The organism is Arthrobacter sp. NicSoilB4, assembly GCF_019977335.1.
GTDB lineage: Bacteria > Actinomycetota > Actinomycetes > Actinomycetales > Micrococcaceae > Arthrobacter.
The window spans coordinates 3,152,059-3,379,236 of the sequence record NZ_AP024653.1 but is presented as its reverse complement, the minus strand read 5'-3'; the positions used below and the strand labels follow the sequence as shown (position 1 = coordinate 3,379,236).

General features: G+C 67.9%; 211 protein-coding genes, 1 tRNA gene and 2 pseudogenes (2 of these 214 cut by a window edge). 130 read left to right on the top strand and 84 right to left on the bottom strand.

The window, feature by feature from the left end; genetic code table 11:
* Positions 1-488: the 3' end of a sugar kinase gene (locus LDO13_RS15450; protein ID WP_224047557.1), read on the top strand. It extends 523 nt beyond the left edge of the window; only the last 488 of its 1,011 coding nucleotides appear in the window; its start codon lies beyond the left edge, outside the window; it ends in the stop codon at positions 486-488.
* 60 nt (positions 489-548) lie between these two features.
* Positions 549-1,778 (top strand): D-mannonate dehydratase ManD, encoded by a 1,230-nt coding sequence (manD, locus tag LDO13_RS15445; protein WP_224047556.1) that lies wholly within the window; start codon positions 549-551, stop codon positions 1,776-1,778.
* Positions 1,779-1,918: 140 nt separating this feature from the next.
* Here the strand turns inward: manD and LDO13_RS15440 are convergent, their stop codons facing one another.
* Positions 1,919-2,128 (bottom strand): hypothetical protein, encoded by a 210-nt coding sequence (locus LDO13_RS15440; RefSeq protein ID WP_224047555.1) that lies wholly within the window; start codon positions 2,126-2,128, stop codon positions 1,919-1,921.
* A gap of 286 nt (positions 2,129-2,414) precedes the next feature.
* Positions 2,415-3,512, bottom strand: a complete 1,098-nt coding sequence (locus LDO13_RS15435) for a DNA alkylation repair protein (RefSeq protein WP_224047554.1) — start codon at positions 3,510-3,512, stop codon at positions 2,415-2,417.
* Between the two features lie 119 nt (positions 3,513-3,631).
* Between LDO13_RS15435 and LDO13_RS15430 the strand changes: the two genes are divergently transcribed.
* Together LDO13_RS15430 and LDO13_RS15425 are read left to right on the top strand one after the other, a co-directional pair.
* The gene (locus tag LDO13_RS15430) at positions 3,632-4,414 is read left to right on the top strand and encodes a phosphatase PAP2 family protein (RefSeq protein WP_224047553.1); all 783 of its coding nucleotides are present in this window, start codon (positions 3,632-3,634) and stop codon (positions 4,412-4,414) included.
* A 51-nt stretch (positions 4,415-4,465) separates the two neighbouring features.
* Complete coding sequence (locus LDO13_RS15425; protein WP_224047552.1) at positions 4,466-4,774, top strand: MmcQ/YjbR family DNA-binding protein; 309 nt, start codon at positions 4,466-4,468, stop codon at positions 4,772-4,774.
* On the opposite strand, the gene LDO13_RS15420 is transcribed toward LDO13_RS15425, so the two are convergent.
* Positions 4,771-5,064 carry a MerR family transcriptional regulator gene (locus LDO13_RS15420; RefSeq protein WP_224047551.1) on the bottom strand — a complete coding sequence of 98 codons (294 nt, stop codon included), beginning with the start codon at positions 5,062-5,064 and terminating at the stop codon, positions 4,771-4,773. The genes LDO13_RS15425 and LDO13_RS15420 overlap by 4 nt on opposite strands.
* A 151-nt stretch (positions 5,065-5,215) precedes the next feature.
* On the opposite strand from LDO13_RS15420, the gene LDO13_RS15415 reads away from it, so the two are divergent.
* The 4 genes from LDO13_RS15415 (at position 5,216) to LDO13_RS15400 (ending at position 8,177) form a co-directional block, all read left to right on the top strand.
* Positions 5,216-5,641 (top strand): Hsp20 family protein, encoded by a 426-nt coding sequence (locus LDO13_RS15415; RefSeq protein ID WP_224049808.1) that lies wholly within the window; start codon positions 5,216-5,218, stop codon positions 5,639-5,641.
* A 109-nt stretch (positions 5,642-5,750) separates the two neighbouring features.
* Positions 5,751-6,104 carry a J domain-containing protein gene (locus LDO13_RS15410; RefSeq protein ID WP_224047550.1) on the top strand — a complete coding sequence of 118 codons (354 nt, stop codon included), beginning with the start codon at positions 5,751-5,753 and terminating at the stop codon, positions 6,102-6,104.
* Between the two features lie 49 nt (positions 6,105-6,153).
* Positions 6,154-6,543: a hypothetical protein gene (locus tag LDO13_RS15405; protein ID WP_224047549.1), complete on the top strand. Its 390-nt coding sequence runs from the start codon at positions 6,154-6,156 to the stop codon at positions 6,541-6,543.
* A 122-nt stretch (positions 6,544-6,665) separates the two neighbouring features.
* Complete coding sequence (locus LDO13_RS15400; RefSeq protein ID WP_224047548.1) at positions 6,666-8,177, top strand: family 1 glycosylhydrolase; 1,512 nt, start codon at positions 6,666-6,668, stop codon at positions 8,175-8,177.
* Here the strand turns inward: LDO13_RS15400 and LDO13_RS15395 are convergent.
* Positions 8,174-9,244 (bottom strand): phosphatase domain-containing protein, encoded by a 1,071-nt coding sequence (locus tag LDO13_RS15395; protein ID WP_224047547.1) that lies wholly within the window; start codon positions 9,242-9,244, stop codon positions 8,174-8,176. The two genes, LDO13_RS15400 and LDO13_RS15395, sit on opposite strands and share 4 nt — an antisense overlap.
* Before the next feature lie 78 nt (positions 9,245-9,322).
* Positions 9,323-10,138 carry a DUF72 domain-containing protein gene (locus tag LDO13_RS15390; RefSeq protein ID WP_224047546.1) on the bottom strand — a complete coding sequence of 272 codons (816 nt, stop codon included), beginning with the start codon at positions 10,136-10,138 and terminating at the stop codon, positions 9,323-9,325.
* Positions 10,139-10,272: 134 nt separating this feature from the next.
* Here LDO13_RS15390 and LDO13_RS15385 point away from each other — a divergent pair, with 134 nt between their 5' ends.
* The 3 genes from LDO13_RS15385 (at position 10,273) to LDO13_RS15375 (ending at position 13,406) form a co-directional block, all read left to right on the top strand.
* Positions 10,273-12,066: a glycoside hydrolase family 15 protein gene (locus LDO13_RS15385; protein WP_224047545.1), complete on the top strand. Its 1,794-nt coding sequence runs from the start codon at positions 10,273-10,275 to the stop codon at positions 12,064-12,066.
* 108 nt (positions 12,067-12,174) lie between these two features.
* The gene (locus LDO13_RS15380; RefSeq protein WP_224047544.1) at positions 12,175-12,483 is read left to right on the top strand and encodes a hypothetical protein; all 309 of its coding nucleotides are present in this window, start codon (positions 12,175-12,177) and stop codon (positions 12,481-12,483) included.
* Between the two features lie 161 nt (positions 12,484-12,644).
* Positions 12,645-13,406, top strand: a complete 762-nt coding sequence (locus LDO13_RS15375) for an SDR family oxidoreductase (RefSeq protein ID WP_224047543.1) — start codon at positions 12,645-12,647, stop codon at positions 13,404-13,406.
* An 18-nt stretch (positions 13,407-13,424) separates the two neighbouring features.
* Here LDO13_RS15375 and LDO13_RS15370 read toward each other — a convergent pair whose 3' ends face one another.
* The 3 genes from LDO13_RS15370 to LDO13_RS15360 are packed head-to-tail and all read right to left on the bottom strand — an operon-like array spanning position 13,425 to position 16,539.
* Entirely contained in the window at positions 13,425-13,832 is a 408-nt protein-coding gene (locus LDO13_RS15370; protein ID WP_224047542.1) for a sterol carrier family protein, read from the bottom strand.
* A gap of 2 nt (positions 13,833-13,834) precedes the next feature.
* Positions 13,835-14,851 carry an asparaginase gene (locus LDO13_RS15365; RefSeq protein ID WP_224047541.1) on the bottom strand — a complete coding sequence of 339 codons (1,017 nt, stop codon included), beginning with the start codon at positions 14,849-14,851 and terminating at the stop codon, positions 13,835-13,837.
* Between the two features lie 35 nt (positions 14,852-14,886).
* Entirely contained in the window at positions 14,887-16,539 is a 1,653-nt protein-coding gene (locus LDO13_RS15360) for a molybdopterin-dependent oxidoreductase (RefSeq protein ID WP_224047540.1), read from the bottom strand.
* Between the two features lie 321 nt (positions 16,540-16,860).
* Here LDO13_RS15360 and purD point away from each other — a divergent pair, with 321 nt between their 5' ends.
* Positions 16,861-18,171, top strand: coding sequence for a phosphoribosylamine--glycine ligase (purD, locus tag LDO13_RS15355; protein ID WP_224047539.1), 1,311 nt, complete (start codon positions 16,861-16,863; stop codon positions 18,169-18,171).
* Positions 18,172-18,173: 2 nt separating this feature from the next.
* A complete protein-coding gene (locus LDO13_RS15350) occupies positions 18,174-19,148 on the top strand; it encodes a phosphoribosylaminoimidazolesuccinocarboxamide synthase (RefSeq protein WP_224047538.1) in 975 nt (324 codons plus the stop codon).
* Here the strand turns inward: LDO13_RS15350 and LDO13_RS15345 are convergent.
* On the bottom strand, positions 19,145-20,437 hold the full coding sequence (locus tag LDO13_RS15345) for a helix-turn-helix domain-containing protein (protein WP_224047537.1): 1,293 nt from the start codon (positions 20,435-20,437) through the stop codon (positions 19,145-19,147). The genes LDO13_RS15350 and LDO13_RS15345 overlap by 4 nt on opposite strands.
* Positions 20,438-20,581: 144 nt before the next feature.
* On the opposite strand from LDO13_RS15345, the gene LDO13_RS15340 reads away from it, so the two are divergent.
* Entirely contained in the window at positions 20,582-20,821 is a 240-nt protein-coding gene (locus LDO13_RS15340; protein WP_224047536.1) for a hypothetical protein, read from the top strand.
* A 218-nt stretch (positions 20,822-21,039) separates the two neighbouring features.
* Here the strand turns inward: LDO13_RS15340 and LDO13_RS15335 are convergent.
* The 5 genes from LDO13_RS15335 to LDO13_RS15315 form a co-directional block, all read right to left on the bottom strand.
* A tRNA-Pro gene (locus LDO13_RS15335) sits at positions 21,040-21,116 on the bottom strand.
* A 132-nt stretch (positions 21,117-21,248) separates the two neighbouring features.
* Complete coding sequence (locus LDO13_RS15330) at positions 21,249-23,078, bottom strand: ABC transporter ATP-binding protein (protein ID WP_224047535.1); 1,830 nt, start codon at positions 23,076-23,078, stop codon at positions 21,249-21,251.
* Positions 23,075-24,907: an ABC transporter ATP-binding protein gene (locus tag LDO13_RS15325; protein WP_224047534.1), complete on the bottom strand. Its 1,833-nt coding sequence runs from the start codon at positions 24,905-24,907 to the stop codon at positions 23,075-23,077. Before LDO13_RS15325 ends, LDO13_RS15330 begins: the two co-directional genes overlap by 4 nt.
* Positions 24,908-25,249: 342 nt before the next feature.
* A complete protein-coding gene (locus LDO13_RS15320; protein ID WP_224047533.1) occupies positions 25,250-26,197 on the bottom strand; it encodes a metallophosphoesterase in 948 nt (315 codons plus the stop codon).
* Positions 26,194-28,467 carry a transglycosylase domain-containing protein gene (locus LDO13_RS15315; RefSeq protein WP_224047532.1) on the bottom strand — a complete coding sequence of 758 codons (2,274 nt, stop codon included), beginning with the start codon at positions 28,465-28,467 and terminating at the stop codon, positions 26,194-26,196. The genes LDO13_RS15320 and LDO13_RS15315 overlap by 4 nt, the downstream gene beginning before the upstream one ends.
* A gap of 37 nt (positions 28,468-28,504) precedes the next feature.
* On the opposite strand from LDO13_RS15315, the gene LDO13_RS15310 reads away from it, so the two are divergent.
* From LDO13_RS15310 to LDO13_RS15295, 4 genes are all read left to right on the top strand, one after another.
* A complete protein-coding gene (locus tag LDO13_RS15310) occupies positions 28,505-28,660 on the top strand; it encodes a DUF4177 domain-containing protein (protein ID WP_003797879.1) in 156 nt (51 codons plus the stop codon).
* 2 nt (positions 28,661-28,662) lie between these two features.
* A complete protein-coding gene (locus tag LDO13_RS15305; RefSeq protein WP_224047531.1) occupies positions 28,663-29,232 on the top strand; it encodes a RidA family protein in 570 nt (189 codons plus the stop codon).
* Between the two features lie 16 nt (positions 29,233-29,248).
* Positions 29,249-30,160: an NUDIX hydrolase gene (locus tag LDO13_RS15300; protein WP_224047530.1), complete on the top strand. Its 912-nt coding sequence runs from the start codon at positions 29,249-29,251 to the stop codon at positions 30,158-30,160.
* Between the two features lie 61 nt (positions 30,161-30,221).
* A complete protein-coding gene (locus tag LDO13_RS15295) occupies positions 30,222-30,623 on the top strand; it encodes a VOC family protein (protein ID WP_224047529.1) in 402 nt (133 codons plus the stop codon).
* A gap of 74 nt (positions 30,624-30,697) precedes the next feature.
* Here the strand turns inward: LDO13_RS15295 and LDO13_RS15290 are convergent, their stop codons facing one another.
* The gene (locus LDO13_RS15290; protein ID WP_011693220.1) at positions 30,698-31,375 is read right to left on the bottom strand and encodes a Crp/Fnr family transcriptional regulator; all 678 of its coding nucleotides are present in this window, start codon (positions 31,373-31,375) and stop codon (positions 30,698-30,700) included.
* A gap of 204 nt (positions 31,376-31,579) precedes the next feature.
* Between LDO13_RS15290 and LDO13_RS15285 the strand changes: the two genes are divergently transcribed.
* Positions 31,580-32,764, top strand: coding sequence for a MarP family serine protease (locus LDO13_RS15285; RefSeq protein WP_224047528.1), 1,185 nt, complete (start codon positions 31,580-31,582; stop codon positions 32,762-32,764).
* Between the two features lie 33 nt (positions 32,765-32,797).
* Here LDO13_RS15285 and LDO13_RS15280 read toward each other — a convergent pair whose 3' ends face one another.
* Both LDO13_RS15280 and aroQ read right to left on the bottom strand, forming a co-directional pair.
* The gene (locus LDO13_RS15280; RefSeq protein WP_224047527.1) at positions 32,798-33,871 is read right to left on the bottom strand and encodes a DUF2332 domain-containing protein; all 1,074 of its coding nucleotides are present in this window, start codon (positions 33,869-33,871) and stop codon (positions 32,798-32,800) included.
* Positions 33,872-33,873: 2 nt separating this feature from the next.
* On the bottom strand, positions 33,874-34,347 hold the full coding sequence (gene aroQ / locus LDO13_RS15275) for a type II 3-dehydroquinate dehydratase (protein ID WP_224047526.1): 474 nt from the start codon (positions 34,345-34,347) through the stop codon (positions 33,874-33,876).
* A 229-nt stretch (positions 34,348-34,576) separates the two neighbouring features.
* Between aroQ and LDO13_RS15270 the strand changes: the two genes are divergently transcribed.
* The gene (locus LDO13_RS15270; RefSeq protein ID WP_224047525.1) at positions 34,577-35,512 is read left to right on the top strand and encodes an SMP-30/gluconolactonase/LRE family protein; all 936 of its coding nucleotides are present in this window, start codon (positions 34,577-34,579) and stop codon (positions 35,510-35,512) included.
* Between the two features lie 34 nt (positions 35,513-35,546).
* Here the strand turns inward: LDO13_RS15270 and LDO13_RS15265 are convergent, their stop codons facing one another.
* From LDO13_RS15265 to acs, 3 genes are read right to left on the bottom strand one after another with little or no spacing between them, the layout of a single operon-like run.
* Complete coding sequence (locus LDO13_RS15265) at positions 35,547-35,969, bottom strand: SRPBCC family protein (RefSeq protein WP_224047524.1); 423 nt, start codon at positions 35,967-35,969, stop codon at positions 35,547-35,549.
* Positions 35,966-37,204, bottom strand: a complete 1,239-nt coding sequence (locus LDO13_RS15260; protein WP_224047523.1) for an NAD(P)/FAD-dependent oxidoreductase — start codon at positions 37,202-37,204, stop codon at positions 35,966-35,968. The genes LDO13_RS15265 and LDO13_RS15260 overlap by 4 nt, the downstream gene beginning before the upstream one ends.
* 43 nt (positions 37,205-37,247) lie before the next feature.
* Positions 37,248-39,278 carry an acetate--CoA ligase gene (gene acs / locus LDO13_RS15255; RefSeq protein WP_224047522.1) on the bottom strand — a complete coding sequence of 677 codons (2,031 nt, stop codon included), beginning with the start codon at positions 39,276-39,278 and terminating at the stop codon, positions 37,248-37,250.
* A gap of 295 nt (positions 39,279-39,573) precedes the next feature.
* Here acs and LDO13_RS15250 point away from each other — a divergent pair, with 295 nt between their 5' ends.
* From LDO13_RS15250 to LDO13_RS15235, 4 genes are all read left to right on the top strand, one after another.
* Positions 39,574-40,218, top strand: a complete 645-nt coding sequence (locus LDO13_RS15250; protein ID WP_224047521.1) for a hypothetical protein — start codon at positions 39,574-39,576, stop codon at positions 40,216-40,218.
* A 277-nt stretch (positions 40,219-40,495) separates the two neighbouring features.
* Positions 40,496-41,863 (top strand): hypothetical protein, encoded by a 1,368-nt coding sequence (locus LDO13_RS15245; protein ID WP_224047520.1) that lies wholly within the window; start codon positions 40,496-40,498, stop codon positions 41,861-41,863.
* A gap of 174 nt (positions 41,864-42,037) precedes the next feature.
* Positions 42,038-42,808 carry an endonuclease III gene (gene nth, locus LDO13_RS15240; RefSeq protein WP_224049807.1) on the top strand — a complete coding sequence of 257 codons (771 nt, stop codon included), beginning with the start codon at positions 42,038-42,040 and terminating at the stop codon, positions 42,806-42,808.
* Positions 42,805-43,503, top strand: coding sequence for a CoA pyrophosphatase (locus tag LDO13_RS15235; protein ID WP_224047519.1), 699 nt, complete (start codon positions 42,805-42,807; stop codon positions 43,501-43,503). The genes nth and LDO13_RS15235 overlap by 4 nt, the downstream gene beginning before the upstream one ends.
* A 61-nt stretch (positions 43,504-43,564) precedes the next feature.
* On the opposite strand, the gene LDO13_RS15230 is transcribed toward LDO13_RS15235, so the two are convergent.
* Entirely contained in the window at positions 43,565-43,825 is a 261-nt protein-coding gene (locus LDO13_RS15230; protein WP_346347021.1) for a YegP family protein, read from the bottom strand.
* A 141-nt stretch (positions 43,826-43,966) separates the two neighbouring features.
* Positions 43,967-45,691 carry a bifunctional 3'-5' exonuclease/DNA polymerase gene (locus LDO13_RS15225; RefSeq protein WP_224047518.1) on the bottom strand — a complete coding sequence of 575 codons (1,725 nt, stop codon included), beginning with the start codon at positions 45,689-45,691 and terminating at the stop codon, positions 43,967-43,969.
* A gap of 116 nt (positions 45,692-45,807) precedes the next feature.
* Between LDO13_RS15225 and ssd the strand changes: the two genes are divergently transcribed.
* From ssd to LDO13_RS15190, 7 genes are all read left to right on the top strand, one after another.
* Positions 45,808-46,917: a septum site-determining protein Ssd gene (ssd, locus tag LDO13_RS15220; protein ID WP_224047517.1), complete on the top strand. Its 1,110-nt coding sequence runs from the start codon at positions 45,808-45,810 to the stop codon at positions 46,915-46,917.
* Entirely contained in the window at positions 46,914-48,230 is a 1,317-nt protein-coding gene (locus LDO13_RS15215) for a TadA family conjugal transfer-associated ATPase (protein ID WP_224047516.1), read from the top strand. The genes ssd and LDO13_RS15215 overlap by 4 nt, the downstream gene beginning before the upstream one ends.
* A 176-nt stretch (positions 48,231-48,406) precedes the next feature.
* On the top strand, positions 48,407-49,051 hold the full coding sequence (locus LDO13_RS15210; RefSeq protein ID WP_224047515.1) for a hypothetical protein: 645 nt from the start codon (positions 48,407-48,409) through the stop codon (positions 49,049-49,051).
* Positions 49,052-49,077: 26 nt separating this feature from the next.
* The gene (locus LDO13_RS15205; RefSeq protein ID WP_224049806.1) at positions 49,078-49,665 is read left to right on the top strand and encodes a type II secretion system F family protein; all 588 of its coding nucleotides are present in this window, start codon (positions 49,078-49,080) and stop codon (positions 49,663-49,665) included.
* Between the two features lie 242 nt (positions 49,666-49,907).
* Positions 49,908-50,156, top strand: coding sequence for a DUF4244 domain-containing protein (locus tag LDO13_RS15200; RefSeq protein ID WP_224049805.1), 249 nt, complete (start codon positions 49,908-49,910; stop codon positions 50,154-50,156).
* Positions 50,157-50,197: 41 nt separating this feature from the next.
* Complete coding sequence (locus LDO13_RS15195) at positions 50,198-50,647, top strand: TadE family type IV pilus minor pilin (RefSeq protein ID WP_224047514.1); 450 nt, start codon at positions 50,198-50,200, stop codon at positions 50,645-50,647.
* Positions 50,644-51,066, top strand: coding sequence for an Rv3654c family TadE-like protein (locus tag LDO13_RS15190; protein WP_224047513.1), 423 nt, complete (start codon positions 50,644-50,646; stop codon positions 51,064-51,066). The genes LDO13_RS15195 and LDO13_RS15190 overlap by 4 nt, the downstream gene beginning before the upstream one ends.
* A 17-nt stretch (positions 51,067-51,083) precedes the next feature.
* On the opposite strand, the gene LDO13_RS15185 is transcribed toward LDO13_RS15190, so the two are convergent.
* Positions 51,084-53,471: a DEAD/DEAH box helicase gene (locus LDO13_RS15185; protein ID WP_224047512.1), complete on the bottom strand. Its 2,388-nt coding sequence runs from the start codon at positions 53,469-53,471 to the stop codon at positions 51,084-51,086.
* Between the two features lie 61 nt (positions 53,472-53,532).
* Positions 53,533-54,225, bottom strand: coding sequence for a GNAT family N-acetyltransferase (locus tag LDO13_RS15180; RefSeq protein ID WP_224047511.1), 693 nt, complete (start codon positions 54,223-54,225; stop codon positions 53,533-53,535).
* Positions 54,226-54,377: 152 nt separating this feature from the next.
* Between LDO13_RS15180 and LDO13_RS15175 the strand changes: the two genes are divergently transcribed.
* Positions 54,378-55,271: a rhodanese-related sulfurtransferase gene (locus LDO13_RS15175; protein ID WP_224047510.1), complete on the top strand. Its 894-nt coding sequence runs from the start codon at positions 54,378-54,380 to the stop codon at positions 55,269-55,271.
* A 13-nt stretch (positions 55,272-55,284) separates the two neighbouring features.
* On the opposite strand, the gene LDO13_RS15170 is transcribed toward LDO13_RS15175, so the two are convergent.
* From LDO13_RS15170 to LDO13_RS15155, 4 genes are all read right to left on the bottom strand, one after another.
* A complete protein-coding gene (locus tag LDO13_RS15170; RefSeq protein WP_224047509.1) occupies positions 55,285-55,767 on the bottom strand; it encodes a DUF6023 family protein in 483 nt (160 codons plus the stop codon).
* A gap of 134 nt (positions 55,768-55,901) precedes the next feature.
* Positions 55,902-56,471 carry a hypothetical protein gene (locus LDO13_RS15165; protein WP_224047508.1) on the bottom strand — a complete coding sequence of 190 codons (570 nt, stop codon included), beginning with the start codon at positions 56,469-56,471 and terminating at the stop codon, positions 55,902-55,904.
* A gap of 69 nt (positions 56,472-56,540) precedes the next feature.
* Positions 56,541-57,002: a hypothetical protein gene (locus tag LDO13_RS15160; RefSeq protein ID WP_224047507.1), complete on the bottom strand. Its 462-nt coding sequence runs from the start codon at positions 57,000-57,002 to the stop codon at positions 56,541-56,543.
* Positions 57,003-57,053: 51 nt separating this feature from the next.
* Entirely contained in the window at positions 57,054-58,211 is a 1,158-nt protein-coding gene (locus LDO13_RS15155) for a hypothetical protein (protein ID WP_224047506.1), read from the bottom strand.
* A gap of 288 nt (positions 58,212-58,499) precedes the next feature.
* Between LDO13_RS15155 and LDO13_RS15150 the strand changes: the two genes are divergently transcribed.
* Both LDO13_RS15150 and LDO13_RS15145 read left to right on the top strand, forming a co-directional pair.
* Positions 58,500-59,270, top strand: a complete 771-nt coding sequence (locus LDO13_RS15150; protein ID WP_224047505.1) for a MerR family transcriptional regulator — start codon at positions 58,500-58,502, stop codon at positions 59,268-59,270.
* 58 nt (positions 59,271-59,328) lie between these two features.
* Positions 59,329-60,978: a methyltransferase gene (locus tag LDO13_RS15145; protein WP_224047504.1), complete on the top strand. Its 1,650-nt coding sequence runs from the start codon at positions 59,329-59,331 to the stop codon at positions 60,976-60,978.
* Positions 60,979-61,056: 78 nt separating this feature from the next.
* Here LDO13_RS15145 and LDO13_RS15140 read toward each other — a convergent pair.
* Positions 61,057-62,211, bottom strand: a pseudogene (locus LDO13_RS15140) (MFS transporter); the annotation flags it as partial.
* A 189-nt stretch (positions 62,212-62,400) separates the two neighbouring features.
* Between LDO13_RS15140 and LDO13_RS15135 the strand changes: the two are divergent.
* From LDO13_RS15135 to LDO13_RS15095, 9 genes are all read left to right on the top strand, one after another.
* On the top strand, positions 62,401-63,093 hold the full coding sequence (locus tag LDO13_RS15135; RefSeq protein ID WP_224047503.1) for a winged helix-turn-helix domain-containing protein: 693 nt from the start codon (positions 62,401-62,403) through the stop codon (positions 63,091-63,093).
* Positions 63,094-63,273: 180 nt separating this feature from the next.
* Entirely contained in the window at positions 63,274-66,012 is a 2,739-nt protein-coding gene (gene topA, locus LDO13_RS15130; RefSeq protein ID WP_224047502.1) for a type I DNA topoisomerase, read from the top strand.
* Positions 66,013-66,129: 117 nt separating this feature from the next.
* Positions 66,130-66,576 carry an SseB family protein gene (locus LDO13_RS15125; RefSeq protein ID WP_224047501.1) on the top strand — a complete coding sequence of 149 codons (447 nt, stop codon included), beginning with the start codon at positions 66,130-66,132 and terminating at the stop codon, positions 66,574-66,576.
* A gap of 59 nt (positions 66,577-66,635) precedes the next feature.
* Positions 66,636-67,679, top strand: a complete 1,044-nt coding sequence (locus tag LDO13_RS15120) for a Ppx/GppA phosphatase family protein (RefSeq protein WP_224047500.1) — start codon at positions 66,636-66,638, stop codon at positions 67,677-67,679.
* A 115-nt stretch (positions 67,680-67,794) separates the two neighbouring features.
* Positions 67,795-68,136: a YciI family protein gene (locus tag LDO13_RS15115; protein ID WP_224047499.1), complete on the top strand. Its 342-nt coding sequence runs from the start codon at positions 67,795-67,797 to the stop codon at positions 68,134-68,136.
* A 25-nt stretch (positions 68,137-68,161) separates the two neighbouring features.
* Positions 68,162-69,457 (top strand): RNA polymerase sigma factor, encoded by a 1,296-nt coding sequence (locus LDO13_RS15110; RefSeq protein ID WP_224047498.1) that lies wholly within the window; start codon positions 68,162-68,164, stop codon positions 69,455-69,457.
* A gap of 203 nt (positions 69,458-69,660) precedes the next feature.
* Entirely contained in the window at positions 69,661-70,494 is an 834-nt protein-coding gene (proC, locus tag LDO13_RS15105) for a pyrroline-5-carboxylate reductase (RefSeq protein WP_224047497.1), read from the top strand.
* 42 nt (positions 70,495-70,536) lie between these two features.
* Entirely contained in the window at positions 70,537-71,115 is a 579-nt protein-coding gene (locus LDO13_RS15100) for an HhH-GPD-type base excision DNA repair protein (protein WP_224049804.1), read from the top strand.
* A gap of 18 nt (positions 71,116-71,133) precedes the next feature.
* Complete coding sequence (locus LDO13_RS15095; protein WP_224047496.1) at positions 71,134-72,642, top strand: FAD-dependent oxidoreductase; 1,509 nt, start codon at positions 71,134-71,136, stop codon at positions 72,640-72,642.
* 47 nt (positions 72,643-72,689) lie between these two features.
* Here LDO13_RS15095 and LDO13_RS15090 read toward each other — a convergent pair whose 3' ends face one another.
* Both LDO13_RS15090 and LDO13_RS15085 read right to left on the bottom strand, forming a co-directional pair.
* A complete protein-coding gene (locus LDO13_RS15090; RefSeq protein WP_056433668.1) occupies positions 72,690-73,376 on the bottom strand; it encodes a TrkA family potassium uptake protein in 687 nt (228 codons plus the stop codon).
* Positions 73,369-74,799: a potassium transporter TrkG gene (locus LDO13_RS15085; protein ID WP_224047495.1), complete on the bottom strand. Its 1,431-nt coding sequence runs from the start codon at positions 74,797-74,799 to the stop codon at positions 73,369-73,371. Before LDO13_RS15085 ends, LDO13_RS15090 begins: the two co-directional genes overlap by 8 nt.
* 103 nt (positions 74,800-74,902) lie before the next feature.
* Here LDO13_RS15085 and LDO13_RS15080 point away from each other — a divergent pair, with 103 nt between their 5' ends.
* Positions 74,903-76,126 carry an acetoin utilization protein AcuC gene (locus tag LDO13_RS15080; protein WP_224047494.1) on the top strand — a complete coding sequence of 408 codons (1,224 nt, stop codon included), beginning with the start codon at positions 74,903-74,905 and terminating at the stop codon, positions 76,124-76,126.
* Positions 76,127-76,135: 9 nt separating this feature from the next.
* Here the strand turns inward: LDO13_RS15080 and LDO13_RS15075 are convergent, their stop codons facing one another.
* Positions 76,136-76,645 carry a hypothetical protein gene (locus LDO13_RS15075; protein ID WP_224047493.1) on the bottom strand — a complete coding sequence of 170 codons (510 nt, stop codon included), beginning with the start codon at positions 76,643-76,645 and terminating at the stop codon, positions 76,136-76,138.
* 162 nt (positions 76,646-76,807) lie between these two features.
* Between LDO13_RS15075 and LDO13_RS15070 the strand changes: the two genes are divergently transcribed.
* Together LDO13_RS15070 and gdhA are read left to right on the top strand one after the other, a co-directional pair.
* The gene (locus LDO13_RS15070; RefSeq protein WP_224047492.1) at positions 76,808-77,380 is read left to right on the top strand and encodes a metalloregulator ArsR/SmtB family transcription factor; all 573 of its coding nucleotides are present in this window, start codon (positions 76,808-76,810) and stop codon (positions 77,378-77,380) included.
* Positions 77,381-77,531: 151 nt separating this feature from the next.
* On the top strand, positions 77,532-78,869 hold the full coding sequence (gdhA, locus tag LDO13_RS15065; RefSeq protein WP_224047491.1) for an NADP-specific glutamate dehydrogenase: 1,338 nt from the start codon (positions 77,532-77,534) through the stop codon (positions 78,867-78,869).
* A 95-nt stretch (positions 78,870-78,964) separates the two neighbouring features.
* Here the strand turns inward: gdhA and LDO13_RS15060 are convergent, their stop codons facing one another.
* Positions 78,965-80,293 carry an alpha-hydroxy acid oxidase gene (locus tag LDO13_RS15060; RefSeq protein WP_275959836.1) on the bottom strand — a complete coding sequence of 443 codons (1,329 nt, stop codon included), beginning with the start codon at positions 80,291-80,293 and terminating at the stop codon, positions 78,965-78,967.
* Between the two features lie 120 nt (positions 80,294-80,413).
* Between LDO13_RS15060 and LDO13_RS15055 the strand changes: the two genes are divergently transcribed.
* The 4 genes from LDO13_RS15055 to LDO13_RS15040 all read left to right on the top strand — a co-directional run bounded on the left by LDO13_RS15055 (position 80,414) and on the right by LDO13_RS15040 (position 83,178).
* Positions 80,414-81,103: an FCD domain-containing protein gene (locus LDO13_RS15055; RefSeq protein ID WP_224047490.1), complete on the top strand. Its 690-nt coding sequence runs from the start codon at positions 80,414-80,416 to the stop codon at positions 81,101-81,103.
* A 261-nt stretch (positions 81,104-81,364) separates the two neighbouring features.
* Positions 81,365-82,477, top strand: coding sequence for a 3-deoxy-7-phosphoheptulonate synthase (locus LDO13_RS15050; RefSeq protein WP_224047489.1), 1,113 nt, complete (start codon positions 81,365-81,367; stop codon positions 82,475-82,477).
* Between the two features lie 188 nt (positions 82,478-82,665).
* On the top strand, positions 82,666-82,878 hold the full coding sequence (locus LDO13_RS15045) for a helix-turn-helix domain-containing protein (protein ID WP_024365616.1): 213 nt from the start codon (positions 82,666-82,668) through the stop codon (positions 82,876-82,878).
* A 201-nt stretch (positions 82,879-83,079) separates the two neighbouring features.
* Positions 83,080-83,178, top strand: coding sequence for an AURKAIP1/COX24 domain-containing protein (locus LDO13_RS15040; protein ID WP_003792170.1), 99 nt, complete (start codon positions 83,080-83,082; stop codon positions 83,176-83,178).
* A 418-nt stretch (positions 83,179-83,596) separates the two neighbouring features.
* Here the strand turns inward: LDO13_RS15040 and LDO13_RS15035 are convergent, their stop codons facing one another.
* Positions 83,597-84,415 (bottom strand): HAD-IB family hydrolase, encoded by an 819-nt coding sequence (locus tag LDO13_RS15035; RefSeq protein WP_224047488.1) that lies wholly within the window; start codon positions 84,413-84,415, stop codon positions 83,597-83,599.
* 112 nt (positions 84,416-84,527) lie between these two features.
* Here LDO13_RS15035 and LDO13_RS15030 point away from each other — a divergent pair, with 112 nt between their 5' ends.
* Together LDO13_RS15030 and LDO13_RS15025 are read left to right on the top strand one after the other, a co-directional pair.
* Entirely contained in the window at positions 84,528-84,788 is a 261-nt protein-coding gene (locus LDO13_RS15030) for a glutaredoxin family protein (protein ID WP_224047487.1), read from the top strand.
* A gap of 91 nt (positions 84,789-84,879) precedes the next feature.
* Complete coding sequence (locus LDO13_RS15025; RefSeq protein WP_224047486.1) at positions 84,880-85,575, top strand: redox-sensing transcriptional repressor Rex; 696 nt, start codon at positions 84,880-84,882, stop codon at positions 85,573-85,575.
* Between the two features lie 64 nt (positions 85,576-85,639).
* On the opposite strand, the gene LDO13_RS15020 is transcribed toward LDO13_RS15025, so the two are convergent.
* The 3 genes from LDO13_RS15020 to LDO13_RS15010 form a co-directional block, all read right to left on the bottom strand.
* A complete protein-coding gene (locus LDO13_RS15020) occupies positions 85,640-86,461 on the bottom strand; it encodes a Yip1 family protein (RefSeq protein WP_224047485.1) in 822 nt (273 codons plus the stop codon).
* A 215-nt stretch (positions 86,462-86,676) separates the two neighbouring features.
* Positions 86,677-87,366, bottom strand: a complete 690-nt coding sequence (locus LDO13_RS15015; RefSeq protein WP_224047484.1) for a hypothetical protein — start codon at positions 87,364-87,366, stop codon at positions 86,677-86,679.
* A gap of 254 nt (positions 87,367-87,620) precedes the next feature.
* Entirely contained in the window at positions 87,621-88,169 is a 549-nt protein-coding gene (locus LDO13_RS15010; RefSeq protein ID WP_224047483.1) for a YceI family protein, read from the bottom strand.
* A gap of 210 nt (positions 88,170-88,379) precedes the next feature.
* Here LDO13_RS15010 and LDO13_RS15005 point away from each other — a divergent pair, with 210 nt between their 5' ends.
* From LDO13_RS15005 to ccsB, 5 genes are read left to right on the top strand one after another with little or no spacing between them, the layout of a single operon-like run.
* On the top strand, positions 88,380-89,045 hold the full coding sequence (locus LDO13_RS15005) for a histidine phosphatase family protein (RefSeq protein ID WP_224047482.1): 666 nt from the start codon (positions 88,380-88,382) through the stop codon (positions 89,043-89,045).
* Between the two features lie 2 nt (positions 89,046-89,047).
* The gene (locus LDO13_RS15000; RefSeq protein ID WP_224047481.1) at positions 89,048-89,668 is read left to right on the top strand and encodes a TlpA disulfide reductase family protein; all 621 of its coding nucleotides are present in this window, start codon (positions 89,048-89,050) and stop codon (positions 89,666-89,668) included.
* A gap of 13 nt (positions 89,669-89,681) precedes the next feature.
* On the top strand, positions 89,682-90,437 hold the full coding sequence (locus LDO13_RS14995; RefSeq protein ID WP_224047480.1) for a cytochrome c biogenesis protein CcdA: 756 nt from the start codon (positions 89,682-89,684) through the stop codon (positions 90,435-90,437).
* Positions 90,437-92,299, top strand: a complete 1,863-nt coding sequence (locus LDO13_RS14990) for a cytochrome c biogenesis protein ResB (RefSeq protein WP_224047479.1) — start codon at positions 90,437-90,439, stop codon at positions 92,297-92,299. The genes LDO13_RS14995 and LDO13_RS14990 overlap by 1 nt, the downstream gene beginning before the upstream one ends.
* Positions 92,299-93,405 (top strand): c-type cytochrome biogenesis protein CcsB, encoded by a 1,107-nt coding sequence (gene ccsB / locus LDO13_RS14985; protein WP_224047478.1) that lies wholly within the window; start codon positions 92,299-92,301, stop codon positions 93,403-93,405. Before LDO13_RS14990 ends, ccsB begins: the two co-directional genes overlap by 1 nt.
* 321 nt (positions 93,406-93,726) lie before the next feature.
* Here ccsB and LDO13_RS14980 read toward each other — a convergent pair whose 3' ends face one another.
* Both LDO13_RS14980 and LDO13_RS14975 read right to left on the bottom strand, forming a co-directional pair.
* The gene (locus LDO13_RS14980) at positions 93,727-94,383 is read right to left on the bottom strand and encodes a hypothetical protein (protein ID WP_224047477.1); all 657 of its coding nucleotides are present in this window, start codon (positions 94,381-94,383) and stop codon (positions 93,727-93,729) included.
* 537 nt (positions 94,384-94,920) lie between these two features.
* Entirely contained in the window at positions 94,921-95,337 is a 417-nt protein-coding gene (locus tag LDO13_RS14975; RefSeq protein WP_224047476.1) for a PLD nuclease N-terminal domain-containing protein, read from the bottom strand.
* A 149-nt stretch (positions 95,338-95,486) separates the two neighbouring features.
* Here LDO13_RS14975 and LDO13_RS14970 point away from each other — a divergent pair, with 149 nt between their 5' ends.
* Complete coding sequence (locus tag LDO13_RS14970) at positions 95,487-95,795, top strand: DUF4229 domain-containing protein (protein WP_224047475.1); 309 nt, start codon at positions 95,487-95,489, stop codon at positions 95,793-95,795.
* A gap of 76 nt (positions 95,796-95,871) precedes the next feature.
* Here LDO13_RS14970 and LDO13_RS14965 read toward each other — a convergent pair whose 3' ends face one another.
* From LDO13_RS14965 to LDO13_RS14940, 6 genes are all read right to left on the bottom strand, one after another.
* Positions 95,872-96,753, bottom strand: a complete 882-nt coding sequence (locus tag LDO13_RS14965) for a 1,4-dihydroxy-2-naphthoate polyprenyltransferase (RefSeq protein WP_224047474.1) — start codon at positions 96,751-96,753, stop codon at positions 95,872-95,874.
* A 48-nt stretch (positions 96,754-96,801) separates the two neighbouring features.
* Complete coding sequence (locus tag LDO13_RS14960; RefSeq protein WP_224047473.1) at positions 96,802-97,956, bottom strand: AMP-binding protein; 1,155 nt, start codon at positions 97,954-97,956, stop codon at positions 96,802-96,804.
* Positions 97,957-97,984: 28 nt separating this feature from the next.
* The gene (locus LDO13_RS14955; protein WP_224047472.1) at positions 97,985-98,938 is read right to left on the bottom strand and encodes a 1,4-dihydroxy-2-naphthoyl-CoA synthase; all 954 of its coding nucleotides are present in this window, start codon (positions 98,936-98,938) and stop codon (positions 97,985-97,987) included.
* A gap of 21 nt (positions 98,939-98,959) precedes the next feature.
* Positions 98,960-99,400: a VOC family protein gene (locus LDO13_RS14950; protein WP_224047471.1), complete on the bottom strand. Its 441-nt coding sequence runs from the start codon at positions 99,398-99,400 to the stop codon at positions 98,960-98,962.
* A gap of 89 nt (positions 99,401-99,489) precedes the next feature.
* A complete protein-coding gene (locus tag LDO13_RS14945) occupies positions 99,490-99,957 on the bottom strand; it encodes a hypothetical protein (RefSeq protein ID WP_224047470.1) in 468 nt (155 codons plus the stop codon).
* Positions 99,944-100,705, bottom strand: coding sequence for a CPBP family intramembrane glutamic endopeptidase (locus LDO13_RS14940; RefSeq protein WP_224047469.1), 762 nt, complete (start codon positions 100,703-100,705; stop codon positions 99,944-99,946). The genes LDO13_RS14945 and LDO13_RS14940 overlap by 14 nt, the downstream gene beginning before the upstream one ends.
* Positions 100,706-100,758: 53 nt before the next feature.
* Here LDO13_RS14940 and LDO13_RS14935 point away from each other — a divergent pair, with 53 nt between their 5' ends.
* From LDO13_RS14935 to LDO13_RS14915, 5 genes are all read left to right on the top strand, one after another.
* Positions 100,759-101,727 carry a metal ABC transporter substrate-binding protein gene (locus tag LDO13_RS14935; protein ID WP_224047468.1) on the top strand — a complete coding sequence of 323 codons (969 nt, stop codon included), beginning with the start codon at positions 100,759-100,761 and terminating at the stop codon, positions 101,725-101,727.
* The gene (locus tag LDO13_RS14930) at positions 101,724-102,512 is read left to right on the top strand and encodes a metal ABC transporter ATP-binding protein (protein ID WP_224047467.1); all 789 of its coding nucleotides are present in this window, start codon (positions 101,724-101,726) and stop codon (positions 102,510-102,512) included. The genes LDO13_RS14935 and LDO13_RS14930 overlap by 4 nt, the downstream gene beginning before the upstream one ends.
* Positions 102,513-102,515: 3 nt before the next feature.
* Positions 102,516-103,391, top strand: a complete 876-nt coding sequence (locus LDO13_RS14925; RefSeq protein ID WP_224047466.1) for a metal ABC transporter permease — start codon at positions 102,516-102,518, stop codon at positions 103,389-103,391.
* 113 nt (positions 103,392-103,504) lie between these two features.
* The gene (locus LDO13_RS14920) at positions 103,505-105,160 is read left to right on the top strand and encodes an ABC-F family ATP-binding cassette domain-containing protein (protein WP_224047465.1); all 1,656 of its coding nucleotides are present in this window, start codon (positions 103,505-103,507) and stop codon (positions 105,158-105,160) included.
* A 263-nt stretch (positions 105,161-105,423) separates the two neighbouring features.
* Positions 105,424-106,884: an amino acid permease gene (locus tag LDO13_RS14915; protein WP_224047464.1), complete on the top strand. Its 1,461-nt coding sequence runs from the start codon at positions 105,424-105,426 to the stop codon at positions 106,882-106,884.
* A gap of 567 nt (positions 106,885-107,451) precedes the next feature.
* Here LDO13_RS14915 and LDO13_RS14910 read toward each other — a convergent pair.
* Positions 107,452-107,628 (bottom strand): CsbD family protein, encoded by a 177-nt coding sequence (locus LDO13_RS14910; RefSeq protein ID WP_224047463.1) that lies wholly within the window; start codon positions 107,626-107,628, stop codon positions 107,452-107,454.
* Between the two features lie 134 nt (positions 107,629-107,762).
* Between LDO13_RS14910 and LDO13_RS14905 the strand changes: the two genes are divergently transcribed.
* The 6 genes from LDO13_RS14905 to LDO13_RS14880 all read left to right on the top strand — a co-directional run bounded on the left by LDO13_RS14905 (position 107,763) and on the right by LDO13_RS14880 (position 112,593).
* A complete protein-coding gene (locus tag LDO13_RS14905; protein ID WP_224047462.1) occupies positions 107,763-108,221 on the top strand; it encodes an SRPBCC family protein in 459 nt (152 codons plus the stop codon).
* A complete protein-coding gene (locus LDO13_RS14900; protein WP_224047461.1) occupies positions 108,221-108,898 on the top strand; it encodes a pentapeptide repeat-containing protein in 678 nt (225 codons plus the stop codon). The genes LDO13_RS14905 and LDO13_RS14900 overlap by 1 nt, the downstream gene beginning before the upstream one ends.
* Positions 108,899-109,050: 152 nt before the next feature.
* Positions 109,051-110,277, top strand: a complete 1,227-nt coding sequence (locus LDO13_RS14895) for a thiolase family protein (RefSeq protein ID WP_224047460.1) — start codon at positions 109,051-109,053, stop codon at positions 110,275-110,277.
* 71 nt (positions 110,278-110,348) lie between these two features.
* A complete protein-coding gene (locus LDO13_RS14890) occupies positions 110,349-111,080 on the top strand; it encodes an enoyl-CoA hydratase/isomerase family protein (protein WP_224049802.1) in 732 nt (243 codons plus the stop codon).
* Positions 111,081-111,082: 2 nt separating this feature from the next.
* Positions 111,083-111,955, top strand: coding sequence for a 3-hydroxyacyl-CoA dehydrogenase family protein (locus LDO13_RS14885; RefSeq protein ID WP_224047459.1), 873 nt, complete (start codon positions 111,083-111,085; stop codon positions 111,953-111,955).
* 29 nt (positions 111,956-111,984) lie between these two features.
* Positions 111,985-112,593, top strand: a complete 609-nt coding sequence (locus LDO13_RS14880) for a GNAT family protein (protein WP_224047458.1) — start codon at positions 111,985-111,987, stop codon at positions 112,591-112,593.
* A gap of 38 nt (positions 112,594-112,631) precedes the next feature.
* Here LDO13_RS14880 and LDO13_RS14875 read toward each other — a convergent pair whose 3' ends face one another.
* Positions 112,632-113,486, bottom strand: coding sequence for a GDSL-type esterase/lipase family protein (locus LDO13_RS14875; protein ID WP_224047457.1), 855 nt, complete (start codon positions 113,484-113,486; stop codon positions 112,632-112,634).
* A gap of 286 nt (positions 113,487-113,772) precedes the next feature.
* Here LDO13_RS14875 and LDO13_RS14870 point away from each other — a divergent pair, with 286 nt between their 5' ends.
* Both LDO13_RS14870 and LDO13_RS14865 read left to right on the top strand, forming a co-directional pair.
* Complete coding sequence (locus tag LDO13_RS14870; RefSeq protein ID WP_224049801.1) at positions 113,773-114,453, top strand: tyrosine-protein phosphatase; 681 nt, start codon at positions 113,773-113,775, stop codon at positions 114,451-114,453.
* 9 nt (positions 114,454-114,462) lie between these two features.
* On the top strand, positions 114,463-117,081 hold the full coding sequence (locus LDO13_RS14865) for a S1 family peptidase (protein ID WP_224047456.1): 2,619 nt from the start codon (positions 114,463-114,465) through the stop codon (positions 117,079-117,081).
* Positions 117,082-117,090: 9 nt separating this feature from the next.
* Here LDO13_RS14865 and LDO13_RS14860 read toward each other — a convergent pair whose 3' ends face one another.
* The 3 genes from LDO13_RS14860 to LDO13_RS14850 all read right to left on the bottom strand — a co-directional run bounded on the left by LDO13_RS14860 (position 117,091) and on the right by LDO13_RS14850 (position 119,788).
* Positions 117,091-118,311 (bottom strand): globin domain-containing protein, encoded by a 1,221-nt coding sequence (locus LDO13_RS14860; protein WP_224047455.1) that lies wholly within the window; start codon positions 118,309-118,311, stop codon positions 117,091-117,093.
* A gap of 202 nt (positions 118,312-118,513) precedes the next feature.
* Positions 118,514-119,230: a DUF4397 domain-containing protein gene (locus LDO13_RS14855; RefSeq protein WP_224047454.1), complete on the bottom strand. Its 717-nt coding sequence runs from the start codon at positions 119,228-119,230 to the stop codon at positions 118,514-118,516.
* Positions 119,231-119,371: 141 nt separating this feature from the next.
* Positions 119,372-119,788 carry a hotdog fold thioesterase gene (locus LDO13_RS14850; RefSeq protein WP_224047453.1) on the bottom strand — a complete coding sequence of 139 codons (417 nt, stop codon included), beginning with the start codon at positions 119,786-119,788 and terminating at the stop codon, positions 119,372-119,374.
* A gap of 162 nt (positions 119,789-119,950) precedes the next feature.
* Here LDO13_RS14850 and paaZ point away from each other — a divergent pair, with 162 nt between their 5' ends.
* On the top strand, positions 119,951-122,062 hold the full coding sequence (paaZ, locus tag LDO13_RS14845) for a phenylacetic acid degradation bifunctional protein PaaZ (protein WP_224047452.1): 2,112 nt from the start codon (positions 119,951-119,953) through the stop codon (positions 122,060-122,062).
* Positions 122,063-122,234: 172 nt separating this feature from the next.
* Positions 122,235-122,642, top strand: a complete 408-nt coding sequence (locus tag LDO13_RS14840; protein ID WP_224047451.1) for a VOC family protein — start codon at positions 122,235-122,237, stop codon at positions 122,640-122,642.
* A gap of 153 nt (positions 122,643-122,795) precedes the next feature.
* Here the strand turns inward: LDO13_RS14840 and LDO13_RS14835 are convergent, their stop codons facing one another.
* The 4 genes from LDO13_RS14835 to LDO13_RS14820 form a co-directional block, all read right to left on the bottom strand.
* Positions 122,796-123,704, bottom strand: coding sequence for a DUF427 domain-containing protein (locus tag LDO13_RS14835; protein ID WP_224047450.1), 909 nt, complete (start codon positions 123,702-123,704; stop codon positions 122,796-122,798).
* Between the two features lie 57 nt (positions 123,705-123,761).
* Positions 123,762-124,367, bottom strand: a complete 606-nt coding sequence (locus LDO13_RS14830) for a TetR/AcrR family transcriptional regulator (RefSeq protein ID WP_224047449.1) — start codon at positions 124,365-124,367, stop codon at positions 123,762-123,764.
* A gap of 83 nt (positions 124,368-124,450) precedes the next feature.
* Complete coding sequence (gene paaK, locus LDO13_RS14825) at positions 124,451-125,779, bottom strand: phenylacetate--CoA ligase PaaK (RefSeq protein WP_224047448.1); 1,329 nt, start codon at positions 125,777-125,779, stop codon at positions 124,451-124,453.
* A 16-nt stretch (positions 125,780-125,795) separates the two neighbouring features.
* Complete coding sequence (locus LDO13_RS14820; protein ID WP_224047447.1) at positions 125,796-126,326, bottom strand: hotdog fold thioesterase; 531 nt, start codon at positions 126,324-126,326, stop codon at positions 125,796-125,798.
* 208 nt (positions 126,327-126,534) lie between these two features.
* On the opposite strand from LDO13_RS14820, the gene pta reads away from it, so the two are divergent.
* Entirely contained in the window at positions 126,535-128,646 is a 2,112-nt protein-coding gene (pta, locus tag LDO13_RS14815) for a phosphate acetyltransferase (protein WP_224047446.1), read from the top strand.
* 32 nt (positions 128,647-128,678) lie between these two features.
* Here the strand turns inward: pta and LDO13_RS14810 are convergent, their stop codons facing one another.
* Positions 128,679-128,927, bottom strand: a complete 249-nt coding sequence (locus LDO13_RS14810; protein WP_224047445.1) for a hypothetical protein — start codon at positions 128,925-128,927, stop codon at positions 128,679-128,681.
* A gap of 123 nt (positions 128,928-129,050) precedes the next feature.
* Between LDO13_RS14810 and LDO13_RS14805 the strand changes: the two genes are divergently transcribed.
* Positions 129,051-130,220: an acetate kinase gene (locus LDO13_RS14805; RefSeq protein WP_224047444.1), complete on the top strand. Its 1,170-nt coding sequence runs from the start codon at positions 129,051-129,053 to the stop codon at positions 130,218-130,220.
* 60 nt (positions 130,221-130,280) lie between these two features.
* Positions 130,281-130,841, top strand: coding sequence for a GNAT family protein (locus LDO13_RS14800; protein ID WP_224047443.1), 561 nt, complete (start codon positions 130,281-130,283; stop codon positions 130,839-130,841).
* Positions 130,842-131,138: 297 nt separating this feature from the next.
* On the opposite strand, the gene LDO13_RS14795 is transcribed toward LDO13_RS14800, so the two are convergent.
* The 5 genes from LDO13_RS14795 to LDO13_RS14775 all read right to left on the bottom strand — a co-directional run bounded on the left by LDO13_RS14795 (position 131,139) and on the right by LDO13_RS14775 (position 139,614).
* Positions 131,139-133,550, bottom strand: coding sequence for a hypothetical protein (locus tag LDO13_RS14795; RefSeq protein WP_224047442.1), 2,412 nt, complete (start codon positions 133,548-133,550; stop codon positions 131,139-131,141).
* Between the two features lie 8 nt (positions 133,551-133,558).
* Positions 133,559-134,194: a peptidoglycan-binding protein gene (locus tag LDO13_RS14790; protein WP_224049800.1), complete on the bottom strand. Its 636-nt coding sequence runs from the start codon at positions 134,192-134,194 to the stop codon at positions 133,559-133,561.
* Positions 134,195-134,415: 221 nt separating this feature from the next.
* Entirely contained in the window at positions 134,416-135,924 is a 1,509-nt protein-coding gene (locus LDO13_RS14785) for a GMC oxidoreductase (protein ID WP_224047441.1), read from the bottom strand.
* 364 nt (positions 135,925-136,288) lie between these two features.
* Complete coding sequence (locus LDO13_RS14780; protein WP_224047440.1) at positions 136,289-138,505, bottom strand: S9 family peptidase; 2,217 nt, start codon at positions 138,503-138,505, stop codon at positions 136,289-136,291.
* Between the two features lie 26 nt (positions 138,506-138,531).
* Positions 138,532-139,614 (bottom strand): LCP family protein, encoded by a 1,083-nt coding sequence (locus LDO13_RS14775; RefSeq protein ID WP_224047439.1) that lies wholly within the window; start codon positions 139,612-139,614, stop codon positions 138,532-138,534.
* A gap of 190 nt (positions 139,615-139,804) precedes the next feature.
* Here LDO13_RS14775 and paaA point away from each other — a divergent pair, with 190 nt between their 5' ends.
* From paaA to galU, 7 genes are all read left to right on the top strand, one after another.
* On the top strand, positions 139,805-140,833 hold the full coding sequence (gene paaA / locus LDO13_RS14770; protein ID WP_224047438.1) for a 1,2-phenylacetyl-CoA epoxidase subunit PaaA: 1,029 nt from the start codon (positions 139,805-139,807) through the stop codon (positions 140,831-140,833).
* Positions 140,830-141,135, top strand: coding sequence for a 1,2-phenylacetyl-CoA epoxidase subunit PaaB (paaB, locus tag LDO13_RS14765; protein WP_024367847.1), 306 nt, complete (start codon positions 140,830-140,832; stop codon positions 141,133-141,135). Before paaA ends, paaB begins: the two co-directional genes overlap by 4 nt.
* The gene (gene paaC, locus LDO13_RS14760) at positions 141,132-142,070 is read left to right on the top strand and encodes a 1,2-phenylacetyl-CoA epoxidase subunit PaaC (protein ID WP_224047437.1); all 939 of its coding nucleotides are present in this window, start codon (positions 141,132-141,134) and stop codon (positions 142,068-142,070) included. Before paaB ends, paaC begins: the two co-directional genes overlap by 4 nt.
* Before the next feature lie 11 nt (positions 142,071-142,081).
* The gene (gene paaD / locus LDO13_RS14755) at positions 142,082-142,651 is read left to right on the top strand and encodes a 1,2-phenylacetyl-CoA epoxidase subunit PaaD (protein ID WP_224049799.1); all 570 of its coding nucleotides are present in this window, start codon (positions 142,082-142,084) and stop codon (positions 142,649-142,651) included.
* Between the two features lie 15 nt (positions 142,652-142,666).
* Positions 142,667-143,899 carry a 1,2-phenylacetyl-CoA epoxidase subunit PaaE gene (gene paaE / locus LDO13_RS14750; RefSeq protein WP_224047436.1) on the top strand — a complete coding sequence of 411 codons (1,233 nt, stop codon included), beginning with the start codon at positions 142,667-142,669 and terminating at the stop codon, positions 143,897-143,899.
* Between the two features lie 39 nt (positions 143,900-143,938).
* The gene (locus LDO13_RS14745) at positions 143,939-144,718 is read left to right on the top strand and encodes an enoyl-CoA hydratase-related protein (protein ID WP_224047435.1); all 780 of its coding nucleotides are present in this window, start codon (positions 143,939-143,941) and stop codon (positions 144,716-144,718) included.
* A 98-nt stretch (positions 144,719-144,816) separates the two neighbouring features.
* Positions 144,817-145,707: a UTP--glucose-1-phosphate uridylyltransferase GalU gene (gene galU / locus LDO13_RS14740; RefSeq protein ID WP_224047434.1), complete on the top strand. Its 891-nt coding sequence runs from the start codon at positions 144,817-144,819 to the stop codon at positions 145,705-145,707.
* Positions 145,708-145,723: 16 nt separating this feature from the next.
* Here galU and LDO13_RS14735 read toward each other — a convergent pair whose 3' ends face one another.
* Positions 145,724-146,188, bottom strand: coding sequence for an Lrp/AsnC family transcriptional regulator (locus tag LDO13_RS14735; protein WP_224047433.1), 465 nt, complete (start codon positions 146,186-146,188; stop codon positions 145,724-145,726).
* A gap of 159 nt (positions 146,189-146,347) precedes the next feature.
* Between LDO13_RS14735 and pdhA the strand changes: the two genes are divergently transcribed.
* From pdhA to LDO13_RS14700, 7 genes are all read left to right on the top strand, one after another.
* Positions 146,348-147,631 (top strand): pyruvate dehydrogenase (acetyl-transferring) E1 component subunit alpha, encoded by a 1,284-nt coding sequence (gene pdhA / locus LDO13_RS14730; protein ID WP_224047432.1) that lies wholly within the window; start codon positions 146,348-146,350, stop codon positions 147,629-147,631.
* Positions 147,628-148,740, top strand: coding sequence for an alpha-ketoacid dehydrogenase subunit beta (locus LDO13_RS14725; protein ID WP_224047431.1), 1,113 nt, complete (start codon positions 147,628-147,630; stop codon positions 148,738-148,740). The genes pdhA and LDO13_RS14725 overlap by 4 nt, the downstream gene beginning before the upstream one ends.
* A gap of 2 nt (positions 148,741-148,742) precedes the next feature.
* A complete protein-coding gene (locus LDO13_RS14720) occupies positions 148,743-150,308 on the top strand; it encodes a dihydrolipoamide acetyltransferase family protein (protein ID WP_224047430.1) in 1,566 nt (521 codons plus the stop codon).
* 137 nt (positions 150,309-150,445) lie between these two features.
* On the top strand, positions 150,446-151,261 hold the full coding sequence (locus LDO13_RS14715) for an MBL fold metallo-hydrolase (protein ID WP_224047429.1): 816 nt from the start codon (positions 150,446-150,448) through the stop codon (positions 151,259-151,261).
* Positions 151,262-151,381: 120 nt separating this feature from the next.
* A complete protein-coding gene (locus tag LDO13_RS14710; protein ID WP_224047428.1) occupies positions 151,382-152,836 on the top strand; it encodes a MinD/ParA family protein in 1,455 nt (484 codons plus the stop codon).
* Positions 152,837-152,904: 68 nt separating this feature from the next.
* The gene (locus LDO13_RS14705; RefSeq protein WP_224047427.1) at positions 152,905-153,639 is read left to right on the top strand and encodes a GAF and ANTAR domain-containing protein; all 735 of its coding nucleotides are present in this window, start codon (positions 152,905-152,907) and stop codon (positions 153,637-153,639) included.
* 36 nt (positions 153,640-153,675) lie between these two features.
* On the top strand, positions 153,676-154,890 hold the full coding sequence (locus tag LDO13_RS14700; RefSeq protein ID WP_224047426.1) for an MFS transporter: 1,215 nt from the start codon (positions 153,676-153,678) through the stop codon (positions 154,888-154,890).
* Positions 154,891-155,382: 492 nt separating this feature from the next.
* Here the strand turns inward: LDO13_RS14700 and LDO13_RS18660 are convergent.
* Positions 155,383-155,958 (bottom strand): annotated as a pseudogene (locus tag LDO13_RS18660) (NAD(P)/FAD-dependent oxidoreductase); the annotation flags it as partial.
* 78 nt (positions 155,959-156,036) lie between these two features.
* On the opposite strand from LDO13_RS18660, the gene LDO13_RS14690 reads away from it, so the two are divergent.
* Positions 156,037-156,651 (top strand): TetR/AcrR family transcriptional regulator, encoded by a 615-nt coding sequence (locus tag LDO13_RS14690; protein ID WP_224047425.1) that lies wholly within the window; start codon positions 156,037-156,039, stop codon positions 156,649-156,651.
* A 32-nt stretch (positions 156,652-156,683) separates the two neighbouring features.
* Here the strand turns inward: LDO13_RS14690 and LDO13_RS14685 are convergent, their stop codons facing one another.
* On the bottom strand, positions 156,684-157,892 hold the full coding sequence (locus LDO13_RS14685; protein ID WP_224047424.1) for an aminotransferase class I/II-fold pyridoxal phosphate-dependent enzyme: 1,209 nt from the start codon (positions 157,890-157,892) through the stop codon (positions 156,684-156,686).
* A gap of 115 nt (positions 157,893-158,007) precedes the next feature.
* On the bottom strand, positions 158,008-158,940 hold the full coding sequence (locus LDO13_RS14680) for a phosphatase PAP2 family protein (protein ID WP_224047423.1): 933 nt from the start codon (positions 158,938-158,940) through the stop codon (positions 158,008-158,010).
* A gap of 101 nt (positions 158,941-159,041) precedes the next feature.
* Between LDO13_RS14680 and LDO13_RS14675 the strand changes: the two genes are divergently transcribed.
* From LDO13_RS14675 to menD, 5 genes are all read left to right on the top strand, one after another.
* Positions 159,042-160,382, top strand: a complete 1,341-nt coding sequence (locus LDO13_RS14675) for a glycoside hydrolase family 32 protein (RefSeq protein ID WP_224047422.1) — start codon at positions 159,042-159,044, stop codon at positions 160,380-160,382.
* Between the two features lie 180 nt (positions 160,383-160,562).
* Entirely contained in the window at positions 160,563-161,501 is a 939-nt protein-coding gene (locus tag LDO13_RS14670) for an o-succinylbenzoate synthase (protein WP_263422174.1), read from the top strand.
* A 131-nt stretch (positions 161,502-161,632) separates the two neighbouring features.
* A complete protein-coding gene (locus LDO13_RS14665; RefSeq protein ID WP_224047420.1) occupies positions 161,633-163,747 on the top strand; it encodes a PhoX family phosphatase in 2,115 nt (704 codons plus the stop codon).
* A gap of 152 nt (positions 163,748-163,899) precedes the next feature.
* Positions 163,900-165,660 (top strand): arginine--tRNA ligase, encoded by a 1,761-nt coding sequence (argS, locus tag LDO13_RS14660; protein WP_224047419.1) that lies wholly within the window; start codon positions 163,900-163,902, stop codon positions 165,658-165,660.
* Positions 165,657-167,378 carry a 2-succinyl-5-enolpyruvyl-6-hydroxy-3-cyclohexene-1-carboxylic-acid synthase gene (gene menD, locus LDO13_RS14655; protein ID WP_224047418.1) on the top strand — a complete coding sequence of 574 codons (1,722 nt, stop codon included), beginning with the start codon at positions 165,657-165,659 and terminating at the stop codon, positions 167,376-167,378. Before argS ends, menD begins: the two co-directional genes overlap by 4 nt.
* Positions 167,379-167,463: 85 nt before the next feature.
* Here menD and LDO13_RS14650 read toward each other — a convergent pair whose 3' ends face one another.
* The 4 genes from LDO13_RS14650 to LDO13_RS14635 all read right to left on the bottom strand — a co-directional run bounded on the left by LDO13_RS14650 (position 167,464) and on the right by LDO13_RS14635 (position 171,579).
* Positions 167,464-168,267 carry an amino acid ABC transporter ATP-binding protein gene (locus LDO13_RS14650; protein WP_224047417.1) on the bottom strand — a complete coding sequence of 268 codons (804 nt, stop codon included), beginning with the start codon at positions 168,265-168,267 and terminating at the stop codon, positions 167,464-167,466.
* Positions 168,268-168,278: 11 nt separating this feature from the next.
* A complete protein-coding gene (locus tag LDO13_RS14645) occupies positions 168,279-169,070 on the bottom strand; it encodes an amino acid ABC transporter permease (protein ID WP_224047416.1) in 792 nt (263 codons plus the stop codon).
* A gap of 97 nt (positions 169,071-169,167) precedes the next feature.
* The gene (locus LDO13_RS14640; protein WP_224047415.1) at positions 169,168-169,971 is read right to left on the bottom strand and encodes an ABC transporter substrate-binding protein; all 804 of its coding nucleotides are present in this window, start codon (positions 169,969-169,971) and stop codon (positions 169,168-169,170) included.
* A gap of 174 nt (positions 169,972-170,145) precedes the next feature.
* Positions 170,146-171,579, bottom strand: a complete 1,434-nt coding sequence (locus LDO13_RS14635) for an isochorismate synthase (protein WP_224047414.1) — start codon at positions 171,577-171,579, stop codon at positions 170,146-170,148.
* Positions 171,580-171,665: 86 nt separating this feature from the next.
* Between LDO13_RS14635 and LDO13_RS14630 the strand changes: the two genes are divergently transcribed.
* Genes LDO13_RS14630 through LDO13_RS14620 form a run of 3 tightly spaced genes read left to right on the top strand, consistent with a single transcriptional unit; the run spans position 171,666 to position 174,946 of the window.
* Entirely contained in the window at positions 171,666-172,451 is a 786-nt protein-coding gene (locus LDO13_RS14630; RefSeq protein WP_224047413.1) for a demethylmenaquinone methyltransferase, read from the top strand.
* A 12-nt stretch (positions 172,452-172,463) separates the two neighbouring features.
* Positions 172,464-173,849, top strand: coding sequence for a geranylgeranyl reductase family protein (locus LDO13_RS14625; protein WP_224047412.1), 1,386 nt, complete (start codon positions 172,464-172,466; stop codon positions 173,847-173,849).
* On the top strand, positions 173,846-174,946 hold the full coding sequence (locus tag LDO13_RS14620) for a polyprenyl synthetase family protein (protein ID WP_224047411.1): 1,101 nt from the start codon (positions 173,846-173,848) through the stop codon (positions 174,944-174,946). The genes LDO13_RS14625 and LDO13_RS14620 overlap by 4 nt, the downstream gene beginning before the upstream one ends.
* Positions 174,947-175,418: 472 nt before the next feature.
* Here LDO13_RS14620 and LDO13_RS14610 read toward each other — a convergent pair whose 3' ends face one another.
* Complete coding sequence (locus LDO13_RS14610) at positions 175,419-175,619, bottom strand: hypothetical protein (protein ID WP_224047410.1); 201 nt, start codon at positions 175,617-175,619, stop codon at positions 175,419-175,421.
* Between the two features lie 74 nt (positions 175,620-175,693).
* Here LDO13_RS14610 and LDO13_RS14605 point away from each other — a divergent pair, with 74 nt between their 5' ends.
* Positions 175,694-176,140 carry a DUF559 domain-containing protein gene (locus LDO13_RS14605; RefSeq protein ID WP_224047409.1) on the top strand — a complete coding sequence of 149 codons (447 nt, stop codon included), beginning with the start codon at positions 175,694-175,696 and terminating at the stop codon, positions 176,138-176,140.
* Between the two features lie 109 nt (positions 176,141-176,249).
* On the opposite strand, the gene LDO13_RS14600 is transcribed toward LDO13_RS14605, so the two are convergent.
* The gene (locus tag LDO13_RS14600; RefSeq protein ID WP_224047408.1) at positions 176,250-176,678 is read right to left on the bottom strand and encodes a hypothetical protein; all 429 of its coding nucleotides are present in this window, start codon (positions 176,676-176,678) and stop codon (positions 176,250-176,252) included.
* Between the two features lie 14 nt (positions 176,679-176,692).
* Positions 176,693-177,364, bottom strand: coding sequence for a trimeric intracellular cation channel family protein (locus LDO13_RS14595; protein WP_224047407.1), 672 nt, complete (start codon positions 177,362-177,364; stop codon positions 176,693-176,695).
* Between the two features lie 63 nt (positions 177,365-177,427).
* Between LDO13_RS14595 and LDO13_RS14590 the strand changes: the two genes are divergently transcribed.
* From LDO13_RS14590 to LDO13_RS14530, 13 genes are all read left to right on the top strand, one after another.
* A complete protein-coding gene (locus tag LDO13_RS14590; protein WP_224047406.1) occupies positions 177,428-178,162 on the top strand; it encodes a CbiX/SirB N-terminal domain-containing protein in 735 nt (244 codons plus the stop codon).
* Between the two features lie 133 nt (positions 178,163-178,295).
* Positions 178,296-180,044: a nitrite/sulfite reductase gene (locus tag LDO13_RS14585; RefSeq protein WP_224047405.1), complete on the top strand. Its 1,749-nt coding sequence runs from the start codon at positions 178,296-178,298 to the stop codon at positions 180,042-180,044.
* Positions 180,041-180,772, top strand: a complete 732-nt coding sequence (locus LDO13_RS14580) for a phosphoadenylyl-sulfate reductase (protein ID WP_224047404.1) — start codon at positions 180,041-180,043, stop codon at positions 180,770-180,772. Before LDO13_RS14585 ends, LDO13_RS14580 begins: the two co-directional genes overlap by 4 nt.
* Positions 180,773-180,861: 89 nt before the next feature.
* Positions 180,862-181,854, top strand: coding sequence for a sulfate adenylyltransferase subunit CysD (cysD, locus tag LDO13_RS14575; protein ID WP_224049798.1), 993 nt, complete (start codon positions 180,862-180,864; stop codon positions 181,852-181,854).
* Positions 181,854-183,293, top strand: a complete 1,440-nt coding sequence (locus LDO13_RS14570) for a GTP-binding protein (protein WP_224047403.1) — start codon at positions 181,854-181,856, stop codon at positions 183,291-183,293. The genes cysD and LDO13_RS14570 overlap by 1 nt, the downstream gene beginning before the upstream one ends.
* A gap of 147 nt (positions 183,294-183,440) precedes the next feature.
* Entirely contained in the window at positions 183,441-184,607 is a 1,167-nt protein-coding gene (locus tag LDO13_RS14565) for an RtcB family protein (RefSeq protein ID WP_224049797.1), read from the top strand.
* Between the two features lie 226 nt (positions 184,608-184,833).
* Entirely contained in the window at positions 184,834-186,009 is a 1,176-nt protein-coding gene (locus tag LDO13_RS14560; protein ID WP_224047402.1) for an ABC transporter substrate-binding protein, read from the top strand.
* Positions 186,010-186,053: 44 nt separating this feature from the next.
* A complete protein-coding gene (locus LDO13_RS14555; protein ID WP_224047401.1) occupies positions 186,054-186,779 on the top strand; it encodes an ABC transporter ATP-binding protein in 726 nt (241 codons plus the stop codon).
* Positions 186,769-187,746 carry an ABC transporter permease gene (locus LDO13_RS14550; protein ID WP_224047400.1) on the top strand — a complete coding sequence of 326 codons (978 nt, stop codon included), beginning with the start codon at positions 186,769-186,771 and terminating at the stop codon, positions 187,744-187,746. The genes LDO13_RS14555 and LDO13_RS14550 overlap by 11 nt, the downstream gene beginning before the upstream one ends.
* A gap of 99 nt (positions 187,747-187,845) precedes the next feature.
* On the top strand, positions 187,846-188,142 hold the full coding sequence (locus tag LDO13_RS14545; RefSeq protein ID WP_224047399.1) for an antibiotic biosynthesis monooxygenase: 297 nt from the start codon (positions 187,846-187,848) through the stop codon (positions 188,140-188,142).
* Between the two features lie 174 nt (positions 188,143-188,316).
* Entirely contained in the window at positions 188,317-189,609 is a 1,293-nt protein-coding gene (gene cobA, locus LDO13_RS14540; RefSeq protein WP_224047398.1) for a uroporphyrinogen-III C-methyltransferase, read from the top strand.
* Between the two features lie 89 nt (positions 189,610-189,698).
* On the top strand, positions 189,699-191,165 hold the full coding sequence (locus LDO13_RS14535) for an FAD-dependent oxidoreductase (protein ID WP_224047397.1): 1,467 nt from the start codon (positions 189,699-189,701) through the stop codon (positions 191,163-191,165).
* A 188-nt stretch (positions 191,166-191,353) separates the two neighbouring features.
* Positions 191,354-192,355, top strand: coding sequence for a DNA topoisomerase IB (locus LDO13_RS14530; protein WP_224047396.1), 1,002 nt, complete (start codon positions 191,354-191,356; stop codon positions 192,353-192,355).
* 24 nt (positions 192,356-192,379) lie between these two features.
* Here LDO13_RS14530 and LDO13_RS14525 read toward each other — a convergent pair whose 3' ends face one another.
* Entirely contained in the window at positions 192,380-193,282 is a 903-nt protein-coding gene (locus tag LDO13_RS14525; RefSeq protein ID WP_224047395.1) for a DUF1206 domain-containing protein, read from the bottom strand.
* A 137-nt stretch (positions 193,283-193,419) separates the two neighbouring features.
* Here LDO13_RS14525 and LDO13_RS14520 point away from each other — a divergent pair, with 137 nt between their 5' ends.
* The gene (locus LDO13_RS14520) at positions 193,420-193,956 is read left to right on the top strand and encodes a hypothetical protein (RefSeq protein WP_224047394.1); all 537 of its coding nucleotides are present in this window, start codon (positions 193,420-193,422) and stop codon (positions 193,954-193,956) included.
* A 99-nt stretch (positions 193,957-194,055) separates the two neighbouring features.
* Here the strand turns inward: LDO13_RS14520 and LDO13_RS14515 are convergent, their stop codons facing one another.
* The 5 genes from LDO13_RS14515 to LDO13_RS14495 form a co-directional block, all read right to left on the bottom strand.
* Positions 194,056-194,736 (bottom strand): FadR/GntR family transcriptional regulator, encoded by a 681-nt coding sequence (locus LDO13_RS14515; protein WP_224047393.1) that lies wholly within the window; start codon positions 194,734-194,736, stop codon positions 194,056-194,058.
* Entirely contained in the window at positions 194,733-196,079 is a 1,347-nt protein-coding gene (locus tag LDO13_RS14510) for an MFS transporter (protein WP_224047392.1), read from the bottom strand. The genes LDO13_RS14515 and LDO13_RS14510 overlap by 4 nt, the downstream gene beginning before the upstream one ends.
* Positions 196,080-196,192: 113 nt before the next feature.
* Positions 196,193-198,925 carry an HAD-IC family P-type ATPase gene (locus tag LDO13_RS14505; protein ID WP_224047391.1) on the bottom strand — a complete coding sequence of 911 codons (2,733 nt, stop codon included), beginning with the start codon at positions 198,923-198,925 and terminating at the stop codon, positions 196,193-196,195.
* 25 nt (positions 198,926-198,950) lie between these two features.
* Complete coding sequence (ppk2, locus tag LDO13_RS14500; protein WP_224047390.1) at positions 198,951-199,796, bottom strand: polyphosphate kinase 2; 846 nt, start codon at positions 199,794-199,796, stop codon at positions 198,951-198,953.
* A gap of 275 nt (positions 199,797-200,071) precedes the next feature.
* Complete coding sequence (locus tag LDO13_RS14495) at positions 200,072-201,514, bottom strand: PucR family transcriptional regulator (protein WP_224047389.1); 1,443 nt, start codon at positions 201,512-201,514, stop codon at positions 200,072-200,074.
* Positions 201,515-201,659: 145 nt separating this feature from the next.
* Here LDO13_RS14495 and LDO13_RS14490 point away from each other — a divergent pair, with 145 nt between their 5' ends.
* Together LDO13_RS14490 and gabT are read left to right on the top strand one after the other, a co-directional pair.
* A complete protein-coding gene (locus tag LDO13_RS14490) occupies positions 201,660-203,090 on the top strand; it encodes a gamma-aminobutyraldehyde dehydrogenase (protein WP_224047388.1) in 1,431 nt (476 codons plus the stop codon).
* 109 nt (positions 203,091-203,199) lie between these two features.
* On the top strand, positions 203,200-204,555 hold the full coding sequence (gene gabT / locus LDO13_RS14485; RefSeq protein ID WP_224047387.1) for a 4-aminobutyrate--2-oxoglutarate transaminase: 1,356 nt from the start codon (positions 203,200-203,202) through the stop codon (positions 204,553-204,555).
* Between the two features lie 118 nt (positions 204,556-204,673).
* Here gabT and LDO13_RS14480 read toward each other — a convergent pair whose 3' ends face one another.
* Positions 204,674-205,468, bottom strand: coding sequence for a hypothetical protein (locus LDO13_RS14480; protein ID WP_224047386.1), 795 nt, complete (start codon positions 205,466-205,468; stop codon positions 204,674-204,676).
* A gap of 201 nt (positions 205,469-205,669) precedes the next feature.
* Here LDO13_RS14480 and LDO13_RS14475 point away from each other — a divergent pair, with 201 nt between their 5' ends.
* Positions 205,670-206,542, top strand: a complete 873-nt coding sequence (locus tag LDO13_RS14475; RefSeq protein ID WP_224047385.1) for a universal stress protein — start codon at positions 205,670-205,672, stop codon at positions 206,540-206,542.
* Positions 206,543-206,574: 32 nt separating this feature from the next.
* On the opposite strand, the gene rarD is transcribed toward LDO13_RS14475, so the two are convergent.
* Positions 206,575-207,495, bottom strand: coding sequence for an EamA family transporter RarD (gene rarD / locus LDO13_RS14470; protein WP_224049796.1), 921 nt, complete (start codon positions 207,493-207,495; stop codon positions 206,575-206,577).
* Between the two features lie 290 nt (positions 207,496-207,785).
* Here rarD and LDO13_RS14465 point away from each other — a divergent pair, with 290 nt between their 5' ends.
* Positions 207,786-209,234 carry an FAD-dependent oxidoreductase gene (locus LDO13_RS14465; RefSeq protein ID WP_224047384.1) on the top strand — a complete coding sequence of 483 codons (1,449 nt, stop codon included), beginning with the start codon at positions 207,786-207,788 and terminating at the stop codon, positions 209,232-209,234.
* On the opposite strand, the gene LDO13_RS14460 is transcribed toward LDO13_RS14465, so the two are convergent.
* Positions 209,231-210,166: a sigma-70 family RNA polymerase sigma factor gene (locus LDO13_RS14460; RefSeq protein WP_224047383.1), complete on the bottom strand. Its 936-nt coding sequence runs from the start codon at positions 210,164-210,166 to the stop codon at positions 209,231-209,233. The two genes, LDO13_RS14465 and LDO13_RS14460, sit on opposite strands and share 4 nt — an antisense overlap.
* A gap of 185 nt (positions 210,167-210,351) precedes the next feature.
* Here LDO13_RS14460 and LDO13_RS14455 point away from each other — a divergent pair, with 185 nt between their 5' ends.
* From LDO13_RS14455 to LDO13_RS14410, 10 genes are all read left to right on the top strand, one after another.
* Positions 210,352-211,734, top strand: coding sequence for a GAF domain-containing protein (locus LDO13_RS14455; RefSeq protein WP_224047382.1), 1,383 nt, complete (start codon positions 210,352-210,354; stop codon positions 211,732-211,734).
* 134 nt (positions 211,735-211,868) lie between these two features.
* Entirely contained in the window at positions 211,869-213,395 is a 1,527-nt protein-coding gene (locus LDO13_RS14450) for an aldehyde dehydrogenase family protein (RefSeq protein WP_224047381.1), read from the top strand.
* Positions 213,396-213,526: 131 nt separating this feature from the next.
* The gene (locus LDO13_RS14445; protein ID WP_224047380.1) at positions 213,527-213,934 is read left to right on the top strand and encodes a DUF779 domain-containing protein; all 408 of its coding nucleotides are present in this window, start codon (positions 213,527-213,529) and stop codon (positions 213,932-213,934) included.
* A 154-nt stretch (positions 213,935-214,088) separates the two neighbouring features.
* A complete protein-coding gene (locus tag LDO13_RS14440; protein ID WP_224047379.1) occupies positions 214,089-215,693 on the top strand; it encodes an amino acid permease in 1,605 nt (534 codons plus the stop codon).
* A 294-nt stretch (positions 215,694-215,987) separates the two neighbouring features.
* On the top strand, positions 215,988-217,361 hold the full coding sequence (locus tag LDO13_RS14435) for an MFS transporter (RefSeq protein WP_224047378.1): 1,374 nt from the start codon (positions 215,988-215,990) through the stop codon (positions 217,359-217,361).
* A complete protein-coding gene (locus LDO13_RS14430) occupies positions 217,361-218,338 on the top strand; it encodes a C-terminal binding protein (RefSeq protein WP_224047377.1) in 978 nt (325 codons plus the stop codon). The genes LDO13_RS14435 and LDO13_RS14430 overlap by 1 nt, the downstream gene beginning before the upstream one ends.
* A complete protein-coding gene (locus LDO13_RS14425; protein ID WP_224047376.1) occupies positions 218,335-219,414 on the top strand; it encodes an alcohol dehydrogenase catalytic domain-containing protein in 1,080 nt (359 codons plus the stop codon). Before LDO13_RS14430 ends, LDO13_RS14425 begins: the two co-directional genes overlap by 4 nt.
* Entirely contained in the window at positions 219,411-220,181 is a 771-nt protein-coding gene (locus tag LDO13_RS14420) for an SDR family oxidoreductase (protein WP_224047375.1), read from the top strand. The genes LDO13_RS14425 and LDO13_RS14420 overlap by 4 nt, the downstream gene beginning before the upstream one ends.
* A complete protein-coding gene (locus tag LDO13_RS14415; protein ID WP_224047374.1) occupies positions 220,178-220,843 on the top strand; it encodes a bifunctional 4-hydroxy-2-oxoglutarate aldolase/2-dehydro-3-deoxy-phosphogluconate aldolase in 666 nt (221 codons plus the stop codon). The genes LDO13_RS14420 and LDO13_RS14415 overlap by 4 nt, the downstream gene beginning before the upstream one ends.
* The gene (locus LDO13_RS14410) at positions 220,840-221,790 is read left to right on the top strand and encodes a sugar kinase (RefSeq protein ID WP_224047373.1); all 951 of its coding nucleotides are present in this window, start codon (positions 220,840-220,842) and stop codon (positions 221,788-221,790) included. The genes LDO13_RS14415 and LDO13_RS14410 overlap by 4 nt, the downstream gene beginning before the upstream one ends.
* 65 nt (positions 221,791-221,855) lie before the next feature.
* Here LDO13_RS14410 and LDO13_RS14405 read toward each other — a convergent pair whose 3' ends face one another.
* Positions 221,856-222,626, bottom strand: coding sequence for an IclR family transcriptional regulator (locus LDO13_RS14405; protein WP_224047372.1), 771 nt, complete (start codon positions 222,624-222,626; stop codon positions 221,856-221,858).
* A gap of 324 nt (positions 222,627-222,950) precedes the next feature.
* Here LDO13_RS14405 and LDO13_RS14400 point away from each other — a divergent pair, with 324 nt between their 5' ends.
* Entirely contained in the window at positions 222,951-223,556 is a 606-nt protein-coding gene (locus tag LDO13_RS14400; protein ID WP_224047371.1) for a TetR/AcrR family transcriptional regulator, read from the top strand.
* A 125-nt stretch (positions 223,557-223,681) separates the two neighbouring features.
* On the opposite strand, the gene LDO13_RS14395 is transcribed toward LDO13_RS14400, so the two are convergent.
* The 3 genes from LDO13_RS14395 to LDO13_RS14385 form a co-directional block, all read right to left on the bottom strand.
* Positions 223,682-224,317, bottom strand: a complete 636-nt coding sequence (locus LDO13_RS14395) for a DUF2461 domain-containing protein (protein WP_224047370.1) — start codon at positions 224,315-224,317, stop codon at positions 223,682-223,684.
* Positions 224,318-224,464: 147 nt separating this feature from the next.
* Entirely contained in the window at positions 224,465-225,964 is a 1,500-nt protein-coding gene (locus tag LDO13_RS14390) for a catalase (RefSeq protein WP_224047369.1), read from the bottom strand.
* A 24-nt stretch (positions 225,965-225,988) separates the two neighbouring features.
* Positions 225,989-226,456: a Fur family transcriptional regulator gene (locus LDO13_RS14385; protein WP_224047368.1), complete on the bottom strand. Its 468-nt coding sequence runs from the start codon at positions 226,454-226,456 to the stop codon at positions 225,989-225,991.
* 137 nt (positions 226,457-226,593) lie between these two features.
* Here LDO13_RS14385 and LDO13_RS14380 point away from each other — a divergent pair, with 137 nt between their 5' ends.
* Positions 226,594-227,178, top strand: the 5' end (the start) of a protein-coding gene (locus LDO13_RS14380) for an MFS transporter (RefSeq protein ID WP_224047367.1). Its footprint extends 687 nt past the window's final position; 585 of the gene's 1,272 nt are visible here — the first part of the coding sequence; the start codon lies at positions 226,594-226,596; its stop codon lies off the right edge, out of view.

The following is a 227,178-nucleotide window of genomic DNA, read 5'->3' as shown; positions in this document are numbered from 1 at the left end:
ACCGCAGCAAGCTCTGGTCCCGGGACGAGGCGCGCGCCGTCCTCACCCCGCTGGCCAGGTACGCGAGCATCCTGATCGCCTCCGACGACGAACTTGGACTAGTCGCCTCTGGCGAAGCAGCAGCCTCTGGCGGAGCAGCAGTCTCCGGCGACGCCGAAACGGCCATGGCCGCCGAACTCCTCGACCGCGGCGTCCGTGAGGTCGTGGTCAAGCGCGGCGCCGCCGGCGCCGGGGTGCACACCGCGGCGGGCCGCTGGGAAACGCCTGCCGTCCCCGTCACCAGCATCGACACTGTCGGAGCCGGTGACGCCTTCACCGCCGGCTACCTCTCCGCCCTGCTGGACGGCGAGGACGTGGCCTGCCGCCTGCAGCGAGGCGCCCTCGCGGGGGCCTTCGCCGTCAGCACGGCCGGTGACTGGGAAGGCCTGCCCCGCAGGGACGAGCTGGCACTGCTCGGGGCGACGCCCACCGGAACCACCCAGCGCTAGGGCCGGGCCCGCCCCCACCACCCTTAAATTCAGACCGATACCGAAAGCCTTGGACCAACTGTGAAAATCATTGCTGCTGAAGTCTTTGTGACCAGCCCTTCGCGGAACTTCGTGACCCTGCGGATCACCACCGAGGACGGTGTGACCGGGATCGGGGACGCGACGCTGAACGGGCGGGAGCTCGCGGTCGCCGCGTATTTGAAGGAGCACGTTGCGCAGCTGCTGATCGGGAAGGACCCGCACCGGATCGAGGACACCTGGCAGTTCCTGTACCGGTCCTCGTACTGGCGCCGGGGCCCGGTGACGATGGCCGCGATCGCCGCCGTGGACATGGCGTTGTGGGACATCAAGGGCAAGGTCGCCGGGATGCCGGTCTACCAGCTGCTCGGCGGGGCGTCCCGGAACGGGCTGCGCGCGTACGGGCACGCCTCCGGCGCGGACCTTCCCTCGTTGTTTGATTCGGTCCGGGAGCACCTGGAACTCGGGTACAAGTCGATCCGGATCCAGACCGCGGTCCCCGGGATCAAGGCCGTCTACGGGGTCGCGGCGCAGGCGCAGGCCTCCGGCGAACGCTACGACTACGAACCGGCCGGGCGCGGGGCGTTCCCGCAGGAGGAGGACTGGGACACCCGGGCCTACCTCCGGCACCTGCCGTCCGTGTTCGAGGCGGTCCGGAACGAGTTCGGCCCGGAAATCCCGCTGCTGCACGACGGGCACCACCGGATGACCCCGATCCAGGCCGCGAAGCTGGGCAAGGCGCTGGAACCCTACGACCTGTTCTGGCTCGAGGACTGCACCCCGGCCGAAAACCAGGAAGGCCTGCGCCTGGTCCGGCAGCACACCACCACCCCGCTGGCGATCGGGGAGATCTTCAACACCGTCTGGGACTACCAGACCCTGATCAAGGAACAGCTGATCGACTACGTGAGGGCGGCGTCCACCCACTTCGGCGGGATCAGCCCGTTGAAGAAGGTGATGGACTTCGCCGCGCAGTACCAGATCAAGTCCGGGTTCCACGGGCCGACGGACATTTCCCCGGTCGGTTTCGCGGCGCAGTTGCACGTGGGTCTCGCGATCCATAACTACGGGATCCAGGAGTACATGCAGCACTCGGACAAAACCAACGAGGTGTTCGAGCAGTCCATGACGTTCGTCGGCGGGTACCTGCACCCGGGCGACAAGCCCGGCATCGGCGTCGAATTCAACGCCGAAGCCGCCGCGGCGTTCCCGTACCAGCAGGCCTACCTGCCCTACAACCGCCTCGTCGACGGCACCGTCCATGACTGGTAACCGGACACATCAGGTGGCCGGCTGCGCCCGGTAGTCCTCAGGGGACAAGGAACAAAAAGGTCCCGGGCGGGAGTCGATGCTCCGCCGCCCGGGACCTGGCTTGTGGCGCCAAAAGGCAGGCGCTTAGGCTCCGCGAGGGCTCAGTGAATGAGTTCCCGGGTCATGCCAAAGGGGACCTGGTTGGACAGTGCCGCCGTGTAGTGGCCTGCCTTGTGCCGGGTGAGCAGGATGCCCTGTGTCCCGGTTTCCATGGCGATCTGCTGGAGCCCGCGGACGGCGTCGTCGAGCCGTTCGTCGAGGACCTGACGGCTGTCGACCTGGATCTCAATGCACTCGGTTGCTGTGGTCATCGCTCTGTTCTTTCTTGGGTGTTACTCGTCGGCCCCAATAATTGAAGCGACAATAACGTCATATTTATAGGGCCGTCAAATCACCGCGCCGTGCCGGACCGGCGGCTCTTCGGACCAAAAATGTGGTCGGAGCGGAACGCGCGCCCTTGACCTGCAGTTCCATCACGGCCGGCGTCGCTGCGGTGAGTGTGGTCACGTCGGATCACTCAGCCACGGGCGAACGCTGCTCCCGAACGCGGCGGACGCGGCGGACGCCGCCGCCGACCCGCGCAGAGGCTGCGGCCCTTTACGTCACAACGGTGAATCCAGTCGCCGGATAGCGGACTCCGTTGACCTGCAACTGCAGGGCGTGGTCGCCGGGGTGGTGGACCCGCGTGGTCATCTGGCGGAAAGCGTGACGCTTCGAAAATGTCCTGGACTCGCCCGGCCCGAGGACTGGTGTGGCGAGCTTGAACACCTTCTCCGCGAGGGTCCCGTTGGCCTTGGCGTAGTGCACGACGAAGTCGACGGCGAGCCGTGCCTCCGCAGGGCCGGTGTTCGTGATGTCAAACTCAAAAGCAAGCTCTCCGGGAAGTTCGACGGCGGCGCGGTCCAGTCGCGGCGGCGTCACGGCGATCGACGCCGGCGGGAACCCCAGCAGTTCCAGCGCACCCGGGTGGGCCTTCTTGAGCAGGGTCCGCAACCCGTGCCGGACCACCCAGGGCGTGTTCTCGTCCGGCGCGGCCATCCAACTCGCCGCCGCGGCCACCACCTCGTCGGGGGCATGGCGGGCCAGATCGTTGAGGTGGTTGGCCACCGAGCGCCGGACGTCCACAACAGGGTCCTGGTACAGGGCGTCGAGGATCGGCAGGGTGGCGGCCGGCCTGTCCGTGATCTCCGGGACGCGGACCGCCCACGGCAGGTAGGCCCGGGTGCCCTCGCTCGCGAGCCGGCGGACGTGCCAGTCCGGGTGGGACGTCCAGGCCTGGATGACGGCCAGCGCCCGGTCCAGATCGGCGGCGAGGAGCCGCCGGATCGCGAATTCAGCAGTGAGCCTCGGCGTCAGCTCGGAGAGCAGTGCCAGGCAGTCCTCGAAGTCGCCTGGCTCCTTTGAGGCAAGAGCCAGGGTGGCAGCTGTCTCGGTCACGGGCCAGATCATCCAGCCGGTGAAGTCCGGATCATCCAGGGCCCGGCGGAAGATGAGCGCCGTTCCGGCGTAGTCTCCGGGCAGGTCAGCCAGCAGGGCCCGGCTCAGGAGGTCCGTTCGTTCCCGGAGGCTCAGCCCGTCCAGCTGTCCTGCAGAGCCGGCCAGGTGGGTGAAACGGCTGCCGGGTGAGGCAGTGGCCAGGATCCGCTCCATTGAGCCGACGACACCCGGGTTGATCAGTTCATTCATGACGCCCATGGCTTCAGGCTACCGGTGAGCGGTCCACGGGCTGACGGGGAGCCCAACCCTGCGGCTCCGGAACCGGGATATTCTTCACGAAGGATATGTCCACATTCGATGCAGAGGCGGAGAGAGCAATGGCAGAGGAAACTAACGGGAAGTCGCCCGGCCGGTGGCGGGCTTTCCACGACAAGTTCGTTGTGGAGGAACGCTACATGAGCGCGCGGGACCGGACGAACCTGTACCGGACCGCCGTCGGCCTCGTGGTTCTGGGCGCCGTGATGTTCTTCGCGATGCTCGCCGGTGTCCTCCAGCATGACGGGCTCACGGCAGGCGACGAACCTGTCCGTTCCTGGCTCCTGACCCTGCGCTCCGAGCCGCTCACTGCGGTCATGATTTTCCTCGCGATCCTGTTCGGACCCGTCGCCCTGCCGATCATCGTCCTCGTGGTGACGGTGGCCTGGGGCCTGCTGGCCAAGCATGCCTGGCGGCCGATGCTCCTGGCCGGCGCCATGCTCACCGGCGTGATCCTTGCCCAGATCATCGGGCGCACCATCGGGCGCCAGCGACCGCCCGTGGATCTTATGCTCTTCGGCGCGGACTTCACCTTCTCCTTCCCGTCCGGCCACGTCCTCGGCGCCTGCGACTTCCTGCTGGTCGGCACCTTCCTGATCGTCTCCCGCCGGCGCAACCGCATGGCCGCCGTCGCAGGCTTCCTGCTGGCCGGCGTCGGGATCTTCTTCGCCGCGGTAAGCCGGCTGTACCTTGGCTACCACTGGCTGACCGACGCCTTGGCCTCGTTGTCCATCTCCTTCGTCATCCTGGGCGGGGTGATCGCCCTGGACACCTGGCGGACTGCCCGCATCCGCGGCGAGCAGATCACTGGGACTCTTTCCAAGGCCGACACCAGCCTGGAATAGTTCCTGCGGAGGCTCCTTGCCCCGTCCCCGGCGCCGGTGGCACAGTGGGGCATGGCCACCGAAGAAGACGTCCGGAGCGCCGCCCTGGCCCTCCCGGGTGTCGTGGAGCGGCCCAGCTGGGGCCAGCCCGCCTGGTTCGCGGCCACCCTTATGGCCAGGATCTGGGAAGCGGGCGTGCTCACGGTCAAGACAGAAGAGCGCGAAGCCCTCGCCGCAACGGACCCGGACACTTACTTTTGGACGCCCCACCACGAGCGTTCGCCGTTGCTCGTGCTGGTGCGGCTGGACCGGATCGACCGTGAGGAACTGGTCGAACTCCTCCAGGAATCCCACCGCATCGCCGGCGGCCGGAAGCGCTAGGTCCGGCGGGACCTGAGACGCTGCAGCTCACGCTGCAGTCTGGCGTTGACCGCCTCGAGCTCCAGCACCTTTGCCACGCCGGCCAGGTTGAGCCCCTCCTCCAGCAGCTCGCCGATCCGCCGCAGAACTGCGAGATCCGAGTCGCTGTACTGCCGCGTTCCCCCGGCGGTACGGTCCGGCGTCAGCAGCCCCTTCCGCTCGTAGAGCCTGATGTTCTGCTGCCCGGTCCCGACCAGCTGGGCCACGACGGAGATCGCGTAGAGGCCCAGCTCCTGACCACGTTCCGTCACGGTACTCCTTCGCGGTATTTGATGTGCGGGTTGCCCCCCTTGCATCAGTTTCGCACCGGTGCTATAAAAAATCTATATCCACCACCACAGATAATTAAGGTGTTTGGATACAGAAAAAACTCAGAACTCTCATATGAAGGAGTGGGAAATGATGTTGATGCGTACGGACCCGTTCCGTGAACTGGACCGTCTGACCCAGCAGGTCTTCGGAACGGCGGCGCGGCCCGCTGCCATGCCGATGGACGCCTGGCAGGAAGACGGAGAGTTCGTCGTCGCGTTCGATCTTCCTGGTGTCAACGTGGACTCGGTAAATCTCGACATCGAACGCAACGTCCTGACCGTCCGGGCTGAACGCCGTGATCCGACCCAACCCAACGTTGAGCTGATCGCCTCGGAGCGGCCGCGCGGCGTCTTCAGCCGCCAGCTCATTCTGGGCGACACGCTGGATACCGACAAGGTCAAGGCGCACTACGCCGACGGCGTCCTGACACTCCGCATCCCGGTGCTGGAACAGGCCAAGCCGCGGAAGATTGAAATTACCCACACGCAGGACAAGATGCAGGAGATCGGGAAGTAGCTGCGGCGGCGCACGCACGCCGTCCAGCCTGTCAGCGCGGAAACCAGACGGCGCCGGCCGCAGCCGGCGCCGTCTGGCCCCGCCCGGCCCCTACCGAAGCGGTGACCCGATGAATCGCGACCCGCGCGGCTACTACGCCGCCCTGCATGTGGCGCCCGATGCAACCGCGGCCGAGATCCAGCGTGCCTTCAGGGCGCTGATGCGACTTCGCCACCCCGACGTCGACGCATCCTCCGGGACCGGACGCCCCGGAACCAGCGACGGCGACGAAGCGCGGCGAATCCTGGAGTCCTTCGCCGTCCTGCGGGACCCCGAAGCCAGGGCGGAGTATGACCCGGCGGCAGCGCCCGCGGGCCCCGGACACACAGCCCCGGGAGGCCGGGAGATCCCGGTGCGGCACCACCGGCCCGCCGGCCCGGTGCTGCGGGTGACGCCGGTGCGCTGGGAGCGGGGTCCGCTGTGACCCTGCTGCCAGCGGCGCCGCCAGCAAACACTAACGAAGGAGGGCGGCCATGAGCGCATGGCGCCGATACGATTCGCACCTTATGCCGGTCTTCCACGAGCGCTTCGAGGCTCGGTGGGGCCAGGGCACAGCCCCATTTCTGGACCCGGAAGCCCACGAGGCTCCGCTTCCGCGGGCGCAATGGATCAACATCGACACCGGGGCCGCCCTCGCGGTGGTTCCCATCTGGACCCCCGATGACAGCCAGCACCGGTCCTTCGGTGTCTTCTACCTGCCCCCGGCCGGCGATATCTGGGTGCTGAGGCCCGGCTACACGAGTTATCTGGAACCCTCAGCGGACGAAACCGAACAACTGCAGTCCCTGCGGAATGATGCGTTCAAGAAGGCCGTGGCACACGCCAAGGAGTTCCTGTTCGGCCCGGAAACCTCGTCCTACTGACGGGGCGCCGGGAGGCGGTTCTCCCGGCTCTGGGCCCGGCCCGCCGGCGGCGGTCGTGGCGCGGTGGTCCGCCGCGGCCTAAAATCAGTCCACTGCCGGAAACTACATAGGGGAATCCACTGATGAAAGCATCCGCCAAGGACTTGGCTGCCCTGCTGCCGCCGCGCTTCACGCTGGGCGTGGCGACGGCGGCCTTCCAGATCGAAGGCGCCTTGGACGAGGACGGACGCGGCCCCGCGGGGTGGGATGTCTTCGCAGCCAAGCCCGGAGCGATCGTGGAGGACCACAGCCCTTCAGTAGCGTGCGACCACTACCACCGGATGCCCGAAGACGTGGCCCTGATGAAGGAACTCGGGATCGATTCGTACCGGTTCTCACTGTCCTGGTCCCGCATCCAGCCCGGCGGCAGCGGCCCGGTCAATCCCGCGGGCCTGGACTTCTATGACCGCTTGATCGACCTGCTGCTGGCTAACGGGATCGCGCCCATGGCCACGCTGTACCACTGGGACACGCCGCTGGAGCTGGATGAAGCCGGGGGCTGGATGAACCGGGACACGGCCTACCGGCTGGGGGAGTTCGCCGCGATCGCCGCGGCCGCATACGGAGACCGGGTCACCCGCTGGGTGACCGTCAACGAACCCGCCACGGTCAGCACCAACGGCTACATGCTGGGGATGCACGCGCCGGGCGAGGCGCTCATGCTCAAGGCCCTGCCCAGCGTCCACCACCAGTTGCTGGGCCACGGCTTGTCGCTGCAGGCCCTCCGGGCGGCCAACGTGCCCGGTGAAATCGGGATCACTAACGTCTATTCGCCGATGGTGCCCGCCTCGATCAATCCGTTGGACAAGCTCAGCGCCGGTCTGATGGACATGGCCCAGAACCGGCTCTACGCGGACCCCGTCCTGCTCGGCAAATACCCGGACACCATCCGCGCTGCCACCTTCTTCTCCTCGTTCAGCCCGTCCAGCGAGGACATGGAGTTGATCTCGCAGCCGCTGGACTTCTACGGGCTCAACTACTACATGCCCACCCGGGTGGCCTCCGGTCCGGGCGACGGCGCCGTGCCGAAGGGGATGGCCGAGGCCATGGGTGATGACCTGAGCGGCACCGCACCCGGCGCCCCGTTCCACATTGCGTCGTTCCCGGACACCGAGATCACGGCGTACGGCTGGCCCATCAAGCCGGAATACATGTCCGTCGCGCTCGCGGAAATGGTTGAGCGCTACCCGGACCTTCCGCCGGTCTACATCACCGAGGGCGGGGCGAGCTTCGAGGACCTCGAGATCCTGGGCCCCGACGGGGGCCTCATCATCCCGGACGAACGCCGCGTGCGTTACCTGGCCGACCATATTGCCACAGCCATTGAAGCGACCTCACCCGGCGGCGCGGCAGAGTCGGTGGACCTGCGCGGCTACTACGTGTGGTCGCTGATGGACAACTTCGAATGGTCGGCCGGCTACAAGCAGCAATTCGGGCTGCTGCACGTGGACCGCGAGACCCAGGAGCGCACCAGGAAGGCCTCTTTCCACTGGCTCCGGGAAGTCCTCGCGGGCAGGCACCCGAACTCCGCCCCGGCGGATCCTGCCGCCGGCGCAGCGGCCGTCACGTCCGACGCCGGTCCGGCACGCGCCTAGAGGATCCCCAGGCCCTGCAGGCTTTTCGCCATGCCGGCACCGTCCGGTGAATAGATCCACGGAACCTCTGAGCCGGTGTGGTCCCCGGTCTCCGAGTGGCCGCCGGCCAGGACGGCTTCGCTGGCGGAGAGCTGGCGGATGCCGATGGCGGCCACCCGGTCGCCGTGCTGCTGGGCAAAGTGCGAATAGATCGATTCGTCATGCTGCCCGTTGTCCCCGAAGAGCAGCCAGCGCATGTTCGGGAACTCCTCGGCGAGCAGTTCCAGGTTGCGGCGCTTGTGTTCCTGGCCGCTGCGGAACCAGCGGTCATGGGTCAGGCCCCAGTCGGTGAGCAGCAGGGCGCCGGAGGGGTACATGTTCCGCGTGATGAAGCGCGCCAGGGTGGGGGCGGCGTTCCACGGCCCGGTGGACAGGTAAATGACCGGGGCTTCCGGATACTCCACCTTGATCCGGTCCATCAGCACGGCCATCCCCGGGGTAGCCATCCGGGCGCGTTCGTTGAGCACAAAGGTATTCCAGAGCGCCAGGAACGGCCGGGGGAGCGCCGTGACCATGATCGTGTCATCGATGTCGGACACGATCCCGAGCTTGGTGTCGGGGGAAATGACAAAGACCTTCGCTGTGGCGGGCGGGGTGCCCTCGGCGCGCAGCACGGCGGTGTGCCAGCCCGGGGCAAGCTCCACCTGCACGACGGTGTCTACCAGTCCGCCCCGGTCCGCCTGGACCCGGGCGGTGACCCCGCCGACCTCGATCTCCACCTCGGAGTATTGGACCGGCACGGACGTGAATGCCCGCCAGCCGCGGATGTTCTGGTTGCCGTTCTGCGCTGCCTGCTCCGCCCGGCTGCCGGGGTTCGGCTTGCTGGTCAGGACCACCCGGCCGAGCACCCGGACCCACGTCGTGGATCCGTAGCCCTGGTAGGCGACGGTCGTCGGGACGAAGTCCCAGCGGCGGGCCGACTTCAGGCGGATGCTGTTGAAGGTATCCGAGACCCAGTGCGCAAGGCGGAAAGCCCGGTTTCCGGTGACGGGCTGCTGGCCGGGGGATGCATGTGACGCCAATTCCATGCCTCAACTCTCCCACAGGGGCCCGTCCGGCCCGGGGGAATGTGTCCGAAAGCGCCGGGTGTCCGAATACACCGCGCTTCAGGAAGCTCCCAGCACAGCCCGCAGCATCAGGGCGTTGCGCACGGCGTTACCGCCGCCGTCGTTGTTGAAATACACAAAGACCTCCCGGCCGGACGCCTGCCATTCCCGGATCCGGTCCGCCCACCAGCGCAGCTCATCGTCCGAGTAGGAGCCACCGTAGAGGTGCTCCCGGTCCGGGCCGTGCAGCCGAAGGTAGACGAAGGGTGCCGTGGTGCGCAGGTTGCAGGGGAGCCCCGCGCCACTCATGACGCAGTACGCGGCGCCGTGCCGTTCCAGCAACCTGTAGACCTCGGGCGCGTCCCAGCTGGGGTGGCGGAACTCCACGCTGACCCGGATCCAGTCGGGCAGCGCCGCCAGGAAGTACTCGAGCCGCGCATCGTCCCGGGCAAAATCCGGGGGGAGCTGGACCAGCAGCACCGCCCGCTTTTCACCGAGTTCGTGCCAGCACCGGGCGATTCGCCCGATCCAGACCTCCGGGGCGTAGAGCTTCTTCCCGTGCGTCAATCCGCGCGGGGCCTTGACGGACAGCAGGAAACCGGGCGGAAGCCGTTGGCGCCAGCCGGCGAAGGAGGTGTCGCGGGGCCAGCGGTAGAAGCTGGCATTGAGCTCCACCGTGGCGAAGCGGGCAGCGTAGTACGCCAGGCGCTCCCTCGCCGGCAGGCCGGGCGGGTAGAGCACATTCTCCCAGTGGTCATAGCTCCACCCGCTGGTGCCGATGTGCACGGTTCCGCGGTGCACTGTGCCGATATCCGCTGTGCCGATGTCCACTGTGCCGATGTCCACTGTGCCGTGCCGGGTTGCGCCGTCGTCCATGCCGGCCGTCCCCTTCCCGGCTCGCCGTACCCGCCATCGGGCCGCTCGGACCGGATGCCGGCGTACGGGTGTTTGCCGTTCCCAGCATCCATGATCCTAGTCCCAAGGGAAACGTGTGTGGCACTGTAAGTCCCATGGCTCGCATTGAGGATTACGCACTGGTCGGCGATCTGCATACCGCCGCCCTGATCAGCACCGGAGGCTCGATCGATTGGCTCTGCCTGCCGCGGTTCGACTCGCCGGCCTGCTTCAACGCGCTGCTGGACACGCCCAAGGCGGGGCGCTGGCTGCTGGCGCCGCAGGGCGGCGGCGAATGCACCCGCAGGCACTACCGCAAAGACACGCTCATCCTGGAAACCGAATGGGAGACGCCCTCCGGAAAGGTCAAAGTCATCGACTTCATGCCTCCCCGCGACGGGGTGGCGGACATCGTGCGGATCGTGGTTGGCATCCGTGGCACAGTCAGGATGCGCGGCGAGCTGATCCTGCGTTTCGACTACGGCCACATCGTGCCCTGGGTCCGCCACGACGAGTACGGGATCCACGCGGTGGCCGGTCCCGATGCCGCGTACCTCGTGACCGACGCGCCCCTGCGGGGCGAACGGCTGCAGACCATCAGCGACTTCACCGTCAAAGCAGGGGACCGGGTGCCGTTCGTGCTGACCTGGACGCCAAGCCACCTGTCCCGTCCCCGGACGGTCGATGCGGAACGGGCCCTGGCATCCACCGAGGAGTTCTGGCGGCACTGGTCAGCCAAGTGCACGGTCACCGGACCCTACCGGGCGGCAGTGCAGCGTTCGCTGATCACGTTGAAGGCGCTCACGTTCGCCCCCACGGGCGGGATAGTGGCGGCGGTGACCACCTCCCTGCCGGAGGACCTGGGCGGCGAACGGAATTGGGACTACCGCTTCTGCTGGCTCCGCGACGCGACCCTGACGCTCCAGGCGCTGCTCGCTGCGGGCTACACGGACGAGGCCACGTGCTGGCGTGACTGGCTGCTGCGGGCCGTGGCGGGAGATCCCAAGGACCTGCAGATCATGTACGGCCTCCACGGCGAGCGCCGCCTGCCCGAGACGGAACTGCCCTGGCTTCGGGGGTACGAGAATTCCGCCCCGGTCCGGACCGGGAACGGCGCCGCGGGGCAGCTTCAGCTCGATGTCTGGGGCGAGGTGCTGGATTGCCTGTCCCTGACCCGGAATTCCCTGCTGACAAGCACCGACGAAGCCTGGGATGTGCAGCTCGCATTGATGGAGCATCTGGAGTCCGCCTGGAACCGGCCCGACAACGGGCTCTGGGAGATGCGCGGGCCGCGGCGGCATTTCACGCACTCGAAGGTGATGGCGTGGGTGGCGGCCGACCGGATGGTCAAAGGCGTCCGGGACTTCGGCCTGCCCGGCCCCGCGGACCGGTGGGAGGAACTGCGGGAAACGATCCACGCGGACGTCATGTCCCGGGGCTTCGACGCCGAACGCAACACGTTCGTCCAGTCCTACGGACGGCCGGAGCTCGACGCCAGCCTGCTGCTCATCGCGCGCGTCGGGTTCCTGCCTCCGGATGACCCTCGCATGATCGGCACGATTGACGCCGTCCAGCGTGAACTCACCCACGACGGCTTCCTGCGCCGCTACAAGCCGGCCGAATGCGACGACGGGCTGTCCGGCGGGGAAGGGGTGTTCATTGCCTGTTCGTTCTGGCTGGTCGAGGCCCTCCTGGGCGCCGGCCGGCACCACGAGGCGCAGGAGCTGTTCGACCGGCTGCTGGCGCTGCGCAACGACGTCGGACTCCTCAGCGAGGAATGGAGCGTCGAGGACGGGCGGCAGCTGGGCAATACGCCGCAGGCCTTCAGCCATTTCGCCCTCGTGATGAGCGCCCTGGAGCTGCATGAAGACGGTGTCCGCCGCAGCGACACCCCCGTCCCGGGCCGGTGAACAGGGGGGCTGTGCCGGCAGCCGAAGCGTTGGCGGTGTTCGTCCAGACTTTAGATAAGTATACTTACTAATATCCCAACGTGGGGTTAGAGGATAGAGGAGTGTGCGATGGCTGGATATTTCGAACTCGTGGACGCGCCCGACGGCGGCTACCGGATCCGCATGCTTGACGGGTCCGGGAGCCTGATGGCTGTCTCCGTCACTTTCCCCACCAAGAGGGCAGCCGTGGCCGGTATCGCCCAGGCCCGTGAAATAGCCGGCACGGGGCTCATCCGGGACCGCAGCGCCGGTGGGCAGGCCGTGCCCGCGGGACCCCTGACGAGGATGAACCGCAGGACCGCCGGCGGCGCCGGCCGCGGAACCTCCTTGTCCGGCGGATCGCTGGCCGCAGGAAAGCGGGCCCGGGCGCATCACTGATCCGTTCGCTTCCCAAGTGAACGCTTCCCGAGCGAACGGGGCCAGGGCGGACCCGGCCGCGGGGGCACGCCCGCCCGACCGGCCGCTGCCGAGACGACACTTGGCCGCAATGTTGGCGAACAACACTGCCGCGAAATGCGAACTCGGCATACGCTAGCCGCATGACACGACAGCACCTGCCCGGCCGCGTAGCAGTAGTCACCGGCGCCGGCTCGGGGATCGGGCGCGCGGTTGCCCGGCTCATGCTCGCCGACGGGTACCGGGTGGCGCTGGCCGGCCGGCGGGAAGCGCCACTAATGGAGACCGGCGCCGGACACGCCCAGGCGCTCGCAGTTCCTTGCGACGTCACCGCGCCCGACGACGTCGAACGGCTTTTCGCCGCAGTCCTCCAACGCTGGGGCCGCGTGGATGTGCTCTTCAACAACGCCGGTGTGTTCGGCCCGGCCGCCTCCGTGGATGAGATCAGCCCCGCGGACTGGGACGCCACCGTGGCGGTGAACCTGACCGGCTCCATGCTCTGCGCTGCAGCCGCCGTGCGGGCGATGAAGGCGCAGTCGCCGCAGGGCGGCCGGATCATCAACAACGGATCGATCGCCGCGCACTCGCCCCGGCCCCGGACGGTGGCCTACACGGTCACAAAACACGCCATGACCGGGCTGACCAAGAGCATCGAACTCGACGGCCGCGGCTTCGGCATTACGTGCGGGCAGATCGACATCGGCAACACGGCCACGGAGCTGATGGACACGATCGGCGTCGGTTCCGGGGCCGTTCAGGCCGACGGCAGCAGCCGCGTGGAGCCGACCTTCCCGGTCGACGACGCCGCCCGTGCAGTGTTGCTGATGGCCGGGATGCCGCCCTCCGCCAGCGTCGGGTCCCTCGTGATCACCGCCGCCGGAATGCCGTTTATCGGGCGCGGCTAGCCGGGGCGGCCAGCCGGTTCACAGCGGCAGAAGCCCGGACAGGTCGGCGCGAAGACCCGACGCGGCCACGCGGCCGGCGTCGACGGCGTCTGCCCAGCTCAGGTGCCCGCTGACCATCGCGAGCCAGGTGGCGGCGTCGCACTCAATCACATTGGGGGGAGTGCCGCGGGTATGCCGCGGTCCCTCCACACACTGCGTCACGCCGAAGGGCGGGACCCGCACCTCCACCGAGTTCCCGGGTGCCCGCGCGGTGACCTCCTCCAGGGAGTAGCGGACCGCCGTCGCCAGGGTGCTGCGGGGGACGGGTGCGCCTGTTTCCGGGGCGTCGGTCCCGGCAGAATCCGACAGGCGGGTACTGGCTGCCTGCCACTCGGCGAGGGCCGCGCGGCCCTCCTTGAGGGCTATCCTGCGTCGGGCTACGGCCATGGCTAGTCGAGCAGCGCCGAGACGGCGTGGCCGAGCCGGATCTTGCCGACCGGACGGCCGCCCCCGAGCACGGGGGTGACCACTTTATCCAGGACGCTGGCCACTTCCGGAATGTCGACGGCGCCGGCGGCCGCCAGCAGGGTCAGCCCGACGAGCGTGGTGGCCCGGATGTTGCCGTCGAGAACCTTGATGGCGACGGAGGCGCCCGTGGGGGTGGCCATCACTAGCACGCCCTCGGCGCCGATCTTGGCGAGGATGCCGAGATCATCCATGACGATGGTGTTGCATTCGCCCCTGCCCTGCACGGCCCACGGGTAGTCCAGCATCGAGGTGGCGATCGTGGCGGCGCGGGCGTTGGAGTTCTTGTCCCCGGGGGCTTTGGTGAGTTTTGAGAAGGCACGGGCCAGCCCGGTCAGGGAGACGGCCGCCACCGGGGCGCCGCAGCCGTCGATGCCGAGGTGGGCGATGTTTTCACCGCAGTATTCCTCGATCACGGAGCGGATGCGCTGCTGCAGCGGGTGGTTGGGCTCAAGGTAGCTGTGCGTGTCCCAGCCGTTCTCGGTGCACGCCCAGAGGAACGCGGCGTGCTTCCCGGAACAGTTGAAGGCGAGCTTGGACATGCCCCGGTCGGAGCGGACCAGCCAGTTGCGGGCCGTCTCATCCTCGGGCCAGGCTGCCGGGCACTGGAGCTGCTCTTCCTTGACTCCCGCGGCCTTGAGCATGCCCTCGACGACGTCCATGTGGTCCAGCGAGCCGACGTGGCTGCCGCAGGCGATGGCTGCCTGCGCGCCGCGCAGGGGGACGCCCGCCTGCATGGAGGCCAGGGCCTGCAGCGGCTTCAGCGTGGACCGGGCGTAGATCGGGGTGGTGACGTCGCCCAGTTCGGTCACGACGGCGCCGTCCCCGGCGATGAGGACAGCGGAGCCGATGTGTCGGGACTCCACAAAGCCGCTGCGTTCAACGACGGCCAGTTCGACGGCGGACTCGACGGTGAAGGTGGCATGCGAATTCAAGGGCATGCAGCAATTCTATGTTGCGCGGCGGTGATACCCGGTTATTCCACGGTCACCATCAGCGACTGCCAGCCCGAGGCGCCGTCGGGCACCGGATCCGCACGCTTGTCCGTCTGGACCTCGCCGGTTCCATCGGTGGCGCGGGCCTTGATGTAGTGCGGTCCAGGCGTCGCTTCCCAGTCGAAGGACCACTGCCGCCACGTGATGAGCGAGGCCTCGTCGGAGAGGGTGGCTTCGGTCCAGGGCCCGTTGTCGATCTGCACTTCCACCTTGGTGATGCCGCGCGTCTGGGCCCAGGCGGTGCCGCCGATCGCGACCCGCCCGGCCGGCACCTTGGCGAAGGACTTCGGGACCTCCACCCGGGCCATGGTCTTGATGGGGCCGCGTTCGGACCAGCCGCGCTGCGTCCAGTAGGCCTTGCTGTCCGCGAACCGGGTGACTTCCAGGTCCACTACCCATTTGGTGGCGGAGACGAAGCCGTACAGGCCAGGGACCACCATGCGCACCGGGTAGCCGTGTTCCAGCGGCAGGGCTTCACCGTTCATGCCAATCGCCAGCATGGCATCACGGTCGTCCTGGAGGACCTCGAGCGGGGTCGAGGCGCTGAACCCGTCGATCGACGTGGACAGCACCATGTCCGCGCCCTCCTTGGGCCGGGCCATCTTGAGCACGTCACGGATGGGCATGCCCAGCCATTTGGCGTTGCCGGCCAGGTTCCCGCCGACCGGGTTGGACACGCAGGTCAGCGACACGTGGGACTCAATCAGATTCGCGTCGAGCAGGTCCTGGAAGCTGAGGCGGACTTCCTGTTCGACGAGCCCGTGGATGCGCAACTCCCAGTCCTGGACGTTGATTTCGGGCACGCTCAGGGCCGTGTCAATGCGATAGAAGTCATTATTGGGCGTCAGCCACGGCGTGACCCCGGGCGCCTTGGACTGCACGCCGGCGGGCACAGCGGGGGCGGGCTTCGCCGGTGCCGGGAGCTGGAGGGATTCGCGGGCCTGGGCGATATTGCTGCGGGCCGCGCTGAGCATCCGCCCGCCGGTCGCGGCGATGGCTGAGGCCGCGGCGGTGACTCCGGTCGCGGCGAAGAAGGCGCGCCGGGTCGTCGCGGGCCGTTCCGGGTCCTTTGCGGCCAGGTCCGAGTCCATCTCCGGCCACTCCTGCATCCGCCACAACTTCGTGATCAGGAACCGGAGCGCAATGAGCCCGGCCACGGTGCCGATCAGCGTGGGTATCGCATCCAGCGGTTTCACACTGGCCCGCGTCACCACGCTCGCGACGATCACGGCGCCCATCAGCAGCACACCCGCGACGCCGAGGGCCCACTTACGGTAGGCCACGATGCCCAGGACGCAGGCGAGCACCAGGATGGTCACAGCCATGCCGACGAACAGGGCGAGCTTGTCATTCGTGCCGAACGTGGCGATCGCGAAATCCTTCATCCACGACGGGGTGAAGTCAATGAAGGTCGAGCCCAGGGCGATCACCGGCGTCGCCCGCGCCGTGAAGAACGCGCCGACCAGTTCGGCAACGGACAGCACGACGGCGGCGGCGGCCACCCCCGCCAGTGCGGCAAGGGCGCCGGGCCCGGACAGCCGCCTTGTGGCGGGGCGCTGGCCGGGCCGCGTCCGGGCGCGCTCCCCGATGCTGAGTTCTTCCGCGCGGGGCGTCTGCGTGCTGGGCTTGTCCATACATAGTCTTCGGAGCCGGGCGGGCCGCGGATTGCCCGCCGCCCCAGGGGGACATGCCCTCCCCTGGTGGGCAGGGATGGACATGTTGGCTTTATGTCCAGTGGCCGCGGCGAGGACTGGGCATGTCCCGCGGGGTGGCGGCCGGGTCCAGGGGGACGTGCCCTCCCCTGGTGCGCTGGGATGGACATGTTGGCTTTATGTCCAGTGGTCGCGGCGAGGACTGGGCATGTCCCGCGGGGTGGGGTGGCTGCAAGGTTGGGCATGTCCAGCCGTGGTCACAGCTTAGGAGCCTGCCGGGTCCACAAAGTACCCTTGGGAACTGTGAAGGTACTTGTCATCGGCCCCGGCGGCCGCGAACACGCCATTGTCCGATCCTTGCTTGCAGACCCGAACGTGTCTGAGGTCCACGCGGCCCCGGGCAACGCCGGCATCAGCAAACTGGTCCCCACACATGCCATCGACGCGAACGATCCCGCCGCCGTCGCGGCCCTGGCCACCCGGCTCACCGTCGACCTGGTGGTGGTCGGCCCCGAGGCGCCGCTGGCCGCAGGCGTGTCCGACGCCGTCCGCGCCGCCGGCATTCCGGTGTTCGGCCCCAGCAAGGCCGCGGCCCAGCTTGAGGCCTCGAAAGCGTTCGCCAAGGAAGTCATGGCCGAGGCGGGCGTCCCCACGGCCATGGCCCGGGTAGCCGGCAACGCCGAGGAAGCGGCCGACGCGCTCGACACCTTTGGTGCCCCCTACGTCGTCAAGGACGACGGGCTCGCCGCAGGCAAGGGCGTCGTGGTCACCAACAACCGGGTAGAGGCCCTCGCGCACGCGCAGAGCTGCTTTGATGCCGGCGGCACGGTGGTCATCGAGGAGTTCCTGGACGGCCCCGAGGTCTCCGTCTTCGTCCTCTGCGACGGCCGCAACACCGTGGCGCTCTCCCCGGCACAGGATTTCAAACGGATCTTCGACAACGACGAGGGTCCCAACACCGGCGGCATGGGCGCCTACACCCCGCTGGAATGGGCCCCCGAAGGCCTCGTCCAGGAGGTCCTGGACCGGGTCGCCCAGCCCACGGTCAACCAGATGGCCCACCGCGGCACGCCGTTCGTCGGTGTGCTCTTTGTCGGACTGGCCCTGACGTCCCGCGGCACCCGCGTGATCGAGTTCAACGTCCGCTTCGGCGACCCGGAAACCCAGGCCGTCCTGGCCCGCCTCAAGACCCCCCTCGGCGGGCTGCTGATGGCAGCCGCCAAGGGCGAACTGGACAAGGTCCAGCCGCTGCGGTGGTCCAAGGAAACCGCCGTCGCCGTCGTCGTCGCCGCCGAAAACTACCCGGATGCCCCGCGCACCGGCGACCGCATCCGCGGACTCAAGAAAGTGGAGTCGATCGAGGGCGTCCACGTGATCCACGCCGGCACCAGACTCGACGACGAAGGCAAAGTCATCTCCGCCGGCGGACGGGTCCTCGCCGTCGTCGCGCTCGGCACGGATCTCGTCGAGGCCCGCGAACGGGCGTACGACGGCGTCGAGCTGGTCCAGCTGGACGGCAGCCAGTTCCGCACCGACATCGGCGGCAAGGCGGCCCGCGGCGAAATCAAAGTACAGACGCCCGGCGCCCCGGCCGCCACGAAAGCGAAGGCCTGAGCATGACCCACTCCGAATCCCCCCTTCCGGCCGCCGAGCCCGCGCCTTCGGCGCCGAGGGGAGGCCTGGACACCGAGACGCTGGACCTGCCCGGCTGGAAGCACATCTACTCCGGAAAGGTCCGCGACCTCTACGTTCCGGCGGACGAGTCCATCACGGAGCGCATCGGGCAGGAGTGCGTCCTGGTGGTGGCCAGCGACCGCATCAGCGCGTACGACCACGTCCTCGCCAGCGAGATCCCGGACAAGGGCCGCATCCTGACCCAGCTGAGCCTGTGGTGGTTCGAACAGCTCGGCGTGGAGCACCACGTGCTCGCGTCCACGGTCGACGCCGGTGTGCCCGCCGCCGTGGAGGGCCGGGCAATGATCTGCAAGAAGCTGGACATGTTCCCGGTCGAATGCATCGCCCGCGGCTACCTCACCGGCTCCGGGCTCGAGGAGTACCGGCAGTCCCGCACCGTGTGCAGCATCCCCCTGCCGGAAGGCCTGGTGGACGGGTCCCGGCTCGAGGAGGCAATCTTCACCCCCTCCGCGAAGGCCGAGGTGGGCGAGCATGACGAAAACATCACCTACGACGCCGTCGTCGGCATCGTGGGGGAGGACATCGCCGCGCGGCTGCGCGAACTCACGCTGGAGATCTACACCAAGGCCGAGGAGATCGCCCGCGGGCGCGGCATTATCCTCGCCGACACGAAGGTGGAGTTCGGCTTCGACGTCGCCACCGGCGTCATCACGCTCGGCGACGAGGTGCTCACCCCGGATTCCTCACGGTTCTGGGATGCAGCCACCTATGAGCCGGGCAAGGCCCAGCCCTCCTACGACAAGCAGTACGTCCGGGACTGGCTGACCTCCGCCGAATCCGGCTGGGACAAGTCCTCGGACGTGGCGCCGCCGGCGCTGCCGGCCGACGTCGTCGCCCGGACCCGCAGCCGCTACGTCGAGGCCTACGAGAAACTCACCGGGCGGACGTTCGCCTAGGCCGTCGCGGAGCGGGCCGCGTCCGTTCCGGACGAAGCGGCGGCCTGCGCGCGGCGCTGCGCCAGCCGGATTTCCAGCACGGCGTCCATCGCCTGCTGGACCCGGTCCGAGGCGCCGGCCGCGCTGAATTCCTTCTGGGCTTCCTCGAGGTAGATGAGGGCCTCGTCGGATTCGCCGGCAGCCTTGAGCGACTTGCCCAGCAGGAGGGCCACCTCGCCGGCGACGTGCTTGGCGAGTGCGTCCTTCTCGGCGTGGATCTCCCGCAGTTTCTGGACGGCCGCCACAATGTCGCCGGTCAGGTAGAGCCAGCGGGCCCGGATGAACGCCACCTCCAGCTGGTCCGTCTTGTTCCCGCCAACGATCGAGAGCGCCAGCTCTGCCCGCTCGATTGAGGTCAGCGTCTCAGGCTCCACGATCCCGGAGGACAGGCGGACGGCGGCGGAGGCCTTGTTGAACCGCGCCCAGAGGTCGATGTCGTTGGCGGGGGAGAGCAGCTGCGCGGCACGCTCGTGGTATTTGATGCCCTCCATGTAGTCGTGGCGCATAAAGGCCACGTTGCCGATCACCCAGGCGACCTCGCCGGCGAGCTGGGTCATGGAGTGGTCATCCATCTGCTCGTTCATGGCCTGGCAGTATTCCCAGGCCTCGTCCAGCCGGCCGCTTTCAGCCAGCGCACCGATCAGGGCGCGCAGCGCACCAATGATCAGCGTGGAGCCTTTGGGCAGCTCCGCGCAGAGCCGCACGGCTTCCTGCGCATGCCCGACGGCGACTGCCAGCTGTCCCTGCCCGTGGCACACGGCCGCGAGCATCTGCCGTGCCCGGACCCCCAGGCCCGCCGATTCGGCGGCCATCGGGTGGTCCAACAGCCTCTGGACCAGGTCCTGGCATTCCTTCAGCTGGCCCTGCTTCATCAGGCACTCGGCCTGCATATAGCTCATGTTCCACCAGGCGCTGGTGTTTTTGGCTTCCAGGGCGATCTGGGCCGCCGACGCGGCGTGCGTTGCGGCCAGGGCGTAGTCCCGCAGGTCCCAGGCCTGGCGTGCATACAGGCCCGCCAACACGTATTCGGCGTCGCTGACGGACACCGGCTGGCTCCACGCTTCCAGCGCCTTGGGCGCCAGTTCGAGCCGCCGCGCCAGTTCCTCAATGACATCGGCGGTCGGTTCGCGGCGTCCGGTCTCCAGCAGGGAGATGTAGCTGGGCGAGTACAAATCCCGTCCCAATTCCGCTTGCGTCAGGCCGCGTTCGAGCCGTTCCGCTCGGAGTTTCTCCCCGAATCCGTTCCCCACGGGTTCCTCCTAATTCCGGACAGTCTTTGTACTAAATGCTTGACAGTCTCTGTGCAAGCCATTTTACAATGTATGTCAACAAGGGCTAGTGCTCGCTTTGTAATGTATCCGAATCGCGTTTCCGACTCGTATTGAGGAACCCACATGTTCAAGAAGATTGCAGCTTCCGTCGCCTTGGCAGGGGCGCTGGCTTTCTCCGCAGCGGCTCCCGCAGTCCTGTCCGTAAGTGCCATCGGTAACTGGCCCGACCCCATGGGCACCACACTGTCCATCGGCAACTGGCCCGATCCCATGAGCAGCAAGGGAAGCCTCTCGGCCATCGGCAACTGGCCGGACCCGATGACCTTCTCGACCAACATCGGCAACTGGCCCGATCCGATGTAAGCATTGGCTCTTTGATAGCTCCGGGACATGCGCGAACCATGTCCCGGAGCCATTTTTTGCCCCGAAACCCCCTCGATTGCTCCACAACTGCCCCTATGGGGCGTCAAAACGGCACTTGTGGAGCAGCCGACGGGGAACTCGACGGCGGCGGGGCGGCTGCATCGCCGGCCGGCAGAAAACAAAAAGAGGGCCTCCCGAATGGAAGGCCCTCTTTTGATTGGTCGGGATGACAGGATTTGAACCTGCGACCTCGTCGTCCCGAACGACGCGCGCTACCAAGCTGCGCCACATCCCGATCCGTTGCTTCAAAAGCAACTTCACAAGAGTATCGGATGAGGGTCCGGATGTGAAATCGGGCCCCGCAACAAGGAGCCGCAGCCGGCCACCGCAGCAGCAGCCGCCGCCGGACCTCATGGCCCGCGATGCCTCAGACCAGCGAGTCCTTCCAGGCGCCGTGCAGCTGCGCGAAGCGCCCGCCGCCACCGATCAGCTGCTCCGGGGTGCCGTCCTCGACCACGCGCCCGTCATGGACCACGAGGACCCTGTCGGCGGTCTCCACTGTCGACAGGCGGTGGGCGATGATGAGGGCCGTCCGGCCGCTGTCGGCGCCGATGCCCTGCAACAGCCCCGCCAGGCCGGTCTGCACAAGCCGCTCGGACGGGATGTCCAGCGAGGACGTGGCCTCGTCCAGGATCAGCACGGCGGGCCGGGCCAGGAAAGCCCGGGCGAAGCTGATGAGCTGCCGCTGTCCGGCGGAGACCCGGCCGCCGCGCTTGTTGACGTCGGTGTCGTAGCCTTCCGGGAGTTCCGTGATGAACCCGTGCGCGCCCACGGCCCTGGCGGCGTCCTCGATCTCCTCACGGGAGGCTTCGGGCCGGCCGAGGGCGATGTTGTCCGCGACGGAGCCGCTGAACAGGAAGGCCTCCTGGGTGACCATCACGACATTCCGGCGCAGGTCCGCCGTCGCCAGTTCCCGCAGGTCCACGCCGTCGAGCGTGAGGGAGCCGGAAGAGACGTCGTAGAAGCGGGCGATCAGCTTCGCGAGGGTGGATTTGCCGGCGCCGGTCTGGCCCACCAGCGCCACCGTCTGGCCGGCGGGGATGTGCAGGTCCATGGCCGGGATGATGACCGGCCCGTCGCCGTAGCGGAATTCGACCCCCTTGAAGTCGATGGCTCCCTTGGCGTCGTGCAGGGCTACCGGGTTCTTGGGCGGCCGGACAGTGGGAACCTCCTCGAGCAGCCCGGAGACCTTCTCCAGCGCAGCCTGCGCGCTCTGGAACGAGTTGTAGAACATGGCCATCTGGTCCACCGGCTGGAAGAAGCGCTTCGTGGACAGGATCAGGGCCAGCAGCACACCGACGGCCAGGTCGCCGCTGAGCACCCGGAAGCCGCCGAACAGCAGGACGACGGCGACGCAGACGTTCCCGATCAGCACCAACCCCGGCTGGAGGACCCCATTGAGGTTGATGGAGCGGACCGTGACCTTGCGGTAGTCCTCGGAGAGCCCGGCATACTGCTCCGCGTTTTCGCGTTCCTTGCGGAACGCCTTCACCGCGCGGATGCCGGTCATGGTTTCGACGAAGTGCACGATCAGCCGCGCCGAGACAACGCGGGATTCGCGGAACGCGATCTGGGAGTGCTTCTGGTACCAGCGGGCCAGGAAGTACATCGGCACGCCGGCGGCGAGGACCAAGAGCCCGCTCCGCCAGTCGAGGGCAAACACCGTCACGGCGGTGAACACCATAAACAGCATCCCGGAGGCCAGCGAGCTGATCCCCGAGTCCAGGAGTTCGCGCAGCGCCTCCAGGTCCGAGGTCTGCCGGGCGATGATGCGCCCCGACGTGTACTTTTCGTGGAATTCCAGGCTGAGCCGCTGGGTGTGCCGGAAGACCCGGACGCGCAGGTCCAGCAGCATCGCCTGGCTCAGCCTCGCCGTCGAGGTCACGTACAGGGCGGTAAGGCACGCCGTCGCGACGGCGGCGGCGAGGTAGGCGGCGCCGGTGAGCAGCAGCGGGACGCTGTCGCCGGCGGTCAGGGCCGGAAGGGCCCGGTCGATGCCGAAAGCGATCAGCGCGGGCCCCGCGACGCGGGCCGCCTGGGACAGCACGACGGCGGCAATGGTCAGCCAGAACCGCCGGCGGACCGGGCGGATCAGCGAACCCAGAAGGGCCAGGGAACGGCGCCGGACGGTCTTGCTCTCGCCCTTGGACAGGTGCGCGTTGTCCTCGTTCGCGGTGCCGAAGGTCGCACTGCTCATCGGGAAACCTCCTCGGCGTCGAGATCTGACAGTTCGGAATCCAGCAGCTCGGAGTCCAGGTCCCGCGGCTCCGGGTCGAGGCTGGCGATCACGTAGCGGTAGTGGCGGTTCTCCGCGAGCAGCTCGGTGTGGGTGCCGACGGCGGTGATGCGTCCGTCCTCCAGCAGGGCCACCCGGTCCGCCAGCGCGACGGTGGACGGCCTGTGCGCCACGATCAGCGTCGTCGTTTCGGTGAGCACCTCCCGCAGCCTGGCCTCGACGAGCTCCTCGGTGTGGACATCAAGGGCGGACAGCGGATCGTCCAAGACCAGGACCCTGGGCCGGGCGGCGATGGCGCGGGCCAGGGCGATGCGCTGCCGCTGGCCGCCCGACAGGCTGAGCCCTTCCTCGCCGATCAGGGTGTCCAGGCCGGCCGGGAGCGAGTACGCGAAGTGGGCCTGGGCGACGTCGAGCGCCTCCTCCAGGGCCTCTTCCCGGCGCTCGGCGGGGAGGCCGGCCGGGGCGCCGAGCATCACGTTGTCGCGGACGGAGCTGGAGAACAAGGTGGTGTCCTCAAACGCGACGGCGACCACCGTGCGGAGCTCCTCGACGCTGAACTCGCGCAGGTCCACCCCGTCGATGGTGATGGAACCGTCCGTGACCTCGTACAGCCGGGGGACCAGCTGGAGCAGGGCGCTCTTCCCGCTGCCCGTGATTCCCACCAGGGCCATGGTTTCGCCGGGTTTGATGTCAAGGCTGATGTCGTTGAGGATCGGCTTGTCCGGGGCATCCTCGTAGGCGAAGGTGGCGTTGTTGAAGCTGAGGGCGCCCTTCAGCTCGGCGGGGCGGCGCGGCTGGTCGGGGCTGGTGATGGTGTTCACCGAGTCCATCACCTCGAAGTGCCGGTCCACCGCGGTTTTCGCGGTGAGGGCCATGGCCAGCAGCATGCCGCAGAATTCCACCGGCGTGGCGATGACGGCAGCGGTGGCGAAGAACGCCACGAGCGCGCCGATGCTCAGCTCGCCGGTGGAGGCCAGCAGGATGCCGACGACGAGGCCGGCGCCGAGGGCCAGCTCGGGCAGGAGGGTGACCACCAGGCTGAACGTGGCGAGGTGCTTGGCCTTCGCAATCTCGGTCTGCCGGAGTTCCTCGGCCTGTTCGTTGAAGTTTTCCAGTGCCTCGCGGCTGCGGCCGAACGCCTTGAGCACACGGATCCCGTGGACCGATTCCTCGACCGTGGTGGCGAGGTCGCCGGCCTGGTCCTGGCTGCGGCGGGCCACCTTGCTGAAGCGGGTGCGGAAGCGGAAGCCGTAGATCATGATCGGCACCGCGGCGGCGAGGAAGATCAGTGCCAGCTGCCAGCTCATCGAGAACATGACGGCGACGCCGATCACGACGGTCAGGGTGGTAACCACCAGCATGATGGCGCCGAAGGCCATCCAGCGGCGCAGGAAATTCAGGTCCGTCATGGCGCGGGAGAGCAGCTGCCCGGAGCCCCAGCGGTCGTGGAAGGAGACCGTCAGGTCCTGCAGATGGCCGTACAGGGACACCCGCATCCGGGTCTCGACCGTGGTCGCGGGGTTGATCACGAACTGCCGGCGCAGGGCCACGAGCACCGCCTCGGCAATGCCCAGGACCAGGATGACGAGGGAGGCGATCCAGACCGCGTCCGTGCTGCCGCCGGGCTGGAGGGACTGGTTGACCAGCACCCGGAGCACCTGGGGGATGGCCAGGGCCACCACGCTGGCGAGCAGTGCGCAGAGCAGGCCCATGACCAGCCGCGGAATGATCGGCTTGACGTGCGGATAGAGACGGCTGATGGAGGAGAAAAATGAGGTCTGCTTGGCCATGCCTGCTTCTTAAAACGCAACTGCGAAATATCTAACGCAAATGGATGTAGTTTCCTGTAGCAACTACCCTAGGCCATCGGGTGACCCGGTTCACATAAAAGTCGACAGCATCAGGATCTCGCCCAGTAATTACATTCCGCAATGGCATCCCGGTGCGCCGCGCATACCGCGGGACATGTCCAGTGGTGGCCGCGGGTGCTTAGAGGGGACATATCCAGTGGTGGCTGTGGGTGCTTCGAGGGGACATGTCCGATGGTGGCCGCGGGGAAGGGCCATAAGCGCACTATGTCCAGCGGCGGCGCCCAGGGGAGGGCATGTCCCGTGGAGGCGGGGGAGGCGGGGTCAGGGACGCTCGGTGAGCGTGAGCAGCACGGCCTCGGGCCTGCACGCGATCCGTACCGGGGCGAAACGCGAGGTGCCGATGCCGCCGGAGACGTTCACCGGCGTCGTGCGTCCCTTGCTTTCCCAGTCGTGCAGGCCCTTGGCACGCCACGTCGGGAGGTCGCAGTTGGCGACCAGCGCGCCGTATCCCGGGAGGCAGATCTGGCCCCCGTGGGTGTGCCCGGCCAGGAGCAGGTCGGTGCCGTCCTCGGTGAAATGGTCCAGGACGCGCTGGTAGGGCGCATGGATCACAGCGACGCGGAGGTGCGGTCTGGTGTTTTGGCCCTTGGTGCCGCGGGGCCAGCCGGCGTACCGCTCGAGGCCGAGATGCGGATCGTCCACGCCCGAAAAGTCAATGCGCAGGCCCTTGACCACCAGCGACTGGCAGCGGTTGGTCAAGTCCACCCAGCCGCCCATGCCAAAACCGGAACGGAGCCGCGGCCAGTCCAGCTTGGCCGGGGTCTTGGGTTTCGAGGACGGGCCCAGGAAGTACGACGCCGGGTTCTTCAGCCGCGGGGCGAAGTAGTCGTTCGAGCCGGGAACGAAGACCCCGGGGAACTCCATCAGCGGGCGGAGCGACTCCAGCAGGGGCTCCACGGCCTGGGCGTGGCTGAGGTTGTCGCCGGTGTTCACCACCAGGTCCGGCCGCAGTCCCGCCAGCGAGGACAGCCATTCGGCCTTCCGCTGCTGGCCGGGCACGAAGTGGATGTCGCTCAGGTGAAGCACCCGGATCGGGCCAAAGCCGACAGGGAGGATCGGGAGGGTCTCTTCGCGCAGGACAAACTGGTTTTTCTCCCACAGCCCGTACGCGGTCATGGCGGCGCCTGAGACGGCGCCGGCGGCAGCGGTTACGGCAAAGCCGCGCCCGACGCGTCGGACGCGGCTTGCCAGCGGGTCAAGCCGGTTCACGGTTTGGGCTTATCGCCGTTACCTGGCTGGTCCGACGGCGCCGGCGCCGGCTCACTCGGGGCCGGGCTGGACGGTGCCGGCGTCGCATCCGACGACGGCTTGGGCGCGGGAGCCGGGCTGGTCACCAGGTTCGACGGCGGGGCCGGGAACGGGTTGGTGCCGAACGCCGGTGCCACCTGGGCCATGTATTTCGAGAACTGCGGACCCGCGATCATGTAACCGTCGATCGCCTTGTAGAACTTGCCGTTCAGGGTTAGGTTGCGGCCGAACCGGTCCTGGCCGCCGAGCGCATCGCCGAACCATGACGCCGTCGCCAGGCCGCTGGTGAAGCCGACCACCCAGGTGGAGTTGTTGCGGTCGTTGGTACCGGTCTTGGCAGCGATCGGGAAGCTGGTCCGGGTGGAGATCCGCGGCTGGATCAGGGAGCCGGAACCGCGGTTAAGGACTTCCTGCAGCGCATAGGTCACGCCGCGGGCAACTTCCGGTTTGATCGCATCGCGGCAGCTCGTGGCCTGCGCCGGCAGCTGGGCGCCGGTGGCGTCCGTGACCGACTCGATGGCGATCGGCTCGCAGTACTTGCCGTCGTTCGCGAAGGTCGCAAACGCGCTGGCCATGGTCAGCGGCGAGGTCTGGGTGGCGCCGATCAGGTTCGACAGCCGGGTCATGGGAACGGGCTCGTTCGTCTGGCCCGCGTGGATTCCCACGGCGTCGACGATCTTCTGGATGCCACAGAGGTCCACCTGCGCCGCGGAGGCAAAGGTGATGGTGTTGATCGAGTTGTAGAGGCCCTCGAGGACGGACAGGGGGCGGTACCAGTCCTCTTCGGCGTTCTGCAGGTCAGGAGCCGCGCCCAGGCCTTCTTCCGCCGTGTTGTAGGCGCCTTGCACGGGGGTGGGGCAGGTGTTCTTCCACCGGAAGTTCAGCGGGTACTTGCGCACGGAACCGTTGAGGACCGTGTTCATGGACTTGCCCTCGTTCAGCCACTGCGCGAAGGTAAACGGCTTCATGGTGGACCCGGGCTGGAAACCGCCCAGGCCGCCGAGGTCATTGCCCTTGGCGTCCTTCATGTCCACGTTGAAGTTGATGACGTTGTTGAACTTCCCCTCGGCCTCCAGGAACTGGGTGTTCTGGGCCATGGAGACGATCTTGCCCGAGCCCGGCTGCACGGAGACCAGCGAGGCGCCCCACTTGTCCGGGTTCTCCCCGGCGGAGGCCTCAACCTGGGTCTGTGCCGCGGCCTGGGCATTCGGGTCCAGCGTGGTCTTGATGGTGAGGCCGCCGCGGAACACCTTGCGGACCCGGGCGTCGGCGTCCGCGCCGTAGGCCGGGTTGTTCAGCAGCAGGTGCAGCACGTAGTCGCAGAAGTACGGGGCCGTCGCCGAGTAGGCACAGCCCTGGCGCGCCGGGGTGACCTTCGTTTCCACCGGAGTGGCAACGGCGGCATCGTAGTCGGCCTGCTTGATCTTGCCCTGGGTCAGCATGGACTGGAGCACCAGGTCGCGCCGGACCTTGGCGTTCTCGGGGTTGGTGATCGGGTCATAGAAGGACGGGCTGTTGACGAGGCCGGCCAGGAGAGCGGCCTGCGGCAGGGTCAGATCCTTGGCGGTGGTGCTGAAGAAGAACTTGGACGCGGCCTCGATGCCGTAGGCGTCGCGGTTGAAGAAGACGATGTTGAGGTAACCCTCGAGGATCTCTTCCTTGGTGAACTTCTTCTCCAGGGCGATGGCGAGCTTCATTTCCCGCAGTTTGTCGCCGACGCCCTTGTTCACACCGTTGAGGAGGACCTGGTCGCTCTTTCCCTCGGCCTCGAGGGAAGAGTTGATGACGTTGTTGACGTACTGCTGCGTGATGGTGGACGCGCCCTGCTTGTTGCCGCGGGCGGTGCTGACCAGCGCACGCATGATGCCGGTGGTGTCCACGCCGCCGTGCTCGTAGAAGCGGCTGTCCTCGATGGCGATGACCGCATCCTTGATGTACGGCGACATCTGGTCGAGGGAGACTTTGGTGCGGTTCTCCGCGTAGAGGCTGGCGATCACGCTGCCGTCGGAGGCCAGGATCGTCGTCGACTGGCTCGGCGGGTCCACTTTCAGCTCGGCCGGAAGGGTCTCGAAAAATTTGATCGATCCGCTGGCCGAGCTGCCGGTGACGGCGGCCGCAGGGACCAGCAGTCCCGCCACCAGGACGCCACAAATGGCGCTCACGCCCAGGAAAAGAAGGATCTTTCCGAGGGTGGTGGCCGTGTCAAATAAAGGGTTCTTACCAGTCGCCATGTTTTCCACTTTACCGGCAAGGACTAGGCTTTAGCTCATGACCAAATGGGAGTACGCCACGATTCCGCTCATTATCCACGCCACAAAGCAGATTTTGGACCAGTGGGGTGACGACGGCTGGGAGCTTGTCCAGGTTGTCCCCGGCCCCGACGGAAACGGCCTGGTCGCCTACCTGAAGCGGGAGAAGCAGTAGCCATGAGCACCCCCGCATCTGCCGCCCCGGGCGCCTCGGCGGCTCCCGAAACTCCGGCCCACAGCTCCGCCGGCACGGGCGCGTCGTCCGCCGTCGAGCAGCGCCTGGCCGAGCTCGGCCTGACCCTGCCCGAGGTCGCCGCTCCGGTTGCCGCCTACGTCCCCGCTGTGATCTCCGGCAACCATGTCTACACCTCCGGCCAGCTGCCGTTCATCGACGGCAGGCTCGAGGCGACCGGCAAGGTGTCCTCCGGAACCGAAGGCGCCTCGGACGAGGTCACCGTCTCACCCGAAGAGGCCAAGCGGTACGCCGCCGTGTGCGCCGTCAACGCACTGGCTGCCGTGAAGAGCGTCATCGGGGACCTTGACCGCATCACCCGGATCGTCAAGGTTGTGGGGTTCGTCTCCTCCGACCCGTCCTTCACCGGCCAGCCCGGTGTGATCAACGGCGCATCCGAACTGCTCGGCCAGGTTCTCGGCGACGCCGGCCAGCACGCGCGGTCCGCCGTCGGCGTTGCTGTTCTTCCGCTCGACTCACCGGTTGAAGTCGAACTGATCGCCGAATTCGCCTAGAGGGCAGGTCAGTTCCTTGCCTCAGTTAGCCCGACGACTGTTTGTCCTCCCTCCGGATCTTGAGGGGGCGGCCCGCAGCTGGCTCGAACACGGAGAACGGACCCCCCGCGCGGCCCGGTTCGCATCCTCGGTAGTGCTCCTCCGCGATTCTCCCACCGGCCTGGAGACCTGGCTGGGCTACCGGCCCGGGTCCTCACCGCTAGGTGTGCTCGCCTTCCCGGGCGGGTCGCTGGAGGCGTCCGACGACGACGCCGTCGGCTGGCTGGGCCCTTCGCCGCAGCATTGGGCCGAGCAGATGGGAACGGACGACGTCGGCTTGGCGCGCCGCCACGTGGTGGGCGCCATCCGTGAGCTGTTCGAGGAAACCGGCATCTTCCTGGCCGGACCGGACCTGTCCACCACCGTCGAGGCGACGTCCTCGGCGGAGTGGATGCGGGCCAGGGTGGCTGTGGCGGAGCAGGAGAAGTCGTTCACGGACGTGCTCGCCAAGCGCGGGCTCTCCGTGCGGACGGACCTGCTCAAGCCCCTGGTCAACTGGCTCAGCCCGGACTTCGCGCACCGCCGCTTCAACACCCGCTACTTCGCGGCCACGGTGCCGATGAACCAGCAGCCGTCGCTGCTGGCCAGCAAAGGGGTGTGGGGACGCTGGGTGTGTGCCCGGAAGGTCATCGACGACCGGAACACCACTGCCCTGGGCGATGAGGTGGCCCAGGAGAACACCACCGGGCTTGTCCTCGGCCAGCTCCTGGTGCCCGGCTCGGAGATCATGCTGGAGAAGATGGCCGCCGCCAACGGCTGCATCGCCTACCTGAGCTACAAGCGCAAGGCCCACGTTTACCAGCCGAAGCTTGTCGAGGAAGACGGCCGGCTCATGCTCGAGGTCGAGGCGGCCAAGACCGTGGCCGGGGAACCCCAGCGCGAACGCTGAGCAACGTAGATCCGGCGCGCCAACGGGACCGGTCGTGCGTGGCTGTCTGTATGCTGTGCGCATGACGGCCCTGCAGATCTATGTCAGTTTCCCCGGCACAGCGCGTGAAGCACTCGGCTTCTACGCGGATGTTTTCGGCGGTGAACTTGCCTTGTACACCTACGCGGAGTTCAGCCGCACCGACGGCCCGCCGGATGCCATCGCCCACGGCCAGCTGAACGGCACAGTCGCCTTGGCGGGGTCTGATGCGGCCGCCGGCGAAAAGAGTGTCCGGTTCGAAGGCCTCAGGCTCTCACTGCTGGGGACCGCCGAACCGGCAGTTCTCCACGAGTGGTTCGACAAACTCGCCGCCGGCGGCAGGGTGGTCGACCCGCTTGCCCCGAAGCCCTGGGGCGCTTCGGACGGCCAGGTCATCGACCGTCATGGACTTCACTGGCTCATCGGCTACGAACCAGAGTCCTGAGAGACGCCGAAGGCCGGCTCCGTGTCTTCACGGAGCCGGCCTTCGGTGCACTGCAGGTGTGCTGGCAAACAGGCTTAGCGGGAGCGCTGGCGGAGGCGCTGCATGTCGAGGATGACGACGGCGCGGGCTTCCAGGCGCAGCCAGCCGCGCTGCACGAACTCGGCGAGGGCCTTGTTGACCGTTTCGCGGGAAGCTCCGACCAGCTGGGCCAGTTCTTCCTGCGTGAGCTCGTGGGCCACCAGGACCCCGTCGGTCGCGGGGCGCCCGAAGCGGTCCGCCAGGTCCAGCAGCGCCTTGGCCACGCGGCCCGGGACGTCGGAGAAGACCAGGTCGGACAGGGAATCGTTGGTGCGGCGCAGGCGGCGGGCCAGGGCCTGCAGCAGCTGTGCCGAAACCTCCGGACGGGTGCGCAGCAGGGCGTTGAGGCTCTCATTCTTGAGCCCGGCCAGGCGGGTCTCCGAGACGGCCGTTGCCGTGGCGGTGCGCGGGCTCGGGTCGAACAGTGCCATTTCGCCGAAGAGCTCCCCCGGGCCGAGGATGGCAAGCAGTGACTCCCGGCCGTCGGGGGACGTGCGTCCCAGCTTGACCTTGCCGGAGACGATGAAATAGAGCTGGTCGCCCTGGTCACCTTCCCGGAATACCGAGGCTCCGCGTGAGAGGTCCACCTCGGTGAGTTCGTCCGTCAGCAGACGGAACGCCTCGTCGTCGAGCGTGGCGAAAAGGGGTGCGCGGCGCAATACCTCGATATCCATGAAATCTCCTGACTAACTGTGTCGGCTGGGGCGCTTCAGCCATTGTTTCAGAATTTTGGCGCGTCTGTGACGTACTTGGCACCGAAACGCGCCAAACGTCGCGGCCGCGGGTTCATCGGCGCCTTCTTCGGCCGCCGGACGCGCCGGGCAAACTGTCAGCCTGCGCCGGTAGAATTGGGGTTTACCTGCCTGTAAGGAGCATTGGTGTTCGGCTTGACCATCTTGGACCTCGTGTTGATTTTGACGCTGCTGTCCTACCTGTTTCATGGCCTGCGCAATGGCTTCCTGGTGACAGCCGGCGGCATCGCCGGATTCGCCGCGGGTGCCGTGGCCGCGTTTGTGTCCGTCCCCATTGTCAGCGGACTAGTGGAGGACAGCGGTTGGCGCCTCACGGCCATCATTGCCACCGCCGTGCTCCTGATGGTCCTCGGGCACGGGCTGGGCACAGCAATCGGCCGCCGGATCCGCAGCGTCGTCAAGATCAGCCCGCTGCGGTCCGCGGACCGGTTGGCCGGCGGCGGCGTCAACGTGGTGGTGTCCGCCTTGGTGATGTCGATGCTGGCCTTCAGTATCGGCGCGCTCGGTGTTCCCTTCGTTTCGCAGCCGCTCGCCGAGTCCAAGGTGATCCGCTTTATCGACGGCGTGACTCCCGTGCCGCTCAAGACGTCGATGGCGCAGCTGCGGTCCGCCGTGATCGGTGACGGCATCCCGACGCTGTTCGAGGGCATCGGGCAGGGCCAACCGGTGGCCATCCCGGACACCAGCACCGACACTCCGGCACTGAACAGGGCCGCGGCGTCGGTCCTGAAGATTGCCGGCACCGCCTACCAGTGCGGGCAAAACCAGACCGGAACCGGGTTCGTCGTTTCCCCCGGCCGGGTGGTTACGAACGCCCACGTGGTCGCCGGCGTGCCGGAACCGGTGGTGGAGATCCCCGGCGGCGGCGCCCTGCCCGGGCGGGTCGTGTACTTCGACACCCAGCACGACCTCGCGGTAGTGGCCGTGGACGGACTCCGCACCGCCCCGCTGCCGCTCAGCTCCGACCTGCCGGCCGGCAGCCCGGCAGCGTTTGCCGGGTACCCCCACGGCGGCCCGTTCCAGTCCAAACCTGCCACGGTGCAGGACATTGCGACGGTGCTTGTCCCGGACATCTACGGCAACAACCCCTCGCCGGCTGACGTGTACCGGATCGCCGGGGACGTCCAGCCGGGCAACTCGGGAGGGCCGCTGCTGACCAACGACGGCCAGGTGGCAGGAGTAATTTTCGCCAAGGCCACGGGCGAGTCCTCGCTGGGATATGCCATCACCATGACGGACCTGGAGCCGGTCGCGGCCCAGGCGCCGGGCCTCGGCAGTACCGTTTCCCCGGGCCAGTGCATCCAGAAGTAACCGGCGACGTTCCCGGCGGCGGGAACTAGTCTGCTACAGCCACTCCAGGCTTTGGCCGTGCGGGCCGGTGATCGCCACCGGCCTGCCGTTGTGCAGCAGCAGGAACCGTCCGCGGAGCCGCCCGTCATCCATTTCCGGGACCACGCTGGAGCCGTCCGCCTGGAGGATCACCATGTGCCCCTCGTTGGAGAGCCAGTGGCAGCCGCGTTCGGCGGCGAGCCGCGCCATGGTGCCGCGGAACCGGTCCCGGGCCTCCGCGTCAAGGTAGGCCATGACCGCGCTGTGGAACACAACCAGGGTCGCGTCCGGCGGCGCCTTCGCGGCCAGGCCGACCAGTTGGTCGTTGAGGTCCCCGGCCACGAGCAGCGGCGGGTCGGCCTGGGCGAGCGAAATCGCCAGGCGCAGCCTCTCGCGGCGGAAGTCCTGCTCCGGCCAGATCAGGGCCTCCAGCCAGGCAACGTCGTCGGGGTTCCGGACGTCGAGCGGGTTGAGGTCGATTCCCGCACGCCACACCACCTGCGGGAGTTCCGCCGGAAGCGGGACCGGGCCCGTGACGGCGCAGCCCAGGACCGGGTAGCTGCCGGGGGCGGCGCTGTCGGGGGCCAGCCGGATGACCTGGGCGCCGGCGCCGGCGCTGAACTCGTAGCCGTAGCGGTCCGGAAACAGGGTGAGCCCGGCCGAGGCCCCGACCTCGATGAGCGCGAGCGGGCGCCCGCCGGCCGCGGCGATCTGCGCGAGGGAAGGCAGCAGGGTGGCGCAGCGCCCGGCCTCATTTGTCTGGGTGGCGCGGGAGAGCACCGTGCGGGAGACATCAGCCCAGTGTGCGTCCAGGAAGGCCCGGAAGTCCCGGTAGGGGCTGATCGGCGCACCGAGGAAGCGGGCGGCCGCGAGCATCAGCAGGGGCTGTCGTTTGTTGTGCGGCCACTCGTCAATCCGCCGGAGCAGCTCCGGGTCCTCCGCGATCCCCACCGACCATTCGGCGTAGCACTCCGAGTTCCCGGGCGCGTCGACCGTACCGAAGTGCCGGTACCACGCAGCCGTGCCCGATTCCGCAGGGCCCGATTCCGCAGGGCCTGCGTCCCCGCGGGCGGTGCCACCGGAGGACATGCTCAGTCCCGGCCGGCCTGCAGCCCGGCGAGGTATTCGACGGCGAACCGGTAGCCCAGGATTCCGGCGCCGGCTATGACGGCGTTGCTGATGTCCGAGAGGTACGAGTGGTGCCGGAACTCCTCGCGGGCATGGACATTCGTGATGTGGACCTCGACGGCGGGCAGCTGCACCGCGGAGATGGCGTCCCGGATGGCGACCGAGGTGTGCGTGTAGGCGCCGGCGTTGATGACGATGCCGACGGCCTTGCCGCGGGCGGCATGGATGGCGTCCACAAGGGCGCCCTCATGGTTCGACTGGAAGCACTCGACGTCGAGACCGTGCGCCGCGCCGGCGTCCTTGGCGAGCTGTTCGACGTCGGCCAGGGTGGCGGTGCCGTATTTCTCGGGTTCGCGCGTGCCGAGCAGGTTCAGGTTGGGCCCGTTGAGGACCAGGATGGTGCCGCGGCCGGCGCCGTCGGGGGTGGCTTCGCTCATGCCTGCCAATGTATCGCGTTGATTGCGCGCGGCCGTATCCAATTGCGGAATCGGCGCGCAAATGACAGCACGGTGACCCGCCGGCCGGCTCTGGTCCGCGCCTGCCGGCCTGCCTAGACTGAAAGGACCATCGTGCGGAGCTCCCGTACTGGTCAGCCCGCGCGCAACGCCCATCTCGGAGCACATCATGCGCAACATTCATGCACGAAAATCAATCTGTAGGGTCGCCGTGGGCATCGTCACCCTTGCGGCGTTCCTCGTGCCGGCGCCCCTGGCCGCCGCCGCCCGAGCGGACGGGGATGACCGGACCCCGGTGATCAGACTCCCCGGCGCCACCGGCGCTGAAGGCATCGCCGCAGGCGAGGGCACCACGTTTTTCGCCGGCGACCTGCCCAACGGGAACATCTTCCGTGGGGACATCGACAAGGGCACGGCACATCCGTTCATCACGGCGCCGGAGGGCCGGGCCGCCGTCGGGATGAAGGTTGACCGGGATAATGACCTGCTCTTCGTCGCCGGCGGCGCCACCGGCCAGGCCTATGTCTATGACCTGGAGACGAAGAAGACCGTGAGGGTCTACGACCTGGCTCCGGCGGGTGCCAGCTTCATCAACGACGTCGCACTGACCCGCGACGGCGCGTGGTTTACCAACTCGCGCGCCGGTGAGCTCTACCGCATCCCGATCAGCAGCGACGGGAAACCGGGCGACGCCCGGACCCTGGCCCTCGACGCGCCGGCCGGCACCGTGGACGAGGGGTTCAACCTCAACGGCATCGCCGCCGCCGACGACGGCGACCGGCTGATCGTCGCCCACACGGGCCGCGGCGCCCTGTACGCGGTCGATCCCGCCGACGGATCGAACAAGTTGATCGAGGTCACGGACTCCTCCGGAGCCCCGGTCACCGTGACGAACGTGGACGGCATCGTCGTCCGGGACGGCACGCTCTGGGCGGTGCAGAACTTCCTCAACCAGGTCAGCAGGATCGATCTGAATTCTCGCCTCAGCTCCGGTGAGGTGAGGGAAGTCATCACCAGCGAGAACTTCGACATCCCCACGACGGCGGCGTTGTTCGGCGAAACCCTCGCAGTCGTCAACGCGAAATTCACGACGCCGGGGGCCACGAGTTTCGAAGTTGTCCTCGTCAAGGCGTGCTCCGGCGGCTGAGGGCCACGGCGGCGGGTGAACCGGCCGCGCCTTCTTAACGCGCCGCGATCCGCTCAATCCGGCGCAGCGCCAGGGCACACACCGGAAGGTAGGCCGGCGCCCACCACGGGACCGTGAAAGTGACGAGGCAGCCGCCGCCCTGCGGAACAACTCGATGGCCGGTGGCCGGGAGCCCCGCAACGGACCAGGACCAGTACCGGCCGGGCTCGAGCGCCGTCACGGTGTACGGCAGCGCCACGCCCAGGACGGTGCGGACCCTGCCCCTGCTGCCGGCGGCAAGCCCTCCGGATCCGGGCTCGGCCGCGCGCCCTGCCTCGGGACCGGCGGGGATTCCGGTCCGGGCGGGCTCGACGCCGGTGATCGATGGTCCCCAGGCCGGCCACTGCCCAGTATCGGTGAGCAGAGTCCAGACGTCCTCCGCGGACGCGGCGACCCGGCGTGACACCGAGAAGGTCATCTGGGCCGTCCGAGGATGGCGAGGGCGGCACGGTGGCCGCTGAAGAGCGCACCATTAATGGACGCGGTCTCCCGGTGGTCCCCGCAGATGACCAGCCCGGACGGGCCCTCCACCGGCTGGGGCCGCAGCGGCGGCCGCTGCAGGGGCAGCGCATGCGGGACGTCGTGCCGCGCCACCAGCTCCCAGCCGGACGTGGAGGAGCCGAAAAGGTCTGCGGCGTGCCGGAGGACGTCGTCGTCGCTCGGGATCGGCCGGCCCGGGACACGCAGCGCGGACGTCTGGACCAGGTGCCGCCCGGCCGGGGCGTAGCTCGGGGCCGCGTTGGAAATTACCGCAGCGTTGACGAGCGGCCCGCCCGGGTGCGCGCGGCCGTCGATGTGGAGCATGTCCACCGCGCTGGGAGCCGTGTCGGCCGCGAACCAGTGGGTCAGCACGCCCTTCATGGCCGGAACCTCGCCGCCGGTCAGTCTGGCCGAGTTGACCGGATCGGCGGCGAGCACGACGTGGCGGGCCCGGAGCCTGGCACCCGCGGCAGTGACCACGGCCCCGTCCCCGTCCGGGGTGATCGATTCCACCCGGGTCGAAGTGCGGACCGGGGTAATGAGGGTGTCCGCCAGCTGCCGGGGGAGAGCCTGCATGCCGTCGCGCGGCAACCCCTGCACGCCGGTCGCGAACACGCGCACCAGCTGCAATGCGAAGTCGTTGGAGGTGGTGCCCTCGTCGTCCAGCAGCACTCCGGCGAGGAACTGGTCCACTGCCCGGCGCAGTCCGCCGGAGCATCCGGCCCGATCCAGAGCCGCCCGCAGCGGAACATCGCTGCCGGGGTGCCGCCGGTGGCCGGTGAACGCCGGTCCGGCCCAGCGCAGCAGCCCAGCGACGGAGCGCGGGTCCAGCAGGCCGCTGCGCAGGGTCTGCAAGATCAGGGCGGGCTCGCGCAGCGGGTGGGCGAGGACCGCGATGGAGTCCGGGCCGCGGACCCGCAGGCCGGCGCCGAAAGACTGCAGCGCCAGGGCCCCGACGTCGACCCACCGGCGGACCGCGGGGTAGGAGGGATTGAGCACCTGAAACCCGCGGTCCACGAGGAAGCCGTCGATCCGGTCGGTCCGGATCCGGCCCCCGATATCGTCGGAGGCCTCCCACACGAGCACCTGCCGCCCGGCGGCCTGCAGTTCCCGGGCGCATTGCAGCCCGGCCAGGCCGGCTCCGACCACCAATACGTCACATGCATCCGTCATTGCTGCAACGTTCCGGCCTGGACAGCCTGGACCGGGTCCCTGCTCACTTCCTCAGCGACTGCGCGATCTGCGCCATCACCGTGTTGTCGGCCAGGGTAGTGGCATCGCCGACCTCACGGCCTTCCGCGACGTCCTTGAGCAGGCGCCGCATGATCTTGCCCGAGCGGGTCTTGGGCAGTTCGGGCACCACGAGGATGGTCTTGGGCTTCGCGATCGGCCCGATCTCCTTGCCCACGTGGTTCCGGAGTTCCTGCACGATCGCGTCCCCGGTGTCCACGGCGTCGCCGCGGAGGATCACGAACGCGACGACGGCCTGGCCGGTGGTCTCGTCCGCGGCGCCCACGACGGCGGCTTCCGCGACTGCCGGGTGGGACACGAGGGCGGATTCGATTTCGGCGGTGGAGAGCCGGTGGCCGGAAATGTTCATCACATCGTCCACCCGGCCGAGCAGCCAGATGTCGCCGTCCTCGTCCCTCTTGGCGCCGTCCCCGGCGAAGTACATGGTTTCGAAGCGGGACCAGTAGGTTTCCTTGAAGCGCTCCGGGTCGCCCCAGATGCCGCGGAGCATGGCCGGCCACGGTTCGCGGATGACGAGGTAGCCGCCGGAACCGTTCGGCACGGACCCGCCGAGTTCGTCCACGACGTCCACGGCGATGCCGGGCAGTGGAACCTGGGCGGAACCGGGCTTGGTGGCGGTGACCCCGGGCAGCGGGGCGATCATCTGCGCGCCCGTTTCGGTCTGCCACCAGGTGTCCACGATCGGCGCCGGTGTTTCCTTCCGCTCGCCGTTCTTCCCCGCGTTGCCGCCGATGACCTCGCGGTACCACATCCACGCTTCGGGGTTGATGGGTTCGCCCACCGAGCCCAGGACGCGGATCGAGGAGAGGTCTGACTTCGCCGGGATCTCCTTGCCCCACTTCATGAAGGTACGGATGGCGGTGGGGGCGGTGTAGAGGATGGAGACCTTGTACTTCTCCACGATTTCCCACCAGCGGCCCTGGTGCGGGGAGTCCGGGGTGCCCTCGTACATGACCTGGGTGGCGCCGTTGATGAGCGGGGCGTAGGCGACGTAGGAGTGACCGGTGATCCAGCCGACGTCGGCCGTGCACCAGTACACGTCGGTTTCCGGCTTCAGGTCGAAAACGGCCTTGTGGGTGTAGGCGCCCTGGGTGAGGTAGCCGCCGGTGGTGTGCAGGATGCCCTTCGGCTTGCCGGTGGTGCCGGAGGTGTAGAGGATGAAGAGCGGGTGCTCGGAGTCATGCCCGACGGCGGTGTGCTCGGCGGAGGCGGTCTCGACGGTGTCGGACCACCAGTGGTCCCGGCCGTCATGCCAGTCGACGTCCTGGCCGTTGCGCTTGACGACGACGACGTTCTGCACGGTGTGGCCGCTGCCGTCGCCTTCGTGGGACAGTGCCTCGTCGACGGCGTGTTTGAGGGAGCTGGGCTTGCCGCGGCGGTACGTGCCGTCGGCGGTGACCACGAGCTTGGCTTCGGCGTCGTCGATCCGGGACCGCAGGGCCTCGGCGGAGAAGCCGCCGAAGACCACCGAGTGGATCGCGCCGATCCGGGCGCAGGCAAGCAGCGTGATGACGGCCTCGGGGATCATCGGCAGGTACACGGCCACACGGTCACCCTTGGCCACGCCAAGGGACTCGAAGGCGTTGGCGGCCTTCTTCACTTCTTCGGTCAGCTGGGCGTACGTGTATGTACGGGTGTCACCGGGCTCGCCCTCGAAGTAGATGGCCACCCGGTCCCCGTTGCCGGCCTCGACGTGCCGGTCCAGGGCGTTGTACGCGGCGTTGATCTCCCCGCCGACGAACCATTTGGCGAACGGCGGCGTGGACCAGTCCAGGGTCTGGGTGAAGTCCTTGCTCCAGGTGAGCAGCCCGCGGGCCTGTTTGGCCCAGAAGGCCGGCCGGTCGGCGTCGGCCTCGGCGTAGTCGGCGGCCGTGACCACCGCGTTGGCCGCGAACTCGGGGGAAGGCGCGAACTTGCGGTTCTCCTGCGACAGGTTTTCGAAGGCATCGCCCTGGGGGGCCTGCGTCGTCGTGGAGCCGGGTGTCTGCTGGGACATGGTGAACCTCATCATTCATCGATCCGTGCTGCGCGGAGCGTCCGTTCCGCCGCAGGGCCGTGCCGCGTGCGCGGCGTCGGGCATGGGCTGGTCACGGTCGGACCGCAAAGAGCTGTTCCGAAATACACACTAACGCCTGAGCCGCGCCCGACGTGTGCCGCGTCACACAGCGAACCGTGAGCGGTGTTTGTTAAGCGCCGAATGGCGGGGGGCAGGCGGAGGCTCTGGTGCTGGTGGCCGTCCTTCGCCAGAATGGGGCGAGGCTGACTCGGCCGCTATTGGGGGGAAGAGGCGCATGAAGTACTGGGATCCGGTGCCGGACAACCCGTGCCCGCCTGGCATGGCCATCCGTGTGGATACCCCGCACCATCTGACCCTCCTGCTGTTCATCCGCGACGCCTGGCACATAGCCGGCGACGCCGATGTGCCCCGGCTGGAGCCGCTGCCCGAAGCCGGGATTTCGCAGCTCCCGGATTCGGCAACGCCGGCGGAGTGGGAAGCCCGCTGGCACCGTGCCTGGGCCCGGTTGTGGGACTGGTACTCCGTGGAGGAGCCGGACCCGACGGTCCACCCGAGTCCGGCCCGCCTGCGTTCCGTCTGGCAGCCGGGACACGGCCTCGACCCCTTGGTCCCGCCGTTCTGGCAGGCGGACTATGGCTGGGACGGCATCGACACCGGCGCGTACAACGCCTGGGTAATGGTGTCCCGGCCGCACGCCGACACCCATCCGGGCAGGAACGCGGCCGAGCTCCCAGAGCCTCAGAGCCTGCCCGCCCTGATCGCCGCCTGGGAAAACGGCCTGGACACCGTGATTGTCCTGCCCTGCCAGGGATACTTCGCCCGGCGCATCACCGCCCGGCATCTGGCAGTCTCTGCCGCCACCCGCAACGAACCCGCGGCCTACAGCCGGGCCCTGCGGACAGCCGCCGGGGACCGTTGACTGATGGACCCGTGCCCGGGGGAAACCGCGCCTGCTGCGGGCGCGACGAGCCACAGGTTGTGCTCGAATGACGCATGCCTCGACCCGCGGCACCGGGATGCCGGGCCTGACTCTTGTGCCACCGTCCCCGGCTTGTCAGCTAGTGATCGGCCTGCCACTTGACTAGGCTGAGATGAAGTTGTGACATCCGATGGAGGCGACGGGACCGCTCGCGGTCCCTGCTCGGCCTGCCGTTAGACGGTGCTGTCCAGGGTGCCGCCATGCTAAGGAGAACCGAATGAACGAGCAAGCAAACGGGCAGCTCAAGCAGCCCGCCCAGAGCCAGGGCAACGCGGGAGCGGAACGGCCAACCGGCTACGGGGACGCGCCCCGCTTCACGGTGGACAAGGCAAGCAGCAAGCCGGTCGGCAAGAAGAACGAAGCGGTCCTGGGGCCCTTCACGGTCCGCGATCTCACCGTCTTCGGCTCGACACTGATTCTCTTTGTTGCCTCGCTGATCCCGATGTTTGCCGTCCGCTACAACCTGTGGAACCTGGGCAGCCTGTTCTTCCTGGGCCTCGGGATCATCCTGCCGGTGATCGTTGCCGCACTGTTCGTGGCGCGCCGCGTCAGCCCCGGAACGAAGATGCGCGTCGGGTCCCTTTCCGTCGACCAGTTCGGCTCTGTGGTGGCGTCCTTCGCCGTCGCGTTCTTCTTCCTGTCCATCGCGGGCGCATTCGTGCCCAGCATGCTGCTGGCCCTCGTGGGCGCCCTCGGGCTGCTCTCGGCCACAGTGCTTGGCCGCCTGATCCCCTTCTTCGCCGGAGATTTCCTGGACCGCGCAGAGGTGCCTGCCCATATTGTGGCCCGCGATGCGGCGGTCCCCGTCCGCAAGCCCCGTGCCCCCAAGGCTCCGAAAGCGGCCACTGAAGAGAAGGCGCCCAAGGCCGCCGGTACCAGCGCGGTCGCCGGCTGGGCGAAGCGCATGACCCCGGGCGGGCAGTCTGCCGCCACGGAACCTGCCCCGCGCGGCGACGCGTCGTTCGGCGCTGCCGCGGGTGCAGCAGGCGCTGCCGCAGCCTCGGGTGCGGCAGCCCGTTCCGCAGCGCCGACGCCGGCACCCGCCCAGCAAGCACCTACCCAGTCCGCGCCCACCCCGGTGGTCAGTGCCCCGGAAACCCAGGCCGCCGCCGTCGTTCCCGCCGCATCCGCACCGGAGGCACCGTCCGCCGCCGAGCAGACCCAGGCCGCCGCCGTCGTGCCGCCCGCCGCAAAATCCGCTGCGGGCGGGCAAGCCCCGGACGCGCAGGCCCGGGCCGCCTCAGCGGCTGAAGACACGCGTGCTGCCGAGGTTCCCGCGGCCGCAAGCCACAGCGCCCCCACCACGGTGAACCCGCAGGTGCGCCAGCAGGAGCCGATCGGCGCCACCGTCGACCCCTCAAGCCGTCCCGAGGACCACGAGGCCCAGCCCGTCCACGAGGCATTCTGGTTCGCCGTCGCACAGCCCCGCACCGCCATGGATGAGCACAGCGGCGCAGCTGCCTTTGTGATCGAACCAGGCGGCTGGGTACTCGCACTCGAGGACCGGGGCCACGAGTTCCTGGTCCAGCACACCGACGGCCGCGTCGGCGTGCTGCGGGACCTCAGCAACATCGAACGCGGTTAGCCGGCCCCCGTGGCCACCAACTCCCGCAATCCGGCCGCCGGTGGTGCCGCGCCAGGCACTGCCACTCCCGACGCCGCTCCCGACGCCGGGCTGGGCGTTGCCCCGGACGCCAAAAGCGCACGCCGCAAAAGCGCCGGGACCAAGAGCGCCGGGCCGCGGGCAGCGGGGGAGTCCCTGCTGGGCTTGAAACGGCGCGCCCGCCGGATCAACAAGGCGCTCGCTGAGCAGTACCCGTATGCCCATGCGGAGCTGGATTTCCGCAGCCCGTTTGAGCTTGTGGTGGCCACGGTGCTTTCCGCGCAGACCACCGACGTGACGGTCAACCAGATCACGCCCCTGCTGTTCGCGCGCTACCCCGACGCGCGGAGCATGGCGGAGGCGGACCCGGCCGACCTGGAGGCCATCATCAAACCCACCGGGTTCTTCCGGGCGAAGACCAGGAACCTGATGGCGCTGTGCAACCGGCTGGTGGATGAGTACGACGGCGAGGTGCCCGGCCGGCTCGCTGATCTGGTGACGCTTCCCGGCGTCGGGCGGAAGACCGCCAACGTGGTGCTCGGGAATGCGTTTGGCGTCCCGGGAATCACGGTGGATACCCACTTTGGCCGCCTGGCGAAGCGCTTCGGCTGGACGGATTCGGAGGATCCGGTGAAGGTCGAATCCGACGTCGGCGAACTGTTCGAACCGAAGGACTGGACCATGCTCTCGCACCGGGTGGTGTTCCACGGCCGGCGCGTGTGCCATTCCCGCAGACCGGCGTGCGGGGCGTGTGCGGTGGCGAACTGGTGCCCCAGTTACGGCATGGGGGAGACGGACCCGGAGAAGGCGAAGAAGCTGCTGAAGTACGAGCTGGCCCCGGGACAGGAGGAGCTGCTCTCGAAGCTGCTCGCCGAGACGCACCGGGCAGCGGAGATCCGGATGGAATCGCAGAGGAAGCCGCGGTGACGGCCCGTCAGGACCTCATCGATCTGGTGGCGGCGGTGGAGGCGGGAACGGCGCCGTCACCGGATCCACGCTGGCGGGAACTCGCCGTCGAGCCCGGTGAGCGGGTCCGCCGGGCCGCCGTACTGATGCTCTTCGGCTCACTCGATAACGTCCCGGCGGCCTCGGTCAAGGCCCTTGCCCCGGCCGATCTGGACGTCCTGCTGCTGCAGCGCGCCCAGACCTTGGATGACCATCCCGGGCAGGTAGCCTTCCCCGGAGGCGGCATCGAACCGGGTGAGTCCGGGACCGACGCCGCGCTGCGGGAGGCGGAAGAGGAAACCGGGCTGGACCCGGCCGGCGTCGAGGTCCTTGGCGTGATGCCGGAGCTGGCCCTTCCGCGCGGAAACTTCCTGGTGACACCCGTCCTCGGCTGGTGGGCGTCCCAGTCACCCGTTCGGGTAGTTGACTACGGCGAGTCTTCCCAGGTCTTCCGTGTCCCGGTCCGGGACCTGCTGGATCCGGACAACCGGGTGATGGCCACCGTGACCAGGGCCGGGCAGACATTCCACAGCCCCGCGTTCACCGTCAACGACGTCGTGGTGTGGGGCTTCACCGGGATGATCCTCAACCAGCTCTTCGACCAGCTGGGATGGGCCGTTCCCTGGGACCGCTCGATCTTGCTCAGCGTCGACACCTGGAGCAGGCTCCACGGCTGATGCGGGACCTCCAGCGCGTTCCCTCGCCTGGATTCCGGGCTGGCTGTTAGCCGGCTGGCTGTTAGCCGGCGGCCATGCCGGCGCCGATCCGGGTGGTGGCTCCCCGCGTGGCTGCCTGCGGGGGCACGGACTTGCTGCGGCCCCGGGACTTGTCGACCACGAGTCCGGTTGCGGCATTCTCCCGCACGGCATTGATGCCCGCGGCGGCGCCCTTAATCGTGTTGAACAGTGGTGAAACGGCGACCACCGTTCCGTCGGATGCCGTCAGCTTGAAGAAGTACTTCTTCTCGCCCGCCATGGCGATCTCAAAAATGCCAGCCAAGGTGCTGCCTCCCCAAAAAATATGCGTCGTTGCATTGCCGGTGAACTATCGGTTCAACCACCGGCCTTTCCGAGCGTAACCGCCGTCACACGCGGGCACAACGCTACCGACGGGTACGTTACGGCGGGCGTCTCCGGAGCATTATTTGGCGTTGTCGTACGAGTCCACGACCGCCACACTGACCGGGAATTCCACCGGGATCCTGCCGAACAGCAGTTCCTTGGCGGCGTTGGCCGACTCCTCAATGGCCTGGATGCAATCCTCCACTGCGGCTTCGGGACAGTGGACCATGACTTCGTCGTGCAGGAAGAAGACCAGTTCCCCGGCGGGGGTACCGTCCGCGCGCATGGCGCGGAGCCGCCGTCGCAGTTCTGCCAGCCAGCAGGCCGCCCAGTCCGCCGCGGAGCCCTGGACCACGAAATTGCGCGTGAACCGGCCTCGCGAGCGGGCGAGCGAATCGGCCCGGCGCTGTTCCTCGGCGCTGGTCGACTGCTGGCTTTGCAGCCAGCGCCCGGACGGCGGCGGGCTGCTGCGGCCCAGCCGTGAGGTGACGGTCCTTCCGGCCTCACCCTCGCGGGCGGCCTGTTCCACGAAGCCGACAGCGCGCGGATAGGTGCGGGTCAGCTGCGGCATCAGGCGGCCTGACTCGCCGGTGGTGGCCCCGTAGATCGCCCCAAGCAACGCCACCTTCGCCTTGGCGCGGTCGCCGCCGAATCCTTGTGCGGCGATGCCGGCATACAGGTCCTTGTCACGCGCGGCCTCGGCCATCTTGGCGTCCTGCGCCAGTGCCACGAGCACGCGGGGCTCGAGCTGCGAGGCGTCGGCGACGATCAGTTTGTGCCCCGGATCTGCATGGACGGCGCCCCGGATCTGCCGCGGGATCTGCAGCGCCCCGCCGCCCCGGGAAGCCCAGCGGCCGGAGACCACCCCGCCCACCACGTACTCCGGCTGGAACCGGCCGTTCTTTACCCAGGCATCCAGCCAGGCCCAGCCGTTGGCAGCGTGCAGCCGGGAGAGTTTCTTGAAGGCCAGGAGCGGTTCGATCGCAGGGTGGCTGGATTCCTTCAGTTCCCACTGCCGCGTCGTCTTCACCTCGATGCCGTTCCGGTGCAGGGCGCGCATGAGCTCCTGCGGCGAATCCGGGTTCAACGCCGGCGAGTTCAGCAGCTGCCGAAGCTCGGCGGTGAGTGCTTCCAGCTTGGCCGGACGGTGCCCCTGGGGAGGCCGGGGGCCGAGGTAGTCGGCAAGGATCCGCTCATGAAGTTCCTCCCGCCATGGCACGCCGGTGTGCTGCATCTCCGCGGCGATCATGGCGCCGGCGGACTCGGCCGCGAGCAGGAGCTGGAGGCGCTGCCTGCGGTTGTCTCCGAGGCGTTCGACGCCGACGCCTCCCGCCTGGCTGAGGGCGTCCTGCTGGGCGGCGTATTCGGCGCGGAGGTCCTCGGGACTGTGCCGGTGTGCCTTGCGCCAGCCCGGATCATCAAACAGGGCTCCCTGGTCGGGCGGCGGGGGTGGCGGCTGCAGGGCGCGGGGCGGCTGTTGCACGTCGTCGTCCTGGGTCAGTTTCTCCGCGTTCTGCGCGTATTCGGTGTGGGCAGTGAACTCCGAGTGCGCCAGGATGGCGCCGCACAACGTGAGGTCGTAGCAGCGTTCCAGCTCCACTCCGGCGGCCAGCAGGGCGGGGTACCAGTCCTGCGTGCGGTGCCAGATCCAGCGCGGCCGCCGCTGTTCGAGTTCACGCACGACGCCGGCCAGCTCGGCGGCGCTGACGACCCGCGGTGCGGGTGCGCCCGGGTGCGGGGCGCCGTCTGCGGTGAGTTCCTGGAGGGCTGCGCCGTCAGCGTGGGCGGCGAGCAACAGGTACATAGGGTCAATTCTGCCCTGCGGCGCGGAGTCCCCTGTTCATTGGATAGTCCACGGGCTTGTCCACATAGCCGCCGGCGTGGGTTATGGCGGGCTCGGCGGACGGGAAGAGTTGGCGCATGAGCAGGCACCAGCTGGCAAGCCCAGTCCCGGATCCCGCCGCTGGCCCCGGCCCGTGGCTTCCGGACGGGTCGCCGGAGACGCTGCTGGTGACGGAGTACGCGCTGCTGCGCGGCGAGGTGGAACGGATCGTGGCGGCGTCCGGCGGCCAGCTGCGGACGGTGGGGACCATCAGGGAGGCGGCGCAGTTCTGGGACGCGGCTGCGGTGGTGCTGCTCGGCAGCGACATCCACGAGTTGCCGCCGCGGGGACGGTCACCGGCCGTCCTCGTAGGACTCAACGAAGACGGCGACCGCCTGTGGCAGCTGGCGGCTGCTATTGGGGCGGAACGCGTCGCAGTGTTGCCCGGGGCCGCGACCTGGCTCGTCGAGTACCTCAGCCGCTCCCGGACCCCAGAGCCTGGCGGGCTGGTCCTTGGGATTGTCGGCGGCTGCGGCGGCGCCGGGGCCAGCACCGCCGCGGTCTGGCTGGCCCATGCGGCTGCCCGCGAGGGTGTGCGTGTCCTGCTGGTGGATGGAGATCCGTGCGGCGGGGGACTGGAACTGGCGCTCGCCGCCGAAGAAACGCCCGGCCTCCGCTGGCCGGATCTGGCTGGCGCCAGCGGCACAATCGATGCCCGCCAGCTCGCCGATTCCCTGCCTCTGGCCGGGGGATTCCCGTTCCTCTCCTGGCCCGGCAACAAAGAGCGCTACAGCGGAGTAGACCACACCGTCGTGGCCGGTGTGCTGGACGCCGCCCGGCGCGGCTACGAGCTGGTAGTCGTGGATATCGGCCGGGGGCGGGACACGCTGCGGACCTTCGCCTGGGACTGCGACCGGATGATCGTGGTTACCCCCGCCCTCCTGCGGGCGGCCGTGGCAACGGCCCGACTCCTGCAGGACCTTCCTCCCGTGGAGACCGTGCTCGTCGTGCGGGGCAGGTCCGGGGCCTCGCTGGATGCCGGGCTGGTAGCCGAGTCTGTCGGGCTGCCGCTGGCCGGGATCGTGCCGGACGTCCGGCGTGCCGCGGCCGCCACGGAGTCCGGGCGGCTGCTGGACGCGGGACGGCAGCGCAGTGTGCGGCGGTTTGCCGGGACGGTCCTCGACTTCGGCGCAGGACGCACATCATGAGCGCCGCCCATTCGGCGCCGGGGCCCCCGGACGCCGGGGCCAGGCCGGGCATCCCGCGGTACCGGGTTCCGGCCCGCGCCGCCTCCGTTGACGCGAGGCTGCTGGAGTCCGTCCGGGAATCCGTGATGTCCGATGCAGGTCCGGTGACCCCGTCGCGTGTGGCAGCCGCTGTCCAAGCAAGCGGACGCCTGCTGGGGACGGCCGGCGCGCTGGCCGCCGTCGAGGGCATCAGCGCGGAATTGAACGGGCTGGGACCACTGCAGGTGCTGGTCCGCGACCCGGCCGTGACAGACATCTTCGTCAACGGCCCCGGCGCCGTCTGGATGGACCGCGGTGAGGGGCTTGAAATGGCGCCGGCGGCGTTCTCCGGTGAGCCGCAGGTCCGTGCGCTGGCGGCGCGGCTGGTGGCGGCCGGCGGGCGGCGGCTCGACGACGGCTCCCCCTGCGTCGATGTCAGGCTCGACGGCGGCTTCCGGGTCCACGCCGTCCTGCCGCCCATCTCCACGGCGGGGACACTCCTGAGCATCAGGATCCGGCGTGACCGGGTTTTCTCCATGGACGAGTTGCGGCGGAACGGAATGTTCGGGGCGTTGGTGCAGACCGTGCTGGAACGGATGGTGGAACACCGTTTGAGCTTCCTGATCAGCGGCGCCACAGGGTCGGGTAAAACCACGCTGCTTGCCACGCTCCTCGGCCTGTGTTCGCCCGGCGAGCGGCTGGTCCTGATCGAAGACGCCTCGGAGCTGAACCCGGTCCACCCGCACGTTGTCTCGCTGGAGGCCCGGCACGGCAACCTGGAAGGTGGCGGCGTCGTGGACCTGGGCGAGCTCGTGCGGCAGTCACTAAGGATGCGGCCGGACCGGCTGGTCGTGGGGGAGTGCCGCGGAGCCGAGGTGCGGGAACTGCTGGCTGCCATGAATACCGGCCACAGCGGAGGCGGCAGCACGATCCACGCCAACACCGCTGCCGACGTGCCCGCACGGCTGACGGCGCTCGGTGCCCTGGCCGGGATGGGGCAGGACGCGGTGCGCCTGCAGGCAGTCAGCGCCCTCGACGCTGTGGTCCATGTGGAAAGGCTGAACAACGGGCGGTCCGTGGCCGGCATTGGCGTGCTGGAAAACAGCCCGGCCGGCCTGGTGGTCGAGTCGGCGCTAAACATCTGCGGCGGGGCGGTCCGGGGTGGGGCGGCCTGGCCGGGGCTGGCGGTCCGCCTCGGGCTGGACCCCGGCGGACTGGACACACCCGGCCCCGGGGGACCAGCGCGCCTGCAGGAAGTAGCGGTGCGGAAGGACCCGGGCGGGGGAATGGCGTGACTGCTGCACTCGTGTGCGTCCTGGTGATCGCGGTGTTCCTGGCGTCTTCGCGAGCAGGTGCCCCACGACACCGGATTCGCATGGCGTTGGCTGGCCCACGCGGTGGAGTGCCCGCCGGCACGCAAGCAGGACCCGTCCCGGTGCCCCGGCGGCGCCGGAGCGCCGCTGCGGTTTCGATGAACTTGCTCGTGCAGCAGTTGGCGGCGTTGCTGAAGGGCGGCCGTACTCCCGCGCGGCTGTGGGACGAACTGTGGCTCCTGCACGTGGCCGGTCCTGCCACGGCCCTGTCCGGGGAGCCAATGCCCGGCCGGAGCCCGGTGCTGGCGCCGGGATCCGTGCGGATGCTCGCTGCCGCCCGCGCGGCCGCGACGCGCGGGTCTCCCGTGGGAGCCGCCATCCGCTCCGCCGGCGCCGCTGCTTTCGGCCGAGCAGCCGGGACACGCCAGAACGAGGGTGCAGGCGGCGGGTCGTCCGAGCGCCGTATCTGGTTCCAGCTCGCCGCGTGCTTTGACGTTGCCGAAGCCACGGGCTGCCCGCTGGCGGACGTGTTGATGAGATTCGCGGCCCAGCTTGAGGCGGAGGACGACGTCGAGGCCGCCCGCCAGACGGCGCTGGCCGGGCCCCGCGCAACCGTGCGGCTGCTGGCATGGCTGCCGTTCCTCGGCCTTGGCCTGGGCTTGCTGCTGGGCGTCGATCCTGCCGAGGTCCTGCTGGGAAACCCCTGGGGCGTGGCGGCGCTCGTGGCGGGCCTGGGTCTCACGGCTGCAGGCCGGTTCTGGTCGGCACGGCTCGTCCGGGCGGCTGAGGGACTGCAGCCGTGACGGCAGCCGCCGCGGGCTGGGCGGTGATGGCGGTTCTGGCGATCGCAGCCGTTACGGCTTTCTCCGGCCATGGCATCGCCAGACGGAGGCTCATGCGCCGGACGCTGCCGGCTCCGGATGCCGGTCTACCGGCCAGCACGCGATGCGGCGACGGGCCACCCGGCGAACCAGGCGTGCCCGGGCCGGGGCTCAGTGATGCGGCAATGATGCTGGAACTGATCGGTGCGATGCTCGACGCGGGAGCCGGTCTCGGCCGTGCCCTGGCGCTGACTGCGGAGCTGGCAACCCCCGCGATCCGCGGTTCGCTGCGGCCGGTCGTGGCGGCGCTCGCCGTTGGTGCCGACTGGGACACAGCCTGGCGCGGCTCGGGCTCCGGGCCGCCGGGGCTTCTTGCCCTGCGTGATGCCCTGGGATTTGCCGCGCTCACGGGAGCCCCGTCCTCCGCCATCCTGTATGCCCAGGCAGCGCGCCTGCGCCGCGAACGGTTCCGGACCGCGGAGAAACAGGCAGCGGCCCTGGGGGTGAAGCTCGTTGTGCCGCTCGGCCTGTGTTCGCTGCCGGCGTTCGTCTGCCTCGGCGTCGTTCCTGTGTTGCTGGCGATGCTGCCGGGCTGATCCTCCGGGCTGATCCTGCCGGACCGATCCTGCCGGACCAATCCTGCGGGGGAGCTGGACGCGTCCGGCCATGAGCATTCCCCCACAGCCTGCCTGGGCCGGAGTTTTCCACTTGGCAGGAACCGGCCCTTACTGGCCGCTCATCGGGCCGGAAGAGTGGAGAGTGCCGGCGGTCCGCCGGAACACGACGAAAGGAAAATCCCATGCCAGAGCACGACCTTGCGCCCACCCGCGCCACCCGGATGGTCCACGCCGAGCCGGACCGCGCTGAGGTCCGCGAGATCTATCCGGGAGCCGGTAAGGCCGACCCAGTCCGGGCGCGAAGGCCCGGAAGACTGCTGGGCTCCGAGGGAGGAATGGCGACGGCCGAATACGCCATCGCCACGCTGGCCGCGGTCGGGTTTGCCGGCATCCTCGTCTTCATCATGCGCAGTGATGAGGTCCGGGGCTTTCTGTTGAACCTCATCCGCACGGCGCTCGCCTTGCCATGAGCCCCGGACAGCCTCCGAGGAATCTGAAACGCGCAGCAGCAGTGCCGCCCGCAGCAGCGATCGCCCGCGGGCGGCCGGGCGCGGCCGGCGAACCGTGCCGCGGCGCCGTGACGGCGGAATTCGCGGTCGCGCTGCCCGCGGTCCTGCTCTTGCTGGTACTCCTGCTGGCCGGCTCAGCGGCGGGAGTCACGCAGCTGCGCCTGGAGGAAGCGGCCCGGGCCGGCGCCCGCGCACTGGCCCGTGGCGACGATGCAGCCGCCGTGGACGGGATCGTCCGCCGGCTCGCGGGCAACTCAGCGGCGTCAGCCGTGGCGTCCGACGGCGAGTGGCTCAGCGTGACGGTCTCGGGCAGGGTTCCCGGTGCCGTCGGTGCGCTTCTTCCCTGGACTCTCTCTGCCCGGGCCTGGGCACGGGGCGAATCGTCCGGCCCTTCGGGCGCGGCCAGGGTTCCCCGGACCGGGAACTTTCAGTTGCAGGGCCCTGCCGCATGAGCCAGCCCAACCCGCTCATAACCGCTCCGGGCAGCCGCCGGCGGTGCCCGGGGCATACGGAACCCCCTGAGTCCCTGAACGCCCCGGAACGCGGCGCCGGCACCGTCCTGGCGCTGGGTCTGGGGATGGTGGTCATCGCCGCGGCGGTCCTGATCGTGCTGCTGGCCCAGTCGGCTGCGCTGGCGTTCCGGGCGGCGGCCGCCGCAGATTTGGCGGCGCTGGCCGGCGCCGACGCTGCCCGGCGCATCACGCCTGGAGAGCCGTGCGCCGTCGCCGCGGACGTCGCGCGCCGGAATGGGGCCAGGATCCTGAGCTGTCGGGAAGGACCCGGGAGCACAGTACAGGTCCGCACTGAGCTCGATATCCGGACGCCCCTGGGAGGGGCCACCGGCCTGGCCAGGGCGGGGCCGCCGCCGTGAGCCGGTGCCCTCCGCGGTTAGGCCTGCAGCGGTGTCCCGGCGTGGTCCGGCAATCCGGTGCGCATCTGGTCCGTAGCGTCCTTGAGCAGCACATCGATGAGGGTCACTGCGGCGTCCTTGTCGAGGGGGTTGTTCTTGTTGCCGCACTTGGGCGACTGCACACAGGACGGGCAGCCGGACTCGCACTCGCAGGCCTCGATCGCGTCGCGGGTGGCGGCGAGCCAGACCCTGGCCTTGTCGTAGCCGCGCTCGGCGAAGCCTGCCCCGCCGGGGTGGCCGTCGTACACAAAGATGGTCGGCACCCCGGTGTCGGCGTGGATGGCCGTGGACACGCCGCCGATGTCCCAGCGGTCGCTGGAGGCAACCAGGGGCAGGAGCCCGATCGCCGCGTGTTCGGCAGCGTGCAGGGCGCCGGGGAACTGCGCCTCGATCAGACCCGCACCGGTCAGCGAACGGTTGTCCAGGACGAACCACACGGCCTTGGTGAACAGGTCCCTGGCGCCCAGCTGCAGGGGTTCCTCGCCAAGGATCTCATTCGAAATCAGGGCCTTGCGCTGGAAGGAGACCACCTGCGTCGTCACCTTTACGTCGCCGAAATGCACCGCCACATCGCCCCACTGGGTGGTGCGCAGCGTCTCGAGCACCTCGATCTGGGTCACGTCCCGGGCTGTGGTGTAGTAGTCCGGGTTCGCACGGCGCACCATCACGCAGTGGTCGTCCTCGTTCAGGTCTTCCACCACATAGCTGTCGCCCTGGTGGACGTAGATGGCGCCGGTGTGGGCCTGGTAGTGCGTCTGCGGGGAATCCATGGTCCCGAGCAGGGACCCGGTGTCGGCGTCCACAATGCTCACCGGGCCGCCGCCGTCGGCCCGCAGGTTCACCATGGCCGCGGCGCTTTGCGGGTGGGTCCAGAACCATCCGGCGGGGCGCCGGCGCAGGTAGCCCTGGGCCACCAGCTGGTCCAGCAATTTCTCGGACGTGGCGCCGAACAGGTCCAGCTCGGCGTTTCCCAGTGGCAGTTCCGCAGCGGCTGCGCACAGGTGCGGGCCCAGCACATAGGGGTTGGAGGGATCGAAGACGGTGGCCTCCACGGAGACGTCGAAGATCGCCCCGGGGTGGTTCACCAGATAGGTGTCCAGCGGGTCGTCGCTCGCTACGAACGCGGCGATGGCGTCCTGTCCTGCCCGGCCGGCCCGGCCGATCTGCTGGAACAACGACGCGCGGGTCCCCGGCCAGCCGGCGACCAGCACGGCGTCGAGGCCGGAAATATCAATGCCCAGTTCAAGGGCCGACGTGCTGGAGACGCCCAGCAGCTCACCGGAGCGCAGGGATTTCTCCAGGGCCCGGCGCTCCTCCGGCAGGTACCCGGAACGGTAGGCCGCCACCCGCTGCGGCAGGCTGGGGTCCACCTCGTCGAGGAGGCGTTTGGTGATGGTGGCAATGGTCTCGGCGCCGCGCCGGGATTTGATGAAGGCGATGGTCCGGACCCGCGAAGACACCAGATTGGCCAGCAGGTCCGCGGTTTCCGCCACCGCAGTCCGCCGCTCCTTGGCGCCATTCTCGCCCCGGAGCTCGGTCAGGGCAGGCTCCCAGAACGCGACGGTGGTGGCGCCATGGGGCGAAGAGTCCTCGGACACGGCACTCACCGGAGCGCCGATGAGCCGGCCGAAGGAAGTCCCGGGTTCGGACGCCGTCGCCGAGGCGGCAATGAACACCGGCCCGGACCCGTCCGGGCTGTAGTAGGCGCAGATGCGCCGCAGCCGGCGCATCAGGTTGGCCACGTGGGAACCGAAGACGCCGCGGTAGCTGTGGGCCTCATCCACGATCACGTAGCGCAGCCGGCGGAAGAACCGGGCCCACCAGGCATGGTTGGGCAGGATCCCGAAGTGCAGCATGTCCGGGTTGGCCAGGATGAAGTTCGCATGGTCCCGGATCCACCGGCGGGACGCGGGATCGGTGTCGCCGTCGTACGTCTCTGCCCGGACGGTGGGGAGCTGCAGCGCCCGGATGGCGGCCAACTGGTCCGCAGCCAGGGCCTTGGTGGGGGACAGATAAAGCGTCACAGCGCCGTCGTCGTGGATCTTGCCCGGGTCGGCGAGGACCCGCAATTCGGAGCGGTGGACCGCGTCCAGCGCCGGCAGCTGGTAGGCCAGCGACTTCCCGGAAGCGGTGCCGGTGGCGATCACCACGTGCTCGCCGGCGTGCGCGAGTTCGGCCGCCTGGATCTGGTGGCGGTAGGGCTCGTGGATGCCCAGGGAACCGTAGGCGTTCACGAGATCGGGATGCGCCCACTCGGGCCACGGCGCGTGCACGGCCCGGCGGGCGGGGATGGTGCGCACATGACGGAGCTGTTCCGGGTCCGGGCCGCGGCCCAGCAACGGAATCAGGGACTCATGTGGGTTCACTCGTACATTCTTTCACCCGGCCTCAAATCGTCCGGGGGAATGGACGCAGCAGCCCGGAGCCTCAGCCCACGGACAGGTCAGTGCCCTCATCCGAGGCGGAGAGCATCAGCACATGGCAGACCGCGGTCCAGCCCAGGTGCGAGTAAAGCTTCTGTCCGTCGAGGGAAGCGAGCAGCAGCCCGGTTTCGACGTCGTGCTCGAAAGCCTGGGCAGCGAGGGCCCGCATGATGAAGCTGCCCAGGCCCCGGCGCTGGTACCCCGGCTCCGTAACGATCTTGTCGAAGACTGCGGTGTGGTCAGCCACAAACACCTGTCCGCTCGCTGCCACCTCGTCACCGGCGTAGACCGTGGCATGGTGGACGCCGTCCGTCCGCGACGGAACCCACCTCAGGTCATCATCGGGAAGCCAGGGATCCTCGGCGTCCTGGGTCTCCATGTCCACGATCATCATGGTCTGCGAGGCCGACGTGACGTTCAGCCGGTGCTGCTGGGCGAGGAACGTGTACCGCGCGACGTCGTTCGTCAGGATCGTGAGGATGCGGGCGGGAACTTCAGTAGTCGTATCGGCCAGGGCTTTGAACTCCGCATCTGACGGGTTATGGGCGAAGTATTCCCATTCGTGAGTCGTGTCCGCCCTGAAGGCCGCAGGGAACCGACCCTCCCTGCGTGTCTCATATCCGCGGCAGCCGGCCCAGCCGGTGACCCAGATTTCCAAGAGATGGGTAGTGTCTTCAACCATGGCCTCAAGACTCATGAGATGAGCGTATTCCAGCCCCGCCACAAGCAACAGGGGCCGGGTCCGCGAACAGGCCCTGCTTACGCAATTGTGACCGGACCGCCCCTCCGGGACGGGCGCGGCCGGACCCGGCGGCCCTGCTGTTTCGGCCCACCCAGTACCCTTAAACCGTGGCTTTGAACAGAATTGTGCTCTTTTATGGCTTTATCCCTCTTGCGGATCCGGAGGCCATCCGGCTTTGGCAACGTGCCCTCTGCGAGAAACTCGGCCTGACCGGCCGCATCATCATCTCCAAGGACGGTATCAACGCGACCGTGGGCGGCGAACTGAGCGCGGTCAAGCAGTACGTGAAGACAACGCGGGAATACCAGGGCTTCCACGGCATCGACGTGAAATGGTCCGACGGCGGCGCCGCGGACTTCCCCCGACTGAGCGTCAAGGTCCGCGACGAGATTGTGTCCTTCGGGGCCCCGGGGGAACTCACCGTCGATGCCAACGGCGTCGTCGGCGGCGGGAAACACCTCAAACCCGAGGAACTTCACCAGCTCGTGGAAGCGCGGAAGGAGTCCGGCGAGGAGGTGGTCTTCTTCGACGGCCGCAACGGCTTCGAAGCCCAGATCGGCAAATTCAAGGACGCGATCGTCCCGGACGTGGCCACCACGCACGACTTCATCCGGGAACTCGACTCGGGCAAGTACGACGCGCTCAAGGACAAGCCGGTGGTCACCTACTGCACCGGCGGCATCCGCTGCGAGGTGCTGTCCAGCCTCATGGTGAACCGCGGGTTCAAGGAGGTCTACCAGCTCGACGGCGGAATCGTCCGCTACGGCGAAACCTTCAAGGACCAGGGTCTCTGGGAGGGCTCCCTCTACGTGTTCGACAAGCGCATGCACCTGGAATTCAGCGAGGACGCGAAGACCATCGGCGAATGCGTCCGCTGCTCGGCGCCCACCAGCAAGTTTGAGAACTGCTCCAACCCGTCCTGCCGCACGCTCACGCTCTACTGCCCGGACTGCGCCGCCAGCCCGGAGACGCTCCGCTGCCCGGACGGCTGCGCGGCCTGAAACCCGGGTGACCTCAGATCCGGCTCACCCGGTAGGCGAAGTTGGCGCCGCTCTTTGCTTCCACCTTGATGTGGAGCGTGACGTCCGGGGGCAAATAGACCACGTTGACCCGTGAGGTTCCGCAACGCAGGTTCAGGTCCACGAGTTCCGTGTCGTCAAGGCCGACGCTGAACGAGACACGGCGCGGACTCCGGCAGGCCAAAGTCACGGCGTAGCTTCCCTCGGGCAGCTTCGCGGTGGTCTCTTCCCGTTCCTCCTCGGCTTCCAGGATGCCGAAGTTGGTGTGAACCACCTGTCCCTCGGCTCCGGGCAGCACCTGCGCCGCCCACGCATCCAGCTCTGCGCCGGAGACGGGCTGGTCCGCGGCGGGATCCCTGGGCAGGGCCGGATCCGTGAAAGCCGGGGCGGAGGCGGGGGCCGTCCCGCTGTCTGATCCGTCGTCATATTCGTAGACGCAGCCGGCCAGCGCCAGCACCAGCACAAGCAGTGTCCCCACGGCGGATGCCGTGCGAGTGCGTGGTGAGCCCGGCAACGGAACAGTGGGCATATCGTGACGCTAACCCTCCACGGGGCCGGGCGCCAGAGTCCAACGGCCCCCGCAACCGGGCCGGTACCGGGCCGGTCCGGCGCCTACTGCCCGGGGCCGCCAAAGCTGATCCTGATCCCCGCGACGGCGCCGGTTCCCGGCCCGGATACGCCGCTGCCGTAGTGGATGAGGTGCGCCGAGACGGACCCGGGTACCAGGTCAACCACCGCTTCCACCGCGCTGCCGCATTCGACGCTGAGCTCCAGCAACGTGCCGCCCTCGCGGGCACCCTGGGTGACGGACAAATGCGCATCCGGTACCCCCACGCAGGCTGCCGTGACCTTGTACTGGCCGGCCTGTCTGACGGGGCCCGACGTCGAAAACCCAGCGCTGCTGGTGCCGCCGATCCCGCCCGATCCGCCGAACAGGAAATCCTCCGGGGAGCCGTCGAGGACGGCCCCGAGTTCCAACAGATTGCGGGTTTCGGCGGCAACGATTTGCGGATCCCGGGTCGGCAGCGGCGCCCTGGCCGCATACGACCGGCTGGGAGTGCTGGAAACGGCCGGCAGCGCGCCGACGTCGTCCGCGTATTCACACCCGGACAGCCCGGCGGCGGCCACGGCCAGCAACACGGCGGTTCCGCGCGTCCGGTGCATACCCCCAGTAGCAGACATGCACCGAGCCTAACGGCCGGGGCCGCGGGCGCAAGTCACAGCGCCGCGCCCGTGGCCCCGGAAAGGCCGCTATTCCGCGGGCACCAACTGGTACGCGTAGATGAGGGGAGCATCAACACTCGAGGTGCTGATCCGGAGCGTGCCGGCGGCGGGAACCTTGATGCGCGCCGTCTCGCGGCTTCCGTTGCACGCCGCTCCGGCCTCGGTCAGCCGGGTGCCGTCGAGGGAGACATCGAAGAAGGCCTTGCCGCCGCCGTCGCACGTGGTGGTCAGGACGTACGTGCCCGGCCCGATCCCGGTTGCAGTGTTGACGATCGGCTCCCGGTTGAGGATCTTTCCCGCCTCCTCGAGCACCGTGCCATCGGCCGGGGGAAGCGCCGTAGCCTTCCACGCCGGCACATCGGCTGACTCGATGGAACCGGCCGGGGAGCATGCGACGGCGGCCAGGACGACGGCGGCGCCCGCCGCGGCGCCAAGTGCGCGCTGCCGGATGATCCCGGCGGGGAGGGGGCTGGGGAGGCGGAGGAACATTCCTCAAACTTACCGCTGTTGCCGGCGCCCCCGGACCGGCCCCCGGCACCCCTACCCGCCGATGAGCTCCATCACCCGGCCCCGGTGCAGGGCAAGGTACACGCGGTCGCGGATGAGGTTGGCCTCCTCATCGGTCAGGGTCCGGTCGAGCGGCTGCAGCACCAGCCGCAGCAGCACATTCACCTGGTCCGGAGCGAGCCGGAGCCGTTCGACGGCGGCGGCAGGAAGCCCCGACGCCGGGGTGACGGACCGGATCTCCAATGCGGCCAGCAACTCCGCCTCCGCCCCGAGGGCCGTCCGCGCACGGTCACCCAGCAGTTCGACGTCGGCCTCCGTCGCGGAACCCAGCACGAGGGAAAGATCGCGCCTGACCTCCGGCATGACCGACACCGGGCGGTAGGGGTCCAGGTCCAGCAGCTGCATCTGGATGTCGGGGTTTTCCGAGCGCAGGAGCCGGATGTCCCGGATGCCCTTGCGCAGCATCAGGGCACGGTCCAACCCCAGTCCCATGGCGAGGCCGGCCCAGCGGCGCGGATCCAGCCCGGAGCCGCGGAGGACGTGCGCGGCGACGAGGCCGCATTCGGCCAGCTCCAGCCATTCCCGCCGTCCGTCCGGCTGAGTGACCAGTACGTCGAGCTGCCTGCCCGTATCCGTATAGCTGTGGGTTGCCCGGGTTGCGCGCCACTCCACGTCCGGGTGCAGGGCGGCGGGGAGAACCGCCTCCACGACCGCTGCCATCATTTCGTGCAGCGCGGCCGGCCCCAGCAGGCCGCGCGCTTTGAGCCGCCATAAATCCACCTGGTGCGGGGCCCCGACGTGCGTGCGGTCGATCGAGTCCCGCCGGTACACCAGTCCGGGCAGGGCGTGCAGCCGGTCGTAGTGGCCCATTTCGTGGCGCAGCGCGTCCAGCAGCGCCGGAACGCCCGCCGACGTGTGGCTCCGCAGCATCACTGTGGGGCTGACATGGCGCGAGTAGCGCGAATCACGGGTGACGTCGTCCGTCGAGTAGCCCAGGCGGTCGTAGTTGTCGGCGGTAGCGACGAGGGGACTGAGCCGGTGGGTTTCCGCCTCGATGCTCCAGAGGCGTTCCAGCCCAGTCGTGACGTCGGCCAACAGCAGTGACATCGCGTGGGGGCCCTGGGCGGGATCGGACAAGTCGCGGAGCGCCAGCGCGGATTGCAGCTCAGCGGGGGCCAGATAGTTCTTCATGAGGGGGTCCTTGGTGTTGGGTGCGGGAAGGGGAAACTTCACCCTCAGCCGCTGCACCGGACGGACCCCGGCAGCTGCAGTTATGCGCGCGACAAGAAGCCCGTGCGGCCGGAAAGCGGCCGAGGGCTGATAAATCGCTGCTGCGTGTGCATACCGCCCATGCTACTGCAGGCTGCCGCCGCCCGGGGAGTGCCCCGCGGAGCCCCTTGACCTTGACGTAGCGTCAAGATCTAGCATCGGATTACCGGCCCGGAAAGAGGTCGGGGCGGAGCGGAAGGAGCGTGCCGGATGGAATGGTCCGTGCAACAGATCGCCAGAAACGCCGGGACCACGAGCCGGACGCTGCGTCACTATGACGACATCGGGCTGCTCAAACCGAGCCGGACCGCAGACAACGGCTACCGGTACTACGACCAGGCATCGCTCGTGCGGCTGCAGCGCATCCTGCTCCTGCGTGACCTCGGGCTCGGGCTTCCGGCCATCGCGGAGGTCCTCGACCACGAGCCAGACGCCGGACCGGCTCTGGGCCGCCACCTTGACTGGTTGCGGCAGGAACAGGACAGGCTGGCGCGGCAGATTGCCTCGGTCCGGCGGACGCTCGAAGTACTGAAAGCAGGAGGAGAGATCGTGGCGGAAAAGATGTTCGACGGCTTCGACCACACCCAATACAAGGGCGAAGTGGAACAACGCTGGGGCAAGGAAGCCTACGCGGAAAGCGACTCCTGGTGGCGCGGGATGGGCCCGGCAGAGAAGGAAGCCTGGCAGGAGCGGTCGCGGGAGCTGGGAAGCGGCTGGACCGCGGCAGCCGAGTCGGGTGTTGCGGCGGACAATCCCGAGGCCCAGGAGCTGGCCCGGCGGCACGTCGACTGGCTCTCCGGAATTCCCGGCACACCGGCGTCCGCTTCCGCGACAGGGCGCGGCGGCGACGCGAAGGGCTACGTCACCGGGCTCGGCGAGATGTACGTCGCCGATCCGCGTTTCGCCGCGAACTACGGCGGCGACGCCGGGGCAGCCTTCGTCCGCGACGCCCTGCGGATCTACGCCGCGAAGCACCTGTAGGGCCTGGGCCCTGGTTCCGGCGCAGGGGGCCGACCTGCGCCGGGACTAAACTTGTCCGGTGACTCCCTCAACGCAATTCACCGCCGGCAACACCCCCGACGCGCCCCGCAGCGACCTCCCCCGCCTGCTGGCTTCCCTGGCCACGGACCTGCGCGGCATCGGCTATACCGTTGACGGCGTCGCCGGTCTCCTCGGCCCGGCAGCCCACGGCGCGCTGTCCCGCGACCAGCTCGTCCCCGCGCTGATCACCACCGAAGCGGCACTCCAGACGGAGCCGGCGACGGCGGCCCTCGCCGCCGTCGTCCGCCTCTGGCTGCTGGCCGAACCGCAGCCGGCCGCAACGCTCGATGCCGCACTTCCCGGCATCCGCACGGAGGGCCTGCTGGAACTGGGGCTTGTTGAGAAGGCATCGGAGGGCCTCTTCCAGGCGAAGGTGGATCTTCGCCCGTATGGCTGGGAGAAGGCCCCGGAGGACGGCAGCCAGGGGGAAAATGCTGATGGCAGCGGCGGGGCCGAGCTCTGGGTTGCCAGTGATCTGGCCGCCCATCAGCGCCCCGGCGTGCTGCGCCACGACCACGTGCTCGGGATCGGGCAGGCATCCACCACGCTGGTGCAGGTCACCGCCCGGCGGCATGTGGCCCGCGCCCTGGACCTTGGCACCGGCTGCGGCATCCAGACGTTCCACCTGCTTCACCATGCCGAGCACGTGACGGCCACCGACATTTCGGACCGCGCCCTCGCGTTCACCCGCTTCAACCTGCTGCTCAACGCCGATCAGCTGCACCTGGACCCCGCCAAGCTGGAAACCCGGGTGAGCCTGCGGCGGGGCTCCCTGCTCGACCCGGTGGCGGGCGAGGAGTTCGAACTGGTGGTCTCCAACCCGCCCTTCGTGATCACGCCGCGCAGCGTGGGCGAGGCGGCCGCGGACCAGTTCACCTACCGCGACGGCGGCCTGCCGGGCGATGACATCGTCGCCTCGCTGGTCCGGGCCCTTCCTTCGGTCCTCACCCCGGGCGGAACAGCCCAGCTTTTGGGCAACTGGGAGATCGCGGCGGGCGCTGCCTGGGCTGAACGGCCGCAAAGCTGGGCCAGCCCGGACGCCGACGTCTGGTTCATCCAGCGTGAGCAGGTCAGTCCGGAACAATACGCCGAGACCTGGCTGCAGGACGCCTCCGAGGCACGCGACCGGCGGCTCTACCGGGACTCCTACGCCGCCTACCTGGACGATTTCGCCTCCCGCAACGTCGAGGCGATCGGATTCGGGATGATCTGGCTGCGGCGTCCCGCAGATGGCGCCCCGGTGCTGGCGCGCTTCGAGGAGATCACCTATCCGATCGAGCAGCCCGTCGGCCCGCACCTCGGCGCCGCCGTGGAACGCGCCGACTGGCTGGCCGCCCACGATCTGGCAGCAGCGCATCTGCTCGTGGCCGGGGACGTCACTGAGGAGCGGCACCAGCGCCCCGGTGCCGAACACCCCGGCGTCATCCTGCTGCGCCAGGGTGCCGGGCTGCGCCGTACCAACCTGCTGAGCACCGAACTGGCAGGCTTTGTCTCAGCGTGCGACGGCGACCTGTCCGCCGGGCAGATAATCGGCGCCCTCGAGGCGCTGCTGGGCGGGGGTGAAGGCTGGGACGCGGAGGCCTTCCGCACCGGTCTCCTCACCGAGGTTGGCAACCTGGTCCGCGACGGCTTCCTGCTGCCCGCCTGACGCAGCCGGCGCGGCCGGCAGGTCCGCCGCGGCTGCCGTGGTGACGGCGTCGGCGGCGGCGTCGCCGGTACCGACCGCTGCGCCGTCGCTGCCGTGGCGCGGCAGGACGTAGACGGTCACGGCCAGAGCCACCAGGACCCCGCCCACTCCGGCGACCAGGAAACTCACCCTGATGGGGAGCAGGGCGCCAAGCAGCCCGCCCAGCGCGAGCGCCCCGATGGAGACGGCCCGGGTCATGCCGCCGATGATCGCCATAGCCTGGCCGCGTCCGCTTTCCGGGATCCGGAGGATCGCAATCGCCCCGAAGCACGCGTTCAGCACCCCGCAGGCGGCCCCCATGGCCGTGTAGGCCACAAACAACAGCCCTACGCTCGGCACCAGTGCCATGATGCCCAGGAAGGCCGAGGTCAGGGCCATCGAAGCCAGCAGTGCGCGCAGGCGGGCTGGCGGGGTCTTGATCCGGCTGGCCAGCGCCGCGCCGGAAGCCATCCCGAGGCCGAATGACGCCGCCAGCAGCCCGTACTGCGTCTCGGAGGCGCCGAGTTCGTCGCGGGCGAGGAAGACCTCAAGGACGTTGGTCGCCTCGCCGACGGTGATGAAGAACAACGCGCCGAGGACCAATGCCCAGACCAGGCCGTCGCGGCGGATCAGGCGCAGGCCATCCAGCAGGGCGGGCTTGTCCTTGCCGACGCGCTCGGCGGCGGTGCCGCGGCGGGTCCGGATCAGCAGGGCGCCCAGGGCCATCACCAGATAGCAGGCGCTGGCGGCGGCGAACACCAGCCCGGATCCGCCCCAGCCGCTGAGGAGCCCGCCCGCCGCCGGTCCCACCATGCCCGCGATCATGATGGTTGCCTGCATGGTGCCCAGCGCGCGCGGGGTGCGTTCCTCGCCCACGATCCGGGGCAGCAGGGCCTGCCACGTCGGTCCGGCCACGGCCTGGGCGGTGTCGAGGAGGAACGTCATGGCAAACAGCACCGGAAGGTAGTTGTCCAGATACTGCATCCCCAGCCCCATGCCGGCGACCGCGGCGGCACTGACCACGGAGGACGCCGTCGCCAGCGTCCGGGAATCCCGGGTGTCCGCCAGCCGGCCGGCCCACGGCGCCAGCAGCACCAGCGGGAGCGCCGAGCACAGCAGATAGGCCGCCACGAGCCAGGGCCCGGCAACGGCGGTTTGGCCGGCGGCGGCGAGGTTCTGCAGGTGCAGCATGACGCTGATGATGACCGCGCCCATGCCGGCGGTGGCGATGAAGCGTGCACTGCTGGCAAGGACGAAGTCGCGGTTGCGCCAGAGGGGCTGCGCTGCCACGGAATCGCCGGGCAAGTTATGAAGTGTATGTTTCATATTCGCAAGGTACTCCCCGGCGCAACGTAGTGTCAAGCACTTCTTTCATAGTTTGGCGGCGCTCGGTAGACTTGTGGTGTGAATGCAGAAACCCCAACGGCGGAGCCGCCGGTCCCTCCGGCCACGAAGCGCCGGCAGCGTCCGGAAAAGAAAGTGGAGATCACCGACCCGAAGGCGATCCGGGCGCTTGCCCATGCTGCCAGGCTGGAAGTCATCTCCGAACTGTATTCAACCCAGGTGAGCCGGACGGCTACCGAACTTGCCGCGCAGACCGGGCTCACGCCGAGCGCCATGAGTTATCACCTGCGCGCCCTGCAGAAGTGGGGCATCGTGGTGCCGGCCGCCACGGCCGGAGACGCCCGGGAGCGCCGCTGGAAAGCCGCAGGCACCGACTTCACCATCAACTCGGGCGGAGGCGTCGCGAGCCCCGAGTTCGCCGTGCTGGACCTCGAACTGGACGCCTACCGCCGGCGGGTCAGCGCGTACGCCAAGACCCGGGACGAGCAGCGCCAGCGCGGCGAAGCAGTCGACGGGCCCTCCTCCGTGGTGCTGGCCAGCAATCTGCTGTATCTGACCCCGGATCAGCGGGCAGAGCTGAACAACCGGCTTTTCGACCTGCTGCGGGACTACGAGCTGGAGGACCCGGACCACGTCCCCGAAGGTGCGGAGCGGATGGCGACCATGTGGTCGCTGATTCCGGATGACCGTGGAAAGGCTCCGGCGAACCCTGCCGGCAGCCCTTCCGGCACCCCTCCCGGAAGTCCCGCCTGACTGCATCCAGGCCGTGGTGGCCGCGCCCGGCCGGGGGCGGAAAAGCGCTCGTCCATTACGTCCGGAAGTCGTGTCCGGAGCCCCGCGATTACAGGCCGAATGCGCGGGAATCCGCAAAATATGGTGAACTAGGCGGGTATGGGCGCATCTGCCCGAGAAACCTTTTTCTGTAGGAGCACCGTGCCAAGCAAGGCCAAAACCGGTAAGAAACTCGTGATTGTGGAGTCTCCCGCCAAGAGCAAGACCATCGCCAAGTACCTCGGCGAGGGCTTCATTGTTGAGGCCTCCATTGGTCACATCCGCGACCTCCCGCAGCCTTCGGAACTGCCGGCGGAACTCAAGAAGACCTCGGTGGGCAAGTTCGCCGTCGACATTGATAACGACTTCAAGCCGTACTACGTGGTGTCCCCGGACAAGAAGAAAAAGGTCGCCGAGCTCAAGGCCCAGCTCAAAGACGCTGACGCTGTCTACCTCGCAACCGATGGGGACCGCGAGGGCGAGGCCATCGCGTGGCACCTGCTCGAAGTGCTCAAGCCCAAGGTGCCGGTCTACCGGATGACCTTCGGCGAAATCACCAAGGAAGCCATCCACCGCGCCATGGACAACCTCCGCGACGTCGACCAGGACCTCGTGGACGCGCAGGAGACACGCCGCGTGCTGGACCGCCTCTACGGCTACGAGATCTCCCCGGTGCTGTGGCGCAAGGTGGCCCGGGGCCTCTCCGCCGGCCGCGTGCAGTCAGTCGTGACCCGGATGGTGGTGGACCGCGAGCGTGAGCGGATGGCCTTCAAGGCTGCCTCCTACTGGGACCTGACCGGCCAGTTCGGCGCCGGATCCGGTTCCTTCAAAGCGAAGCTGGCAATGGTCGACGGCGCCAAGGTCGCCAGCGGCCGCGACTTCAACGACAACGGTGAGCTGACCTCCCGGAACGTTGTGCACCTCAACGAGGAACTCGCCACCTCCCTCGCCGCCGGCCTGCAGGACGCCGATTTCCGTGTCCGCTCCGTCGACACGAAGCCGTACACCCGGCGCCCCGCCGCGCCGTTCACCACCTCGACGCTGCAGCAGGAAGCCGGCCGCAAGCTGCGCTTCTCCTCGAAGAGCACCATGCAGGTGGCCCAGCGGCTGTACGAAAACGGCTACATCACCTATATGCGTACGGACTCCTCCGCGCTGAGCAACGAGGCCATCACGGCCGCGCGGCGCCAGGCCTCCGAGCTGTACGGGCCGGAATACGTCCCCGCGTCTCCGCGCGTCTACACCGGCAAGGCAGCCAACGCGCAGGAGGCCCACGAGGCCATCCGTCCCGCCGGCGACTCCTTCCGCACGCCGGCCCAGGTGGCCAAGCAGCTCTCCGGCGACGAATTCCGTCTTTACGAACTGATCTGGAAGCGCACCGTCGCCTCCCAGATGGCCGACGCCAAGGGCTCCACCGCGACCATCCGCCTCGGCGCGGTGACTGTAGGTGCCCCGGGCGACAGCCGTGACGCCGAGTTCTCGGCCTCCGGCACCGTCATCACGTTCCCCGGCTTCCTCGCCGCCTACGAAGAAGGCAAGGACGAAAGCCGCGGAGACGACGACTCCGAGGAAGCCCGCCGGCTGCCCAACGTGGCCAAGGACGACGCGCTCACCGCCTCGGAGATCGTCGCCGTCGGGCACGAGACCTCCCCGCCGCCGCGCTTCACCGAAGCGTCACTGACTGCCGAGCTGGAAAAGAAGGGCATCGGACGCCCGTCCACCTACGCCTCCACCATCTCCACGATCCAGGACCGGGGCTACGTCCGGAAGCAGGGTTCCGCACTGGTCCCGAGCTGGATCGCGTTCTCCGTGATCCGGCTGCTGGAACAGCACTTCCACGACTACGTGGACTACGAGTTCACGGCCGACATGGAGGCGGACCTGGACAAGATCGCCAACGGCCAGGCCGAGGGCCCCGCCTGGCTCAAGCACTTCTACTTCGGCGAGGATTCCAATCCCGGCCTGCTGAGCATCGTCAACAACCTCGGCGAGATCGACGCCCGCGAAATCAACTCCATCCCGATCACCGAGGGCATCACGCTGCGGGTCGGGAAGTTCGGGCCGTACCTGGAAAGCTCAGTCCCGACGATCGATCCGAAGACCGGCGAAGTGGTTGAGGCCGCCCGCGCCAACGTCCCCGAGGACCTGGCCCCGGACGAGCTCACCGCGGCCAAGGCGGTTGAGCTGATGGAGACCGCAGCCCCCGAAGAGCGCGTGCTCGGCGCGGACCCGCACACCGGGCACACTGTCGTCGCCAAGAACGGCCGCTACGGCGCCTATGTCACCGAAATCATCCCGGAGATGACCGAGGAACAGCTCGCGAACCAGCCGGTGGAGTACTACAAGAACGGCAAGCCCAAGCCGCCGAAGAAGCCCGTCAAGGCCAAGCCCCGCACCGGTTCCCTGTTCCCGTCCATGGGAGTGGACACGATCACCCTGGACGAGGCCCTGCAGCTCATGAGCCTGCCCCGGGTGCTCGGCCAGGACGCCGAAGGCAATCCGATCACGGTGCAGAACGGCCGCTTCGGCCCGTACCTGAAGAAGGGCACGGACTCCCGGTCCATCGGCTCGGAAGAGGAAATCTTCACCATCACGCTCGAGCAGGCGCTGGAGATCTACTCCCAGCCGAAGCAGCGCGGCGCCCGCGCAGCCGTCCCGCCGCTGGCGGAGTTCGGCCCGGACCCGGTCTCGGAGAAGAACATCGTGGTGAAGGAAGGCCGGTTCGGCCCGTACATCACCGACGGCGTCACCAACATCACCGTGCCGCGCTCCACCGCGCTGGAGGAGCTCACCCGGGAACAGGCCGTCGAACTCCTCGCCGAGAAGCGCGCCAAGGGTCCGGTCAAGCGCACGACGACGGCGCGCAAGGCCCCGGCCCGCAAGGCGGCCGCAAAGAAGTAAGACCGCAACACCGAAGTCGCCGGAAACGAGCGGGTTCGCCGGAAGATCCCGGCGACTTCGCAGGATTCCGGCGATTTCGCGTTTGCGGACCCGGGCGCAACGTGATCGAGTAGAGGCATGACTGAACAGCCCGCCCACTTGGACCTCCAGCCACTGAACGACCTCGAAGAGAAGCTTGCCGTGGGGGAGCAGCCGGACGCCAACCCCGTTGACGTCATCCTCGCGTTCCTCAACAACGAGGTCTACATCGTCAGCTCCGACGCACTCGAGGGGGCCGATGCCCAGGTCGAGCCGCTGGTGCTGGCCAACTCCTCCGGGAATCCTGTCCTGGCCGTTTTCTCCCACCCAAGCCGCGTCTCGGAGCAGTATCTGGAAGCCGCACCCAACGTGCTCGGCACCCAGGGAGCCGCGATCCTCGGCAACCTCGGCGACGATCTCGGCATGGTCATCAACCCGGGTGCAGCCTTCGGCTTCGAGATCGATCCGGAAGGCGTGGCGAACATCCGCCGCGACTTCAAGCCCGCCGAGGAGCCCGATGATGCCTCCCAGGACGGCCAGGCCTAACCAGGCATTCGGGACGCGGCCCGTTAGGCGGGCCGCGTCCCCGGGGGAATAATGGCACTATGCGTCTTGGCGTCCTTGATATCGGATCAAACACCGTCCACCTCCTGCTCGTGGACGCCCACCCCGGCGCGCGCCCTGTACCGTTCGCCTCGCACAAACGCCCGCTGTCCCTCGTTCAGTTCCTCGAGAACGACGGCAGCATCAACGACGCCGGCCAGCACGAGCTGATCGAGTTCGTCCTCGAAGCGTGGGAATTCGCGGCGAAGCACAAAGCCGAGGACCTGCTGGCGTTCTGTACCTCCGCGATCCGCGAGGCCACCAACGGTCCTGCCGTGCTGGCCCGGGTCAAGCATGAGACCACTGTGACGCTCCGGGAACTGACCGGCAGCGAAGAGGCCTCAATGACATTCTTCGCCGTCCGCCGCTGGTACGGGTGGGGTGCCGGGCCCATCCTGAACCTGGATATCGGCGGCGGCTCCTTCGAAATGGCCTACGGGGAGGACGAACTCCCCGAACTGGCGACGTCCGTCCCGCTCGGTGCGAGCCGGCTCACCCGGGACTGGCTCCAGGAGGACCCGCCTTCGGCCAAGAGCGTCAAGGAACTTCGCCGCTACATCCGGACCACGCTCAAGCCGGTGGCGCGTGACTTTGAGAAGCTCGGCAAGGCGAACCATGTGGCCGGCACCTCCAAGACTTTCCGCTCGCTGGCCCGCATCGCAGGGGCCGCGCCCAGCGCCGCCGGACCTTACGTCAAAAGGGAACTGTTCTCCACGGACCTTGGCCTCTGGGCCCAGCGCATTTCGGCCATGGAAGTGGAAGACCGGCTGAACCTGCCCGGGGTCTCCGAAGCCCGCGCCCCCCAACTGCTGGCCGGCGCCCTCGTGGCAGAAGCCGCCCTGGAATTGTTCGAATTCCCGAGTATGGAGATCTGCCCCTGGGCGCTCCGCGAAGGACTGATCCTCCGCCGGCTGGACCAGCTGGTCTCCGAGGGGCCGCTGGAACCTGCGCCCCACGTGACCGGGACCGGCCACCCCGCTGAGCCGCAGTCGCCCGACAGCGACGATGCGGAAGCGGCGCAGGCCGCGGCGGCCGACGCCCGGTGAGAGGCCGCCCGATGCCGGGCTGCCCCGGGCGGCATGTCGATCCGGACACACGCCGTTCGTCTAGAAGGTGAGAGGCCGGCACGGAGCCGGCTGAATCGTCAAGGAGGACACCACCATGGCACAGTACCTGCTCAGCGTTTACCAGCCCGCCGGCCCCGCCCCCGCGCCGGAAATCCTGGAGCCCATCATGCGGGACCTCGAGGCCCTGAACCGCGAGATGAAGGCCGCCGGCGCCTGGGTTTTCGCGGCCGGCCTCCATCCCACGGGATCCGCCACTGTCGTGCGGCAGCAGGGCACCGAGGTGCTCATCACCGACGGTCCCTTCGCCGAAGCGAAGGAGCACCTCGGAGGGTTCACCGTCATTGAAGCGGCCGACCTCGACGCCGCCCTTGGCTGGGCCGGCAAGCTGGCCCGCGCCACCACCCTTCCCATCGAAGTGCGACCGATTCAGCACTAGGCCCCCGGGGAAGGTCCGCGCAGCCATGACAGGCGTACCGGGGCAGGAGCCCGCCGCCGGGAGTCCGGAAGCGGGCATCGCCCGTGTCTTCCGGCAGGAATACGGGCGTGCGGTGGCCGTCCTGACCCGCATGCTGGGGACCATCGACGCCGCCGAAGACGCCGTCCAGGATGCCTTCACCCTCGCCGTCCGGCGCTGGCCGTCAACAGGCATCCCGCCGAGCCCGGCAGGCTGGATCATCACCACGGCCCGGAACCGGGCCGTGGACCGGCTGCGCAGGGAAGCCGGACGCGGCGACAAGCAGCTCAAGGCCGCGCAGCTGCTGGCGGCTGGCTGGCGGGCAGCGCCATCACCCGAAGAAGTCGTGATCACTGAACGCGCAAGGGAGGGCACAGTGGACGATGACAGGCTGCGGCTGATTTTCACCTGCTGCCACCCGGCCCTCGCCACAAACGTCCAGGTGGCTCTGACGCTGCGGCTGCTGGGCGGACTCACGACGGCGGAAATCGCCCGGGCCTTCCTGGTGCCGGAACCCACCATGGCCCAGCGCCTGGTCCGGGCCAAAGCCAAGATCCGGGATGCCAGGATCCCTTACAGGGTGCCGCGCGGGGCCGAACTTCCGGGACGACTGCAGCCGGTGCTGGCCGTGGTGTACCTCATCTTCAACGAGGGCTACAGCTCCAGTTCCGGCGGCCCGCCGATCCGCGGGGACCTCTGCCGGGAAGCCGTCAGGCTGGGCCGCCTGCTGGCGGCGCTGATGCCGGACGAACCCGAAGTCAAGGGACTGCTGGCTCTGATGCTGCTGACCGAAGCACGGCGCGCCGCACGGGAATCCGACGGCGGCCTGGTGCTCCTGGCGGAGCAGGACCGGCGCCTCTGGGACCGTGCCCTGATCGCCGAAGGCCAGGAACTGGTGCGTCAATGCCTGCGGCGGAACCAGCCCGGGCCTTATCAGCTCCAGGCCGCGATCAACGCCGTCCACAGCGACGCGTCCGACGCCGCAGCAACGGACTGGCGGCAGATCCTCCGGCTCTACGACCAGCTCACCGACGTCGCGCCCGGACCCGTCGTCGCCCTCAACCGGGCCGTGGCCTTGGCCGAGGTCGAAGGCCCCGAACCTGCCCTGCCGCTCGTCGACGCGCTCAGGCTGGAGGGATACTGCCTGTTCCACGCCGTCCGTGCCGACTTCCTGGTCCGGCTGGGCCGACCGGCCGAGGCCGCCGCGGCGTACCGCTCCGCGCTGGGGCTGGTTCAAAATGCTGCCGACCGGACGTTCCTGGAAGCCCGCTTGCGGGGAGCCGGGCAGGACCCGGGGGATTAAACGACGAAGGCACCGGCCGTCCGCTGCGGGAAAATGGGGGGAAACCCGCTGCAGACCGCCGGTGCCGGGCAGACATCCGCATGCCTGCCGCATCACTCGCACCCTCAATGAGGTAACTACAACGCTAGCCACGGAGTTTGTGAAGATGCTGACCTGAGGATGGGAGCTGGCTGTGAATCGGGCCGGACTGCAATGATGGGGGCATGAGCAACCGAATCGCATTCCTGGGCTGTGGATCAATGAACGAGGCCATCATGGGCGGACTGATCGCGGGCGGCGCCGATCCGGCGGACATCGTCGCCACGGTCCGCCGCGCCTCACGCGCCGACGAACTCGCCAAACGGCACCACGGCATCACGGCCATCGCCGGCGAGGAAGAGCCCGAGAACAACAAGCAGGCCACCACCGGCGCCGGCGTCGTGATCCTGGGCGTCAAGCCCGTGGGCATCGCGGATCTGGCCCGCGAGATCGGCGACTCACTGGCCCCAGACGCGATCGTCATCAGCGTCGCTGCCGCAGTATCGCTGGAGCAGCTGGAAGCGGCCCTGCCGGCCGGCCAGCCTGTGATCCGGTCCATGCCGAACACCCCGGCGAAGCTGGGCCGCGGGGTCCTGTCCGTGTCGCCGGGTACCCATTGTTCCCCGGCGCAGCTCCAGCTGGCCAAGGACGTCCTGGCCGCCGCCGGGACCGTCGTCGAAATCCCCGAGCACCAGGTCGACGCGCTGTCCGCGATCAGCGGCTCGGGCCCGGCGTACGCTTTCTACCTCGCTGAGGCAATGGCGGACGCCGGCACCGAACTGGGGCTCGACCGGGAACTGTCGCTGCGGATTGCCCGTGAAACCGTCGCCGGGGCGGGCTTTATGTTGGCTGAGCCGGGCGCGGATCCGACCGCGTTGCGAAAGGCCGTCACGAGCCCCAACGGCACGACCGAACGCGCCATCGCCACTTTTGATGCCCGCGGCCTTCCCTCGATCATTGCCGACGGCGCCCGTGCCGCCGCCGCGCGGGCAGCGGAGATCACCAAGCAGCTCGGCTAGCGGCGGGCGCAACCCATGACGCATTCCGGCCCGGGTGGCAGGATGGGACCCATGGAACTGCACATCACAGGGGATCCCGCAGCGGACAAACTCCTCAGCGACGACGCCTTTGCACTGCTCACCGGCATGCTGCTCGACCAGCAGGTGACCATGGAGTCGGCGTTTGCCGGTCCCGAAAAGATCCGGACGCGCATCGGGTCCATGGACCCCGCCGCGATCGCGGGTTACGATCCGCAGGCGTTCGTCGAGATGTTCAAGGAGCGCCCCGCCGTCCACCGGTTCCCCGGATCCATGGCCGGCCGTGTCCAAGCACTTGCCGAGACGGTGCACAGTGACTGGAACGGCGATGCCACTGCCATCTGGACGCAGGGGAACCCCGACGGTCAGGAGGTGCTGCGCCGCCTCAAGGCGCTGCCGGGGTTTGGCGAGCAGAAAGCCAAGATCTTCCTGGCGCTGCTGGGAAAGCAGCGTGGCCTTCAGGCTGAAGGCTGGCGCGAGGCCGCCGGCCACTATGGCGAGGAGAACGCCTACCTTTCCGTCGCTGACATTGTGGATCCGGAGTCACTGGTCAAGGTGCGGGCCAGCAAGCAGGCGGCCAAGGCCGCCGCGAAGGGAACCTAATGCGGGGAGGTCGGGACCGTGTTTGAACAGCCGGCAGGACGGCTCCTTTCCCTCTGGGCCGCCACCGGCGGGACCGCCACATACCCGCCCCTGAACGCGCGGCTGGACGTGGACGTTGCAGTGATTGGCGGCGGCATCGCAGGACTGACTGTCGCGCTGGCCCTGAAACGGGCGGGCCTGACGGTGGCTGTGCTGGAGGCGGCGCGGGTGGGAACCGGCGTCACCGGGAACACCACGGGCAAGGTCACGTCGCTGCACCGGCTGGCCTACTCCGAACTCGCCGCCCGCCACGGCGCAGGCACCGCCGGCACCTACGGGCAGGCCAACGAGGCAGCGATTGACCACGTTGCAGGCGTCGTGGCGGCGGAGGGCATCGACTGCGGCTTCCGGCGGGTGGCCAATTACACGTACGCCGAATCCGCGCCGGCGCTGGCACTGGTGCGAGAGGAAGCAGCGCTGGCCGGGCGCCTGGGGCTGCCGGCCTCCTTCACGACCGATGTTCCGCTGCCTTTCGCGGTCAGAGGCGCCGTCCGTTTCGACGGCCAGGCCCAGATCCACGCCCTCCGGTACGTGCAGGGCCTGGCACGTGCCGTGGACGGGAACGGCAGCTTCGTCTTCGAGGAGTCGCCGGCCACGGGTTTCCGGGACGGCTCGCCGGCCGTCGTGGCCACGGAGCGGGGATCGGTCCGGGCCAAGGAAATCATTGTCGCGACGAACATGCCGTTCGGGGACAACGGCCTGTTCGCCGGGCGCTGCTACGCGCACCGCTCTTACATCGTCGCCGGCCGGAGCGCATCCCCTCCGCTGGACGCGACCTTTGTCAGCGTTGATGAGCCGATGCGCTCCATCCTGACGGTCGACGTCGAGGGCGGCAGTTACGTGCTGGCCGGCGGTGAAGGGCACCCTGCCACCGAAAGCGTTGATTCTGCCGAGCGATACGGCCGGCTGGCGGCTTTTGCCCGCGACCGCCTGGGCGCCGGGGAGATCGCCTTCCGCTGGTCCACCCAGGACGCCATGCCGGCCGATGGGCTGCCCTACGTTGGCCTCATGGGTCCGGAGTCCCGGCATGTCCACGTGATCACAGGACTCCGCAAATGGGGCCTCACCAACGGCACGGCTGCTGCCCTGATCCTCCGGGACACGCTGTGCGGCACCGACAACCCGTGGGCCGCAGTGTTCGACAGCACCAGAAGCGGTGAGGCTCCGCCGTCGCGCCCTCCCGAAGGGGTTCCGCCGGCCGCCGCCGTTCCCGCGGAGGTGGCTCCGGGGGAGGGGAAAGTGGTGGACGTGCGGGGGGCCAAGACGGCCGTGTACGTCAGCCCCGCGGGCGACCTCAAGGCCGTCTCGGCCATCTGCACGCACCTTGGCTGCACCGTCGAGTTCAATCCAACGGATGTGACGTGGGACTGCCCCTGCCACGGCTCCCGGTTCAGTACTGACGGCACCGTCATCCAGGGGCCCGCCACAAGGAACCTGGCTGCCGGCCCCGACCCGGAGGCCACGGCCTCCACCCGGGGAAGCGCCTAGACCCGGGGCTCGTCCCGGGGCTCGGCCGCGCGGCCCGGCCACCGGCGCTACGGCCGGGCGGCGAACCTTTCCAGCAGGTCCACATGCCCGGAAACGATGAGCATGTCCCGTGAGGACACCTTCGTCTCCGGCCGGGCGTAGGTGAAGTCCTCGCCCGGTGACTTAACGCCCACGATCGTGACGCCGTACTTGGACCGGACCTTGGATTCGTCCAGGGTGAAGCCCACGGTTTCGCGCGGCGGATACATCTTCACGATCGCGAAATCGTCGTCGAACTCGATGAAGTCCAGCATCCGGCCGGAGACCAGGTGCGCGGCGCGGACGCCGGCGTCGGCCTCCGGGTAGATCACGTGGTTGGCGCCGATCCGGGTCAGGATCTTGCCGTGCGAGGGCGTGATCGCCTTGACCCATAGGTGCTCGATGCCGAGGTCCACGAGGTTCACCGTGATCAGCACCGAGGACTCGATCGACGTGCCCACGCCCACGACGGCGGAGCTGAACTCCTGGGCGCCGAGCTGGCGTAGCGCATCGATGTTGGTGGCATCGGCCTCGACCACGTGGGTCAGGACGCTGGACCACTTCTGGACCAGGCTCCGGTCGCGTTCGATGGCGAGCACCTCGCGGCCCTGCTTGACGAGCTGTTCAGCCGTGGATGCGCCGAAGCGGCCCAGCCCGATCACGAGCACAGGGGCATTGTGGGCGGGGCGGTTGACGGCGCCTGAGGAACTAGCCAATGATGGGTCTCTCTTCCGGGTAGTGGTACAGCTGGCTGCGCTGGCGCAGGGCCAGGGCGGCGGCGAGGGTGACGGTGCCGACGCGCCCGGCGAACATCAGGGCGCTCAGGACATAAACGCCCGACGGCGGCAGCTCTGCACTCAGGTTCGTGCTGAGGCCCACCGTGGCGAAGGCGGAAATCGTTTCAAAGAGAACCCGGTCCAGGGATGCGCCGCTGATGTGCAGCAGCAGCATGGCGGAGACTGCGACGAGCGTGGCACCGGCGACGATGACCGAGATGGCCACCCGCATGGTGCCCTCCGGGATCGTGCGGCCGTAGACCTTTACATCGGAGTCACCGCGGGCCTCGGCCGCGATCGCCAGGAACATCACCGCGATGGTGGTGACCTTGATGCCGCCCGCCGTCGACGCCGAACCGCCGCCGGCGAACATCAGCGCATCGGTCAGGAGCAAGGTGGTGGATTCCATCTGGTTCTGGTCCACGAGGTTGAAGCCGCCGGAGCGGGTCATCACGGACGCGAAAAGTGAATGAGTGACCTTGTCCGCCACAGTCATATCGCCAATAGTCCGCAGGTTGTCCCATTCCATCAGCCCCCACAGCACGGTCCCGCCCACGAGCAGAATCAGCGAGACCTGGATGGTCAGCTTCGTGTGCAGGTTCCACTTCTTCCAGTTCAAGCCGTTCTGCTGCAGCACCATCACTACCGGGAACCCGAGGCTGCCGAGGAAGACGCCCAGCATCAGCGGGACGAGGATCCACAGATCGGTCTCGTAGGGCACGATGCCGTCCGAGTGGGGCGTGAAGCCGGCGTTGTTGAACGCGGAAATCGAGTAGAACACCCCGTGCCAGACAGCCTGGCCGAAGCTTTCGCCCAATAGCAGGAACCGCGGGATCAACGCAAGCGCCAGCGCGGCCTCGATGACCACTGACGTCACGATGACGATTCGCAGCAGCGTACCCACCTCGCCGAGGCGGCCCGCGTTCATGGCCTCCTGTGCGATCAGCTTGCCGCGCACCCCCAGCTTCTTGCTCACCATGAGAGCCAGCAGCGAGGCCAGGGTCAGGGTGCCCAGGCCGCCCACAAAGATGCCGATGAGGATGACGAGCTGGCCGAAGAACGACCAGTGCACCGCCGTGGACACCACGGTCAGGCCCGTGACACAGACCGCCGACACCGCGGTGAACAGGGACTGGTACAGCGGGGTGAACTCACCCGCGGCGGAGGACACCGGAAGGGACAACAAGCCGGTGAACACCAGGATCACCACACCGAACGCGGTCAATGCCAGCCGGGCGGGAGAAGTGTTGGCGATGTTGTCGATGAAGTCGCGAAGGCGTGTGAAGATCCACAGGCCTTCCCGCTCCGGAATGCCGGGGTGCCAGCTGGCCGGGCTCTTGGACCTCGACTGGCTCTGCGTCATGTGTGACATTTCCTTGCTAGAAACTGTTTCCCTCAGTAGTAAACCACTAAACCCCGTGCAATGACTGGGGAGAGGCCTCCCGCGCTCCGGTAGCCTGTGATTGATGACATACCTGCCGGGGCTCACAGAGGCCGCACTGCCGACGACGGTGGTGTGGGACCCTGCCATGACCGCCTACAACTTCGGCCACGGCCACCCCATGGCCCCGGAACGGATGGAACTAACGGCCAGGCTGGCCGGAAGCCTTGGCCTGCTGGACCTGGAGCACGTCACCGTCTCGGCCCCGGACGTCGCCACTGACGCGGAGCTGTGCACGGTCCACAGCCCGGACTTCGTCGCCGCCGTGCGGCGGGTGAGCGCGGATCCCGGGTCCCCGGACCTCGAGCGCGGACTCGGTACCGAGGATGACCCGGCGTTCGCCGGCATGCACGAGGCCAGTGCCAGGCTGGCCGGCGGCTCCCTCCTGGCCGCCGCCGCCATCCTGGACGGCTCCGCCGTCCGGGCGGTGAACTTCGGCGGGGGCATGCACCACGCGGCCCGCGAACGTGCGAGCGGTTTCTGCATCTATAACGACGCGGCCCTCGCCATCCAGCGGCTGCTCGACGGCGGTGTGCAGCGCGTGGTGTACATCGACATCGACGCCCATCACGGCGACGGAACCCAGAGCATCTTCTGGGATGATCCGCGCGTGCTGACGATTTCCCTGCACGAGACGGGGCTGACCCTGTTCCCGGGCACGGGCTACGCCAACGAGATCGGCGGGCCCAACGCGCAGGGCAGCGCCGTGAACGTGGCCCTGCCGGCCGGGACCGGGGACGGCGGCTGGCTCCGGGCCTTCCACGCCGTCGTGCCGCAGCTCGTGGGCGCCTTCGAGCCGGAGGTCATCGTGAGCCAGCACGGCTGCGACTCCCACCGGCTGGATCCGCTGACGCACCTCAACATCAGCGTCGACGGCCAGCGGGAGGCCGCCACCGCCATCGGCAACCTCGCGGCCCGCTACTGCGAGAACCGCTGGATCTCCACCGGCGGCGGGGGCTACAACGTCGTCACCGTGGTGCCGAGGTCGTGGAGCCACCTGATCGCCATCGCGGCTGGGCGCCCCGTTCCGCTCCGGACGCCCGTGCCGGAGGACTGGCGCAGCTATGTGAAGGACACGTACGGGTCCAAGTACGGCGTGGCCGCGCCGGAAATGATGGGCGACGACGTCGACCTCTGGTGGCGCTCCTGGGAAGTCGGCTTCGATCCGAACGACGAAGTGGACCGGACAGTGATGGCCACGCGCAAGGAAGTCTTCCCGCTCTACGGACTGGACCCCTGGTTCGACTGACTGCTGCGGCTAACCTGCTGCGTGCGGCTCGGAGCTGGGCTTCTCGGTCTGGAACACCACCCCGGCGGCGCCGATGATCCAGCCCAGCAGCGACAGCGAGAACGCCCCGATCAGGTCGCTCGATGCGGTGCCCTTCACCAGCCACACACCCAGCACCAGCAGGCCGATCGCGAGGTACACCATAAGCGCCGTGATGACCCGGCCGGAGAGCTTCGTGGTGATCCCCCCGGCGTCGAACACACCGGCCTGGGCCTTGCCCGCGGCCTCTCCGCTGCTTTGCTCCTCCCGGCGCACCTCGGCGATGGTGAAACCGAGGGCGGAGGCGGTCAGTGAACTCAGCGAGGTGGACAGCGCCCCGGCGGCGCAGACGACGGCGCCGTTCAGCTCGGGCGGGGTGCCCGGTACCACCGGGACGAACACCCAGACCTGAATCAGGACGCTTCCCCAGACGATCACGAACAGTGCCAGGAACACGGCAGCGATGATGTTGAACAGCTGTTTCCGGAAGAAGTCCCCCATGATGGTCCACTCCTTGGGGTCGGTGGGCTGCGGCCGCACCTGCCGGGCAGGCGGTGTGTCCGTTCTAGCACCGCCCCCGGAGCGGGGCAATGCCCGGCGGGTAGCATCGGGGGCCGCAATTGGTGGATGCCATCCGGCGTATATGTCGCTAGTGTGGAGGGCATGGTGACAGACGACGTATTTGCCGTCATTGCTGAGGCAACCCGGCGTGACATTCTGGTATCCCTCCGCAAGGGGGACAAAGCAGTGGGGGAGCTGGTCCAGGAGCTCGAGGCCAGCCAGCCCACCATTTCCAAACATCTCAAAGTGCTCCGCGAAGCGGACCTGGTGAGCATGCGCGCCCAGGGCCAGAAGCGCTACTACACTCTGAACCCCAAGCCGCTCGCCGGGATCGCCAGCTGGCTGGAGACGTTCGACGTCGGCGCTGCCGCCCCGGCGACGCCACAGGCGATATCACCTGCACCGTCACCCGTCCGGACGCCGGACCACCGGCTGCATTCCGTCCCCGACACCCTGGCCGAGGCCGCCACAGCCGCGCCTGCGCCCGCCCCACAGCCTGCCGCGGCGCTCGCCGGACGGGCCGCGGGCAGCCCGCTGAGTCCCGCCGTCGTTCTCCCGGTCGGCACGGCAGGCGAGGACAAAATGCCGCAGCAGATCGGCCGTACCGTCGGCCGGGCAGCCACCAAGGCCGCCGACCTCCTGGCCAACCTGCCGAAGTTCGGCCGCAAGAAGTAGCCCCGCCCGTTTGTGCCCCGCATCACCCCGTTCCTGTCACGCGGGGGCGATCTCCGGTGCCCGAATGGATATCCGCTCCGGCCCGGTGCAACCATGGAAAGGCTTGTTTTGTCGCGCCCGACGAGGGGCGCTGAAGGTTTAGGGAGTTGCAATGGACGCACGGCTGGAAGCCATCCGGGACACGGTGCTGGCACGGAATCCCGGCGAAGGGGAGTTCCACCAGGCCGTCACCGAGGTCCTCGAAAGCCTCGGCCCGGTGCACGACCGGCACCCGGAGTTCCTTGAAGGCGCCGTCCTCGAGCGGCTCTGCGAGCCCGAACGGCAGATCATCTTCCGGGTCCCGTGGGTCGACGACGCCGGCCGCTTCCAGATCAACCGCGGCTTCCGGGTGGAATTCAACTCAGCACTGGGCCCCTTCAAGGGCGGCCTGCGCTTCCACCCCTCAGTGAACCTTGGCATCGTGAAGTTCCTCGGCTTCGAGCAGATCTTCAAGAACGCCCTGACCGGCATGCCCATCGGCGGCGGCAAGGGCGGCTCCGACTTCGACCCGCGCGGGCGCTCCGATGCCGAGATCATGCGCTTTTGCCAGTCCTTCATGACCGAGCTGTACCGCCACATCGGCGAGTACACGGACGTCCCGGCCGGGGACATCGGCGTCGGCGGCCGCGAAATCGGCTACCTCTTCGGACAGTACAAGCGCATCACCAACCGCTACGAATCCGGCGTCCTCACCGGCAAGGGCATCTCCTGGGGCGGCTCACTAGTCCGGCCCGAAGCCACCGGCTACGGCACCGTGATCTTTGCCGAGGAAATGCTCAAGACCCGCGGCCTGTCCTTCGACGGCCAGCGCGTGGTGGTCTCCGGTTCCGGCAACGTCGCCATCAACGCGATCGCCAAGGCGCAGTCCCTCGGCGCGACTGTGGTGGCGTGCTCGGATTCCTCCGGCTACGTCGTGGACGAGGCCGGGATCGACGTCGCGCTGCTGCGCCAAATCAAGGAGGTCGAGCGCGGACGGCTCAAGGACTACGGGATCCGGCGCTCCGCCGTCGACTACGTGGACGGCGGCTCCGTCTGGGACCTCGACGCGACCGTCGCGCTGCCGTGCGCCACGCAGAACGAGCTCGACGGCGCCGCCGCCGCCCGCCTGGTCCGCAACGGACTCCTCGCGGTGGGGGAGGGCGCCAACATGCCTTCGACCCGTGAGGCTGTCGCGGTCTTCCAGGACGCCGGCGTCCTGTTCGGCCCGGGCAAGGCAGCCAACGCCGGTGGCGTGGCCACGTCCGCGCTGGAAATGCAGCAGAACGCCAGCCGCGATTCCTGGTCCTTCGCGCACACCGAAGAGCGGCTCACGGAGATCATGGTCGGAATCCACGACCGCTGCGCAGCCACGGCGGACGAGTACGGGGATCCCGGGAACTACGTGCTGGGCGCGAACATTGGCGGCTTCGTGAAGGTAGCCGACGCGATGCTCGCCCAGGGGCTCATCTAGGGCTGACCGTCCGTGCCCGGGCACGCCGAGTTCGCAGTTCGCGGCAATGTCATCGACGGACATTGCCGCGAACGGCAAACTCGCAGAGCTGCGGGCTACTTCTTCAGGATCCGCACGTGGTCCGGGGTGAGCTCCGAGATCCGGCTGACGCCCAGCAGTGCCATGGTGCGGAGCATGTCCTTTTCCAGGATTTCGATGGCCCGGTCCACGCCGGCCCTGCCGCCGGCCATCAGCCCGTATAGGTAGGCGCGGCCGATCAGCGTGAAGTCGGCGCCCAAGGCCAGCGCCGCGATGATGTCCGCGCCGCTCATGATGCCGGTGTCCAGAATGACCGCCGCGTCGCTGTTGTCCGCCTTGAGCGCCGCGGAGACGTCCGGGAGCAGATGGAAGGGGATCGGGGCCCGGTCCAACTGGCGGCCGCCATGGTTGGAGAGTACAACGCCGTCGGCACCGTGATCCACCACTCTCCGGGCGTCCTCGACGGTCTGGATGCCCTTGACCACCAGCTTGCCCTTCCACGTTTCGCGCAGCCAGTCGAGGTCGTCGAACGTCAGGGTGGGGTCAAACATCGAGTTGATCAGGTCCGCGACGGTTCCGGTGTAGCGGGAAAGCGACGCGAAAGTCAGCGGCTCGTGGGTGAGGAAGTTAAACCACCACGCCGGCCGGTATGAGGCATCCAGCACGGTCTTGATTGTCAGCGCCGGTGGGATGGTCATGCCGTTCCGGACGTCGCGCAGCCGGGCCCCGGCGACGGCGGTGTCCACCGTAACCATGAGGGTGTCGTTGCCGGCATTGGCCGCGCGTTCGATCAGCTCCAGCGAACGGTCGCGGTCCGTCCACAGGTAGAGCTGGAACCAGTTCCGGCCGTCCGGCGCCGCGGCGGCCACGTCCTCGATGGAGGCCGTGCCCATGGTGGAGAGTGTGTACGGGATGCCGGCGGCGGCGGCTGCCTGGGACCCGGCGTATTCGCCCTCGGACTGCATCATCCGAGTGAAGCCGGTGGGTGCGATGCCGACCGGGAGCCGCGAGGGTTTGCCGAGGATCTGCGTGCCGAGGTCGACGTGTGACACATCGCGCAGGATGCCGGGACGGAACTCGATGTCCAGGAAGGCCTCGCGGGCGCGGCGGAGCGTGATTTCGGCTTCGGCGGCGCCGTCGGTGTAGTCGAACGGGGCCTGCGGCGTGCGGCGCTTTGCCATGTCCCGGAGGTCCCAGATGGTGCTGGCGCGCCGCAGTCTCGCCGCACGGCTGAACTCCGGCTTCTTGAACTGCATCAGCGGGGCCAGATCCGAGTACTTCGGAACGCGGCGCTTGAGGGCTGCCGGGATGCTTCCCGGGCCGCCCGCAGCGGCGTGATGGACCGCGCCGGTGTCCCCGGCTTGGGTGGACACCTCGGGGTTGCCGGGTTCGATCGTCTGCGTCATTGCTGCCTCCGGGCAGGTCTCGTGTTCCTGGTGTCGGCCTCCGGACGGCAAAGTCGCCGGGAGGTGTGGTCCAACCACAGTCTAGGCGTGTGGTCCAACCACAACAAGTAGGATGGGCCCATGCGTACGCACCAGCTTGTCCTGAAGTGGATCGAGGGCCAGTTCTCCAGCGGCCAGCTGACCCTGGGCGGCCGGCTTCCGGCCGAACGCTCGCTCGCCGAGCAGCTGCAGGTCTCCCGCACCTCCGTCCGCGAGGCCATCCGCGTCCTTGAAGCCATGGGTGTTCTCCGGGCCGGGGTGGGGTCGGGTCCGGAAGCCGGGACCGTCGTCATCGCCGATCCGGCTGCGGCGCTGGGCTCGGCGCTCCGGCTGCATGTGGCCACCTCGCACCTGCCGGTCAAGGACATCGTGGAGACCCGCGTGCTGTTGGAGTCCTGGGCCGCTTCCCGGGCCAACCCGGACTCGCCTGCGCTAGCCGAGGCGGCACGGCTGCTGGAGCAGATGGACGGCTGCGAGGAGACGGAGGCGTTCCTTGCCCTGGATGTCCGCTTCCACCTGGCCCTGGCCGATGCCGCAGGCAACGCGGTAGTCAGCGCCATGATGGGCTCCTTGCGCGAGGCCATCCAGGACTATGCCGGACGGCTCACCGGACACCTACCGGACTGGAATGCCACTGCCGCGCGGCTCCGCACCGAACATCGGGGCATCCTGGCGGCCATCACCAGCCACGACGGCGGCCGGGCTGCGCAGTTGGTGGCGGACCACATCGAGGGCTTCTACACCGAAGCCGGGCTGGGAACCGGGGACTGATCCACCGGCTGCCGTGCGGTGCTGCGCCGCAATATTACGTGCCGGATTTTGCCGTGAAGACAACCGCAAGGCTATGGTCGGGTCATGACAAACCGTTGGTATGCGTATTTTTCGTTGGCTCTGGAGGGGCCCGCGTCTAGCTGACACGCATCCAACCTTCCTTCAGAGCCAACAGGGCAGAGATCATTCTCTGCCCTTCGCCATTTCCCGGCGGGTTCTGATCTGGGCCCGCTCCGCACCCCCGGAACAGGACCCCCGAACATGAGCATCGAAGCAGCCCCCGAATCCCAGCTGTCCACCTCTAACCTCCGCGTCAGCGAGTTCACCCCGCTGCCGACTCCGCAGGACGTGGTCGCGGAACTGCCGCTGGACACCCGGCTGGCCGAAGTCGTAGCCCGGGGCAGGGACGAGGTCCGCGCCGTCATGGACGGGGTCGATGACCGGCTGCTCGTCATTGTGGGCCCCTGCTCCATCCACGATCCCAAGGCCGGCCTGGAATACGCCCGCAGGCTGGTCAGCCAGGCCGAGAAGCACAAGGAAGACCTGCTGATTGTGATGCGGGCGTACTTCGAGAAGCCGCGCACCACGGTGGGCTGGAAGGGCCTGATCAACGATCCCCGGCTCGATGGCAGCCACGACATCGCCTCCGGGCTGCGCGCTGCACGCCGCTTCCTGCAGCAGGTCACGGCGCTCGGGCTGCCCGCTGGCACCGAGTTCCTGGAGCCGATCAGCCCGCAGTACATGGCGGACCTGGTCTCCTGGGGCGCCATCGGTGCCCGCACCACTGAAAGCCAGATCCACCGCCAGCTGGCGTCGGGGCTGTCCATGCCGATCGGGTTCAAAAACGGCACCGACGGCGACCTGCAGGTCGCGCTGGACGCGTGCAGCGCTGCCGGGGCGGCCCAGGCGTTCCTCGGCATCGACGGCGACGGCAGGGCCGCCCTGGTTTCCACCGCCGGCAACCCGGACACCCACATCATCCTCCGCGGCGGACGCAAGGGCCCCAACTACTCCGCCGCCGACGTCGCGGCCACCACGGCCAAGCTGGCCGCCAAGCAGCTCAACCCGCGGCTGATCGTGGATGCGAGCCACGCCAACAGCGGCAAGAACCACCACCGGCAGGCGGAAGTCGCCCTCGAAATCGGCTCACAGCTGGAGAGCGGCGGCGCCCCGGCGGGGGCCATCGCGGGCGTCATGCTCGAGAGTTTCCTGGTCGGCGGGGCGCAGAACCTGGACGTCGCCGAGCATGCCGCCGGCACGGACGCGCTGGTCTACGGCCAGAGTGTGACGGACGCCTGCATGGACTGGGATGTCACGGCATCGGTCCTGGCGCAGCTTGCGGCCTCCGCGCGCATCCGCCGGAGCCGCGTCTAGACGCCAGTGCGGTCAGGGGCAGCCCCACAAATTCTGAATCCGTGCCCGGAGATTCCCGCGCAACTCTTTCACATTGGCACCATCAGCCCCTAGAGTATCTAACACATGGTTGTTTGATGGCTCAGCATCGGCACACCGCCATGTCGTTCAGATGGGGCTGCCGTTCGCTTGAGTAAAGGAATAGGGAAATGTCTTCGGAGGCTAACTTCTCCAACGCACGCTTCTTGACCGTGGCCGAAGTCGCGGATGTGATGCGCGTGTCCAAAATGACCGTGTACAGGCTTGTTCATTCCGGTGAGATGCCGGCCGTCCGTTTCGGGCGCTCCTACCGGGTGCCGGAAACCGCCGTCGAACAGTACCTCAAGGGTGCCGTCGTCGACGGGCACACGGAAACAGCCTGATTCTTCCGCGTCTTCTGTGGCCGGAATGAGGACCTGCAGACGCCCTGGCGTGCCTGCGGTCGTGGTGTGCCCCCGATAGGCGGTACCCTGTTAAGGAACGTTTTACGTCATTGTAAGAACCTGTCAGTTGTACAGTCTGCTGCTTAGCCCGTGGACCCTTTCCAACAGGCAGGTACTGCATCTAGCCGGTAAGGAACTTTCGTGGGTTCAGTTATTAAGAAGCGTCGCAAGCGTATGGCCAAGAAGAAGCACCGCAAGCTGCTTCGCAAGACGCGCCACCAGCGTCGCAATAAGAAGTAGAGATACTTCGCATCATGTGAATGCCCGTTGCCTTTCCGGCAGCGGGCATTTTCTTTGGTGTCGCGCCCTTGGTCCGTCGGGGCGCCGCGGCTTCAGCTGTGCGGCACGGTTGCAGGTCCCGAGGCGTACTGGAATGACATACCTGGGGTGGCATCGGCGCTGCATTTTCGGACAGCCGACGCGGTTTGGGCCAAGCGCTACGCAGATCCGCGTAGCGCCCGTCCGAAAGCGTAGCGCTGGGCCGGAAGCGCAGCGGAAGTGGTGGGGGCTCAGAAACTGCGACGTGGCCTTGGACCGGCGAGGGGTTGACGTCGGCGCTGCGCTTTCGGACAGCCGACGCGGTTTGGGCTTGGTGCTACGCGGATCCGCATCGCGCCCGTCCGAAAGTGTAGCGCGGAGCCGGAAGTGTAGCGCGGGATCAGACTGTGGGGCCGCGGAAGCGGGAGAACCCCCGCCAGAGGCCGTAGATGGCCCCTCCGGCTGTGGCAGCTTTGAGGCCCAAGGTGGCCGCGCGCCGGCCGGAACGGAAGTCGTAGACCGGCCAGTTGTGTTCGCGGGCGTGGCGGCGGAGCCGGGAATCGGGGTTGATGGCCACGGGGTGCCCCACCATGCTCAGGAGCGGGATGTCATTGTGCGAATCGCTGTACGCCCAGCACCGGGCCAGGTCCAGGCCCTCGGCCTCGGCCACGGCGGTGACCGCCACGGCCTTGGCGGGGCCGTGCAGGATGTCGCCGACCAGCCGGCCGGTGTAGGAGCCGTCCTGGATTTCGCCCACCGTGCCGAGGGCGCCGGTGAGGCCCAGCCGGGTGGAGATCACGGAGGCCACCTCAATCGGCGTCGCCGTCACGAGCCAGACCTTGCGGCCCACCCGGAGGTGCTGTTCGGCCAGGGCCTTGGCCCCCGGCCAGATCCGGGATTCAATCATTTCGTCATAGACTTCTTCGCCGAGCGCCTCGATGTCCTCAACGGTGAACCCGGAGGCGAGGCCCAAGGCGGTGTCGCGGACGGCATGGACGTCATCCATGTTTTCCCCGCGCAGCACGAACATCAGCTGTTTCCAGGCGAACCCGGCCGCCTGGGGGATCGTGAACGCCCCGCGCTGGTGCATCTTGCGGGCCACGTGGAACAGGCTGGCACCCCGCATGAGCGTGTTGTCGACGTCGAAGAACGCGGCTTCGCCGTGCTGCGGTTCTGCAACAGGCTCTGTGACCACAGCGACGTACTTCTCTTCGGACATGCCACGAGTCTAGTCAAAGCCGGGACCAGTTCCTGCCGTCCGGCCCGCGGCGGCAGTGCCGGATGCGTCTGGCGCGTCGACGCAGGACCGCCCGCCGGGCTACCGTGGAGCCATGCCAAACCCCGACGTCGTCCTGATCACCAAAGCTGACTGCCACCTGTGCTCGGCGGCGCGCGCCGCCGTCGACCGCGTGACGGCGGGACTGGGGATCGGCTGGCGGGAGCAGTCAGTGGACGACGACGCCGAATTGCGGGAACGCTTTGCCGAGGAGATCCCGGTGGTGCTGGTGGACGGTGTCCAGCGGGACTTTTGGAAGATCGACGAAGTCCGGCTGGAACGGACGCTACGGCGGGCGCTGGGCCGGCCGGTCTGAGGCACCGGGACCGGCTGGAGGGCAATGCTTTGTCCGCTGAACGGCGGGGGCCCTAGAGTGGAAGTCACAACGCGACTCAATGGAGCAGATAGTGACTTCGCTGGATTCATCCCCTGACGCGCTGCCCGGGGGAACAGGGACTGCTTCCAAGCAGATTCCGCCCGCGGCAGTGGCCCGGCTGACCATCTATCTGCGCGCCCTCACCACCCTGCTTTCCGAGGGTGTCGACAGAGTCTCCTCCGAATCCCTGGCCGAGGCCTCAGGGGTCAGCTCCTCCACGCTCCGTAAGGACCTTTCCTATGTTGGCTCCTACGGGACCCGGGGCGTCGGCTACGAAGTGCAGTACCTCAACCGGCATATTGCCGCGGCACTGGGCCTGACACACGACTGGAAGGTCGCCATCGTCGGTGCCGGCAACCTCGGCAAGGCCCTGGCCCGGTACGGCGGGTTCGAGTCCCGGGGCTTCGACATTGTTGCGATCTTCGACGCCGACCAGTTGGTAGTGGGCAGCGAGGTGGGCTGGCTGCGAGTCAGTGATGCTGCCGACCTCGAGCCTGTGCTGCAGCGGACCGGCGCCAACATGGTGGTCCTGGCACTGCCGGCCGCCGTGGCGCAGGGCGTCTGCGACCGCGTGGTTGCCGCCGGTGTGCGGAGCATTCTCAGTTTTGCCCCGGTGATGCTGCAGGTGCCGCCCGGGGTCAACCTGCGCAAGGTGGACATGGCCACCGAACTCCAGATTCTCGCCTATCACGCACAGAGGGCGCAGGACCCGGAGGACGCTGACTAGATTCAGTCAGCCCCTCCGGCTCCCGCGCCCTCCGCGGTGGTGCCTTGGTAACGTGCTTGGCCGCTTAGTACGGTCCGCCCGGCTGACCGTACGGGTTGGCGAACGGCTGCTGCTTGCTGAAATAGGGCGACGTTGCCGGCAGGTACAGCATCACGATGCCCGCGATGCCGAGGAGGACTGCCAGGGTGCCGAGGCTCAGCGGGAAAATGCTGAAGATCGACAGGGCGGCGAAGACAGTGCCCAGGATCCGTGCCCAGTTCTTGCCCTTGCGCACATTCAGGGCGACCAGGGCGTAGAGCCCGGCGCTGATCGCGGCGAACACCAGGATGCTCCCGACGAGCACGCCCCGGATGTCCTCATAGGGGATGTCGGCGCCGCTCGCGGCCATCTGCTGTTCAAACATGGTCCGCATCTGCGGGGAATCCAGGGTGCCGAGAGCCATCAGCAGCGAGATAATCCATACCGCGCCGGATGCGATGATGAGCCAGAACGCCGTATTGACGAGCTTGGGCATGCCGGCCGTGGCCTGCGGCTGCTCGGAGGGGTATTGGGCGTACGGGGACTGGCCGTACGCGGGCTGTCCGAACTGCGGAGCCTGCTGGTTGTACTGGGGCTGGTTGTACGGCGGCTGGTTGTATGGTGGCTGGTTCTGGCCGTACTGGGGAACCTGCGGGGCGTTCTGGCCGTACTGCGGTGCCTGCTGGCCGTACTGCGGCGCGGACGGAGCCTGCCCGTACTGCGGCGCAGAAGGCGCGGTCTGCCCGTACTGCGGGGCGGACGGGGGCTGCTGGCCGGGCGGGGGTGTGTTCTGGCCATAGCGGGGTGCCGGCTGGTCGCCCGGCTCGGAGGCGTCCGGGTTCGACGGCGGGACTGGCGGGATGCTCATGGGCGTTCCTTTGCGTTGCGGTCTCGTTCGGATACCGGAAACAGCTTCCTGCCCTGCCCCCAGCATGGTTTAAGTCCACCGTACCGCGGGCCGGCGCCCGTGGGGATCATTCCGGAGAGGTATTCTCAGCCCGCGCCGGGGCGGCCGCCGCGGGGTCGCGTCCGCGGGCAGCCGGAGGCCGCCCCGGCAGTGCAGGGACGGAAATCAGCGGTGCTTCAGATGCGGCCCCGCAGGGACTCGAACCATGCCTGCGACTTGGGCAGCCACATCAGCACGGTCGCCACCAGGCTGATGATGAAGCTCGGCCAGCTCCCGCCGCCCCGGCCGTCTGCCGCGCTGTCGTTGAGAATGGCCAGCAGCAGGGAAATGCCCGCGACGATGGTCAGCGCAAAGCGGGCCCACTCGCGGCCCTCCTTCATCTTCATGGCCAGGATGACCTGTGCCGCGGCGAGCGTGAGTGCCACCAGCACCAGCAGGAGCACCAGGAAACCCAGACCTGGAGCCACCGCCAGGAGCACGAACGACCCGAAGAGTCCGATGACGCCGCCGAGCAGTCCCAGCAGTCCGCCGATGAGCCAGATCCAATAGGCGACCTTCAGCTCCGTCGGCAGCCAGGAGACCGTAAACATGCCGGAGAACCCGCCTTGAGGCATGGCGTCGTTGAAGTTCTGCGGCCGGTCCGTCGGCAGCTCGAAGCGGAAGCCGCCAGCCGGCCGGCCCGGCGCCCGATATTCGGGCGGGGGCGGGGGCTGGTAGCCAGGTGCCGGATGGCCCGGCGGCTGGTTCCCGTCCGGCGCCGGCGGCACGACCCGAGGCGCCTCGGCGCCGGCGGGCGGGACACTGCCCGTTTGCGGTTGCCGGTCGCCCGGTTCCTGCGGCGGAGGTACCTCATTGGGGTTGCTCATGGCTCTCACTGTAGACGGCGAATGAGCCTGTATCTAGGGAATTTGACCGTGTTGCCGGGCATGACGGGACCCCGCCAAAAAGGGCACTTGCAGACTGCACAGACTGCACCGGAAACCGCGGCAGCCGGGTCAAACACGGCACCCTGGGTTAACCGCAACACCCCGCTCCGTCACGGGGACGAGGCGGGGTGCCGGCGGCTGCAACGCTCAGGGCTGGTCCGGTCCCGAAGAACCGGCAGGCCCAGTGTTGCGGACTAGGCTGCGGGGGCGATGAAGGCCAGTTCCAGGTTGATGGCAACCTTGTCGCTGACCAGCACGCCGCCGGCTTCGAGGACTGCGTTCCAGGTGAGGCCGAAGTCCTTGCGGCTGATCGTGGTCTCGGCGGACAGGCCGGCGCGGGTGTTGCCGAACGGGTCGACAGCAACGCCGTTGAACTCGGTCTCAAGGGCCACCGGACGGGTAACACCCTTGATGGTGAGATCGCCCTGGAGTTCGTAGGCGTCACCCTTGGGGACGATGGTGTTGGAAACGAAGGAGATCTCGGGGAACTGCTCGACGTCGAAGAAGTCTTCGCCGCGGACGTGGCCGTCGCGGTTGACATCGCCGGAGTCGAAGCTCGCGGTCTTGATCGTGGCGTTCACCTTCGAATCGGTGACGTCCTCGGCGAGGTCCAGGGTGGCGGCGGCGTCGGTGAACTGGCCGCGGACCTTGCTGATGCCTGCGTGGCGGACGGTGAAGCCGATCTCGCTGTGCGACGGGTCGAGGGTCCAGGTGCCGGTGGTGACGTTGGCGGGAAGTGCCATGGTGGTTCTCCTTGAGTCGGGTGGGTCGTTCGATGGTCTGATCGTCAGTTGAAGCATCATTTGTTGAAGTCTCAACTAACTGCTTCACCCAGTATAAACATGCATTTGCATCTTTTATTCCAACTCCAGGGAACATTTCTCCAAACACTTCAGTTCTACTTCTTGTAGAAGATTTCGTCATTGCCCCTGCCCTTTGAGAAACTGGTACACATGCCCCAAGCCACTGTTCATTTGCTCCGCCACGGCGAGGTCTACAACCCCGACGGCGTCCTGTACGGCAGGCTGCCGGACTTCCACCTCTCCGAGCTCGGCCGGGAGATGGCGCGAACGCTTGCAGAGCACTTCAGTGAGCGGGCCGCGCGGGGCGCGAAGCTCGTCCACCTCGTTGCCTCGCCGCTGACCCGCGCGCAGGAGACGGCGCAGCCGATCTCCGAGGCGCTCAACCTCCAGATCACTACCGAGGCCCGGATCATCGAGGCCGCCAACTACTTCGAGGGGCTCCACGTCGACAAGGCGGAGATCCTCAAACCGAAGCACTGGCCGATGCTGCGCAACCCGTTCCGGCCATCCTGGGGAGAGCCGTACAAAGACCAGGCCGCCCGAGTCATGGCCGCGGTCCAGGATGCCCGGCTGCAGGCCCTCGAACTCGGCGGCGATGGCGCCGAAGCCATCCTCGTCAGCCACCAGCTGCCCATCTGGGCCACCAGGCTCAGCGCCGAGGGCAAGCCCCTGTGGCATGATCCGCGCAAACGCGAATGCACCCTCACCTCGGTCACCTCCCTGACGTTCGACGGCGCCGGGAACCTTTTGCGCGTCGAGTACAGCGAGCCTGCGGCCGCCCTTCTTCCCGGTGCGTCCAGCACCCCCGGAGCCTGAGCATGCCCGCCAACAACACCAACGCGTCACAACTGACCCGCCGCAACGTCCTGACAGCCGGCGGCGCGGCCCTCGCCGTCGTGCTGGGTCTGTCCGGCTGCGCCCAGGAGGATGCCCTGGCCAAGCAGGCCAAGGCGGGCGACAACAAGAACTACGTGGCCGGCGACGGTTCGGTGACTGAATTCGCCGTCGCGGACCGCAAGAGCCCGACTGCCATCAAGGGCACACTCTTCGATGGCACCGCCGTGACTGCCGAGGCTTTCCAAGGCCAGGTGACCGTGCTCAACTTCTGGTTCGCGGCCTGCGCGCCGTGCCGGGTTGAGGCCCCGTCCCTGGAGGCCCTGCATCAGGAATTCAAGAGCCAGGGCGTGCAGTTCTTCGGCGTCAACCTTCGCGACGAAAAAGCCACGGCGGAGGCGTTCGACAAGACCTTCAACCTGACCTACCCAAGCTTCAACGACAAGGACGGCGCCGTGCTGCTGGCCGTTTCCGGGCTGGTTCCCCCCGGCGCCGTGCCCACCACGCTGGTGCTGGACAAGCAGGGCCGCGTGGCGTCCCGTGTCCTCGGGGAAATCCAAAAGGGCACCCTGAAGTCCCTCATCGCCGCTGCTGTGGCAGAGTAGCGGGCCAGCCACCGTGAACAGCCCCTTCGCCGAAGCCATCCTGAGCGGATCGCTGCTGCTTGCCATCCCGGTGGCACTGCTCGCCGGTTTCGTCTCCTTCCTCTCGCCCTGCGTGCTGCCCCTCGTGCCGGGGTACCTGGGTTACGTAACTGGACTGACCGGCGTCGACCTCCAGAAGCAGAAGCGCGGCCGCATGCTGGCCGGCATCGGGCTCTTTGTCCTGGGGTTCTCGGTGATCTTTGTGCTGCTCGGCGGCGCGTTCGGACAGCTGGGGACGCTGATCACCGGCTCCCAGAACGCCTGGATCACCCAGGTCCTGGGCATCCTCGTGATCATCATGGGTGTCGTGTTCATGGGCGGCTTCGGCTGGCTGCAGCGCGATGCCAAGATCCAGTCGAAGCCGCCGGCCGGGCTGTGGGGCGCGCCGCTGCTGGGCATCACCTTCGGGCTGGGCTGGGCGCCGTGCATCGGCCCGACCTATTCCGCAGTCCAGCTGCTGAGCCTCTCCGGCGGCTCGTCGGCGGCCAAGGGTGCGTTCCTGGCGTTCGTCTACAGCCTAGGACTGGGCATCCCGTTCCTGCTGATTGCCCTGGCCGTGCGCCGCGGCATCGGCGTGATGTCCTTCTTCCGCAAACACCGGCTCGCCATCCAGCGCATTGGCGGCGGAATCCTGGTGGGGCTGGGCCTGCTGATGGCCACCGGCGTGTGGGGGACCTGGGTCTCCGAGTTGCAGTACTGGTTCCAAACCGATGTGAAATTGCCGATCTGATGAGCGAGCGAGTGAACGAAGAGAAGAATCTCCCAGCCAACGGCACCCAGGCTAACGGCGCCAAGCCCGACGGGACGTCCGGTGCTGCCAAGCCCGGCGCGGCCGGTCCCAAGCCTGACGCCAACCCGGTCGAGGCCGCGAAGGCTGAAGCTGTCCTGCCCACACTCGGCCCGCTGGGCATGCTCCGCTGGGCCTGGACCCAGCTGACCAGCATGCGCACCGCGCTGTTCCTGCTGCTCATGCTGGCCGTCGCGGCGGTCCCCGGCTCGCTGTTCCCGCAGCGGCCCGCCAACCCCGCGATCGTCACCCAGTACATCAAGGACAACCCGGACTACGGCAAAATCCTCGACTCGCTCCAGCTCTACGACGTGTACTCGTCGGCGTGGTTCTCGGCAATCTACATCCTGCTGTTCATTTCGCTGATCGGTTGTGTGGTCCCGCGCGCAATCGCGCACTACAAGGCGATGCGTTCCCAGCCGCCGCGGACACCCGCGCGGCTGTCCAGGCTGCCCGAATACGGGACGCTCGTGATTCCCGCCGACGCCGGGATCCCGGCGTCGCGCGCCATCACCGACGCCGCCGGGCTGCTGAAGAAGCGCGGCTACCGCGTCGACGTCCGCGACCGCGACGGCGCCCGCCCCTCGATCGGTGCCGAGCGTGGCTTCCTGCGCGAAGTCGGCAACCTGGTCTTTCACACCTCGCTGATCGGCGTGCTCGTGTCCGTCGCTATCGGCGGCCTGTTCGGTTACAGCGGGCAGCGGATCCTCGTGGAGGGCGACACCTTCGTCAACACCCTGGTGGGCTACGACCAGTTCACGCCCGGCACCAACTTCCAGAGCAGCCAGCTCCAGCCGTACTCGGTCCAGCTGGACAAGTTCCAGATCACCTTCGACCGGGAGTCCCGGGGCAAGAACGGCCAGCCCATCGACTTCAAGGCCGACGTGACCACGAAGGAAACGCCGGACGCGCCCGCCAAGAAAGAGGTGCTGAAGGTCAACGATCCGCTCACCCTCGGCGGCACCAGCATGTACCTCACCGGCAACGGCTACGCCCCGGTGGTCACCGTCCGCGACGGCGCCGGAAACATCGCAATGCAGGGCCCGGTGGTGGCCAAACTGCAGGGCGACAACTACTACTCCTCCGCGGTCATCAAGGTCCCGGATGCCAAGCCCGACCAGCTCGCTTTCGCCGGCTTCTTCCTGCCCACCGCGTTCATCACCGAGGAAGGCGTGTCCTTCAGCGGCGATCCGGAACTGTTCAACCCGCAGCTGACCCTGAACTCGTACTACGGCGACCTGGGACTGGACGACGGCGCCCCGCAGAACGTCTTCGAGCTCGACGTCAAGAAGCTCACACCGCTCAACGCCCGCAACCTCGACGCCGGGGGCATCGTCCTGACGCCGGGGACCACCCACACCCTGCCCGACGGCAAGGGCTCCATCAGCTTCGACGGCGTGAAGCGCTACGTGGGCGTCGACATCCACCACAATCCGGGCCAGCTGTACGCCCTGATCTTCGCGCTCCTGGCGGTGGCCGGCCTGGTCACCTCGCTGTACGTGAACCGCCGCCGCGTCTGGGTCCGGACCGGTACCCACGAGGACGGCCGCACCATGGTGGAATACGGTCTCCTGGCCCGCGGCGAGGACCACCGGCTGGCAGGGGAGGCTACAGCGATCCGCAAACTGCTCATCGGTGCCTGGGATCTTGGGGACTCCCAGCCCGCTCCCAGCGGGACAGCGGATAATGACCGGGCGGATACCAAGCTGCCCGACGCCGGGGCTTCACAGGTCCCGACGGACCACCCCGCAGCAGACTTCATCCAGTCAACAGCAGGCTCTTCCGAGTCAAAGAAGGATCAGTAATGCTCCCCATCAACGAAACCATGGGCCAGTTCAGCGAGTTGTTTATGCTCCTCGCGGCGGGCACCTACACGGTGGCTTTCATCGCCTTCGCGTGGGACCTTGCCAAGAGCAGCAAAACCCTGCGCGCCGTGGACCTGAGGGCCGCCGAGCTCTCAGGCGCCGACGCCGCCCGCGTGCCGGTGGGTGCCGGCGTCGGGTCCTCCTCCGGGGCTGCTGACCGGACCGATTCGGACGTGGCCGGGCCTGTTGGCCGGGCTGAACGCCCGTCGTCCGTGACGGGTGCCGCTGCCGGGAATGCCAGCGGGATCGGCCAGACCGCCGACGGCGGCATGCGCTACTCTGCCGAGCGCCGCGCTCCCGCCCGGGTCGCCGTCGCACTGACGGTGCTGGGCGCTGCGATCCACGCGGCCGGCGTCATCACCCGGGCCATCGGCGCGGGACGCGTGCCGTGGGGCAACATGTACGAGTTCCTCACCACCGGCGCGTTCGTGGCTGTGGCCGTCTTCCTGATCGTCCTGGTGCGGCGCGACCTGCGCTTCCTGGGCACCTTCGTGGTGGGCCTGGCGATCATCATGCTCGTCGCTGCCTCCGTGGCGTACTGGACGCCTGTGGGGCACCTCGTTCCCGCGCTGCAGAGCTACTGGCTGATCATCCACGTCTCGATCGCCGTGCTGTCCTCCGCACTGTTCACCCTGACGTTCGCAATGTCTGCGCTGCAACTGGTCCAGTCGCACCGGCAGAAGACCATCGCTGCCGGCGGCGGCGACAAGCTGGGCTTCATGCGGCTCGTCCCGTCCGCGCTGAGCCTCGAGAACCTCTCCTACCGGATCAATGCCATCGCGTTCGTCGGCTGGACCTTCACGCTGATGTTCGGCGCCATCTGGGCCGAGAAGGCCTGGGGCCGCTTCTGGGGCTGGGACACCAAGGAAGTCTGGACGTTCGTGATCTGGGTGGTCTACGCCGGCTACCTGCACGCCCGCGCCACCCGTGGCTGGACCGGAACCCGCGCAGCCTGGCTCTCGATCGTGGGCTACCTCTGTGTCGTCTTCAACTTCACGATCGTGAACCAGTTCTTCAACGGCCTGCACTCGTACTCGGGGCTGTAACCCGCTGTTCCAAGCCCCGCGATTCGCCACGAATGGCCGCTAAGCGACCCCGCTTAGCGGCCATTCGCGTAGATGGGTGCTACGACGCTCCCGTCATCACCCGTTTGCCGCGAGTGGCCGCTAAGCCACCCGGGTTGGCGGCCATTCGTGTCAGATGGGTGCACGCGTGGCGTTGCTCGGCGGGGAAATGCTGGTAGATCCCGCCCAGGACTTCGTTCCAATGTGGCTCGGGCTCATTTGCTCCGTCGATTCGCCACAAATGGCCGCTATGCGAGTTCGGTCTCCGTCGATTCGCCACAAGTGGCCGCTAAACCATCCCTCTTAGCGGCCATTCGTGTCAGATCGGCGGGCGGCGGACGTACGCCTCGGGCTCCGGCCCGGTTCGGGCGTCCAGCCGCGCTCCGTCAGCGCCGCCCGCACCCGGGTCACCGCAGTCGGTTCCATGCCGGGTGCCAGTGGCTCAAGGTCCCTCTGGGTCAGGACCACAACGCGCCATCCGGCATCCCTGGCGTTTTCGTCCCGGAAGATGTCGCTGCGGCGCTGCGCCGGATTGGCGTGATGGCCGCCGTCGTACTGGATGGCCACCTTCTCCCGCCCATAGGACAGGTCCGGGTCCTGGATCCATCCGCCGGTCTCGTCGAAAATCGGGACGTTGATTCCGGGCTCCGGCAGGCCGTGGCGGATCATGAGCAGCCGGAGTTCGGTCTCTTTGGGGGAGTCCGTGTTGGCGCGCATCAGGGCCCGGGCACGCATGGCAGGCCGGTAGCCCGCCCCGCCCTGCTTCCCTGCGAGGAATGCGTCCAAGGCATCGACCGTGGTCAGCGGGTTCCTCCGGCGCAGCAGGAAGTCGCCGGCAATCACCAGATCGTCGAGGCTCAGTATGCCGGCGAGGTCGAACCACGTCCGAACCGGGGAGGTGCAGCTTACCCAGACCCCGGCCACAATTTCATCCGGTTCGAGTGACAGCTGGTTGCCCACGACATTCTTGTACCGCACGGCCCGCCGGCCCGGATCACAGGTCAGATGGACGAAAGCAAGGCCCTCCGATGCAAGTGGCAGGGGAAAGCCCCAAAGCACCGCGGCAGACAGGTGGCTCACGACAGCGCCGGTCACAGTAGCCAAGGCGCGCAAACGTTCCAACAAAGTGTCCTTGGTGGCAGCCGCGGCGCGCACTCCATGGCAGGGGGCGACGAGGTCCCGGGCCCTGGTCCGACGTCGGCTCAGCCCGGCGGCTCTAGCCTCGGCCACGGTGAAGGGCTGGTTTCGAAGCTGCGTGGGAAGCTCGCTGGGCCCGTGCATACGAGCATTCTGGCCCCGTCGGGAGGGGCCTTAGAGGTTATCCACAGTGTGGGGGAGATGTCCCATGGCCAAGCGGCCACCACACGCACAGGCTTTCAGAGGGAAGCGGACGGTCCTGTCGATGACGATGTTCGACCCAGGAGTATCCAGTGCCTTGAGCCGCGAGCTGGCAACGTGAACACGACCAAGAGCGCCCTTCCAGCAGGCGTGTACTTCTTACTTGACCTCGTCGGTGCCCTGCGTGTCGCCGCTGCCGGAGGCTTCGCCGGACTCGGGGCCTCGCGTGCCCTTGGCCTCGTCGGCCTTGCGCTCTTTGGCGTCCAACTCGTCCTTGAGCTTCTTGAGCCGGTCGGCTTCGGCCTGCTGGCGGCGGCGGAGTTCGAGGTTGCGCAGGAAGTCCGGGTCGTCGTCGGGCGCGATGGGATGGCTGTAATTGGAGCGGGCCGGGGTGGTGTCGCGCGGGCGGCCAATGAGGAACCAGATGATGGCGCCGATCACCGGAAGGACGATCTGCACCACGATCCACGCCGGTTTCGAAATACCCTTCGTCTGGCGAGGGTCTGTGCGGATCACGTCGACGAGTCCGTAGACAAACACGACGATTACGGCGACGACAATCACTACACGGAGCATGTAATCAGTCTAGCCTCCGGGGGAGTCTCCGGCTTGTCCCGATGTGCCGGTCTCCGAGAAGGGAACCCCGGGCGTCCCGGAGGGAAGCTGGAGGTGCCGGACGCAGGCCCCGGTGGGCCGGTTGACTCCTGGGCGGCTAAACTTGGAGGGTGGCTTTCCTGAAATACTCCCTGATCCGGCTGGCGCTCTTCGTGCCGTTGTTCGCGCTGTTCGTCTACCTCCAGCTCGGATGGTTCCTGGCCGTCCTCTGCGCGGGCATGATGGCGTTCGCAATCAGCTTCCTCTTCTTCCAGAAGCAGCGCGACGCCGCCGCCGCATCACTGCACCAGCGGTTCTCGGGCAAGGCCAAGCCGTTGCGCAGCGCCGGGGAAGTGGACGACGCCGACGCCGAAGACCGCCTGGTCGACGAGCACCCGGACATCACCGTGCACACGGACAGCCGCCCGAAGGACAAATAGCTCCGCAGGGAGCTGAGGGGCCGGACGGCGGGTCGATCCCCGACGACGTCCGGCTCACCGCAGGTGCCGTGGCACCTTAGAAGCCGTGGCTCAGCACCAGGCCCAGCGAGAACAGCACCGCGTAGCCGAGATTGATCAGCCCGGTCTGCTTGAGCACCGGAATCAGGCTCTTGCGGCGCCGGCCGGCGATCATCAGCCAGGACGGCATCAGGCTGGCCGGGATCAGCAGCAGCACAATCAGCATCCACGGCCGGGTCGGCGCCAGCACGATCGGCAGCAGGATCGCGACGGCGAGCATCAGCACGTAGGCTTCCCGGGCATGCTTGTCGCCGAGCCTGACGGCCAGGGTCTTCTTCCCGGCCTTCCGGTCCGTGGGGATGTCGCGGACGTTGTTGGCCATCAGCAGCGCGCAGGCGATCAGGCCGGTGCCGATCGCGCCGATGATGGCGGCGAGGCTGATCTGGCCGGCCTGCGTATAGGTCGTGCCGAGAGTGGCGACCAGGCCGAAGAACACAAAGACGAACAAATCGCCCAGGCCCATGTAGCCGTAGGGATTCTTCCCGCCCGTATATCCCCAGGCCGCGAGGACACAGCCGACGCCCACCAGGATCAGCCACCACGTCTGGGAGAGGATGACCAGCGCCAGGCCGAACACCATCGCCAGCCCGAACGCGGCGAACGCGGCGTACTTGACGTGCTCGGGCTTCGCGGCGCCTGAGCCGACCAGCCGGAGCGGGCCCACCCGGTCCTCGTCGGTGCCGCGGATGCCGTCAGAGTAGTCGTTGGCGTAGTTCACGCCGATCTGCAGCAGCAGGGCCACCAGCGCGGCCAGCACGGCATGGAGCGGCAGGAATGCGTCCATCTCGTACGCGGCCGCGGTGCCGATCAGGACAGGCGCGATCGCGGCCGGCAGGGTGCGCAGTCGGGCGCCTTGGATCCATTGAGCGGCTGTTGCCACGTTCAGTACCTCGTGTTGGTTTGGTGAGACCGGGAGTGCCCGGCCGTTCTATTTTCCCTGATGCAGCTCGGTGAGCCGAACCGTCATCGCCAGGCGGTCCGGTTTGCCGTTCGGCAGCATCAGAAGTCCATCGGACGCCAGTACGGTTTTCGGGGCCAGCGCGCCCAGCGCCGGTGCCCAGGCGGCGCCCTCGGTGAAGTCCTGGATGCCGTCCGGCGAGCTGTCGGCCAGTGCCACGTAGGCGGCGAGGGCCTGCCCCCATGCGTCGGACGGAACGCCCGCGACGAAGGCGGCCAGCACGCCGTCGAGCTTCTCCAGCTCCGCCTGCACATGCGCGGCGGAGACCTTGACGCCGCCAGTGATGACGACGTCGTCCGCCCGCCCCAGGACGGTCAGCTTCCCGTCAGCGTCCAGCTCGCCGAGGTCGCTGGTCCGGTACCAGCGGACGCCGTCGTCCTCCACAAACGCCTCAGCGCTCAGTTCCGGGGCATCCAGGTAGCCGGCGGCGATGGTGGCTCCGCCCAGCAGGATGCGCCCGTCGCCGTCCACTCGGACCAGCACGTCCTCGAGCGGAACGCCGTCGTACACGCAGCCCCCGCAGGTCTCGGCGGAACCGTACGTGGTCACCACGCGCAGTCCGGCGTCGCGGGCGGCTGCGAGCAGTCCCGGCTGCACGGGGCCGCCGCCAAGCAGGATCCCGTTGAAGCGCCGCAGCACAGCCAGCGTCTCGGCCGACGGCGAGTCCAGCAGCCGCTGCAGCTGGGTGGGCACAAGCGAGGTGAAGCGGATCTTGTCCGTCATTTCCAGCGCCGCCTCGGTGAAGGCCTCCGGGGTAAAGCCGCCGCTGAGGTCCATCGCCCAGGGCCGGGTGCCGGCGAACAGCGAGCGGACCAGCACCTGGACACCGGCCACGTACTGCACGGGCAGGGCGAGCAGCCACTGGCCTTCGCCCTTCAGCGCGAAGGCGGTTGCCATGGAGGACGCCGCCAGGGCGTCCACGGTCAGGACCGTCGCTTTGGGCGTGCCGGTGGAGCCGGAGGTCCGCACCACTACTGCGGCGTCCTTGTAGCCCGGCGTCCTGACGGCGGAGACCACAACGTTCCCGTCGGGGCCGGCGGAAAGCTCGACGGCGGGACCCTCGCCGTGGAGGGCGTCCGCCAGCGCCTTGAGCGCGGGCTCGATGTTCGGGTGCTGGGAGGTCACAGGGCTGCCTTCGGGAGTTGTTCTGGGCTTAGAAGTAGTACGGGAACCGGGACCAGTCCGGATCGCGCTTCTCCAGGAAGGCGTCCTTTCCCTCCACCGCTTCGTCCGTCATGTACGCGAGCCTCGTGGCTTCGCCGGCGAAGACCTGCTGGCCGGCCAGGCCGTCGTCGGCGAGGTTGAAGGCGAACTTGAGCATCCGGAGGGCCTGCGGGGACTGCCGGGCGATGTCTGCGGCGTATTCCAGCGCCACCTCCTCGAGCCGATCGTGGTCCACGGCTTCGTTGACGGCGCCCAGGCGGACCATGTCCTCGGCCGAGTATTCCCGCGCCAGGAAGAAGATCTCGCGGGCGGCCTTCTGGCCGATCTGGCGTGCCAGGAGCGCGGAGCCGTAGCCGGCGTCGAAGCTGCCCACGGTGGCGTCGGTCTGCTTGAACTTGCCGTGCTCGCGGGAGGCGATGGTCAGGTCCGAAACCACGTGCAGGGAGTGACCGCCGCCGGCCGCCCAGCCGTTCACGACGGCGATGACCACCTTGGGCATGGTGCGCATGAGCCGCTGGACCTCGAGGATGTGGAGCCGGCCGGCGCGGGCGGGGTCGATGGTCTCCTGGGTTTCACCCTCCGCATACCGGTACCCGTCCCGGCCGCGGATCCGCTGGTCGCCGCCGGAGCAGAACGAGTGGCCGCCGTCCTTGGCGGAGGGGCCGTTGCCGGTGAGCAGCACAGTGGCCACGTCCGGGGTCATCCGGGCGTGGTCCATGGCGCGGTACAGCTCGTCCACGGTGCCCGGGCGGAAGGCGTTGCGCACCTCGGGCCGGTTGAAGGCGATGCGGACCGTGGGCAGGTCCCGCACCACGGTGCCGTCCGCGGAACGCTCCACCTGCCGGTGGTAGGTCATGTCCTGGAAGTCGTCGAAGCCGGACACGGTGCGCCAGCGGGTGGGGTCAAAGACGTCGGATACCTTGGCGGGGATTTCGTTGCTCACAGTCCGAGTCTAGTAATCGGCTCAGCTGATGCAGAACTCATTGCCTTCCGGGTCCGCCATGGTGTGCCAGGAATGCGGCCCCTGACTGGCGGTCCAGAGGAAGGTTGCGCCGCGTGCTTCGAGGGCGGCGCGTGCCTCGTCCTTGTCCGCGCCGGCAAGCCTCACGTCCCAATGGATCCGGTTCTTGATGGTCTTTTCCTCCGGGACGGTCTGGAAGAGGATGCGTCGCTCTGGCGATGCGGCGTCGAGTTCTTCGGGCGGCCGGATGGCGGCGCCGGCACCCCACACGAGCTTGCCCCGGTGCAGCTTCGTTTCCGCCTCCGTGGCGAATCCCTGCGCGATCATCGAGCGGATGAAGGCCTCGTCCTGCGGTTCCACGGCCCACTCCAGCGTTTCGGCCCACCAGTCTGCGAGCTCATGCGGGTTCCGGCAGTCGACGGCGATCTGGATGTTGAGTGTCATGGGAAGAACCTACGACGTCGGCGCGTGCGGCGGTAGGGGGTTGGGGGCCGTCCGCCCGGGACGCCGGACGCTCAAGGCATGCCGGGGGACTATTTGCCCTCACGGCCAAGGAGACTCCGGAACAAGGCAACTACCTGCGCGATGATGCCGATCGCCGAGCCCGCCATGGCCGCGACCAGGACAACGCGTGCTATCAGGGCCCAGTCCAGGGTGGAGTCCTGGAAGTCGAAGGGAAAGACTTGCCAGAGTTGCACCAGGACGACCAACCCGATTCCGAGGGTGGCGAGGTCGGCCAGTGCTTTCATCCAAGGCCGGTCAAGCAGCAGGCAGGCGAAGTTGGCCACCATGCCGGTTAGCAGCGACAGATTCACGACGCCGATCACCTGGCGGGTGTCCTCGGTGAGGAACGGGAGCACCCACCAGCCCGGCCAGACGTTCCCGGCATACAGCAGTGCCGCGTTGACCACGATGCCGATGGCATAACCCGACCGGCGGGAGGCAGGCCCCCGACGCCGGCGCGGAGCCGCAGTGTCGCCGCCAGGCTTAGGGCTGGACATTCTGGAGCTGCTCCATCACTTCCGGCGGGATGGCGTAGATGAAGATGACGGCCAGCAGGTTTTTCGAGGCGTGGACGAAGTAGGCGAACATCACGTTCTTGCCGGTCCAGACGTACACGAACACCAGGACGGCGCCCATCGCGAGGTAGGGCATCAGCACCGGCAGGGACAGGTCCTCCTGGCCGACGATGTGCAGAGCCGCGAACAACACGACGGACAATGCGCAGCACACCCACAGGTTGACCCGCCGGCTGAGCTTGCCGATCAGCAGGTGCCGGAAGATGTACTCCTCCACAAAGGGACCCACGATCACGAGCAGGGGCACCATCAGCCATGCCGGGACCTGCTGCATGAGCGCCTGCAGGCCGGCCTGGTTGGCGGACGTCTGCGGCGGTCCGGTGAGCGAAACCAGGACCGCGGTGAGGATCATCATGGCCACCACCGCGAGGGGGACCATCAGCATTGTGAACCAGGGCCTAGTGGCGAGGACCCTGAGGTCCCGGGCGGCGACGTGCCGGACGGCGGCCAGGGCCAGGACCCCGATGCCGCCGTAGAAAATCAGGTTGACGGAGTAGGACGCCACGGCCGGGTTCGGCGACAACTGGAGCATCAGCGGGACCAGCAAACCGCCGGCCAAGGTGAAGAAGGCGGCCACAGCCACGTACAGGCCGGCAGTGATGAAATCGAGCCGCGAGAACCGGTAGAGTTCCGGCCGCGGTGCGGGTGGTGTGCGGAGAGCGGTGCCCATGCCCCCCAGCCTAGCGCCGCAGGAGGACGGCAGGGTCAAGTATAATATTCGGTATGCCTAAATATTTGTTTCGGTGCGCCAAAGTTGTCCGCCGAGCCCCCGGTCTTCGCCTTGCCGGGGCCGCCGTCGTCACCGCTCTTCTCTGCCTGTCCCTGGCCGCGTGCGGCGGTGCCGTCCCGGGCAAGGCCTCCGGGGGAGGGAAGCCCGTTGTGCTGACCACCTTCACCGTGCTGGCCGACGTTGCGCAGAACGTGGCCGGGGACAAGCTGCAGGTCGAATCCATCACCAAGGCCGGCGCGGAAATCCATGGTTACGAGCCCACTCCCGGGGACATCCGCAAGGCCTCCAAGGCGGACCTGATCCTGGACAACGGCCTGAACCTTGAGGCATGGTTTGGCCAGTTTGTTGAAGGCCTGGACGTCCCGCACGCCGTGGTCAGCGAGGGTGTGGAGGTGATGTCCATCGGTGAGGATTCGTACGAGGGCAAGCCCAACCCGCATGCGTGGATGTCGCCGGTCAACGTCCAGATCTATGTGGACAACATGGTGAAGGCGTTCTCGAAGCTCGATCCGGATAATGCCGCGGTCTTCGAGGCGAACGGCGCGGCCTACAAGGCCAAGCTGCAGTCCGTGAAGGATGAAATGGTCCAGAAGCTCGCAACCGTCCCCGAGGCGCAGCGGGCGCTGGTGACGTGCGAGGGCGCCTTCTCCTACCTGGCGCGCGACGCCGGCCTCCGTGAGGTCTACATCTGGGCGGTCAACGCCGAACAGCAGGCCACTCCGCAGCAGATCACCAAGGCCATCGAATTCGTGAAGGCCAACAAGGTCCCCGCCGTCTTCTGCGAGTCCACGGTCTCGGACGCGCCGATGCGGCAGGTGGTGGGAGCCACGGGTTCGACGTTCGGCGGCGTGCTCTACGTTGATTCACTCTCCGAGGCGGACGGGCCGGTCCCCACGTACCTGGACCTCATCCGGCACGACTCCAAGATCATCACCGCAGGCCTGACAGGAGCGGCATCATGAGCGACCCGGCGATTCTGGTGGAAAACGTCACCGTCCACTACGGCGACGTCCTGGCGCTCGACGCCGCGTCGCTGTCCCTTGAGGCAGCCAGGATCTGCGGCCTCGTGGGTATGAACGGCTCCGGGAAATCCACGCTGTTCAAGGCGATCATGGGCATGATCAAACCCGACGCCGGCCGCGTCCTCATCAACGGGGAACCTCCGGCCAAGGCGCGCAAGGCCGGCGGAATCGGCTACGTCCCGCAGAGCGAGGACGTGGACTGGCAGTTCCCGCTGTCCGTCCGCGACGTGGTGATGATGGGCCGATACGGGCACCAGGGGTTCACCCGCCGGGCTTCCAAGGCGGACCGCGCCGCCGTCGACCTCGCCCTGGACCGGGTGGAACTGTCCGAATTCGCCAACCGGCAGATCGGCCAGCTCTCCGGCGGCCAGAAGAAGCGCGCGTTCGTGGCCCGGGGAATCGCCCAGGGGGCCACCATGATGCTCCTGGACGAGCCATTCGCCGGGGTGGACAAGCGCTCCGAGGCAACCATCACGCGCCTGCTGAAGGAGCTCGCCGCGGACGGCTGCACCATCCTGATCTCGACCCATGACCTGCACGCCCTGCCGCAACTCTGCGACGAGGCCGTGCTCCTGATGCGCAAGGTCCTGATGCACGGCCCGCCCGAGGTGGTCCTGCAGCCCGAGCACCTGGCCATGGCATTCGGCCTCGACGTCCTCAACCGGGAGCTTCCCGACCGGGACCTCCCCGACGCCGGCCTTTCGAACCAACTGGGCAGGAGCTGAACCGTGGATCTCTTCGACATCCTGCTGGAACCGCTGAGCTATGACTTTATGGTCCGCGCCATCGTCACGACGGCGCTCGCCGCGATCGTGTGCGCCGTCCTGAGCTGCTGGCTGGTGCTGATCGGCTGGTCGCTGATGGGCGACGCCGTCTCCCACGCCGTGCTGCCGGGCGTGGTGCTCGCCTACATCGTCGGGGCGCCGTTCGCCCTGGGGGCTCTTGTGTTCGCGGTGATTGCCGTGACCCTGATCGGGGTGGTCCGCAACACCAGCCGGGTCAAGGAAGACGCCGCGATCGGGATTGTGTTCACCTCGCTGTTCGCCCTGGGCCTGGTGCTCATCTCCGTCACGCCGAGCCAGACCGACCTCAACCACATCATCTTCGGCAACCTGCTCGGCGTCAGCATCCCCGACCTTATTCAGGTCCTTGTGCTCGGGGTGGTGGCGTTCACCATCCTGATCCTCAAGCGGCGGGACCTGACGCTCTACGCGTTCGACCCCACGCACGCCCACGCGATCGGCCTGTCCCCGAAACGCCTGGGGGCGCTGCTGCTGGGCCTTCTGGCGCTGACCTCCGTGGTGGCTCTGCAGACCGTCGGCGTGGTGCTGGTGGTTGCCATGCTGATCATCCCCGGCGCCACGGCCTACCTGCTGACGGACCGGTTCTCCCGCATGCTGGTGATCGCTCCGGTCATCTCGGCGCTGTGTTCCATCGCCGGCATCTACCTCAGCTACTACCTCGACACAGCCTCCGGCGCCATGGTGGTCCTGACGCAGGCTGCCGCCTTCGCCGTCGTCTACCTCTTCAGCCCCCGGCAGGGCCTGATCGGGACCCGGCTGGCGAAGGCCCGCCGCAAGAAGGCGGTGGCGCTCGCCGCCTGAGCAGCCGTCCGACGGCGGCACGCGCCGCAGTACCAGAGGAACAGCCGACGGTGTCATACTTGACGACGCAAGCCGCCACCGGGCCGGCTGGGCACCCAATTGCGAGGACTCCCTTGAGCGAACATCTCCATCTTTCGGGCGTAGCCCACGGTTACGGGGACCGCCAGCTGTTCGCCGGCGTCGACATTGCCATCACCGCGGGTGAGCATGTGGCGATCGTCGGCGAAAACGGCGCGGGAAAATCCACGCTGCTCCGGATTCTGGCCGGACTCGAAGTCCCGGACGAGGGCAGCGCCGTCAGCCAGGGCCGCGTTGGCTATCTTGCCCAGACCCTGGGCCTGCCTGCCCAGTTCACCGTGAGCGACGCGATCGACGCGGCACTGGAATCGCTCCGCGCACTGGAGGCCGAGCTGGACCGGCTGGAAGACGGGCTGGCCGGCGCGGAACCGGAAGAACTGGAGCGCTACGGAAACCTGCAGACCCAGTACCAGCTCAGGGAAGGCTACGCCGCGGAATCCCGGGTCGAGGCGGCCCTGGACCGGCTCGGACTGGGCGGGCTGGACCGCCTGCGGACCCTGGGCTCGCTGTCCGGCGGGGAGCAGGAACGCGTGGCACTGGCCTGCGTGCTGGCTGACCCTGCGGACATCCTCCTCCTGGACGAACCCACCAACCACCTCGACGCCAGCGGCACGGCCTGGCTGGAGGCGCGGCTGGCGGCGCACCGCGGAACCGTGGTGGTGGTCTCCCACGACCGCGTCCTGTTGCGCAAAGTGGCCTCAACCGTGATTGAGGTGGATGCCGAACGCCGGACCGTCAACCGGTACGGCAACGGTTACGAAGGCTACCTGCGGGAGAAGGCCGCCGAACGCCAGCGCTGGGCGCAGCAGTACCACGGGTGGCTGGACGCGATGGCTGCCGAACAGCTCCAGGCGGACACCGTCGCGGGGAGGATGGGCTACGCCCGCCAGCGCGACAACGACAAAATGGGCTTCGACTTCAAGGCGGGCACGTGGCAAAAGGCAGCCACCAGCAAGGTCCGCAATGCCCAGGAGCGGCTGCGCCGGCTGGAGGCAAACCCCATCGACCGGCCCCCGGTGCCCCTGAAGCTGGCAACGGACCTGCGGGCGGACGTCGCGACTGGCCCCGCCCTTGAAGCGAAGGGGGTGGCCGTGCCCGGCCGCCTGGAACCGACGGACTTCCGGGTCGAAGCGGGGGAGAAAATCCTCATCACGGGCCCCAACGGTGCCGGCAAGTCCACGTTGCTCTCCGTCCTCGCGGGCGCGCTGGCGCCGGCCCAGGGAACCGTCGTGCGGCACGGCCGGATCGGGTACCTGCAACAGGAGTTGGAGCTCCCGCAGCGCCCGGGATTGCGGCTCTTGCCCGCTTTTGCCTCGGGCCTGGGCGGCAACATCGATGAGCACGCCGAGGCGCTGCTGCGTCTGGGGCTGTTCCGGACCAGCGAATTCCATGTCCCGGTGGGCAGCCTTTCCGCAGGGCAGCAGCGCAGGCTGGCGTTGGCCCGGCTGCTGCTGGGCGGGTTCGGGACGATGCTGGTGGACGAGCCCACCAACCATCTGGCGCCCGTGCTCGTGGAACAGCTTGAAGCGGCCCTCTCGGACTTCGCAGGGACACTGGTCATGGTCAGCCACGACCGCGCGCTGGGGGAATGGTTCAACACGTGCGCGGGGGAAAACAGCCCCGGGAGCCGCCCAGGGGCTAGCGCCGGAAACTGGCTCCGATATGCCATGCGCGACGGCGCCCTGGCCTAGCAGCCGGATTCGCCCACGACACGAGCCGAACATAATTCGGCAATCCGGTCCTTATTGCGTCACTGATTAGCGATTGCACCCGCCTGATGTTGCCCGGGTCACGCCGGGGTCCTGAATGCTAGTACGATAGATGAGCCGCGCGAGCTTCGACACTTGTGAGGTTCGGTACATGCCTTGGCCCCTGTATAGGCCCGGGCCCGAATTTTGTGTACCTGAATCCACGGTCCTGTCCCGGCCATACCTCGACCTACAAGGAAACAGCTGTGCCATCAATTACCCCCACAGAACTTAAGAGCACGACGGCGCCATCCGCCGTCGTCGACTCGACTCTCAGCGCCGAGGGCTACAAAAAGTCCCTGAGCGGCCGTCAGGTCACCATGATCGCGATGGGCGGCGCCATCGGCGTCGGCCTCTTCATGGGTGCCGGCGGACGCCTGGCCTCCACCGGTCCGGCACTGATCTTCTCCTACGCCATTGCTGGCGTCATCGCTTACCTGCTGATGCGTGCCCTGGGCGAACTCATCATGTACCGCCAGACGTCGGGCTCGTTTGTCAGCTACGCCGGCGAAATGTTCGGCAAAAAGGGCGCGTACGTGTCCGGCTGGATGTACTTCATCAACTGGGCCATGACCGGCATCGCCGAGCTCATCGCGATCGGACTGTACTTCCAGTTCTTCTTCCCCAACGTTCCGGTCGAACTGACCGCCATCGCAGCCCTGCTGCTGCTCGTGGGTGTGAACCTCATGAGTGTCAAGGCGTTCGGTGAATTCGAATTCTGGGCGTCCTGCCTCAAGGTCGGCGCAATCGTCATCTTCCTGGCCGTGGGCACCTTCATGGTGGTCACCAACGCCCAGGTGGGCGACGGCAACGCCTCGGTCAACAACCTCTTCGCTGCTGAAGGCGGGATGTTCCCCAAGGGTGCCCTCGTCATGATCCTGGTGCTCAACGCCGTGATCTTCGCCTACAACGGGATTGAGCTCGTCGGCATCACCGCCGGCGAAATGCAGGACCCGGCCAAGGAAGTGCCCAAGGCCATCCGCGCCGTCGTCTTCCGCATCGTGGTGTTCTACGTCGGTTCCGTGACCCTCCTGGCGATGCTGCTTCCCTCGGACCAGTATGTCGCCGGCACTTCGCCTTTCGTCACAGTGTTCGGCCAGATGGGCCTCGGCTGGATGGGCGACGTTATGAACATGATCGTGATCACCGCCGCGCTGTCCTCCTGCAACTCGGGCCTGTACTCGATCGGCCGAGTGTTCCGCACTATGGCCAACAATGGACATGCTCCGGAGTGGCTGACCAAGATGTCCAAGAGTCACGTGCCGTACGCCGCCATCCTGGCCATCGGCGGCGTCTACTTCGTAGGCATCCTGCTCAACATCTGGCTTGGCGGCTCGCACGCCTTCGACCTCGCGCTGAACTCCGCGTCGATCGGCGTCATCTTCACGTGGGGCGCCATCTTCGCCAGCCAGATCGCGCTGCGGAAGACCAAGGGCAAGGTGTCATCCCTGCCCGCGCCCGGCGGAGTCTGGGCCAGCTGGGCCGGACTGATTGCACTGCTCGCCATCACGGTGCTGATCGGCTTCGACACCATGACCAGCAAGACCGGTGAGGTGTTCCACCTCGGCCTCTGGACCCTGGCGACCATCCCGTTCTTCGCGCTCCTGCTGTGGCTTGGCTGGCACAAGGTCAAGAACAACGAACCCAAGAACGCGCTCTTCAACTAGCCGTTCAAGCACCAACGCATACGACGACGGCGGGCCTCCGGTGAGGGGGCCCGCCGTCGTTCGTTTAAGGGGTGGCCGCGCGGGCGGACGCGGGGGAGCTTGTGGCTCGCGCGAATGGCGCGCCCATCTGACGAGAATGGCCGCTACCCAGGGTGGTTTGGCGGCCACTTGTGGCAAATCGGTGGAACCTTTGCCGTGGCCAGGGTGGTTTAGCGGCCTTGTGGCGAATCGGTGGACGCGCGGGGGTGCTGCTCGGTGCTGCGCCCGCGTGCCACTGCCTAGGAAGCGCCCATCTGACGAGAATGGCCGCTATCCGGGGTCGTTTAGCGGCAATTTGTGGCAAATCGGTGGGGTCTGGGCAGATGACGAGCGCTGCGTCCGCGTGCCCGTGCCCAGGAGGCGTCCATCTGACGAGAATGGCCGCTATCCGGGGTGGTTTAGCGGCCATTCGTGGCGAATCGATGAGCCCGGGTACAGCATCTGCCCGCGCACCCAGGAAAGACGGGCGCACAAAAAAGCGGCGTCGGACATCCCCCAAAGGAATGTCCGGCGCCGCCGTCCGAAGGACTAGTCCTTCTTGAAGGCGTCCTTGGTGTTCTCGCCGACCTTCTTGGCGTCTGCGACGACCTGATCCTTCTGGCCCTCGGCGCGCAACTGGTCGTTGTTCGTGGCGTTGCCGGTAGCTTCCTTGGCCTTGCCGCCGAGGTGCTCTGCTTCGTTCTGAATCTTGTCTCCGATACCCATGGTGCATACACCTTTCGTTTCCGGTTGAAATTCAATGTTCTTTCACCATAACACAAAGCATGCTTACTAATTCAAGAGGGCATTCGGGCCTGGGAGGGTGAAATCTGCGGCGGAGCCCGGCTAGGCTCGATCACATGGACCACAAACTCAGCCTGACCCAGCACGTCAACGCCCCGGTGGACAAGGTCTGGGCGGTCATCTCCGACATTCCGGGATCGGCAGCGACCCTGTCCGGCATCGATTCGATCCAGATGCTCAGCGACGGCCCCTACGGCGAGGGCACACGCTGGAAAGAGACCCGCACCATGATGGGCAGGTCGGAAACGGTGGAAATGTGGGTGTCCCAGGCCAACCCGCCCCGGAGCACGACGGTGAAGGCACTGCAGGGCGGGGCGGACTACACCTCACGCATGACGCTGGCCGACCGCGACGGCGGCACGGACCTGACGATGACGTTCGGCGCCGACCTGGTCAATCCCTCCCGGAAGAACAAACTGGCGATGGCGCTCTTCGGGAAGCTGGGCATGCGCATCACCCGCAAGGCCCTGGCCAAAGACCTGGCCGAAATCGCGGCCAAGGCCGAGTCGCTCTAGTGGCGCGGGGCACCGCAGCGTCCAAAGCGCCCAAAGTCGTCGGGCCACGGCTTAGCCCCGTCCGGCTGGAGGAACTTCGGGACGATCCGTCCCCGGACTTCCAGCCGGGGGAGCGGTACGACGGCGTCCGGTACAGCCGGGCATCGGCCGACGGGCTGGAACTTGCCGGCACCGACTTCGCCGAGTGCGAGTTCCAGGGCGTCTCCTTCAACGAGACCCAGTTGCGCGGCGCCAGTTTCCGCGACTGCATCCTTGGGGAGGTTTACGCCCCCGTGTTCATGGCGGCCCGGAGCACCCTGCGCGACGTCGAGATCGGCAACCCCCGGTGGGGTTCCGCGGAGCTCTACGAGAGCGGTTGGCAGTCCGTAAGGATCGACGGCGGCAAGCTCGACTATGTGAACCTGCGCGGCTCCAAGCTCACGGATGTCCAGATCAGCGACTGCATCATCAGTGAGCTGGACCTGGGTTCCTGCGCGGCGACCCGGGTGGCGCTGAAGAACTGCACCATCGGCACCCTCGACGTCGCCGGCGCCAGGCTCAAGGACTTTGACATCCGCGGCACCGACTTCCGTGTCATCAGCGGCCTGGAAAGCCTCTCCGGCCTCGTGATCGATGACTACCAGCTCGGCCTGATGGCCCCGCTCATGGCGAGCCATCTCGGCGTCGTGGTGGCGTAATCCTGCGGGGTTTGATTGACCCCCTCGCCGCGCCGTGTAATCTTTATAGAACGAACGGTCGGTAAATTGGCGCCAGCGGATTGAACGTTGATCCCGCCGCCGATGACAGTTCTTTCGATGACAGAGACGTTTATCGCGTGAAGGGTGTACCCATGGCGTCAGCAGCAGGACCACAGGCATTTCTCGTAGGCGGTGCCCGCACTGCGGTGGGCCGCTACGGCGGGGCACTCTCATCGGTCCGCCCCGATGACCTGGCCGCCCTGGTGGTCCGCGAGGCTGTGGCCCGGGCCGGGCTGGACCCGGACAGCATCGACGAGGTCATCCTGGGCAACGCGAACGGCGCCGGCGAGGAAAACCGCAACGTCGCCCGAATGGCCACCATCCTGGCCGGGCTCCCGCTGCACATCCCGGGCATCACCGTGAACCGGCTCTGCGCCTCGGGCCTGAGCGCCATCATCATGGCCAGCCAGATGATCAAGTCGGGCGCCGCGGACATCGTGATCGCCGGCGGCGTTGAATCCATGAGCCGCGCCCCCTGGGTGCAGGAGAAGCCGCAGACCGCCTTCGCCAAACCGGGCCAGATCTTCGACACCTCGATCGGCTGGCGCTTCGCCAACCCGCTGTTCCAGAAGGGCGAACTCTCCAGGGACGGCAAAATGACGTACTCGATGCCGGAAACGGCCGAGGAAGTCGCCCGGGTGGACGGCATTTCCCGCGAGGACGCCGACGCGTTCGCCGTCCGCTCGCACGAGCGTTCCCTCGCCGCCATTGCCGCCGGCCGCTTCGCCGACGAAATCGTTCCCGTGACCGTCAAGACCCGCAAGGGCGAGACGGTGGTCGACACCGACGAGGGACCCCGCGCCGGCACCACCATGGACGTGCTCTCCGGGCTCCGCCCGGTCGTCGCCGGAGGCTCCGTGGTCACCGCCGGCAACTCCTCCACCCTGAACGACGGCGCCTCGGCCATCATCGTCGCCTCCGAAGCCGCGATCCAGAAGCTCGGACTCATCCCGCGGGCCCGCATCATTGATGGCGCGTCAGCCGGCTGCGAGCCTGAGATCATGGGCATCGGCCCCGTCCCGGCCACCCGGAAGGTGCTCGCCCGGTCCGGGCTCGACGTCGGGGATCTCGGCGCCGTCGAACTCAACGAGGCCTTCGCCACGCAGTCGCTGGCGTCCATGCGCCGGCTTGGCCTCGACCCGGAGATTGTGAACCGCGACGGCGGCGCCATCTCCCTGGGGCATCCGCTCGGCTCCTCCGGATCCCGGATCGCCATTACCCTGCTGGGCCGGATGGAACGCGAGGACGCGAAGATCGGACTTGCCACCATGTGCATCGGCGTCGGCCAGGGCACGGCCATGCTGCTGGAGCGCGTCTAGTGGCGGGCCAGCCCGGCGGGTTCGACACCTCAGGCTTCGGCACGCTCCTCGTTGAAGAGCGCCCGGACCGGATGGTGGTGCAGCTCAACCGGCCCGAGGTCCGCAACGCGATCGACCAGCAGATGGTCGATGAGCTCCACCGGATCTGCGCCTACCTGGAACAGACCCCCAAGGTGCTGATCCTTACCGGCACGGAAGGCGTCTTCGCCTCCGGCGCCGACATCGCCCAGCTGCGCGAACGCCGCCGCGACGACGCGCTGCAGGGCATCAACTCCACCATTTTCGTCCGGATCGCCAAGCTGCCGATGCCGGTCATCGCGGCCCTGGATGGCTTCTGCCTCGGCGGCGGCGCCGAACTGGCGTACGCGGCTGACTTCCGGATCGGCACACCGTCCGTGCGGATCGGCAATCCGGAGACCGGCCTGGGCATCCTCGCCGCCGCCGGTGCGAGCTGGCGCCTGAAAGAGCTCGTGGGTGAACCGGTGGCCAAGGAAATCCTGCTGGCCGGCGCCGTGCTGCGCGCCGAACGGGCCCTCGCCGTCAACCTCATCACCGAGATCCACGAGGCACCCGACCTCATGGCCGCGGCCCACGCCCTGGCCGACAGGATTGCCGGCCAGGATCCCCTCGCCGTCCGGATCACCAAGTCGGTGTTCCACGCGCCCGCCGAGGCGCACCCGCTGATCGACCAGCTGGCGCAGGGCATTCTTTTCGAATCACAGGCGAAGTTCGACCGTATGCAGGCTTTCCTGGATAAGAAATCAGAGAAAAAATCAGCCAGCCAAACAGGGAAGCAGAAATAGACATGGGCAACTCCGTACTCTCCGCCAACCTTCCCGCGTCCGTCGGAGTCCTCGGCGGCGGCCGCATGGGCGCAGGCATCGCCCACGCCTTCCTGATCAACGGCGCCAACGTCCTCGTCGTCGAGCGCGATGAGGAGGCCGCCGAGGCTGCCCGCGAGCGGGTGGAATCGGCAGCGGCCAAGAGCATCGAGCGCGGCGCCATCGACGGCAACCTGGATGAGATGGTCTCGCGGCTCTCCGTGACGGTCGACTACGACGATTTCAAGGACCGCCAGCTGGTCATCGAGGCCGTCCCCGAGGACTGGGACCTGAAAGTCGCCTCCCTGCAGGGGATCGAGGAACGACTTGCCGCCGACGCCTGCCTCGCTTCCAACACCTCTTCCATCTCCGTCAACGCCCTGGCCGGAAAGCTGCAGCGCCCGCAGAACTTCCTGGGCCTGCACTTCTTCAACCCGGTGCCGGCGTCCACCCTGATTGAGGTGGTCCTCGGCGAGCACACCTCAGGGCAGCTGGCCCAGGCGGCCCGCGGCTGGGTCGAGGCGCTGGGCAAGACCGCCGTCGTCGTTAATGACGCGCCCGGCTTCGCGTCCTCACGGCTGGGGGTCGCGATTGCCCTCGAAGCGATGCGTATGGTCGAAGAGGGCGTGGCGTCCGCCGAGGACATCGACAACGCCATGGTCCTGGGCTACAAGCACCCCACCGGACCCTTGCGGACCACGGACATCGTGGGACTCGACGTCCGCCTCGGCATTGCCGAATACCTCGCCTCGACGCTGGGTGAGCGCTTCGCCCCGCCGCAGATCCTGCGCGACAAGGTGGCCCGCGGCGAACTCGGACGCAAAACCGGCAAGGGCTTCTTCGACTGGACCAACTGACAGGCGTCCACAGCCCCTACGATGGTGCGGTGACTTCCATCGCCCCCATCACGCTGACCGGCAAACACGTCATCCTTGAGCCGCTGAGCCTGGACCACCACGACGGCCTCGTCGAGGCGGCCCGCGACGGCGAACTGTGGCAGCTCTGGTACACCAGTGTGCCCGCACCGGAGCAGATGGCCGCCGAGATCGAGCGGCGCCTGGCCCTGCAGCACAGCGGCTCCATGCTGCCGTTCACCACGCGGCTGATTGATCCCGCCACGGGCGGACCCGGCCGGGTGATCGGCATGACCACCTACATGAACATCGACGCCGCCACGCCCCGGGTGGAGATCGGTTCCACCTGGAACGCGGCGTCAGCCCATGGCAGCGGCAGCAACCCGGACTCCAAGCTGCTGTTGCTGCGGCACGCCTTCGAGACGCTGGGCTGCCCCGCCGTCGAGTTCCGCACGCATTGGCTCAACCACCAGTCCCGCAAGGCGATCGCGCGGCTGGGCGCCAAACAGGACGGCGTGCTCCGCAGCCACACCCGCAGCGCTGACGGCGCACTGCGGGACACCGTGGTGTACTCCATCCTGGAGCACGAGTGGCCGATGGTCCGGAACGCCCTTGAGTTCCGGATCGCCCGGCAGCGGTAGCCGCCGCCGGGCTTTTACCCGCCGCAGTCCAGGTAGGACTAAGGGACCCGTGCCGCCGCCAAGGCCGCGGCGTAACCGTCCCTATAGCCGGTTGCGGTGGGGTGGAACGCGTCAAAGGGACTCAAACTGCAGTTGATCGCCAGGCTGCAAAGGCCCGCCGGCGCCACAATCCAGGGATTCGCGGAACCTATTCCGTGGCCGGTGAACTTGTCGGCGACGCTGACGTACCCGGCCCTGTTCACGAGTGCCGAGAACGCGATCGTGGCGTTGAGCAAGTCGGCCGCCGAATTCATCGACCGTGCCGCCTGGTTCTGTTCCGCGGTGAGCCCGGCACTGACGGTGAAGAGCCGTGGGTAGCCGGTCAGCACGATCCTGGCATTCGGGGCCTTGCTCTTGACGGTCGTCAGCATCTCCTTGATCTTGCCCGGCAGCTCGCGGAGCTTGACCACCACGGAGTTGTACAGAGCCGCACTGCAGGCCGGCGAGCTCGCCGAGGCCGTGCAGGCGAAGGCAACCTGTCCCGTGTCGATGTCGTTTCCGCCAACCGTCACCGTGACCACCGTGGCAGTCGCCAGCACCCCGGAGTAGCCGTTGGCCACGTCGATCACGTCGGTGGTCTTGGCGCCGAAACATCCCAGGTTCATTGTGGCGTTGCGAACTGCCGGGTAGGACGCCGCGGTCTGCAGGCAGGCGGCGGGAAGTCCGGCCGCAGAAGCTGTGTATGCCCCGCCCCCGGTGCCGGCGGCGTAGGAGTCACCCAGGGCGATGTAAACGGGGGTCGGAGGGGCGGGGGCTGCGGTCGCGGGAGCGGCGGTGAAGCCGGCGGTGAGGGCGATGGCGGCCACGGCACCCGCCAGCCGCCCGGACCAGCGCCTGATCGTTAAGTTATTCATAGTGGAGTCCCCTTGTGAGTCGCTGCGGTGGGAGAAGCCTGCAGGCGCACCGGTCGGTGGCGGCCAGCGAAGCCTCCCGGACTCCGGCTGGCGGACAAACTGTGCGGGGCGGCAGCGTTCCGCCCGGCACAGCCATGGGGCAACCGTACGCGCGGCCCTTCCCGCCGGAAACGGTAGGCGCTACGCGTTTGTCCGGGCGGGAAAGCGCCCGGGCTACGTTGATTTCCGGCTGTCGACTACTCGGACCACGTGGTTAGCTGGCAGGGTGGATGAGTTCTTGAAGCGTGTGGAATGGGACGGGGCGGTCAACGCGTGGCACACCGCCGGCAGCGTGTTCCGGATGGGACGCCGCGAATGGCTCACGGAGACCGGCTGGCAACAGGCTTACGACGGCGGCATCCGGACGGTGATTGACCTCCGCAACCCGGACGAAATCCGCCGCCGCGACACTGATCCCGTGGTGAGGGCGGAGACCATGGCGACGTTCGACGTCGTGCACGCCCCTACCGAGGATCCCGCCAACAGCGAGTTCCAGGCGCTGTGCGTTCCGTACCTGAACCATCCGGCGTCCTACGCCGACAATGCCCGGATCTTCCCGGAGAAGCTCGCTGCGGTCTTCAAGGCCGTGGCGGCGGCGCGCGGCGGCGTCGTGATCCACTGCTCGGCCGGACGGGACCGCAGCGGGATGATCGCGGCCATGCTCCAGGACCTCGCCGGGGCGGGTGAGGACGCCATTGCCCGCGGTTACGAGCGGGCCGTGCGCGGCATCAACGAACACCATCGCGTGTCCGGGGTCCCGCATCCGCATGAGCGGTATTTGCCGGAGGAAGCCCTCGCGCCCCTGCTCGAATCGCGGCTGGAGAGCCTCCTCCGGTTTGTGCGCAGCGTGAAGGCCGAGGAGTTCTTACGCCACAATGGTGTAACGGAACCCGAGTTGGCTGCCATTTGGGCCAAATTGGGGCGCTAAAGTAACCGGGTGAAGACTCCCAGGTTCCAGGTGACAGTGCGGGCGGTGGCGGCTGCCGCCATCGCGCTCGCGGGTTCGTTCTACGCTGTTCCCGCGCTGGCCGAGGGCGGGGGATCGGAGCCTGTTCCCACGGCATCGCCTGCAGCTTCCCCGTCGGCAACCGTCAGCCCGGCGGTCCAGGCTGATGCAACGACGGCGGCTGGCGCGACGGCGCCGGAAACTGCCCCGGCCACTGCGCCGGAAATCAGCGACGCCGGACTCGCCGAGGCGGTCCGGCGTGACCTGGGCATGACGCTCGAGGAGTTCAACGCAGCCGGCCAGCTGGCCAGGACCGCTGCCGACGCCGTTCCTTCCCTGCGGGAGCTCCCCGGATACTTGGGGATCAGCCTGCGGGACGGCACGATCCGCGTCGAAGGCAGCGGCACCGAGCTGCAGGCCCGGGCGGATGAACTCAACGGGGCCGGAACCGCGGCCGTGTTCGTACTCGTGGCGCCGGCGGCTGCGCCCGAGGCCGTCCCCTCCGCGGCGGAGCTGGTGGCGTCCAGCACCGAGCAATTGTTCCAGGCCTACGTCCGCGAGGTGGGGCCCGCCGCACTGCAGGCCGTGGCCTACTCCAGCGGCCGCTTCATCATCCGCACCGGCGGAAAGAATGTGGCCGAAGCCACCGGGCCCGCCGTCCTGGACCCGCAAGCCGCACCGGCGCCGACCGACGCGGCGCCCGGGAAAATCTCCCCGGCTGACTTCGTGGCCCGCTACGCCAATGTCCAGCTGGAGCAGGGGTCTCCCGTGACGACGGAAGCGGATGTTTACGGCGGTGAGGGCTACGCCATTGACCGGCAGACCATCTGCTCGACGGGCTTCGGCGCGTTCAATGAGGCGGGACTGCCGGTCGTACTGACAGCGGGACACTGCGCCGAAGACGGCACGGCGCGGAGCGCCGAGCTCGAGCCCCCGACGTCGTCCACTGCGGGTGGATCGGCGCCCCTGCCCGGCGCCCTGGCCCCGCTCGGCACCTTCGGCTTCAGCCAGTTCGGGGGCCTCCAAAACGCATGGGTCCTGAACCCCCTGTGGAACACGGGCGATCCGGGAGACCCCGGCAACGTAGGTACCGATATCGCCCTCATCGAGGACCTCGACGGCGGAATCAACGTCCAGCCGGCCGCGACCACCTGGGCAAGTGCTGCGAACCCCGGCCCCGCTGCGGTGAAGATCATCGGCGTTGTGGCTCCCTTCGAAGGCCAGGCAGTCTGCCGCTCCGGGCGGACCACCGGCTGGTCCTGCGGAAATGTTGCCGAAGTCGGGACTTATGTTGTGGCCGGTAGAACACCGGATCCAGCGGACCTCCGCGCCTTCAAGGGCTTCCTGTCCAACGATGTCCAGTCCAGCGGCGGAGACTCGGGCGGGCCCTGGATCAGTGGCAACTTTGCAGTGGGCACACACTCGGCAGGTGAGACGTCCGGGGAGAACTTCGCCATCGCCACGACCCTGCAGGACGCGCTCACCAAGTTCCCGACCGCTGTCCAGATTCAGCTGTTCCTGAACAAGCCCGAGCTCGTGGCACCGGAAAACCGGACCTTCACGGCGGGGCAACCCATCACCGGCCGGGTCCCGGCGGCTCCAGCGTCGGCCGTTGCCGCCAACTCCAAGGTGCGCATCACAGTCGATGGCCAGCAGCCCGTGGACGTGTCGATCGACAGCGCCGGAAACTGGTCTTTCCCTGCCCCCGCGGCTGCAGGCGAACTGACGTTCGCCGCGGAGACTGTCAACGGCTTCAGCCGCTCCGGCGCGGTTACTTCGGCAGTCAACATCTCTGACCTTGATGCTCCCGTCATCACTGACCCTGACGCGGGAGCGTCCTTGACGGCCCTCAGCCGCATCGACGGCACAGGCACCCCCGGACTGACGGTGAAGCTCACCGGCGACGTCAGCGGTTCCGCGGACGTCCAGCAGGACGGTAAATGGAGCATTCCGGTTACCGGGCCGGTCTATGGCCAGCTCTCAGTGCACGCCGTCCAGACCTCTGACGGCGTTGTGGCCAGTCCCTCCGTTACCCGGACCTTCACCGTCGTCCCGGGCGTCCCGGCCGTATCGTCGATCGTGGACGGCTTGCACTTCAGCCCCGACGCCCTTCCCGAGACGATCTCCGGGACCGGCGTCGACGGCGCCGACGTGGCAGTTTCAATTGACGGGACCCCGGTGGGTGCTGACCAGGCCGGGGCCGGCGGGGCCGGCGTCGGCGCACGCGCGGTGGTCCGCTCCCTGGTCCCGCAGGTCCTGGTGGCAGGCGGGCGCTGGAGTGTGCCGTTCCCGAAAGACCTCACGCCCGGGGCGCACACGCTTTCCGTCACCCAATCCGTGGACGGCATTGCCTCGGCTCCGCGGCTCGTGACCTTCACCATCGGCGCCCCGGCCGCTGCCACTGCCGCGGCACCCTCCGCTGCACCGGCAGAGCCTGGGGTTCCGGCTGCCGCGGCCGCCGTGCTTCCGGCAGGCACCGGCCAACTGCCGAACACCGGCGCCGGGCCGCTCCTGCCGACAGCGGGGCTCGCCGGCGGTGCGATCCTGCTGGGCAGTCTCCTGCTGGGCGGCACCAAGCTGGCTGCCGCACGGCGTCGGGCGGTCCGCTAACTGCCGCCGCTACTGGAAGTCAGCCAGCCAGAGGTCCGGGCCGAACACCTCGTATTGGATGTCTTTGGCCGGCACGCCGCCCGCAACCAGCGCGCTCCGGACCGATTTTAGGAACGGCAGCGGACCGCACAGATAATACTCGGCGTCGTCCGGGAGTTCCACGGCACTGACGTCCATAAAGCCGGAGAACCCGGACCCGGACGCGGGTCCGGGTCCGGCGGGACTTTCGGGGGGATTGAGGAACCACGTCGTCAATGTCCCGTCCGCCAAAGCGGCCAGATCCTCCCTGACCTGCCCCCGGAGCGGGAACGACGCCTCGCTGTCATCCGCATGCAGCAACAGCACCTGGCGCTGGGAACCGGACTTGACGAGGTGGGACAGCATGCCCGCCATCGGGGTGATGCCGATCCCCGCGCTGGCCAGGACCAGGGGCCGGTCCGTGTACTCCAGCACCACATCACCGAAGGGGGCCGAGAGCACCACTTCGTCACCCACCTGGACCTCGTTGTGCAGCAGCGTGGACATCTCGCCGTCGGGCGTCTCGAGTCCGTGGACCCGCTTCACCGCGAACTGCCGGTGCCGGCCGTCGTCGGCCTTGGTCAGGCTGTACTGCCGTGGCTGGTGCACGCCGTCGTGCATTGCCATCTTGATCGTGACGTACTGCCCGGGCAGGGACGGCTTGACCTCGCGCTCATCCATCCGTTCGACGACGAACCTGACCACGTCGTCCGTCTCCTGGACCTTCTCGGCCACCCGCCAGGTCCGCCAGATGGTGTCAGGAGTGAGGTGCACCGCGTTGTACAGCCCACGCTCCTTGTTGATGAGCAGGTTCGCCATCAGCCAGTAGACCTCGTCCCAGGCTGCGGCGACGTCGGGCGTGACGGCGTCCCCGAGCACGTCCACGATGGCCCACATCAGGTGGTCATGGACAATCTGGTACTGGTCCGGGCTCAGCCCCAGCGAGACGTGCTTGTGGGCCACCCGTGACAGGAGGTGGTCCGGCACCTGGTCCACGTTGTCCACGAGCAGGCCGGCGAACGCGGCAATGGAACCCGCTAGGGCCTGCTGCTGCCGGCCGTCCGCCTGGTTTCCCCGGTTGAAAAGTCCATCCAGCAGGTCCGGCCGCGCGTCGAACATGTGTTTGTAGAAGCGCTTGGCGATCTCTTCGATGTGCTCGCCCACCACGGGCAGCGTTGCCTTAATGACGGGAAGTGAGGTGTCTGTGAGCATGGTGGATCCCTTCCGGCGAGGCCGGTGATACCCGGCGGGTTCGGGTGAATCAGCACTTCCACGTTAACAGTCCGGGCAGGGGGTCCTCCGGGTCCATCGGCCCTACGTCAAAGGGCGGGGCGGGTGTAGGCCTGACCGGCAGCGCAGGCCCTGAGCCAGGTGCGCTGCCGCCAGGCCCGTCCCGCAGAACCCGGCAGCCGGCTCAGTCGTCGTCGCCACCCCATTTGGCCGAGTCGACCACCTGGACCGCCACGCCGAGGGTGTCGTCGGCCAGGCTGCCCCAGGCGTAAACAATCGTGTTCTTGCCCTTGGTGACCGGCACATCCGCCGGGCCGATCAGGGGCTCGGTGGTGCCGGCGGCAGCAACCGAGGCGGACACCGTTCCGGCCTTGAGCGTCAGGACCTCCTGCCCGGGGTTCGTCAGGTCCTCGATGACCGCGGTGCCGCCGGCCAGGACGTCGACGGCGGGTGCTGCCGCCACGTGCCGGACGGTCAGCTTCCCCTCGCCCTTGGGGCTGGCCGAGGTGTCGTTCTTGAACAGGGTGGCCGTGGGCGCGCCGGAGGCATCCAGGTGCGCCACCGCGGTGTAGTTCCGGCCCTCTTCGAGGTGGACCTTGACCGGGCCGATCACCGGGTTGTCGGCGCTCGTGGCGTCCGCGGCCGTGATGGCGATCTTGTAGCTGCCGTCGTCGAGCTTGAGCGGGCCGGCAAGGGTTCCAGGCTCGAAATCGTCCAGGGTGAGCTTGCCGTCCACCCAGACATCCACGGTCAGGCCGGGGACGCCGTGCAGGACGGACAGGAGGGCATCGCCGCTGTGGTGGCCGCCGTCGTCGTGCTTCCCGCCGGCCTGGACCGGGGCAGCGAACGTGAGCGCGGCCAGCATCGACAGGGCCCCGGCTGCATAAAAGGTTTTGCGCATTTCAAACTCCTCATTGAGTTGCCCGGATCCGGGCGGTGATTTGCTTACACCGTTACTACCGGCCGGAACCCGGGTTTGGATGCACGCCGCCGGGACTTTTGCCTCCGCCCGCTGACGCCGGGCCCGCGTCCGGGTCCCGGCTCAGCCCTTGCGGTCGAGCAGCAGGTTGGTGATCCGCAGGGTGCACAGCCGCTGGCCGGCCTCGTTGGTGATGACCACCTCATGCGTCGTCACCGTCCCGCCCAGATGGATGGGGGTCGCCGTGATGGTGATGAGCCCCTCGCGTGCCGACTTGTGGTGGGTGGCCGAGACGTCCACCCCGACGGCGGTCTTGCCCAGGGTGCTGGCGTGGATCACGGCGGCCCAGGAACCCACTGCTTCCCCGACGGCCAGCGAGGCGCCGCCGTGCAAGAGGCCGAAGGACTGGCGGTTGCCCTCCACCGGCATGGTGGCCACGACCCGTTCGACGGATTCCTCAACGATCTTCACCCCCATTTTCTCGTCGAGTTCACCGAGGGTGATCTTCCACAGCTCGGTGTTCCGGGGTTCGGGCGTCATAACGTCTCCTCTGTGGCCGGAAATCCAAGGGCTCTGGCCGGTCAATGCCGCCGCAGCTAGTGTGCGGCAGGCCTCATTCATGTACTGTAGACATATTACCGAACGGACGGTCAGTAATGCTGGCCGTGTTGATCTTGCCCCCGTTGGAAGGACCCGTCAACGATGACCACCACTGCAACCGCTCCGGAACCCACAGTAGACACTGTCGAGATCGTTCCCAGCTTCATCCGGGATTCCTGGTGGACCCCCGCCGCCGGCTCCGCGGCCGGCGCCGCCTCCGTCCTCGATGCCAGCACCGGTGAACTCCTCGCCAAGGTGAGCACCGAAGGCCTGGACCTCGCCGCCGTCGTCGACTATGGACGCACCACAGGCCAGGCGGAACTGGGCAAACTGACCTTCCACCAGCGCGCGCTCAAACTCAAGGAGCTGGCGCAGTACCTGAACGGCCGCCGCGACGAGTTCTACGCGCTTTCCGCCCAGACCGGCGCCACCAAGATCGACTCGATGGTGGACATCGACGGCGGCATCGGCGTGCTCTTCACCTTCGGCTCCAAGGGCCGGCGCGAACTCCCCAACGCGCAGGTGATCGTCGACGGCCCGATGGAGGTCCTGTCCAAGGACGGCTCCTTCGCCGGCGAGCACATCTACACCCGGATTCCCGGCGTCGCCGTGCAGATCAACGCCTTCAACTTCCCCGTGTGGGGCATGCTGGAGAAATTCGCCCCCGCTTTCATCGCCGGCGTGCCCACCATCGTCAAGCCCGCCACCCCCACCGGCTACGTCACCGCCGCCGTGGTCAGGGCCATGATCGAGTCCGGCATCCTGCCCAAGGGATCACTGCAGCTGATTTCCGGCTCGGTCCGCACCATGCTGGACCACCTCGACTACCGCGACATCGTGGCCTTCACCGGCTCCGCCTCCACCGCCAACACGCTCAAGTCCCACGTCAATGTGGTCAAGGGCGGTGTCCGCTTCACCTCGGAAACCGACTCCCTGAACGCCTCCATCCTGGGCCCGGACGCCGTCAAGGGCACGCCGGAATTCGACGCCTTCATCAAGTCCCTCGTCACGGAGATGACGGCGAAGGCCGGCCAGAAGTGCACGTCGATCCGCCGGGCGATCGTGCCGCAGGAGCTGGTGCAGGACGTCGTCACCGCCGTAGGGGAGCGGATCCAGGAACGCGTTGTCCTGGGCGACCCGCGCGCCGAGGGCGTCAACATGGGCGCCCTGGCGTCCCTGGAGCAGCTCGCCGATGTGCGTGCCGCGGTCCAGTCAATGCTCGACGCCGGCGGCGAACTCGCCTATGGCACGCTCGATTCGCCCAAGGTCACCAGCGCGGACGGCAGCGTCGGCGTCGTCGAGGACGGCGCGTTTATGTCCCCCGTGCTGCTCAGCTGGGCTGATCCGGAAGCCGAAGAGGTCCACTCGCTGGAAGCCTTCGGTCCGGTGTCGTCCGTGATCGGCTACACGGACCTGGCCGACGCCGTCCGCCTCGCCGCCCGCGGCGGCGGATCGCTCGTCGCCTCGGTCTGCACCAACGATCCCGCGGTTGCCCGCGAACTCGTCACCGGCATCGCTGCGCACCACGGCCGCGTGCACATGCTTAACCGCGAGGACGCCCGCAGCTCCACCGGCCACGGTTCGCCGGTCCCGCACCTGGTCCACGGCGGCCCCGGCCGCGCCGGTGGCGGCGAGGAGCTCGGCGGCATCCGCTCCGTCCTGCACCACATGCAGCGCACCGCCATCCAGGGCTCGCCGAACATGCTGACCGCCGTCACGGGCGTCTGGCACACCGGGGCAGACCGGAACTTCACGCTCGAGACGGAAGGCCAGCACCCGTTCCGGAAGCACCTGAGCACCCTGCACATCGGGGATGCGATCCGCTCCGGGCTGCGCGAAGTGAGCCTGGACGAGATCACAAAGTTCGCCAACTCCACCGGCGACACCTTCTACGCCCACACCAACCAGGAGGCCGCCGAGGCCAACCCGTTCTTCCCGGGCATCGTGGCGCACGGTTACCTGCTGCTGGCCTGGGGCGCCGGCCTGTTCGTGGAGCCGGCCCCGGGCCCGGTCCTGGCGAACTACGGCCTGGAGAGCCTGCGCTTCATCACGCCGGTGGCCGCAGGCGATTCCATCCGGGTCACCCTGACCGCCAAGAAGATCACCCCGCGCGAGACCGACGAGTACGGCGAGGTGGCTTGGGACGCCGTCCTGACCAACCAGAACGACGAAATCGTCGCCACCTACGACGTCCTGACCCTCGTCGAGAAATAGCCACCCGACGCTCCAGTGCTTGGTGCAGCTCTGACGCGGACGCTCCCTCACGCTGTGGGGGAGCGTCCGTCGTTTGGCTTCCGGAAGAGCGGGAGCGTTGCCGGCGGGGCCGCATCGGCAGGCTCTTTCTGCCCTGCTCCGGCGTAAAATTTTCAACGTAGGAGGTGGCAAAATGACCCTAGTACTCAACAAAGCCACAACAGTCCTGCCCGTCGATGATGCAGAACGTGCCCGGCATTTTTATGCCGACACCCTGGGGCTCCCGCACCATGGAGTGGCAGACGACGGAAGTGAAATGTTCGGCAGCGAGGGCGGCCCCATGCTGCAGCTGATGCCCGTCAAGGACGGAAAGCACTCCGGGCACACGGCCCTGAGTTTCGAAGTCTCCGAAATCGAGCGGACCGTCCAGGAGATGGAGTCCAAAGGCGTCCAGTTCCAGGACTACGACCTGCCGGATCTCAAGACCGAGAACCACATCTGCACAACGGATTCGGAGAAGTGCGCCTGGTTCATGGACACGGAGCACAACATCCTCTGCGTTCACGAGAACACCACTTCGATAGCTGACTACCAGCTCTGACCGCACGCGATCAGCGGACAAAATCACGGCGTCCCGGCTCAGCGGGGCGCCGCTCTGTGTTCCTGGACGCTCCGCCGGTGGGGCGGGGAACGGGGCGGGGGCACATTGACACGGACACCCCGGTGGCGGCCGGCGAAACGTGTGCCGCGGCCCTCAAAGTGCCCCCGGACCGCCAGAGCTGCCGGGACCAGGGCTGCCCGGACCGCCGGGGCTGCCGGGACCGTCCGTGCGGGACCACGGGCTCACCGGCCGGGGCTGGAGCACGCCGTCGACCGTCAGGTCCACCCGCTCGTTGTAGAAACTGATGAGCCCGTGGATCTGGGCGGCGTCGACGTACCGCCGGTCATAACTCCACGCGAGGTTCCTGCCCTGCCCGGAGGCCGGGTAGCTCCAGTAGCTGGCCTGGCCCTTGTAGGGGCAGACCGTCCGTTTGGGGCTCTCCTCGAGCAGGTCCAGCCGCACGTCCGCCGGCGGGATGTAGTAGCGCACGGGGAGCATCGTCTCGTAAAGCAGCTGCGCGCCGTTCGTGCTGGCCAGCGTCACGCCGTCGAGCGCCACCTCCACATCCACGGACGACGCACGGATGTCCACGCGGTGGAACGGATCACGGGGGTGGCCGATGATCTCCTCGTCGTCCTCGAGCCAATCGAAGGCCGGGAACTCTAGGATGACGTAGCCCGCCAGATCGGGGTCCTCCGTCCGGAAGGCGGCCCGGGGAGCGGCCGCCGTTCCCGTGACGACGTCGAGTTCCTCGCCTGCGATGGTGTGCTTGCCAAACGCAGTTCCGGGGTCAAGGGATGTCGGGGCCGCGCCTTGGCGGAGGGCGAAGGGATGCTCCTCGACCAAGGCGGGCGGCAGTGCCGGTGCGGCGAGCCCGGCCAGGAGTTCCTGCTCCGGCACCGCATAGACGGGAGTGATCCGCCGCGGTTCCCAGACCAGATAGGCCTGAAGCGTATCGACGACGGCGGCACCGTCGAGGCTCGCGCGGATCCGCTTGGGCGTTGGTTCGTACCGCAGCTGGAGGAAGGTGCCCATGAGCACCGTGGATAGTCTGGTGGCCATCCTCACAGCGTGGCCCCGGCGCCTTGGCCCGTCAATGGAACCCGTGGCCGGGGCGGACTACTGCGGGACGTGGAGGCCGTGGAAGGCCATGGTGATGACGTCGTCGGCCAATTTCTCGGGGGACAGGGAGCCGCCGGGTTTGTACCACTCGACGATGGAGTTGATGGTGCCGAAGAGCAGCCGGGTGACGGTGCGGGGGTCGATGTCCTGCCGGAGCGATCCCTCGTCGCGGGCGGCGGAAATCAGGGCCGCCACCTTGTGGTCGAAGGTGCGCCGGCGTTCCATCGCGTCGCGTTCGATCTCGGTGTTGCCCCGCAGGCGCAGCAGGAGGGTGACGAACGGAAGCCGCTCCACCAGCACCGAGATGGTCTGGCGGAGGACGAACTCCAGCCGGGCTTCGGCCGTGCCGGTCTGGGCCTGCGGCTGGTCCAGGATGGCCTCGAGGCCGCCCAGGGCGTGGTCCAGTGCGAGTTTCAGGAGGTCGCCCTTGGACGGCACGTGGTGGTAAATGGCTGACTTGGAGATGCCCAGGTTCTCGGCCAGGATGCCCATGGACGTGGCGTCGTAGCCATGGCGGTTGAAAACGTCAACAGCGATCACAAGCACCGACTGCTGGTCATAACCGGGCCGGCCGCGTTTCGTGGTTGTTGCTGTTGTGGGCATAGTCGCTAGTTTCTCACGATCAGGAGATCGGTCAGCCCGCCGGGCGGCCCTGGCGGGCCGGCCGGCGGGCTGGACAGGATTGGTCAGGCCTTGGGGCGCATGTCGTAGATCCGGCGGAGCTTGCCGTTGGACCGCTCGAGGGAGCCGGGTTCGACGACGTCGACGGCGCAGGAGGAACCGACGTGGATCTTGATCTGCTGCTGCAGGACCTTCGCCGCGGAGGCGACGCCCTCGACCGAGACGGACTCGCGGCGTTCGATCTTGACGGTCAGCTGGTCCATGCGCTGACCCTCGGGGCGGGTGAGTTCGAGCTGGAAGTGCGGGCTCAGCTCGGGGATGCGCAGCGCGATCTCCTCGATCTGGGAGGGGAAGAGGTTCACGCCGCGCAGGATGATCATGTCATCGCTGCGGCCGGTGATGCGGCCCATGCGGCGGTGCGCGGGGCGGGCCGTGCCGGGCAGCAGCCGGGTGAGGTCCTTGGTGCGGTACCGGATGATCGGCAGGGCCTCTTTGGTGAGTGAGGTGAAGACCAGTTCGCCGTGCTCGCCGTCGCCCAGGACCACTGAGGGATCGAAGGCGTCGATGATTTCGGGGCGGAAGTGGTCTTCCCAGATGTGGCTGCCGTCCTGGGTTTCCACGGCTTCGCCGGCGACGCCCGGTCCCATGACCTCGGAGAGCCCGTAGATGTCACAGGCCTTGATGTTCATGGTCGTCTCGAGTTCGTGGCGCATTTCCTCGGTCCACGGCTCGGCACCCAGCACGGCGTACTTGAGCGAGGTGGAGGCCGGGTCGATGCCCTGCTTCATCATGGCGTCGGCGATGGTCAGCAGGTAGGTCGGCGTGGCCAGGATGGCGTCGGGCTTGAAGTCCTGGATGAGCGTGATCTGGCGTTCGGTCTGGCCTCCCGAGATCGGGATGACCGTGCAGCCGAGGGCCTCGGCGCCGGCGTGGGCGCCCATCCCGCCGGTGAACAGGCCGTAGCCGTAGGCGTTGTGGACCTTCATGCCCGGGCGGACGCCGGAGGCGCGCAGCGAGCGGGCCACAAGCTTGGCCCAGTCGGCGAGGTCCTTTTTGGTGTAGCCGACCACGGTGGCGCGGCCCGTGGTGCCGGAGCTTGCGTGGATGCGGGCCACCTCGTGCTGCGGCACGGCGAACATCCCGAAGGGGTACTCCAGCCGGAGGTCTTCCTTGGTGGTGAAGGGGAACTTGCCCAGGTCGGAGAGCTCGCGGAGGTCCGTCGGGTGGACGCCGGCCTCGTCGAACTTGCGCTTGTACAGGGGAACACGGTCGTAGGCGTAGGCCACGGTGTGCTGCAGGCGGCTGAGCTGCAAGGCCTCGAGCTCGTCGCGGGAGATGGTTTCTTCGCGGTCCAGGACAGCTTCACTGGTGGCGGCGACGGTTTCTTGGGTCATCTGGGGTTCCCTGTTTCTATTTCTTGGAGATGGTGCGGCTGCGGCCGCGGAACTCGGCGACGAGTTCCCACGCAGGTGCGTCGGTGGCGTTGTCGGTGGGGAGTTCGCCCGGGACCGTGGGGACGGGCGCCGTGCCGGCAGGTGCCGCCGTCGGATTTCCGGTGCCGGGGTCGGCGGCGTAGATCTGGATGTCGTAGAGGCCGCTGCGGCCGGTGCTGGCGCGGCGGTTGGCGACGGCGGTCAGGACCTGCCCGCGGAACGCCGGCTTGATGAAGTTGATATCGACGCCGGACGCCACGGTGATGGTGCCCTCGGCGGCAGGGTCCGGGTTGGCCGGGTTGCAGGCCAGCGCGAAGGCGGTGTCCCCAAACGCGAAGATCATTCCGCCGTGGGCCATGCCGAAGCCGTTCAGCATTTCCTGCCGAAGCGCCATGCGGATCGTGGCATGTCCGTCGTCCAGCGCCACAACTTCGATGCCCATCCATTCCGAGGCGTAATCGTCCTTCAGGATGGGGTGGGTGGTACCGGAAACCGTCAGTTCAGCCATGCGTCATTGCCTCCAGCTTTATTTACCGAATGTTCATTAGGTAATCCCATTTGGGGGCCTTCTGTCAAGAGCTGGCGGGCGTATGAAGCCGTCGGCGGAGGCCCGCTGTCCGTCGGAAAACAACAGAAATCCGGCCCGGGATCCGGCACCCGGCGGGAGAAAGTAGGCTGGGAGGGAAGCAGCACCACTTCACAGCAAAGGGCGGACCATGGCCAAAGGTATCTACGTTAGTGCGACCACTCCGGGATCCGGCAAGTCGCTCATAGCGCTGGGGCTTGCCGACACGCTGCACCGGCATGCGGACCGCATCGGTTTCTTCAAACCAGTGGTCCACGGCTCCGACGCCGCCTCGGACCCCATGGTGGCCCTGATGAAGGCCCGCTTCGACCTCGACGACGAACGCTGCCGCGGCGGCCTGACCTTCGCCGAAGTCCGGTCGCTCCTCGCCGAGGGGAACCGGGCGGAGATCGACGCCCGGTGCGTGGAGATTTTCGCCGAAATGTCACGCCACTGCGATGTGGTGATCGTGGAGGGCACCGACCTCACCGGCCAGGACGCCGCCGTCGAATTCGACCTCAACGCACGCCTCGCGAACAATCTCGCCGCCTCCGTCGTGGCCGTGGTGGGCGCCAAGGGGCGCACCGTCGAAGAGGCCGCTGACGCCGTCGAGGTTGCCCGGAAGGAACTGGCGGCGGAACGCTGCAGCCTGCTGGCCATCATGGTGAACCGCGCCGACCCGGAGGACGTGGACGGGATTGTCGCTGCCGTGAAGCCCGGCGCGTCCGGCCGGCCCGTGTATGTCTTCCCGGAACTCGAGGACATTGCCCGGCCCACCACCGGCGAGGTGGCCGCGGCGCTGGGGATCCGCCAGGTGGCCGGCCGCCAGGACATGGAACGCGACGTCCGCTCCATCAAGGTCGCGGCCATGAACGTGGCCAACTTCCTCCATGTGCTCGACGACGGCGCGCTGGTGATCGTCCCGGGTGACCGCGCCGACGTGATGGTCGCGTGCCTGGCTTCGTCGTTCTCGCCGGAATTCCCCGTGCCGTCAGCGCTGATCCTCACCGGCGGCCTGGCCCCGGACCCCAACATTTACTCGTTGCTGGCGCAGGCTCCGTTTCCCGTGTTCGCCGGCCCGGACGATACCTACACCACCGCGAAGCGGGTCTCCGAGGTCCGCAGCGAAATCTGGTCCGGGCACCGCCGCAAGGTGGCCTCGGCCGTGGGGCTGTGGGCCAGGCGCGTGGACGAGGCGGAGCTCGTGGAACGCCTGCACCTTCCGCGCCTGGAGCGGATGACGCCGCTGCGGTTCCTGCACGACCTGGTCGAGCGTGCGCGGCTGCAGCGCCGGCACATCGTGCTTCCCGAGGGGAACGACGTGCGGATCCTGCGCGCCGCGGAGATCCTGCACCGCCGGGACGTCTGCGACCTCACCATCCTGGGCAATGAATCGGAAGTCCGGGAGCTGGCGTCCACCCAGGGCGTCGACATCTCCGGCATCGCCATCGTGGACCCCGCCACGTCCGAACTTCGCCAGCAGTTCGCCGAAAAGTACGCGGAACTGCGCGCACACAAGGGCGTCGACCTGGCCCGTGCCCTGGAAGTCATGCTGGACGGCAGTTACTTCGGCACCATGATGGTCCAGCTGGGAGTGGTGGACGGCATGGTGTCCGGCGCCGCGCACACCACAGCTCACACCATCCGCCCGGCGCTGGAGTTCGTCAAAACCCGCGACGGCGTGAAGATCGTCTCCTCGGTGTTCCTGATGCTGATGCCGGACCGCGTGCTGGTTTACGGCGACTGCGCGGTCAACCCGGACCCGAACGCCGAGCAGCTGGGGGACATCGCGCTGGCGTCGGCCGAGACCGCCACGCAGTTCGGCGTGGAGCCGCGGGTCGCCATGCTGTCCTACTCCACCGGAGGGTCCGGAAGCGGCGAGGCAGTGGACAAAGTCCGGCAGGCCACCGAACTCGTGCGCGAACGCCGCCCGGACCTCGCCGTCGAAGGGCCCATCCAGTACGACGCCGCCGTCGACGCGGCCATCGCCGAGTCGAAGATGCCGGGCTCATCCGTGGCCGGACAGGCGACCGTCTTCATCTTCCCGGACCTGAACACCGGCAACAACACCTACAAGGCGGTCCAGCAGTCCTCCGGGGCGGTCGCCGTCGGGCCCGTGCTGCAGGGCCTGCGCAAGCCGGTCAACGACCTCTCCCGCGGCTGCACCGTGGAGGACATCGTGAACACGGTGGCCATCACCGCCATCCAGGCCCAGTCCACGGGGACCGGCGTCGAACCGGCAGCGTCGGCCGCGCGCGCGTAGCCGGGGGACTGATCTCCGTCAGCTGTTTTCCGTCAGCTGTTTTCCGGCTGGGCCGGATTGTCGGGGTCTTCCTCCTTGGCCGGCTCGTCGGACAGGCCCGCGGGCGTGAGGTCCAGGTCCTCCACGTTCTCGGGCGGCTCGGGCGCTTCTCCGGTCTCGGCGGCCTTGAGGTTCCCGGTGTCGTCCAAAGCCGGGTTCGCGCCCTCGACGCCGGTGGGGTCGGCTTTCTTGGATCCGGTGTCCGGCGCGCTGCTTTCCGGCTCGCTGGTGCTGTCAGTCATGAAAAAGCCCTCCGTGCGGTGACCAGTAGGTCCGCCGACTCTAGGCGCCCGGCGCGCCCGATGCAATGGCGATACGATCGAACTTCCACCGACCACCGCTGCAGCCAAGGCTTAGGAGGCCCAGTGCTCGTCCTCGTCATCAACTCAGGCTCGTCCTCACTGAAGTACCAGGTCCGCGACGTCGAAGCCGGCAGCGTGCTCGCGGAGGGACTCGTCGAGAAGATCGGAATGGGCAGCGGCGGCGAGGGTGACGGCCAGATTGAGGGCCCCCGCGACCACGCGGAGGCGCTGGAACTGGTGGACGCGGAGATCCACGCCGCGCTGGGCGACCGGGTGCTCGACGCCGTCGGGCACCGGGTGGTGCACGGCGGGGAGCGCTTCGCCGAGCCCGTCCTGGTCGACAACGAGATCACCCGCGCCATCGAGCGGCTCAACCCGCTGGCGCCCCTCCACAACCCGGCGAACGTGCTGGGCATCCGCGCGATCTCGAAGAAGTGGCCGGACATGCCGCAGGTCGCCGTGTTCGACACCGCCTTCCACCGGACCCTGCCGGAGCACGCCTGGCGCTACGCGGTGCCGGACGAGCTCTACACCAACCACGGGATCCGCCGCTACGGCTTCCACGGCACGTCGCACGAATACGTCGCGCACCGGGCCGCGGCGCTGCTGGATATCCCGGGGGACGAGTTCGACGCCGTCATCGCGCACCTCGGCAACGGGGCCTCGGTCACGGCGATCCGCGGCGGCCACTCCGTCGACACGTCCATGGGTTTCACCCCGCTGGAAGGCCTCGTGATGGGAACCCGTTCCGGCGACCTGGACCCGTCCATCCTGGTCTTCCTCGGCCGGGCCGGCTGGTCCCCGGAGGACCTGGACTCCATGCTCAACCGCCAGTCCGGTCTCAAAGGCCTGGCGGGCAACAACGACATGCGCTCGGTGGTGGAGGCCGCGGAAGCCGGAGACGCCAAGTCGGCCATGGCGCTCGCCGTCGCCTCTTACCGGCTCGCGAAGTACATCGGCGGCTACCACGTCGCTGTCGGCGGGGCAAAGGCGCTGGTCTTCACGGCCGGGATCGGGGAGAACTCGCACCAGTTCCGGACCCTCGTGGTGGAACGGCTGGGCGCCCTGGGCGTGCAGCTCGACGACCGCCTGAACCGTGAGCGGTCCAGGGAGCCCCGGGTGATTTCGTCGCCGTCCTCGGCCATCCCGGTGCTCGTGGTGCCCACGGACGAGGAGCAGGCGATCGCCGAGGCGACGGCCGCCGTCGTCAGCCGGGCGTCGATTGCTCCATAACTGCCCTTTTGGGGTCCCGAAACGGCACCTGCGGAGCAATCGATGGGTAGCGTGGGGGATATGACGGAACTGAACCTGCCCCTCCGCACCCGGCGGTTGGTCCTGCGCCGCTTCGAGGCCGGGGACCTCGACGCGTACCACGCCTACCATTCGCTGCCCGAGACCGCCCGGTTCCTGCCGGGGGAAGCGAAGAGCTACACCAAGTCCATGGAGTCCGTGGGCAAGTACGCCAACTTCGTCTTCGAGAAAGAGGGCGACTGGATCTGCCTGGCGATCGAGGCCACGGACTCGCCCGGCCTGCTCGGCGAAGTGGTGCTGAAGTGGCTGCCGGGCTGCGGGCAGGCCGAGATCGGCTGGAGCCTTGCCCCGGCGGCGCGCGGCAAGGGCATCGCGGCCGAGGCCGCCGAGGCCATCCTGAAGCTGGGCTTCGAGGAGCTCAGCTTCCACCGGATCGACGCCAAGCTTGATGCCCTCAACACGGCCTCCGCGGCGCTCTGCGAACGGCTCGGCATGCGGCTCGAATCCACCCAGATCGACAAGTGGCACTACAAAGGGCAGTGGGCCACGGAAGTCGTCTACGCCATCCTTGCGGATGAATGGAAGTCCCGGCAGGCAACCTAGGGTCCACCGCGCCGCGGTGCGACGCTCCTGCCCAGTTACTGCCGGCCGCACCGCCACGTTCCCGTGAAAGCCCGCGGTTCCTCGTGGTGAACGCGGGGTGCAGCAGCGGGTAACTGGGCAGGAGCGTCATCGCTCGTTAATCAGCGATGAAACCCGCCCGCGAACACCCCGCCCAGTGCTTTCCGCAGTCAATTCCGCTGCGGTAAGAGTCCCATGACGCGCCAACGGACAAGCGCTACGGGGAGTCCCGTAGCGCTTGTCCGTTGGCGCGTCGCCAGCCAGAAACTGGAGCGCGGCCTACGGTGCCGGCGGGGCCGTGCCTGTGGGAACCGGCGACGGCGACACCGGAGCCGGTGCGGGGGCCGTGCCGGCAGATCCCGTGGGCTGCGGTTCAGCGGGTGCAGGCGCGGCCGACGTGTTGGCGGGTGCGGTGGCCGCGGGCGCGGTCGTGCCGGGCTGAGGCGCAGCGTCCGTGGTGCCCGGGGTGGCTCCGGGCGCCGCCGTCTCGCTGGCGCCCGGCGAGGGACTGCCCGTCGGGGCCGGGGCTGTGCCGGTGGAACCGCCCGGCGTGGCGCTGGGGTCGCTCCTGATGACCTCCATGATTTGCAGCTTGAAGGCGTCCAGGCGCCCCTGGATCTCCGAGAGCGGCACATCCTGCAGGTTCCGCCCGTACTCCGCGATTTGCTGCCAGAGCGCGTTGAGCCGGGTCATTCCGTCGGCACTCAGCGGACCGTCCAGCGTGAGGACCAGTTGGCTCGCCAAGGCGTACGTCAGGCACCGCACACAGTTGTAGTTCGCGGCCGCCGAGAGGTTCTCCGGGACGATCACGTCGGTCTGCCCGACGATCAGCACCACCTGGAAACCCACCGCGACGGCGGCGCAGTCCGCGCAGCTGGCGAAGGCGTAGGCCTCGTTGCGGGTGGTGACGTCCGCGCCGTCGTCGGCCCAGACCAGCGCGAAGGCGACGTCGTAGACCACGGACCCGTCCGTGGTGTTGACGGCGAGTGACTGGTTGCCGTCCTCCTCGGGGGCGGCGGGGCGGTCGAAGGGGAACACCCACGACGGCGGCGCCGCGGCCCCAGCAGTGCCGGCTGTTCCGGCGTCACGCGGCACCAGGACCATGCTGAGCTGCGGTTCCTCGCGGGTGGGCTTCTCCGCGCCGGCGGGCCAGAGCGCCACGGTCCGGCCGGACTGGCCTTCCTTCATGCCAGTGCTGGAACCGGCCGGGAAGACGGCGGTGGTGGCGTCGGCCAGGGTGCCCCGTTCGTACGGCTGGACCGGGCGGTAGCTCTCGGCGCCGGGCCACCAGGCCCAGGCAAGGCCGGCCATCACGGACGCAATCAGGGCCAGGGCCGTCCCGCGCTGGAGTGCTTTGCCGCGGGTCTTCTGCCACAGGGCCGTGATGATCTGCCGTCCCAGCCGGAACAGGATGTAGAAGATGCCAACCACGGGAAGCGCGACGGCGGCGATCGCCAGGATCCGCACGGAGGCGTCGACGAGGTCCCCGTCGGCGAGGGCGCTGTTGAACATGGCGTACTGCTTCTGCGCACTGTCCCACGCCGTGCCGAGGAGCCGCGGCAGGGACAGCACCATCAGGACCAGGCTGAAGAGCAGCAACGGGACCGTGATCAGCACCCAGGCGGTGACGACGGCGCGGGCCCACGGCTTGAGGACCTGGGCCTCCGGGTCCTTGCGGCGCCACGGCAGCAGGGCCAGCAGGGTGGGTTTGATCCGCTGGAAGAGGTCGGGGACCCCGGTGGCGTCGGCGAGGATGTGGTACCCGTCAAAGCGGACCAGCGGCAGCAGCTGCCGGACCATCTGCAGCACCTGGGTCACGACGACGAGCAGCAGCGCATCGAAACCCGTTGCCCACCAGATGCCCATGATGGCGACGGCGACGATCGCGTTGAAGTACAGGCCGCCGAGGTCGGTCCGGATGCGTCCGGCGCGTCCCAGCCGGTAGGAATCGGTGACATCGGTGAAGAATGCGGGCCAGATCAGGTACAGGCCGGTGCCCATGGCTCCGGGGGTTGCTCCGCCGCGGCGGGCCGCGGCAGCGTGCCCGAACTCGTGGAACCCTGCGGACAATACGGTCACCACGAGGATCAGCAGCACCAGGCCCGGGTTGGCGAAGGCCTCGTGTGTGGCGGAGGCCAGGCCTTTCACCATCAGCACCCACCAGCAGCTGGCCAGGAAGGCCGCGGTGACGAGGACCACGATCAGCGGGCTGAAGAGCACGGCGAACGGGGCGGTGATCCGGCGTGTGCGCTCCGGGTCCGTGACGGTGTAGCGGAACTTCATTCCGAGCAGCGGGTCGGCCTTGCGGACCTCCGGCTGTGAGCCGTCGGCGCGCTGCAGCAGGCCCAGGGGCAGTAGCTGGGTGTCGATCAGGGTCCGGATGTTCTCGGCGCTGACCAAGCGGCCGGATCCAGTGCTGGCGCGGCTGGCGATTTCCTCGAGGCCGCGGGTGCCGTCGATCGCTTCGAGGACCAGATACAGCAGCCGGGTGAGCTGCAGGGTCTGGCCGTCGGCGCGGCGGACCAGGGAGGGCGCCTCGCGGTAGCCCGACCCCTTGGTCTCGCCGAGGAGCTGGACGCCGTCGGCCCGGACCGGAGCCTCGACGGTGCCGGCAGCCGGCGCAGAGACAGTCTGCGCAGGAGGGACCGGCGGGCCGTCCGAGATGGACGGCCCGCCGTGCGAAATGCTCATCCGGGGAACTACTGCCGGAGGTCGGACTGCTGGTCGGCCGTAGCCGTGGCTTCGCCCGTGATGTTCTGATTGATGATGGCATCCTGCTGCGAGACGGCGAAGGCGTTGCTGTCGATCGAGCCGATGTTGGCGGCGACGGCGGCATCGATCGGGGCGGCGACATTGGCGTTGGCGGCCACGGCGCCGTTGATCGGGGCGGCGATGTCGGCAGCGGCGTCCAGGTCCACGTTTACGTTGAGCAGGTTGGAATTGAGGGCGCTGTTGACGTCCGTCGGCAGTGCGCTTTCCTCCGCCGTGACATCCGTGGCGCCCGTGTCGGTGCCGTCGGTGCTGCCGGTCTCCTGGTCGATCGTGCTGTCCTGTGCGGATGCGGCGGTGGCATCGGCGTCAATGCCCTGGTTGATGATGACGCCCTGGTCCGAAAGTGCCTGGGCGTCGGAACCGAAGGACAGGATGTTCGCGGAGGCCGCGGCGTCGATCGGTGCGGCAACGTTGGCGTTGGCCGCGATGGCGAGGTCGATCGGTGCCGCGGCGTTGATCCCGAGGTCCAGGTCTGCGTTGAGGTCCAGGATGGAGGCCACTTCCTTGTCCGGAAGTGCGGTTCCTGCCTCCGCCATCAGCTCAGCGTCGCTCAGCGGGGTCATTCCCTGTTCAGTGCTCACGAATAGCTCCAGTTCCGGCACGGTTTCTGCTGCCCCCAGTGAGCAGTTCCAGACCGATGTGCCTCATGCGAGTCAATAGTAAGCATGATTAGCATTATTTTGGGCACCACTAGCCCATCGATAGCTCCGTATCGGCCCTTATGAGGGCCGAAAAGGGCCGCTACGGAGCAACCGATCACCCGTCCCCCTGCCGCAGTCCTGATTCAGGATCGAGTCCCGTCCCCGCGGCGCCGGGCCGCGACGTGTTCGGCGGCCATGATGGTGGGGATGTTGGTGTTGGCCGAAAGCGGTCCTGGAATGATCGAGGCGTCGACGACCGAGAGGCCCGGTACTCCGTGGACCCGTCCCGAGGTGTCGACCACAGCGCCGGCGCGGGGGTCCGTTCCCATCGCACAGGTGCCGACCGGGTGATGGTACGTCGTGGCGGTGGCCTTGATCCAGTCGCGGGCGGCAGCGTCGTCGACCAGGTCCTGCCGGGGCGCGAGCCGGGGACCGCGGGTGAGCCGGCCCAGTTGGGGGTGGGCCGCCGCAGCGTTCGCGATCTGCAGGCCCTCTGCAAGTCGGTCGATGTCTACCGGGTCGCTGAAGTAACAGAGGTCGATGGCGGGTGCGGAGGCCGGATCGAGCGTGAGCAGCCGTACTTGTCCGCGCGAGGCCGGCTTCAGCAGCGCTGCGGCGAGCAGGCAGTGATAGCCGTCCTCGAGCCTGTAGGGTCCGCACACCATGAACTGGAGATCGGGGGGATCGACTGCGGAACGCCGGCTGCTCCGGGCTGTTGCCAGCACCTGAAAAATTGGAGGGTCTCCCTGCGGCTCGAGACAGGGCAGGTCAATGGCCACCCACGGGTGGTCTGCGAGGTTGTGTCCCACACCGGGCAGGTCCATCGTCACGGATCTGCCAAGCGCTGCCACGTCGGCGGCGGGCCCGAGGCCGGAGCGGATGAGCAGTGCGGGCGAGAAGTAAGCGCCGGCGCAGACGATCACTTCATCGGCTGCGGTCACTTGGCCGTCGGTGGTCCGTACCCCGGACACTCGCCCGCCACCGACCACGATCTCAGCGACGGGTGAGTCCGCCCTGATCGTCAGATTGGGCCGGGAGCGGACGGGATCAAGATAGGCCTGCGCGGTGCTGACACGCAGACCCCCCACACAGTTGACCGGCAACCCTGACACGCCGACGGCGCCCGGAGCGTTGTGGTCTGGAATGCGCGGGATCCCCACGCTCGCTATCGCGTCCTCCATGGCAAGCGTGAGCTCGGAGCGTTCATCGTCCCGATATCGGCGGATCGGCACCGGTCCGTCCTGTCCGTGATATGGGGAGGAACCGAAGTCCAAGTCATGTTCGAGGCGGCGGAAAGACGGCAGTACCTCCTCGAACGTCCATCCGGGTAGTGCCCAGCCGTCGTAGTCGGCTGGATGCCCGCGCAGGGCGAAGGTGGCGTTGACGGCAGACGACCCTCCGGTCACCCGCCCCTGCGGCAGGGCCAGCGGAGGGCCGCCGGCGACGCCCGTTCCGTGGAGCCCCCAGTCGTGTGAGGCCGTGCTGGTGCCATGGATGCCGTCAGCGAGATCAGGCGGAAGGGTGCCCGGAAGGTAGTCCGGCCCGGCTTCGAACAGCACGACCTCGCGGGCTGCATCCTCACTCAGCCGCGAAGCCAGCACGCAGCCTGCACTGCCCGCACCAACGATGGCCACGTCATACCGATTCTTCATCTCGTGGCTCCCTCCGCTGCAGCACGGGCCACCGGCCCGGTGGCTGATCTCCTATGACAGTCCGGGCAGGAGTGCGGGATTTGCGGGGACGAAAAATGCGAAAATTATCAGCGCTGCTCCGATGAGCCTGCTCAGCGCACACCCGCGGCTCCACGTCTTTCCACGGCATCTGAGGTTCCTCCACACGGATACCCCCACGCTCAAAGTCTCCCCCCGGCCACAACCGGCGTCAACAGAAGAAAGCGCTGTACCGCAGTGGTTGTTGCGCCGGACGGGAACCGCAGACGGCCCGACCCATCGGTTGCTCCGGAACTGCCCTTAAGGAACCCCAAACGGGCCGTTACGGAGCAATCGAAGGGACTTGCTACTTCAGCCCGGCCCCCGGCAGAAGCTCCGTGGCGCCCAGCGAATCGGCGACGAAGGCGTAGTCCCAGGCCCTTTCCTTCCACTGCACGTAGCGGCCCGAAGCGCCGCCGTGGCCGCCCTCCATCTCGATCTTCATCACGATCGGCTCGCTGCCCGTGTTGAGTTCCCGCAGCCGCTGCACCCACTTGGCGGGCTCCACGTAGAGCACCCGGGTGTCATTGAACGAGGTGACCGCGGCAATCTTGGGGTAGGCCACGGCGCGGACGTTTTCATACGGCGTGTAGGACTTCATGTACTCGTACACGGCGCGGTCGGTGATCGGGTTTCCCCATTCCTCCCACTCCAGCGCCGAGAGCGGCAGCTCGGGATCCAGGATCGTTGTCAGGGCATCCACGAAGGGCACCGCTGCCACGATCGCCGCGTACTTCTCCGGTGCGAGGTTGGCGACGGCGCCCATCAGCAGCCCGCCGGCCGAGCCGCCCATGGCAGCGATCCGTGCCGGGTCCACCCAGCCGGACTGCGCCAGCCAGTCGGTGGCCGCGATGAAGTCCGTGAACGTGTTCTTCTTCTGCAGCTTCTTGCCGGTGTCGTACCAGTGCCGGCCCAGTTCGCCGCCGCCGCGGATGTGGGCGATCACGAACACGATGCCCCGGTCGAGGAGGGAGAGCCGGGGGATGCCGAAGCCCGGATCCATGCTCATCTCATAGGAACCGTAGCCGTACACAAGGCCGGCCGCCGTCGAATCGCGGGCAACAGTGGCGTGGCGCAGCACGGAGAGCGGGATCCGGGTGCCGTCCGCGGCCGTGGCCCACTCGCGGGTGGCGACGTAGTCCGCGGCGGAGTACCCGCCGAGGACCGGGCTTTCCTTGCGCAGAAGCAACTCGCCGGCGGGCTGCTCCGCGGTGGGCAGCACAAAGTCATAGACCCGGGACGGGGTGAAGTAGGAGGTGTAGCCCATCCGGATGACGGGTGCCTCGTAGTCGGAGCCCGCGACGCCTGCGGTGTAGAGCTCCTCGTCGAAGGCGGGCTCCACCGGCGCGCCCTGCTCCGGCGTGCCCAGCCCGGCCAGCGGCAGGACCTGCACGCGCTCGATCGTGTCCTTGCGGACGGAGACCACCAGGTGCGTCGAGGTGACGCCGGCGCCGTTGACGCGCACCTGGTCGGAATGTTCGACGACGGTGGTCCAGTGCTGCTCGGCGAGCGGCTTGGCGAGTTCGGCCGGGTCCACGAGCGAGACCATGGAGTTGATGGCGTCTTTGTTGTGGGTCAGCACGAGGGCCTCGGCCTGCTGCCCCGAGGCGTCCGCCAGCAGGAACGGCTCGGCCTCGTAGAGGATGCGCTCGTCGCGGGAGATCACGGTGCTGAGGCCGGCGTCGAGCGCGTCGAAGCGGAGCAGGCGGGTCTCGCTGAATTCCGAGCAGCCGATGCTCAGCACGAGGTGGCGCCGGTCGGCGGAGAGCTCGAAGCCCAGCCACATGGCGACGTCGTCCTCCTGGTAGATGACCTCATCATCGGCGACGGGCGTGCCCAGCACATGGGATTTCACCTGGTAGGGCCGCCAGGAGTCGTCCACCACGGTGTAGAAGATCCGTGTGCCGTCGGGGGAGAAGGAGATGCCGTAGAAAACGTTCTCGATCACATCGGGAAGGAGCTCGCCGGTCCGCAGGTCCTTGATGCGCAGCGTGAACCGCTCGTCCCCGGCATTGTCCACGGCGTACGCGTAGAGGTTCCCGTCAATGGTGACAGCGGCACCGCCGACGGCGAAGAACGGCTTGCCCTCTGCCTCAAGGTTGCCGTCCAGCAGGATTTCCTCGCCCGGGATGTCAACGCCGACCTCGACCGCCGGGGGAGTCCAGTCGGCGACGCGGTCCCCGGTGTCCTCGGCCCGGACCCGGCACTGGATGCCGTATTCCTGGCCCTCCACAGAGCGGCTGTAGTACCACCAGCCGTCCTTGCGGTTGGGAACGGAGAGGTCCGTCTCCTGGGTGCGGCCCTTGATCTCCTGGAAGATGGCCTCGCGCAGCGGCTCCTGGTGGGCCGTCACTGCCTCCTGGTACGCGTTCTCAGCCTTGAGCAGCTCCACGACCTCCGCGGATTCCTTGTCCCGCAGCCACTCGTAGTTGTCCTCGAACGCATCGCCGTGGTGCGTGCGGAGGGCGGGAATCTTCTTGGCAACGGGGGGCTGCGGGGACGGCTGCACGGGAGTCTGGGTCATTTCTCCAATCTACCGTCAGGGCAAGGTCAGTTCCCGTTCTGCAGCCCGTTCGCGGCGATGTACTCGGCCAGGGTGCCGGACGCCAGGGCCGCGGAAACGGCGGCGGTGGCGGCCGGGTTCTGCCAGATGACCGACTGGCCGCTCGCGGTGGTCCCGACGCCGGCAGTGGGAAGCGTGAAAAACACGGCGTTGCCCGGGGCTGTGCTGCGCAGGCTGAAGGCGAGGCGCTCCAGCGTCTCCATTGTGAGGCCCGGATCCACCGTGACATGCGGGAGCACGGTCGTCACCAGCTGCTTCACGGTATTCCGGTCCGACAGCCCGCCTTCGGCCGCCATCTTGGCCATCAAGGCCTTGAGGAAGGTCTGCTGGTTCCGCACCCGCTGGTAATCGCCGTCGCCGAAGGCCTTGCGCTCGCGGACAAAGGACAGCGCCTGCGGCCCGGTAAGCCGGTTCACCCCCGCCGGAAAATACACGTGGTCATCGATCGTGCCCTGAAAGGCCCGCGGGATGTCGACGTCGACCCCGCCGAGGGCATCCGTCATGGCGGCGAAGCCCTGGAAGTCCGCCATCACGGTGTGGTCGATCTTCTGGCCCAGCAAGGACTCCACGGTCTGGGTCATGAGCGGCACACCGCCCAGTTCGAGTCCGGCGTTGACCTTGGCCCCGCCGTAGCCGGGGACGTCCACCCACAGGTCACGCATGATGGAGATGCCGTAGACGCTCTGGCGGTCGGCCGGGAGATGGATGAAGACCAGGGCGTCCCCCCGCTGGTCGGAGGTTCCGCCGGAGGCCGCTATTGCCCGGTCGTTCACGCGGCTGTCGCTGCCGATCAGCAGGATGTTCAGTGCCGTGGGCGGCGGATCCGGGGTCGGCGTCGGAGTGGGTGTGGGTGTCGGGGTGGGCGCGGGGGTCGTCTCCGCCGGGGCGGAAGTCTCCACGGTGGCCACGGGCTGTGTCCGCGGCTGGTTCAGCAGGAGCGCCGCAACGGCGACGGCGATCACCGCCAGCCCGGCGGCGATGGCGATGATAATTGTGCGACGGCGGTTCATCCCGCCCGGCGCCGCGGCGGGGCCTGCGGCAGCTTCCTTTGGTTCCGGCGACATTCCCATGGCCGGACGTTACCACCGCGGTGCGCCAAACAGGGGCAGGCGCCACAATAAACGGATTGATGACAGCCGTGCCGGACCGCCGCCGTCGCGCACTCCCGCGAAGCGCCGTTGTGCTTGACGCATCTCCCGCCTTCCGCATATCCTGAACGAACGGTCGGTAATTATTTATCGGAAATGCATAGGAGCAACCATGGCATCGCAGACCCTGCAGTCAGTGCCCGGAGAACCAACAGGGGCGCGGCACGAACAGAGCGCCGAAGATGTGGCCCGGCGTGACGCTGAAGGCCAGGCCTACTTCGACAAAGTCATGGCGGACGACTCGCGGATTGAACCCCGCGACTGGATGCCTCCGGCCTACCGCAAGACCCTGCTGCGCCAGATCTCGCAGCACGCGCACTCGGAGATCATCGGCATGCAGCCGGAGGCCAACTGGATCTCCCGCGCCCCGAGCCTCAAGCGCAAGGCCATCCTGATGGCCAAGGTCCAGGACGAGGCCGGCCACGGACTGTACCTGTACTCCGCCGCCGAAACCCTCGGCCAGCCGCGCGATCAGATGATGCAGGACCTGATGGACGGCAAGGCCAAGTACTCCTCCATCTTCAACTACCCCGCCCGCACCTGGGCGGACATGGGTGCCATCGGCTGGATGGTCGACGGCGCCGCCATCGCCAACCAGGTGCCGCTGTGCCGCGCCTCCTTCGGCCCCTACGGCCGGGCCATGGTCCGGGTCTGCAAGGAAGAGTCCTTCCACCAGCGCCAGGGCTTCGAGATCCTGCTGGAACTCTCCCACGGCACGCCCGAGCAGAAGCAGATGGCGCAGGACGCGGTGAACCGCTGGTACGCCCCGGCCCTGATGATGTTCGGTCCGCCGGATGACGACTCGCCCAACTCCAAGCAGTCCATGGCCTGGAACATCAAGCGTTTCAGCAACGACGAACTGCGCAACCGTTTCGTCGGAATGATGATGGAGCAGGTCAAGGTCCTGGAGCTCACCCTCCCGGACAAGGACATCCGCTTCAACGAAGAAACCAAGAAATGGGAGCACGGCCCCCTGGACTGGGATGAATTCCACGAGGTCCTCGCCGGCCGCGGCCCCTGCAACGCCCAGCGCCTGGAACGGCGCCGCGAAGCACACAACAATGGCGCCTGGGTGCGCGAAGCAGCCGCAGCGTACGCCGACAAGCAGCGACGCCAAGCAGAGAAGGAATCCGCAGCATGACCACCCCCGAACCGCACGCAGGAAACGTCTGGCCCATCTGGGAAGTCTTCGTCCGCTCCAGCCGCGGCCTCTCCCACGTCCACGCCGGCTCCCTGCACGCGCCGGACGCCGCCATGGCCCTGCGCAACGCCCGCGACCTCTACACCCGCCGCAACGAGGGCGTGTCCATCTGGGTTGTCCCGGCGGACGCCATCGCTTCGAGCGATCCCGATGCCAAGGGTTCGTTCTTCGAATCTCCCCAGGGCAAGGACTACCGGCACGCGACGTACTACACCAAGAGCGAGGGCGTGAAGCACCTGTGAGCACCCCGGAAGCCACCACCGAAACCGCCGCACCCGCGGAAGAAGCAGCCGGCCACGGCGACCTCAACGTCGGCGTCGCGGGAGCAAGCGGCACCGGCGAGGCCACGGCCAGCGCCACCCGCATCACCCCCGGCAACGCCCTCCGGCCGGAGGACATCGCCCTCGCCGTCAGCCGCGGCACTGCGAAGCCGGACGAGGACGTCGCCGAGTTCGCCCTGCGCCTGGGCGACGACGCCCTGGTCCTCGCACAGCGCCTGGGCCACTGGATCTCCCGCGCCCCGGAGCTCGAAGAGGACATCGCCCTCGGCAACATCGCCCTGGACCAGCTGGGCCACGCCCGCTCATTCCTCAGCTACGCCGGGGGACTGGACGGCCGGAGCGAGGACGACCTCGCCTACTTCCGCCGCGAGCACGAATTCCGGTCCGTCGAGATCTTCGAAATCCCGAACGGCGACTTTGCCGTCACCATCGCGCGCCAGTTCGTGGTCAGCTACTACCAGTTCGAGCTGTACCGCCGGCTGGCGCAGTCCACCGACGCCACCCTGGCCGGCATCGCCGCCAAGGCCGTCAAGGAAGTGGACTACCACCGCGACCACAGCGCCCAGTGGGTGCTGCGCCTCGCCCAGGGCACCGACGAGTCCCGCGAGAGGATGATCCACGCCTTCAAGGTCGTGTGGCCCTACGTGGACGAGCTGTTCCGCGACGACGAACTCACCGCCCGCCTCAGCGCAAGCGGCGCCGCCGTCGAGCCGTCCAGCCTGCGTGCCGACTTCGACCGCCTGACCGGAGAGGTCCTCGCCGCAGCGGAACTGGACGTTCCCAAGGTCCAGCCCGCCCCCGGCGGCGGACGCAAGGGACAGCACTCCGAGCACCTCGGCTACCTCCTCGCCGAAATGCAGGTGCTCGCCCGCGAGTACCCCGGAGCAAGCTGGTAACCACCATGGAGATGTACGTCAGCCACCCCACGGCCGCGGGCGGCCGCCCCGCGGAGCAGAGGACGCCCGAGCAGAAGGCCTGGGACCTCGCCGCTACCGTCTGCGACCCGGAAATCCCGGTCCTCACCATCGAGGACCTGGGAATCCTGCGCAACGTCCAGGTCACGAAGGAACCAAACGCGGGCGACGGCGGGATGGTCCCCACCGTCAACATCACCATCACGCCGACGTACTCCGGCTGCCCCGCCATGGATGCCATCCGCGACGACCTCAAGACCGCCTTCAACCGCGAAGGCTACCCCAGCGTCAACGTCGAGATGGTGCTCTCCCCGGCGTGGACCACGGACTGGATGAGCGAGGCCGGCAAGGCCAAGCTGCAGGAATACGGCATCGCCCCGCCGTCCGGCCACTCGGCCGCCATGAGGCACGCCGGGCCGGTCCGACTGTCCCTCGCCGTCAAGTGCCCGCAGTGTTCATCGCTGAACACCAAGGAACTCACCCGCTTCGGTTCCACCTCCTGCAAGGCGCTCTACGTCTGCCAGGACTGCAAGGAACCGTTCGACTACTTCAAAGTTTTGTAAGGAACAGGTGCTCCCATGACTGTTGTCCGCCAGACCGCCGCCGAAACGGCTGCGGCCACCGGCCGCCGTCGCGCGTCCTTCCACCCGCTGACGGTGGACGAGGTCCGCCGGCTCACCGATGATGCGATCGAGGTGACCTTCGGTGTGCCGGCTGAACTCGCCGGCCAGTTCGATTACCTCCCGGGCCAGTACGTCGCGCTGCGCACCACCTTGCCGGATGAGTCCGGTGAGCCGAAGGAAATCCGCCGCAGCTACTCGATCTGCGCCGAACCGAGGAGCTTCGCGGACGGTAGCAGCGAGATCCGGGTCGCGATCAAGAAGGACCTGGGCGGGCTGTTCTCCACCTGGGCGAACGCCGAACTCAAAGCGGGCGACGTCCTGGACGTGATGAGCCCGATGGGCGCGTTTGTGTCCAAGCACGGCCGGGACGGCAAAGAGCAGAACCTGATGAACTCCATGAACCACCCGGAGGACATGGCGAGCGAACTGGCCGGGGAGCCGGGGTCCTTTGTCGCGATTGCCGCCGGTTCCGGCATCACCCCGGTGATCGCAATCGCCCGCACCCTGCTCGCCGCACACCCGGACACCCGCTTCGACCTGGTGTACGCCAACAAGGCCGCCATGGACGTGATGTTCCTCGAGGAACTGGCCGACCTGAAGGACAAGTACCCGGCCCGGCTCGCCCTGCACCACGTGCTCTCCCGCGAACAGCGGATCGCCCCGCTGCTCAGCGGCCGGATCGACGCGGAGAAGCTGCAGGCCCTGCTGGGGACCGCCATCCACGCGGACGACGTCGACGAATGGTTCCTGTGCGGCCCGTTCGAGCTCGTCCAGCTGTGCCGGGACACCCTGGCCGAGCGCGGCGTCAACCCGGACCACATCCGGTTCGAACTGTTCACCACCGGCAAGCCGGACCGCCCCGAGGGCAACGCCGGCCGCCCGGTGATCGTGGACGAGTCCCAGGCCACGTACAAGATCACCTTCAAGCTGGACGGACTCCAGGGCGAGGTTGCCAGCCCCACGCACGCCCGCGAATCGATCCTGAACGCGGCGCTGCGCGTCCGCCCCGACGTTCCGTTCGCGTGTGCCGGCGGCGTCTGCGGAACCTGCCGCGCCAAGGTGGTCACCGGTGCCGTCACGATGGACGAGAACTACGCCCTGGAGCAGGACGAGCTGGACAAGGGCTATGTGCTGACCTGCCAGTCCCACCCCACAACGCCGGAAGTCACCGTCGACTTCGACGTCTAAACCGTCCACCGCCCGGTCCCCACTCCACAGAGGAGCCCCATGATTTCCCTCTCCATCGCCGACGGCGTCGCCGAGATCGTCCTCGACGCCCCCTACAAGCTGAACTCGCTGGACGAGCAGGCCCTCCGCGACCTGTCGAAGGCGTACGACGACGCCGCTGCCGCCGCCCACCGCGGCGAGGTGCGGGCGCTGCTGCTCAGGGGCGAGGGACGCGCCTTCTGCGCGGGACGGGACATCGCCGGTGTCACGCCGGAAACGGATGACGTCCAGGGATATCTGGGCGGGCTCCTGCAGCCGCTGCTGAAGAAGATGACAGCTTTCCCTGCCCCCACCTTCGCGGCGGCCCAGGGAGCCTGCCTGGGTGTGGGGCTGGGGCTGCTGCTGGCCACGGATGTGGTGTACGTGGCGGAGAACGCCAAATTCGGTTCACCCTTCGCGAACCTCGGCGCCACGCTCGATTCCGGTGGGCACTGGTACTTCACCGAACGGCTCGGCATGCACCGCACGCTGGACCTGATCTACACCGCCGAGCTCATGAGCGGCGCGGATGCCGTGGCCCAGGGGATGTTCAGCCGGGCCATGCCCGCCGCCGACCTGCTGGAGAACACCCGGGCGATCGTGGCCAAGGCCGCCACCGGCGCCACAAGCGCGTTCACCGCGAGCAAGGATCTCGTGGCGCACATCCGGGACCAGCGGCTGGGCCTCTGGGAGTCCATGGAAGAGGAGAACGCCGAGCAGGCGCGCCTCTGCAAGACCGAGGACTACTCGGAAGGATTCCGGGCGTTCCAGGAGAAGCGGACGCCGGTTTTCAAGGGCTAGCAGCGCCGGAAAACGCGGGTACTGAGACCAAGTTGTCTCGGTACTTGTCTTTTGTTGGAGCCATTCTCATTTGGAAAATGCGCTTGTAAGGTTCGGTTATGACTTCGGGGAAAGCAGTAACAAAGGCTGTCATTCCGGCCGCGGGACTCGGGACACGCTTCCTGCCGGCCACCAAAGCGATGCCCAAGGAAATGCTGCCCGTGGTCGACCAGCCGGCCATCCAATACGTTGTCGAGGAAGCTGTCCGCGCGGGCCTGACCGACCTGTTGATGATCACCGGCCGGCAGAAGCGGGCCCTCGAGGACCACTTTGACCGTGAGCCCAGCCTCGAACGTGCCCTGGAACTCAAAGGCGACCTCGAGAAACTGGAAGCCGTCCAGCACGCCTCCGCACTCGGGCCCCTCTACTACATGCGCCAAGGGGACCCCAAGGGACTGGGGCATGCCGTCCTGTGCGCCCGCCAGCACGTCGGCGCCGAGCCGTTCGCCGTCCTGCTCGGCGATGACCTGATCGACGAACGCGACGAGCTCCTGAGCACCATGATCGACGTCCAGGCCCGGACCGGCGGCTCGGTGGTTGCCCTGATCGAAGTGGATCCCGCCGAGATCAGCGCCTACGGCTGTGCCGATGTGTCGGCCGTCGACGGGGAGTGCCATGTGCGCGTCAACCGGCTCGTGGAAAAACCGTCGGTCGCCGATGCCCCCTCGAACCTGGCCGTGATCGGCCGGTACGTGCTCCACCCGGCGGTTTTCGACGTGCTGGAGGAAACAAAGCCCGGCCGCGGCGGCGAAATACAACTCACGGATGCCCTGCAGACACTGGCCGTCTCCAGCTGCGAAGGCGGGGGCGTGTACGGAGTGGTCTTCAAGGGCCGCCGCTACGACACCGGCGACAAGCTGAGCTACCTCAAGGCCGTCATCTCGATCGCCTCCGAACGGGTGGAGTTCGGCGAGGAGCTCAAGGCCTGGATGAAGGCCTTCGTCAGCTAGCGCGCCTTCGGTGCGGCTAGCGCGTGTCCAGGTCCTCAAAGACCAGGAACGTCTGGGTGTCCAGTACCCCGGGCATGGACTGCAGCTGGTCGAAGATCACCCGGCGCAGATCGACGTTGTCCACGGCGCGCACCAGCAGGATCACATCGAAGTCCCCGCCCACGAGCGCAATGTGGTGCACCTCCGGGATGGCCCGCAGCAGTTCCCGGAGCTCCCGCCAGGAATGCTGCCGGACCTTCAGCGTCACGTAGGCCGATGACTTGAGGCCGGCCTTGATGGGATCCACCAGCGCCGTGAACTTGGTCAGAACGCCCTCGCCGGTCAGCCTGGCTATCCGCGTGTAGGCATGGGCGCGCGAGATGTGGACGTTCTCCGCGACCTGGGTAACGGACATCCGGCCGTCCCTGGTCAGTTCCGCAATGATGTTCCGGTCTACATCATCGAGCGGCACTGCCGCCGGTTCTGCCTCGGCCTCTGCCATTTGTCCACAACCTCTGCCGGTAATCCAGCTCACACTAACAATTTGTCTTCCAGAATAGGCCAATTTTCTGGACTTCTCCACGATTTTCGCTGGAGCTGGATACGAAACATCGTCCCGCGCCATACTTGGAAAGAATAGTGGCTACAGAAGGACGGACCAATGACGATCTCCGCAGACCACACTGCGCAGCAAACGGCAGCCGAAGGCCAGGCGCCGGGCGCCGTTGCGCCCGGCGCCGCAGTTCAGGCTGACGCCCCGGAAAACGCGGCAAGCGAGGCAGTGCGCAAGTTCGGCATCACCGTTGAGGATTACATGCTGCCGGCGCGGCACCAGATCCAGATGGTGGGCCCGGACGGCACCCTGAACCCGCACACCGAGCAGGGCACGCAGCCCGGCCACGAATACGCCCTCCCCAGCGACGATGAGCTGGTGGCCGCCTACGAGCAGCTCGTCGTCGGACGCCGCGTCAATGACCAGAATTCCGCCCTGGTCCGGCAGGGCCGGATGGCCGTCTACCCGTCCAGCCACGGGCAGGAGGCCTGCCAGGTCGCAGCAGCCCTCTGCCTGTCCGACGGTGACTGGATGTTCCCCACCTACCGCGACTCCGTGGCCGTGATGGCCCGCGGCGTCGACCCGGTCCAGACCATGACGCTCTTCCGCGGCGACTGGCACGGCGGCTATGACCCGGCCAAGCACAAGGTCGGCATCCAGTGCACCCCGCTGACCACCCAGCTGCTGCACGGCGTCGGCGTCGCCCACGCCGCAAAGCTGCGCGGCGAGGACACCGTCGTCCTGGCCATGTGCGGCGACGGCGCCACGAGCGAAGGCGACTTCCACGAGGCACTGAACTTCGCTGCGGTGTTCAACCTGCCTGTCGTATTCTTCGTCCAGAACAACCAGTACGCGATCTCCGTGCCGCTCGCGCACCAGTCCGTCGCGCCGTCGCTCGCCCACAAGGCCGTGGGCTATGGCATGGCCGGCGAACGCGTGGACGGCAACGACATCGTCGCCCTCCTCGCCGTGCTGGGCCGGGCCGTACGGCTCGCCCGGGAAGGCTCCGGCCCCCTGCTCGTGGAGGCCCACACCTACCGCATGCAGGCCCACACCAACGCCGACGACGCCACCCGCTACCGCCAGGACAGCGAAGTTGCCGAATGGGTGGCCAAGGACCCGCTGAGCCGGATGGAGACCTACCTGACGGACCGCGGACTGCTCGACGACGAGCGCGCCGCGGGGATCGCCGAAAAGGCGGAAGCCGTTGCCACCCAGCTCCGCGAAGGCCTCAGCGAGGAAGTCCCGGTGGAACCGCAGGACCTCTTCAAATACGTCTTCTCCACCCCCACCCCACAGCTGAAGGAACAGTCCGCCTTGCTTGCCGACGAACTCGCCCGCGACGCCGCATCCACCGCAACCGCATCCACTGCAAAGGGGTCCGGCAAATGAGCCCCACCGTCACCACGTCCTCCGAGGTCAACGGCAATGTCAGCGCCGCAACCGCCCGGGCCGCAGCCAAGGCTGCCAGCGTGGCCGAACAAACCGGCCCGCAGACCATCACCCTGGCGAAGGCCCTGAACACTGCCATGGCCGACGCCATGCACGCCGACGAATCGGTCCTGGTCTTCGGCGAGGACGTCGGCATGCTCGGCGGCGTCTTCCGCATCACCGACGGCCTCACCAAAACCTTCGGGAAGAGCCGCTGCTTCGACACCCCGCTGGCCGAATCCGGCATCGTCGGCATGGCCGTCGGCATGGCCATGAACGGCATGCGCCCTGTCATCGAGATGCAGTTCGACGCCTTTGCCTACCCGGCCTTCGAGCAGATCGTCAGCCACGTCGCCAAGATGCACAACCGCACCAAGGGCACTGTGAAGCTCCCCATCGTCATCCGGGTCCCCTACGCCGGCGGCATCGGCGGAGTGGAGCACCACTGCGATTCCTCCGAGGCCTACTACGCCCACACCGCGGGCCTCAAGGTCTTCACCCCGGCGACGGTGGCCGACGGCTACCGGATGCTCCGCGAGGCCATCGATTCAGACGATCCCGTCATGTTCATGGAGCCCAAGAAGCTGTACTGGTCCAAGGACCAGGTGGACCTGGACGCCCTCCGCGCCGAACACGTGGCGAACACCGAACAGGGCACCTCCTCGGAAGGCCGCGCCGCCGTCGCCCGCCCCGGCACCGACGCCACGCTGATCGCCTACGGACCTTCCGTCCCGACGGCGCTCGCCGCCGCCGCCGCGGCCGCCGAAGAGGGCCGCTCCCTCGAGGTGATCGACGTCCGCTCGATCGTCCCGTTCGACGACGAGACCGTCTGCGCCTCGGTCCGCAAGACCGGCCGCGCCGTGGTCATCGCCGAGGCCCACGGCTTCGCCTCCGTGGCCTCCGAAATCGTGGCCCGGGTCCAGGAACGCTGCTTCCACCACCTCGCCGCGCCGATCCGCCGGGTCACCGGCTTCGACGTGCCGTACCCGGCGCCCAAGCTTGAGCACTATTACCTGCCCGGCGTGGACCGCATCCTCGACGCCGTTGACGACCTCCAGTGGGAAGACTGACCATGAGCGAACCGAAAGTATTCCTCCTCCCGGACCTCGGCGAAGGGCTCACCGAAGCCGAGCTCGTCAACTGGCTCGTGGCCGTGGGTGACGAAATCCGCGTCGACCAGCCGATCGCCGAGGTTGAGACCGCGAAGTCCATGGTGGAGGTGCCCTCCCCGTACGCCGGCACCGTCGCCGTGCTGCACGGCGAGCCCGGCCAGACGCTCGACGTCGGGAAGCCGCTGATCTCGGTGACTCCTGTTGGTGCTTCTGCTGCCGCCGCCGGCGTCGGTGGCGGCGCCGCCGCGGATGATGCCGCCCCCGCCCCTTCGCCGGACAGCATTCGTCCTTCGGACGATGCTGCCGGCTCCGACAGGCCCGATGCCACTCCCGGGGCGGCATTGCCTGCGGCGGCTGGGTCTGCGGGTTCCTCGCCGGCTGCTGTTGCCGCTGAGGTTTACCGCGAGGAAGAAAAAGCCGGATCGGGGAATGTTCTGATCGGTTATGGGACTCCTGGCGGGCATGGGGTTGCGCGGCGGACGCGGGCTCGCAAGGGGACTGTTGTGGCTGAGCCGGTTGTCGAGATTTCTGCTGCTGAAAAGGCTGCCGATGACCTGGTGTTGAGGCGGACGCGGGTTCCTGGGAAGTTGGGGGCTGTTATTTCTCCGCTCGTCCGGCGGATGGCGCGGGACCATGGGGTTGATTTGGGGGAACTCCAGGGTTCGGGGGCCAGCGGGCTGATTATGCGGCGCGACGTCGAGGCTGTTATCAAGCCCTCGGTGGCTGAGCGTCCGGCCGCGGCGCCGGTCGAAACCCCGGCCGAGGTTCCGGTTGCGGCTGCCGGCGACACCGATGCCCGCACCGGGCTGGGCATCACAGGGCGGACCGCGGTCCGCGGGGTGCGGAAGGCCGTTGCGGCCAACATGACGCGCAGCCGTTCCGAGATCCCGGAAGCCACGGTGTGGGTGGATGTTGACGCCACCGCGCTCGTGGAGATGCGTGCCGCGCTGAAGAAAGCGGATCCGCACCACACCCCGGGCCTGCTGGCGTTCATCGCACGGTTTGTCACTGCCGGGCTGAAGAAGTTCCCGGAGCTGAACACCCGGATCGTGACAACCGAGGACACCACCGGCGGGGCTTCCCAGGAGATTGTGGCCTTCGACGGCGTCAACCTTGGCTTCGCGGCCCAGACCGACCGCGGCCTGATGGTGCCGTCGGTGCGCAACGCGGATAAACTCAGCGCCCGCGAACTGGACGCCGAGATCAGGCGGCTCACCGCCGTCGTGCGCGAGGGCAAGGCGACCCCGGCGGAGCTCGGCAGCGGCACGTTCACGCTGAACAACTACGGGGTCTTCGGGGTGGACGGTTCCGCGGCGATCATCAACCACCCCGAGGTGGGGATCCTCGGTGTCGGGCGCATTATTGACAAGCCCTGGGTGGTCAACGGCGAACTCGCCGTGCGCAAGGTGACCGAGCTGACGCTCACGTTCGACCACCGCGTCTGCGACGGGGGGACCGCTGGCGGTTTCCTGCGCTACGTGGCCGACGCGATCGAGAACCCCGGTTCGGTACTCGCGGACCTGTAAACCAGGCACACACCGCGCGGGCGGAAAGACCGCCCGCGCGGGGCCGGCTTCCAGCCTCCGGCCAGCTCCGGTGGGTACAATCGAGGGCAGAACATCGCACCAACGACGCCGGAACACCGCCGGAATACGGAGATTTAATGTCACGATGGCTCGAGGTTGGCCCGGACAACTACGTCCTGACCACCCCCAGTTCCCTGCTCAACACCGGCCTGGTTGTCGGCTCCGAACGTGCCCTGGTCATCGACACCGGCAGCGGCCCCCGGCAGGGACGCGAGATCCTGGACGCAGTCCGGGAAAAGACGCAGTTGCCGCTGGTCGTCGTCAACACGCACGCCCACTACGACCACTTCTTCGGCAACGCGGTGTTCGCCGATGCGGGGGTTACTGAGTTCTGGGCGCATGAGAACTGTGCCGCGGAGATCGAGGAGAACGGCGACAGCCAGCGCCGCGCCGTCGTCGCCGATGAGCCGGAAATGGCTGCCGGCGAAGGCAGCAACACCGAGATTGTGGTCCCGAACGCGATCGTGAAAGACCAGCCGGTCCTCCTGGACCTCGGCGGCCAGACCGTCACCTTCTTCTATCTCGGCCACGGGCACACCGACGGCGACCTCCTCGTGGGAACGGGCACCACCCTCTACGCCGGAGACCTGGTGGAGCAGGGCTCCCACCCATCTTTCGAAGATTCCTATCCCGAGGAATGGGCCGACGCCCTCCGTCATCTCTCGGCGCTGCGGCACCGCTACGAATTCCTGGTCCCCGGCCACGGCGAACCGTGCAGCGACCAGTTCGTCAAGACGATGGCCAACACCATGACCACGGCTGTGCGGCAGGCCACCCAGGCGACCAGGGAATCCCCGGACGACGCCACCAAGGCCATCCCGATCCTGCCTTACGGGCCGGAGCAGTCCCGCTGGTTCATCAGGCGCCTGCAGGAGACCCGCGCGCACCAGTGAGTGAGCGGCTTTCGGGCTGTCGATGGTAAGGGAGCTTGCGAAAGCCCCTAGAATTGCAGTTTGGACCAAATCAAACGAGCACCGCAGCCGCCTGCGCTGTGAGTCCCAGGGGGGACCAATATGCCCGATCCGGTGGACAACAACACAGCCAACGCTGCCGCTGAGGCAGAACAACCCGAACTCCGGCGACGGCGTGACCGCCGCCGCGGCGAGGACTCAGACGCCCGGACAGGAACCATGCCGATCACAACCTCCGACGCAGTCGACAACCCGGCCGCGCGACCGCTGCGCCGCAACTCCTGGGCGGAGGCCGCCGAAGCAGCCGACGAACGAAACGCCGCTACTGGTACCGTCCCCGTGATCCGGCAGGTCCCGGCCGCGCCGGAGCCGCCAGCGGCTCCGCCCGCGTCGGCTGCCCAGGGCCCGGGCCCCGCGGCTGACACAGACGGACTGGCGTTCGACGAACAGGTGTTCGACGAAGAGGCGTTCGAGGGCTTTGAGGCCGAGCCGCCCGCGTTCGAAGCGGCTGCGGCCCTGACCCGCCGCTCGGCAGTACCGGCGGCGCCCGAAGGCGCCCCCGCTGTGCCGGCGCCGCCGGCCCGGGCCACCCGCTCCGCCAGCCGGGCCGCGGCCCTGTCCTCCCCGGCTCCCGATTTCATCAGCTCCCCTGGCCTGTTCGTCCGCGAGCAGAAACCCCGACCCGTCGGGGGCGTGCGCGGAGCGCTTTACTCGCTGACCGGCGGCGGACTGAACCTGGGCCCGAGTGCCCGGCAGCGCGAAGAGGACGAACTGGCGCGGCGCATCTCCCGCCAGCTTCAGGGGAGCTACAACACCGCCGTCCTGAGCCTCAAGGGCGGCATCGGCAAGACCTCCACGACGGTCGGCGTCGGGCTGACTTTGGCTGAGTTCCGCGGTGACCCGCCGTGCGCCATTGACGCGAACCCGGACTCCGGCGACCTCGTCGAGCGTGCCCTCGGCGAGGGCATTTACCAGCAGCAGACTCCCCGCACCATTTCGGACCTGCTGAAGAACATCGAATCCATCGATTCCCTCACCGCACTGGCCCGGTACATGCACCACGCCGGCCGCCTGCACCTGATCGCCGGTGAACAGGATCCCGAGGTCTCCGATTCACTGACCGCCGAGGAATACCTGCGGATCCGCAAACTCATCTCCGGCTACTACTCGGTGGCCCTGACCGACTGCGGCACCGGTGTCACCCACAACGCCATGAAGGGCATCCTGCAGTCCGCGGACAACCTGATCATCGCGGCGGGGTATGCGGTCAGCGGCGCCAAGCGCGCCCGCAGCACCCTGCACTGGCTGGCCAGCCATGGCTACGAGGAACTCGCCCGCAACGCCGTCGTGGTCATCACCGACAAGGATGAGGTGTCCTCACGCGTGGACAAGGACGCGATCGAAGACCACCTGTCCGGCATCTGCCGCCAGCTGATCGCCGTGCCGCACGACCGCGGCGTGGCCGACGGCGACCTGGTCACCCTCGACGTGCTCCGCCCGGAAACCCGGCGCGCCTACCGCGAGATCGCCGCCGCGATCGTGGACGGCTACGTCTGACCACGAGGGACTGGTAGCGCCGCAGGGATGAAGTTGTGCCGGGCCGGGGTCCGACCTACATTTTAGGGATGACCTACAACGCCGGGGACGAAGCTGCCCTGCAGCTGCAGGACCTCCTGATGGGAACAGAGAACGTCGAGGACTTCCTCGGCCGCCTCGCTGAGTTCTCCGCGGCCACACTGAGCCACGCCGCCGGCGCCGAGATCGAATGCGGTGTGACCCTGCAGCGCCGGAAGAAGACCATGACGGTGGCGGGGAGCAGCCCCCGTGCCGTCATTCTGGACCGCATCGAGCAAAGCCTCGGCGACGGCCCGTGCCTCGAAGCGCTGCGGTCAGGGTCCGTCGTCCTGCTCGCCGACGTCGATACGGATCCGCGCTGGCCGGACTACCAGGTGCAGCTCGCCGCGAACGGTGTCCGCAGCACCCTCGGCGTGCCGCTGGAAATCGGCGAGGACGCGGCCGCCGCCCTCAACTTCTTCGGCTCCGACACCGGGCTTTTCACCGAGGACATCATTGCCGACGCTTCCGGCTTTGCCGACCTCGCGGGCCGTTCCCTGCGCCTGGCGGTCCGGATCGGCACCGCGCAGTCCCGCGCCGAGGATCTGCAGGCAGCCATGGAACACCGCACCGCGATCGATCTGGCCTGCGGCGTGGTGATGGCGCAGAACCGCTGCTCCCAGGAGGAGGCCATGGGCATCCTCACGCGGGTTTCCAGCAACCGGAACCAGAAGCTCCGCGACGTCGCGGCCGAGGTCCTACGGAACCTCAACGCGGAGGAAGTCCGCACGCACTTCGACGCCTGACAGCCCCGGCGCGCCGCCGGGCCTAGGATGAAGGGGATGACCACCACCAGCCACGCGCCTTTCAGCCTCCGCAGCATCGCCGTTCCCGCCTTCGGCCCGGCCCTGCTGTTCAGCATCGGCGAAGGCGCCATCCTGCCCGTGGTGGCACTGTCCGCCCGCGACCTCGGCGCCTCGGTGGCCGTCGCCGCATTGATCGTCACGCTCATTGGCCTCGGCTCGTGGTTCTTCAACCTCCCGGCCTCACTCATCACGCTGAAGTTCGGCGAACGCTGGGCCATGGTCGGTGCCGCGGCCGCGAGCACCGTCGCCGTGGCCGCCGCCGCACTCTCCCCGCTGCTGCCCGACGGGATCTGGCTGCTGGCCGCGGCCATGGTGGTTGTCGGGATGGCAGCGAGCGTCTTCAGCCTGGCCCGGCAGAAGTACCTGACCGAGGCGGTGCCGGTCATCATCAGGGCCCGGGCGCTGTCCACGCTGGGCGGTGTCAACCGGATCGGGATCTTCATCGGACCCTTCATCGGCGCCGCGGTGATGCAGTTCTCCGGCATCACCGGAGCCTACTGGGTGGGCGTCGTCGCCATGGCCGCGGCCGCCGTCCTGTCGGTAACCATCCCGGACCTCGTGGCCAAGCCCGCGGCGGACGACGGCGGTGCCTTCCAGCAGGCGACGCTGCGCAGCGTCGCCGGCTCCCATGCGGGGGTCTTCCTGACCGTGGGCATGGGGGTGCTGCTGCTCAGTGCGGTGCGGGCGTCCCGGCAGGTCGTGATTCCGCTCTGGGCCGAGCACCTGGGGATGGACGCGACGCAGGCATCGCTGATCTACGGTCTGTCCGGAGCCATTGACATGCTGGTCTTCTATCCGGCCGGCAAACTGATGGACCGCAAGGGCAGGCAGTGGGTGGCCATCCCTTCGACGATCATCATGGGCACGGCCCTGGTGCTGATCCCGCTCAGCACCGGGTTCGCGGGGCTGCTGCTCGGGGCACTCCTGATCGGCTTCGGCAACGGCATCAGCTCGGGCCTGAACATGACGCTGGGAGCCGATTTCTCACCCGACAACGGCCGCGGCCAGTTCCTGGGCATCTGGCGGTTCATGGCCGACGCCGGGTCCACCGGCGGGCCGGTGCTGCTCTCAGGCGTGACCGCCGTCGCCTCTCTCGGTGCCGGAGTGGCTGCCACCGGAGTGCTTGGCTTCGCTGCGGCCGCGGTCTTCGCCATCACCATCCCCAGACTGAAGCACCGGCGCAACTTCTGAGGGTTCAGGCAGACGCTTCGCGAGCTGCTGGACCACGTACGCCGCGTCCCTGTGCACGCCGCCGATCAGGCCCGAGGTGAGGGCGTACTGGAAGGGCATGCCGACGAAGTACAGCCCCGGAATCGCCGGGACGGCGCCCCTGTCTGACTGCGGCCAGCCCGACGGCGTCCGTTCCAGCCCGTCGATCCAGTCCAGGTCAGGGCCGTAGCCAGTTGCCCAGATGACGGTCCGCACGACGGCCGACTCTCCGCCGTCGAAGGTGGGCTGGCCGTCCCCGGCGCCGGTCATCCGCGGCACCCGGACCACTCCGGCGCGGTCGAGGTCCTTGACGGAAATCCGGATCAACGGTGCGCCTCGCTGGTGGAAGCCCGCCGCGACCTTCCGTCCGATCGGTGTGCCCAGCGTCAGCACGAAGTGGATGAAACGCCAATAGGCCCCGCCGGCGTAGCGCAGCAGAGGGTCGGGGATGTGCGGGGTCGGACGGCCCGAGAGCAGCACTCGATGGCTCCCCGAGAGCTCCAAGGCAATTTCCGAGCCCGAAGTCCCGGCGCCCACCACCAGCACGGCGCCCGCGGGAATGTCAGCGGGGCCGCGGTATTGCGAGCTGTGGAGCTGGTGGATGGAGGAGTCCAGCCCGGCTGCAGCGCGCGGAATGCGGGGGAGCGCGTTTGCGCCGGTAGCCACGATGACATTACGCGCCCGTACCGTGCCGGCCGCGGTTTCGACGTCGAACCCCGCACCCGCCCGCCGGACGCCCTCCACGTGGACCCCGGTCCGCACCGGAAGGCCGAAACGGGCGGCGTAGCCCTCGAGGTAGTCAGCGAACTCCTCCTTGCCCGGGAAGGTGTTCCGCGCCGCCGGGAAGGGCAGCCCGGGGAGCCCGTCGTGCTGGGCCGGGGTGAACAGGCTCAGGGAATCCCAGCGGCGGCGCCAGGTTCCTCCCACCCGGGCGCCGCCCTCCAGGATCTCGAACCGGAGTTTCGTTCGGGCAAGGTGGTAGCCCGCGGCCAGGCCTGCCTGGCCCGCGCCGATCACCACAGCATCAAGCTGCTGGCTGTTCTGATTCATGGCCGGCTCCTTGCCGAGAGAACCTTGTTCTTTTCACTAGAGTACCGTTCTAGTCACTGGAGCGATAGTCTAATTTTTATGGAAAAGACGACACGGCGGTCGATCCAGGCGGCCGGGACCCGGGACGCCATCGTCGATGCGGCCGGCCGGCTGTTCACTGCCGACGGGTACGTCCGCACCACTATCGACGGGATCGCCGCCGAGAGCGGCGTGGCCGTCCAGACGGTGTACAACTCTGTGGGTAACAAGGCGGCCCTGCTCTCGGCCGTGCTGGACAGCGCAGCGGCAGGTCCGGGACCGCAGGCGGGTGTGCTGGAATTCATGCGGGAGCGCACGCGGCAGGCAGCCGACTTTCAAGCTCTGATCGACGTGCTGGCGGACTGGTTTGTCGAGGTCCATCCGCGCACGGCAGGAATCAACACCGTGATCGCCCAGGCCGCGGCAGTGGATGAGGCGGCGGCGCGGCTGGAGAAGGAGCGCGGGCAGCAGCGGCTCCGGCGCTACGAGGAGGCCGCCGCGGCGGCCCGGTCCCGTGGCGGACTGAGTTCCGGGATGGCCGACGCCGAGGGGGCCGCCGCCATCTGGTCGCTGGGGCACCCGCAGGTCTACCGGACACTGGTGCAGGACTCCGGCTGGACCCTGCCGGCTTACCGGGCATGGATCGCCAGGGCGCTGGGCGCTGCGCTCGCCTGAGCCGCCGATCAACGTGCGGCAGCAGCTGCCAGCTACCTGGGCAGCGTGCCGCCCGAGTGCTGGATCGCGGCGGCAAAGACCGGCAGGGCGCGCCGGATCATGTCCTCCGACGCGGTGAGTGAGATCCGGAAATAGCCGGGGGTCTCGAAAAGGGTGCCCGGCAGCACGAAGACGTCCTGGTCCGCGAGGGCAGCGGTGAACTGCTCGTCGTCGTCGGCGGGGGTGCGGACGAACAGGTAGAACGCGCCCTCCGGCCGCGATACCTGATACCCCGCGCCGGCCAGCGCCTCCACCATCAGATCGCGTTTTCGCTGCAGCTGCCCGACGTCGATCGAAAACTGTTCCAGCCGCGGCAGCGCATGCTGCAGCAGGGCATTCGGGTAGATCCAGCCCATAGCCATCTGCAGGGCCGTGAGCGCCTCGCGCAGCGGGCCGCGGTCCGGCATGGTGGGCGGCAGCGCCAGGTAGCCGATCCGCTGCCCGGGCGCCAGATGCGTTTTGCCGTAGGAGTAGGCCAGCAGCGTGTACGGATAGTATTCGGCGGGGCTGTGGAACCTGGCGCCGTCGTAGACAATCCGGTTGTAGGGCTCGTCGGAGAGCAGGTACACCCGCCGCCCGTTGCTGCGCGAGGCCCCTTCCAGCATGTCCGCCAGGTCCTTCAGGAGCGAGGGCGGGTAGATCCGGCCGGTCGGATTGTTGGGGGTGTTGACGATCACCACCCGGGTGCGGGGCGTGATGGCCGCCCCCAGCGCCGCCAGGTCAATGTCGAACGTCTCGGGGTCGCAACGGATCTTGACCGGCACCAGCCCGGCCTCAATCGTGAGCGGTTCGTAGAAGAACCAGGGCGGCAGGGTGAAGATGACCTCGTCGCCGGGGTCGGCGACGGCCTTCAGCGCCAACGGAATTGCGGTGAAGCCTCCGGTGGTGAGATGGATGTCCGCCGGCTCGAACTGCAGCCCGAGGAGGCGCTGCAGGGAAGCCGCGGCGGCGGCCTGCGCTTCCGGCTCATTGGTCTTGTAGGCAAACCACCGTTCGTTCCGGGGCGTCAGCGCGTCGGCCAGGGCTTCGACGTAGGCCGATTGCGGCATCTCGTGCGGGTTGCCGAGGGCGAAGTCGCAGATCCCCGGCTCGTGCTGGCGCCGGGCGTAGACGGAGTCGCGGAGGAAGGTGTTGATCCGCTGTTGCGACGGGACGGACGCGAGGGCGGTGGCGCGCCGTGAAACCGGAGAATCAGTGTTCATGACAGTCCCTCGAGTCGGGGCAGCTTGCCCGTGGACGGATGGGCCAACACGCTGCTGAGCCAGTGGCTGGGCGGGACTAATTCTGGCCCCCGGCGGGCCGGATGTAAACGGCCGTTCAGCGGCGGGGTGCCGGCCGCCGTCGTGCGGCGTGCCCGAACAGCCACACGCCGGTGACTGTGGCTAGGTATCCCGCGATCACGATCAGCGCGGTTCCCGCCCAGAAGTAGTGCGTGGTGCTGTTCTCCAGGCCGGTGCCGGCAGCGACACTCAGCAGGGAAAAGGCGGCAACAGCGGCGGCGGCGAGCCCCGCCAGGGCGGGAAGTGCAAGCCACAGGCGCGCCGAGGCCCAGTGGCGTCCGTAGCCGTCCCAGACGTTCCAGCGCGCTCCCTTGCGGATGATCAGCCAGCCCGCCGGGAGCATAAACACGGCCACCACCAGGAAGGCCGCGACGACGTCGGCGGGCCGGTGCCACTGGTTGATCAGCGTGGAGACTCCGGTGGCGACGGCGAAGCTGCCGCCCAGGAACCCGACAAGCGGCCGCCAGCGCGGCGACACCATCAGGAAGACCGCGGCGGCGGCCGACGCGGCCAGGGTGGTGTGCCCGGAGGGCAGCGAGTTCAGTTCAAGGGTTTCGATCCCGCGGTAGGGCCGGACGGGAACGATGTCCTTCAGGATCTGGGTGGCCACGTTGGCGCCCACGCAGGCCGCGACTGCGATCCCCGCCGCCGCCCAGCGCCGCCGCAGCACCGTCACGAAGAGGACCACCACTGCGGAGATCAGCAGGGACAGTGCGGGAAGCCAGTCGAGGAGTTCGTTCGCGGCCTTGCCGGCGGCGCCATGGATTTCAACCGCCTCCACGAGGGCGGACTCGTCGATGAACTGGCCCGTGGTGGTGCGGACAAAGAAGTAGTAGGTGGCGGCGAGGGCGGCAATGCTGCCGAGGGTGGCCAGCAGGAACAGGACCCCGGTTCCCCGTCCCGGCGTGCCGGCAGCGTAGCTCGGAGCACGCTGGGACACCGGCTGCGGGTGCTCCGAAGCCGGCTGCATGCTGGTGTGATCCTGCCGAAAACTCATCCGTATCAGGTTCCCACAGAACTCTGCGAACTTTCTGAAGGCGCCCGCGGCCGGGGCGCGGGTAGTGTTTGGCCATGGACACCGCGGCGCAGCATCCGGACCCGGCCTTTCCCCAGTTCCATCCAAGGCCCGCGCAGGGCTGGATCAACGATCCCAACGGACTGAGCCACGTGGACGGGCGGTTTCATGTGTTCTTCCAGTACAACCCTGAATCGGCGCGGCACCAGGGCATCTGCTGGGGGCACCTGAGTTCCCCGGACCTGGTCCACTGGGACGAGGAACCGGTGGCGCTCCGGCCCCAGCCCGGTGGACCGGACGCGCTCGGCTGCTGGTCGGGCGTCGTGACCGACGACGGCGGCATCCCCATGGCCGTCTATTCCGGCGTCGACGCCGTCGGCGGCCACTCGCGCGTTGTCCTTGCCCGGGGCGGCGAGGGCCTGCGCACCTGGACCCGAGAGGGGCACATCGCCGCGGACGTTCCCCCTGACCCGCAGGTCACCGCGGTCCGCGACCCCTTTCTCTTCAGTTTCCGGGGCCGCCGCTTCGCGCTCCAGGGCGCCGGCCTGGCCTCGGGCCATGCGGCCGTGCTGCTCTACAGCGTCGAGGACCTCCGGCAGTGGAGGTACGAGGGGATCTGGCTGAGCACCGAGGACCCGCTTGCTGCCAGGCATCTGCCCGCGGAGATCTGGGAGTGCCCGCAGCTGGTCCGCGTCCCGGATTCGTCGGGGGCGGAAACCTGGCTCCTGATGGCCTCGCTGTGGCTCGCGACGGACCACCACGACCACCCCAACGGCGTCGGCTACCTCCTGGGCACGCTGGCGGCGACCGCCGCCGGACTGCCGGTGTTCACCCCGGCGTCGGGCGGCAAGGCCGACCTGGGGAGGGAGTTCTACGCCCCGCAGATTCTCCCGCTGCCGGACCGGGCGCTGCTCTGGGGCTGGTCCGGTGAGGTGGAGGACCGTGCGGACCGGCCCGGGCGGAGCCAGGCGGAGACGGACGACGCCGGCTGGGCCGGGATCCTGACGTTCCCGCGCCAACTGTCCGTGCGCGGCGGGGTCCTCGCCGTCGACCCTGCCCCCGAACTCCGCGCCTACCGCGGCGCCCGCCTTCACCGCGGTGCCGCGGGCAGCATGACTCTGCCGCGCGGGGCAGAAGTCCGGGTGGTCGGGGGAGAGGGCGCCATCCGGCTGGTCCTTGCCGCGGAGGGGCAACGGCGGACCGTGTTCGCGGACACCGTGGCCGGCGGCGACGAGCTCCGGATCTTCGTTGATGCCTCGATCGTGGAGGTCTACCGGCACGGCGCGGTGCCCACCACCCTGCGCGCCTACCCCGGTCCCGGCGAGGAATGGCAGCTCGAACTGCCGCACGGCGCCGCGGCTGACGTCTGGGAGCTCCGGCACCCGGTTCGTCCATAGCGCCCCGGCGGCGGCCGGCCTGCCGCCGGTCCGGGGCCAGGCCGCCGGTACAGTGAAGCCATGCCCACCCACTCGGTTCCGCCGCCGCCGGACGTTCCGCGCGGCCACGCCCCGGCTCCGGCCTTGCAGTTCCCGGACTTTGAGGAACTGCTCGACGCTGCCCGGGTGGTGAGCCTGCCGATGCGTGTGAAGTTCCGGGGCATCACCCAGCGCGAAGCCCTGCTCCTCCCCGGGCCGCTGGGGTGGGGCGAGTTCTGCCCCTTCCCGGAGTACGGCGACGCCGAAGCCTCCCGCTGGCTCGCCGCCGCCGTCGAGGCCGGGTGGCAAGGCTTCCCGGCCCCGCTGCGGGGCAGCATCCCGGTCAACGCCACGATCCCCGCCGACGCCGCGGACCGGGTGCCGGAAATCCTGGCCCGCTTCGGCCGGGTGGACGCCGTCAAGGTCAAGGTCGCCGAGCCCGGGCAGACCCTCGAAGACGATGCCGCGCGGGTGGCCGCCGTCCGCGAAGCACTCCCCAACGCCGCGATCCGGGTCGACGCAAACGGCGGCTGGGACGTTCCGGCCGCCGTCGCGGCACTGACCCGTCTGGCCGACGTCGGGCTCGAATACGCCGAACAGCCGGTACCGGACATCGCCGGCCTCGCGGAGGTGCGCCGCCGCCTCCGGGCCGCCGGCGTCCCGGTGCTGATCGCCGCGGACGAGAGCGTGCGCAAGGAGGACGACCCGCTCAAGGTGGCCCGCGCCGGTGCCGCAGACCTGATCGTGGTGAAGGTGGCGCCGTTGGGGGGAGTGCGGCGCGCCCTCGACATCGTGGCGCAAGCCGGACTCCCCGCCGTCGTAAGCTCCGCGCTGGACACGTCCGTGGGGATCCGGGCCGGCCTGGCGCTCGCCGCCGCCCTGCCCGAGCTGCCCTATGCCTGCGGGCTGGGCACGGTGTCCCTGCTGGGCGCGGACGTGACCCGGGATTCCCTGGTGCCCGACGACGGTGCCATCCGCCTCCGCCACGTTGCCGTCGACCCCGGGCTGCTGTCCCGGTACGCCGCGGCCCCGGAGCGCCGGGACTGGTGGCTGGACCGTCTGCGCCGCGTCCACGCCGTGCTGGCCGCCGCGTCCCGCTGAACGGCCCCTGACTGGGTCGCTCCCGCATTTCTGGCGGGGAGTTCACCCGGACTTCACCCGGAAGACCCTTTCGCGTAGGCCGCGGCTGGAATGGTGGGGAGGCCCGCAACCACCCCGTGGAAGGTCTCTCCATGTCTGTCTCCTCCGGACGCAAATTTTCCCTGCTGCCCATGCTCGGCCACACCAAAGGCAAGCGCAGCCCCGTCACCTGTGCCCTCAAGTGCGACAACGCCTGCTCGGGCGAGGTCTGCAACACCAGCTCGAACAGCTACTTCCGCGACATCGCCTCGGCCACCATGTCCCGCCGCACGGCCCTGGGCTTCGGTGCCGCCGGCGCGCTCGCCATCGCATTCGGGGGGGCCCTGACCTCGCCCGAGACTGCCGTCGCCGACGGCGGTCCGGGCCTCTCCGCTGCGGCCAGGAACGGCTACGGCGCGTCGAAGCTCCGGTTCGACGCCATCGCCCCCGTGGACGCCGCCGTCGACGCCTTCACCGTCCCGGAGGGCTTCACCTGGCAGCCCGTGATCCGCTGGGGTGATCCGATCTTCAACGACGCCCCGGACTTCGACGTCGACAACCAGAGCGCGGCAGCCCAGGCCCGGCAGTTCGGCTACAACAACGACTACACGGACATCCTCGAACTCCCCGGCAGCAAGGGCCGCCGCGCGGTGCTGTTCGCCAACCACGAATACACCAACGAGACCATCATGTTCCCGGCCGCGCTGGCCGCCGCCGACGTCCGGGCGATCGGCGCAGCGGCCCACGGGCTCTCCGTCGTGGAGCTGGAGCGCGCGAACAAGAACAAGCCCTGGAGCTACGTCAAGGGCGCACAGCTCAACCGACGCTTCCTGAACACCACGGCGTACGAGCTCACCGGCCCCGTGGCGGGCTCGCCGCTGGTCCGCACGTCGGCGGATCCGACCGGCCGGACCATCCTCGGCACCCTCGGCAACTGCTCCGGCGGCACCACCCCCTGGGGCACCATCCTCTCCGGCGAGGAGAACTTCAACGGGTACTTCGTGGCCCCCGGCACGTCGGCCGAGGACAAGCGCTACGGGCTGACCAACAAGCCCACGGCTCGCCAGTGGGAACTCGACGACCCCCGCTTCGACACCCGCAAACCCGGCTGCGAAAACGAAGCCAACCGCTTCGGCTGGATTGTGGAAGTGGACCCCTTCGACCCGACGTCGACTCCGAAGAAGCACTCATCGCTGGGCCGCTTCAAGCACGAAGGCGCCAACGTGATCGTGGCCGAGTCCGGCCATGTGGTGGCGTACTCGGGCGACGACGAGCGCTTCGACTACCTGTACAAGTTCGTCTCGAAGGAGAAGTACCGCGAGGGCGACCGCAAGCACAACATGACCCTGCTCTCCGCCGGGGACCTCTACGTTGCCAGGTTCACGGGCAACTCCCCGGCTTCCGCGATCACTGGGACCGGCGCAGTACCGTCCGACGGCGGCTTCGACGGCACGGGCGAATGGCTGCCCCTCGTGGTCGGCGGAAAGTCCGCCATTGCCGGCATGTCCGTCGAGGAAGTGCTGGTGTACACACGCCTGGCCGCCGACAAGGCGGGCAAGGTGGATGCGCAGGGCAACAAGCTGGGCCCCACGAAGATGGACCGCTGCGAGGACGTCCAGCCCAGCCTGCACACCGGCAAGGTCTACGTCGCGTGCACCAACAACTCGGACCGCGGCAAGGCCGGCAAGGAAGGCGCCACCGAGGTCAACCCCCGGAACGAAAACCGCGACGGCCACATCGTGGAAATCACCGAGACCGGCGACCAGACCTCCACGACGTTCACCTGGAACCTGCTGATGGTCTGCGGCGATCCGGCGCAGGGTGACGTCACGTACTTCTCCGGCTTCCCGGCGGACAAGGTCTCACCGATTTCCTGCCCGGACAACCTTGCGTTCGACTCGGTCGGCAACCTCTGGATCTCCACCGACGGCGCCCCCTCCGGCATCGGCAAGGCCGACGGGCTGTTCAAGGTCACCCTCGACGGCGCCGAGCGGGGACGCGTCGAACAGTTCCTCGCCGTCCCGCGTGACGGCGAAACCTGCGGGCCCATCATCCACGACCAGGAACGCACGGTGTTCGTGTCCGTGCAGCACCCGGGCGAGGACGGCACGTTCGCCGCGCCGCTGTCCTATTTCCCGGACTACGTTCCGGCCGGGACGACGCCGGCGCGGGGCCAGGCGCGCGCGCCGCGCCCCTCGGTCGTCCAGGTCTTCCGCAAGGACGCCTAGCTTCCCGCCGTCGAAAAGCAACGCGGGGTCAGATCCGGCCCATGTCGGGGCCCTGGATGGGCCGAATCTGACCCCGCGTTGCTCCTGAGGGCGGGGGCGCGTCGGGGCGGGGCGGAACTGATAATTTGAACAGTGTGAATAATCCGGCCGAAATGGTTGTCCCCAGAGTCCAGGCAGCAATTGCCAGCGCGTTCGGCGAAGAGTACCGCGGGACGGATCCCGTGGTCCGGCCCTCGCAGTTCGCGGACATCCAGATCAACGCCGCCATGGCGCTGGCCAAGAAGGTCGGCATGCCGCCGCGGGACGCCGCCGCCCGGATCGTCGATGCCCTCGACCTCGACGGGATCTGCACCGCGGCCGAGATCTCCGGGCCCGGCTTCATCAACCTCACCTTCGACGGGACCTGGATCGAAGAGCTGCTCAACGCCGAGTCCCCCGGCGCCCCCGGCGTGCCGGCGGCGGAAGCCCAGCGCGTCGTCGTCGACTATTCCTCCCCGAACGTCGCGAAGGAAATGCACGTCGGCCACCTCCGTACCACCGTGGTGGGTGACAGCCTCGTGAAGGTTTTCGAGGCGCTGGGGGACACCGTCATCCGGCAGAACCACATCGGCGACTGGGGCACCCCGTTCGGCATGCTGATCGAGCACTGGCTGGAGATCGGCGAGGACTCCCCGGAAGCGGCACTGCTGGTCGATGACCCCAGTGCGTTCTACCAGGCGGCCCGTGCCAAGTTCGACGCCTCCGCCACCGATGAGGACGGGTTCGCCACGCGCGCGCGGCTCCGGGTCGTGGCGCTGCAGGGCGGCGACGCGGAAACCTTCGCCGTCTGGCAGCGGCTCGTGGCCCAGTCCAAACGCTACTTCAACGCCATCTACTCGATGCTGGGCATCAGCCTCACCGACGACCACATCGCCGGCGAAAGCTCCTACGACGCCCATCTGGCACAGCTGTGCCAGGAACTCGAAGACCGCGGCATCGCCCGGATCAGCGACGGCGCCCTGTGCACTTTTCCGGCCGGCTTCACAGGCCGCGACGGCCTGCCGATGCCGCTCATCATCCGCAAGTCCGACGGCGGCTACGGGTACGGAACCACGGACCTCGCCACCATCCGGTACCGGGTCCGGGAGCTCGAGGCCAACCGCGTCCTGTACGTCGTGGGCGCCCCGCAGAACATGCACCTGCGCATGGTCATGGCCACCGCCCGCGACGCCGGCTGGCTGCCGGACACCGTGGAGGCCGTGCATGTCCAGATCGGCAACGTGCTGGGCGAGGACGGGAAAATCCTGAAGTCCCGCTCCGGCGCCCCGGTCAAGCTCATGGCGCTGCTGGAGGAGGCCGTGGACCGCGCCCGCGCCGTCATCGACGCCAGCCGGCCCGAGCTCACCGAGTCCGAACGCGCCGTGACCGCCCGGCAGGTGGGCATCGGTGCGGTCAAATATGCTGACCTCTCAGTGGGGCACGACACCGAATACGTCTTTGACTTCGACCGGATGCTGGCGCTCAGCGGCAACACCGGACCCTACGTGCAGTACGCCGCCGCGAGGATCCGTTCGATCCTGCGCAAGGCCGGGGTGCTGGAGCAGCACGCCGCCGGAACCGACGCTGCCGGCAGCGACGGCGGCACGCCGGCGACGGTGATCGCCGTCGTCGAACCCGCCGAACGCGCCCTTGCCCTGCACCTTCTCGAATACGGCGCCACGCTGCACAAGGTCCGCGAGGTACTGGAGCCGCACCGGCTGTGCACCTACCTGTTCGAACTCGCCCAGCTCTTCACGTCCTTCTACGACCAGTGCCCCGTGCTGAAATCCGAGGACTCGGTGCGGGAGTCGCGGCTAGCCCTGTGCGCCCTGGTTTTGCGCCGGCTGTCCGAGGGCCTGGACCTGCTCGGCATCGAGACCCCGGAGAACATGTGAGCGCTGGGGAGCGGAAGGCGGAGGAGCTGAGCTCGCTTGATGCCGCGCGGATCGCCGTCGCGGCGCTGCTGCTCGAAGGGGTGCGCTACGTGGTGGTGGCGCCCGGCTCGCGGTCCGCTCCCATGGCCTACGCCCTGGCCGAGGCCGACGCGGCGGGGCGGGTTGAGCTGCTGGTGCGGATCGACGAGCGCGACGCCGGCTTCACGGCCCTGGGCCTGGCCCTGGCCACCGGCGCGCCCGCGGCGGTGCTCACCACGTCCGGGACCGCCGTCGGCAATCTGCTGCCGGCCGTAATGGAGGCCAACCACGCCGCTGTCCCGCTCGTGGTGATCTCGGCCGACCGTCCCGTGGAACTCCGCGGGACGGGCGCCAACCAGACCACCGTGCAGCTCGACCTCTTCGGTGAGCATGTCCGTTTCGCCGCGGATGTGCCCGCCGGCAGCGACCCACGGCGCGCGGTCGAGACCGCACTGAGCGCCGCCACCGGGGCGTTCGAGGACACCCCGCCCGGGCCGGTGCAGCTCAACCTGGCCTTCCGAGACCCGCTGGTTCCCGCGCCCGGCGACCGGCTGCCGCCCGAGTCCGGCCGCCGGGTATACCGCGCGCCCCGCGGTCCGCTGGCCCTCGATTTCCCACCCGCCGCGCCCGGCCTGCCGGAACGGCGCACCGTGGTCCTGGCAGGGCACGACGCCGGGCCGGTCGCCGAAGCCTTTGCCCGGGCCCACGGCCTGCCCCTGCTCGCGGAACCGTCCTCCAACGCGCGGTTCGGGCCGAACGCCGTGGGAGCGTACCGGATTCTGCTCGACTCCTTCGGCCCCGAATCCGCGCAGCCGATCGAGCGGGTAGTGCTCTTCGGCCGGCCCACGCTTTCCCGGCCCGTGAGCGCGCTGCTGGCCCGTGCCGACGTCCCCTCCGCCCTGTACCAGCCGGTGCCCGTGGCCTGGTATGAGCCCGGCCGCCGCACCGAACTCCCGCTCGACAACCTGGCGGACCTGGCCGACTTCGCCGGACGCGGCTCCGCGGCGTGGCTGGACGCCTGGCTCCTGGCGGGCGCCGCCGGGCAGCACGCCGTCGACCTGGCCCTCGCCGGATCCGCGGCGGCCACCGGGCCCGCCGTCGGCGCCCTGGTCTGGGAACACACGCGCGGACAGCTCGTACTCGGCTCCTCCAACGGCATCCGCGACGTTGACCTCGCCGGCGCGCCTGCCCCTGAACCGGGCGCCGTCGTCTTCGCCAACCGGGGCCTCTCCGGCATCGACGGGACGCTGGCCACGGCCACCGGCATTGCCCTCGGCGGCCGGCAGGAAACCACCGTGCTGCTGGGCGACGTCACCTTCCTGCACGACGCCGGCGGGCTGCTGCTCGGCGCCGGGGAGGAGGAACCCAACCTGCGGATCGTGGTCCTTAACGACGCCGGCGGGGCCATCTTCGGGCTGCTGGAACACGGCGCCGTCGAAGCAGCGGGCCGCTACGGAACCGCCGTCGAACGCCTCTTCGGCACCCCGCACAGCGTGAACCTCGCGGCACTGGCGGCCGCGTACGGCGTCGCGCACCGCTCGGTCAGCACGACGGCGGAGCTCGCCGCGGCGCTGGCGGAGCCGTGGGAGGGCCGCAGCATTATCGAAGTGCGGACGGAGCGGCGCGGGCTGCGGGAGCTGCACACCCGCATCAGGGCCGCCGTGGGCGCCGCAGTGGCCGGAGTCCTCGCCGCGGAGTAGGTGAGCGGAAATCGCTACAGAAACGGACAGCCGCTACGTGGATCCACGTAGCGGCTGTCCGAAATCGGCGCGGAACCCGAAAGGTCTACTCCGCGATGTCGATATGTGTCGGGTCGAGGACGCGCCGGAGGAATTCCTTGGTGCGGGCATGGGCGGGGGCACTGATGACCCGCTCGGCCACGCCTTCCTCCACCACAACGCCGCCGTCCATAAACACCACACGGTCGGCCACTTCGCGGGCGAAGCCCATCTCGTGGGTCACCACCAGCATTGTCATGCCTTCCTTGGCCAGGGTGCGCATGACGGACAGGACGTCACCCACGGTCTCGGGGTCCAGGGCCGAGGTGGGCTCATCGAACAGCATCAGCTCGGGGTCCATGCTCAGCGCGCGGGCAATGGCAACACGCTGCTGCTGGCCGCCCGAAAGCTGGTCAGGGAAGCGGTCGGAGAGGTGTCCGAGACCCACACGCTCCAGGTTCTTCATGGCCACGGCCGAGGCGTCAGCCTGGCTGCGCTTGAGCACCTTGGTCTGGGCGATGGTGCAGTTCTGCAGCGCGCTCAGGTGCGGGAAGAGGTTGAACTGCTGGAAGACCATGCCCACCTTGCGGCGCATCTTGTCGATGTCCACATCCGGGTCGGTCGCCTCGAAGCCGCCGACGTGGATGCTGCCCTCGTTCGGCTGTTCCAGCAGGTTGACGCAGCGGAGCAGGGTGGACTTGCCCGAACCGGACGGCCCGATCAGGCAGACAACCTCTCCGGGGGCGACATTGAGGCTGATGCCCTTGAGTACTTCGTTGGATCCATAGGATTTGCGGAGGTCCGTGATGGACACGCCGGCGGCCTTGACTGTCCGGTTGCGGTCATCCGCGTTGTGTACGACGTCGTTCATGACTGTCCTGCCTATCGCTTCGTCCGCGCGGAGCGGCTTTCGAACTTCCGGGCCAAGAGGCTCAGCGGGATGGTGATCACCAGGTAGAAGGCACCGGCGACCAGGAGCGGGGTCAGGCCCGCGCCGAGGCTGGAGATGCCGTCGCGGCCGAACTTCGTCAACTCGTACTGCGAAGCGGTGAGGCCCAGCACGTAGATGAGCGAGGAGTCCTTGGTCAGCAGGATGACCTCGTTGGTCAGAGGCGGCAGGACGATCCGGAACGCCTGCGGGATGACGATGGAGATCATCGACCGCCACTGCGGCATGCCAAGCGACCGGGCCGCTTCCATCTGGCCCTTCGGGACGGCCTGCAGGCCGGCCCGCAGGGTTTCGGCGATGTAGGCCGCGGCCACCATGCCGAGCGAGACCATGGCCACCACGGTGACGTTCCAGGAGACGCCGAAGGCCAGCGGCACGCCGTAGCCGAACGCGATGAAGACCAGCAGTGCCGGGATGCCGCGGAAGAACTCGATGTAGCCCGTGGCCATCCAGCGGTACAGCGGGAAGGACGAGAGCTTCATGAGGGCCAGCAGCAGGCCGCCGGACAGGCCGACGATGAAGCCGAGGGCTGTGTAGATCAGGGTGTTCTTAAGGCCCACCAGGATGATGTCCGGGAACATCGGGCCAATCTTGGCGAAATTGAAGACACTGTTGCTGATGGTCTTCCAGTCAGTGGCCAGGATCAGGGCGATCACAGCCACCACAAAGATCCCCGCCTGGACGTACAGGCTGACTCTGGCTCGTTGACGTGCGGTCATTGCCATGGTGTTCTCACATTCGTTTCGCGCAGTTGAGGCCCCGTACGGACTGTTGTACAGCGGTACGGGGCCTCAACTGCGTAGGTCTCAGGCCGGGTGCTGGCTACTTGGAAGCTTCGCCGAACCAGGTGGTCTTGAACTTCGCCAAGGTGCCGTCGTCGGTCAGGCGCTTGAGGGTGCCGTTGACCTGGGTGGCCATTGCGGTGTTGCCCTTCTTGATGGCGATGCCCAGCTTTTCACCGGTGGCGTAGTTTTCCACGCGCTTGAAGTTGGAGTCATCCTTGATCGCGTAACCGAGGACGGACTGGTTGCCGAGGGCGGCGTCAATGGTGCCGGCCTTGAGTGCCTGTACCAGGAGCCCCGTGTCCTCAAACTGCTGCGCGTCGAGGCCCTTATCCTTCGCGTACTGCGCGCCGGTGGTGGCCTGCTGGACGCCCACCTTCTTGCCCTTGGCGCCGTCGAGGTTGGTGATGCCTGAGGCATCAGATGCCACGAGGGTCAGGTCGTCGTCGAGGTACGGGTCGGAGAAGTCCATAACGGACTTGCGGGTGTCCGTGATGGAGACGGAGGAGATGGAGACGTCGCACTGGGTCAGCGCGGTGCCGGTCTCGATGGCCTCGAAGGAGCTGTCAACAACGCTGAGTTCGGCCTTCAGGTCCTTGGCGACCTCAGCCGCGATGTCCATGTCGAAGCCGACGATCTTGCCGTCCTTCTGGAATTCGAACGGCTCGTAAGGCACGTCCGAGCAGACGGTCAGCTTGCCGGCGTTGATGAGCTGCACGCCGCCCTCGGACGTGGCTGCGGGCGTGGAGGTGCCGCCGCAGGCCGTGAGAGTGAGAGCGCCAACGGCGAGGATTGCGGCTGCCTTGGCGGACAACTTTGCCGCGGCGAGGGACTTGAGCTGCATGGTTTCTTCCCTTTTTGTTGCAGGTTATTGCAGGAGCAGGCGTGACTTAATCGGCTTATAGTGTATCGCCGAAATAGAGATGTGCATCACAGGAAACTTTGTTTCACCATTGGATAACTATTGTCGAGACTAGCGCAAGGCCCGCCGGGCCCGCAGTGTCTCTTATCCCGGACTCTAGCTGTTGATGCCGAGGGACTCCAGCATCGGCCGGAACTTCGCCCAGGTCTCGGCGAGCTCGGCTTCCGGCACGGACCCCTCGACGACGCCGCAGCCTGCGTACAGCCGGACCGTCTTGGGCGTCTCGATGACGGCGCCGCGCAGGGCGATGCCCCATTCCCCGTTGCCCGCCGCATCCAGCCAGCCGACCGGCCCGGCGTAAGGTCCGCGGTCCAGGTGCTCCAGCTTGCGGATCAGGGCGCCCGCCACGGTGGTCGGTGTGCCGCAGACCGCCGCCGTGGGATGCAGGGCGTTGATCAGGGCGAGGCAGGTAGGCACGTGGCCCTCGACCTCGGTCAGCTCGGCCTTCACGTCCGAGGCGAGGTGCCAGACGTTCGGGAGCTCCAGGATGAAGGGCTCGCTGTGCGCGTTCATCGCTTCCGAGAACGGCGCCAGCTGGGTGGTCAGCGACTGGATCGCGATGTCGTGCTCGTGCCGCTGCTTTTCGGACCCCGCCAGCACCCGCTCGGCGAACTCCAGCGGAGAGCCAGCCATGCCGTCGGCGTCGCGGCGGTCCAGCGTGCCGGCCAGGACGCGGGCCTGCGCAGTGCGCCCCTCCACCTGGATCAGCATCTCCGGAGTGGCGCCCACCAGCCCGTCAACGCCGTAGGTCCAGCATTCGCGGTACCGGGCGGACAGTTCGCGCAGCACCTGGGCGGCATTGACGCCGGTGGGCAGGGTGGCCACGACGTCCCGCGCCAGCACCAGTTTCTCCAGGGCGCCGGCCCGGATCTCCTCGACGCCGGCGGCGACGGCGGCCATCCAGTCTTCCTCGGTCAGCGAGCCGGTGTGCAGCGTTGCCCCTGCAGCCAGGGGGAGGGGCCGGACGACGGCGCGGCCCGCCTGCGACGGGTCGGCACCAGGGCCAGCACCAGAGCCGGTTTCCGGCGTCGTGCCGTCCGCAGCGGTGCCGCCCGGGCCTGCGGCAGCACTGGCAAGCCAGCGGTCCAGTGCGGCGCGCGCGCCCGCTTCGGTGAGTTCGACGTCGTCGAACGTCAATTGGGTGAGCCAGGCCCGGCCGCCACGCAGCCCCACGACGATTTCGGGGACGATCAGCCGCGACTCGTGCGCGGAAGCTTTGGAGAAGGCGAAGGAGCCGAAGGCGACCGGGCCGGTGCCGGGCCATTCCACGGCATCCTCGATCTCGGCCTCAAGGACCAGGTGCCGCCACCAGATGTCCGCCTCGAGGAAGCGTTCGGGTCCTGTGGCGGTGAACCGGGCCACCTCGCCGAAGCCGACGAGACCTGCTTCGCGGCGGGTCCAGCAGAGAAGGTCGTCGCGGACGAGAAACGACGGCAGCCCCCCGGGGAATGAATCGGCATCGAGGGGGACTGTCAGTGTTTTCAGTGTTTTCAGTGGTTTGACAATTCTGGTACGGAACGCGCTCGTCATAGTGAGACAACCCTACTCCCGACGCGCATGAGGCCCTGTTCAGGGCGTGGTTAGGGCGTGTGCTGATCATTTGAGACAATGTCAGGGTGAACCGAGCATCCTTGGATAAGCGTCCGGACGAAGTAGCCACGATGTTTGACGACGTCGCCCCCAAATACGACGTCGTCAACGATGTCCTGTCGATGGGGCAGACGCGGCGTTGGCGCAAGGTTGTGGTCGAAGCCATGGATGTGAAGGCCGGCCAGCGGGTGCTCGATCTCGCCGCCGGCACGGGCACGTCCAGCGAACCGTATGCCGACGCCGGCATCGACGTGATCGCCTGCGACTTCTCGCTCGGCATGCTCAAGGTCGGCAAGCGCCGCCGCCCCGACATCGATTTCATCGCCGGTGACGCCACCCGCCTGCCGTTCGCGGACAACACGTTCGATGCCAGCACCATTTCCTTTGGCCTGCGCAACGTCAACGAGCCGAAGAGGGCCCTCGCCGAGATGCTGCGGGTCACCAAGCCTGGCGGCAAGCTGGTCATCGCCGAGTTCTCCCAGCCCGTGGTGCCGCTGTGGCGCACCATGTACACCGAATACCTCATGCGGGCGCTGCCGGCGATCGCCGTCAAGGTCTCCTCCAACCCGGATGCCTACGTCTACCTCGCCGAGTCCATCCGCGCCTGGCCGGACCAGGACCACCTGGCGGCCTGGCTGCAGGAAGCCGGCTGGGACGACGTCACCTACCGCAACCTCAGCGGCGGCATCGTCGCCGTGCACCGCGCCGTCAAGCCCGGAGCTGAGTCCGGCCCCGCCGCGGGCGCCGCGGCCCTGGCCGCCCACACCGGACCGGTGGCGAAGCTGCGCCGCAACACCCGGCCCGGGCGTTAGTTCGTCGCTGCCGTGAAAGTACTGATCGTCGGAGCCGGTCCGGCCGGATCCACTGCCGCCTACTACCTGGCCCAGGCAGGCATCGACGTCACCGTGCTGGAAAAGACCAGCTTTCCCCGTGAAAAGGTCTGCGGCGACGGCCTCACCCCCCGAGCCGTCCGAGAGATCCAGAAACTCGGCCTGCCGCACGCCGAAGCCGACGGCTGGCGGCGCAACAAAGGCCTGCGCTTGCTGGCCGGCGGCCGGAGCATCGAACTTCCCTGGCCCGAGGTCTCCGACTTTCCGCAGTACGGGCTGATCCGGACCCGCCTGGGCTTCGACGAGGAACTGGCCGTGCACGCCCGGTCCGCGGGCGCCGTCGTGCTGGAACGCCACAGCGTCACCGAGGCGCTGCGCTCCGACGACGGCCGCGTCACCGGGGTCCGCGCCGCGCTGCTGGACGAATCCGGGCGCAAGACGGGGGAGACCCGCGACTTTCCCGCCGACGTCGTCCTCGCCGCGGACGGCAACTCGACCCGCACCGCCGTCTCGCTCGGCATCCGGAAGCGCGACGACCGCCCGCTCGGCGTCGCCGTCCGCACCTACTTCACGAGTCCGCGGCACGACGACGACTGGATGGAAGGCTGGCTGGAGCTTCCCGGCCGCGACGGCAAGCTGCTGCCCGGCTACGGCTGGGTCTTCGGCGTCGGCGACGGCACCTCCAACGTGGGCCTCGGCATCCTGAACTCCTCCAAGGAATTCGGCAAGCTGGATTACAAGCAGGTCCTGCGCGAGTGGACCGCCGGCATGCCCGCGGACTGGGGCTTCACCCCGGAGAACCAGGTCGGCGAGATCCGCGGCGCCGCGCTGCCCATGGGCTTCAACCGCACGCCGCACTATTCGCCGGGCCTGCTGCTGCTCGGCGACGCCGGCGGCATGGTCTCCCCGTTCAACGGCGAGGGCATCTCCTACGCCATGGAGTCGGCCCGTTTCGCGGCCGAGTTCATCATTGACGCCGCGTCCCGTTCCGCCTCCGTTTCCGGGTCTCTGTCGGCGTCCCGCGAGTGGGGCGTTTCCGACGCCGATGCCCGGCTAGCGGGGTACGCGGACTACGTGCGGGACCAGTGGGGTTCGCACTTCACCCTGGGCCGCGCCTTCGCCGCCCTGATCGGCAAGCCGGCCGTGATGAAACTGGCACTCCGGACGGGCATGCCCATTCCCGTGCTCATGCGGTTTGTGGTGCGGTTGCTGGCCAACCTGACCGATCCGGCGGCCAAGGGCTTCGAGGACCGCGTCATCCGGGTCCTGGAATCGCTGGTCCCGGCGACTTCCAACCAGGGCCCGTCCGGTACGCCCGGCACTTCGCACTCCAGCGCCAACTCCGCGGATTCCGCGACAAAAGTTAGGGTTAACCCGTGACCAACTCTGCAGACCAAAGCTGGACGCACGCCGGACACGGCCTGCCGAGCTCCGAGCCCGACCTCAACACCACCGCCATCGCCACCGGATTGCAACTGCCTGCCGGCTTTGCCGCAATCGCGGGGGACCCCGAGCTGGGGCCTGCCATCACCACGAACCTGGCCCGTGTGGAGAAAAAGCTCCGCGAAGCCATTGCCAACTCGGATCCGCTGGCTGACGCGACGTCGCGCCACCTCGTGGAGGCCGGCGGCAAGCGCATCCGTCCTCTCCTGACCCTGCTCTGCGCCCACCTGGGCGACGCCTCGCTGCCCGCCGTGGTGCAGGCCGCCGTCGTCGTCGAACTGACGCACCTGGCGACGCTGTATCACGACGACGTGATGGACTCCGCGCCGTTCCGCCGCGGCGCGCCCACGGCGCATGAGGTGTGGGGGAACTCCGTCGCGGTCCTGACCGGCGACCTGATTTTTGCCCGGGCTTCCATCCTGGTTTCCGAGCTCGGCTCCCGTGCCCTCGGCATCCAGGCACGCACCTTCGAGCGGCTGTGCCTGGGCCAGCTGCACGAAACCGTGGGTCCGCGCCCGGACGAGGATCCGGTGGAGCACTACCTGTCCGTCATCGCCGACAAGACCGGCTCGCTGGTGGCGGCCTCCGGGCAGCTCGGCGCGATCTTCTCCGGCGCCGATGAAGCCTACGAGCCGATGCTGGTGGAGTACGGGGAAAAGGTGGGTGTCGCCTTCCAGCTCGCCGACGACGTCATCGACGTCACCGGTGTCAAGGTCAAGTCCGGCAAGTCCCCGGGCACCGACCTGCGTGAAGGCGTGCCGACGCTGCCCGTGCTGCTGCTACGCAAGAGGGCCGAGGCCGGTGACCAGTCCGCCGTCGAACTCCTGAAGCTTATTGACGGTGACCTCAGCTCCGATGAGGCACTCTCGGCTGCCGTCGCCGGCCTGCGGGAGCACCCCGTCACGGCGGAATCCTGGGTGGTGGCCCGTGCCTGGGCCGATGAGGCGATTGCCGCCCTCGCGCCGCTGCCCGAGGGAGTGGTGAAGGACTCACTGACCAACTTCGCGCTGGCCGTGGTGGACCGCGCCAGCTGATATTTGCCTTCGGCCGTTCACCTTCGGCGGGCTGCCAGTCTTGAACCGGAATGGCCCCGGTTCCTCACAACGTTTCGAGTCGTCCGTTGTGCGGAACCGGGGCCATTTCTCCGTTCGCATCAGGATCACCGGAGGCATTTAGTGAACCCACGAATGAGCTTATGACAGAAATGTCATGCTGTCTAGGCGGTCTGTAAATTCGTTGTCACAGGTTTTGCATGGGTGGGTTGGGGCGGAGTCTCCCCACGTTTGGGCTGATGCAAGCCGGAAACCTGGGCGGCGCGCCCTACCGCTGCCCCAAAAGGCCCCGGAATGTTCCACATAGGCGACACGGCGCCTGTCGTTCCGTCGAGTACCGGACTGTGCTGGGTGCATGGACCTCGCAAGTTACCTGAAATACGCCGGTTCCGTGGCCCGGACGGGGACGCTGTTGCAGGCAGGCTTCTCTGACCGGACTATCCGTTATGCCGTCTCAGCCGGGGAAATCGTGCGGCTGCGCCATGGAATCGTGGCACTGGCGGGCGCAGCTCCAGATCTGGTTGCGGCGGTATTGGCCAATGGACTGCTGTGTTGCGCGTCGGCGGCGCCGCACCAGGGGCTGTGGCGGCTCCACGCACCCGAGCGGCTGCATCTCCTTTGCCGGCACGGTGCCGCGGCCGGCGTCGTAATCCACCGCGGCAGCTTGGTGCCGCCGGAGTTTCCTCGTCCCGTTGCCGGGCTGACTGACACCTTGCTCCATGCTCTGCGGTGCCTGCCCCCGTTGGATGCCGCGGTGATGGTGGAAAGCGCCCTGCTGCAGGGCCTACGACGCTGGACTACCTGGGCCAGCGGCTGCCGGGAAACCGGAACGGTGCCGCCCGCGCGGTTCTTGAGCTGGTCGATGGCTCGGCGGACTCGGCCATTGAAGTCGTTGCCAGGCTGTTGTTCAGGGACCAGGGCATCTACACGCAGACGCAAGTGGAGCTGCCGGGGATTGGCCGTGTGGACTTCCTGCTTGAGGGGTTCCTGATCGTGGAGATCGACGGAAGCACACATCTGGAACCCGCGCAGGTGAAGAAGGACCGGCGGCGGAACAACGCCAGCACCCTTACGGGCTATGTAGTACTCCGGTACGGGTACCAGGACGTGGTCCACAACCCGCAGAAAGTCATCGATGAGGTGTGGCAGGTACTGCGCGGCCGAGTCATCCGCTAAATTTCCCCAGGTACGAACTTCCGACGCCGCAGATTTCTGGCGGTTCGCCCCGACACGCCGGTGAAGGCTCCCAAACATGGGGAGAATCCGGCGGCCGGGACAGAACCGCTTAGTCCTCGTCCTCGTCGTTGAACGCCCACTCGAACATGTCGAAGACGAACTCGGAGAACGTCCCCTCTTCGCTCTTCCACTGGCCGCGGGCGTTGTTGCGGCGGTACACGATCGGGTCCGGAACGCTGAGGTCGCCGACCCGGAAACCCCACGTGAACTGTTCTTCCTCGTCCTCGAGGAACATCAGGAAGCCTTCGTCATCAACTTCGAGCTCTTCGGGGTCCCAGAAGTAGTGGTACGCCTCCATGATGTCCTCGCAGCCGCCAACCGCGAGGTAGAACTCCCGCAGGGCCAGCGGCACCTGGAACTGGTGCTCGGCGAGGGCCGCATCCAACTCGTCGGCCGGGAGGCCATCCTCTTCCTGCCATTCGTCTTCGAGATACTTCGGAACAAGCGCGCGGAACTTCTCGAGGAACATGTCAGTCATGGTTCTTATCCTAGCTAATCCTTGGTGCCGCCATCCCCAGTGGCCAGGCCCAGCCGGTGCCAGCCGCGGACCGCCAGCGGAACGTACCACTTGCGCCGCCAGGCTGTGACCCGGAAGGCGAAAACGACGGCGGCCACGGCGCCCGCGGTGACGGCATTGAAGGTGCCGGTGACGGACAGCACCACGGTCAGGAATGCCCCCGCAAACGCCGGCAGCGCGTAGAGATCCTTGGGGTCGAACAGCTGCGGCACCTCATTGGCGGTGATGTCCCGGAGCAGGCCGCCGCCCACCGCCGTCGTGACCCCCAGGAGTACGGCCGCAATCGGATTCATCCCGGCCTCCAGTGCCTTGAGGGAACCGGTGATGCAGAACAGGGCCAGCCCGCCGGCGTCGAACAGCACCAGCAGGGAGGTGTAACGCTGGACGCTGGAGAACAGGAAATACACCAGGACCGCCGCGAGCAGCGGCGGAGCCAGATAGGCCGGGTTGGTGAAGGCCGTGGGCGGGCCCGCGTTGATGATGATGTCGCGGATGACGCCGCCGCCCAGGCTGACCACCGAGGCCAGCAGCAGGGAGCCGATGATGTCGAACTGCTTTCGGGCCGCGAGCAGGGACCCGGACACCGCGAAGAAGAAGACGCCGGCCAGGTCCAGCCAGATCAGGACAGCGCTAAAGGAAAAAGTCATGGAGCGTCCCGGTCGTGTCTCTTGAGGGGCGGATGGGGCGGCTCCAAGGTTACGCTAACGGCTATGAATAGCCCCATCCTGATCGCCTGCGCCCACGGCACGTCCAGCACCGAGGGCGCGGCCGAAGTCAACGCCCTCCGCGCGGGGATCGCGGCGCTGCGGCCGGGCCTCGACGTCCGCGAGGCCTACGTTGACGTCCAGGAACCCGAGCTCCCGGCCGTGGTGGCGGGCCTCCCTGCGGGGGAGACCGCCGTCGTCGTCCCCTTGCTGCTCAGCGTCGGGTACCACGTGAAAGTGGACATCGCGCGGGCCGTCAAGAGCCGGCCGGACACCCGGGCCGCGGCGCCGCTGGGGCCCGATCCGCGGCTCGCGGCGCTCCTGGACCAGCGGCTGCGGGAGGCCGGCGTGACCGACAACGACGCCGTCATCCTCGCCGCTGCCGGTTCCTCCGACCCCACCGCCGCGCAGAACGTCGAGGAACTTACAGGCCAGCTCCGCGCCCTGCGCTCCAACCGGATCGTGGCAGCGTACGGCGCGTCCGCGAAGCCGTCAGTTCCCGAAGCCGTCGCCATGCTCCGCGAGGAAGCCGCCGGGGGCGCCGGGGCGGGGGAGTCCGCCGGTGCTGTCGATCTGGGCGGCCGCGTGGTTATCGCTGCCTACCTCCTGGCCCCCGGCTTCTTCCACGACCAGCTCGCCAAGGCCGGCGCGGACCTCGTCACGGCGCCGCTGCTGCCGTCCCCGGTGCTCGCCGAAATCGCGCTGGAACGCTACGACGCCGCCCTTGCAGCGGGCGGATGAACGCCCCCGCACCATGCACACGAGCCCCCGCCACTTCAAGGCTCGCCGACGCCTTGTGACGATTTATTGCCCTAGGTGACCTCGCGTTTCCGACCCTTTGTGACGGCATCACGGCCACCCCTACAGTCGATCCATGACTGATACAGCTCTAGCCGGAGCGTCCCCGGACCAGGCTGCCCCAGGCCGCACCAAGCGCCCCACCTCCCGCCCCGCCGCAAAGCCGCACGGGCAGTGGAAAGTGGACGGCACCGCCCCGCTGAACGCCAACGAAACCTGGAAGCAGGAGGACAACGGCCTCAACGTCCGCGAGCGTATCGAGTCCGTCTACTCCAAGCAGGGCTTCGACTCGATCGACGGCACCGACCTGCACGGCCGCTTCCGCTGGTGGGGCCTCTACACCCAGCGCAAACCAGGGATCGACGGCGGCAAGACCGCCACGCTGGAGCCGCATGAGCTCGAGGACAAGTACTTTATGCTCCGGGTCCGGATCGACGGCGGCGCCCTCACCACCGAGCAGCTGCGCGTCATCGGCCAGATTTCCGTGGACTTCGCCCGCGACTCGGCCGACCTCACCGACCGCCAGAACATCCAGCTGCACTGGATCCGGGTTGAGGACGTCCCGGAGATCTGGCGCCGCCTCGAGGCGGTGGACCTCTCCACCACGGAAGCCTGCGGCGACGTCCCCCGCGTTATCCTCGGCTCCCCGGTCGCCGGCATCGCCAAGGACGAGATCATCGACCCGACGCCGCTGATCCACGAACTCGCCGAACGGTTCATCGGCGACCCGGAACTGGCCAACCTGCCGCGCAAATTCAAGACCGCCATCACCGGCCACCCCAGCCAGGACGTGGTCCACGAGATCAACGACGTCGCCCTGGTGGGCCTGGTCCACCCCGAGCTGGGCATCGGCTACGACCTCTGGGTGGGCGGCGCGCTCTCCACGAACCCCATGCTGGGCAAGCGGCTCGGCGCCTTCGTCCGCCCGGACCAGGCAGCCGACGTCTGGCTCGGCGTCACCAGCATCTTCCGCGACTACGGCTACCGGCGCATGCGCACCAAGGCCCGGCTGAAGTTCCTGCTGGCCGACTGGGGCCCGGCGAAGTTCCGCCAGGTCCTCGAGGACGAATACCTCGGCTACAAGCTCGACGACGGCCCGGCCGCCCCCAGGCCCTCCACCCCTGGCGACCACATCGGCGTGCACGAGCAGAAGGACGGCAGGTTCTTCATCGGCGCCACCCCGCTGGCCGGCCGCCTCTCCGGCAGCCAGCTCGTCAAGCTCGCGGACATCCTCGAGGCCCGCGGCTCGCAGCGGCTGCGCACCACCCCGCACCAGAAGCTCGTTGTCCTCGACGTGCCCAAGGACCAGGTGGAACCGCTCGTCGCCGAACTCGACGCACTGGGCCTCTCCGCCCGGCCGTCCGTGTTTCGCCGCGGCACCATCGCCTGCACCGGGATCGAATACTGCAAGCTCGCCATCGTCGAAACCAAGGTCACGGCCGCCACCGCCGTCGCCGAGCTGGAACGCCGCCTCGCCGACCTCGTCGAGTCCAAGCAGCTTCCGCAGGCGCTGTCGCTGCACATCAACGGCTGCCCCAACTCCTGCGCTCGGATCCAGACCGCGGACATCGGCCTCAAGGGCATGATGCTGCCAACGCCCGACGGCGACCCCACCCCGGGTTTCCAGGTCCACCTTGGCGGCGGGCTGGCGTCCGACAGCCGCGAGGAGGCCGGCCTGGGACGGACCGTCCGCGGCCTCAAGGTCACAGCCGAAGACCTGCCCGACTACGTGGAGCGCGTGGTCCGGACATTCGTGGCCGACCACGCCGAAGGCCAGACGTTCGCAGAGTGGGCCTTCGCCGCCGACGAAGGTGATTTGCAGTGAGCAAGCACGCGCTGGGGGTGGACCCCGTCCTCCGCACCCACGACGAGCTGAAAGTCCTCGCCGAGTCCGGCGCCGCCGAACTCGGCTGGGACGCACCGGCCCGCGAGGTGATCGCCTGGGTGGCGCGCAACTTCGATCTCCCGGCCGTCGCCGTCGCCTGCTCCATGGCCGACGCCGTCCTCCCGGCCCTCGTCGCGGACCAGCTCCCCGGCGTCGATGTGCTGTTCCTCGAGACCGGCTACCACTTCCCGGAAACCCACACGACCCGCAACGAGGTCGCCGCGAACCTGCGCGTGAACGTGGTCGACGTGCTGCCGGAGAACACCGTGGAGCAGCAGGACCGGCTCCTCGGCAAGGACCTCTTCGCCCGCGACCCGGCCCAGTGCTGCGCGCTGCGCAAGGTGGCTCCGCTGCGCCGCACGCTCGCCGGTTATGAGCTCTGGTTCACCGGCGTCCGCCGCGACGAGGCGCCCACCCGCACCAACACCCCGCTGGTCACGTGGGACGAAGCCAACGGCCTGGTCAAGGTCAACCCGGTCGCGGCCTGGAGCTTCGACCAGCTGGTCCAGTACTCGGACGACAACCTTCTCCCCGTCAACCCGCTGCTTTCACAGGGCTACCCGTCCATTGGCTGCCAGCCCTGCACCCGCAAGGTAGCGCCCGGCGACGACCCCCGCGCCGGACGCTGGGCAGGAACCGACAAGACAGAATGCGGACTACACGTATGAGCAACTTGAGCACGACGACGACGGCCGGCTACGCCTCCGCAGCAGATGCCGCCCCCGCCCCTTCGCTGGACGGCAATGCTGCAAGCAGCATGCCGTCCAGCTACGGCAGGCCCGATGCCACTCCCGGGGCGGCATCTGCTGCTCCGGCTCTGCAGTCAGGGCGCCTTAGTTCTGCGGTTCCGCGGACAGCCCGTCTGTCGTCTTTGGACACGTTGGAGTCCGAGGCCATCCACATCATCCGCGAGGTGGTTGCCGAGTTTGAGAAGCCGGCGCTGCTGTTTTCCGGCGGCAAGGATTCTGTGGTTATGCTGCACCTGGCCACGAAGGCTTTCTGGCCCGGCAAGGTTCCGTTCCCGGTGCTGCATGTGGATACCGGGCACAACTTCCCGGAGGTCATTGAGTTCCGTGACCGGACCGTGGAGCGGCTGGGGCTCAAGCTCGTCGTCGGCTCTGTCCAGGAGTTCATCGATTCCGGCGAGCTGGCCGAGCGGGCCGACGGTACCCGCAACCCGCTGCAGACCGTGCCGCTGCTGGACGCAATCCAGCGCAACAAGTTCGACGCCGTTTTCGGCGGCGGCCGTCGTGACGAGGACAAGGCCCGGGCCAAGGAACGGATCCTGAGCCTGCGCGACGAGTTCGGCCAGTGGGACCCCCGCAACCAGCGGCCCGAGCTGTGGAACCTCTACAACGGCCGGCACACCGTGGGCCAGCATGTTCGGGCGTTCCCCATCAGCAACTGGACCGAGCTCGACGTCTGGCGCTACATCGAACGCGAAGGCATCGAACTGCCGGGGCTCTACTACGCCCACGACCGCGAGGTCTTTGCCCGTGACGGCATGTGGCGCGCGGTCGGCGAGGTCTCGCAGCCGCGCGAGGACGAGCAGGTCATCACCAAGACCGTCCGCTACCGGACCGTCGGCGACATGTCCTGCACTGGCGCCGTCGAATCGGCCGCCGCCACAGTGCGCGACGTCGTCATCGAAGTTGCCGCGTCCACCATCACCGAACGTGGCGCCACCCGGGCCGATGACCGCATCTCCGAGGCCGCCATGGAAGACCGCAAGAAGGACGGCTATTTCTAATGAGCACCACTGCTACTGTGCCCGAAGCCGCCGCAGCGGGCCTCGCGCTCGCATCCGCTTCCCTTTTCCGCTTCGCGACCGCCGGATCCGTCGACGACGGCAAGTCCACCCTGGTGGGCCGGCTCCTGCACGACTCCAAGGCGATCCTCGCGGACCAGCTCGACGCCGTCGCCCGCACCTCCGCGGATCGCGGGTTCGGCGGCTCCGGCGCGACCGGCACACAAGCGATCGACCTCGCGCTGCTCACTGACGGCCTGCGTGCAGAGCGCGAGCAGGGCATCACCATCGACGTCGCCTACCGCTACTTCGCCACGGACCGCCGCAGCTTCATCCTCGCGGACTGCCCCGGGCACGTGCAGTACACCAAGAACACGGTGACCGGCGCGTCCACCGCGGACGCCGTCGTCGTGCTCATCGACGCCCGCAAGGGTGTCCTCGAGCAGACCCGCCGGCACCTGTCCGTGCTGCAGCTGCTGCGCGTGGCGCACGTGATTGTTGCCGTGAACAAGATCGACCTCGTCGAGTTCAGCGAGGATGTGTTCCGCGGGATCGAGGCCGACGTGCAGAAAGTGGGCCGCGAGCTTGGACTAGGCGCGGATGGAGTCGCCGATCTGCTGGTGATCCCCGTGTCCGCACTCGACGGCGACAACGTGGTGGACCGCTCGGACCGCACACCCTGGTACGACGGCCCGGCCCTGCTCGAAGTCCTTGAAACGCTGCCCGCCGCGGACGAACTCGAAAGCCACCTGGAGAGCTTCCGCTTCCCGGTCCAGCTCGTCGTCCGCCCGCAGGGCGCACTGGCGCCCGATGCCGTCGCCGGCGGGCTCGACGTCGAAGGCTACCGCGACTACCGCGCCTACGCGGGCCAGATCACCGAAGGCTCCGTGAAGGTGGGGGACCAGGTCAGCGTCCTGACCCCGGGCCAGGCGCCCCGCACTACCACCGTCACCGGCATTGATTTCGCCGGCCGCGAGCTCACCGAGGCCGTGGCCCCGCAGTCTGTCGCGCTGCGGCTCGCGGACGAGTTCGACGTCGCCCGGGGTGACACGATCGCGGCGGCGGGGTCCGCCGGGGGCAGAACACCGGAGGCTTCGGCGGACGTCTATGCCGCGCTGTGCTGGCTGTCGCCGAAGCCGCTCCGCGAAGGCGCCAAAGTGCTGGTCAAGCACGGCACCCGCACGGTCCAAGCCCTGGTCCGGAACGTGACCGGAAAGCTTGACCTCGCCACCTTCCAGCTGGAACCCACCTCCACACTGGAACTCAACGACATCGGCCACGCCCAGCTGCGCCTCGCGGCCCCGCTGCCGCTGGAGAACTACCTGCACCACCGCCGCACCGGCGCGTTCCTGGTGATCGACCCGCTGGACGGCAACACCCTCGCCGCCGGCCTCGTCAAGGACCACCCCGGAGACCACGAGGACGAGCGCTACTCCATCTAGGCCCTGCCGGCTGAAGACTTCCGAGTCGCCGGAAACGCACGAACTCGCAGGGAAACTTACGGCGAGCTCGCGCGTTTCCGGCGAATTCGACCCTGTTGACCCTTGCCACCCGGCAGGCGGACCACGATCATCGTCGTGGGAGGCGCAGTGGAAGTCATCAACAGCAGGCTCATCAGCTGGGCGTCGATTCTTGATGACAAGACCCGCGAGCAGGCCCTGACCACCGCCAGGCTGTCCATCATCTATCCGCATCTGGCGCTGATGCCGGACGCCCACCTGGGCCTGGGCGCCACCGTGGGATCCGTCATCCCCACGCTGGGCGCCGTCATTCCGGCCGCCGTGGGCGTTGACATCGGGTGTGGCATGATCGCCGTCCGCACGCAGTATGCCGTGAAGGACCTGCCGACCGACCGGAAAAGGCTGCGGGAGGGCATTGAGCACGCCATTCCGCTGTCGGCCGGCCACTACAACCACAGGATCACCGCCACCGCTGCGCCCCGGGTTGACCAGCTGCGGCGGATGGCAGCCACGGCCCGCTTCGACCCCGGCCAGTACGCCCCGAACTGGACGCTCCAGCTCGGATCCCTAGGCTCGGGCAACCACTTCATCGAGGTGTGCGCGGACGAGGCGGACATCGTGTGGCTGTTCCTGCACTCCGGTTCCCGCGGCGTTGGCAACAAACTCGCCCAGCGGCACATCGGCGAGGCCCGGAGCATCAGCCGGAGCCGGCGCATCCCCCTGCCGCACCCGGACTTGGCCTACCTCGAGGAAGGCACGCCCGAATTCGACCGTTACATCAGGGAACTTCGCTGGGCCCAGCACTTTGCGCTCCTGAACCGCGAGGAAATGATGGACCGCGTGGTCCGGCAGTTTGAAACCTGGACCGGCGGCTCCGTGCGTGAGGCCGAACGGATCAACTGCCACCACAACTTCACTGCCAAGGAACACCACTACGGCAAGTCGGTCTGGGTCTCGCGCAAGGGCGCCATCAGAGCCGAAGCGGGGGACCCCGGGCTGATCCCCGGCTCCATGGGCACCGCGTCGTACGTTGTTGTGGGCCTCGGGAACCGCAGGTCGCTGAACTCCTCGCCCCACGGCGCGGGACGGGAATACTCCAGGCATGCGGCCCAAAAGGCCTTCACGCTGGCCGAGCTGAAGGCCGCAATGAAAGGCATCGAATTCCGTCCCAGCAAGGCCTTCATCGACGAGATCCCGGCGGCGTACAAACCCATCGACCAGGTGATGCGCGACTCCGCGGACCTTGTCAAGATCCGGCACAAGCTCCGGCAGCTCGTCAACGTCAAGGGCGACTAATTCGCATAAGGGCCCGGCTGCCGGGCCCGCATATGACGCTGCATGAACCCGCGTGACCCCGGGTTTCCGGGCCGTTGAACCGGGCTCCTGGCAATCCTTATGGTGAAGCCATGACAACTACGGAACGGCTTTCAAACGGCCCCCGCGATGAGTTCCGGGGGCGATGTCGCCGGCGCTGACCACCCGCCCGGCCTCCCCGCACACCCCCACGAACAGGACCTCCTCTATGTCATCCCCCGCGAATAACCCCACCCCGGGCCAGACCCCCGGAACCACCCGGATCGTCGCCGGTGAGTCCGCCAAGCCCAACCGCAAGCGCACCCTGGAGATCGGCCTGGCGGTCGGCCTCGTGCTGCTGATCGGCGCCGGCGCCGCCGTCGCGTCGACGGTGTCCCGCGCGAACGACACCGCCGCACCCGCCGCCGTCGTCAACGCTCCAGCCACCGAACTCAAGCTCGGCTACTTCGGCAACATCACCCACGCCCCTGCCCTCGTCGGGGTCAACCAGGGCCTGGTCGCCAAGAATCTTGGCGGGACCAAGCTCAGCACCCAGGTCTTCAACGCCGGCCCCGCCGCGATTGAAGCCCTCAACGCCGGCGCCATCGACGCCACGTACATCGGCCCCAACCCGGCCATCAACTCCTACGTCAAGAGCAAGGGCGAATCGATCAGCATCATCGCCGGCGCCGCCTCCGGTGGAGCGCAGCTGGTGGTCAAGCCCGAAATCAACACGCCCGCGGACCTCAAGGGCAAGAAGCTCGCTACGCCGCAGCTCGGCGGAACGCAGGACGTGGCACTCCGCGCCTGGCTGGGCAAGCAGGGGTACAAGACCAACACTGACGGCAGCGGCGATGTCGCCATCAACCCGACCGAGAACGCCCAGACCCTGAAGCTGTTCCAGGACGGAAAGCTCGACGGCGCGTGGCTGCCCGAGCCCTGGGCTTCCCGGCTGGTGCTCCAGGCCGGCGCCAAGGTCCTGGTCGACGAGAAGGACCTGTGGGAGAAGGGCGAGTTCATCACCACCGTCCTGATCGTCAACAAGAAGTTTGCCGCCGAGCACCCGGACACGGTCAAGGCACTGCTGAAGGGCCACGTCGAATCGGTTGACTGGCTCAATGCGGCCCCCGCTGCCGAGAAGTCCGCGGTCCTCAACGCCGCCCTCAAGGAATCCGCCGGAGCCGCCCTGCCCGCCGACGTGATCGACCGCTCGCTCAAGAACATCGTCTACACCGTCGACCCCCTGGCCGGGACCTACAAGAAGCTGCTCCAGGACGGCGTGGACGCCGGCACCACTACCCAGGCCGACATCAACGGCATCTTCGACCTCACGGCGCTGAACAGTGTCCTGGGCGAGGCCACCACCGGGACCAAGGTCTCAGCGCAGGGACTCGGCAAGGACTAGCAAGTTCCCGCCCCCAGCCCGCCAAAAGAAGTTAGGACGTGACCATGCCAGTCGTACTGGAAAACCTGGGCAAGCGCTTCGGCGACGGCGCCCCGGTCCTGGACGACGTCAACGCCACCATCGGGCAGGGCGAGTTCGTCGCCCTGCTCGGTGCGTCCGGCTGCGGCAAGTCCACCCTGCTGAACATCATGGCGGGACTGGAGGCGCCGACGTCGGGCGCCCTCGAGGTGCCCAGCGACGGCGCCGCCTTTATGTTCCAGGACGCGGCGCTGTTCCCCTGGCTGACCGCACGGGAGAACATCGAGCTGGCCTTGAAGCTGCGCGGCGCCGGCAAGGCCGAGCGGCGGGTGAAGGCGGGCGAGCTGCTGGACCTCGTGCACCTGGGCGGGGCGGGGGACAAACGCCCGCACGAGCTCTCCGGCGGGATGCGCCAGCGTGTGGCGCTGGCCCGCTCGCTGGCCCAGGACCGGCAGCTGCTCCTGATGGACGAACCTTTTGCGGCCCTGGACGCGATCACCCGGGACCTGCTCCATGACGAGCTGGAGCGGATCTGGAAGGAAACGGGCCGCACCATCGTCTTTGTGACCCACAACGTCCGGGAAGCCGTCCGGCTGGGCCAGCGCGTCCTGCTGCTCTCCTCCCGGCCCGGCCGCGTCGTGCGGGAATGGCACGTCAGCGAAGAGCACCGCACCGACGCCGGACTGGCCGGCCAGCTCACCGGCGAAATCACCGCCCGGCTTCGCGAGGAGATCCGCCGCCATGCCAAGTAAGTTTCTGTCCCACTACGCGCAGGCCGCAGAGCCGGCCGAGACGTCCCTTATCCCGAGCGCAGACACCGGGTCCCGCAAGGTCCACGCAGCCCTGACCCGGACCTCCTCCGGCTCGGCCGACCTCCGCGAGCTTGAGGCCGGGCTGGATTCACTGCAGTCCGACGCCGTCCGCAAGGCCCGCATCGACTGGAGCCGGATCCTGCTGCCGGTCGCCGCGGTCGCGGTCCTGCTGGTCGGCTGGCAGCTCTACGTCTCGCTCGGCATCAAGCGGCGCGACCTGGTCCCCGGGCCGCTCGACGTGCTGGGCCAGTTCGGAAACCTCTGGGCCGAGGGCAAGCTGCAGGAGTCTGTTTGGACCTCGCTGCAGCGCGGGCTCATCGGATTCCTGATCAGCGTTGCCGTCGCGACGCCGGTCGGGCTCTTGCTCGCCCAGGTCGCCCCGCTGCGCCGCGCCTTCGGCCCCCTGATCTCCGGGCTCCAGGTGCTGCCCTCCGTGGCGTGGGTGCCTGCAGCCATCATCTGGTTCGGCCTGACCGATGCCACCGTGTATTTCGTGGTGTTCATGGGTGCCATCCCGTCGATCATCAACGGGCTGATCTCCGGCGTGGACCAGATCCCGCCGCAGTACCGCAGCGTCGGGAAGGTGCTGGGTGCGTCCCGGCTCCAGCTTGCCCTGCAGATCATCCTCCCCGCCGCGCTGCCCGGATACCTGAGCGGCCTCAAGCAGGGCTGGGCCTTCTCCTGGCGCTCGCTGATGGCCGCGGAGATTATCGCCGTCGGCGGCAGCATCGGCTTTGGCCTGGGCTCCATGCTCAACCAGGGCCGCGACCTGTCCGACATGACCATCGTGATGTCCGCGATCCTGCTGATCCTCGCCGTCGGCATCCTCATCGAACTGCTGGTGTTCGGCCCGATCGAAAAGCGGCTGCTGCGCCGTCGTGGACTCCTCGCCGGCAGCACCCGGTAGGCACCCCGCGTTGCTGTTGTCTGGTGTCACGCGCAGGCCTACACTCACGGCTATAGGCCGGTTTTACGGCCGATCCAGCCCGATTCTGAGGAGACAGCCGTGGCACCAAAATATGGAGTGCTGGCACTGGTCGAAGCCAAACTGGGGAAGGAACAAGAGGTATGGGACTTCCTCAACGGGGGCCGGGAGATTGTGCTGAAGGAACCCGGGACGCGGACCTGGTACGCCTTCCGGGTCAACGACTACACGTTCGGCATCTTCGACACCTTCGACACCGAGGAGGACCGGCAGGCGCACCTCAATGGGGCCATCCCCGCCGCGCTCGGCGAACACGGCCCCACGCTGCTGTCCAAGGACCCCGACATCAAACTGGTCGAACTCATCGCGGTGAAGTAGCCCGTGCCCCCGGACGGTGCCGCCATGGCCGCCCCGGGCAAGGGCCCGGCACCGGCGTGACGCCGACCTGACGGCACGCTGATGGGCGACAACTATGTGACGTGGCGTTACCCTGCGTGAACGGGTGTTTCCGTACCGTTGTTCCGCCAGATGTCGCCGCCCTATCGTCGATGCATGGCAATTCAGGACATTTACCCCACGGCGCTGCGCCTCCTCGGCCGCCCCGTGCTGGTGGTCGGCGGCGGCCCGGTGGCCGCCCGCCGCGCCAAGGGACTGCTCGACGCCGGCGCCCGCGTCACCGTCGTGGCGCCGCTTGCCTGCCCGGCCCTGAACAACCTTGCCGGCGCCGGCCTCCTCACCTGGAAGCCGCGCAAGTACCGCAGCTCCGACGTCGACGGCGTCTGGTTCGTGCAGACCGCCACCGGCGATTCCGCCGTGGACGCGCAGGTTGCCGCCGACGCCGAGGCGCAGCGCATCTGGTGCGTCAACGCCTCCGACCATGAGGCCTCCGCCGCCTGGACTCCCGCCGTCGCCGTGGTGGACGACGTCAAGATCGCAGTGAACGCCGGGGGAGACCCGCGCCGCGCCATGGCCCTGCGCGACGCGGTAGCCACCGCGCTGGAGACCGGGGACCTGCCGCTGCGCCGGCGCCGGGCCCAGACGGACGCAACGGCCGGTTCCGTGGCGCTCGTGGGCGGAGGGCCCGGCGATTCCGGGCTGATCACCGTCCGCGGCCGCCGGCTCCTGGGCCAGGCCGACGTCGTGGTCGCGGACCGGCTGGGCCCGCGCGAACTCCTGGCCGAGCTGGCCCCCGACGTCCGTGTGATCGAGGTAGGCAAGACCCCCGGCCACCACCCCGTCCCGCAGTCCGACATCAACCGCATCCTCGTCGAGGAAGCACTGCAGGGACACCGTGTGGTCCGGCTCAAGGGCGGCGACCCCTACGTCCTGGGCCGCGGCGGCGAGGAAGCCGAATTCTGCCGGCAGCACGGCGTCGAGGTTGAAGTGGTTTCCGGCGTCACCTCCGCCATCTCCGTGCCCGCCGCCGCCGGCATCCCGGTGACGCACCGCGGGCTGGCCAAGGGCTTCAGCGTGGTCACCGGCCATGAGGAGCTCTCCGAAGTCCCGGCCAGGGCCGACCACACCGTGATCCTGCTCATGGGCGTGGGCCAGCTGCGCGATTCCGCGGCGTCGCTGGGACGCGCCGGTTTGCCAGCGGAGACGCCTGTTGGCATCGTAGAGAATGGTTATCTGCCGGACCAGCGGGTGACCATCGGAACGCTCGGGACCATCGCGGACCAGGCGGAGGCCGCAGGCGTCGCGAACCCCGCCGTGATCGTGATCGGTGACGTGGTCCGCGTCAGCCCGTTCGCGCCGCCGCACTTCAAGACCGCGGACTACAGCACCACCACCCCGAGCGCACCCCGCATGCCCCGCACCACCAAGACCCGCGTACTGACCCCCTGACCCCCGTCGATTGCTCCATACCTGCCGTTATCAGGCCTCGAAACGGCCGTTATGGAGCAACGGATGCAGAAGAACAAAGGAACACAGCCGTGTCAACGAACACCCCCGTAGGAACTGCCGCCCGCCCACTGCGCATCGCCGTCGTCGGCTCCGGACCCGCCGGTGTGTACGCCGCGGACATCCTGACCAAGAGCGAGGCCGTCAAGAGCGGCGAGCTCACCGTCAGCATCGACCTCTTCGACCGCTACCCGGCGCCCTATGGCCTAATCCGCTACGGCGTGGCGCCCGACCACCCGCGCATCAAGGGCATCGTGAACGCCCTGCACAAGGTCCTGGACCGCGGCGACATCCGCTTCTTCGGCAACGTTGACTACGGCACCGACATCTCGCTCGAGGACCTCCGCACCCATTACGACGCCGTCATCTTCGCCACCGGCGCCATCAAGGACGCGGACCTGAACATCCCCGGCATCGAACTCGAGGGCTCCTACGGCGGCGCCGACTTCGTGTCCTGGTACGACGGCCACCCCGATGTGTCCCGCGAATGGCCGCTGGACGCCAAGGAAATCGCCGTGATCGGCAACGGCAACGTTGCCCTGGACGTCGCCCGGATGCTCTCCAAGCACGCCGACGACCTCCTGGTCTCCGAAATCCCGGACAACGTCTACGCCGGGCTGAAGTCCTCGCCCGTCACCGACGTGCACGTCTTCGGCCGCCGCGGCCCCGCCCAGGTGAAATTCACCCCGCTGGAGCTCCGCGAACTCTCCCACTCCAAGGACGTGGACATCATCCTCTACGCCGAGGACTTCGAGTTCGACGCCGAATCGGACCGCCAGATCCAGAGCAACAACCAGACCAAGACCATGGTGGGCACACTCACCAACTGGATCGCCGAGCAGCCCGAGGACCTCTCCGAGCTCACCGCGTCCCGCCGGCTGCATCTGCACTTCCTGCACAGCCCGGTGGAGGTGTACGGGGACAATACCGGCGGAGCCGGTGCTCCCGGCCGCGTCGCCGGCATCAAGTTCGAGCGCACCGAACTGGACGGCACCGGCAACGCCCGCGGCACCGGCGAGTTTGTCGACTACCCGGTCCAGGCCGTGTACCGCGCCATCGGCTACTTCGGCTCCGCCCTGCCCGAGGTCGAGTTCGACCACAGCAGGGGTGTGGTCCCGAACGACGGCGGACGCGTCCTGGACGCCGCCGGCACGCATGTGCCGGGCATTTACGCCACCGGCTGGATCAAGCGGGGCCCCGTCGGCCTGATCGGCCACACCAAGGGCGATGCGCTGGAGACCGTGACCTACCTGCTGGAGGACCGCGAAAACCTGCCGTTGGCCGCGGCACCCGCGCCGGACGCCGTCGTCGAGCTCCTGGAGAGCCGCGGCGTGCAGTTCACCAGCTGGGAGGGCTGGCTGGCCCTCGACGCGCACGAGCGGTCCCTCGGCGAGAAGGCCAGTGCCGACGCCGGCGGCATCCAGCGCGAGCGCATCAAGGTGGTCCCGCGCGAGGACATGGTGGAAATTTCCCGGGGCGGAGTGGCCGCGGAGGTCTAACCGGACCCGGGTACAGCAACGCGGGGTCACTTGGCGCCCATCCCGGAGGGGATTATGGGCCGTAGGTGACCCCGCGTTGTTGTGTTTTGTACGCGATCCGGGGCGGTAGTCAGTAGGCTTACCGTCATGGACAAGACCAGCCGGGCCAAGACGCCCGCATCCATGGCTCATCGACCAAGGCCCCGCCGATGAGGCTCCGTCACAGCAACGCGTCCGGCCGCGGCTACCGCCGGGTCGCGGCCGGGACCGGCTTCAGCTACAAGGACCTGGACGGCTCCACCCTGGCGCCCGGGCCGGTCCGGGAGCGGCTGGAAAGCATCGGCATCCCGCCGGCCTGGACGGATGTCTGGATCGCGCCCTACGACAACGGGCACATCCAGGCCACCGGACTCGACGCGGTGGGCCGTCGCCAGTACATCTACCACCCGGGCTGGCGCGAGAAAAAGGACCGGCTGAAGTTCAACCGCTCACTCCAGCTCGCGGAAACCCTGCCGGCCGCGCGACGGCTCGTCACCATGGACCTGCGCTCCGAGGGCCTCACCCGGGAGCGGGTGCTGGCCGCCGCTTTCAGGATGCTGGACAGCGGCTCGCTGCGCGTCGGCTCCGAGCGGTACACGAACGAAAACGGCAGCCACGGCCTCGCCACGCTGCTCTGCGCCCACGTCCGCGTGCGCAAGGACGAGCTCCGGCTCAGCTTTCCCGCCAAGAGCGGCAAGACCTGGGAATCGCGAATTCACGACGCCGACCTTGCCGCCATCGTGCGCCAGCTCAAGCGCCGCGGCGGCAACGCCCGCCTGCTGGCCTACAAGAACGGCCGGAGCTGGCACCCGGTGTCCAGCGCGGACATCAATGAGTACGTCAAAGAGCGCACCGGCCAGGACTTTACGGCCAAGGACTTCCGCACGTTGCGCGGGACGGTGGCGGCGGCTGCCAGTCTGGCTCGGACCGGACCGCAACCCAAAGTGTCGGCCCGGAAGCGGGCCGTGAACCGGGCCATGCTGGACGCGTCCGAGGTCCTCGGCAACACGCCGTCGATCGCCCGGAAGAGCTATGTGGACCCCCGGGTCGTGGACCATTTCGCGGCGGGGGAGACCATCGACCCGAAGCGGCTGGACTCCGCTGAATCCGAGGTCCGGGCGCTACTGTACCAGGAGGGCGACGTCGTCCCGCTGCAGAAGGCAGCTGGGTAGCCGCCGCCAACGGATGGGAGCCGGCTACATCCGCCCGAAGCGGGCCCGGAGCAGCGCGAACGCTCCGTAGGCGATGAATCCTGCACCGATCAACAGAAGCAGGGCGGGGCCGAAGGGGTGGTCCTGCAAGGCCTTGAGGCTGCCGTCCAGGCCGGTGGACGAACCGGGGTCGTTGGTGGCTGCGGCGATCACGAACAGCAGTCCCGTGAGGATCAGCGCCAGTCCTTTGGCGATGTGGCCGGCCACGCCCAGGCTGCTGATGACGTGGCCCCGGCGGGTCCCCTCGAAGTGGGCCAGCTCCTCCTTGAACCTCTTTCCCGCGCCTTTGACGATGAAGTAGACGCCGATCCCGATGACGGTCAGGCCCAAGCCGACCAGCGCCGGCGCCCCGTACGGACTATTCACCAGAACGGTGCTGAAGTCCCGGGTGGAGTCGCCGGAATCGCCCCGGTTCCCCAGCGCGAAACCGGCGAAACTCAGCCCCACGCTGCCGTACGCGATGCTGAGGAATCCGGACGAAACCAGCTTGCCGAGGCGTTTCCCTCGGGGCAGGTGCCTGGCGCGGAGGGTCGCCTCGCTCAACTGCCACAGCGAGAGCCCGGCGCAGGCGACGAACCCCGCCCACATGACCGCAGGACCCCACGGGTTGGCCGCGAGCTGTTCGATGGCGCCGGTGGGTTCGGCCTGGCCCGGCGCGCCGAAGACCAGCGCCACGGCTATCGCGCCGATCACGATGTGCAGGAGTGCCATGACGGCAAAACCGGATCGGGCGACGACGTCGAGCATCACGCTGTCCGACACGGCCTCCGCAGCGCCCCCGACGACTGCCCCGAGGGACTCCCCGGGGGTTTCGCCGGCGGGTGAAACGGAGGACTCCCCGGCGGTTGAACCGGACGAGGGCTGGCCGTTCGGCCCCGGTGATTCCATGCTGTCGAGTCTACGCAGGGGAGACTCCGTCCCCTGGAGTACCAAGTTTTTCATAAGTGTGCTTACTATAGCCGGGTCGTGGCCGTTCGCTGCTGACGACATTTCCGTATTCGAACCCAGACGATAGGAAGCTCAACATGGCAGGTAATCTCGTTGCCCGATCCATTCACGACCTGACGGCGGGCGCCTGGTTCGGCGGCTCGCTGATGGGTGCCATTGGGCTGAACGGGGCGGCGGCGGAAGCCAAGGATCCGGCCGAACGCACCCGGCTGTCGAGCCTGGGCTGGAAGAAGTGGGCTCCGGTCCAGACGGCGGCCTTCGGGGCGCACTTCCTCTCCGGCCTCGCAATCATGTGGGAGAACAAGGGCCGGATGGCCAAGCAGGACGGTGTCGCCCGCCTCACCGTCGTAAAGTCCGTCGTCACCCTGGCCGGTGCCGCAGTGAGCCTGTACGCCGGGCTTCAGGGCGCCAAGGTGGACAAGCTGGCCGGCGAAGGTGCTGAAGGAGCCACCGAGCCCAAGCCTGGCGCCTCCGAGGAACTCCGCTCCGCGCAGCAGCAGTTGAAGATCCTGCAGTGGGCCATCCCGGCCCTCTCCGGCCTGGTGATCGTCCTCGGCGCCAAGCACGGCGAAATGCAGCGCCCCAAGAACGTCTTTAAGGGCCTCGCGCGCTAAGTACGCAGCTGCTTCAACACAAAGGCCTCCGCACCGGAATCCCGTTCCGGTGCGGAGGCCTTTGCGTTGGCGTAATTTCTTCTGTGCTGCCTGTGGCGGTTACTGCTGGATCCACTCCGCGCAGGAGTTCAGATTCCGGTGGACGCTGTCGACGGCGGCAGTTTCGTCGTTCGCGGCGATGGCCTCCACGAGTTCGTCGTGGCCTTCATGCGGGAGCCCGTTGAAGCCGGCGCGGCCCTGCTGCCGGAGGAGGTCGGCGTGGAACACGGCGCCGAAGCTGACGTACAGCTCGTGGAGCAGGGGATTGCCGGACGCCTGTGCCACCAGCACATGGAAGTCCCAGTCCGCCTGGGCCCAGCCGGCGTAATCCCCGGCCTGCCAGGCGGCACGGCGCGCCTCCAGCAGCCCGCGCATCGCAGCGACGTCGTCCGCGGTGACGTGGCGGGCGGCGAGCCGGGCCGCCTGGGTGTCCAGGCCGACCCGGACCTCCAGGATGTGGACCTGCGAGTGGTCCCGGTACATGCGCTGGGCGGCTCCGGAGATTTCGCTGGTGGCGCGGACGTAGGTGCCGTCCCCGCGCCGGACTTCCAGCATGCCGCTGTGGGCCAGGGCCTTGACCGCCTCGCGCAGGGTTCCGCGTGAGACTCCGAGCGCGGCCATGAGTTCAGGTTCGGCGGGGATTCGCTGCTGCAACGGCCATTCGCCCGAATGGATCAGCTCACGCAGCTTGGCAGTGATCTCCTCCACGAGCGGCGGCCGGTGGGACGTGGTGAGTGTCATGACTGTGCCCCGCCGTCGGAAATGCCGTCGGAAATGCCGTTGGACGTGCCGGCGGGCGCAGCGGCTGCCTGCGGTTCCGGCGGATGTGGTTCCGCACGCCGGGGAACCTTTGGCGGGGCGGTGAGCAGATGCCCGACGGCGATCTGGCCCAGCGCCACGGCCAGCAGCAGGATCAAAGGCAGCGTCCAGGACTGGGTGGCGCTGTGGAGCAGCCCCATGCCGAAGGGGCCAAGCGTCGCCAGCAGGTAGCCCGCGGACTGGGCCACCGTGGACAAGGCAGTGGTTTCGGCGGTGGTGCGGCCGCCGCGGCTGATCATGACCATCACGAGCGGGAAGATGCCGAGCCCGAATCCGAGGAGCACCGCCGTCAGCGGCGCCCAGGCGACCGGCAGGACGAGCAGGGCCAGGACGCCCGCGGCCATCGTGACGGTGGCCAGGTAGAAGGCGGTGCGTTGCATCCGGGGGCGTGAACCAATAGCGACCAGCACCATGCCCGCGGGGACCGAGACAAGCTGCATCAGGCCGAACATCAGCCCGCCCTCGGCGGCTGTCAGGCCGAGCGTGACCAGCATGTAGGGGAACCAGCTGAGCACGGCGTAGGCCAGCAGGGCCTGGACGGTGAAGCCGAGCGTAATCAGCATGCCGGTGCGGGTCCGCAGCAGCGGCCACGGGGATACCCGGCCGGCCTTGACGGCGGGCGCATTGCGGTGGGCGTGCAGGGCGATCGGCAGAAAGCCGAGGCAGGCGCCCAGCGCCAGGAAGCCGATCGCACCGATCCCGGCGGAAGGCGAGCCGAGCTGCTGCGCCACGGGGACGATCAACACGGCGACCACCGTGGCACCCGTCGTCATGGTCACCGTGTACAGGGCCGTCATCAGCGACGTCCGATGCGCGAAATGGACACGGATAAACGACGGCATCGCCACGTTGCAGATCGCCAGCCCAGACATGCCGACGACGGTTCCCGCCAGCAGCATGCCGGTGGACGGGATGCCGCGGACCAGCAGCCCGGCCGCGAGCAGCACAAGGGAGAGCAGGATGGCCTTCTCCAGTCCCAGAATCCGGGTGAGCCACGAGGTCGCGGCGCCGGCCACCGCGAAGCACAGGGTGGGGATCGACGGGATGATGGCAGCGATCAGCGGCCCGTAACCCAGGACCTGCTGCAGGTCATGCAGGAGCGCGGCGGCACCGGTGATGCCGGCGCGCAGGTTGAGGCCGATCAGCACGATCGCAACGACTCCCGCAATAATCACTCCGCGCGGCGCGTGCACGACGGCGGAAGGTGCGACGACGGCGGAAGGAGCTGTCTCGGGAGGGGCGGATACCGCGGTGCTGCTGGCCATACCTAAAGGTTAGACGTTTGATGTTTGTGTTCTAGGGTTTAGTGGCGAATATCTCGGTACATGACGCAACCTGTCCCGGGCACCCGCCACCAAGCGTTGCAGTTAGCTGGCTGTCAGTGCGAGCGCCGGGCCCGCAGGATCATTTTGAACAGCTCGCCGAGGACCAGCAGCACCACGGCCGGAACCAGGCAGGCCAGCCACTGCGCGCCGTTGAGCTGGACGGTGCCGAACAGGTCCTGCAGCACCCGCATCTGGGTGATCAGCATGGAGCCGACGAACGCCCACGCGAACGCCCACAGCAGCTTCGGGTTCGAGATGGTGGACGGGCCGAAAGCGCTCTCCTCGGGGAAGCGCAGGTTGAGGGCCACGGTGATGTTCATCAGCCCCAGGCCCACGATGGCCATGCTCTGGCCGATCTCGAGGGAGCCGTAGGAGGTCTTGCCGATCTCCACGAGGATCAGCGTCGCGGCGGCCATGAACAGCCCGACGATGAAGAGCCGCACCATCATCGACCGCACGATGATCGGTTCGTTGAAGGGCCGGGGCTTGCGGTCCATGATGCCCGGCGTCGCGAGGTCCAGCCCCATCACGGCGCCGATCGGGGCGACGATCGCCATGTGGATCCACAGCACCTGGGCCGGGCTGAGCAGTGCCGTGCCGGCGATCGCGAAGGCGGAGGACCCGATGAACGCGAGGATGAACATAAACAGGTTGGCCACCTGGATCCTGATGAACTTCTGCAGGTTGTCGTACACCAGCCGGCCCTGCTCGACCGCGGACACGATCGTCGCGAAGTTGTCGTCGGCCAGGATCATCTTGGCCGCCCCCTTGGCGACGTCCGTGCCCGTGATGCCCATCGCAATCCCGATGTCGGCCGCCGCGATGGCCGGCGCGTCGTTCACGCCGTCGCCGGTCATCGCGACGACGTGGCCCTTGCGCTTGAGCACCTCGACCAGCCGGACCTTGTGTTCGGGGGCCACCCGGGCGATCACGCCGATGCCGTCGACCTGGCTGTCCGCCTCCGCGTCGCTCATCGCCGCGAACTCGGCACCGGTGACGGCGCGTCCGCGGATGCCCAGTTCGTCGGCGATCGCGGCCGCGGTGATGGCGTGGTCGCCGGTGATCATCCGGACCCGGATGCCGGCGTGCTTGGCTTTGGCGATAGCGGCCACGGCCTCGGCGCGCGGCGGGTCCACCTCGCCGATCAGCGCACAGATCTCCAGGTCCTGCATGAGTGCCATGAGGTCGCCCGAGGGCTGGAACGTCGCCGGGTCGAACTCGCGCTGCGCCAGGGCGAGCACCCGCCGGCCCTGGCTGGCAATGCGCTCGTTCGCGGCGAGCACCTTCGCCCGCATGTCCTCGGTGAGCGGCTCGGCCCGCCCGCCCGGGAACCGCCCGGACGACGATCTGTTGAGCACGACGTCGGGCGCGCCCTTCACGTAGGCGCGGATCACGGGCCTTCCGTCGGCGCCCGGCATCCGGTGGAATGTGGCCATGAACTTGTAGTCGGAGTCGAAGGGTACCGACGCGACACGCGGGTTGTTCCGGCGGAACTCCGCGACGTCCACGCCGCCCTTCTGCGCGAGCACGTACAGCGCCGCCTCCGTGGGGTCTCCGATGACCTCCCCGTCCTGGATGTCGGAGTCATTGCACAGCGCGCACGGGAACATGACGTAGTCCAGGTCCTGCTCGGCGTCGCCGGTGGTCCGCTGGACCTGGCCGTCGAAGCTGTAACCCTCGCCGCTCACGGTGTAGTGGTGCTGCACGGTCACGAACTCACGCACCGTCATCTGGTTCAGGGTGAGCGTGCCGGTCTTGTCCGAGTTGATGGCCGAGGTGGAACCCAGGGTCTCGACGGCGGGCAGGACCTTCATGATGGCGTTCTTCTTGGCCATGTTGACCGAGCCCACGGACAGGATCGTCGTGACGACGGCGGGCAGCGCATCCGGGATGGAGCCGACGGCCAGCGCCACGCCGATCCCGAAGAGCACAGCGAAGGAGTCGCCCGCGGCCAGGCCCATGACCACGATGGCGACGAAGGCGAAGAGCGCCGCGATGATGATGAAGATGGTGAGCCGGTCCACCTGCTTGGTGAGCGGGGTCTTCTCCTCTTTCTGCCCGGACAGCATGTGGGCGATGTGGCCCACCTCCGAGCCCATCCCCGTGGTGGTGACGAGGATTTCGCCGTGGCCCCGCGTCACGTTGGTGTTCATAAACGCCATGTTCACGCGGTCGCCGATGCCGACGTCGTGCCGGCCGATGACGGCGGTGTCCTTCTCGACCGCGACGCTCTCGCCGGTCAGGGCGCCCTCCTCGATCTGCAGTGTCGCCGCCAGGATGACCCTGCCGTCGGCGGGGACGCGGTCGCCGGCGTCGACCACCACAATGTCGCCGGGCACGATCTGCTCGGACGGCACTTCCGCCATCACGCCGTCGCGCCGCACCTTGGCCATCGACTTCATCATCTGCCCCAGGGAAGCTGCTGCCGCTTCGGCCTTGCCTTCCTGGTGGTAGCCCAGCCACGCATTGAACAGCGTCAGGACGGCGAGCCCGATCGCGGTCCCGTATTCCTCGATCAACAGGCTGACCAGCGCGGCGACGACAAGCACGATCTGCATGTAGTCGCGGTAGTGCTTGAAGAACCGCTTCCAGACGGGTTCCTGCTTCGCAGCGGCCAGCGCGTTCGGACCGTACTCCTGCAGCCGCTGCTGCGCCTCGGCGCTGCTTAACCCGCTGGCGGGATCAACGCCCAGCCGCCCTGCGACGTCCCCGGGCGCCAGTGTGTACCAGGCAGCATCCGCGTCGGCCGGGGCCACTCCTGCCGCTGCTCCGGGATTGTCGGTCATGACTTCCTCCTCATCGCGGGGCTGCTCAGAACTGGGTCGGGACGCGCCGCACCGCGAGCGTCGGCTCACGGTAGTTGCCGGCCTTCTGGCGCTTCGGCAGTTCGACGTCGAGCCCCGGGTACGGCTCGTACGGCACCTGGCTGAGCAGGTGGCTGATGATGTTGAGCCGGCCGCGCTTCTTGACGTCGTTGTTCGCGACGAACCAGGGCGCCCAGGCGGTATCGGTCGCCGCGAACATGGCGTCCCTGGCCCGGGAGTAGTCGTACCAGCGCTTGTATGACTTCAGATCCATGGGCGACAGCTTCCAGGTTTTGCGCGGATCGTCCATCCGGCTCTGGAGCCGCCGGGTCTGTTCGTCCGCGCTGACCTCAAGCCAATACTTGAGCAGGATGATGCCCGAGTCGACCATCGCCTTCTCAACCAGCGGAGCCATGTTAAGGAACTTCTGGGTCTGCTCCGGGGTGCAGAACCCCATCACCCGTTCCACGCCCGCACGGTTGTACCAGCTGCGGTCAAAGATGACCACCTCGCCGGCTGCCGGAAAGTGCGCCATGTAGCGCTGGAGATACATCTGGGACTTCTCCCGGTCCGTTGGCGTGGGAAGGGCCACCACCCTGAACACCCGGGGGCTCACCCGTTCGACGATGCGCTTGATGGTGCCGCCCTTGCCGGCCGTGTCGCGGCCCTCGAAGACGATGCAGATCTTGGCTCCGGTGGATTTCACCCACTCCTGCAGCGCGACCAGTTCGCCTTGCAGGATGGCCATCTGCGCCTCGTACTCCTTGCGCGGCATCTTGGTCCTGGGCTGCCCGTCAGGCCCCGTCAGTCCCGCCTGCTCTCTAGCGCGCTTCTTGTTCTTCTTCTTGCCCACGTTCGGCCTCCTAGTCGGGAACTTCCTAGGGCGAATCAGGCAACCGAACTGCGACGCCGATGGGACCGGCACTTTCGTCCGTGAACATGGTGCGGGCGATCGCGGGCACCAATTCCGGGCACTCCTGTGCAGCGTGCTGCCTCTCCCAGTCTCGCCATCGGCTGCGGTCCGGTCTACGGCCCTAAGACCCTAATGGGCAACGCGGAGTCACATCGCGCCCATGTTGGGGCCCGGGATGGGCCGGAAGTGACCTCGCGTTGTCCTTTGGGGGAGGGTCAGCGCGGGTGCCGGGCGCTCAGCCGCTGCACGGCCAGCGCGAGCCACAGTTGCACCCGGTCCGAAGTCTGGGCCGGGTCGTAGCCGGTGAGTTCGGTGATCTGGGCGAGCCGGTAGCGGACGGTGTTCCGGTGCAGCGTCAGCTCTTCGGCCACAGCGGCAACTGACCCGTTGTTGTTCAGGTAGCTCTCCAGCGTGGCCATCAGTTCGGCGCCGTGGGTCGCATCGAAGGTCCGGAGCGGGTTCAGCGATTCGTTCGCCATGTCCGCCAGGGGCACGTCCTCGCTGGCCAGCAGCAGCGACGTCAGGCTCAGCCGCTCCGGTTCGTTCACGGGCAAGCCGTGGCTGGCCGCATCGCGGGCCTCGAAGTAGCTCCAGCGCAGCCCGTTCGGCTTCGTGTACGCTCCGCCGATCCCGATCGTGGCGTGGATGCCGGCCTCGGCCAGGTGGTCGCTGAGGCTCCGGGCCAGCGTGCTGGCGCCGCTGCCGTCGTCGGGGACCACCGCCACGAGATCCTTCCCGACGACGGCGCTCACCGACTTTTCCAGCGGCCGCGGCAGGGAAGACGCCCCCAGCTGCTTGAAGTGCGCGGCGGACTCGGCCAGCAGGACCACGTTCCTCCGGGTGCTGTTGACGCCGATGCCCGCGAGCCGCCGCGTGGCCTCGCTGGGCTCCAGGGTCCCGTGGATCACGTCCTCCAGGACCTGCCCGGCCAGGGCGCGCTGGGACTGGCGCTGCTTGACCATGTTGTTGAGCTCGACGCTGATCAGGTTCTGCGCGTAGCCCACAATCCCCGAGTCCTCGAACGGCTGCTTCACCCAGAGGGTGCACGCGTCGCGGCGGCCGGTGGGAATCGGGAACGACGACCAGCCGTCGGCGCTCGGCGCGGGACTGCCCGTCGCACTGTTGTAAAGCTGGGCCGTGAACTGGGTCAGCACGATCTCGGTCCGCAGCATGGACCCGAGGTGCTTGAGGAGTTCGGCCAGGCCGCCGCCGGTGAGCAGGGCACGGGCCAGGATCTGGTGCCCGGCGATGAGCCGCTCCAGCTTGGTGAAGTGGTCCGCGGACTGGGCGTCCGCGACGAGCTTGCCGATCGCGATGAACGGCGTCTCATAGGGCACCTCGACCACCGGCAGCCCCCAGCGGTTGGCCTCGGCGATCAGGGCCGGCGGCACGGCGTCGTGCGTAAGGCCGATCCCGAAGCCGATCCCCACCGCCCCGGCGCGCTGGACCTGGCGGACGAAGCGGCGCTGTTCCGGGGCGCTCTTGAGCCGCATGCCGGTGGTGAGGACCAGTTCTCCGCCGTTGAGGAACCGCTGAGGGTCCTCCTGCTCCGTCACGGCCACCCAGACAATGTCCTGGTGCCAGGTGGTCTCGGCGAGGCCTGCCTTGGCGAGTTTGAGGGACGGAACCCCCAACAGGGCAGCAAGTGAAATGGCCATGGATTCAGGATAACCGGGGGCTGGTCAAGCGCACTAAAATGTGGCGGCAACGGTGTGCAGGTGACTATTCCCCGGGGTTGACCGGCTGGCATAGGCTCGGAGCAGTCTCATTGGGTCCTTTTCAGCGTGAAAGAGGTTGTACACCGTGGTTCAAACCTTGCAGAACTTCATCAACGGCGAGTTTGTCACCCCCGCCGGAACCGGGGTGCTGGACATCGTCAATCCCACCAACGGCGAGGTCGTTGCCGCCTCTCCGATCTCCGTGCAGTCCGACGTCGACGCCGCCATGACGGCCGCGCAGGACGCCTTCAAAACGTGGAAGCATACGACGCCGGGACAGCGCCAGCTGATGCTGCTCAAGCTCGCCGACGCCGTCGAGGCGAACAGCGACGAACTCGTCGAGGCCCAGCACCGCAACACGGGCCAGGTCCGCTCCCTGATCGCCTCCGAGGAAGTTGCCGCCGGCGCCGACCAGCTGCGCTTCTTCGCGGGCGCCGCCCGCATCATGGAGGGCAAGTCCGCCGGGGAATACTTCGAGGGCCACACCTCCTACGTCCGGCGAGAACCGATCGGCGTCGTCGCGCAGGTTGCACCCTGGAACTACCCGTTCCTCATGGCCATCTGGAAGATCGGCCCCGCCCTCGCCGCGGGCAACACCGTGGTGCTCAAGCCCTCGGACACCACCCCGGAATCCACCCTCGTCCTGGCCCGCCTCGCCGGGGAGATCTTCCCGGCCGGCGTGCTGAACGTCGTCCTGGGCACCGGCGAGACCGGCGCCCTCATGGTGGAGCACAAGGTCCCCGGCCTCGTCTCCATCACCGGTTCTGTCCGGGCCGGCATCGCCGTCGCGTCCGGGGCCGCGAAGGGCCTCAAGCGTGCCCACCTGGAGCTCGGCGGCAAGGCGCCCGCCATCGTGTTCAAGGACGCGGACATCAAGAAGAGCGCCGCGGCCATCGCCGAATTCGCGTTCTTCAACGCCGGCCAGGACTGCACCGCGATCACCCGCGTCCTGGTCCAGGACGAAGTCCACGACGACGTCGTCGCAGCCATGGTGGAACACACCAAGACGCTGCACACCGGTTCGCAGAACGACGAGGACAACTACTTCGGCCCGCTCAACAACGTGAACCACTTCAACGCCGTGACCTCAGTGGTGGAGCACCTTCCGGAGAACTGCAGGATCGAAACCGGCGGCCACCGCGCCGGGGAGAAGGGTTTCTTCTTCGAACCCACGATCATCACCGGGGCCAAGCAGAGCGACGACATCGTGCAGAAGGAAACCTTCGGCCCGGTCATCACGGTGCAGAAGTTCAGCACCGAGGACGAGGCAGTGGAACTGGCCAACGACGTCGACTACGCCCTCGCCTCCAGCGTCTGGACCACCGACCACGGAACGGCCATGCGCGTCAGCCGCGACCTCGACTTCGGCGCCGTGTGGATCAACACCCACATCCTCCTCACCGCCGAGATGCCGCACGGCGGCTTCAAACAGTCCGGCTACGGCAAGGACCTCTCCATGTACGGCGTCGAGGACTACACCCGCATCAAGCACGTCATGAGTGCATTAGACGCATAGCGCTGATGCATAACGCTGTCGCCTGATCCCCACCGGCGCCCCAACCTCGCTCCGCTTCGGCCAGGAACCCTGCCGGCGTGGCCCCCATTCAGTCAAGAAAGGCCCTCCCATGACCACCACCGCCCATGACATCACGTACCGTCTTGAGCAGAAGCGCCGCGTCCAGGCCGATTTCCCGGGCCCCAAGTCAGTCGCCCTGACCGAACGCCGCAAGGCCGTCGTCGCCGCCGGCGTCGCGTCGACCGTCCCCGTTTACGTCGCCGACGCCGACGGCGGCATCATCCACGACGTCGACGGCAACTCCTTCATCGACCTTGGCTCCGGCATTGCCGTGACCAGCGTCGGGGCCTCCGACCCGGCCGTCGTCGGCGCCGTCAAGGAAGCCGTGGAGCACTTCACCCACACCTGCTTCATGGTCACCCCGTACGAAGGCTACGTCGCCGTCGCCGAGCAGCTGAACCGCCTCACCCCGGGCGACCACGAGAAGCGCACGGTGCTGTTCAACTCCGGCGCCGAAGCGGTGGAAAATGCCGTCAAGGTGGCACGCCTGGCCACCGGCCGGGACGCCGTCGTCGCGTTCGACCACGCCTACCACGGCCGCACCAACCTGACCATGGCGCTGACGGCCAAGGCCATGCCCTACAAGACCAACTTCGGCCCGTTCGCGCCCGAGGTCTACCGCATGCCGATGAGCTACCCCTACCGCGAGGAAAACGCGGAGATCACCGGTGCCGAGGCCGCCAAGCGCGCCATCACCATGATCGAGAAACAGCTCGGCGGGGACCAGGTGGCCGCGATCATCATCGAACCCATCCAGGGCGAGGGCGGCTTCATCGTCCCTGCGGAGGGTTTCCTGCCGGCGCTGGCGGCCTGGGCAAAGGACAATGGCGTCGTCTTCATCGCCGACGAGGTCCAGTCCGGTTTCTGCCGCACGGGTGAATGGTTCGCCGTGAACCACGAGGGTGTCGTCCCGGACATCATCACCATGGCCAAGGGCATCGCCGGCGGCATGCCGCTCTCCGCCATCACCGGCCGCGCCGACCTGCTCGACGCCGTCCACCCGGGCGGCCTCGGCGGCACCTACGGCGGCAACCCGGTCGCATGTGCGGCGGCCCTGGCGTCCATCGGCTCGATGGAGCAGTACGGCCTCAACGCCCGCGCCAAGCACATCGAGGAGCTCGCCCTCGGCAAGCTGCGCGAGCTTGCAGCTGAGCTGCCCGTGATCGGCGACGTCCGCGGCCGCGGCGCGATGCTGGCGATTGAACTGGTCCAGGCCGGATCGAAAGAGCCGAACCCGGAGCTGACCAAGGCCGTTGCCGCGGCCTGCCTCAAGGAGGGTGTCATCATCCTCACCTGCGGCACCTACGGCAACGTCATCCGGCTGCTGCCGCCGCTGGTCATCAGCGACGAGCTGCTCCTCGACGGCCTCCAGGTCCTGGCCGCGGCCATCAAAGCCAACGCCTGAGCCATCCAGGCACCGAGGATCCGCCAGGGATTCCGGGATAGCCAGCAGGGCCGCGGACCTATGGTCCGCGGCCCTGCTGCGTTAATTCGCGCTGCAGGTTGATCGGGGTACCGCGGGGCTACTCCCAGGAGGTGGCGTCCAGCTGGACCGCGACGACGAACAGGTGCTGGCCGCGCTCGATCTTCTCGACTTCGTACACGCGCACCTTCGTCTCCGGCACCGTTTCCACCGGCCGGCCGACCCCGATTCCGTAGCTCACCACCCCTTCGAAATCCCCGGCCGGGGCGTAGCTGGTGAGGGCCTGGTAGCCGATGGAAGGGGCGGGAGCGCTGGTGACGGTACTGGCCGTGCCGTCAGCTGTGTGCGCCTGGGCTCCGCGGAACTCGACCCTGAGGATGGCGCCGGCCCCGTGCATCGGAACCGGCAGGCCGCTGCCGTCGGCGATCAGTTCGGGCACGAATTCAAGGTGGTAGCCCGGGAATCCTCCCTGGAACCGGAAGCTTAGCTGGTCATAGGGCGGAGCCTCCGCGGGGTGCGTCCCCGCTCCGATGGCGTACAGCGCGGGCAGGGGAGCGGCCGGAGGCGGAGAGGTGGGTGCGGGGTTCTTATGCGCGGCCTTGAACGGCCGGCCGGGGCCGGGCCAGGACCAGTCCAACGCGGTCCTCGAAGAGACCACCGTGTCGCCCGGTTGCGGTGGAGCCGTTTCGTCCGAGTCCGCCGGGACGGTGACGGAAGCCGACGGAGCCGCCGTCGCGGTGGCAGGGGCGGACGGGGCAGCGGGCCGGCCGGTTCCACCGGGCTGGGCTGCGGGCGGGGTGCAGGCCACGAGGACCAGCAGGAGGGCCAACAGCCACGGGAGGATGTTCCATGCCCTGGTGGGCCGCCGGGTCTTCCCCGTGGTGATCGCGCCCACGATGAGCTCCCCTCGACCCTTCCACCCTAGGAGGGGATGGTTGCCCGGCTCAGGGCCGAAAGTCACGGACTATTCAGGCCATTTCCGCGTCCCGCTGGGCTAGAGTCGTTCCTACCACTGCAGGAACGCAGACCGGCCGACGTCGCCCGGAATCCCCGGAACAAGGCTGGCTTCTGCCACAGACCCATAAGGGGTTCATACATGCGATACGTAGTTGGCTATACCCCCAGCGACCGCGGCGCCGACGCCGTTGCACTGGCCTCCGCCATGGCCCGGGCCCAGGGCGCGCACCTTGACCTGGTCTACGTAGTGGACCGGCGAACGCCCTACGTCGCGATGAACCCGGAGGGAAACCGTGTCAGCGCCGCGGAGCAGAAGGTGCTCACCGCGGAACGGGAGGGCATGGCCCTCGTCCCGAAGGACATCGAGGCCCGGTTCCACGTCCGCCAGGCAGACTCGCACGCCGCCGGCCTCATCGATGCCGCCGTTGAATACAAGGCCGGCCTGATCGTGGTGGGCGCCGCCAGCGCCGGGCTGTTCAAGCGCTACACGATCGGAAGCGCGGCCAACGCCCTCCTGCATGCATCGCCCGTTCCGGTGGCGCTGGCCCCCCGGGGTTACCGGCACACGGAGCCGATGACGCGGATGACTCTCGCAGTGGGCGAGCGCACGGGCGCGGAGGCGGCGATCGACGTCGCGGTTGAAGCCGCCGAACGCCACGGTGTCCCCCTGCGGCTGGTCTCGCTGGTGGAACTTGACGCCGAAGGGGACAGCGGCGAAAACATCAACGCGGCCCACATCCACGCCAATACCGTCCTGACGGCGGCCGCCCACCGGCTGCCGGCCGGCCACCAGGTCACGGTGGAAGTTGCCCACGGGCGCACCATTGAGGAAGCGATCGATGACCTCGAATGGGACGAGGGCGAGATCATGATCGTGGGCTCGTCGCGCCTAGCGGAGAAAAACAAATTGTTCATCGGCAGGACGGCCAACAAGGTGCTCCTTGCCCTGCCGGTGCCCATGGTGGTGGTCCCGCGCGACTACGAGCGGTTCGATAGCAGCCCCGAGGACTGACGGCGTCGTGCCGTTCCGCCGCCTGGACTGATTCAGGCGGCGGAGCGGGCCAGCCTGCGCGTAACGGAGTTCTTCCTCGTCGTGAGCAGCATGTCCACGGTGAGCACCAGCAGCGCCAGCCAGACGACGCCGAAGCCGATCCAGCGGTCTGTCGTCATGGGCTCGTGGAACACGGCCAGCGCCACGATGAACTGCAGCACGGGTGCGAAGTACTGCAGCAGGCCGATCGTTGTCATCGGCAGCCGCCGGGCTGAGGCGCCGAAGAACAGCAGCGGCACGGCGGTGATGATGCCGGAGGCCGCGAGGAGCCAGAAATGCGCGGCGCCGTTGACGGTCAGCGTCGCAGAACCGCTGAGTGCCAGGACGATCATCGTGGCGCCGGCCACCGGCGCCAGCACGATCGTTTCGACGGTGAGGCTGGTGGCCGCATCGGCACGCGGGCCGACTCGCTTCTTGACGAAACCGTAGAGGCCGAAGCTCAGTGCCAGGGTCAACGCGATCCACGGCAGTTTGCCATAGGAAACAGTCAGGACACCCACGGCAATGAAGCCGATTCCGACGGCGGCCCACTGCAAAGGGCGCAGTTTCTCCTTCAGCACCACCACACCCAGCAGGACCGAGACGAGCGGGTTGATGAAGTAGCCCAGTGAGGCCTCCACAGCTTGCCCGGTGGTAACGCCATAGACGTAGGTCAGCCAGTTCACGGCGATCAGGACCGCGGCGATGATCAGCGGGAAGATGACCGTGCGGTTCCGGAAGGCGGCTCCCAGCACGCGCCAGGAGCGGGTGACGGTGATCAGCAGGACGCAGAAAATGAGCGACCACAGCACCCGGTTGGCCACAATTTCGACTGCCCCGGCCGGTTGCAGCAGGAAGAAGTAGAGGGGCATCAGCCCCCACAGGCCGTACGCGCCGATCCCGAAGATGATGCCCGCAGTCGTGTCCGTGTCCACTGCCTTGAGGGCGGCCGGCGGACGCTTCGACGGGCTTCCGCCCGGGGACCCGCCACGCGGGGACGTCAGCGTGGCGGGGGAGTGGGATCCGTCGGGGGTAGGCACAAGATCAATAACACCACCCGCGGGGCGCCTATTCCTGCCTTTGGAATCCACTGTGCCCTGCGCCGGGGCGCGGTTCCCTGCGATGTCGGTCACCGGCGCGCCCACACGCTGATGCGGACATTTAGAATAGGGGGATTGTGCGCTGCTTGAACTGGCGCAGCCGCTAAGACTCAGAAGGGCTCCCGGTGTCCAACTCGGCCGAAACCTCGCCTCAAAGAACGTCCCAACGTCCGCTCCGCGTCGCGATTGTCGGCGCCGGACCGGCAGGCGTCTACGCCGCGGACATCCTGACCAAGTCCAACGAAGTCAAGGACGGCGACTTCGAGGTCAGCATCGACCTCTTCGAGGCGTACCCGGCCCCCTACGGCCTCATCCGCTACGGCGTCGCCCCGGACCACCCGCGGATCAAGGGGATCGTCAACGCGCTGCACAAGGTCCTGGACCGCGGCGACATCCGCTTCCTCGGCAACGTTACTTACGGGCGCGACCTGACACTGCATGACTTCCGCGCCTTCTACGACGCCGTGATCTTCTCCACCGGCGCAATCAACGACGCCGAGCTGGACATCCCCGGCGTCGGGCTCGAGGGCTCCTTCGGCGGGGCAGACTTCGTCTCCTGGTACGACGGGCACCCCGACGTGCCCCGTGACTGGCCGCTGGAGGCGAAGGAGATCGCGGTGATCGGCAACGGCAACGTGGCCCTCGACGTGGCCAGGATGCTGGTCAAGCATGCCGACGACCTGCTGGTGACGGAAATCCCGGACAACGTCTACCGGGCGCTGAAGAATTCCCCGGTCACGGACGTGCACGTTTTTGGCCGCCGGGGCCCGGCCCAGGTCAAGTTCACGCCGCTCGAACTGCGTGAACTCTCCCACGCCCGGGACGTCGACATCGTCCTCTATCCGGAGGACTTCGAGTTCGACGAGGCCTCGGACGAGGCCATCCGCAGCAACAACCAGATCCGCACCATGGTCAACACCCTGACCAACTGGCTCGTCGAGGAACACGCCGAGGCCGAGGAACCGTCCTCCCGCCGGCTGCACCTGCACTTCCTGCACAGCCCCGTGGAAATCCACGACGATGCTGCCCATCCCGGTAAAGTCACCGGCATCAAATTCGAGCGCATGCAGCTGGACGGCACCGGCAACGTCAAGGGCACCGGGGAGTTCCTCGAGTACCCGGTCCAGGCCGTCTACCGGGCGATCGGCTACCACGGCTCGCCGTTGGACGAACTGGAATACGATGCCCGCCGCGGCGTCATTCCCAACGAGGGCGGGCGTGTGCTCGACGCCGACGGCAATCCCGTCCCCGGCATCTACGCAACAGGCTGGATCAAGCGCGGCCCCGTGGGCCTGATCGGCCACACCAAGGGCGACGCGCTGGAGACCATCGGCTTCCTGCTCGAGGACCGGCTCAGTCTCCCCCCGGCGCAGAACCCCGATCCGCAGGCGATCATCGACCTCCTCGACGAGCGCGGGATCGAATACACCACATGGGAAGGCTGGAACAGGCTCGACGCCCACGAACTGGCCCTCGGCGCGGAGTGGTCCGCTGCCGCGGAGGCCAACGGCATTGTGCGGGAACGCATCAAGGTGGTTCCCCGCGAGGACATGGTGCAGATCTCCCGCGACTAGTTCTCCAGCGTGCCGGTCCCCGGGTACTCGATGCGGAGCCCGGCAAGCACCGCAGGGTCGGCCAGTAGATCGATCCTGATGACCTTGCCCCCGAGCACCGAGAACCTGAACACGACGCGCGGCTTCTCCCCGGGCGCCCACACGGCTCCCGCGGCACCGTCGACCATGGCAAGCCGGGCCGTCTTGGCGCGGCCGGAGAAAGTGCGCGCGACCGCCTGCGCTCCAATGACTTCCGCATCCGCCCCCAGGCCCGCGGCGGCGCCGTCGGCGCGGAGGACGACGTCGGGATCCAGCAAAGTGAGCAGCGCCGCAAAGTCTCCCTCCCGGGAGGCCGCCAGGAACGCGTCCACGATTTCCCGCCGGGTGGCTGGCCGTCCGGCGTTGGCGGGCCGGGCCCCGGCGTCGTTTCCAGACGCCCTTCCCTGCACGCGGCGGCGGGCGCGGCTGGCCAGCTGGCGGGCCGCGGCCGGCGACTTCCCCAGCACGGTGGCGATCTCCGCATACGGCACGGCGAACAGGTCATGAAGCACAAAGGCCAGCCGCTCGGCCGGGCCCAGCGTTTCCAGCACCACCAACAGGGCGGTTCCTACGGCGTCCGACAGTTCGGCCTGCTGCTCGGGATCGGCGTCCCCCAGCAGCCGGGGGTCCCGGTCGGCCCCGCCGCTTTCCGGCAGCGGGAAATCCTCCCAGGCCGGCCGTTCGCGCCGGGACCGGGGCGAGCGCAGCATGTCCAGGCAGACCCGCCCCACCACCGTCGTCAGCCAACCGCCGAGGTTCGTGATGGCGGCGGAGTCGGAACGGCTGAGCCGGAGCCACGACTCCTGCACGGCATCCTCGGCATCGCTGGACGAACCAAGCACCCGGTAGGCCACCGCCAGCAGATGCGCGCGATGCGCCTCGAAGCCCTCGGCCAGCAGCTCAAGATCGCTCATGGCTCACTTTCCCGCCTCATGGTCCGCCCGTGCAATGTCCCGTCACAACGCTGACGGCTGCCCGGCCCCGGGTGTGACAGGTCCGCAGCGTCGGACCCCGCTCTGGCGGGCTTCTGAAACGCCAACTAGACTGGCCGGACATGGCTGCCACCGGCATGCCGTCGCGCCCTTGACGTGGGAGTTCAATGAGGAATTTGGTCCATCCGGCTGGCCTGGTCCAAACAGGCGCCGGGGTCACCGCGGAGCAGCGCCAGCACTACGCCAGCGCCGGCCACGAACACCTGGACTCACGGGGGCACGGACTTCCGGACGACCTGCACCTGCCGGGTATCAGCAGCCTGATCCAGGAGTCCTGGCGGCGCTCAGCCGAGCTGCAGGCCAACCCGGACAATCCCGAGGCCCCGCTGGCGATGGACCGCGACGAGCTCGAGGAATACCGGCGGCAGCATCCGCTCGCGGCCATCATGCCGGTCATTCACAAGCTGCTGGTCCTGCCCAGCTATGACAGCGGGATGCTGGTGGCAGTGGGGGATGAGGTGGGCCGGCTGCTCTGGGTCGAAGGCGACGCAGACATGCAGCGCCGGGCTGAAGGCATGATGTTCGTGCCCGGGGCCGACTGGTCCGAGGCCACCGTGGGCACCAGTGCACCCGGAACCGCCTTGGCCCTGGGCCGGGGCATCCAGATCGCCGGTGCCGAACACTACAAACGCTCCGTCCACCCCTGGAGCTGCACCGCCGTTCCCTTCCATGATCCGGATTCCGGCGCGCTCCTGGGGGTAGTGGACATCACCGGAACCGAGTCCGCCGTGGCCCCGCACACCCTGTCGTTGGTCGAGGCAACCGTAGCCGCCGCCCAGGCGCACCTGCGGGTGGAACGGCTGCAGCTCGCCGCGGCCCGCCAGTCCTCGCCGCCCCGGCGCCGCAGCCAGGCTGCACCGCAAGCGGCGCACGCACCGGCCTCAAGCAGCCTGTACCGCAACAGCCTCCAGCTTCTGGGCCGGGACCAGGCGTTGCTCAGCATCGACGGGCGCACAGTGGCGCTTTCCGCCCGGCACAGCGAGATCCTGACGCTGCTCAGCACCCACCCGGAAGGCCTCAACGCCGAGGAACTCTGCACCCTCCTGTACGCGGGCGACGCCTCCACCATGACCCTGCGGGCCGAGATGGTGCGCCTGCGTAAGGTGCTCCAGCAGCTCAATCCGGGTGCTGTTCCGGAGTCCCGCCCCTACCGGCTGCCCTTGGACCTGGTGCCGGACGCAGGGCAGGTTCTGAACTGCCTGCAGCGCGGCGCCCACCGGATTGCCCTGGAGATCTACCGTGGCGCTGTCCTTCCCCGTTCGGAGGCCCCCGGCATCGCCGAACTCCGGAACCGGGTCTCCTCCCTGCTCCGCGAAGCGGTACTGACGGACGGCAGCGCCGAGTCGCTCCTGAGGTATGCCGAGCTTCCGGAGGCGAGGGACGACGTCGAGATCCGGCTCGCGGCCCTGAAGCTGCTGCCGCCGCGTTCGCCCAGGCGGGCCGCGCTCGTGGCCGATCTGGAACGGCTCGAGGCCGAGCTCGGCACCTGATCCGGCTTCTGCCGGCACACGTGACCCGGGTCACTCCGGTTGCAACCTGACTGCAACCTCCTTGCTCCTAGGCTGAACGCAACGGCGGCGCCGACATCTGGCCGCCATCAATCTTGCACAGCAAAGGAGCTGCAATGACTGTCTATGCACAGCCCGGTACCGAGGGCTCGAAGGTCACCTTCAAGGACCGCTACGAGAACTGGATCGGCGGCGAATGGGTCGCCCCGGTCAAGGGCCAGTACTTCGAGAACATCACCCCCGTCACCGGCAAGGTCTTCTGTGAGGTCGCCCGCGGCACCGCCGAGGACATTGAGCTGGCGCTGGACGCCGCCCACAAGGTTGCACCGTCCTGGGGCAAGACCTCGGTGGCCGAGCGCGCAGCCATCCTGAACAAGATCGCCGACCGGATCGACGAGAACCTCGAAATGCTCGCCGTCGCCGAATCCTGGGACAACGGCAAGCCGATCCGCGAAACCCTCAACGCGGACATCCCCCTCGCCGCCGACCACTTCCGCTACTTCGCCTCCGCCGTCCGCGCCCAGGAGGGACGGCTGTCCCAGCTCGACGACGACACCACGGCCTACCACTACCACGAGCCGCTCGGCGTCGTCGGCCAGATCATCCCCTGGAACTTCCCCATCCTGATGGCCGTCTGGAAGCTTGCCCCGGCCCTTGCCGCCGGCAACGCCGTCGTGCTGAAGCCGGCCGAGCAGACCCCGTCCTCGATCATGGTCCTGATGGAGCTCATCGGCGACCTGCTGCCGGCCGGCGTCCTCAACGTGGTCAACGGCTTCGGCGTCGAGGCCGGCAAGCCGCTCGCCTCCAGCCCCCGCATCCGCAAGATCGCCTTCACCGGCGAGACCTCCACCGGCCGCCTGATCAGCCAGTACGCCAGCCAGAACCTGATCCCGGTCACGCTGGAGCTGGGCGGCAAGAGCCCCAACATCTTCTTCAACGACGTCGCGGACAACACTGACGACGCGTTCTACGACAAGGCCCAGGAAGGCTTCACGCTCTTTGCCTTCAACCAGGGTGAAGTGTGCACCTGCCCCTCCCGGGCCTTGATCCAGGAGGACATCTACGATTCCTTTATGGCCGACGCCGTAGCCCGTGTGGAGAAGATCATCCAGGGCAACCCGCTGGACACGGAAACCCAGCTCGGCGCCCAGGCCTCTAACGACCAGCTCGAAAAGATCCTCTCCTACATCGACATCGGAAAGCAGGAGGGCGCCAAGGTGCTCACCGGCGGCGCCCGGGCGGAATTGCCCGGAGACCTGGCCGGCGGCTACTACGTCCAGCCGACCATCTTCGAAGGCCACAACAAGATGCGGATCTTCCAGGAGGAAATCTTCGGCCCGGTGGTGTCCGTGACGCGCTTCAGCGACTACAACGACGCCATGGGCATCGCCAACGACACCCTCTACGGCCTCGGCGCCGGAGTCTGGTCCCGCAACGGCAACGTCGCCTACCGTGCCGGCCGCGAGATCCAGGCCGGCCGCGTGTGGGTGAACAACTACCACGCCTACCCGGCGGGCGCTGCGTTCGGCGGCTACAAGTCCTCCGGCATCGGCCGCGAGAACCACTCGATGATGCTGGACCACTATCAGCAGACCAAGAACCTCCTGGTCAGCTACAACGAGAACAAGCTCGGCTTCTTCTAGGCCGCAACACACCCGGGCGGGGCGGATCAGGACTGGTCCGCCCCGCCCGCACCATTTGTGCACCGACACGGAACGGCACCGGCCCGCAACCGGCCGCGTCGCCCTGCGGCTCCTAGGAAGGAAAGACGCTGATGCATAACGCAAAGCTTCATGCGGCGGTGACCCGCCCCGGCGAGGATTTCTCCCGGGTGGCGCTCACCGCGGAGGCGGTGGCACTGCTGCGCAAGCTCTGGCTGCAGCACGGACCCCTGATGTTTCATCAGTCCGGCGGCTGCTGCGACGGGTCCTCGCCCATGTGCTACCCGGCAGGGGAGTTCATCACCGGGGACTCGGACGTTCAGCTGGGCCTGTTCGACATTTCCGACGGCCTGCAGCCACAGCCGATTGACTTCTGGATGTCGAAGGAACAATTCAATTACTGGAGCCACACCCACCTCACCGTAGACGTGGTTCCGGGACGGGGGAGCGGTTTCTCGGTGGAAGCTCCCGAGGGAAAGCGGTTCCTGATCCGGTCCACGCTGATGGATTGGCCGGTCTGAAACGGCGCCGGAAAAGCGCGGGCGGGCTGTGCGGGGGAACCTGCGCAGCCCGCTTTTGTGTCTCACTATGTGGGACAAATCTGGCCGTCCAGTGGATGGACACTACGATAGATAGGTCTGTTTCCAACAAGTTACCGAGATTGTGGACTTTCCTATGAACTTATTCCGGACCAAATCGATCGAGCAGTCCATGTCGGACGCCGATGAACCCGGACGCAAGCTGAAGCGCTCGCTCAGCTCCTGGGACTTGATGATCATGGGCGTCGCCGTTGCCGTCGGCGCCGGGATCTTCTCGGTCGGTGCCAAGGCCGCAGCGAACTTCGCCGGCCCGGCCGTGACCCTCTCCTTCGCCATTGCCGCTGTCACGTGTGCGCTGGCGATCATGTGCTACGCCGAGTTCGCCACCGCGATTCCCGTTGCCGGCTCCGCGTACGTCTTTACCTACGCCACCATGGGCGAGCTGCTGGCCTGGATCATCGGGTGGAACCTTATCCTCGAGCTGTTCACCGCCGGTGCTGTGATCGCCAAGTACTGGGGCATCTACCTCAGCAAGGTGTTCGCGTTGATGGGGGTCGACATCCCGCCGTCGATCTCCCTGGGCGGTGTGGACCTGTACTGGGGCGCCTTCCTGATCGTTTCGGTGTTTACGGTGCTGCTGGTGCTGGGGACGAAGCTGTCCGCCCGCGTCGGCAACGTCTTCACGCTGATCAAGATCGCCGTTGTGGTCTTTGTGATCGTGGTGGGCTTCACGTACGTGAAGTTCGAGAACTACGCTCCGTTCGTTCCGACGTCAGTGCCCACCGGCGGCACCGGCGCCGCCGATGTGATGAAGCAGTCCTTCTTTGCCTTCCTCACCGGCGCTGCCCCGGCGCAGTACGGCACGCTGGGCATCTTTGCTGGAGCCGCCCTCGTCTTCTTCGCCTTCATTGGCTTCGACGTCGTGGCCACGTCGGCCGAGGAAGTCAAGAACCCCCAGAAGACGCTGCCCCGCGGCATCTTCGGCGGCCTGGCCGTCGTCACGGTACTCTACATCCTGGTGTCCCTGGCGCTGACCGGCATGGTGTCCTACACCGAGCTTGCCGAGGCCGAGAACCCGACCCTCACCACGGCGTTCGAGGCCGTAGGCAACACCGACGCCGCCAAGATCATCGCCTTCGGCTCCCTCGTGGGCCTGACCACCGTGATCATGGTGCTGCTGATGGGCCTCTCCCGCGTGGTGCTGGCCATGAGCCGCGACGGCCTGCTGCCGCGCTCGCTGTCCAAGACCAGCACCATCCGCGCGACGCCGGTCCGGCTCCAGATCATCTGCGGCGCGGCCGTGGCGGTTGTCGCCGGGCTCACCAACGTGGACCTGCTGGAAGAGATGATCAACATCGGCACGCTCTCCGCATTCGTGACGGTGAGCATCGGCGTCCTGGTGCTGCGGAAGAAGCGCCCGGACCTGAAGCCCGCGTTCCGGGTGCCGTTCGGCAAGGTGCTGCCGATCGCTTCCGCCATCCTGTGCCTGTACCTTATGACGAACCTCGCTGTTGAGACGTGGATCTTCTTCGCCATCTGGCTCGTGATCGGCGTGGCCATCTACTTCTCCTACGGCCAGCGGCACTCCAGACTGAACGAGAAGTTCGCCGAGGCCAAGGCCTCCGTCAACGGCCCCGGCGGCAAGAGCGCCGCCAAGGAACCGGCAGCGGCAAACTCCGCAACCGACTCCGGGGCAGACGCAGACGCCAACGCGAGTTTGGGCACACACCCCCGCTCCTGACCGCAACGCGGGGTCACTTACGGTCCGTACCGCCCCGTCGGACGGACCGTAAGTGACCCCGCGTCGCCATTGCGGCTGGCGTCGCCGCCACTGCCAACCGACGCGCCCGTTGATCCCCGGATCGGCGGGCGCTTTCGTTTGCGCTGACCACCTTCACTGCCACTATCCATTCTTTAAGTCAGATCTATTGTGATCCGGCTCTCGGTAGCTATATAGTCAACCTTGAAGTTTTCGGGATGTCATCCCGATAATCGAAAAGTTGGTGCGTAGTGCACCCAGAGAGATTGGTGAACTGTGACTGAGAACGATGTTGTTCGCAGTACGTCGACGACCGTTGACGGCCGTGACACTGAGCCGGGCCACGCGCCCGCAGACAAGGGCCCCGTCCGCCGGGCCGCCTGGGCCGGCCTCATCGGCACGGCCCTCGAGCAATACGACTTTGTGATCTACGGGACCGCCTCGGCGATCATCTTCAACAGGATCTTCTTCCCGAACGTGGACCCGGCAATCGGCATTATCGCCGCCTTCGGCGCCTACGCCGTCGGTTTCGGCGCCCGGCCCCTCGGCGGTCTCTTCTTCTCCAAATACGGTGACCGGCTGGGACGCAAGTGGGTCCTCGTGGCCACGCTGTTCCTAATGGGCATCGCCACGTTCGCCATCGGCTTGCTGCCGACCTTTGAGCAGGTCGGTATTTGGGCCCCCGTGCTGCTGGTCGCCTGCCGCTTCCTGCAAGGCTTCGGCGCAGGGGCCGAGCAAGCCGGCGGCGTCGTGCTGATTGCTGAGACTGCACCCAAGGGCGCCCGCGGACGCTATGCCTCGCTCGTCTTCGTCGGTGCCGCAGCGGGCACAGCCCTTGGTGCCGTTGTCTGGATCCTGGTGCAGATGATGCCCCGCGAAGCCCTTGAGGCCTATGGCTGGCGCCTGGTCTTCTTCTCCTCGATCTTCGTAACTATTGCCGCATACGTTATTCGCCGCAAGCTCAAGGAATCACCGGTTTTTGAAGAAATGAAGGAGGATATCGAGGGGGCGATTCGGGCAACACCGGTTGCCGATGTGGTCAAGAACGGCCGCAAGGGCTTGGTCCGAGTTTTCTTCATGAACGTCGGCGCCAATGCGCACTCCTACATCTTCCAGGTCTTCCTGGGCTCCTACCTCATTTCCCAGCTCAAAATCGACGCGACCTTCATCCCGAAGGTGCTGTTGGTCGGTGCACTCTTCGCTTGCGTCTCCGCCTACGCTTTCGGCACCATGTCAGACCGCTTCGGCCGCCGCAGGATGTACCTCATCGTGACGGCGTTCCTGTTCGTTTTTCCGATTCCCGCATTCATGCTTCTGAACACCGGAAACCTGTTCCTGATCTCGCTCGTGATCGTCCTCGGCTTCATCTTCGCCGCGCAGGGATCCGTGGGCGTCCAGGCGGCGTACTTCCCGGAGCTCTTCGGCTCGCGGTACCGCTATGCCGGCGTCGCCTTGGGCCGTGAGTTCTCTTCGGTCTTCGGCGGCGGCATCGCACCGCTCATATGTTCCGCGCTTGTGACGGCCTTCAGCGGATCCTGGTTCCCCGTTGCCATCTACATGATGGCGATGATGGGCATCAGCCTGTTCACCACCATCAAGGCACCGGAAACCGTGGATCGTGACCTGCTCGTAGAAGAGGACGCGAAGTAATGCCATCTGCCCCCACCCGTATTGTCATCACCGACTGCGACCACGACTCCATCGCCATTGAACAGGAGGTGGCCTCCGCCGCCGGAGTGGAACTCGTCCTGGCCCAGTGCCGGACCGAAGACGAGGTCATCGCTGCCGCCGACGGTGCCGACGGAATCGTCGTGCAGTACGCACCTGTCACGGACCGTGTGCTCGCCGCGCTGCCTGAACTCAGGGCGATTGGCCGTTACGGCGTGGGGGTGGACACCCTCGACGTCACGGCAGCGACAACCCGCGGCGTCGCGGTCTGCAATGTGCCGGACTATGGCACAGAAGACGTCAGCGACCACGCAATTGCGCTCGCGGTCAGCCTGGCGAGGGGAATCGTCCGGCTGGACCGCGGCGTGCGCCGCGGCGAGTCGTCGCTCTTGCCCGTGCAGCCACTGCACCGCATGTCCACCAGGGTGTTCGGCGTGGTTGGACTGGGCCTCATCGGCTCGGCCACCGGCCGAAAGGCGCAGGGTCTCGGCTACGAAGTCATCGGCTTCGACCCGCTGGAAGAGGAAGGCACGACGACGGCGGACGGGATTGCCGTCGTCGGGTTTGATGAATTGATTGTCCGCGCCGATGTTGTATCCCTCCACGTGCCGCTCAACCGGCACACTCACCACCTGATCAACGCCGACGTGCTCGCCCGGATGAAGCGCGGCGCAGTACTCGTCAACACCTGCCGTGGAGGAGTGGTGGACACCGCAGCCGTGGCCGACGCCCTGGCCGGCGGCCAGCTCTACGGCGCCGGACTCGATGTTTTCGAAGAGGAGCCGCTGCCGCTGGACAGCCCGCTGATCGAATGCGAAAACGCCGTCCTGACGCCCCATGCAGCCTGGTACAGCGAGGAATCCTATGCGGAGCTGAAGCGGCGCACGCTGGAGAACGTTATTGAGGTGTGTGCCGGCCGCACCCCCCGGAACATCCTCAATGCGGGGGTCCTGGTATGAGCCTGGCAACGAAGCTGGAAACGGAAAGGGCCACAATGCGCGCGGCCGTCTGGACGGCGCCGGACACCATCGAGACCCGCAATATTGCCCTCCCGGAGGTTCCCGACGGCTGGGCGCTGGTCCGGAGTGAGATGACGGGACTGTGCGGGACCGACTTTTCGATCCTGCACGGCGGGCATCCGCGGGCCGAGGCGCCACTTGTCATGGGGCACGAGATTACCGGAGTCGTTGAGGTAGCGGGCGACGGCGGCCCAGGCGCCGGGACCCGCGTCACCGTCGAGCCCCTCATCCACTGCGGCGAATGCCATCCTTGCAGCGGCGGGGATACCCATGTCTGCCGCGCGCTGAAGCTGTTCGGCATCGACGTCGCCGGTTCGCTGGCGGAATTCGTGGCACTTCCGGCGTCAGCGCTCATCCCCATCAGTGAGACCGTGCCCTTGCAGGAAGCTGCCCTCGCAGAGCCGCTCGCCGTGGCTGTGCATGCGGTGTCCCGGTCCGGCCTCGCCGGCGGAGAGCGGGTGGTGGTCTTCGGTGCGGGCCCGATAGGCCTCCTGACAGCTTTGGTGGCACGCCATCAGGGTGCCGGGAGCATCCTGATTTCGGAACCGTCCGAGGCCCGGCGGAAGGTGGCCGAGGAGCTGGGTTTCGCTACTGTCGGCCCCGGCGAGGACCCGGTGCAGGCAATCGTTGCGGCCACCAGGGGGGACGGCGCAGACATAGTGTTCGACTCGGCTGCCCACCCATCCGTGGCGGCCATGCTCCCCAAGGCCGTGCGGGTCCGCGGCACGATCGTCCTGGTGGGGGTTTACAAGAAACCGGTGGAACTCGACCTCCAAGCGATCACCTTCGCGGAGAACACGCTCGTAGGGGTGCGCGTCTACACCCGCGCTGCCGTGGAGCGGGCGGTTGCCCTGATCGAAGGCGGCGAGCTGGGACTGGGCCGCGTCCCCACCCAAGTGTTCGCCCTGGAAGACGCAGCCTCGGCGTTCGAGCAGGCAATGAGCGCTGGCCGCGTCCTCAAAGTACTTGTCAGCCCCGCGGTGGCACCCGCCGCGCTACCCCAGGAAAGTCGATGAACGATACACAACTCACATCCCCCTTTGGGCTGAGCGGGAAGACCGCTGCCGTGACGGGAGCCTCGCGCGGGATCGGTCTGGGCATCGCCCTGGGCCTGGTCCGCGCCGGCGCGAACGTCGTGGCACTGCAGCGCGGCCCCTTGGCTCCGGAACTGGCTGCGGCAGCCCAAGAAAGGGGTGTCACCGCCGATGCCGTTGCCCTGGATCTGGAAAAAGAGGAGTCGGTGGCGGCCGCCATCTCGGACACCCTCCGGGACCACCGGATCGACATCCTGGTCAACAACGCCGGGACCCAGATTCGGCACGACGCGACGGATTTTCCGCTCACTGACTTCGACCGGGTGATGGGGATAAACGCCCGCGCCGTTTTTCAGCTCTGCCAGGGTTTTGGCACACCGATGGTGGAACGGGGCCACGGGAAAATCATCAACCTGGCCTCGCTCCTGACCTTTCAAGGCGGGGTGCGGGTTCCGGCCTACGCGGCATCCAAGGGTGCCGTAGCTCAGCTGACCAAGGCCCTGTGCAATGAGTGGGCGCCCCGCGGCGTCAACGTCAACGCGGTGGCACCCGGTTACATCGCAACCGACATGAACGAGGCACTCCTTGCCGACGCTCAGCGGAACGAGCAGATTTCGGCCCGCATCCCGGCCGCACGCTGGGGCACAGGAGGAGACCTCGCCGGGGCAGTGGTCTTTCTCGCTTCGGCCGCGGCGGACTACGTCCACGGCGTGGTGTTGCCGGTCGACGGCGGATGGCTGGCCCGATGAGCGGGATTCAGCGCACGCCAGTCTCCGCTATTCTGCAGGCGCACCCTGTTGTCGCGGTGCTTCGCGCGCGGCATGCCAGCGAGTACGCCCCCGTCATCGACGCCCTTGTCAAGGGCGGCGTGCGGTCCATTGAACTGACACTCAGCACCGATAGCGTCTTCAACCATCTTCCCGGGCTTAAGCAGGAGTTCGGGGCTGACGCCGAAATCGGCGTCGGAACCATCACCTGCCAGGAAGAGGCAGTCCGGGCGCTCGAAGGCGGGGCCGACTACCTCGTCACACCGGCGATGGTAACCGACGTCGTCCGCGTCGCCGTCCAGGCGGGGGTGCCCGTGTTTCCGGGCGGCCTGACGCCCACGGAGTTGCTCGCCGGCATGCAGGCTGGAGCAACCGCTGTGAAGCTTTTCCCTGCCTCCACGGTGGGACCCGGATACCTCGGGCAGCTGCGCGGCCCCTTCCCGCACATGCAGGTCATCCCGTCGGGCGGAATCGGCGTCGACGACGCGGCCGACTGGATCGCGGCGGGTGCCCTGGCCGTCAGCCTTGGCGGACCCCTGCTGAGGGACGCCTTCACCGGCGGGGATCTCGCAGGCTTGACGGCCCGTGCCGGGAAGCTGAGTTCCCTCGTGGCCGAAGCAGTTCAGGCGAGGGGGACCCGATGACGTACACCGAAGTCGTCACTCTTGGCGAGACCATGGGGCTGATGAAAGCCGAGACGCCGGGTCCGCTGGCCCAGGTTCACTCGCTCAGCTTGGGCATGGGCGGCTCAGAGAGCAACTTCGCGATTGCCCTGAGCCGGCTCGGCACGTCAGTAACGTGGGCAGGCCGGGTGGGCGACGACAGCCTTGGCGAACTCGTCTTGCGGGAACTCGCCGCCGAAGGAGTTGTGGTCGATCCCGTGCGTGACCCGTCGGCGCCGACGGGCCTCATGATCAAGGAACGTCGCACCTTGGACCAGCTCAAGGTCTGGTACTACAGAGCCGGAAGCGCGGGTTCCAGGCTCAGCCCGGAGGACGTGCCGGTCGAAAGGATCAGAAGCGCCAGGCTGTTGCACCTGACCGGGATCACGCCAGCCCTTTCAGGCTCGGCCGCTGAAGCCGCGCAGTATGCTCTCGACGTCGCCCGCCAGGCCGGCGCCCTCGTATCGTTCGACTTGAACTACCGGGCTGCGTTATGGAGTCCGGAGGAAGCCGGGGGGGTCTTCAGGCGGTTCATTGCGCAGGCCGACGTCGTTTTTGCCGGCGACGATGAGGCTGCGATTGCCGTCGGGCAGTCGGGGGACTCTCTGGAACTGGCCCGCCGCGTTGCTGCCCTGGGACCCGGCCAAGTCGTCATCAAACGTGGCGTTCAGGGCTGCGCCGCGGTGATTGACGGCAGCGAATACAAACAGGATGCCGTTCGGATCAACCCGGTCGATACCGTCGGGGCAGGCGACGCCTTCGTGGCGGGCTACGTAGCGGAGCTCTTGGCCGGTGTGCCCGTGGAGGTGCGGCTGTTGACGGCGGTCCGCACCGGAGCTTTTGCCTGCCTGGTGCCGGGCGATTGGGAAGGTATGCCGCGCCGGAACGAGCTGGCGATGCTGGACGCCACGGAACCGGTGTCCCGCTGAGCCCAGCTCCCACCGCCGAATGGGTGCGCTGGGACTGACAGAGGGTCTGGGTCTGCGCCGGTGCGCTAGATCCAGGCCCTTTCGAATCCCGGCGGCAGGCAGCGGCTGAGCTCGGGTTGCATGCCTTTCAGGAGGTCTACCAGCGACTGGATTCGCTCGGGGGTCATGTAAACACTCGGGGCTGAGATGGAGACGGCTGCTGCAACATTACCGAGCAAGTCCGGGATGGCTATGGCAACGCACGTGATGCCCAGCTCGTTCTCCTGGTCATCGAGGGCAAAGCCGTCGCGGCGGGCCCGGTTCAGGACTGCGCGGAAAGAGTCAACGTCCTGGATGGAGCGGGGTGTTGCGATGGCCGCAGTGTCGAATGCTTTGACCGCATTGTCGTCACTGAGTTGGGCGAGTAGCGCCTTGCCCATCGCCGTATTCTGGGCCCGCAGCCGGGCACCGGGCCGGGAAGCCATCTCGATGCCACGGTGGCCGCGTGCTTTCGCCAGATACAGGACGTCGTCCCCGCTGAGAATGCCCAGATGGGTGGTGTCCTGCGTCGTCTTGGCAATGCCCGCGAGGATGCTCTGGACGGCGTCGGGGAGGCTGATGTTGGCTTCGGCCTTGGTTCCGAGCTCCAACAGCTTGATGCCCAGGTGATAGCTGTGGTCCGGCTGCTGGCTCAGGTACTTGCCGGACACCAGCGATGTCAGCATTCGGTGGGTGGCCGAACGGCTCAGTCCGGAAGCCTTCGTAATGTCCTCGAGCCGGTGGGCTCCCGCCGCGACATGGTCTATCAGGCTTAGTCCACGTTCAAGTGTCCGGGCCCCGGCAGGGTTAGCTTCCATCCCATAATTATTCCATGTGCCAGCACTTCAAACGGGGACATCCCCGGGCGGCAGCCGGAAGGGTTGGCCCGGCGTGAAACTTTGACGGTCCTGGTCCGGCGCCGCCCTCGCTGGGGGCAGGAACCGGGCCGCCTTGCTGGGACCCCGAATGGCGGGATCCTCGGCCCGTCCCTGCGTCCCCTAAGAATTCGAAATCGCCGGAGACGCGCGAATTCGCTGGAACCTTCCGGCGAATTGGCACGGTTCCGGCGATTTCGGCGTTTGGTCGTCCGGACCGGGATGCCTCGGGCGCGGAGGACCGGGCCCGCTCCCTATGATGGTTTTATGGCCCGCCCAGCACGACCTGAACGCAAGGCAGAGCTGTTGGCCGCCATTCTGGACTACCTTATGGACAAAACCCTCGCAGAGCTCACATTCCGGAGCCTGGCCGAAGGTCTCGGCGTCAGCAGCTATGTGCTGGTCTATCACTTCGGCCACCGTGAGCAGTTGGTGAATGAGATCATCCGCACCATCGAATCCCGGCTGGACAGCATACGCGCCACCGACGTGCGGGACATTGACCGGGAAGCCTGGCGGGCGTTCCTCTTGGAGTCCTGGCGCTGGACCATGGCACAGCGCAATCGGCACCTTGCCCGGCTCGAGTTCGAGGCGACGGCGCAGGACATCGTGGCTGCGTCACCGCGGGGAACGGCGCAGGAACATTTCAGGATGTTGCACGAGAAGGCCCGGGACTGGCTGATGCTCCAAGGCATTCTCGAGGAGTTCGCCGACACCGACGCCCGACTGTTCACTGCCGCCTTCTACGGGCTGCAGTTCGACTTCGTCGTGAACAACCAGCCCGAGGAAGCCAGCAAGGCCTTTGACCTGATGCTACTGGTCTTCTTCAACAACCTCGACCGGCGGCTGGCCGCTGACGGCGAGCACATCTGACCCGGCACATCTGACCCGGCACATCTGATCCGGGGCAGCCATGCCGCGCAGCCATCCGGCGCGCCCATGCCGCGCAACAGGCGGGCGCGCCCCGCCAGGCTCCGGCCCGGGTCGACCACTCCATCTCAGGGCGCGGCGTAGCGGCCGATCCACTCGACCAGGGGCCGCAGTTCCTCCCAGCGACTGGCCACCTCCCGGGCCGCCTCCGGTGTTGAGAGCCAGTCCGGCCGTCCCACGTGCATTCCGGCGGCGAGCGACTTGTGCTTCAGCAGTTCCGCGCGGGGATGGTCCTTGGCGAACCCCCGCGGAACCGTCTTCAGGGTCTCGCCCTCGACGGCGAAGCCCTGTACCGCGACCTGCGCGACGATCTGCTGCAGGACTCCACCGCTGGAGGGGGCGTCCACGGCGCTGCGGAAGCGTGCCAGCTGCGCCGGAGTGTGCGTGTGATACCCGCCGCCGATGAGCAGGCCGTCGGCGTCGAGCTGGACGTAGAACCCCATGCCCTCGGCCACGGCAGCAAAGGCTCCCTGGGCTGTCTTGTAGGGAGACTTGTCAAGGGAAAACCGGATGTCCCGGTTGGGCCGGAACAGTTTGGCCTCGCCGAACTCCGGCTCCAACTGTGCCAGCAGCCCGGCCAGGGGTTCCTTGACCGCGGAGTCGTAGGTAGATTTGTGTTCCAGCCACCAGTCGCGGTTGTTGTTGTGCTCAAGTTCCGCGTAGAACTCGAAGGCGGCGTCGGGAATGCCTGCAAAGGTGGTCATGCATGCATCCTAGGGACAGGGCGGGCTTTACGGCGAGCAGCGCACGCCGTATGTGGAAAGACGCAAAACACCCCGCCGCGCCAATGGCGTGACGGGGTGTTTCGGCGTAGCGAAGCAACCACGGGTGAACCGGGGCCCGGCCTGGAATCAGACCTTGTTGGCTGCCTCGGCGTCGGACTCGACCTGGCCTGCACCAAGGTTGGCGCGCAGCTTGGCGCCGAACTCGGCGTCGACGTTGGTCCAGTACTGGATGGCGCGTTCCTTGATGCCGGCGTCCTTGACGCCGCTGACGGCACCGGTGACGGTGTCCAGCAGGCGGGCCTTCTCGCCGTCGTTGTAGACCTCGCGGTACAGCGTGCCGGCCTGGCCGAAGTCGCCGTCCTCTGCGTGCAGGGAGTGCGCTGCGAGCGTCAGTTCGCCGTCGTTCTCCCAGCCGCCGCCTGCAACCGCAGGCTCCACAGCGGCGGGGCCGCCGACGGAGTTCGGTGCGTACACCGGAACCGAGGGCGCGTTGAAGTGGTAGCGCCCCTGGCCGTCCTGGCTGTAGTTGTTGACCTGGTTCTTGGGCAGGTTGACCGGCAGCTGGGCGTGGTTGGTGCCCACGCGGTAGCGGTGCGCGTCCGCGTAGGAGAAGATGCGGGCCTGCAGCATCTTGTCCGGGGAAGCCGCGATGCCCGGCACGAAGTTCGACGGCGCGAAGGCGGCCTGCTCGATCTGCGCGAAGTAGTTTTCCGGGTTCCGGTTCAGCTCCATGGTGCCGACCTTGATCAGCGGGTAGTCCGCGTGCGGCCATACCTTGGTGAGGTCGAACGGGTTGAAGCGGTACGTCTTGGCGTCTTCGTACGGCATGACCTGGACGTGCAGGTCCCAGGACGGGAAGTTGCCGGCGGCAATGTTTTCCTGCAGGTCGCGGATGTAGAAGTCGCCGTCGGCGCCGGCCAGGGCTTCAGCCTCATCGCCGGTCATGGACTTGACGCCCTGGTTGGACTTGAAGTGGTACTTGACCCAGAAGCGCTCGCCCTCGGCGTTGATCCACTGGTAGGTGTGCGAGCCGTAGCCCTGCATTTCACGCCACGACGCCGGGAGGCCGCGGTCGCCCATGAGCCAGGTGACCTGGTGGGCGGACTCGGGGGACAGGGTCCAGAAGTCCCACTGCATGTCGGCGTCGCGCAGGTGCGTGCCCGGCAGGCGCTTCTGCGAGTGGATGAAGTCCGGGAACTTGATGCCGTCGCGGATGAAGAACACCGGGGTGTTGTTGCCGACGAGGTCATAGTTGCCCTCGGTGGTGTAGAACTTCACGGCGAAACCGCGGGGGTCCCGCCAGGTGTCGGGGGAGCCTGCCTCGCCGGCAACGGAGGAGAACCGGATGAGCATCTCGGTCTCGGTGCCCGGCTGGAACAGCGCGGCCTTGGTGTACTTCGAGACGTCTTCGGAGGTCTTGAACGTACCGAACGCGCCGCCGCCCTTGGCGTGCACTACGCGCTCCGGCACGCGCTCGCGGTTGAACTGCGCCAGCTTTTCGATCAGGTAGTGGTCGGTGAGGATGATGGCGCCGTCAGCACCGACGGACTTCGAGTGGGCATCGGAAGTGACCGGAGCACCGGACTGTGTCGTGGACACTGCGGGCGCAGAGATGTTCTGAGTCATCTTTCTCCTATTTGTTGTTACTGCTTATTTACGTTCGGCGGGAAGTTGTTGGGTGCGCTGGCAGTCCTGGCAGATGCCCTGGTACAGCACGTCCGCGATCTGGATGGTCATCGGCTTGGAGCCCGCGTCCCAGTGCGGGGTCAGGCACGGAGCGTGCCCGACGGCGCATTCGACGTCCTCCACCCGGCCGCAGCTGATGCAGACGGCATGGTGGTGGTTATCGCCCACCCTCGTCTCGTAAAGGGCGGGGGAGTGCGGCGGCTCAAAGCGGCGCAGCATCTGAAGGTCGGTCAGATCGTTCAGGACCACATAGACGGACTGCGCGGTCAGCTCGGGAAGATCCCTGCGGGCCGTGGCGAGGATGTGTTCGGCGGGGGAATGCGGGTGGTGTTCGACGGCGGCCAGCACCGCCAGCCGCTGTTTCGTCACCCGGCGGCCGTGGGCACGCAGGGCCGCGGCCCATGCTCCGTGGGTGCCCGTCGAATCCGTCATGCACCCATTCAAGCACTTATTATGAGTCGATCATAATAAAACCCGGAAAAATGTCGCTGCCGGGGAGTTCCGAAGCGGCCGGGGCCAGCGTGCCCCGTGCGTCTCATCAGGCCCATGCGTCCCATTAGAGTATCCGGGTGGGGAAATATCTGGCGGACATCACGCCCTTGCGCGAGAGTCCGGCATTCCGCCGCCTGTGGCTGGGATCCGCCGTCGCGGCCCTGGGCAGCCAGCTGACCTTGGTTGCCGTGAGCCTGGAGGTCTACCGGCTCACCCAGGACAGCCTCTACGTCGGGCTGTTAAGCATTTTCGCCCTCGTCCCCTTGGTGTTCGGCGGCCTCCTGGGCGGCTCGATCGCTGACGCCCACGACCGCCGCAAGGTGGCGCTGCTGGCCTCTTCGGTGCTGTGGCTGACCACCGCCTGCCTCGCCCTGCAGGCATGGCTGCAGCTGGGGAACGTCTGGGTGCTGTACGTCCTGGTCGCGGTGCAGAGCGGCGCGCAGGCCATCAACCAGCCGGCCCGCAGCGCCATCATCCCGCTGCTGGTCCGCAAGGAACTCCTTCCGGCCGCCAACGCCCTGAGCATGATCAGTTTTGGCCTCACGCTGACCGCAGGGCCGCTGCTGGCCGGGTTGCTGGTGGCCACCGTCGGCTTCGCCTGGACCTACACGATCGACGTCGGCACCTTCGCCTTCGCACTGTGGGCACTGCTGAGGCTGCCG

Excerpts from the sequence above, each read along its gene's own strand:
- LDO13_RS14585 (WP_224047405.1), top strand. The coding sequence starts at position 178,296 with ATGACTGATACAGCTCTAGCCGGAGCGTCCCCGGACCAGGCTGCCCCA.
- LDO13_RS15325 (WP_224047534.1), bottom strand. The coding sequence starts at position 24,907 with ATGGCCAAGCAGACCTCATTTTTCTCCTCCATCAGCCGTCTCTATCCG.
- LDO13_RS15160 (WP_224047507.1), bottom strand. The coding sequence starts at position 57,002 with ATGTTCCTCCGCCTCCCCAGCCCCCTCCCCGCCGGGATCATCCGGCAG.
- LDO13_RS14560 (WP_224047402.1), top strand. The coding sequence starts at position 184,834 with ATGTCATCCCCCGCGAATAACCCCACCCCGGGCCAGACCCCCGGAACC.
- LDO13_RS14945 (WP_224047470.1), bottom strand. The coding sequence starts at position 99,957 with ATGTCCAGCCCTAAGCCTGGCGGCGACACTGCGGCTCCGCGCCGGCGT.
- LDO13_RS14745 (WP_224047435.1), top strand. The coding sequence starts at position 143,939 with ATGATTTCCCTCTCCATCGCCGACGGCGTCGCCGAGATCGTCCTCGAC.
- LDO13_RS14515 (WP_224047393.1), bottom strand. The coding sequence starts at position 194,736 with ATGACACTCACCACGTCCCACCGGCCGCCGCTCGTGGAGGAGATCACT.
- LDO13_RS14790 (WP_224049800.1), bottom strand. The coding sequence starts at position 134,194 with ATGACCCCGCTGAGCGACGCTGAGCTGATGGCGGAGGCAGGAACCGCA.
- LDO13_RS14640 (WP_224047415.1), bottom strand. The coding sequence starts at position 169,971 with ATGCAGCTCAAGTCCCTCGCCGCGGCAAAGTTGTCCGCCAAGGCAGCC.
- LDO13_RS15035 (WP_224047488.1), bottom strand. The coding sequence starts at position 84,415 with ATGTCCGAAGAGAAGTACGTCGCTGTGGTCACAGAGCCTGTTGCAGAA.
- LDO13_RS14595 (WP_224047407.1), bottom strand. The coding sequence starts at position 177,364 with ATGACTTTTTCCTTTAGCGCTGTCCTGATCTGGCTGGACCTGGCCGGC.
- LDO13_RS14715 (WP_224047429.1), top strand. The coding sequence starts at position 150,446 with ATGTCACGATGGCTCGAGGTTGGCCCGGACAACTACGTCCTGACCACC.
- LDO13_RS14570 (WP_224047403.1), top strand. The coding sequence starts at position 181,854 with ATGAGCACCACTGCTACTGTGCCCGAAGCCGCCGCAGCGGGCCTCGCG.
- galU (WP_224047434.1), top strand. The coding sequence starts at position 144,817 with ATGACTTCGGGGAAAGCAGTAACAAAGGCTGTCATTCCGGCCGCGGGA.
- LDO13_RS14445 (WP_224047380.1), top strand. The coding sequence starts at position 213,527 with ATGCATAACGCAAAGCTTCATGCGGCGGTGACCCGCCCCGGCGAGGAT.
- LDO13_RS15295 (WP_224047529.1), top strand. The coding sequence starts at position 30,222 with ATGACGGCCCTGCAGATCTATGTCAGTTTCCCCGGCACAGCGCGTGAA.
- LDO13_RS14400 (WP_224047371.1), top strand. The coding sequence starts at position 222,951 with ATGGCCCGCCCAGCACGACCTGAACGCAAGGCAGAGCTGTTGGCCGCC.
- LDO13_RS14550 (WP_224047400.1), top strand. The coding sequence starts at position 186,769 with ATGCCAAGTAAGTTTCTGTCCCACTACGCGCAGGCCGCAGAGCCGGCC.
- LDO13_RS14650 (WP_224047417.1), bottom strand. The coding sequence starts at position 168,267 with ATGAACGACGTCGTACACAACGCGGATGACCGCAACCGGACAGTCAAG.
- LDO13_RS15415 (WP_224049808.1), top strand. The coding sequence starts at position 5,216 with ATGTTGATGCGTACGGACCCGTTCCGTGAACTGGACCGTCTGACCCAG.
- LDO13_RS15030 (WP_224047487.1), top strand. The coding sequence starts at position 84,528 with ATGCCAAACCCCGACGTCGTCCTGATCACCAAAGCTGACTGCCACCTG.
- LDO13_RS14850 (WP_224047453.1), bottom strand. The coding sequence starts at position 119,788 with ATGACGCCCGAACCCCGGAACACCGAGCTGTGGAAGATCACCCTCGGT.
- LDO13_RS15165 (WP_224047508.1), bottom strand. The coding sequence starts at position 56,471 with ATGTCTGCTACTGGGGGTATGCACCGGACGCGCGGAACCGCCGTGTTG.
- LDO13_RS15010 (WP_224047483.1), bottom strand. The coding sequence starts at position 88,169 with ATGGCACTTCCCGCCAACGTCACCACCGGCACCTGGACCCTCGACCCG.
- LDO13_RS14395 (WP_224047370.1), bottom strand. The coding sequence starts at position 224,317 with ATGACCACCTTTGCAGGCATTCCCGACGCCGCCTTCGAGTTCTACGCG.
- LDO13_RS15200 (WP_224049805.1), top strand. The coding sequence starts at position 49,908 with ATGGTCCACGCCGAGCCGGACCGCGCTGAGGTCCGCGAGATCTATCCG.
- pta (WP_224047446.1), top strand. The coding sequence starts at position 126,535 with ATGGCCAAAGGTATCTACGTTAGTGCGACCACTCCGGGATCCGGCAAG.
- LDO13_RS15305 (WP_224047531.1), top strand. The coding sequence starts at position 28,663 with ATGAGCACCCCCGCATCTGCCGCCCCGGGCGCCTCGGCGGCTCCCGAA.
- LDO13_RS15015 (WP_224047484.1), bottom strand. The coding sequence starts at position 87,366 with ATGAGCAACCCCAATGAGGTACCTCCGCCGCAGGAACCGGGCGACCGG.
- LDO13_RS15365 (WP_224047541.1), bottom strand. The coding sequence starts at position 14,851 with ATGCCCTTGAATTCGCATGCCACCTTCACCGTCGAGTCCGCCGTCGAA.
- LDO13_RS14930 (WP_224047467.1), top strand. The coding sequence starts at position 101,724 with ATGAGCGACCCGGCGATTCTGGTGGAAAACGTCACCGTCCACTACGGC.
- LDO13_RS14905 (WP_224047462.1), top strand. The coding sequence starts at position 107,763 with ATGGACCACAAACTCAGCCTGACCCAGCACGTCAACGCCCCGGTGGAC.
- gdhA (WP_224047491.1), top strand. The coding sequence starts at position 77,532 with ATGGACGCACGGCTGGAAGCCATCCGGGACACGGTGCTGGCACGGAAT.
- LDO13_RS15080 (WP_224047494.1), top strand. The coding sequence starts at position 74,903 with ATGACATACCTGCCGGGGCTCACAGAGGCCGCACTGCCGACGACGGTG.
- LDO13_RS14510 (WP_224047392.1), bottom strand. The coding sequence starts at position 196,079 with ATGGCCAGCAGCACCGCGGTATCCGCCCCTCCCGAGACAGCTCCTTCC.
- LDO13_RS14795 (WP_224047442.1), bottom strand. The coding sequence starts at position 133,550 with ATGAGCATTTCGCACGGCGGGCCGTCCATCTCGGACGGCCCGCCGGTC.
- LDO13_RS14385 (WP_224047368.1), bottom strand. The coding sequence starts at position 226,456 with ATGACGGATTCGACGGGCACCCACGGAGCATGGGCCGCGGCCCTGCGT.
- LDO13_RS15265 (WP_224047524.1), bottom strand. The coding sequence starts at position 35,969 with ATGACCTTCTCGGTGTCACGCCGGGTCGCCGCGTCCGCGGAGGACGTC.
- LDO13_RS15125 (WP_224047501.1), top strand. The coding sequence starts at position 66,130 with ATGACTGAACAGCCCGCCCACTTGGACCTCCAGCCACTGAACGACCTC.
- LDO13_RS14635 (WP_224047414.1), bottom strand. The coding sequence starts at position 171,579 with ATGACGAGCGCGTTCCGTACCAGAATTGTCAAACCACTGAAAACACTG.
- LDO13_RS14800 (WP_224047443.1), top strand. The coding sequence starts at position 130,281 with ATGACGGAACTGAACCTGCCCCTCCGCACCCGGCGGTTGGTCCTGCGC.
- LDO13_RS14885 (WP_224047459.1), top strand. The coding sequence starts at position 111,083 with ATGGGCAACTCCGTACTCTCCGCCAACCTTCCCGCGTCCGTCGGAGTC.
- LDO13_RS14525 (WP_224047395.1), bottom strand. The coding sequence starts at position 193,282 with ATGGAATCACCGGGGCCGAACGGCCAGCCCTCGTCCGGTTCAACCGCC.
- LDO13_RS15075 (WP_224047493.1), bottom strand. The coding sequence starts at position 76,645 with ATGGGGGACTTCTTCCGGAAACAGCTGTTCAACATCATCGCTGCCGTG.
- LDO13_RS14680 (WP_224047423.1), bottom strand. The coding sequence starts at position 158,940 with ATGCAGCCGGCTTCGGAGCACCCGCAGCCGGTGTCCCAGCGTGCTCCG.
- LDO13_RS15050 (WP_224047489.1), top strand. The coding sequence starts at position 81,365 with ATGAGCATCGAAGCAGCCCCCGAATCCCAGCTGTCCACCTCTAACCTC.
- LDO13_RS15400 (WP_224047548.1), top strand. The coding sequence starts at position 6,666 with ATGAAAGCATCCGCCAAGGACTTGGCTGCCCTGCTGCCGCCGCGCTTC.
- LDO13_RS15060 (WP_275959836.1), bottom strand. The coding sequence starts at position 80,293 with ATGACGCAGACGATCGAACCCGGCAACCCCGAGGTGTCCACCCAAGCC.
- LDO13_RS15310 (WP_003797879.1), top strand. The coding sequence starts at position 28,505 with ATGACCAAATGGGAGTACGCCACGATTCCGCTCATTATCCACGCCACA.
- LDO13_RS15110 (WP_224047498.1), top strand. The coding sequence starts at position 68,162 with ATGACAGGCGTACCGGGGCAGGAGCCCGCCGCCGGGAGTCCGGAAGCG.
- paaB (WP_024367847.1), top strand. The coding sequence starts at position 140,830 with ATGACCACCCCCGAACCGCACGCAGGAAACGTCTGGCCCATCTGGGAA.
- LDO13_RS15375 (WP_224047543.1), top strand. The coding sequence starts at position 12,645 with ATGACACGACAGCACCTGCCCGGCCGCGTAGCAGTAGTCACCGGCGCC.
- LDO13_RS14860 (WP_224047455.1), bottom strand. The coding sequence starts at position 118,311 with ATGCTCACAGACACCTCACTTCCCGTCATTAAGGCAACGCTGCCCGTG.
- LDO13_RS14555 (WP_224047401.1), top strand. The coding sequence starts at position 186,054 with ATGCCAGTCGTACTGGAAAACCTGGGCAAGCGCTTCGGCGACGGCGCC.
- LDO13_RS14530 (WP_224047396.1), top strand. The coding sequence starts at position 191,354 with ATGAGGCTCCGTCACAGCAACGCGTCCGGCCGCGGCTACCGCCGGGTC.
- LDO13_RS14875 (WP_224047457.1), bottom strand. The coding sequence starts at position 113,486 with ATGAATAACTTAACGATCAGGCGCTGGTCCGGGCGGCTGGCGGGTGCC.
- LDO13_RS15250 (WP_224047521.1), top strand. The coding sequence starts at position 39,574 with ATGAAGTACTGGGATCCGGTGCCGGACAACCCGTGCCCGCCTGGCATG.
- LDO13_RS14685 (WP_224047424.1), bottom strand. The coding sequence starts at position 157,892 with ATGAACACTGATTCTCCGGTTTCACGGCGCGCCACCGCCCTCGCGTCC.
- LDO13_RS14390 (WP_224047369.1), bottom strand. The coding sequence starts at position 225,964 with ATGACTCAGAACATCTCTGCGCCCGCAGTGTCCACGACACAGTCCGGT.
- LDO13_RS15020 (WP_224047485.1), bottom strand. The coding sequence starts at position 86,461 with ATGAGCATCCCGCCAGTCCCGCCGTCGAACCCGGACGCCTCCGAGCCG.
- LDO13_RS15260 (WP_224047523.1), bottom strand. The coding sequence starts at position 37,204 with ATGACGGATGCATGTGACGTATTGGTGGTCGGAGCCGGCCTGGCCGGG.
- pdhA (WP_224047432.1), top strand. The coding sequence starts at position 146,348 with ATGACGATCTCCGCAGACCACACTGCGCAGCAAACGGCAGCCGAAGGC.
- LDO13_RS15055 (WP_224047490.1), top strand. The coding sequence starts at position 80,414 with ATGCGTACGCACCAGCTTGTCCTGAAGTGGATCGAGGGCCAGTTCTCC.
- cysD (WP_224049798.1), top strand. The coding sequence starts at position 180,862 with ATGCCGTCCAGCTACGGCAGGCCCGATGCCACTCCCGGGGCGGCATCT.
- LDO13_RS15430 (WP_224047553.1), top strand. The coding sequence starts at position 3,632 with ATGGCAGAGGAAACTAACGGGAAGTCGCCCGGCCGGTGGCGGGCTTTC.
- LDO13_RS14590 (WP_224047406.1), top strand. The coding sequence starts at position 177,428 with ATGAATAGCCCCATCCTGATCGCCTGCGCCCACGGCACGTCCAGCACC.
- LDO13_RS15440 (WP_224047555.1), bottom strand. The coding sequence starts at position 2,128 with ATGACCACAGCAACCGAGTGCATTGAGATCCAGGTCGACAGCCGTCAG.
- LDO13_RS15215 (WP_224047516.1), top strand. The coding sequence starts at position 46,914 with ATGAGCGCCGCCCATTCGGCGCCGGGGCCCCCGGACGCCGGGGCCAGG.
- LDO13_RS15340 (WP_224047536.1), top strand. The coding sequence starts at position 20,582 with ATGTTCAAGAAGATTGCAGCTTCCGTCGCCTTGGCAGGGGCGCTGGCT.
- LDO13_RS14835 (WP_224047450.1), bottom strand. The coding sequence starts at position 123,704 with ATGGCCACCAGACTATCCACGGTGCTCATGGGCACCTTCCTCCAGCTG.
- LDO13_RS14505 (WP_224047391.1), bottom strand. The coding sequence starts at position 198,925 with ATGACCGACAATCCCGGAGCAGCGGCAGGAGTGGCCCCGGCCGACGCG.
- LDO13_RS15370 (WP_224047542.1), bottom strand. The coding sequence starts at position 13,832 with ATGGCCGTAGCCCGACGCAGGATAGCCCTCAAGGAGGGCCGCGCGGCC.
- LDO13_RS15000 (WP_224047481.1), top strand. The coding sequence starts at position 89,048 with ATGCCCGCCAACAACACCAACGCGTCACAACTGACCCGCCGCAACGTC.
- LDO13_RS15290 (WP_011693220.1), bottom strand. The coding sequence starts at position 31,375 with ATGGATATCGAGGTATTGCGCCGCGCACCCCTTTTCGCCACGCTCGAC.
- LDO13_RS15380 (WP_224047544.1), top strand. The coding sequence starts at position 12,175 with ATGGCTGGATATTTCGAACTCGTGGACGCGCCCGACGGCGGCTACCGG.
- LDO13_RS15210 (WP_224047515.1), top strand. The coding sequence starts at position 48,407 with ATGAACTTGCTCGTGCAGCAGTTGGCGGCGTTGCTGAAGGGCGGCCGT.
- LDO13_RS15435 (WP_224047554.1), bottom strand. The coding sequence starts at position 3,512 with ATGGGCGTCATGAATGAACTGATCAACCCGGGTGTCGTCGGCTCAATG.
- paaD (WP_224049799.1), top strand. The coding sequence starts at position 142,082 with ATGTACGTCAGCCACCCCACGGCCGCGGGCGGCCGCCCCGCGGAGCAG.
- LDO13_RS15395 (WP_224047547.1), bottom strand. The coding sequence starts at position 9,244 with ATGGAATTGGCGTCACATGCATCCCCCGGCCAGCAGCCCGTCACCGGA.
- LDO13_RS15180 (WP_224047511.1), bottom strand. The coding sequence starts at position 54,225 with ATGAGTCTTGAGGCCATGGTTGAAGACACTACCCATCTCTTGGAAATC.
- LDO13_RS14710 (WP_224047428.1), top strand. The coding sequence starts at position 151,382 with ATGCCCGATCCGGTGGACAACAACACAGCCAACGCTGCCGCTGAGGCA.
- LDO13_RS14475 (WP_224047385.1), top strand. The coding sequence starts at position 205,670 with ATGCGATACGTAGTTGGCTATACCCCCAGCGACCGCGGCGCCGACGCC.
- LDO13_RS14935 (WP_224047468.1), top strand. The coding sequence starts at position 100,759 with ATGCCTAAATATTTGTTTCGGTGCGCCAAAGTTGTCCGCCGAGCCCCC.
- LDO13_RS14910 (WP_224047463.1), bottom strand. The coding sequence starts at position 107,628 with ATGGGTATCGGAGACAAGATTCAGAACGAAGCAGAGCACCTCGGCGGC.
- LDO13_RS14780 (WP_224047440.1), bottom strand. The coding sequence starts at position 138,505 with ATGACCCAGACTCCCGTGCAGCCGTCCCCGCAGCCCCCCGTTGCCAAG.
- LDO13_RS15390 (WP_224047546.1), bottom strand. The coding sequence starts at position 10,138 with ATGGACGACGGCGCAACCCGGCACGGCACAGTGGACATCGGCACAGTG.
- ssd (WP_224047517.1), top strand. The coding sequence starts at position 45,808 with ATGAGCAGGCACCAGCTGGCAAGCCCAGTCCCGGATCCCGCCGCTGGC.
- LDO13_RS14775 (WP_224047439.1), bottom strand. The coding sequence starts at position 139,614 with ATGGGAATGTCGCCGGAACCAAAGGAAGCTGCCGCAGGCCCCGCCGCG.
- LDO13_RS15405 (WP_224047549.1), top strand. The coding sequence starts at position 6,154 with ATGAGCGCATGGCGCCGATACGATTCGCACCTTATGCCGGTCTTCCAC.
- LDO13_RS15280 (WP_224047527.1), bottom strand. The coding sequence starts at position 33,871 with ATGTCCTCCGGTGGCACCGCCCGCGGGGACGCAGGCCCTGCGGAATCG.
- LDO13_RS14975 (WP_224047476.1), bottom strand. The coding sequence starts at position 95,337 with ATGCTCCGTGTAGTGATTGTCGTCGCCGTAATCGTCGTGTTTGTCTAC.
- LDO13_RS15350 (WP_224047538.1), top strand. The coding sequence starts at position 18,174 with ATGACCCACTCCGAATCCCCCCTTCCGGCCGCCGAGCCCGCGCCTTCG.
- aroQ (WP_224047526.1), bottom strand. The coding sequence starts at position 34,347 with ATGAGCGAAGCCACCCCCGACGGCGCCGGCCGCGGCACCATCCTGGTC.
- LDO13_RS15315 (WP_224047532.1), bottom strand. The coding sequence starts at position 28,467 with ATGGCGACTGGTAAGAACCCTTTATTTGACACGGCCACCACCCTCGGA.
- LDO13_RS15385 (WP_224047545.1), top strand. The coding sequence starts at position 10,273 with ATGGCTCGCATTGAGGATTACGCACTGGTCGGCGATCTGCATACCGCC.
- LDO13_RS14430 (WP_224047377.1), top strand. The coding sequence starts at position 217,361 with ATGCCATCTGCCCCCACCCGTATTGTCATCACCGACTGCGACCACGAC.
- LDO13_RS14820 (WP_224047447.1), bottom strand. The coding sequence starts at position 126,326 with ATGGCTGAACTGACGGTTTCCGGTACCACCCACCCCATCCTGAAGGAC.
- LDO13_RS14810 (WP_224047445.1), bottom strand. The coding sequence starts at position 128,927 with ATGACTGACAGCACCAGCGAGCCGGAAAGCAGCGCGCCGGACACCGGA.
- LDO13_RS14460 (WP_224047383.1), bottom strand. The coding sequence starts at position 210,166 with ATGAGCGATCTTGAGCTGCTGGCCGAGGGCTTCGAGGCGCATCGCGCG.
- LDO13_RS15045 (WP_024365616.1), top strand. The coding sequence starts at position 82,666 with ATGTCTTCGGAGGCTAACTTCTCCAACGCACGCTTCTTGACCGTGGCC.
- LDO13_RS15410 (WP_224047550.1), top strand. The coding sequence starts at position 5,751 with ATGAATCGCGACCCGCGCGGCTACTACGCCGCCCTGCATGTGGCGCCC.
- LDO13_RS14495 (WP_224047389.1), bottom strand. The coding sequence starts at position 201,514 with ATGGCCATTTCACTTGCTGCCCTGTTGGGGGTTCCGTCCCTCAAACTC.
- LDO13_RS15005 (WP_224047482.1), top strand. The coding sequence starts at position 88,380 with ATGCCCCAAGCCACTGTTCATTTGCTCCGCCACGGCGAGGTCTACAAC.
- LDO13_RS15330 (WP_224047535.1), bottom strand. The coding sequence starts at position 23,078 with ATGAGCAGTGCGACCTTCGGCACCGCGAACGAGGACAACGCGCACCTG.
- LDO13_RS14520 (WP_224047394.1), top strand. The coding sequence starts at position 193,420 with ATGGCAGGTAATCTCGTTGCCCGATCCATTCACGACCTGACGGCGGGC.
- LDO13_RS14895 (WP_224047460.1), top strand. The coding sequence starts at position 109,051 with ATGGCGTCAGCAGCAGGACCACAGGCATTTCTCGTAGGCGGTGCCCGC.
- LDO13_RS14450 (WP_224047381.1), top strand. The coding sequence starts at position 211,869 with ATGACTGTCTATGCACAGCCCGGTACCGAGGGCTCGAAGGTCACCTTC.
- LDO13_RS15190 (WP_224047513.1), top strand. The coding sequence starts at position 50,644 with ATGAGCCAGCCCAACCCGCTCATAACCGCTCCGGGCAGCCGCCGGCGG.
- argS (WP_224047419.1), top strand. The coding sequence starts at position 163,900 with ATGGTTGTCCCCAGAGTCCAGGCAGCAATTGCCAGCGCGTTCGGCGAA.
- LDO13_RS14890 (WP_224049802.1), top strand. The coding sequence starts at position 110,349 with ATGGTGGTGCAGCTCAACCGGCCCGAGGTCCGCAACGCGATCGACCAG.
- LDO13_RS15085 (WP_224047495.1), bottom strand. The coding sequence starts at position 74,799 with ATGACGCAGAGCCAGTCGAGGTCCAAGAGCCCGGCCAGCTGGCACCCC.
- LDO13_RS15155 (WP_224047506.1), bottom strand. The coding sequence starts at position 58,211 with ATGAAGAACTATCTGGCCCCCGCTGAGCTGCAATCCGCGCTGGCGCTC.
- LDO13_RS14600 (WP_224047408.1), bottom strand. The coding sequence starts at position 176,678 with ATGACTGACATGTTCCTCGAGAAGTTCCGCGCGCTTGTTCCGAAGTAT.
- LDO13_RS14690 (WP_224047425.1), top strand. The coding sequence starts at position 156,037 with ATGGAAAAGACGACACGGCGGTCGATCCAGGCGGCCGGGACCCGGGAC.
- LDO13_RS14855 (WP_224047454.1), bottom strand. The coding sequence starts at position 119,230 with ATGCGCAAAACCTTTTATGCAGCCGGGGCCCTGTCGATGCTGGCCGCG.
- LDO13_RS15245 (WP_224047520.1), top strand. The coding sequence starts at position 40,496 with ATGAACGAGCAAGCAAACGGGCAGCTCAAGCAGCCCGCCCAGAGCCAG.
- LDO13_RS14410 (WP_224047373.1), top strand. The coding sequence starts at position 220,840 with ATGACGTACACCGAAGTCGTCACTCTTGGCGAGACCATGGGGCTGATG.
- LDO13_RS14830 (WP_224047449.1), bottom strand. The coding sequence starts at position 124,367 with ATGCCCACAACAGCAACAACCACGAAACGCGGCCGGCCCGGTTATGAC.
- LDO13_RS14425 (WP_224047376.1), top strand. The coding sequence starts at position 218,335 with ATGAGCCTGGCAACGAAGCTGGAAACGGAAAGGGCCACAATGCGCGCG.
- LDO13_RS14645 (WP_224047416.1), bottom strand. The coding sequence starts at position 169,070 with ATGGCAATGACCGCACGTCAACGAGCCAGAGTCAGCCTGTACGTCCAG.
- LDO13_RS14405 (WP_224047372.1), bottom strand. The coding sequence starts at position 222,626 with ATGGAAGCTAACCCTGCCGGGGCCCGGACACTTGAACGTGGACTAAGC.
- paaA (WP_224047438.1), top strand. The coding sequence starts at position 139,805 with ATGGCATCGCAGACCCTGCAGTCAGTGCCCGGAGAACCAACAGGGGCG.
- LDO13_RS15115 (WP_224047499.1), top strand. The coding sequence starts at position 67,795 with ATGGCACAGTACCTGCTCAGCGTTTACCAGCCCGCCGGCCCCGCCCCC.
- LDO13_RS14420 (WP_224047375.1), top strand. The coding sequence starts at position 219,411 with ATGAACGATACACAACTCACATCCCCCTTTGGGCTGAGCGGGAAGACC.
- cobA (WP_224047398.1), top strand. The coding sequence starts at position 188,317 with ATGGCAATTCAGGACATTTACCCCACGGCGCTGCGCCTCCTCGGCCGC.
- LDO13_RS14670 (WP_263422174.1), top strand. The coding sequence starts at position 160,563 with ATGCGTGTGAAGTTCCGGGGCATCACCCAGCGCGAAGCCCTGCTCCTC.
- LDO13_RS14675 (WP_224047422.1), top strand. The coding sequence starts at position 159,042 with ATGGACACCGCGGCGCAGCATCCGGACCCGGCCTTTCCCCAGTTCCAT.
- LDO13_RS14725 (WP_224047431.1), top strand. The coding sequence starts at position 147,628 with ATGAGCCCCACCGTCACCACGTCCTCCGAGGTCAACGGCAATGTCAGC.
- LDO13_RS15070 (WP_224047492.1), top strand. The coding sequence starts at position 76,808 with ATGGTGACAGACGACGTATTTGCCGTCATTGCTGAGGCAACCCGGCGT.
- LDO13_RS15100 (WP_224049804.1), top strand. The coding sequence starts at position 70,537 with ATGGGACCCATGGAACTGCACATCACAGGGGATCCCGCAGCGGACAAA.
- proC (WP_224047497.1), top strand. The coding sequence starts at position 69,661 with ATGAGCAACCGAATCGCATTCCTGGGCTGTGGATCAATGAACGAGGCC.
- paaK (WP_224047448.1), bottom strand. The coding sequence starts at position 125,779 with ATGACCCAAGAAACCGTCGCCGCCACCAGTGAAGCTGTCCTGGACCGC.
- gabT (WP_224047387.1), top strand. The coding sequence starts at position 203,200 with ATGACCACCACCGCCCATGACATCACGTACCGTCTTGAGCAGAAGCGC.
- LDO13_RS14455 (WP_224047382.1), top strand. The coding sequence starts at position 210,352 with ATGAGGAATTTGGTCCATCCGGCTGGCCTGGTCCAAACAGGCGCCGGG.
- LDO13_RS14700 (WP_224047426.1), top strand. The coding sequence starts at position 153,676 with ATGACCACCACCAGCCACGCGCCTTTCAGCCTCCGCAGCATCGCCGTT.
- acs (WP_224047522.1), bottom strand. The coding sequence starts at position 39,278 with ATGTCCCAGCAGACACCCGGCTCCACGACGACGCAGGCCCCCCAGGGC.
- LDO13_RS14940 (WP_224047469.1), bottom strand. The coding sequence starts at position 100,705 with ATGGGCACCGCTCTCCGCACACCACCCGCACCGCGGCCGGAACTCTAC.
- LDO13_RS14990 (WP_224047479.1), top strand. The coding sequence starts at position 90,437 with ATGAGCGAGCGAGTGAACGAAGAGAAGAATCTCCCAGCCAACGGCACC.
- LDO13_RS14665 (WP_224047420.1), top strand. The coding sequence starts at position 161,633 with ATGTCTGTCTCCTCCGGACGCAAATTTTCCCTGCTGCCCATGCTCGGC.
- LDO13_RS15205 (WP_224049806.1), top strand. The coding sequence starts at position 49,078 with ATGGCGGTTCTGGCGATCGCAGCCGTTACGGCTTTCTCCGGCCATGGC.
- LDO13_RS14735 (WP_224047433.1), bottom strand. The coding sequence starts at position 146,188 with ATGGCAGAGGCCGAGGCAGAACCGGCGGCAGTGCCGCTCGATGATGTA.
- LDO13_RS15225 (WP_224047518.1), bottom strand. The coding sequence starts at position 45,691 with ATGTACCTGTTGCTCGCCGCCCACGCTGACGGCGCAGCCCTCCAGGAA.
- LDO13_RS14785 (WP_224047441.1), bottom strand. The coding sequence starts at position 135,924 with ATGAAGAATCGGTATGACGTGGCCATCGTTGGTGCGGGCAGTGCAGGC.
- LDO13_RS15360 (WP_224047540.1), bottom strand. The coding sequence starts at position 16,539 with ATGGACAAGCCCAGCACGCAGACGCCCCGCGCGGAAGAACTCAGCATC.
- LDO13_RS15150 (WP_224047505.1), top strand. The coding sequence starts at position 58,500 with ATGGAATGGTCCGTGCAACAGATCGCCAGAAACGCCGGGACCACGAGC.
- ccsB (WP_224047478.1), top strand. The coding sequence starts at position 92,299 with ATGCTCCCCATCAACGAAACCATGGGCCAGTTCAGCGAGTTGTTTATG.
- LDO13_RS14950 (WP_224047471.1), bottom strand. The coding sequence starts at position 99,400 with ATGACACTCAACATCCAGATCGCCGTCGACTGCCGGAACCCGCATGAG.
- LDO13_RS14705 (WP_224047427.1), top strand. The coding sequence starts at position 152,905 with ATGACCTACAACGCCGGGGACGAAGCTGCCCTGCAGCTGCAGGACCTC.
- paaZ (WP_224047452.1), top strand. The coding sequence starts at position 119,951 with ATGACCACCACTGCAACCGCTCCGGAACCCACAGTAGACACTGTCGAG.
- LDO13_RS14720 (WP_224047430.1), top strand. The coding sequence starts at position 148,743 with ATGAGCGAACCGAAAGTATTCCTCCTCCCGGACCTCGGCGAAGGGCTC.
- LDO13_RS14840 (WP_224047451.1), top strand. The coding sequence starts at position 122,235 with ATGACCCTAGTACTCAACAAAGCCACAACAGTCCTGCCCGTCGATGAT.
- paaE (WP_224047436.1), top strand. The coding sequence starts at position 142,667 with ATGACTGTTGTCCGCCAGACCGCCGCCGAAACGGCTGCGGCCACCGGC.
- LDO13_RS14440 (WP_224047379.1), top strand. The coding sequence starts at position 214,089 with ATGAACTTATTCCGGACCAAATCGATCGAGCAGTCCATGTCGGACGCC.
- LDO13_RS15120 (WP_224047500.1), top strand. The coding sequence starts at position 66,636 with ATGCGTCTTGGCGTCCTTGATATCGGATCAAACACCGTCCACCTCCTG.
- LDO13_RS15425 (WP_224047552.1), top strand. The coding sequence starts at position 4,466 with ATGGCCACCGAAGAAGACGTCCGGAGCGCCGCCCTGGCCCTCCCGGGT.
- LDO13_RS14415 (WP_224047374.1), top strand. The coding sequence starts at position 220,178 with ATGAGCGGGATTCAGCGCACGCCAGTCTCCGCTATTCTGCAGGCGCAC.